Origin of the sequence: Streptomyces sp. V4I2 (assembly GCF_030817655.1) — a bacterium.
Taxonomy (GTDB): domain Bacteria; phylum Actinomycetota; class Actinomycetes; order Streptomycetales; family Streptomycetaceae; genus Streptomyces; species Streptomyces plumbiresistens.
In genome coordinates, this window is sequence record NZ_JAUSZM010000004.1 from 1 (window position 1) to 224256 (window position 224256).

Annotated in this window: 216 protein-coding genes, 21 pseudogenes, 3 CRISPR repeat arrays and 1 riboswitch (1 of these 241 only partly in view); of the genes and pseudogenes, 129 read left to right on the forward strand and 108 right to left on the reverse strand. The window is 68.6% G+C overall.

The window, feature by feature from the left end; translation table 11 throughout:
• The first annotated feature begins 841 nt into the window (after nucleotides 1-841).
• From QFZ76_RS50020 to QFZ76_RS50155, 28 genes are all read left to right on the forward strand, one after another.
• Nucleotides 842-1210, forward strand: coding sequence for a hypothetical protein (locus QFZ76_RS50020; protein ID WP_307680406.1), 369 nt, complete (start codon nucleotides 842-844; stop codon nucleotides 1208-1210).
• Nucleotides 1211-1367: 157 nt separating this feature from the next.
• On the forward strand, nucleotides 1368-1955 hold the full coding sequence (locus QFZ76_RS50025) for a hypothetical protein (protein WP_307680407.1): 588 nt from the start codon (nucleotides 1368-1370) through the stop codon (nucleotides 1953-1955).
• 508 nt (nucleotides 1956-2463) lie between these two features.
• The gene (locus QFZ76_RS50030; RefSeq protein ID WP_307680408.1) at nucleotides 2464-3642 is read left to right on the forward strand and encodes a DUF932 domain-containing protein; all 1179 of its coding nucleotides are present in this window, start codon (nucleotides 2464-2466) and stop codon (nucleotides 3640-3642) included.
• Nucleotides 3643-3977: 335 nt separating this feature from the next.
• Complete coding sequence (locus QFZ76_RS50035; RefSeq protein WP_307680409.1) at nucleotides 3978-4466, forward strand: hypothetical protein; 489 nt, start codon at nucleotides 3978-3980, stop codon at nucleotides 4464-4466.
• Nucleotides 4459-5199: a hypothetical protein gene (locus QFZ76_RS50040; RefSeq protein ID WP_307680410.1), complete on the forward strand. Its 741-nt coding sequence runs from the start codon at nucleotides 4459-4461 to the stop codon at nucleotides 5197-5199. Before QFZ76_RS50035 ends, QFZ76_RS50040 begins: the two co-directional genes overlap by 8 nt.
• A 204-nt stretch (nucleotides 5200-5403) precedes the next feature.
• Entirely contained in the window at nucleotides 5404-6237 is an 834-nt protein-coding gene (locus QFZ76_RS50045) for a hypothetical protein (RefSeq protein ID WP_307680411.1), read from the forward strand.
• Nucleotides 6234-6614: a hypothetical protein gene (locus QFZ76_RS50050; protein WP_307680412.1), complete on the forward strand. Its 381-nt coding sequence runs from the start codon at nucleotides 6234-6236 to the stop codon at nucleotides 6612-6614. Before QFZ76_RS50045 ends, QFZ76_RS50050 begins: the two co-directional genes overlap by 4 nt.
• A 167-nt stretch (nucleotides 6615-6781) precedes the next feature.
• Nucleotides 6782-7498: a PP2C family serine/threonine-protein phosphatase gene (locus QFZ76_RS50055; RefSeq protein ID WP_307680413.1), complete on the forward strand. Its 717-nt coding sequence runs from the start codon at nucleotides 6782-6784 to the stop codon at nucleotides 7496-7498.
• Nucleotides 7499-7622: 124 nt separating this feature from the next.
• The gene (locus QFZ76_RS50060) at nucleotides 7623-7967 is read left to right on the forward strand and encodes a hypothetical protein (RefSeq protein ID WP_307680414.1); all 345 of its coding nucleotides are present in this window, start codon (nucleotides 7623-7625) and stop codon (nucleotides 7965-7967) included.
• Between the two features lie 170 nt (nucleotides 7968-8137).
• Nucleotides 8138-8587: a hypothetical protein gene (locus tag QFZ76_RS50065; RefSeq protein ID WP_307680415.1), complete on the forward strand. Its 450-nt coding sequence runs from the start codon at nucleotides 8138-8140 to the stop codon at nucleotides 8585-8587.
• Between the two features lie 101 nt (nucleotides 8588-8688).
• Nucleotides 8689-8883: a hypothetical protein gene (locus QFZ76_RS50070; protein ID WP_217236428.1), complete on the forward strand. Its 195-nt coding sequence runs from the start codon at nucleotides 8689-8691 to the stop codon at nucleotides 8881-8883.
• Between the two features lie 240 nt (nucleotides 8884-9123).
• On the forward strand, nucleotides 9124-9609 hold the full coding sequence (locus QFZ76_RS50075) for a hypothetical protein (protein WP_307680416.1): 486 nt from the start codon (nucleotides 9124-9126) through the stop codon (nucleotides 9607-9609).
• 16 nt (nucleotides 9610-9625) lie between these two features.
• A complete protein-coding gene (locus QFZ76_RS50080; protein ID WP_307680417.1) occupies nucleotides 9626-9958 on the forward strand; it encodes a hypothetical protein in 333 nt (110 codons plus the stop codon).
• A 122-nt stretch (nucleotides 9959-10080) separates the two neighbouring features.
• Nucleotides 10081-11601: a ParB N-terminal domain-containing protein gene (locus tag QFZ76_RS50085; RefSeq protein ID WP_307680418.1), complete on the forward strand. Its 1521-nt coding sequence runs from the start codon at nucleotides 10081-10083 to the stop codon at nucleotides 11599-11601.
• Between the two features lie 78 nt (nucleotides 11602-11679).
• On the forward strand, nucleotides 11680-12006 hold the full coding sequence (locus QFZ76_RS50090; protein WP_307680419.1) for a hypothetical protein: 327 nt from the start codon (nucleotides 11680-11682) through the stop codon (nucleotides 12004-12006).
• Between the two features lie 113 nt (nucleotides 12007-12119).
• On the forward strand, nucleotides 12120-12494 hold the full coding sequence (locus QFZ76_RS50095; protein WP_307680420.1) for a hypothetical protein: 375 nt from the start codon (nucleotides 12120-12122) through the stop codon (nucleotides 12492-12494).
• Nucleotides 12495-12670: 176 nt separating this feature from the next.
• Nucleotides 12671-13513: a hypothetical protein gene (locus QFZ76_RS50100; RefSeq protein ID WP_307680421.1), complete on the forward strand. Its 843-nt coding sequence runs from the start codon at nucleotides 12671-12673 to the stop codon at nucleotides 13511-13513.
• Nucleotides 13514-13575: 62 nt separating this feature from the next.
• Complete coding sequence (locus QFZ76_RS50105) at nucleotides 13576-14190, forward strand: cell envelope biogenesis protein OmpA (RefSeq protein WP_307680422.1); 615 nt, start codon at nucleotides 13576-13578, stop codon at nucleotides 14188-14190.
• A gap of 41 nt (nucleotides 14191-14231) precedes the next feature.
• Nucleotides 14232-15032 (forward strand): hypothetical protein, encoded by an 801-nt coding sequence (locus QFZ76_RS50110; protein ID WP_307680423.1) that lies wholly within the window; start codon nucleotides 14232-14234, stop codon nucleotides 15030-15032.
• Between the two features lie 43 nt (nucleotides 15033-15075).
• Nucleotides 15076-15603 carry a single-stranded DNA-binding protein gene (locus QFZ76_RS50115; protein WP_307680424.1) on the forward strand — a complete coding sequence of 176 codons (528 nt, stop codon included), beginning with the start codon at nucleotides 15076-15078 and terminating at the stop codon, nucleotides 15601-15603.
• Nucleotides 15604-15690: 87 nt separating this feature from the next.
• A complete protein-coding gene (locus QFZ76_RS50120; protein ID WP_307680425.1) occupies nucleotides 15691-16515 on the forward strand; it encodes a DNA-processing protein DprA in 825 nt (274 codons plus the stop codon).
• 143 nt (nucleotides 16516-16658) lie between these two features.
• Complete coding sequence (locus QFZ76_RS50125) at nucleotides 16659-17882, forward strand: hypothetical protein (protein WP_307680426.1); 1224 nt, start codon at nucleotides 16659-16661, stop codon at nucleotides 17880-17882.
• Between the two features lie 85 nt (nucleotides 17883-17967).
• Nucleotides 17968-18600 (forward strand): hypothetical protein, encoded by a 633-nt coding sequence (locus QFZ76_RS50130; RefSeq protein WP_307680427.1) that lies wholly within the window; start codon nucleotides 17968-17970, stop codon nucleotides 18598-18600.
• On the forward strand, nucleotides 18597-19976 hold the full coding sequence (locus QFZ76_RS50135) for a DUF6248 family natural product biosynthesis protein (protein ID WP_307680428.1): 1380 nt from the start codon (nucleotides 18597-18599) through the stop codon (nucleotides 19974-19976). The genes QFZ76_RS50130 and QFZ76_RS50135 overlap by 4 nt, the downstream gene beginning before the upstream one ends.
• Nucleotides 19977-20067: 91 nt before the next feature.
• Nucleotides 20068-21099, forward strand: coding sequence for a phosphoadenosine phosphosulfate reductase (locus QFZ76_RS50140; protein ID WP_307680429.1), 1032 nt, complete (start codon nucleotides 20068-20070; stop codon nucleotides 21097-21099).
• 253 nt (nucleotides 21100-21352) lie between these two features.
• The gene (locus tag QFZ76_RS50145; RefSeq protein ID WP_307680430.1) at nucleotides 21353-21700 is read left to right on the forward strand and encodes a hypothetical protein; all 348 of its coding nucleotides are present in this window, start codon (nucleotides 21353-21355) and stop codon (nucleotides 21698-21700) included.
• 126 nt (nucleotides 21701-21826) lie between these two features.
• Nucleotides 21827-22525 carry a hypothetical protein gene (locus QFZ76_RS50150; RefSeq protein WP_307680431.1) on the forward strand — a complete coding sequence of 233 codons (699 nt, stop codon included), beginning with the start codon at nucleotides 21827-21829 and terminating at the stop codon, nucleotides 22523-22525.
• A 522-nt stretch (nucleotides 22526-23047) separates the two neighbouring features.
• Complete coding sequence (locus QFZ76_RS50155) at nucleotides 23048-23959, forward strand: replication-relaxation family protein (RefSeq protein WP_307680432.1); 912 nt, start codon at nucleotides 23048-23050, stop codon at nucleotides 23957-23959.
• Between the two features lie 665 nt (nucleotides 23960-24624).
• Here the strand turns inward: QFZ76_RS50155 and QFZ76_RS50160 are convergent.
• Nucleotides 24625-24882, reverse strand: a complete 258-nt coding sequence (locus QFZ76_RS50160; RefSeq protein ID WP_307680433.1) for a hypothetical protein — start codon at nucleotides 24880-24882, stop codon at nucleotides 24625-24627.
• 117 nt (nucleotides 24883-24999) lie between these two features.
• Here QFZ76_RS50160 and QFZ76_RS50165 point away from each other — a divergent pair, with 117 nt between their 5' ends.
• Both QFZ76_RS50165 and QFZ76_RS50170 read left to right on the forward strand, forming a co-directional pair.
• Nucleotides 25000-25671, forward strand: a complete 672-nt coding sequence (locus tag QFZ76_RS50165) for an ASCH domain-containing protein (protein ID WP_307680434.1) — start codon at nucleotides 25000-25002, stop codon at nucleotides 25669-25671.
• 139 nt (nucleotides 25672-25810) lie between these two features.
• Entirely contained in the window at nucleotides 25811-26614 is an 804-nt protein-coding gene (locus QFZ76_RS50170; RefSeq protein WP_307680435.1) for an IS5 family transposase, read from the forward strand.
• A 35-nt stretch (nucleotides 26615-26649) separates the two neighbouring features.
• On the opposite strand, the gene QFZ76_RS50175 is transcribed toward QFZ76_RS50170, so the two are convergent.
• Nucleotides 26650-27864 carry an MFS transporter gene (locus QFZ76_RS50175; protein WP_307680436.1) on the reverse strand — a complete coding sequence of 405 codons (1215 nt, stop codon included), beginning with the start codon at nucleotides 27862-27864 and terminating at the stop codon, nucleotides 26650-26652.
• A complete protein-coding gene (locus tag QFZ76_RS50180; RefSeq protein WP_307680437.1) occupies nucleotides 27861-28709 on the reverse strand; it encodes an alpha/beta fold hydrolase in 849 nt (282 codons plus the stop codon). Before QFZ76_RS50180 ends, QFZ76_RS50175 begins: the two co-directional genes overlap by 4 nt.
• A gap of 23 nt (nucleotides 28710-28732) precedes the next feature.
• Here QFZ76_RS50180 and QFZ76_RS50185 point away from each other — a divergent pair, with 23 nt between their 5' ends.
• From QFZ76_RS50185 to QFZ76_RS50195, 3 genes are all read left to right on the forward strand, one after another.
• Nucleotides 28733-29140 carry a MerR family transcriptional regulator gene (locus QFZ76_RS50185; RefSeq protein WP_307680438.1) on the forward strand — a complete coding sequence of 136 codons (408 nt, stop codon included), beginning with the start codon at nucleotides 28733-28735 and terminating at the stop codon, nucleotides 29138-29140.
• Nucleotides 29141-29522: 382 nt separating this feature from the next.
• Nucleotides 29523-29614: riboswitch (ZMP/ZTP riboswitch) on the forward strand.
• Nucleotides 29615-29669: 55 nt separating this feature from the next.
• On the forward strand, nucleotides 29670-30485 hold the full coding sequence (gene folP, locus QFZ76_RS50190; protein WP_307680672.1) for a dihydropteroate synthase: 816 nt from the start codon (nucleotides 29670-29672) through the stop codon (nucleotides 30483-30485).
• Nucleotides 30485-30877 carry an NUDIX domain-containing protein gene (locus tag QFZ76_RS50195; RefSeq protein WP_307680439.1) on the forward strand — a complete coding sequence of 131 codons (393 nt, stop codon included), beginning with the start codon at nucleotides 30485-30487 and terminating at the stop codon, nucleotides 30875-30877. Before folP ends, QFZ76_RS50195 begins: the two co-directional genes overlap by 1 nt.
• A 239-nt stretch (nucleotides 30878-31116) precedes the next feature.
• On the opposite strand, the gene QFZ76_RS50200 is transcribed toward QFZ76_RS50195, so the two are convergent.
• Nucleotides 31117-31509, reverse strand: coding sequence for a hypothetical protein (locus QFZ76_RS50200; RefSeq protein ID WP_307680440.1), 393 nt, complete (start codon nucleotides 31507-31509; stop codon nucleotides 31117-31119).
• A 26-nt stretch (nucleotides 31510-31535) separates the two neighbouring features.
• Nucleotides 31536-32366: an IS5 family transposase gene (locus tag QFZ76_RS50205; protein ID WP_307680441.1), complete on the reverse strand. Its 831-nt coding sequence runs from the start codon at nucleotides 32364-32366 to the stop codon at nucleotides 31536-31538.
• 961 nt (nucleotides 32367-33327) lie between these two features.
• On the opposite strand from QFZ76_RS50205, the gene QFZ76_RS50210 reads away from it, so the two are divergent.
• Complete coding sequence (locus tag QFZ76_RS50210) at nucleotides 33328-35682, forward strand: bifunctional diguanylate cyclase/phosphodiesterase (RefSeq protein WP_307680442.1); 2355 nt, start codon at nucleotides 33328-33330, stop codon at nucleotides 35680-35682.
• Between the two features lie 62 nt (nucleotides 35683-35744).
• Here the strand turns inward: QFZ76_RS50210 and QFZ76_RS50215 are convergent, their stop codons facing one another.
• Nucleotides 35745-36092, reverse strand: a complete 348-nt coding sequence (locus tag QFZ76_RS50215; protein WP_307680443.1) for a hypothetical protein — start codon at nucleotides 36090-36092, stop codon at nucleotides 35745-35747.
• Between the two features lie 1104 nt (nucleotides 36093-37196).
• Nucleotides 37197-38009: an alpha/beta fold hydrolase gene (locus tag QFZ76_RS50220; protein ID WP_307680444.1), complete on the reverse strand. Its 813-nt coding sequence runs from the start codon at nucleotides 38007-38009 to the stop codon at nucleotides 37197-37199.
• A gap of 1035 nt (nucleotides 38010-39044) precedes the next feature.
• On the opposite strand from QFZ76_RS50220, the gene QFZ76_RS50225 reads away from it, so the two are divergent.
• The 3 genes from QFZ76_RS50225 (at nucleotide 39045) to QFZ76_RS50235 (ending at nucleotide 42214) form a co-directional block, all read left to right on the forward strand.
• On the forward strand, nucleotides 39045-39329 hold the full coding sequence (locus QFZ76_RS50225; RefSeq protein ID WP_307680445.1) for a hypothetical protein: 285 nt from the start codon (nucleotides 39045-39047) through the stop codon (nucleotides 39327-39329).
• Between the two features lie 308 nt (nucleotides 39330-39637).
• On the forward strand, nucleotides 39638-39994 hold the full coding sequence (locus QFZ76_RS50230; protein WP_307680446.1) for a hypothetical protein: 357 nt from the start codon (nucleotides 39638-39640) through the stop codon (nucleotides 39992-39994).
• 138 nt (nucleotides 39995-40132) lie between these two features.
• Nucleotides 40133-42214, forward strand: a complete 2082-nt coding sequence (locus QFZ76_RS50235; protein ID WP_307680447.1) for a sensor domain-containing diguanylate cyclase — start codon at nucleotides 40133-40135, stop codon at nucleotides 42212-42214.
• Here the strand turns inward: QFZ76_RS50235 and QFZ76_RS50240 are convergent.
• Together QFZ76_RS50240 and QFZ76_RS50245 are read right to left on the reverse strand one after the other, a co-directional pair.
• A complete protein-coding gene (locus QFZ76_RS50240; protein WP_307680448.1) occupies nucleotides 42211-43245 on the reverse strand; it encodes an IS630 family transposase in 1035 nt (344 codons plus the stop codon). The two genes, QFZ76_RS50235 and QFZ76_RS50240, sit on opposite strands and share 4 nt — an antisense overlap.
• A gap of 486 nt (nucleotides 43246-43731) precedes the next feature.
• The gene (locus QFZ76_RS50245; RefSeq protein ID WP_307680449.1) at nucleotides 43732-43878 is read right to left on the reverse strand and encodes a hypothetical protein; all 147 of its coding nucleotides are present in this window, start codon (nucleotides 43876-43878) and stop codon (nucleotides 43732-43734) included.
• A 176-nt stretch (nucleotides 43879-44054) separates the two neighbouring features.
• Between QFZ76_RS50245 and QFZ76_RS50250 the strand changes: the two genes are divergently transcribed.
• Together QFZ76_RS50250 and QFZ76_RS50255 are read left to right on the forward strand one after the other, a co-directional pair.
• A complete protein-coding gene (locus QFZ76_RS50250) occupies nucleotides 44055-44438 on the forward strand; it encodes a hypothetical protein (protein WP_307680450.1) in 384 nt (127 codons plus the stop codon).
• Nucleotides 44439-44591: 153 nt separating this feature from the next.
• Nucleotides 44592-44873 (forward strand): annotated as a pseudogene (locus QFZ76_RS50255) (helix-turn-helix domain-containing protein); the annotation flags it as partial.
• A 93-nt stretch (nucleotides 44874-44966) separates the two neighbouring features.
• Here the strand turns inward: QFZ76_RS50255 and QFZ76_RS50260 are convergent.
• From QFZ76_RS50260 to QFZ76_RS50280, 4 genes are all read right to left on the reverse strand, one after another.
• Nucleotides 44967-45992, reverse strand: a complete 1026-nt coding sequence (locus QFZ76_RS50260) for an SCO1860 family LAETG-anchored protein (protein WP_307680451.1) — start codon at nucleotides 45990-45992, stop codon at nucleotides 44967-44969.
• A 184-nt stretch (nucleotides 45993-46176) separates the two neighbouring features.
• Nucleotides 46177-46806 carry a transposase gene (locus QFZ76_RS52145; RefSeq protein ID WP_373464595.1) on the reverse strand — a complete coding sequence of 210 codons (630 nt, stop codon included), beginning with the start codon at nucleotides 46804-46806 and terminating at the stop codon, nucleotides 46177-46179.
• Between the two features lie 458 nt (nucleotides 46807-47264).
• Nucleotides 47265-47735, reverse strand: a complete 471-nt coding sequence (locus QFZ76_RS50275) for a hypothetical protein (RefSeq protein ID WP_307680452.1) — start codon at nucleotides 47733-47735, stop codon at nucleotides 47265-47267.
• Between the two features lie 172 nt (nucleotides 47736-47907).
• The gene (locus QFZ76_RS50280; RefSeq protein ID WP_307680453.1) at nucleotides 47908-49806 is read right to left on the reverse strand and encodes an SMI1/KNR4 family protein; all 1899 of its coding nucleotides are present in this window, start codon (nucleotides 49804-49806) and stop codon (nucleotides 47908-47910) included.
• 383 nt (nucleotides 49807-50189) lie between these two features.
• Here QFZ76_RS50280 and QFZ76_RS50285 point away from each other — a divergent pair, with 383 nt between their 5' ends.
• The 4 genes and pseudogenes from QFZ76_RS50285 to QFZ76_RS50300 all read left to right on the forward strand — a co-directional run bounded on the left by QFZ76_RS50285 (nucleotide 50190) and on the right by QFZ76_RS50300 (nucleotide 51604).
• Nucleotides 50190-50702 carry a hypothetical protein gene (locus QFZ76_RS50285; RefSeq protein ID WP_307680454.1) on the forward strand — a complete coding sequence of 171 codons (513 nt, stop codon included), beginning with the start codon at nucleotides 50190-50192 and terminating at the stop codon, nucleotides 50700-50702.
• On the forward strand, nucleotides 50699-51043 hold the full coding sequence (locus tag QFZ76_RS50290) for a transcriptional regulator (protein WP_307680455.1): 345 nt from the start codon (nucleotides 50699-50701) through the stop codon (nucleotides 51041-51043). Before QFZ76_RS50285 ends, QFZ76_RS50290 begins: the two co-directional genes overlap by 4 nt.
• Nucleotides 51040-51267 (forward strand): annotated as a pseudogene (locus tag QFZ76_RS50295) (ATP-binding cassette domain-containing protein); the annotation flags it as partial. The gene QFZ76_RS50290 and the pseudogene QFZ76_RS50295, both read left to right, overlap by 4 nt.
• A 166-nt stretch (nucleotides 51268-51433) precedes the next feature.
• Complete coding sequence (locus QFZ76_RS50300; protein ID WP_307680456.1) at nucleotides 51434-51604, forward strand: hypothetical protein; 171 nt, start codon at nucleotides 51434-51436, stop codon at nucleotides 51602-51604.
• Here QFZ76_RS50300 and QFZ76_RS50305 read toward each other — a convergent pair.
• Nucleotides 51585-51962, reverse strand: a complete 378-nt coding sequence (locus QFZ76_RS50305) for a PIN domain-containing protein (RefSeq protein WP_307680457.1) — start codon at nucleotides 51960-51962, stop codon at nucleotides 51585-51587. The two genes, QFZ76_RS50300 and QFZ76_RS50305, sit on opposite strands and share 20 nt — an antisense overlap.
• Nucleotides 51959-52222 carry a hypothetical protein gene (locus tag QFZ76_RS50310; protein ID WP_307680458.1) on the reverse strand — a complete coding sequence of 88 codons (264 nt, stop codon included), beginning with the start codon at nucleotides 52220-52222 and terminating at the stop codon, nucleotides 51959-51961. Before QFZ76_RS50310 ends, QFZ76_RS50305 begins: the two co-directional genes overlap by 4 nt.
• 534 nt (nucleotides 52223-52756) lie before the next feature.
• Between QFZ76_RS50310 and QFZ76_RS50315 the strand changes: the two genes are divergently transcribed.
• Nucleotides 52757-54637 (forward strand): DNA/RNA non-specific endonuclease, encoded by a 1881-nt coding sequence (locus tag QFZ76_RS50315; RefSeq protein ID WP_307680459.1) that lies wholly within the window; start codon nucleotides 52757-52759, stop codon nucleotides 54635-54637.
• A gap of 320 nt (nucleotides 54638-54957) precedes the next feature.
• On the opposite strand, the gene QFZ76_RS50320 is transcribed toward QFZ76_RS50315, so the two are convergent.
• The 4 genes from QFZ76_RS50320 to QFZ76_RS50335 form a co-directional block, all read right to left on the reverse strand.
• Nucleotides 54958-55305 carry a hypothetical protein gene (locus QFZ76_RS50320; protein WP_307680460.1) on the reverse strand — a complete coding sequence of 116 codons (348 nt, stop codon included), beginning with the start codon at nucleotides 55303-55305 and terminating at the stop codon, nucleotides 54958-54960.
• A gap of 367 nt (nucleotides 55306-55672) precedes the next feature.
• Nucleotides 55673-57370, reverse strand: a complete 1698-nt coding sequence (locus QFZ76_RS50325) for an IS630 family transposase (protein WP_307680461.1) — start codon at nucleotides 57368-57370, stop codon at nucleotides 55673-55675.
• Between the two features lie 91 nt (nucleotides 57371-57461).
• Nucleotides 57462-58487, reverse strand: coding sequence for an IS630 family transposase (locus QFZ76_RS50330; protein ID WP_307680462.1), 1026 nt, complete (start codon nucleotides 58485-58487; stop codon nucleotides 57462-57464).
• 418 nt (nucleotides 58488-58905) lie between these two features.
• Nucleotides 58906-59247, reverse strand: a complete 342-nt coding sequence (locus QFZ76_RS50335) for a hypothetical protein (RefSeq protein ID WP_373464596.1) — start codon at nucleotides 59245-59247, stop codon at nucleotides 58906-58908.
• Nucleotides 59248-59265: 18 nt separating this feature from the next.
• On the opposite strand from QFZ76_RS50335, the pseudogene QFZ76_RS50340 reads away from it, so the two are divergent.
• Together QFZ76_RS50340 and QFZ76_RS50345 are read left to right on the forward strand one after the other, a co-directional pair.
• Nucleotides 59266-59397, forward strand: a pseudogene (locus QFZ76_RS50340) (IS5/IS1182 family transposase); the annotation flags it as partial.
• A 351-nt stretch (nucleotides 59398-59748) separates the two neighbouring features.
• Nucleotides 59749-60093: a hypothetical protein gene (locus tag QFZ76_RS50345; protein WP_307680464.1), complete on the forward strand. Its 345-nt coding sequence runs from the start codon at nucleotides 59749-59751 to the stop codon at nucleotides 60091-60093.
• Nucleotides 60094-60101: 8 nt separating this feature from the next.
• Here the strand turns inward: QFZ76_RS50345 and QFZ76_RS50350 are convergent.
• Nucleotides 60102-61144: pseudogene (locus tag QFZ76_RS50350) on the reverse strand (IS630 family transposase).
• 115 nt (nucleotides 61145-61259) lie between these two features.
• Nucleotides 61260-62630 (reverse strand): IS701 family transposase, encoded by a 1371-nt coding sequence (locus QFZ76_RS50355; RefSeq protein WP_373464597.1) that lies wholly within the window; start codon nucleotides 62628-62630, stop codon nucleotides 61260-61262.
• A gap of 239 nt (nucleotides 62631-62869) precedes the next feature.
• Between QFZ76_RS50355 and QFZ76_RS50360 the strand changes: the two genes are divergently transcribed.
• From QFZ76_RS50360 to QFZ76_RS50370, 3 genes and pseudogenes are all read left to right on the forward strand, one after another.
• Nucleotides 62870-63472, forward strand: coding sequence for a helix-turn-helix domain-containing protein (locus QFZ76_RS50360; protein WP_307680467.1), 603 nt, complete (start codon nucleotides 62870-62872; stop codon nucleotides 63470-63472).
• Nucleotides 63403-63996 carry an IS630 family transposase gene (locus QFZ76_RS50365; protein WP_307679892.1) on the forward strand — a complete coding sequence of 198 codons (594 nt, stop codon included), beginning with the start codon at nucleotides 63403-63405 and terminating at the stop codon, nucleotides 63994-63996. The genes QFZ76_RS50360 and QFZ76_RS50365 overlap by 70 nt, the downstream gene beginning before the upstream one ends.
• 91 nt (nucleotides 63997-64087) lie before the next feature.
• Nucleotides 64088-65159 (forward strand): annotated as a pseudogene (locus tag QFZ76_RS50370) (IS701 family transposase); the annotation flags it as partial.
• A gap of 202 nt (nucleotides 65160-65361) precedes the next feature.
• Here QFZ76_RS50370 and QFZ76_RS50375 read toward each other — a convergent pair.
• On the reverse strand, nucleotides 65362-66021 hold the full coding sequence (locus QFZ76_RS50375; protein WP_307680468.1) for a TetR/AcrR family transcriptional regulator: 660 nt from the start codon (nucleotides 66019-66021) through the stop codon (nucleotides 65362-65364).
• 94 nt (nucleotides 66022-66115) lie between these two features.
• Here QFZ76_RS50375 and QFZ76_RS50380 point away from each other — a divergent pair, with 94 nt between their 5' ends.
• Nucleotides 66116-67045, forward strand: a complete 930-nt coding sequence (locus QFZ76_RS50380; RefSeq protein WP_307680469.1) for a zinc-binding dehydrogenase — start codon at nucleotides 66116-66118, stop codon at nucleotides 67043-67045.
• A 94-nt stretch (nucleotides 67046-67139) separates the two neighbouring features.
• Nucleotides 67140-67394, forward strand: a pseudogene (locus QFZ76_RS50385) (hypothetical protein); the annotation flags it as partial.
• 472 nt (nucleotides 67395-67866) lie between these two features.
• On the opposite strand, the gene QFZ76_RS50395 reads toward QFZ76_RS50385, so the two are convergent.
• From QFZ76_RS50395 to QFZ76_RS50405, 3 genes are all read right to left on the reverse strand, one after another.
• Nucleotides 67867-68370, reverse strand: a complete 504-nt coding sequence (locus tag QFZ76_RS50395; RefSeq protein ID WP_307680470.1) for an LGFP repeat-containing protein — start codon at nucleotides 68368-68370, stop codon at nucleotides 67867-67869.
• 285 nt (nucleotides 68371-68655) lie between these two features.
• Nucleotides 68656-69762, reverse strand: coding sequence for an NAD(P)/FAD-dependent oxidoreductase (locus tag QFZ76_RS50400; RefSeq protein ID WP_307680471.1), 1107 nt, complete (start codon nucleotides 69760-69762; stop codon nucleotides 68656-68658).
• Between the two features lie 25 nt (nucleotides 69763-69787).
• Entirely contained in the window at nucleotides 69788-71425 is a 1638-nt protein-coding gene (locus QFZ76_RS50405) for a LodA/GoxA family CTQ-dependent oxidase (protein ID WP_307680472.1), read from the reverse strand.
• A gap of 581 nt (nucleotides 71426-72006) precedes the next feature.
• Here QFZ76_RS50405 and QFZ76_RS50410 point away from each other — a divergent pair.
• Nucleotides 72007-72433, forward strand: a pseudogene (locus tag QFZ76_RS50410) (hypothetical protein); the annotation flags it as partial.
• Between the two features lie 347 nt (nucleotides 72434-72780).
• On the opposite strand, the gene QFZ76_RS50415 reads toward QFZ76_RS50410, so the two are convergent.
• Together QFZ76_RS50415 and QFZ76_RS50420 are read right to left on the reverse strand one after the other, a co-directional pair.
• Complete coding sequence (locus QFZ76_RS50415; RefSeq protein ID WP_307680473.1) at nucleotides 72781-73173, reverse strand: hypothetical protein; 393 nt, start codon at nucleotides 73171-73173, stop codon at nucleotides 72781-72783.
• A 372-nt stretch (nucleotides 73174-73545) separates the two neighbouring features.
• Nucleotides 73546-73784 (reverse strand): annotated as a pseudogene (locus QFZ76_RS50420) (transposase family protein); the annotation flags it as partial.
• A 389-nt stretch (nucleotides 73785-74173) separates the two neighbouring features.
• Here QFZ76_RS50420 and QFZ76_RS50425 point away from each other — a divergent pair.
• Both QFZ76_RS50425 and QFZ76_RS50430 read left to right on the forward strand, forming a co-directional pair.
• Nucleotides 74174-74467, forward strand: coding sequence for a hypothetical protein (locus tag QFZ76_RS50425; protein WP_307680474.1), 294 nt, complete (start codon nucleotides 74174-74176; stop codon nucleotides 74465-74467).
• Between the two features lie 392 nt (nucleotides 74468-74859).
• Entirely contained in the window at nucleotides 74860-76935 is a 2076-nt protein-coding gene (locus QFZ76_RS50430) for a serine protease (RefSeq protein ID WP_307680475.1), read from the forward strand.
• Nucleotides 76936-77728: 793 nt separating this feature from the next.
• Here QFZ76_RS50430 and QFZ76_RS50440 read toward each other — a convergent pair.
• Entirely contained in the window at nucleotides 77729-78478 is a 750-nt protein-coding gene (locus QFZ76_RS50440; RefSeq protein ID WP_307680476.1) for a peptidoglycan-binding protein, read from the reverse strand.
• A gap of 322 nt (nucleotides 78479-78800) precedes the next feature.
• A complete protein-coding gene (locus QFZ76_RS50445) occupies nucleotides 78801-79682 on the reverse strand; it encodes a BTAD domain-containing putative transcriptional regulator (RefSeq protein WP_307680478.1) in 882 nt (293 codons plus the stop codon).
• Between the two features lie 316 nt (nucleotides 79683-79998).
• Here QFZ76_RS50445 and QFZ76_RS50450 point away from each other — a divergent pair, with 316 nt between their 5' ends.
• From QFZ76_RS50450 to QFZ76_RS50480, 7 genes are all read left to right on the forward strand, one after another.
• Entirely contained in the window at nucleotides 79999-80391 is a 393-nt protein-coding gene (locus QFZ76_RS50450) for a hypothetical protein (protein WP_307680479.1), read from the forward strand.
• 364 nt (nucleotides 80392-80755) lie between these two features.
• Nucleotides 80756-81037, forward strand: coding sequence for a hypothetical protein (locus QFZ76_RS50455; RefSeq protein ID WP_307680480.1), 282 nt, complete (start codon nucleotides 80756-80758; stop codon nucleotides 81035-81037).
• A 43-nt stretch (nucleotides 81038-81080) separates the two neighbouring features.
• Entirely contained in the window at nucleotides 81081-82304 is a 1224-nt protein-coding gene (locus tag QFZ76_RS50460) for a S8 family serine peptidase (protein WP_307680481.1), read from the forward strand.
• Nucleotides 82301-82621, forward strand: coding sequence for a hypothetical protein (locus tag QFZ76_RS50465; RefSeq protein ID WP_307680482.1), 321 nt, complete (start codon nucleotides 82301-82303; stop codon nucleotides 82619-82621). Before QFZ76_RS50460 ends, QFZ76_RS50465 begins: the two co-directional genes overlap by 4 nt.
• A 2-nt stretch (nucleotides 82622-82623) precedes the next feature.
• Nucleotides 82624-83706: a M14 family metallopeptidase gene (locus tag QFZ76_RS50470; protein ID WP_307680483.1), complete on the forward strand. Its 1083-nt coding sequence runs from the start codon at nucleotides 82624-82626 to the stop codon at nucleotides 83704-83706.
• 249 nt (nucleotides 83707-83955) lie between these two features.
• On the forward strand, nucleotides 83956-84399 hold the full coding sequence (locus tag QFZ76_RS50475; protein ID WP_307680484.1) for a hypothetical protein: 444 nt from the start codon (nucleotides 83956-83958) through the stop codon (nucleotides 84397-84399).
• Nucleotides 84396-84920, forward strand: a complete 525-nt coding sequence (locus tag QFZ76_RS50480; protein WP_307680485.1) for a hypothetical protein — start codon at nucleotides 84396-84398, stop codon at nucleotides 84918-84920. Before QFZ76_RS50475 ends, QFZ76_RS50480 begins: the two co-directional genes overlap by 4 nt.
• A gap of 244 nt (nucleotides 84921-85164) precedes the next feature.
• Here QFZ76_RS50480 and QFZ76_RS50485 read toward each other — a convergent pair whose 3' ends face one another.
• The 3 genes from QFZ76_RS50485 to QFZ76_RS50495 all read right to left on the reverse strand — a co-directional run bounded on the left by QFZ76_RS50485 (nucleotide 85165) and on the right by QFZ76_RS50495 (nucleotide 87488).
• Nucleotides 85165-85290: a hypothetical protein gene (locus QFZ76_RS50485; RefSeq protein WP_307680486.1), complete on the reverse strand. Its 126-nt coding sequence runs from the start codon at nucleotides 85288-85290 to the stop codon at nucleotides 85165-85167.
• A gap of 1530 nt (nucleotides 85291-86820) precedes the next feature.
• Nucleotides 86821-86988, reverse strand: a complete 168-nt coding sequence (locus tag QFZ76_RS50490) for a pentapeptide repeat-containing protein (RefSeq protein WP_307680673.1) — start codon at nucleotides 86986-86988, stop codon at nucleotides 86821-86823.
• 29 nt (nucleotides 86989-87017) lie between these two features.
• Complete coding sequence (locus tag QFZ76_RS50495; protein WP_307680487.1) at nucleotides 87018-87488, reverse strand: pentapeptide repeat-containing protein; 471 nt, start codon at nucleotides 87486-87488, stop codon at nucleotides 87018-87020.
• Between the two features lie 350 nt (nucleotides 87489-87838).
• Between QFZ76_RS50495 and QFZ76_RS50500 the strand changes: the two genes are divergently transcribed.
• The 3 genes and pseudogenes from QFZ76_RS50500 to QFZ76_RS52150 all read left to right on the forward strand — a co-directional run.
• On the forward strand, nucleotides 87839-88600 hold the full coding sequence (locus QFZ76_RS50500) for a hypothetical protein (RefSeq protein WP_307680488.1): 762 nt from the start codon (nucleotides 87839-87841) through the stop codon (nucleotides 88598-88600).
• A gap of 414 nt (nucleotides 88601-89014) precedes the next feature.
• Nucleotides 89015-89341, forward strand: a complete 327-nt coding sequence (locus tag QFZ76_RS50510; protein ID WP_307680489.1) for a transposase — start codon at nucleotides 89015-89017, stop codon at nucleotides 89339-89341.
• A 5-nt stretch (nucleotides 89342-89346) separates the two neighbouring features.
• Nucleotides 89347-90024, forward strand: a pseudogene (locus QFZ76_RS52150) (IS3 family transposase); the annotation flags it as partial.
• 61 nt (nucleotides 90025-90085) lie between these two features.
• Here QFZ76_RS52150 and QFZ76_RS50515 read toward each other — a convergent pair.
• The 7 genes and pseudogenes from QFZ76_RS50515 to QFZ76_RS50540 form a co-directional block, all read right to left on the reverse strand.
• Nucleotides 90086-90523, reverse strand: a complete 438-nt coding sequence (locus QFZ76_RS50515; protein ID WP_307680490.1) for a hypothetical protein — start codon at nucleotides 90521-90523, stop codon at nucleotides 90086-90088.
• A 186-nt stretch (nucleotides 90524-90709) separates the two neighbouring features.
• Entirely contained in the window at nucleotides 90710-91111 is a 402-nt protein-coding gene (locus QFZ76_RS50520) for a DUF6009 family protein (protein ID WP_307680491.1), read from the reverse strand.
• Nucleotides 91108-92652, reverse strand: a complete 1545-nt coding sequence (locus QFZ76_RS50525) for a phage/plasmid primase, P4 family (RefSeq protein WP_307680492.1) — start codon at nucleotides 92650-92652, stop codon at nucleotides 91108-91110. Before QFZ76_RS50525 ends, QFZ76_RS50520 begins: the two co-directional genes overlap by 4 nt.
• Nucleotides 92649-93651 (reverse strand): annotated as a pseudogene (locus tag QFZ76_RS50530) (bifunctional DNA primase/polymerase). The gene QFZ76_RS50525 and the pseudogene QFZ76_RS50530 overlap by 4 nt, the downstream one beginning before the upstream one ends.
• 1787 nt (nucleotides 93652-95438) lie before the next feature.
• Nucleotides 95439-95561 (reverse strand): annotated as a pseudogene (locus tag QFZ76_RS52155) (IS5/IS1182 family transposase); the annotation flags it as partial.
• 136 nt (nucleotides 95562-95697) lie between these two features.
• Nucleotides 95698-97131, reverse strand: a complete 1434-nt coding sequence (locus QFZ76_RS50535) for a hypothetical protein (protein ID WP_307680493.1) — start codon at nucleotides 97129-97131, stop codon at nucleotides 95698-95700.
• Nucleotides 97128-98591, reverse strand: a complete 1464-nt coding sequence (locus QFZ76_RS50540) for a hypothetical protein (RefSeq protein WP_307680494.1) — start codon at nucleotides 98589-98591, stop codon at nucleotides 97128-97130. The genes QFZ76_RS50535 and QFZ76_RS50540 overlap by 4 nt, the downstream gene beginning before the upstream one ends.
• A 714-nt stretch (nucleotides 98592-99305) precedes the next feature.
• On the opposite strand from QFZ76_RS50540, the pseudogene QFZ76_RS50545 reads away from it, so the two are divergent.
• The 23 genes and pseudogenes from QFZ76_RS50545 (at nucleotide 99306) to QFZ76_RS50655 (ending at nucleotide 124492) form a co-directional block, all read left to right on the forward strand.
• A pseudogene (locus tag QFZ76_RS50545) lies at nucleotides 99306-100239 on the forward strand (conjugal transfer protein).
• Nucleotides 100236-100577 (forward strand): hypothetical protein, encoded by a 342-nt coding sequence (locus tag QFZ76_RS50550; RefSeq protein ID WP_307680495.1) that lies wholly within the window; start codon nucleotides 100236-100238, stop codon nucleotides 100575-100577. Before QFZ76_RS50545 ends, QFZ76_RS50550 begins: the two are co-directional and overlap by 4 nt.
• Entirely contained in the window at nucleotides 100574-101134 is a 561-nt protein-coding gene (locus tag QFZ76_RS50555) for a hypothetical protein (protein WP_307680496.1), read from the forward strand. Before QFZ76_RS50550 ends, QFZ76_RS50555 begins: the two co-directional genes overlap by 4 nt.
• Entirely contained in the window at nucleotides 101131-103848 is a 2718-nt protein-coding gene (locus tag QFZ76_RS50560; RefSeq protein ID WP_307680497.1) for an ATP-binding protein, read from the forward strand. The genes QFZ76_RS50555 and QFZ76_RS50560 overlap by 4 nt, the downstream gene beginning before the upstream one ends.
• Complete coding sequence (locus QFZ76_RS50565; RefSeq protein WP_307680498.1) at nucleotides 103845-104210, forward strand: hypothetical protein; 366 nt, start codon at nucleotides 103845-103847, stop codon at nucleotides 104208-104210. Before QFZ76_RS50560 ends, QFZ76_RS50565 begins: the two co-directional genes overlap by 4 nt.
• A 1-nt stretch (nucleotide 104211) precedes the next feature.
• On the forward strand, nucleotides 104212-106947 hold the full coding sequence (locus tag QFZ76_RS50570) for a hypothetical protein (protein WP_307680499.1): 2736 nt from the start codon (nucleotides 104212-104214) through the stop codon (nucleotides 106945-106947).
• A 35-nt stretch (nucleotides 106948-106982) separates the two neighbouring features.
• On the forward strand, nucleotides 106983-108092 hold the full coding sequence (locus QFZ76_RS50575) for a C40 family peptidase (RefSeq protein ID WP_307680500.1): 1110 nt from the start codon (nucleotides 106983-106985) through the stop codon (nucleotides 108090-108092).
• On the forward strand, nucleotides 108089-108736 hold the full coding sequence (locus QFZ76_RS50580; RefSeq protein ID WP_307680501.1) for a hypothetical protein: 648 nt from the start codon (nucleotides 108089-108091) through the stop codon (nucleotides 108734-108736). Before QFZ76_RS50575 ends, QFZ76_RS50580 begins: the two co-directional genes overlap by 4 nt.
• A complete protein-coding gene (locus QFZ76_RS50585; protein WP_307680502.1) occupies nucleotides 108712-111333 on the forward strand; it encodes an ATP/GTP-binding protein in 2622 nt (873 codons plus the stop codon). Before QFZ76_RS50580 ends, QFZ76_RS50585 begins: the two co-directional genes overlap by 25 nt.
• Nucleotides 111330-112244: a replication-relaxation family protein gene (locus QFZ76_RS50590; protein WP_307680503.1), complete on the forward strand. Its 915-nt coding sequence runs from the start codon at nucleotides 111330-111332 to the stop codon at nucleotides 112242-112244. Before QFZ76_RS50585 ends, QFZ76_RS50590 begins: the two co-directional genes overlap by 4 nt.
• A 155-nt stretch (nucleotides 112245-112399) precedes the next feature.
• The gene (locus QFZ76_RS50595; RefSeq protein WP_307680504.1) at nucleotides 112400-112627 is read left to right on the forward strand and encodes a hypothetical protein; all 228 of its coding nucleotides are present in this window, start codon (nucleotides 112400-112402) and stop codon (nucleotides 112625-112627) included.
• A 631-nt stretch (nucleotides 112628-113258) separates the two neighbouring features.
• Nucleotides 113259-113687, forward strand: a complete 429-nt coding sequence (locus QFZ76_RS50600; protein WP_307680505.1) for a hypothetical protein — start codon at nucleotides 113259-113261, stop codon at nucleotides 113685-113687.
• Nucleotides 113681-114604, forward strand: coding sequence for an ATP/GTP-binding protein (locus tag QFZ76_RS50605; RefSeq protein WP_307680506.1), 924 nt, complete (start codon nucleotides 113681-113683; stop codon nucleotides 114602-114604). Before QFZ76_RS50600 ends, QFZ76_RS50605 begins: the two co-directional genes overlap by 7 nt.
• A 53-nt stretch (nucleotides 114605-114657) precedes the next feature.
• On the forward strand, nucleotides 114658-115320 hold the full coding sequence (locus QFZ76_RS50610) for an SAF domain-containing protein (RefSeq protein WP_307680674.1): 663 nt from the start codon (nucleotides 114658-114660) through the stop codon (nucleotides 115318-115320).
• Entirely contained in the window at nucleotides 115320-116147 is an 828-nt protein-coding gene (locus tag QFZ76_RS50615) for a hypothetical protein (RefSeq protein ID WP_307680507.1), read from the forward strand. The genes QFZ76_RS50610 and QFZ76_RS50615 overlap by 1 nt, the downstream gene beginning before the upstream one ends.
• Nucleotides 116137-117636: a CpaF family protein gene (locus QFZ76_RS50620; protein WP_307680508.1), complete on the forward strand. Its 1500-nt coding sequence runs from the start codon at nucleotides 116137-116139 to the stop codon at nucleotides 117634-117636. The genes QFZ76_RS50615 and QFZ76_RS50620 overlap by 11 nt, the downstream gene beginning before the upstream one ends.
• Nucleotides 117633-118592 carry a type II secretion system F family protein gene (locus QFZ76_RS50625; protein ID WP_307680509.1) on the forward strand — a complete coding sequence of 320 codons (960 nt, stop codon included), beginning with the start codon at nucleotides 117633-117635 and terminating at the stop codon, nucleotides 118590-118592. Before QFZ76_RS50620 ends, QFZ76_RS50625 begins: the two co-directional genes overlap by 4 nt.
• Nucleotides 118589-119473, forward strand: a complete 885-nt coding sequence (locus QFZ76_RS50630) for a type II secretion system F family protein (RefSeq protein WP_307680510.1) — start codon at nucleotides 118589-118591, stop codon at nucleotides 119471-119473. Before QFZ76_RS50625 ends, QFZ76_RS50630 begins: the two co-directional genes overlap by 4 nt.
• A 46-nt stretch (nucleotides 119474-119519) precedes the next feature.
• Nucleotides 119520-119735 carry a hypothetical protein gene (locus QFZ76_RS50635; protein WP_307680511.1) on the forward strand — a complete coding sequence of 72 codons (216 nt, stop codon included), beginning with the start codon at nucleotides 119520-119522 and terminating at the stop codon, nucleotides 119733-119735.
• The gene (locus QFZ76_RS50640) at nucleotides 119735-120157 is read left to right on the forward strand and encodes a TadE family protein (protein ID WP_373464599.1); all 423 of its coding nucleotides are present in this window, start codon (nucleotides 119735-119737) and stop codon (nucleotides 120155-120157) included. The genes QFZ76_RS50635 and QFZ76_RS50640 overlap by 1 nt, the downstream gene beginning before the upstream one ends.
• Nucleotides 120154-120615: a TadE/TadG family type IV pilus assembly protein gene (locus tag QFZ76_RS50645; protein WP_307680513.1), complete on the forward strand. Its 462-nt coding sequence runs from the start codon at nucleotides 120154-120156 to the stop codon at nucleotides 120613-120615. The genes QFZ76_RS50640 and QFZ76_RS50645 overlap by 4 nt, the downstream gene beginning before the upstream one ends.
• A complete protein-coding gene (locus QFZ76_RS50650; protein WP_307680514.1) occupies nucleotides 120615-121070 on the forward strand; it encodes a TadE/TadG family type IV pilus assembly protein in 456 nt (151 codons plus the stop codon). Before QFZ76_RS50645 ends, QFZ76_RS50650 begins: the two co-directional genes overlap by 1 nt.
• Nucleotides 121070-124492 carry a LysM peptidoglycan-binding domain-containing protein gene (locus QFZ76_RS50655; protein ID WP_307680675.1) on the forward strand — a complete coding sequence of 1141 codons (3423 nt, stop codon included), beginning with the start codon at nucleotides 121070-121072 and terminating at the stop codon, nucleotides 124490-124492. The genes QFZ76_RS50650 and QFZ76_RS50655 overlap by 1 nt, the downstream gene beginning before the upstream one ends.
• 163 nt (nucleotides 124493-124655) lie before the next feature.
• Here QFZ76_RS50655 and QFZ76_RS50660 read toward each other — a convergent pair whose 3' ends face one another.
• The 4 genes and pseudogenes from QFZ76_RS50660 to QFZ76_RS50675 form a co-directional block, all read right to left on the reverse strand.
• Complete coding sequence (locus QFZ76_RS50660; protein WP_307680515.1) at nucleotides 124656-124961, reverse strand: DUF3846 domain-containing protein; 306 nt, start codon at nucleotides 124959-124961, stop codon at nucleotides 124656-124658.
• 1348 nt (nucleotides 124962-126309) lie between these two features.
• Nucleotides 126310-126975, reverse strand: a pseudogene (locus QFZ76_RS50665) (DUF2637 domain-containing protein); the annotation flags it as partial.
• Between the two features lie 157 nt (nucleotides 126976-127132).
• Nucleotides 127133-128266, reverse strand: a complete 1134-nt coding sequence (locus QFZ76_RS50670; RefSeq protein ID WP_307680516.1) for a ParB/RepB/Spo0J family partition protein — start codon at nucleotides 128264-128266, stop codon at nucleotides 127133-127135.
• Complete coding sequence (locus QFZ76_RS50675; protein WP_307680517.1) at nucleotides 128263-129528, reverse strand: ParA family protein; 1266 nt, start codon at nucleotides 129526-129528, stop codon at nucleotides 128263-128265. The genes QFZ76_RS50670 and QFZ76_RS50675 overlap by 4 nt, the downstream gene beginning before the upstream one ends.
• Before the next feature lie 292 nt (nucleotides 129529-129820).
• On the opposite strand from QFZ76_RS50675, the gene QFZ76_RS50680 reads away from it, so the two are divergent.
• A complete protein-coding gene (locus tag QFZ76_RS50680; RefSeq protein ID WP_307680518.1) occupies nucleotides 129821-130078 on the forward strand; it encodes a hypothetical protein in 258 nt (85 codons plus the stop codon).
• A gap of 419 nt (nucleotides 130079-130497) precedes the next feature.
• Here QFZ76_RS50680 and QFZ76_RS50685 read toward each other — a convergent pair whose 3' ends face one another.
• Entirely contained in the window at nucleotides 130498-131457 is a 960-nt protein-coding gene (locus tag QFZ76_RS50685) for a GlxA family transcriptional regulator (protein WP_307680519.1), read from the reverse strand.
• Nucleotides 131458-131527: 70 nt separating this feature from the next.
• On the opposite strand from QFZ76_RS50685, the gene QFZ76_RS50690 reads away from it, so the two are divergent.
• Nucleotides 131528-132808 carry an MFS transporter gene (locus QFZ76_RS50690; RefSeq protein ID WP_307680520.1) on the forward strand — a complete coding sequence of 427 codons (1281 nt, stop codon included), beginning with the start codon at nucleotides 131528-131530 and terminating at the stop codon, nucleotides 132806-132808.
• Nucleotides 132809-132816: 8 nt separating this feature from the next.
• Here the strand turns inward: QFZ76_RS50690 and QFZ76_RS50695 are convergent, their stop codons facing one another.
• From QFZ76_RS50695 to QFZ76_RS50710, 4 genes are all read right to left on the reverse strand, one after another.
• Nucleotides 132817-133146 (reverse strand): hypothetical protein, encoded by a 330-nt coding sequence (locus QFZ76_RS50695; RefSeq protein ID WP_307680521.1) that lies wholly within the window; start codon nucleotides 133144-133146, stop codon nucleotides 132817-132819.
• A gap of 77 nt (nucleotides 133147-133223) precedes the next feature.
• Nucleotides 133224-134093: an IS5 family transposase gene (locus QFZ76_RS50700; RefSeq protein ID WP_307680522.1), complete on the reverse strand. Its 870-nt coding sequence runs from the start codon at nucleotides 134091-134093 to the stop codon at nucleotides 133224-133226.
• 696 nt (nucleotides 134094-134789) lie between these two features.
• Nucleotides 134790-135593 carry a hypothetical protein gene (locus tag QFZ76_RS50705; protein WP_307680523.1) on the reverse strand — a complete coding sequence of 268 codons (804 nt, stop codon included), beginning with the start codon at nucleotides 135591-135593 and terminating at the stop codon, nucleotides 134790-134792.
• Between the two features lie 358 nt (nucleotides 135594-135951).
• Nucleotides 135952-136080: a hypothetical protein gene (locus QFZ76_RS50710; protein WP_307680524.1), complete on the reverse strand. Its 129-nt coding sequence runs from the start codon at nucleotides 136078-136080 to the stop codon at nucleotides 135952-135954.
• Between the two features lie 372 nt (nucleotides 136081-136452).
• Between QFZ76_RS50710 and QFZ76_RS50715 the strand changes: the two genes are divergently transcribed.
• On the forward strand, nucleotides 136453-137124 hold the full coding sequence (locus QFZ76_RS50715; protein WP_307680525.1) for a trans-aconitate 2-methyltransferase: 672 nt from the start codon (nucleotides 136453-136455) through the stop codon (nucleotides 137122-137124).
• A 199-nt stretch (nucleotides 137125-137323) separates the two neighbouring features.
• Here QFZ76_RS50715 and QFZ76_RS50720 read toward each other — a convergent pair whose 3' ends face one another.
• Nucleotides 137324-138571: an MFS transporter gene (locus QFZ76_RS50720; protein ID WP_307680526.1), complete on the reverse strand. Its 1248-nt coding sequence runs from the start codon at nucleotides 138569-138571 to the stop codon at nucleotides 137324-137326.
• A gap of 235 nt (nucleotides 138572-138806) precedes the next feature.
• A pseudogene (locus QFZ76_RS50725) lies at nucleotides 138807-139022 on the reverse strand (ISKra4 family transposase); the annotation flags it as partial.
• A gap of 85 nt (nucleotides 139023-139107) precedes the next feature.
• Here QFZ76_RS50725 and QFZ76_RS50730 point away from each other — a divergent pair.
• Complete coding sequence (locus QFZ76_RS50730) at nucleotides 139108-140229, forward strand: IS630 family transposase (RefSeq protein ID WP_307680527.1); 1122 nt, start codon at nucleotides 139108-139110, stop codon at nucleotides 140227-140229.
• 118 nt (nucleotides 140230-140347) lie between these two features.
• Here QFZ76_RS50730 and QFZ76_RS50735 read toward each other — a convergent pair whose 3' ends face one another.
• Nucleotides 140348-140827, reverse strand: a complete 480-nt coding sequence (locus tag QFZ76_RS50735) for a hypothetical protein (protein WP_307680528.1) — start codon at nucleotides 140825-140827, stop codon at nucleotides 140348-140350.
• A 283-nt stretch (nucleotides 140828-141110) separates the two neighbouring features.
• Here QFZ76_RS50735 and QFZ76_RS50740 point away from each other — a divergent pair.
• From QFZ76_RS50740 to QFZ76_RS50790, 11 genes and pseudogenes are all read left to right on the forward strand, one after another.
• Nucleotides 141111-141293, forward strand: a pseudogene (locus tag QFZ76_RS50740) (IS256 family transposase); the annotation flags it as partial.
• Between the two features lie 36 nt (nucleotides 141294-141329).
• On the forward strand, nucleotides 141330-142037 hold the full coding sequence (locus QFZ76_RS50745) for a class I SAM-dependent methyltransferase (RefSeq protein WP_307680529.1): 708 nt from the start codon (nucleotides 141330-141332) through the stop codon (nucleotides 142035-142037).
• 158 nt (nucleotides 142038-142195) lie between these two features.
• A complete protein-coding gene (locus QFZ76_RS50750; RefSeq protein WP_307680530.1) occupies nucleotides 142196-143674 on the forward strand; it encodes a helix-turn-helix domain-containing protein in 1479 nt (492 codons plus the stop codon).
• Between the two features lie 149 nt (nucleotides 143675-143823).
• Nucleotides 143824-144417, forward strand: coding sequence for a peptidoglycan-binding protein (locus QFZ76_RS50755; protein WP_307680531.1), 594 nt, complete (start codon nucleotides 143824-143826; stop codon nucleotides 144415-144417).
• Nucleotides 144418-144536: 119 nt separating this feature from the next.
• Nucleotides 144537-145016 (forward strand): hypothetical protein, encoded by a 480-nt coding sequence (locus QFZ76_RS50760; RefSeq protein ID WP_307680532.1) that lies wholly within the window; start codon nucleotides 144537-144539, stop codon nucleotides 145014-145016.
• Nucleotides 145017-145102: 86 nt separating this feature from the next.
• A pseudogene (locus tag QFZ76_RS50765) lies at nucleotides 145103-146080 on the forward strand (IS481 family transposase); the annotation flags it as partial.
• Between the two features lie 120 nt (nucleotides 146081-146200).
• The gene (locus tag QFZ76_RS50770) at nucleotides 146201-146854 is read left to right on the forward strand and encodes a DegT/DnrJ/EryC1/StrS family aminotransferase (protein WP_307680676.1); all 654 of its coding nucleotides are present in this window, start codon (nucleotides 146201-146203) and stop codon (nucleotides 146852-146854) included.
• A 154-nt stretch (nucleotides 146855-147008) separates the two neighbouring features.
• A complete protein-coding gene (locus tag QFZ76_RS50775; RefSeq protein ID WP_307680533.1) occupies nucleotides 147009-147749 on the forward strand; it encodes an SDR family oxidoreductase in 741 nt (246 codons plus the stop codon).
• A gap of 59 nt (nucleotides 147750-147808) precedes the next feature.
• Nucleotides 147809-148708 carry an SDR family oxidoreductase gene (locus QFZ76_RS50780; protein WP_307680534.1) on the forward strand — a complete coding sequence of 300 codons (900 nt, stop codon included), beginning with the start codon at nucleotides 147809-147811 and terminating at the stop codon, nucleotides 148706-148708.
• Between the two features lie 72 nt (nucleotides 148709-148780).
• Nucleotides 148781-149113, forward strand: coding sequence for a nuclear transport factor 2 family protein (locus tag QFZ76_RS50785; protein ID WP_307680535.1), 333 nt, complete (start codon nucleotides 148781-148783; stop codon nucleotides 149111-149113).
• Nucleotides 149114-149202: 89 nt separating this feature from the next.
• Nucleotides 149203-149823, forward strand: a complete 621-nt coding sequence (locus QFZ76_RS50790) for a TetR/AcrR family transcriptional regulator (protein ID WP_307680536.1) — start codon at nucleotides 149203-149205, stop codon at nucleotides 149821-149823.
• A gap of 382 nt (nucleotides 149824-150205) precedes the next feature.
• Here the strand turns inward: QFZ76_RS50790 and QFZ76_RS50795 are convergent, their stop codons facing one another.
• The 20 genes from QFZ76_RS50795 to QFZ76_RS50890 all read right to left on the reverse strand — a co-directional run bounded on the left by QFZ76_RS50795 (nucleotide 150206) and on the right by QFZ76_RS50890 (nucleotide 162097).
• The gene (locus tag QFZ76_RS50795; protein ID WP_307680537.1) at nucleotides 150206-150586 is read right to left on the reverse strand and encodes a hypothetical protein; all 381 of its coding nucleotides are present in this window, start codon (nucleotides 150584-150586) and stop codon (nucleotides 150206-150208) included.
• Nucleotides 150580-151266, reverse strand: a complete 687-nt coding sequence (locus tag QFZ76_RS50800) for a hypothetical protein (RefSeq protein WP_307680538.1) — start codon at nucleotides 151264-151266, stop codon at nucleotides 150580-150582. Before QFZ76_RS50800 ends, QFZ76_RS50795 begins: the two co-directional genes overlap by 7 nt.
• Complete coding sequence (locus tag QFZ76_RS50805) at nucleotides 151263-151718, reverse strand: HIT family protein (RefSeq protein ID WP_307680539.1); 456 nt, start codon at nucleotides 151716-151718, stop codon at nucleotides 151263-151265. Before QFZ76_RS50805 ends, QFZ76_RS50800 begins: the two co-directional genes overlap by 4 nt.
• Nucleotides 151719-152134: 416 nt before the next feature.
• Nucleotides 152135-153013 (reverse strand): hypothetical protein, encoded by an 879-nt coding sequence (locus tag QFZ76_RS50810; RefSeq protein WP_307680540.1) that lies wholly within the window; start codon nucleotides 153011-153013, stop codon nucleotides 152135-152137.
• A gap of 95 nt (nucleotides 153014-153108) precedes the next feature.
• Nucleotides 153109-153669 carry a hypothetical protein gene (locus QFZ76_RS50815; RefSeq protein ID WP_307680541.1) on the reverse strand — a complete coding sequence of 187 codons (561 nt, stop codon included), beginning with the start codon at nucleotides 153667-153669 and terminating at the stop codon, nucleotides 153109-153111.
• 87 nt (nucleotides 153670-153756) lie between these two features.
• A complete protein-coding gene (locus tag QFZ76_RS50820) occupies nucleotides 153757-153996 on the reverse strand; it encodes a hypothetical protein (RefSeq protein ID WP_307680542.1) in 240 nt (79 codons plus the stop codon).
• Between the two features lie 79 nt (nucleotides 153997-154075).
• Nucleotides 154076-154264: a hypothetical protein gene (locus tag QFZ76_RS50825; protein WP_307680543.1), complete on the reverse strand. Its 189-nt coding sequence runs from the start codon at nucleotides 154262-154264 to the stop codon at nucleotides 154076-154078.
• Nucleotides 154261-154986: a hypothetical protein gene (locus QFZ76_RS50830; RefSeq protein WP_307680544.1), complete on the reverse strand. Its 726-nt coding sequence runs from the start codon at nucleotides 154984-154986 to the stop codon at nucleotides 154261-154263. The genes QFZ76_RS50825 and QFZ76_RS50830 overlap by 4 nt, the downstream gene beginning before the upstream one ends.
• Nucleotides 154986-155186 carry a hypothetical protein gene (locus QFZ76_RS50835; protein WP_307680545.1) on the reverse strand — a complete coding sequence of 67 codons (201 nt, stop codon included), beginning with the start codon at nucleotides 155184-155186 and terminating at the stop codon, nucleotides 154986-154988. Before QFZ76_RS50835 ends, QFZ76_RS50830 begins: the two co-directional genes overlap by 1 nt.
• Before the next feature lie 22 nt (nucleotides 155187-155208).
• Nucleotides 155209-155487 (reverse strand): hypothetical protein, encoded by a 279-nt coding sequence (locus QFZ76_RS50840; protein ID WP_307680546.1) that lies wholly within the window; start codon nucleotides 155485-155487, stop codon nucleotides 155209-155211.
• Nucleotides 155484-155924, reverse strand: a complete 441-nt coding sequence (locus QFZ76_RS50845; RefSeq protein ID WP_307680547.1) for a hypothetical protein — start codon at nucleotides 155922-155924, stop codon at nucleotides 155484-155486. Before QFZ76_RS50845 ends, QFZ76_RS50840 begins: the two co-directional genes overlap by 4 nt.
• Nucleotides 155921-156598 carry a GGDEF domain-containing protein gene (locus QFZ76_RS50850; protein ID WP_307680548.1) on the reverse strand — a complete coding sequence of 226 codons (678 nt, stop codon included), beginning with the start codon at nucleotides 156596-156598 and terminating at the stop codon, nucleotides 155921-155923. The genes QFZ76_RS50845 and QFZ76_RS50850 overlap by 4 nt, the downstream gene beginning before the upstream one ends.
• Before the next feature lie 89 nt (nucleotides 156599-156687).
• The gene (locus QFZ76_RS50855; RefSeq protein WP_307680549.1) at nucleotides 156688-156990 is read right to left on the reverse strand and encodes a hypothetical protein; all 303 of its coding nucleotides are present in this window, start codon (nucleotides 156988-156990) and stop codon (nucleotides 156688-156690) included.
• A gap of 125 nt (nucleotides 156991-157115) precedes the next feature.
• The gene (locus tag QFZ76_RS50860; RefSeq protein ID WP_307680550.1) at nucleotides 157116-157316 is read right to left on the reverse strand and encodes a hypothetical protein; all 201 of its coding nucleotides are present in this window, start codon (nucleotides 157314-157316) and stop codon (nucleotides 157116-157118) included.
• On the reverse strand, nucleotides 157313-158275 hold the full coding sequence (locus QFZ76_RS50865; protein ID WP_307680551.1) for an ATP-binding protein: 963 nt from the start codon (nucleotides 158273-158275) through the stop codon (nucleotides 157313-157315). Before QFZ76_RS50865 ends, QFZ76_RS50860 begins: the two co-directional genes overlap by 4 nt.
• Nucleotides 158272-158544, reverse strand: coding sequence for a hypothetical protein (locus tag QFZ76_RS50870; protein WP_307680552.1), 273 nt, complete (start codon nucleotides 158542-158544; stop codon nucleotides 158272-158274). The genes QFZ76_RS50865 and QFZ76_RS50870 overlap by 4 nt, the downstream gene beginning before the upstream one ends.
• Nucleotides 158545-158893: 349 nt before the next feature.
• Nucleotides 158894-159826 carry a hypothetical protein gene (locus QFZ76_RS50875; protein WP_307680553.1) on the reverse strand — a complete coding sequence of 311 codons (933 nt, stop codon included), beginning with the start codon at nucleotides 159824-159826 and terminating at the stop codon, nucleotides 158894-158896.
• Between the two features lie 212 nt (nucleotides 159827-160038).
• A complete protein-coding gene (locus tag QFZ76_RS50880; RefSeq protein WP_307680554.1) occupies nucleotides 160039-160848 on the reverse strand; it encodes a leucine-rich repeat domain-containing protein in 810 nt (269 codons plus the stop codon).
• A 276-nt stretch (nucleotides 160849-161124) separates the two neighbouring features.
• Nucleotides 161125-161586, reverse strand: coding sequence for a Pycsar system effector family protein (locus QFZ76_RS50885; RefSeq protein WP_307680555.1), 462 nt, complete (start codon nucleotides 161584-161586; stop codon nucleotides 161125-161127).
• Nucleotides 161587-161698: 112 nt separating this feature from the next.
• Nucleotides 161699-162097, reverse strand: a complete 399-nt coding sequence (locus QFZ76_RS50890) for an RRQRL motif-containing zinc-binding protein (RefSeq protein ID WP_307680556.1) — start codon at nucleotides 162095-162097, stop codon at nucleotides 161699-161701.
• A gap of 135 nt (nucleotides 162098-162232) precedes the next feature.
• On the opposite strand from QFZ76_RS50890, the gene QFZ76_RS50895 reads away from it, so the two are divergent.
• Nucleotides 162233-162703, forward strand: coding sequence for a hypothetical protein (locus QFZ76_RS50895; protein ID WP_307680557.1), 471 nt, complete (start codon nucleotides 162233-162235; stop codon nucleotides 162701-162703).
• Nucleotides 162704-163234: 531 nt separating this feature from the next.
• Here QFZ76_RS50895 and QFZ76_RS50900 read toward each other — a convergent pair.
• From QFZ76_RS50900 to QFZ76_RS50980, 17 genes and pseudogenes are all read right to left on the reverse strand, one after another.
• Nucleotides 163235-163537, reverse strand: a complete 303-nt coding sequence (locus QFZ76_RS50900; protein ID WP_307680558.1) for a hypothetical protein — start codon at nucleotides 163535-163537, stop codon at nucleotides 163235-163237.
• Nucleotides 163538-163587: 50 nt separating this feature from the next.
• Nucleotides 163588-164826: an IS110 family transposase gene (locus QFZ76_RS50905; protein WP_307680677.1), complete on the reverse strand. Its 1239-nt coding sequence runs from the start codon at nucleotides 164824-164826 to the stop codon at nucleotides 163588-163590.
• Between the two features lie 581 nt (nucleotides 164827-165407).
• On the reverse strand, nucleotides 165408-165638 hold the full coding sequence (locus QFZ76_RS50910) for a hypothetical protein (protein ID WP_307680559.1): 231 nt from the start codon (nucleotides 165636-165638) through the stop codon (nucleotides 165408-165410).
• Nucleotides 165639-165684: 46 nt separating this feature from the next.
• Nucleotides 165685-165888 carry a hypothetical protein gene (locus tag QFZ76_RS50915; protein WP_307680560.1) on the reverse strand — a complete coding sequence of 68 codons (204 nt, stop codon included), beginning with the start codon at nucleotides 165886-165888 and terminating at the stop codon, nucleotides 165685-165687.
• A gap of 412 nt (nucleotides 165889-166300) precedes the next feature.
• Nucleotides 166301-166489, reverse strand: a complete 189-nt coding sequence (locus QFZ76_RS50920) for a hypothetical protein (RefSeq protein WP_307680561.1) — start codon at nucleotides 166487-166489, stop codon at nucleotides 166301-166303.
• A gap of 78 nt (nucleotides 166490-166567) precedes the next feature.
• Nucleotides 166568-168676 (reverse strand): chromosome segregation protein ParM, encoded by a 2109-nt coding sequence (locus QFZ76_RS50925; RefSeq protein WP_307680562.1) that lies wholly within the window; start codon nucleotides 168674-168676, stop codon nucleotides 166568-166570.
• 81 nt (nucleotides 168677-168757) lie between these two features.
• Nucleotides 168758-169174, reverse strand: coding sequence for a conjugal transfer protein TraB (locus tag QFZ76_RS50930; protein WP_307680563.1), 417 nt, complete (start codon nucleotides 169172-169174; stop codon nucleotides 168758-168760).
• A 16-nt stretch (nucleotides 169175-169190) separates the two neighbouring features.
• Nucleotides 169191-171206, reverse strand: coding sequence for an ATP/GTP-binding protein (locus tag QFZ76_RS50935; protein WP_307680564.1), 2016 nt, complete (start codon nucleotides 171204-171206; stop codon nucleotides 169191-169193).
• Nucleotides 171207-171581: 375 nt separating this feature from the next.
• A complete protein-coding gene (locus tag QFZ76_RS50940) occupies nucleotides 171582-171818 on the reverse strand; it encodes a hypothetical protein (RefSeq protein WP_307680565.1) in 237 nt (78 codons plus the stop codon).
• Nucleotides 171815-172312: a hypothetical protein gene (locus QFZ76_RS50945; RefSeq protein WP_307680566.1), complete on the reverse strand. Its 498-nt coding sequence runs from the start codon at nucleotides 172310-172312 to the stop codon at nucleotides 171815-171817. Before QFZ76_RS50945 ends, QFZ76_RS50940 begins: the two co-directional genes overlap by 4 nt.
• A 123-nt stretch (nucleotides 172313-172435) precedes the next feature.
• Nucleotides 172436-174649, reverse strand: coding sequence for a hypothetical protein (locus QFZ76_RS50950; RefSeq protein ID WP_307680567.1), 2214 nt, complete (start codon nucleotides 174647-174649; stop codon nucleotides 172436-172438).
• Between the two features lie 280 nt (nucleotides 174650-174929).
• Nucleotides 174930-175103 (reverse strand): annotated as a pseudogene (locus tag QFZ76_RS50955) (DUF5999 family protein); the annotation flags it as partial.
• A gap of 183 nt (nucleotides 175104-175286) precedes the next feature.
• The gene (locus tag QFZ76_RS50960; protein ID WP_307680568.1) at nucleotides 175287-175592 is read right to left on the reverse strand and encodes a WhiB family transcriptional regulator; all 306 of its coding nucleotides are present in this window, start codon (nucleotides 175590-175592) and stop codon (nucleotides 175287-175289) included.
• Between the two features lie 161 nt (nucleotides 175593-175753).
• Nucleotides 175754-175942 carry a hypothetical protein gene (locus tag QFZ76_RS50965; RefSeq protein ID WP_307680569.1) on the reverse strand — a complete coding sequence of 63 codons (189 nt, stop codon included), beginning with the start codon at nucleotides 175940-175942 and terminating at the stop codon, nucleotides 175754-175756.
• A gap of 82 nt (nucleotides 175943-176024) precedes the next feature.
• A complete protein-coding gene (locus tag QFZ76_RS50970; RefSeq protein ID WP_307680570.1) occupies nucleotides 176025-176204 on the reverse strand; it encodes a hypothetical protein in 180 nt (59 codons plus the stop codon).
• Nucleotides 176205-176365: 161 nt separating this feature from the next.
• Nucleotides 176366-176503, reverse strand: coding sequence for a hypothetical protein (locus QFZ76_RS50975; protein WP_307680571.1), 138 nt, complete (start codon nucleotides 176501-176503; stop codon nucleotides 176366-176368).
• A 266-nt stretch (nucleotides 176504-176769) separates the two neighbouring features.
• Entirely contained in the window at nucleotides 176770-177546 is a 777-nt protein-coding gene (locus QFZ76_RS50980; RefSeq protein WP_307680572.1) for a hypothetical protein, read from the reverse strand.
• A 363-nt stretch (nucleotides 177547-177909) separates the two neighbouring features.
• Here QFZ76_RS50980 and QFZ76_RS50985 point away from each other — a divergent pair, with 363 nt between their 5' ends.
• From QFZ76_RS50985 to QFZ76_RS51000, 4 genes are all read left to right on the forward strand, one after another.
• Complete coding sequence (locus QFZ76_RS50985) at nucleotides 177910-178455, forward strand: GntR family transcriptional regulator (protein ID WP_307680573.1); 546 nt, start codon at nucleotides 177910-177912, stop codon at nucleotides 178453-178455.
• 3 nt (nucleotides 178456-178458) lie between these two features.
• Nucleotides 178459-179223 carry a GntR family transcriptional regulator gene (locus tag QFZ76_RS50990; RefSeq protein ID WP_307680574.1) on the forward strand — a complete coding sequence of 255 codons (765 nt, stop codon included), beginning with the start codon at nucleotides 178459-178461 and terminating at the stop codon, nucleotides 179221-179223.
• A gap of 364 nt (nucleotides 179224-179587) precedes the next feature.
• Nucleotides 179588-180625, forward strand: a complete 1038-nt coding sequence (locus QFZ76_RS50995; RefSeq protein ID WP_307680575.1) for an AAA family ATPase — start codon at nucleotides 179588-179590, stop codon at nucleotides 180623-180625.
• Nucleotides 180622-181191 carry a guanylate kinase gene (locus tag QFZ76_RS51000; RefSeq protein WP_307680576.1) on the forward strand — a complete coding sequence of 190 codons (570 nt, stop codon included), beginning with the start codon at nucleotides 180622-180624 and terminating at the stop codon, nucleotides 181189-181191. The genes QFZ76_RS50995 and QFZ76_RS51000 overlap by 4 nt, the downstream gene beginning before the upstream one ends.
• A 7-nt stretch (nucleotides 181192-181198) precedes the next feature.
• Here the strand turns inward: QFZ76_RS51000 and QFZ76_RS51005 are convergent, their stop codons facing one another.
• Together QFZ76_RS51005 and QFZ76_RS51010 are read right to left on the reverse strand one after the other, a co-directional pair.
• Nucleotides 181199-182041 (reverse strand): NAD(P)-dependent oxidoreductase, encoded by an 843-nt coding sequence (locus QFZ76_RS51005; protein WP_307680577.1) that lies wholly within the window; start codon nucleotides 182039-182041, stop codon nucleotides 181199-181201.
• Between the two features lie 4 nt (nucleotides 182042-182045).
• Nucleotides 182046-182696, reverse strand: coding sequence for an HAD family hydrolase (locus QFZ76_RS51010; protein ID WP_307680578.1), 651 nt, complete (start codon nucleotides 182694-182696; stop codon nucleotides 182046-182048).
• Between the two features lie 817 nt (nucleotides 182697-183513).
• On the opposite strand from QFZ76_RS51010, the gene QFZ76_RS51015 reads away from it, so the two are divergent.
• The 11 genes and pseudogenes from QFZ76_RS51015 to cas2e (QFZ76_RS51065) all read left to right on the forward strand — a co-directional run bounded on the left by QFZ76_RS51015 (nucleotide 183514) and on the right by cas2e (QFZ76_RS51065) (nucleotide 198796).
• Nucleotides 183514-185787 (forward strand): hypothetical protein, encoded by a 2274-nt coding sequence (locus QFZ76_RS51015; protein WP_307680579.1) that lies wholly within the window; start codon nucleotides 183514-183516, stop codon nucleotides 185785-185787.
• 261 nt (nucleotides 185788-186048) lie between these two features.
• Nucleotides 186049-186618 (forward strand): DciA family protein, encoded by a 570-nt coding sequence (locus tag QFZ76_RS51020; RefSeq protein ID WP_307680580.1) that lies wholly within the window; start codon nucleotides 186049-186051, stop codon nucleotides 186616-186618.
• Between the two features lie 44 nt (nucleotides 186619-186662).
• Nucleotides 186663-187362: direct repeats of the CRISPR family, unit length 29 nt; unit sequence GGGACCATCCCCGCGTGCGCGGGGAGCAG.
• 230 nt (nucleotides 187363-187592) lie between these two features.
• Complete coding sequence (locus QFZ76_RS51025) at nucleotides 187593-190508, forward strand: CRISPR-associated endonuclease Cas3'' (protein ID WP_307680581.1); 2916 nt, start codon at nucleotides 187593-187595, stop codon at nucleotides 190506-190508.
• A 586-nt stretch (nucleotides 190509-191094) separates the two neighbouring features.
• Nucleotides 191095-192837, forward strand: a complete 1743-nt coding sequence (gene casA / locus QFZ76_RS51030) for a type I-E CRISPR-associated protein Cse1/CasA (RefSeq protein WP_373464600.1) — start codon at nucleotides 191095-191097, stop codon at nucleotides 192835-192837.
• Nucleotides 192834-193517, forward strand: coding sequence for a type I-E CRISPR-associated protein Cse2/CasB (gene casB, locus QFZ76_RS51035; protein WP_307680582.1), 684 nt, complete (start codon nucleotides 192834-192836; stop codon nucleotides 193515-193517). Before casA ends, casB begins: the two co-directional genes overlap by 4 nt.
• On the forward strand, nucleotides 193514-194707 hold the full coding sequence (gene cas7e, locus QFZ76_RS51040) for a type I-E CRISPR-associated protein Cas7/Cse4/CasC (protein WP_307680583.1): 1194 nt from the start codon (nucleotides 193514-193516) through the stop codon (nucleotides 194705-194707). Before casB ends, cas7e begins: the two co-directional genes overlap by 4 nt.
• Nucleotides 194704-195435 (forward strand): type I-E CRISPR-associated protein Cas5/CasD, encoded by a 732-nt coding sequence (cas5e, locus tag QFZ76_RS51045; protein WP_307680584.1) that lies wholly within the window; start codon nucleotides 194704-194706, stop codon nucleotides 195433-195435. Before cas7e ends, cas5e begins: the two co-directional genes overlap by 4 nt.
• A complete protein-coding gene (gene cas6e, locus QFZ76_RS51050) occupies nucleotides 195435-196226 on the forward strand; it encodes a type I-E CRISPR-associated protein Cas6/Cse3/CasE (protein ID WP_307680585.1) in 792 nt (263 codons plus the stop codon). Before cas5e ends, cas6e begins: the two co-directional genes overlap by 1 nt.
• A gap of 79 nt (nucleotides 196227-196305) precedes the next feature.
• Nucleotides 196306-196668 (forward strand): type I-E CRISPR-associated endoribonuclease Cas2e, encoded by a 363-nt coding sequence (gene cas2e, locus QFZ76_RS51055; RefSeq protein WP_307680586.1) that lies wholly within the window; start codon nucleotides 196306-196308, stop codon nucleotides 196666-196668.
• Between the two features lie 92 nt (nucleotides 196669-196760).
• Nucleotides 196761-197399: direct repeats of the CRISPR family, unit length 29 nt; unit sequence CTGCTCCCCGCACCCGCGGGGATGGTCCC.
• A gap of 596 nt (nucleotides 197400-197995) precedes the next feature.
• A pseudogene (locus tag QFZ76_RS51060) lies at nucleotides 197996-198437 on the forward strand (type I-E CRISPR-associated endonuclease Cas1); the annotation flags it as partial.
• Nucleotides 198434-198796: a type I-E CRISPR-associated endoribonuclease Cas2e gene (gene cas2e / locus QFZ76_RS51065; RefSeq protein WP_307680587.1), complete on the forward strand. Its 363-nt coding sequence runs from the start codon at nucleotides 198434-198436 to the stop codon at nucleotides 198794-198796. The pseudogene QFZ76_RS51060 and the gene cas2e (QFZ76_RS51065), both read left to right, overlap by 4 nt.
• 92 nt (nucleotides 198797-198888) lie before the next feature.
• Nucleotides 198889-199649: a CRISPR direct-repeat array (repeat unit 29 nt; unit sequence CTGCTCCCCGCACCCGCGGGGATGGTCCC).
• Nucleotides 199650-199778: 129 nt separating this feature from the next.
• On the opposite strand, the gene QFZ76_RS51070 is transcribed toward cas2e (QFZ76_RS51065), so the two are convergent.
• Nucleotides 199779-200102 (reverse strand): hypothetical protein, encoded by a 324-nt coding sequence (locus QFZ76_RS51070; protein ID WP_307680588.1) that lies wholly within the window; start codon nucleotides 200100-200102, stop codon nucleotides 199779-199781.
• A 47-nt stretch (nucleotides 200103-200149) separates the two neighbouring features.
• Here QFZ76_RS51070 and QFZ76_RS51075 point away from each other — a divergent pair, with 47 nt between their 5' ends.
• Nucleotides 200150-200845: a TetR/AcrR family transcriptional regulator gene (locus QFZ76_RS51075; protein ID WP_307680589.1), complete on the forward strand. Its 696-nt coding sequence runs from the start codon at nucleotides 200150-200152 to the stop codon at nucleotides 200843-200845.
• 443 nt (nucleotides 200846-201288) lie between these two features.
• Here the strand turns inward: QFZ76_RS51075 and QFZ76_RS51080 are convergent.
• Nucleotides 201289-201955 (reverse strand): annotated as a pseudogene (locus QFZ76_RS51080) (HNH endonuclease family protein).
• 147 nt (nucleotides 201956-202102) lie between these two features.
• On the reverse strand, nucleotides 202103-202291 hold the full coding sequence (locus QFZ76_RS51085; RefSeq protein WP_307680590.1) for a hypothetical protein: 189 nt from the start codon (nucleotides 202289-202291) through the stop codon (nucleotides 202103-202105).
• Between the two features lie 379 nt (nucleotides 202292-202670).
• Between QFZ76_RS51085 and QFZ76_RS51090 the strand changes: the two genes are divergently transcribed.
• The 5 genes from QFZ76_RS51090 to QFZ76_RS51110 all read left to right on the forward strand — a co-directional run bounded on the left by QFZ76_RS51090 (nucleotide 202671) and on the right by QFZ76_RS51110 (nucleotide 206640).
• Nucleotides 202671-203111: an RNA polymerase sigma factor gene (locus QFZ76_RS51090; RefSeq protein WP_307680591.1), complete on the forward strand. Its 441-nt coding sequence runs from the start codon at nucleotides 202671-202673 to the stop codon at nucleotides 203109-203111.
• Nucleotides 203111-204085, forward strand: coding sequence for a hypothetical protein (locus QFZ76_RS51095; protein WP_307680592.1), 975 nt, complete (start codon nucleotides 203111-203113; stop codon nucleotides 204083-204085). The genes QFZ76_RS51090 and QFZ76_RS51095 overlap by 1 nt, the downstream gene beginning before the upstream one ends.
• Before the next feature lie 192 nt (nucleotides 204086-204277).
• Nucleotides 204278-204757, forward strand: coding sequence for a hypothetical protein (locus tag QFZ76_RS51100; protein WP_307680593.1), 480 nt, complete (start codon nucleotides 204278-204280; stop codon nucleotides 204755-204757).
• A 297-nt stretch (nucleotides 204758-205054) separates the two neighbouring features.
• Nucleotides 205055-205765 (forward strand): DUF5131 family protein, encoded by a 711-nt coding sequence (locus QFZ76_RS51105; protein ID WP_307680594.1) that lies wholly within the window; start codon nucleotides 205055-205057, stop codon nucleotides 205763-205765.
• On the forward strand, nucleotides 205762-206640 hold the full coding sequence (locus tag QFZ76_RS51110) for a DUF5131 family protein (protein ID WP_307680595.1): 879 nt from the start codon (nucleotides 205762-205764) through the stop codon (nucleotides 206638-206640). Before QFZ76_RS51105 ends, QFZ76_RS51110 begins: the two co-directional genes overlap by 4 nt.
• Nucleotides 206641-206758: 118 nt before the next feature.
• Here the strand turns inward: QFZ76_RS51110 and QFZ76_RS51115 are convergent, their stop codons facing one another.
• Nucleotides 206759-207139 (reverse strand): helix-turn-helix domain-containing protein, encoded by a 381-nt coding sequence (locus tag QFZ76_RS51115; RefSeq protein ID WP_307680596.1) that lies wholly within the window; start codon nucleotides 207137-207139, stop codon nucleotides 206759-206761.
• Between the two features lie 140 nt (nucleotides 207140-207279).
• On the opposite strand from QFZ76_RS51115, the gene QFZ76_RS51120 reads away from it, so the two are divergent.
• Nucleotides 207280-207687: a RidA family protein gene (locus tag QFZ76_RS51120; protein WP_307680597.1), complete on the forward strand. Its 408-nt coding sequence runs from the start codon at nucleotides 207280-207282 to the stop codon at nucleotides 207685-207687.
• A 77-nt stretch (nucleotides 207688-207764) separates the two neighbouring features.
• On the opposite strand, the pseudogene QFZ76_RS51125 reads toward QFZ76_RS51120, so the two are convergent.
• The 7 genes and pseudogenes from QFZ76_RS51125 to QFZ76_RS51155 form a co-directional block, all read right to left on the reverse strand.
• Nucleotides 207765-209206: pseudogene (locus QFZ76_RS51125) on the reverse strand (NF041680 family putative transposase).
• Between the two features lie 488 nt (nucleotides 209207-209694).
• Nucleotides 209695-210192 carry a TetR/AcrR family transcriptional regulator gene (locus QFZ76_RS51130; RefSeq protein ID WP_307680598.1) on the reverse strand — a complete coding sequence of 166 codons (498 nt, stop codon included), beginning with the start codon at nucleotides 210190-210192 and terminating at the stop codon, nucleotides 209695-209697.
• A 76-nt stretch (nucleotides 210193-210268) separates the two neighbouring features.
• Nucleotides 210269-210742, reverse strand: a complete 474-nt coding sequence (locus tag QFZ76_RS51135; protein ID WP_307680599.1) for a nuclear transport factor 2 family protein — start codon at nucleotides 210740-210742, stop codon at nucleotides 210269-210271.
• A 190-nt stretch (nucleotides 210743-210932) separates the two neighbouring features.
• On the reverse strand, nucleotides 210933-211772 hold the full coding sequence (locus tag QFZ76_RS51140; protein WP_307680600.1) for a transposase family protein: 840 nt from the start codon (nucleotides 211770-211772) through the stop codon (nucleotides 210933-210935).
• 52 nt (nucleotides 211773-211824) lie between these two features.
• Nucleotides 211825-212070 (reverse strand): hypothetical protein, encoded by a 246-nt coding sequence (locus tag QFZ76_RS51145; protein WP_307680601.1) that lies wholly within the window; start codon nucleotides 212068-212070, stop codon nucleotides 211825-211827.
• Between the two features lie 298 nt (nucleotides 212071-212368).
• The gene (locus QFZ76_RS51150) at nucleotides 212369-212902 is read right to left on the reverse strand and encodes a TetR/AcrR family transcriptional regulator (protein ID WP_307680602.1); all 534 of its coding nucleotides are present in this window, start codon (nucleotides 212900-212902) and stop codon (nucleotides 212369-212371) included.
• Between the two features lie 9 nt (nucleotides 212903-212911).
• Nucleotides 212912-212983, reverse strand: a pseudogene (locus QFZ76_RS51155) (TetR/AcrR family transcriptional regulator); the annotation flags it as partial.
• A 209-nt stretch (nucleotides 212984-213192) separates the two neighbouring features.
• Between QFZ76_RS51155 and QFZ76_RS51160 the strand changes: the two are divergent.
• Nucleotides 213193-214125, forward strand: coding sequence for a zinc-binding dehydrogenase (locus QFZ76_RS51160; RefSeq protein WP_307680603.1), 933 nt, complete (start codon nucleotides 213193-213195; stop codon nucleotides 214123-214125).
• Nucleotides 214126-214302: 177 nt separating this feature from the next.
• Here QFZ76_RS51160 and QFZ76_RS51165 read toward each other — a convergent pair whose 3' ends face one another.
• The 3 genes from QFZ76_RS51165 to QFZ76_RS51175 form a co-directional block, all read right to left on the reverse strand.
• On the reverse strand, nucleotides 214303-216738 hold the full coding sequence (locus tag QFZ76_RS51165) for a site-specific integrase (RefSeq protein ID WP_307680604.1): 2436 nt from the start codon (nucleotides 216736-216738) through the stop codon (nucleotides 214303-214305).
• The gene (locus tag QFZ76_RS51170) at nucleotides 216728-217906 is read right to left on the reverse strand and encodes a tyrosine-type recombinase/integrase (protein WP_307680606.1); all 1179 of its coding nucleotides are present in this window, start codon (nucleotides 217904-217906) and stop codon (nucleotides 216728-216730) included. Before QFZ76_RS51170 ends, QFZ76_RS51165 begins: the two co-directional genes overlap by 11 nt.
• A gap of 193 nt (nucleotides 217907-218099) precedes the next feature.
• Nucleotides 218100-219155, reverse strand: coding sequence for a three-Cys-motif partner protein TcmP (locus QFZ76_RS51175; RefSeq protein ID WP_373464604.1), 1056 nt, complete (start codon nucleotides 219153-219155; stop codon nucleotides 218100-218102).
• A 626-nt stretch (nucleotides 219156-219781) separates the two neighbouring features.
• Here QFZ76_RS51175 and QFZ76_RS51180 point away from each other — a divergent pair.
• Nucleotides 219782-220288 (forward strand): hypothetical protein, encoded by a 507-nt coding sequence (locus QFZ76_RS51180; RefSeq protein WP_307680608.1) that lies wholly within the window; start codon nucleotides 219782-219784, stop codon nucleotides 220286-220288.
• A 209-nt stretch (nucleotides 220289-220497) separates the two neighbouring features.
• Here QFZ76_RS51180 and QFZ76_RS51185 read toward each other — a convergent pair whose 3' ends face one another.
• Complete coding sequence (locus QFZ76_RS51185) at nucleotides 220498-220932, reverse strand: hypothetical protein (RefSeq protein ID WP_307680609.1); 435 nt, start codon at nucleotides 220930-220932, stop codon at nucleotides 220498-220500.
• Nucleotides 220933-221187: 255 nt separating this feature from the next.
• Here QFZ76_RS51185 and QFZ76_RS51190 point away from each other — a divergent pair, with 255 nt between their 5' ends.
• Both QFZ76_RS51190 and QFZ76_RS51195 read left to right on the forward strand, forming a co-directional pair.
• Entirely contained in the window at nucleotides 221188-221388 is a 201-nt protein-coding gene (locus QFZ76_RS51190; protein ID WP_307680610.1) for a hypothetical protein, read from the forward strand.
• Between the two features lie 98 nt (nucleotides 221389-221486).
• Complete coding sequence (locus tag QFZ76_RS51195; protein ID WP_307680611.1) at nucleotides 221487-221858, forward strand: type II toxin-antitoxin system death-on-curing family toxin; 372 nt, start codon at nucleotides 221487-221489, stop codon at nucleotides 221856-221858.
• A 377-nt stretch (nucleotides 221859-222235) separates the two neighbouring features.
• On the opposite strand, the gene QFZ76_RS51200 is transcribed toward QFZ76_RS51195, so the two are convergent.
• The 3 genes in view from QFZ76_RS51200 to QFZ76_RS51210 are tightly spaced (at most 13 nt apart) and all read right to left on the reverse strand, a layout consistent with a single transcriptional unit that may run on beyond the window.
• Entirely contained in the window at nucleotides 222236-222427 is a 192-nt protein-coding gene (locus QFZ76_RS51200) for a hypothetical protein (RefSeq protein WP_307680612.1), read from the reverse strand.
• 3 nt (nucleotides 222428-222430) lie between these two features.
• The gene (locus QFZ76_RS51205) at nucleotides 222431-223597 is read right to left on the reverse strand and encodes a hypothetical protein (protein WP_307680613.1); all 1167 of its coding nucleotides are present in this window, start codon (nucleotides 223595-223597) and stop codon (nucleotides 222431-222433) included.
• A gap of 13 nt (nucleotides 223598-223610) precedes the next feature.
• Nucleotides 223611-224256, reverse strand: the 3' portion of a protein-coding gene (locus tag QFZ76_RS51210; protein WP_307680614.1) for a hypothetical protein. Its footprint extends 11 nt past the window's final position; 646 of the gene's 657 nt are visible here — the last part of the coding sequence; its start codon lies off the right edge, out of view; it ends in the stop codon at nucleotides 223611-223613.

A 224256-nucleotide genomic window follows, 5' to 3' on the forward strand; every position in this document is an offset into this window, starting at 1 on the left:
CCGCTTCGCTCTGCCTCCGGCAGCCGAATACTCGCTCCGCTCGTTTCGCGCGTCCCCGCGCGAAAGGCAGCCCGCCTCCGGCGGGGGGTTTATGGAACTGGCCTCCGGCCAGATTCCATAAACCTGCGTGCCTCCGGCACGAACAGCGTTGTATGGGTGGGGTGTTGCGGTTTTGTGGGATGGGGTTTGATGGGGTGTCAGGAGGTTTTCGGGTGCGGGGTGCGGGAATGGCCTTCCAGTCCATTCCCGGAGCCTGTCAGGGATTCTCCGAATTCCCCAGACAGGAAAGAAAGAGAAGAATTCCCGAATTCCATGGAACCAGAAAAGCATGGAAATCAGAAACGGGTTGGTCCCTCCGGGACCAACCCGTTTGAAAGAGAGGGAGAGTGAACGAGCGTCAGAACACGACAGAGGGTGTGTGGGCACCCACCGGGCACCCACACACCCAACACCTCGTCAGGTGCCTCGCCAGGCGCCCCGGCACCCAGCGCGCGGAGGCCCCGCCGACGCGCAACACATCCACTCCGCCCCGATCCCCGACGCCGCCGCGCCACCCAGCCCGCACCCACCCTTTCTCTCTCATTCGGGCAGGGAGAGCGGCAGCAGAGGGGATGTCAGCAATGCGACCACGCCAAGAATGCCCATGTGACCTGTGGTTTTGTGCGAAGTCTGCCGATGGGTTGCGCAACCCCGATTGCAACACCTAACGCAACGTCAGAACGCAACCCGGTACGCAACATCAGGCGCAACGAGGGGTTCCATCCCAACCCAAGATGCACTATTCTTTGAGTTCTGGGGGAGGCGACCCCCGGAAACCGCAAGGAACAACGAAGGGGAAACCGTGGAAATCAAGATCTCAGACGGCATTGTCAGCCGCGTACGCGGAGCGGACGCGCCAATGAACGGCCTTGCCATTCAGGCCCGTACCGTCGCGAACTTCCTTCCGCTTTCCGTCCGGCGCGCGGGTGCCGATATCCTCCACAACATCGACGACAAGTACACGGGGATTCGCGTCAACACCAAGCGCGGCCCGGTCGTTCTGGAAATGCCGACGGGTGACGCGAATTACCGGCTCGTCCACCAGCTTCCCGAGCCGAACAAGGCTGGTCAGACCGAAGTGGAAATGCGGCGCTTCCCTCAGATCTACAAGCCGCATGGGATCGCTCTCATTTTGGGCCAGTTCCTCGAATCGCGCGGGTTTCTGAGCTAGCTGCCTTCCCTCCCTGAGAGTGGAGGGGAACGGGAAGAAAGCGCAGGTCAGGGGTGGGTTTACTCACCCCTGACTTGCACTATTGTTGAAGTTGTTCGGGGGGCGGTGGCCCCGCCCCCCGACCCCGCAGAAAACAACGTCGAAGGGGAAGCGACAAATGGCAGAGCAGGGAGCCCGGCAGATGCTGCCGGAGGTACAGAAGTACTTCGCGAGCGTTGAAGCGGCCACCACGGCTCAGAGCGCAGCCGAGGCTGCGGCAGGCGAGAAGTACCCGGAGCGGCACGACCACAGCGATGACGGTCGGCGCCAGTTCAGCGCCTACTACGAGGAGGTCGACAAGGCTTACGCCGCGTGCGCAGATGCGCAGAAGACCGCGTGGGAAGCCCTCAAAGCGTCCGGTGATCCGCTGGTGAAGTGGATCGCCGAGAACTGCGCGGAGTACCGGGCCGAGGCTCAGCACATCCTGCCCATCCTGCCCGCCACGGCCGATGAGCTGGACGATCTGGCCGACACGCAGAACTGGTGCAGTGTCTGGGGCGACTTCAGGCAGCGGGCAGCCGATGCCGGAGTCATGCCCGGCATCACTCCCCCGAGCCCGGCCAGGAAAGCAGTCTTCGAACGGATCGACCGAGAGGGCTGCTGCCCCATGGGACCGGTGTCCAGGCGACGCATCGGCCAGGCCCTGGACGCCCTGATCCAGGAAGCCCTGACCGCTGAGGCCAGCGCCGCAGAGGTCCCGGCATGACCGAGACGAGCCACTAGCCACCGAGGCCCGAGTAACAGCAACGCCGAGCCGCCGCGCCCTGCTTCCCCACCTCCGCAGGGCGCGGCACCCCGGCCAGGCTCACTATCCGACGGCTTGCTGTCCCGGCATCCGTCCCCCCGTCGGCAGGCGCGGGGCGTCGAGACACGCGTCAAGTAGCCGAGCCACGGGCCGCAGGGACCGCGACCGAGAGCGCAGCAGCGCAAGCGCCCGGACATCCAGAGGGCCGACGCTCACCGCCCCTGCCCAGCCTGCGCCGGCGGTCACGTCCACCGCCCTGGAGAACAGCGGTGCCAGCGTGCAGGTGCACCGAGGCCACCCGCAGACACGAGCATGCCCGCCCTGCCCTGGTCAGCGCCCGCTGAGACCCAAAACCGCCAGGTCAGGGGTGGGTTTACCCACCCGCGATTTGCACTATTGTTGAAGTTGTTCGGGGGGCGGTGGCCCCGCCCCCCGAACCGCAGAAGACAACAGCGAAGGGGAACATCGCATGACTCAGCAGTACGCAGAGCGCGCCACAGCAGCAGCCCCCCGGGGCGCCCGGAACGCCGATCTCCGGGACCTGGTCAGCATCCTGGAGGACCACAGGAACCGGAAGCTGGACGTCGTCACCTCCGCATCCGCTCTGTCATTCCGTGACGGAAACGTCCAGGTCGAGGGCATCGAGCGCCAGATCACGGAAGAGGGCGTAACGGACGTGGACGGCACCTACCGCCCCACCGCCGTGGCGGACGAGGGCATCGCGGACAAGCTGAAGATCCCGGTGGGCTACCTCCGCCGCATGCGTGCCGAGAACGTCCCGCTCCTGGACGAGAACGTGAACGCGTGGCTGCGCCAGGAGCCCGAGCGCCGTTTCATGCTCCGTGCGCTCCGAGGCGACAGCGCCCCCGGCGCCGCGCCCGCCGCTGGCGTGGCCCGCGCGTTGATGTCCGACAGCTACAAGGTCATGGACAACCTTGACATCCTGCTGGCCGCCCTGGACGGCGTGCAGAAGTCCGGGCACCCGACCAACGTCACCGGCTGCGATCTCACCGACCGTCGCATGTACGTGCGGGTGGAGTCCGAAGCGGTCGCCGTCATGGCGCCCGAGCTGCTCAGCGGGTACCGCTCACCGTTCGACGGCCGCAGTGGTGACGAACTCCCGATCGTTTCGGCCGGGTTCGTCATCACCAACAGCGAAGTCGGGGCCGGTGCGTGGTCGGTGACCCCGCGTGTGGTCATGCGGGTGTGCACCAACGGCCTGACGATGCCCATGGATGTCATGCGCGCCGTGCACATCGGCGCCAAGCACGACGAGGGAGTGGTGTCCTGGTCGGAGGAGACCGAACGGAAGGAACTCGCAGTGATCACGTCCAAGACCGCCGACGCGGTCCGGACGTTCCTGTCTCGCGAGTACGTCGAAGCGAAGCTCCGTGAGATTCAGGCCGCCGCCGGTAAGCCCGTGGCCGAGCCGACGAAGACCATCGAGCACGTCACGAAGTCTCTCAAGATCAGCAACGAGACCAAGGAGACGATTCTCGCCCACTTCATCCGGGGTGGGCAGATCACGGCGGGTGGCGTGATGCAGGCCGTCACATCGACCGCGCAGACCCTCGCCGACGCCGACCAGGCCGCCGCCCTGGAAGCGCTCGCACTTCCCGCCCTCACGGCCGCCGCCGCGCACGGCTGACAGACCCCCGTGCGGGCCGGGTGACCCCGACACCCGGCCCGCACGGGCCCACAGCGCCCCGAGTCGGAGCGTTCGCAGTAGTCGCCGGACACGGCGACCCAAGACCCCGTGTGGGTCGGGGCCCCCGCCCGGCCCACACGGGCCCCCGAGCGCGGAGCGCGCCCGCCTCGCCCCTGCCGCGTAGCGGCAGAGACGTCTGCGGAGCAGACCGCGCGCGAGGAAGCCCCGCTACACCCGAACGCGGTGCGCGCCACACCGCCCACCGCCCCACCGCCGTCCCCACACGGCCCCCGCCGGCCTTTTGCTGACTCCCTCTCGCCAAGGAGCAATCCGCCATGCCCGCACGCCCCGGATTCATCCCCCCGGACAAGGCCGCAACCGAGGCCGCCATGGATCGCACACTGGACGCGCTGGCCGCCGTGTTCGAGGCCATCGGCCCTGGCGAACGCACGCTGGACATCGCGATCATGCGGACCGACGGCGTACCCCTGTGCCAGACAGTCGAATTCTCACCCACAACGAACATCGAGCTCAGCGGCATTCTCGGCGATGACGACTACTACACCCTTGCCGTGTTTCTCGTGTTCGCGCTGGAGGGCAGCACTGTCACCGGCGCCACTCTCATAGCCACCACGGCCGCCGAGCCGCGCCCCCGCAGCTGCGGCTGGACCGTCCGTAACGGATGGCTGCACCCCATGAATACCACCGCCGTCGAAGTCGCCCTCACTCCCTGCCCCGGCGTCGCCGCCGAGGACCGCGAGATCTACAGCGCTCCGGCCCTCCCGGAGCCGACCGCCAGCGACGAGGGGAGCAATCGTGCCTGACACCCCCGCACCAGCCGCGGACCCCATCGACGTCCCCGCCCGACAGACGCTCCCAGGAACCCGGATCATCGCCCACCGCATCCCCTACTGGGGGATCGAAGGCCCCTACCTCCACATGGACGCCGCCGACATCCACGCCCGGTACGACCAGCATGCGGGCCAGGCAGGCGACTACCCTGCCCGCATCGCCGAGTTCGGCCGACAGACGACCGGCCAGGGACTGGACACCTTCCTACGCGGCAACCTCAACTTCTGGCTTTCCAGCGAAGCAACGATGACGGACGACGGAGTCATCCGCTACCGCCAGACCCGCAACCACTCCACCGCCACGTTCACCCCCGACCGGGCATCCGGAATCCTGATCAACCGGCCGGACGAACAAGTCACAGCGCCCGCCTACCGCGTCACCGGACCACCCGGCGTCACGCAGATATGGCGAGGCCGCGCCGTCCGCGATGCCATCGCCAGATGCCGCCGCAAACCCGTCGTCGGGTGGCCCGCAGGGTGGGCCCACCTCATGCCCGACTCCTCCATCAGGTTCGACCCCGGAGGCTTCCCGTGGAGCGCGCCGGACATCTACACCGCCGAGCCCGCCGACGAGCCCGACACCTGGGGCCCGCCGTGCGGTGAGTGCAGATACCCCAAGTCTGAACACGACTTGTCCCGCCTGTGGCCCCGCTCGCGGGCCGACGGCAGCGGCTGCACCTGTTGGAGCTACGTCCCGCAGACGTAGCTGCCCACAAGCCCCGTGTGTCTTCCCCGGCCTTCCCCAAGGGGGAAGGCACACGGCCCCCAGGCCAGATCGCCGCTGGCCGCCCTTGCTTCCCCGCGCCCGCCCCTCCCCTTCGCCGGGCGCGGGGAGACCATCACCGCCCACCAGGCCACGACCACCGCAGCGCACCGCCCGCCACGTCGACCACCACCAGGAGCAGCCGCCATGAGTTCGACTCTGAGCGTCGAGACACCCGCTGGCACCGTGCACGCCACCGCCCGGCCCCGCGGACACGACTCCGTCGTGTTCGAGCTGGGCGGAGCGATGCGCGGGAGCGTCCACGTCACCGGCACCCACCACGTCCGGCACTGGGACCAGTTCACCGCCGTCCGCGCCTGCCTCGGCCCCGTCAACGCCTTCCAGGAAACCGCCCCCGCCGAGGCACTGCCGCGGCTCGCACGCAGCCGCACCGGTTACCGAGGCAGCCTCACCCTTTACCGTGACGCGCCCGCCGACCGCCCCCAGGTAGCCGTCTACCCGATGGAGTCAGCCGCCGGACACGAGCCATCGTCCACGACAGCGCAGACGCTCACGGCCGTCCTGCGCGCCTGCGCCGAACACGTCACGCATCGCTCGGACTTCCCCCAGATCCTCACCGCCTCCCGTGAGCGCGACACTCCCGCCCTTCTGCGGTTCCTCACCTGGTCGGCCGACCACCACCGCAGCGCAGCCGCCCGCCTGGAAGGCAAGGCCCGCGCCTCGCAGCCCGCGCTGCGCGCGGCCGTGACCACCTGGTGGACCGTCGCCCGCTGGTTCACTGCCCGGCCCCACCCCGTCCTGTTGCTCATGCTCACCAACCTGGACGGATCCTTGGCCCGCAACGTCGACGTCCAGGCGTGGCTGGGCCCCTACTGCCTCACCGAGGCCGCCGGCGAACACGACCGCGCCCGCAACGCCGCGGCCGAAGCCTCATCCCTGCGCGCCCAGCAGCGGACCCGGCGCACCGCCCGCCGCCCACAGCCCGGCACGCCCACCACACCCCGGATGGAGACCGTGTGACCCTGCGCTGGCTCATGACGCTCGGAGAGCGCACCGACCCCGACACCCCCACCTACGCCGAATGCCCACCGCCCGGCCAGGCCCGCGCCGCCGCCCTGGTCGACGACTTCGGACAACTTTTCCCCATCCTCCGGAACTGGAGGCGCCAGTTCGGCCACGCCGTGACCGGCTGGGCCGCACAAGTCGAAGTCGACGACATCGAGCACCCTCCCCGCCACGTGTGCGAGGACTGGGGGCCGGAGCTCCGGCTCGACACCGTGCCAGGCGGATACGTGGTGGTGTCCGACTACCGGGACCACGAACCGCCCGCCCCCAACACGCTCCAGCACCAGGTGAAGCGCCCGGCCCTGGACGCCGGGACGGCGGCACATCCGTAAGTCCTCAGTTCAGGGGTGGGTTCACACATCCCTAAAAAGCACTATTATTGATGATGTGGGAGGGGGTTCCCCCCACCCCCTCCCACACCCGGCGCTATCCGACCGAGCACCCGACACTGTCCGGCCGAGCAGGCCGACTACTCCGCCCCAGCCCGAGGAGAGCATCCATGGCCCACGCGTCCGCGCAGCTGATAGGCGACCGCTCCCACCAGTGCGACGCCACCGCCACCTACACCCACGCCGGGACCCGCGCGTACGTCCTGTGCGACGGCATCGGTTCCAGCGACGATGTGCAGGCCTGGACCAGCGCCGCCGCCCGCCGCGTCGCTCAGGCCGCTGCGCGACGCGGCGACGCCGAGGCCGGCCTCCGCGCCGTCTACGACCGGTACGCCGCCGAGCCCGCGCGCAGCGACCCGTACGCGGACTTGCCCAACGCATGCGCCGCCGTCGCCGTCGCCGCTCCCGGCAAGCCGCTGACCGTCGCATGGTGCGGCGACGTCCGCGCCTACGTCCTCATTCCCGGCCGCACTCTCCAGTGCCTCACTGCTGACCACAACATGCGGCGCGTCTTCAATGGCAGCCGCAATCGTGTGACGTCCTACCTGGGAGCCGTGGAGTCCGACGACCAGTGCAAGGGCCGGTTCGGACACCCTGCGATCGAGTCCGCCACCGCCCCCACGGACGCCTGCCGCCTGCTGCTCGCCAGCGACGGCGCGTACGAGCCGCTGGAGGATTCCGCCCGCGATCTCGCCGCCTATCTCGGCTCGAGCCCCAAGCGGGCCGCCGGGGACTTCGTGGCCGCCGCCATCGAGCACGCCTCAAGCTACGCGGACAACGCGACCGTCCTGGTTGCCGACCTCCCCGCAGCGCGCTCGCGGGAGTGAACCGCAGGTCAGGGGTGGGTTCACACTCAGCAGTAATGCACTATTATTTATGTAACGGGTCCGGGGAACTCCCCGGACCCGGCCCCCAGGGCTGAACCGTCCCCCTCAACGCCCAGGAGTTGCCTTGCTGACTTCGTTGCTCCGCGCCCTGTTCCCGCCCGTGATCCGCATGACCGCCCGTCCGCTCGACACGGGTATCCCGCCGCTGCCGCCGACCGCCCGCGACGTATTCGGCGCCGACCTCACTGCGGATCAGGCCGTCACTTACAACCGGGGTCGTGTGGCCACCTGCACTGCTGTGGCCCTGTACCGCAGCGGCCAGCAGCTCGACGAGCTGAGCGACGACGAACTCGACACCGCCGTGCGTGCCCTCAAGTTCCCGTACTCCCGCCCCAGCGAAGAGACCCGGGCCGCCATCCGCGCAGCGCTCGGTGTGCTGGAAGCCGATCCCACGATCCGTGTCATCTGACCGGGACGCCGTGACCCCGCAGACGAGCTACGTCCACAGCATCAGCCGTGGCCGCCGAGCTCCGCGCCCAAGGCCACCACGTCGTCACCCCCGCAGCCGTCGCGCCCGCACAGTTCCCCGCCTGAGACCGGGCCACCCAGTCATCCAGTACGCCCCGGAGGGATACCCCCATGGCCGCAGCCACCTCGCCCATCCTCACCGCGGACGCCGTCACGGTCGCCACCGACCACATGGGCCGCCTGTACGCCGTCATCCCCGACGATGTCGCCCGCCCGCTCGCCATCGCCGCACGCAAGGGCATCGACCCGGAGGCACGCGGCATCTTCTTCGAGTCCGACCCGCACCCGGCCGACTCCTGGCCCGCCCTCACCGTGCACGTCATCTTCGAAGCCGTCCTGGCCTCCCCCGTCGCCGCCCATCACCCCGACGCCTGGGGACTGCGCCAGTACCGGGAGCACGGCGGAGGCACCCTTCTCGGGTTCATCGTCGGGGAGAGCGGATGGGACCCCAGCACCCGGTGGTGGCGAGACTGGGACAACACCGGCGACCTGCGCGTCCGGGGCTGCGCGTCCATCGTGACCGCGAGCCGCCCCGCCCTCGCCGGAACCTGCACCTTCTGACAGGCCCACCGCCGAGCCCACCAGACGTGCGCGCGGGCGGCCGTCGCCACCAGACGAGGCGCGGCCGCCCCGATCTTCTCGCCGCAGGAGGCCCCCCAGCCATGCCCGCCACCCCGCGCAACGAGCCCCGCCCGTGGATCCCCTCCGAAGACTTCACCGAAGCCTGCGAGACCTGCCACGCCCCCGCCGGGCAGCTCTGCCGACCGCTCTGCGACACCGGATACACCGCACAGGACGCACAGCGGGACGCCGAAAGACGCGAGCAGCACAGCCCCACCAGCCCGCCCACCGTCTGAATTTCCCCAACCAGCCACCTTGGCCACGAAGTTGCCGCGCCCGAAGGAGCCCCCCGCTCCTGGACCACCACCGCCGGCCTGAGGTCCTCGCGCGCCGTCGCCGAACTATTCAAGGCCACTGTCGCCGAGACCGGCGACAGTCCCGACCGCCAGCGGATCATCACCTACGCCGACGGCCGCACTCTGGAACTGCCGGCCACCCTCCACCCGCGTGACCATCAGCACGAGAGGACATCACCGATGAAGTCCAACGACTTGGCCTCAGCGCTTGCCACGCCGACCGCGCCACTGGTTCGCGAGGCCCTCACCCGTCTCACACTCAAGTCCCTGGAGTCGTTGACCATCGAGTCCCTCACCGCGACCGAGGAGAAGCTCCGCGAAGTCGTCGTCGACCGGGTCGCAGCCTTCGCAGCGCAGCAGAGCGAGGACGCCCCGGCACCGGTGGCCGCGTACTTCACGCCCACGGAACGGAGGGCGGCGCAGGGCGTCACTTGGAACCCGTTCATCGCAGCGCTCACAACCACCGAGGAGACGCCGGACCTGCGGCACACTCACACCCGGGCAGTCCGCGTACCGGTTCGAGAAGCAGAACTGACCGACACGCTGTTCGCCGACCGGGAGCTGGCCTCCGCGCTCAACCGGCTCGCAGCGATCGATCCGCCCGAACTCGAAGACGTGCTGCGGGTCCACCTGCCGACCCGCCAGGTCACCCGCGTGACGGCCTGACCCAGGGAGGCCCGCCGTGTCCGTCAAGTCGTCCGTGTACGCGATCTACGGCATTGCAATTGCCCCATCCCATGACCTCAGCGCGCTCCACACCGCGCTGGAAGCCCGGCCCGCCGAGACTGCCAGTCCGGCCCCGGGGTTCGTACGCGTCGGCCTCTTCCGTGTCGGCGACAGTGAGCACATCATCCTGGGCACGGCGTGCGAGGAGCTGGAGCCCAACGAGTACCGGCCGATGTCCGACCTCGACATCGACCCGCTATGGAACGACGCCCTGCTCAGTCTCACCGAGCAGCACGGCCTGCCAGTTCTGTCAGGGCCGTCGTGGCTCTTGGTTCACGACCTGAGCTAAGCAACGCATTTTTGCAGGTCAGAGGGTGTCTAGCCGCATCCCATAACTGCACTATTATTGAAATATGACGACGGGGAGACGCTCCCCCAACTCCCCACTGAGACAAGGAAGAGGAGAGCCACATGGCCACCGCCGTCTCGCCCCAGACCGACAAGCCCGACGATTTCGAGGAGACCGCACAGCACCTCGTCCACCTCGACCCGGCACTGCTCGTACGCGACGAGTGCAACGCCCGCGAGCACGACACCGAGCCGGACACCAAGCTGATCTCGTCCGTCAAGGAACTGGGCGTCGAGGAGGTCATCAGCGTCCGGCCGAACCCGGACGGCACCTACGGGGTGTTCAAGGGGTGGCGGCGTGCCCAGGCGGCGCAGATCGCCAACGCCACGGCCGAGCAGGACGGCCGCCCCGTCCGCACCGTCAAGGCGTTCGTGTGCGCGGATCTGGTCGGCCGGGATGGCTGGACCCGGTTTCTGTCGCTGGTGGAGAACGACCACCGCCAGAAGATGGACGCCCGGGACACCCTCAAGGCCCAGGAACTGTCCCTGGTCGGCATGGACGAGGTCGACCAGGCCAGGGCCGTCAAGGCGATGGGCCTCAAGCGCGGCGCGGTCAACCACCTGCGCAAGGCTCAGAAGCTGAATGACGCTGTACTGCGGCAGGCCACGGCCGGAGGCATGGACCTGGAACAGACCGCCCAGCTCGCCGAGGTCGAGGGCATCTCCAACGCCACGCACCGGCTGCTCAAGGCCCTGGCGAAAGACCAGGAAGAGGGCCGGGGCGGGCGCGGGCACTGGGACCAGGAGTTCGCCTTGCTGATGGAGGAGCAGGCCAGCGCCAAGGCCCGCGCGGACGCCACAGCAGCTCTCCAGGAGTCCGGCGTCGCCCTGCTGTCTTCCCTCCCCCACGGGCAGCGGCAGTCGGCCCAGCCGCTGACCGACCTCACCACCGGTCTCGGGGCCCCGCTCACCGTCGACAACCACCACGGCTGCCACGGCCACTGCGCCACGCTGGACGAGGACAACCAGCCCGTCTGGCACTGCGCCGACCCGGCCGCCAACGGGCACAAGGTCCGCAAGCAGCCCAAGCCGCCGCGCAGCGCGGAGGACGAGGCGGAGGCGGCGGAGAAGTCGGCCGAGCGGGCGCGGGTGGTCGCCTGCAACCGCGCCTGGAAGGCCGCAGCCGGACCCCGCCAGCAGTTCATCAGCCGCCTGGTGAAAGGCAAGAGCCTCCCCGACGAGGCGCGGACCTTCGCTCAGCAGGTGCTACTGGAGCTGCCCGAGTTCTACGGCAAGTGGGCCAGCAAGGGCAACACCGCTGACGTCGCACGGTTCCTGGGTGCCAAGGAGGGTGAGGACGCCACGGCGGCGGAACTGGCCGCCGCCCTGCCCAAGGCCAAGCTCTCGAACGTGCTGTTCGCCCAGGTCGCCGCCGCCTTCGAGGCCGACATCCGCGACCCGAAGACCTACGACATGGTCCGCTACCAGCCCGCCTACCTCTGGGAAGCCCCCAACCCCCAGCAGGCCGCCTACCTGCTGCTCCTCGAAGCACTCGGCCAGGCCGACAACGGCAGCTACGCCCTTTCCGAGGTCGAGGACCAGGCCGTGGCCAAGCACCGGCCCAAGACGCCGGACGCCGCCTGACCCCTCACGCACCCCGGCCGGGGCACACCGTGCCCCGGCCCTCTTCCCCGAACCAGACACGCGCACAGGGAGTTCGTCATGCCCTCATCCAGCCCCGCCGAACCCGAGCAGACCACGAACCGGCGAGACCAGCCGCTCACCCTCGCCCGCCTGCGCCAGCTCATCCGCCAGGACTGGGCAGGTCTCCCCGGCAAGACGCTGGTTGTCCTTTCCGGTGACAGCGAGGGCAACCGCTACTCGCCCTTCAGCACCTACAGCCGTAGCCGATACGCCCCTATCTACGGGCTGACCGGCGACGTCTACCCCCTGGAAAGCGAACTGGCGGAAGACCGCGAGCTGCGCGAGCTGTTCCCCGAGATCCCTGACCACGCCGTCGCAGCCCTCGTTCTCTACCCGCTCGACTGACCGCCCCGCCTCGCCCCGGTGGGTGCATGGCATCCACCGGGCCCGGCCGACGTCCGGCCCCTGAGTCTCCGGGCAGATGCCCGGTCACCCCCGCGACACGAGAGGAACCACGCATGCTCACCACGCCCGAGGTCCGCGACCACATCCGCGACCTGACCGACGCCAAGTCCCTGGTCGCCATTCAGGAGGCCGCCACCGCGCGGCTCCTCGAACTGGACGCTGAGAAGCGGCCCGTCATCACGCCCGGCCGGTCTGCCGAGATCGACTCCACGATCAGCAGGGCCTGCCTGCGCTTCCTGACCGGCACAGTCCAGCAGCCGAACCGTACCGGCAGGCGGTTCGACATCCTCCTCGACGAGGCATCCACCAAGCGCCTGCGCAGCGACCAGACCAACCGCTGGCACACGATCCCCGACGACGTGGAGCGATTTCGCCTGACTGGCATACCCGCGGGCTGTATCAAGCTCACGGACGAAGCCGATTCCTAGGAGTCCGCGCTCCGGGGGCAGCGCGACGTGCTGCCCCCGGAGCCTGCACCCCAGCCCGCCGGCGTGGAGCAACAGCGCCGATTTCCGGCTCCGCGAGAGCCCGCCGAGACCGGCCTCCCTCACCCGCCGCATGGCACCGCGGGCTTCGACAACTTCCACTGAAAGGACGGCCTGCGATGCTGGTCCGCCTCTCTCCCGCCCAGCGTGACCTCCTGCTCGACCACCTGCATTTCGGCAACCGGCCCGTGCGCGGAAGCCACACCCTTCGCACCGCCCTGGACACCGCCACGCTCGCAGACCAGCGCTACGAAGTGGACATGAGCGCCGAGATGGTTGAGGCCGCCTCGTTCCTGCTCCGCTTCGCATCTGCGGGCGACGGACCCCGTCGGGAAGACTCGCGCAGCTTCGACGCCGCGCACATTCTCGGCCCCCGCCAGCAGACCCACCGCGAGCGCCTGATGTCCGCTCTCGCCGCAGGCGCCGAGATCCGCGAAGTCCGTTCCTTCCATGACGCTGCCCACCGGCCCCGGCACGGGAACGATCCCAAACCGTGGGTCATCACCGACACGGCGCTCAACGCGGAGTTCCGCCTCCCGGACGACGACGTCCACCCCGTATGGCCCCTCCAGCCGGTGCTGGTCATCAGCGACAGCCTTTCCGACGATCCGGTGGGCCTGCACCCCTGCCGGGTGCCGCTCCGCCACCTGCCGTCGGTGCTGTTCACCGCCAAGGAGTACCAACTCGCCCCGCTCGTACTCCTCGATGACCGCAGCTACGCCACCTTCAAGCTCCGCCACATGCCGCGCCGCCCGGGCCTGATCGTCGTCTGCGCCGACCTGGACGACGCCAGCACCTATCCACGGGGCGCGGTCATCGCCGCCGAGGCCGTTCTGAGGGCCGGACAAGATCTGAGCTGGCTGCACCTGCGCATGCATGACGCCACGGAGTGCCAGTACCTCCCTCTGGACGACCTCCTGACCGGTGACATCTCCGACCCGCCCCCGCCGACCGGCAGCTGACTTCCCCTCCAGCGGGCGGCCGCCGCAACAGTCGGCCGCCGCCCTGATTTAAGGACGTGCCGATGCATCCGATACCTCAACGCTGCGCGCGCCGGCCGCTGTCGGGCGGCCTGGTCGTGCCGTACGTGTCTTTGATCCACGGTGGCTACGCCGCCTTCGGAACCCTCGACGCCGAGCGGGCACGAACCGCTCTCGTACGGCGCCTGTGCCAGATCTGCGGCGAACGGCTGGAGGAACGCTGCTTCCTGATCGTCCGCCCGGCCGACATCGTCCGGGGCATCTCACCTGAACCCGCCCTGCACCCCGAGTGCCTGCCCTACACCGCCGCGCACTGCCCCATGCTCAACGGCACCGTCACGCACTACCGCAGCCGCGCGGTCCTGACCGGCCATCCCGCCGGGCGCCCCTGCACCGACCCGTCCTGCCCGTGCCCTTCCCTCTCGCCCGACCAGGGCCACACCGCCCGCAGCGGCGCCCGGGCCGACCGGTACGAGGCCTGGATGATCCACACCCGCGACTACCTCCTGACCGGCCCGGACGACCAGCCAGGAGTCATCGACGGGATCAGCACCGCAGTTCCCGCCCTGCGCAAGCGGCTCCTGCGCAACGCGACGCTCCCACCCGAGCAGGAAGACCTGCTGAACCTGCTGCGCTCCGTCCTGGACGGGACCGAGTGACCTCCCGCTCCCAGGCGCCGTCATCACTGAAGGAGACACCCGTGATCATCCCCGACCCGTTGACGCCCGAGGGCGCCGCCGTCATCGACCTGCACGAGCAGATGGAGGACCTCGAAAACCGCTCCGGTGAGTGGCCCGGCGCCGAGGTCGTCGACATTCTCGGCCCGTGGCTCGCAGACTTCGACTTCACCTGCGTGCCGACCCCCGCACGGTGGGTCGCGGGCAGCGCCTGGGTGCTGCGCCGACAGGACCGGCACGAGGACGTGGTGACCCTGTGGGCCGACGAGGCCTCCGCGCTCGCCTGTCTCGCGCAGCACGCCCGCGCCAACTGGGACAACGTGTGGGGAGGCGAAGGCATCCCCGACTTCCCGCCCTCCAGCGACCGCAGGGCCGTCGATCTGTACTACGGGCCCAGGGACGAACGTGGCGATGAGGACTACTGGCTGTACGCCGACGACATCGGCAGGCTCGCCTCCACCATGCCCGAGCCGGACGGCTTCCGCTTCCCGGGCGAAGAGTTCTGCGCCCAGGCCAACAGCACGGCCGTCTTCCACCCGATGACCGGTCCCGATGACGACGGCCTGCCCTGCATCGAGGCCGGCGGCGTCCTGGTCTTCGCCTACCTGGACCCGGACATGCAGGCCGTACGGGTGTCGGTAGATCTCGACACCGCCGTCGAACAGTTGGTGCGCGGTGACGCGACGATCCCCCTGCATGTCGAGGTCGGGAACGCCACCGTGTTCAGCGCGGGTTCCAGGGCCGTTCCGGCGAGGTCCCGGACAGGCCGCATGAGCAGGCTGACGGGCTGGGTGCGGTGGATGTGCTGGTGGAGGGAGGATTGACGCCCACCATAGATGCACTATTATTGTTTTTGGAGGTGCTCGCATGTTCCCGCCCATCACGCACGTGTCCGGCACCATCGCCAGCGACGTCGAGATCCGTTTCACCGAAGAAGGCCTCGCCGTCTGCCGGTTCCGCCTCACGGAAATTCCCCGCAAGTGGGACCCCACGGCGCGCAAGTGGATGGACGGCACTCCGATCCGCTACGTGTGCACCGCCTGGGGCGACATCGCCCGCAACGCGACCGAGTCACTCGTCGACGGAACGGCCGTCCTCGTCCGTGGACGCATCACCGAGATCAAGGACAACGCGATCCGTCTGAGCGTCGACGACCTCGGTCTCAGCCTGCGCGAGCACATCGCCTACACCGATGCGGGAATTCCCGGCCCGGGCGCTGCCGCCCCCGTCACCCCACCCCCCGTGCCGCAACCCGCCGTGCAGACCGCCCCCGAACCGGCCACCAGGCGACCGGGCAACCCGCCCGGCTGGTGGGACCAACGGCGGTCATCCGGCTGGTCCGAGTCCGGCGCCTCGACAGCAGCCGACGCCTCTCCCCTTCGCGTCGGCAGCTGACCGACCCTCCCCTTCACCCCTCTCCCTCGCCCACCGGGCGCGGCACCGGCTCGCCTGCCGGTGCCGCGCCGTGCCCGAAAGGCCGCCATGTCCGACCGTGCCGCCCTCGCAGCGCTCTCCGCCCATTTCACGCCCGCCCAGGTCGCCGCCGACCTCGCCCAGCACTCCCCCGCCGAGGTGTGGGCGCAGCATGTCCGCCTCGACAACACCGGCCGCCTGTCCCAGTACCGGCCAAAGACCGAGCTCTCCAACGGAGAGCTGACCTGCCGCTTCCTCATCCCCACCGACGCGCAGTGGCCCTCCGCCCTGGCCGACCTCGGCCCCGCTTGCCCGCTGGGCCTGTGGGTCCGCGGTCACAACCACCTGCCCGAACTGACCACGAGCACCGTCGTCGTGACCGGCAACCGCGCACCCAGCCCGGAGGCCGTCGAGCGCTCCACCGCGTTCGCCACGGCGGTCGCCGAGGCCGGCTACACCGTCGCCGCATCCCTCGCCTACGGCGTCGACGCCACCGCCCACGAAGCCGCCCACCTCATGGGAAGGCCGACGCTGGCCGTCCTGCCGCGCGGACTGGACCAGGCATACCCCCACAACCACGGCCCGCTCCTGAACGCCATCACCGAAAACGGCGGAGCGGCCCTCAGCCTCTACCGGCCGGGCACCGTGACCAGCGGTGCAACCCTCCAGGCCAGCGCCGCGCTCCTCGCCGCCCTCTCCCGCGCGGTGATCCTCATCGAGGCCCTGGACCACGCGCAGGCCCTGCGCACCGCCGAGGCCGCCATCGATCTCAAACGGACCCTGCTGGCCGTCCCGTCCCCCAGCGGCATCCGCGCTGGCGGCAACACCCGTCTGCTCGCCGAACATCTCGCCCTCCCCTGCCCCAGCCCCGCGCGAGCGCTCGAACTCCTCTGACCGCACCCCAGATACCGCCCGTGCCCGGACCTCCCCCGATCCGGGCACGGGCCCAGGCGAAGGACCGCACCATGACCGACCACCGCAACAGGCTGAACCCGCTCGCGGCCCCCATCCGCTCGCCAGCGGTGAGGACCCCCGTCATGCCCGCGCGCACCGCCTACCCCTTGCAGCTGCCCGGCCTCACCGCCACCGACGACATCGACACCGTCATCAACTGGGGCCTGGGCGCCGACTCCTCGGCCTATCTGGCGCGGATGCTCACCGACCCGGCAGGCCATGGCATCGACCTGGATCGCACCGCTGTCCTCTACATGGCCACCGGAAGCGAGTGGCCCGAAACCCGGCTCCTGGCAGAGGAGTTCATACTGCCGCTGCTGCGCGAGCACGGCGTCAGGTTCGTCCAGCTCGCCCGCAACGGTCACCTCGCCGCCGACGGCATCACGGTCCTGGATGACTCCCGCCACGCCGAACGGCTCCACACCCGCGGGGCGTGGACGCTGTGGGAGGAGATGGAGACCGTCGGCACCGTTCCCCAGCAGGCTGGCACCCGCAAGTGCAGCCTGAGGGCCAAGGGCGACGTCGGAGACCGGTGGATCCTCGCCGTCATGGGCGGGCGGCCCTTCCGCCAGATCATCGGGTTCAACGCCGACGAAGCGGGACGCTGCCTGAAGGACCAGGCCAACTCCAAGCTCGCCGGCCGCACCGGTGAGTTCCCGCTCGTCGACTGGGGCTGGGGCCGTAAGGAGTGCGAGGGCTACCTGCTGGAGCGCTTCAACGTGCACTGGCCAAAGAGCTACTGCACGTTCTGCTGCTTCCCGATTTCCATGGGCTCGCTGCCGGCGCACATGGAGCGGATGCGTGCCCACCCGGGCATCGCGGGTGAGGTGCTGCGGCTGGAGTACACGGCGATGAGCCTCAACCCCAACGCAAAGCTTTACGGCAAGAAGAGCCTCCTGGAGCTCTTCGACCCCACCCAGGAGCGGGACCAAGCCTGCTTGGAGGCCTTCCAGCGCGAGCTCGACATGCCCTGGGCGCTCTACCGCGTCCGACGCCTCTTCCTGCTCTCCGCCGACGGCGGCCACCGCCCCGTCATGCGCTCCACCGAACGCATCGGCCTCGGCCGCCCCGCACAACTCGCCCACAAGCTCACCGCCGTGTCGCAGCGATTTGGCATCGCCGTCGAACGCGACCACCAGTACGGGCGCGCCCGCGCCTGGCTCCGCCCCCGCCGTCCGGCCTGGCCGATGGCGGAGGAGCTCTTCGCCACCGCCCCCGCCCGGGTGATCGACAAAAAGGACAAGAACTTCGAGCAGCACTGGGACGCCCTCGTCTCGGGCCCCGCCGCCCAACTCCCCTTCGTCTGAACCCACCCTCACCGCCACCCTCCGGAAGGACTTCCCGTGCGCGCACCCCTGCCCTCAGCCCCTGCTCCTCCTTCGCTTCTTCGCCGTGCTGTACCTGGCCACGCCGTCCGGAGCTGACGTACGGGCCGTCATGCAGGCCGGACTCCTGGCCTGCATGACGACCCCGGCCCAGGGCAACGTGATCCCTCCCGGCGCCCTGTACGCGTGCGACAACGGCAAGTTCGGCAAGGGATGGCCCGGCGAGCAGGCCTGGTTCGCCTGGCTGACGGCGACCGTCAACCGCTACGGCCCCGACCGCTGTCTATGGGCCGTCGCCCCCGACGTTCCGATGGACGCCGCGGCCACCCTCGCCGAGTCGATGCCCTGGCTGGCACCCATCCGCGCCCTGGGCATCCCGGCCGCGTTCGCCGCCCAGGACGGCAGCGAGCACGGCCTCATCCCCTGGGACTCGATCGACGTCCTGTTCCTGGCGGGCTCCACCGCCTGGAAGACCTCACCGGCCGCCCACCGGCTGGCCGTTGAGGCCCAAGAGCGCGGCCTGGCCGTCCACATGGGCCGCGTCAACTCCCGCCGGCGGCTGCGCATCGCGCAGGCCTTCGGCTGCACCAGCTGCGACGGCACCTACCTCGCCTTCGGGCCCGACACCAACCTCCCCCGCCTCCTGGCCTGGATGAACGAACTCCACACCACCCCCACCCTGTTTGGAGACGAGACATGACGACCCGCCTGCGCCATATCGGCGCCGCGATCATGGGCATCCTCGACCCCATTCCCTCCACCACGCCCTCCCCGATGCCTGAGGAGGAAGGCGCCTGGGTCCGCGCGCACGCCTGGACCAAGGGACTGCGCAAGATCGACGACGCCTACCCCCGCGGCTTCCACCGCTGGTGCTCCTGCGAGCGCGGCATCTGCCCCGGCTGTGCCTCCGGGCACCACGACCGGTGCGTCAGCGCCGACGGCCCCCGCGTCGACGAACACGCCGACACCGTCACCGACGCCCAAGGGTTCGTCGTCGCCGTGATCCGGTACGGACCGGGCCAGCGGCCCTGCCGGTGGCTCTGCCCCTGCCCTCACCCGGCGGACGTCGAAGAGACCGCCGACACGGGCAAGGCCGAGAAAACCCCCTGCCGCCCCGGAGGGACAGCTCACCCTCTTCGCGAACGGCCCGCGGGAGCGCGGGAACAGGGAGGCACCATGAGGTCCCCGGTACAGGAGACCCTGCCCTTCGAGGACCTGCCGGAGATGCCGACCGTGTCGCCTTGGTGCCAGCGGTGGCGTGAACGCACGCATTCCTGGCGGCACGTCCACGACGGAGGATTCAACGCCCGCCACTTCACGGTGGCCCCGCTCGACGAGAAGCCGGCCGAGAAGTTCGTGATCACCCATCACTACTCCGGCTCGTACGCTGCGGCCACCAAGCGCCTCGCCTTGTACGAAACGTCCACGGGTGAGGAGCGGTTGAGTGGTGTCGCCGTGTTCGGGGTCCCCGTCAGCGAGGCCGTGCTGACGAATCCACTGCCGTACCTGCGTCCCTACACGGAGTCCTTGGTGTGTCTGCGGTTCGTCCTGCTCGATGAGTGCCCAGGCAACGCGGAGTCGTGGTTCCTCGCCCGCTGCTTCGACGCCTTGCTCGCTGACGGGGTGCGCGGCGTCGTCTCGTTCGCCGACCCCGTCCCGCGCCGGACAGCCTCCGGTGTCCTGGTCATGCCCGGGCACGTCGGGACCATCTACGCGGCGACGAACGCGGTGTACGCCGGCCGCGCAACCGCACGCACAGTGAAGCTTTTGCCGGACGGCACGGTCTTTCACGACCGTGCGGCGCAGAAGATCCGCCGCCAGGAGCAGGGCTGTGAGTACGCCGCAGCCCAGCTCATCGCGCTCGGCGCTCCGCGGCCGCGGCCCGGCTGCGACCCGGCTCTGTGGCTGCGCGAGGCCCTGGCCGCGGTCGGCGCCCGCAACATCCGGCACCGCGGCGCCCATCGGTTCGTATTCCGGCTTGGCCGAACCCGCCGCGAGCGGGAGGAGATCGAGCTCGGCCTCCCCGCCCCCCGGCCCTACCCCAAGCAGCCCGACCCCGAGCCGACAGCGACCTGAGCGACAACCCAGTCGTCACCGCCCGCCTCGGACTGCATGCCGTCCTGTGCACGCAGTCTCACCGCCCACTGTCCGACTCACTGGAGCTGACATGCCTTCGCATTCCGCCAACCGCCCGTCCAGCACACCCGATCTGACCTCGTACGATCGCCTCGCGCCTCAGCTGTCCGGTGGCAAGGACAGCGCGGTGATGATGGCCGTGTTCATGGACGCGGCCCGAACCGCCGGCGTGGACGACCGGGTCATCTCGTACCACGCCAGCCTCGGGGTGCTGGAGTGGCCGCCCGTGGTCTTCGACGGCATCCGCTACCCGGGGGTGTCCGAGCTCGCCGCCATGCAGAGTGCCGCCTTCGGTGTACCGGACGCCCGGCACGTCGAGGTCACCCGCACGATGCCGGGCCCGGACGGCACCCGTATGCCGCACAGCCTCCTTACCGAGATAGCCGCCTACGGGCGCTTCCCCCGCATGGGCAGCCCGTACTGCCGCAAGGCCGCGAAGGAGAGCGTGGTCTCCAGCGCCTGGACGCCGATCGTCAGCCGCCTGAAACGCGAGCTCGGCCGCCCGGTGCGGATCCTGAAGGTCATGGGTCTGCGCAGCGACGAGGGACCCGACCGCAAGAAACGTCCGGCCTTCCGTACGGTGCAGGCCAACAGCGCGCGGATCGTGGACGAGTGGCTGCCGGTGAAAGACTGGTCGACCGACGCGGTCAAGGAGTGGCACACCGACGCTCCGGTGCCGTACAGCTGGACGTACGACTCCGTGCCCGGCGCCGGAGACTGGTCCGGAACCTCCCGGTGTTCCTGCTCGCTGTGTGTCTTCGCCTCACGCCGTGACCTGCTGCTGGCCAGCGGGCGGCGGCCGCGGCTCGCGGAGCTGTATGCCGAGGTTGAGCGGGTGCGGGGGGACAGCTTCCGAGCCGACTGGCGCATCTCGGACCTCATCCGGCACGCGAGGACCTGCGGGGCGCCCGACCCAGGCGTCGTCTGTGCGGATGACGGGCCCGACTTCGCCGCGCTCCAGGCGCAGGTCCGTGGTGCTTTGAAACTGGAGCCTCGCAAGGAGCCCGACCTGGCCCGCAAGCGCGGACGGGCCTTGTGCGGCGACTGCGCGGTACAGCAATAGCGGTTCCATCGGCGCCGCCGCGGCCGGCGCCCCGCGAGGGGCGACGGCCCCGATGGCTGGGTCTGCCAGTCCATTCACCACGCACACCGCCGGCACCCATCCCTTCAACGAGGCCCGACCTGTCTTTAGCGAAGGACACGGCCACCGGCCTCGCATGCCGTCTGGACCGCCCCGGTGCACCGAGCCCTGGCCGCCCCAGCCCGTTCCGCAGGGCGGGGAACTCCCTCCGCTCACTTCCGAAAGGCACACTGTCATGGTGACTACAACCACTCAGCGACTCCTCGACCTCGCCGCCATCGCACCGGCCAGTCACGATGAGGACCTGCTGCTGAAGCTCTTGGAAGAGGCGAACGCGCTCTACCAGCAGGGATTTGAAACCCTCCGCGGTGTCGTGGCGAGACGGGTCGACGGAACGTCGCCCGAGGTCCTGGTGGCGGCCCTGCAGGCGGCCGGGTTGCCGTGCGACGCGTCGCAGGACCGCGACGAGCTGATCTTGCTGCTCGCCCTCACCGAGTGGGAGATGACTCCCGCGGCCCTCGCCTATTCCGAGATGGCCGAGGACGCCGCCCGCCGCGGCGTGTGCATGGTTCCCGAACTCTGACACTCGTTTGCCTGCTGCCCGGGAAGTTTGGGCAGCAGGCTGGACCGGCATCCAAATCTTCTGCCATTATCGGAGTTGTGAGCCGGGCTGGCCGGCCCACTCGCCGACTGGACGGACGGTCCCGCCATGACCTCGCGACGTACGCCTCGCCTGGCTGACGCTGCCGAGATCGCGGCCGAGCAGAACCTGACCTCCGCACAGGTCACGAACCTCTACAACAAGCGCTCTGAGAACAATTTCCCGGAGATCGCCGGCATGCGCCGGCGCGCCCGCTTGTGGGACCACGACGCCGTCACCAAGTGGTTTGCCCATCGGGAGCTGGCAAGGATCACCGACCACACGCCGCCCTCCCGGGACCCTGAGGACCTCCTGAACGCTGCGGACGCCTCGAGGTTCCTGGGCTACAAGAACATCAGCCAGGTCAACAACTTCCTCCGTGACCACCCCGGGTACTTCCCCGACCCGGACGTCGTCGAGGAAATGGGCTCGCCGGAGCGTCCGTACCGCCGGAAGCTGTGGCGGGTGCAGAGTCTTCTCGACTGGCAGGCAAGCCGGCCCGGCAGCGGTCAGCATCTTGGCTCCACCCGGAAGGCGCCGGCACTGCCTGATGTTCCTGTCGACGGCGATCCCGAAGAGCTTCTCGGCGCGTCCCAGGCCGCGGCGCTGCTCGGCTACAAGAGCGTCGGCTCCTTCTCCAGCAGCTTTGCCCAGGGCAATCTCCCCCTGCTGCAGACAGCCGACGCCCTCACCGAAAAGGGCGGGCGCCGGCGGTGGACGCGCAAGCGGATCCTCGAGCAGGCCGCTCAGCGCAAGAACAGAAGGTAGGCCCGGCGGTGCGGCCCTGTCCCACCGCCCCTTGAACGCGGTTCCCGGTTACGGGTCGTTGGTCCCTTGCGGGCCGGGTGCCGCAACGACGGCCGGCATGGCGTGGCTCGCCACCACGCCCCGCAGCAGTTTCGGCTGCTGCGGACCGGCCGTCGCGCCTTTTCTGCCGGGCCTCCGCGCCTGCGGAGCGACCCGGCTCTGCCTGCGCACCCGTCCCGGAACTCGTCCCTCCGTAGCCGGCTCGCTCAACGGCGCGGCCCGTGGTCGGGTCCATGGACGGCGCTGGCCCTCCGCGGATCACGAGCCGTTTCGCATTCGTGACCGTGGTCGGGGCCTTGTGGTCGGGAATCTGGTCGGGGGTCAGTGATTCCCTCGTCGGCATCAGGTCCCGACGAGTTGCAGACAGCCGGCGGGCCGTACCTCACCACAGTCCCCGGGGATGCGCTCCTTGCCGCTTCTCTCGCTGCTGCGCCGGGAGCGTCGCACGCCCCGGGGCTGCGACATGCGTCGAAGGGATGCTGCATGACCCGCCCAGCGCAGGACACACGTGCCACGCGAGTGTTGTCGAACTCTGAGCCCCTGCGCCACCAGGCGCTGGCCGCGCTCGCTCAGCATCGCATCGCCACGTCCGGCCACTTGCACCAGATGTTGTGCCCATTGAGCACGCGGCAAGTCATGTCCCGTGTCCTGAGCAAGTTGCGCGCCGATGGCTTCATCGACTGGACGAAGCTGCCCGAGCCGGGCAGGTCGCGTACCAAGGCCTGGTATCTCACCCCGCACGGTGCCCGCCTGACCCGGGACCTGCCTGTCCTGCGGGGCCGGCAGGCCTATCCCATTACCTCGGAAACCGCTGCGTCGCTGAAGACGGCGCACACGCTCGCTGTGGTGCGTTCGCACCTGGCCTTCGCGGCGGATGCCCGGCGGCTGGGACACGAGCACGGCCCCTGGGACTGGACTCCGGAGGTCTCTCACGCGATGGGTGACGGTGAGCGGATCGTGGCCGACGCACTCATGTACTACACGGCCGTCGACGGTGAAGAGCGCCACAAGCTGCGTGCCTTCGTCGAAGTTGACCGCACGACCATGAGCAGTGAACGGCTGGCCGTGAAGCTCATCGAGTACGCCCGTCTGTTCCGGTACGAGGCACAGCCGGTCGGCCGTCGCAGGCCGGCCTCTGCCGGACCGTCGTGGCTGCGCTGGTACCCGGTCTTTCCGCGCGTGCTGTTCGTGCTGACCGGCGCCTCCCGGAACAGGTTGGAGAACCGGATGAGCGATCTACAGGCGATGGTGGCTCAGCACCCGCTCGTAGCGGGCCTCGCCCGCGAAGTCCCGCTCGCAGCCGCCGTGCTGGAAGACCTGGAGCAGCACGGTCCCGCCCAGGACGTGTGGATACCGCTGGCCGGCGGCAAGCCTCGCCCATGGACAGACCTGTGAGTCCCCAGCGCGAGGAATAGATGCTGCTTGTCCCGTCCAACTGATCCTTGCGAGACCACCCCGTTGTGACCTGCTGCTCGCATCACAAACCGAGAGGCGAAGGCTCACGCACCATCCCCGAGGACGTACAGCCAAACTGCCTTTGCCGTTCCTGAGCACCCGCCTGCGATCGCGGCCAGGGCTCCCTTCTTCGCGAACTCCCGACGGTCGCCCGGCGACTGCTCTTGCGGTACCTGCTGGTCGTGCTGTCCGCTCATTGCTCCTCCAAGGGCTGTTTGGAACGGCAAAAGTAAGGTCCGGCGAATTGGCCATGCCAACAGGGCAGGCCCACTACGAGCAGTAACCGCCTCTCCGTCGCAGCTGGAGGTGGCGAGGGCGTGCTTTTAAGGGATCGACGAACTCCCGGCGGGCCAGACGCCGCACGATGGCCGGTATGGAGAGGCCAGCCACCTCTCCCCCCGCGAAGCCGCACAGCTTCGCGGAACCGGCCATCTCCGCTTCCGCCGGGCCCGGTCCCGTCGACTTGGAATTCTAAAAATGGGGAAAAGCCTGAGTGTCGAATTAACCGGCTCCGCCGACCGTGACAAGAGCCCGCTGTTCGATGCCGACCACGACGTCGTCCACACGGAAGTCCGCCCAGACCTCGTCCGCTGCGTAGCCGAACATCAGGTGGCGGCCCCGGGATTCGCGGGAGCCAGCAGGCCGTCGCCCGGCCACAGGGCGCACCCGGCTTGCGCCCAGGCCAGTTGCCTGCCGACTTCGACCAGGACCTCGATGCGTTCGGCGGGCCCGTATGCCCGGTGCCGCCCGACCGCTGGGTCGTAGACCCGTACCTCGCTGTGCGGGCCGGAGCACACCAGGGCACGGGCGATGTGCGGCAGTCCCAGGCTGAGGGCATCGCATTCCCCTAGGTCATAGGACATAGGGGTGAAGGGTGATCGTTCTTGCCGTTCGGTTCGGTGTCCATCCGACGCCGACCCGAACGGCAAATGAGGGATCGTCAGGCGGCTGCCGTGAGAGACACTGTGGGTGCCGCGGTCATGGCCGCCGGCTACCGGGTGTTCGCCGGCGTGAACCTGTACCACTTCACTGGCGGGCCCTGCGCCGAACTCGTGGCTTTGGGAGCCGCGCGAGCCCAGGGCGCCCGCCAGATGCGCTGCATCGTCGCCGTGGGAAACCACGGGCGCGGGGTCATCGGCCCGTGCGGGCGCGATCGGCAGGTCTTCGTGGACTACTACCCCACCATGCGCGTCATCGTGCCCACCCCCGCCGGGCTCAGGTCAGTGCTCGCCGCCGACCTGATGCCGCTCGTTCAACGCTGGACCCCGGAGGCGGGCATGAACGGTCTCGACTCATCGCTCTACCAGGATCCCGAGACGGCTGGTCCCCCGATCATTCGGTTCAACCCCCGCTACCTCGAAGTCGTCCGTTCCGGCGCCAAGACCAAGACCACCCGCTTCCGAGACCCGGCGCAGCTCGGCCCGGCAAGACTGGTATTTGAGAGCGACCCTGAAGTCGTCCTGTCGGCAGAGGTGACCGGTATCAGGCACTGCATGGTCAGCGACCTCACCGACCAGGACGCGCAAGCTGAGGGGCTGACGACTGCGGCGCAACTCCGAAAAGCCCTCAAGGGCCACTACCCGGATCTGGTTGGAACCGACGAAGTCGACGTCGTCACCTTCCAGATCAATGGCAAGACGGGCGTCGCTTAAACCGCGGATGCGACGGCTGGGCCGCGAGGTGACGACGAGCGCTCAGGAGACCAAGATCGTTCCGTGATCCTTCGGCTCACCTCGGCTGGACCGTCCGTCGCTTCGGGCGCCCGTCCGAAGCGACGCCGACATCTCTGTCATGCAAGCCTCAGACACAGCTTCTGAGCGGTCGGCCTACGCGCCGACCCATCCGCTGGGCTGCAACCGCCCGCGCATCGGCGACCGGATCGTCTTCGACAAGATGTTGCAGATGCTGCGCTTCGACTGCTCCTACCAGGCGATCGCCGACACGACCTGCTCGGCCACCACGATCCGCAACCGTCGCGACGAGTGGATCCGGCTGGGCGTCTTCGCGAGACTCAAGCAGATCGCGCTGGAGTCCTACGACAGGATCGTCGGCCTCGTCCTCGACCAGATCGCCGTCGACGGCTCCATCACCAAAGCCCCCGGCGGCGGAGAGGTCGCAGGGCGATCACCGGTCGATCGCGGCAAACAGGGCCTGAAGCGTTCCGGCATGACGGATGGTTATGGCATCCCGCTGGGCCGCGTGCTGGCTGGAGCGAACCGTCACGACTCCCCGCTGCTCGCCCCGACCCTCGACCGCCTGGACGACCTGGGACCGCTGCCCGACGACATCACCGTGCACCTGGACGCCGGCTACGACTCGGACAAGACCCGCGCCCTGCTCGACGAACGAGGCCTGCATGGCCGCATCGCCCACAAGGGTGAGAAGGCACCGATCCAGGCAAGCCAGAGGTGGCATGTCGAACGGACCCACGCCTGGCAGAACGCCTTCCACCGCCTCGCCCGCTGCTACGAGCGGCGCACCACCGTCATCGACGCCTTCTTCGACCTGGCTGACACCATCATCACCGTCCGCAGCCTGACCCGGCGGGCATGGACCACCCACCGCTGGGACGAACGCCCGAACCGCCGCCCATGAGCACCCCTATCTGCGCAACTTATGTCTCGTCGACGTCAGGGCGCGACGTTCCGGTCCTGCATGCACCAGTGTCTGCTTGAGCGCCACGCTATCGCCGCGGCTATGGAGACCGCTGCGAGCGCCACCCAGCCGAGCGCTCGAACTCCGGCGATGGCAAGCGCAGCGCCACCAGCCAGGGCACCTTCACCGATTCCCAGATTGAAGGCGGCGACGTACCAGGACGAGGCTGTGTCGTGAGCTGTGCCGGCGATGCGCAGAACTGTCGCCTGCAAGCACACCGGTGCGGCTGCGAAGGCCATCCCCCAGACGGCGACAGCCGCAACGGCGACGGGCGTCAGCGAAGCTCCGAATGCCAACAGGCCGATCGCCAGCGCCATCGCTCCAGTGGTTCCGAATATGGCGGCGGGCGGCGCGCGGTCCACCCAGAGACCCGCAAGCCACGTGCCGCCGAGCCCTGTTACGCCGTACGTCGCCAGGAGCGCGCTCACTCCGGCGCCGTCCGGTATCCCCATGCTGTGGAGCAGTGGGGTGACATAGCTGTACAGCGTGAAGTGGCCAAGCACGAGCACCATCGTGGTCATCACCAACGGAAGGAGACCAGGCAGGCGCAGTGCATGAGGGCCTCGGTCGGCTCGTTGTGGATTTCCTGGAACCGGAGGAAGCACCCTCATGGCCACTGTCAGCATCAGCAGCGCGGCGAAGGCCACCAGCCAGAAGGCTGCTCGCCAGCCCACGGCGTCGCCCAACGCAGCGGTCAGGGGGAGGCCGAGGACCAGTGCTCCGGAGTTTCCGGCGAAGACGACCGCCGTTGCTCGGCCCGGTCGTTCCGGAGGGGCGAGGGCTGCGGCGTAACCGGCCACGATGGACCAGAACACGCCGTGCGCGGCACCGCAGACGATCCGTGCAACAGCCAGCAGCGCAAAATTCGTCGCCGCACCGGAGAGGACCGCACCCACGGCGAAGATCCCCACGACCGCGAGAAGAAGACGCTTCCTCGGCCAGCTCGCGGTCCAGGAAGTCAACGCGGTCGCAGTCATTGCCACCGTGAAGGCATAGGCCGTGAGCAGCGTCCCCGTCTGGGACTCGGACACCTCCAGACTCGTGCTGATCGCGGACAGCAAACCGACAGGGAGCATCTCCGTGGTGACCACGATGAAGGTGGCCAGGGCAAGGACGGCCAGGCCGCCGCGGTGCTTTCCCATGGGACCACGCGGCGCAACGGCCTGGCCCTGCGCGTCCATAGTGGTCATGCGGAAATAGGGCCAAGAGACGCGAGGAAACGGCGTACGTGGCCGAGCCAGAGCGCCCGGTTGTCCGCGTCGAGGATGTGCCCTGCTCCGGGCAGTTCGATCAGCGTGGCCCCCTGGATTCCCGCAGCGAGGCGGCGGGAACTCTCCGGAAGCACCAGACGGTCTCCCGTCGGCGCGAACACGAGGGCGGGGGCCGTCACGCCGGTGAGGTCGCCGCGGACGTCAACGCGGGAGACAAGGTCGAAGTGGTCGAGCATGCCGGGAGGCATCGACGCCTCCACCTGCGCCACCGCCTCCTCCACGTCGGTCGGCGACAGCCCGTTCAACTGGCTCTCGGACAGGCACGCCAGGAAAGCCAGCCGGGCCACCTCCTCCCACTCGCCCGCCTTGCCGAGAAGGGCGATCAGTTGGGAGGCGTGTGCGAGGACTGGATCGGCCACGGGAAACCCTGCCGTGAGCACCAGTCCTGTCACCCGTTCGGGATGGCGGGTCGCGGCGCGCACCGCGATGGCGGTTCCCAGGGACTCTCCAAGGATGGCGAACGTCTCGTGCCCGCGTGCCACAGCGGAGGCGACAAGGGCTTCTGCGAGCTCGTCGGGATCGAGCGGTTCAGTTGCGACCGGTGTGCCGCCCGCTCCTGGGTAGTGCGGACCGATCAGCGTGTGGTCCCGCGCCAGATCGTCGAGCACCAGCCCGAAGTTGCCTTCGATACCGCCGCCGGCACCGTGCGCCAGCAGCAGGGCAGGGCCGCTGCCCTGCACGTACACATCAAGATTCTGTTCGAGAACGGCCTGTTCAGCACTCATGGATACGACGCTAAACTCCGACACCGATGTCAGAGTCAAGTCGCCGGGAGAGGCAGCATCCCATGCGTATGAAGGAGATGGTCCAGCGGACTGGAGTACACGAACGACTCCTGCGCTACTACGAACAGCAGGGGCTGCTCGCCCCGACCCGACTTCCCAGCGGATACCGGGAGTACAGCGACGCAGACGTGGAGACAGTGCGCCGTATCCGCAGCCTCCTGACGGCCGGCCTCTCCACCACCGTGATCGCTCAAGTCCTGCCCTGTGTTGCCGACGACAGCGACCACCTGGTCCCCATGTGTCCGGACCTGGTCCGCCAGCTCCAAGGCGAACGGCAGCGGATTACACAGGAGATCGAGGCCCTTCAGGCATCACGGGCCATGCTGGACACGGTACTCAACGCAGCTCCGTCAGCCCTCGCAAGCGAACAGCCAACCGGGGGTGTAACACCCTCCCCGGCAGCCGCTTGATCCGCTCGGAATAGCCGGCCGACCCAGGGGGCGTGAACCACTCGTACGCCTCTTACAGGCACAGGTGTCCCCGATCATCACAGAGCGTAGCAACTCCGTGATCACCAGGACCTGTGCCTGCATTGCTACCGGGGTCTGCAACCGCGCCTATCTGCGCGGCCTCTAAGAGGGCGGTATGAGACCTGATGCCCGATTCTTCGTTTCGTGCGGGTGTGACGTTCAGCGGTAGTTGGCCTCGTTCGACAGACGGGCCAGCCGCGCCATGCGTAGAAGTTGGCCGCCGTCTGTGGCAGGGGCTTGGCCTCCCGACTCCCGAGGCATCCCGGCCGCCACAGCACAAGTTGCACGGCACGGACATCGGCTGCGTGCTCCGGATAGACTCAGGGCAAGCCGTGACTGGCGTGTCGAGATGGGCGTAACCATCGGGGAGCGGCTTCGTCACATAGACGTGTGCCGCGCGCCTGGGCTTCTTGGGAGCAACCTGGGAGGCACCGTCATGGTTCGGCACCTATACCCCTCACCCCTGGACATCGGTCGGCCGTTATTGGTCGGGATCCTCAACATCACCGCAGACTCGTTCTCGGACGGCGGCAGGTTCCTGGCCGCCGAGGATGCGGTGGCACATGCGCGGCGGCTGTGGTCGGAAGGGGCCGACATTGTCGAACTGGGCCCTGCGGCCAGCCATCCGGGAGCCCAGCAGGTGACTGCCGCTGAGGAAATATGGCGGCTGACCGTCGTCATCGACCGGCTGGTCGCCGAGGATGTGCCGGTGTCGGTCGACTCCTTCCTGCCGGAGACCCATCGCTTCGCAGCGGCTCGTGGGGCCGAGTACGTGAACGACATCCAAGGCTTCCCCGACCCGGCCCGGTACGAAGAACTCGCCGACACCGACTGCCGGCTCATCGTCATGCACTCCGTGCAGCGCATGGGACCCGCCACCCAGATGAAGACCGATCCCGCCGCGGTGTGGGCGGGGATCGAGGAGTTCTTCGCCGAGCGGCTGGCCGCGCTGGAAACGGCTGGCATCGGCCGGGAACGGCTGGTCATCGATCCAGGGCTGGGCTACTTCCTGGGCACAAGCCCGGAACCGTCGCTGAGAGTCCTGGCACATCTTGAGCAGTTGAAAGCGCGGTTCGACGTGCCGGTCCTGGTTTCTCCCTCCCGGAAGTCGTTTCTTCGGACGCTCACCGGGAGCAGTCTTTCGGAGATCGGTCCGGCAACTCTGGCGGCGGAGCTGTACGCGGCCTGCCACGGGGCGGACTACATCCGCACCCACGACGTTGCCGCCATCCGCGACGCACTCACTGTCTTTAACGCCCTGGACGCGGCCAAGGCAGGTGCGTGATGGAACAGCGAGAGGCGATCGTCGCCGTGGTGCGGCGAGGCGAGCGGGTGCTCGTCATCCAACGGGGCCCGTTGGCCCGGCTGCCGGGGTACTGGGCGCCCCTCAGCGGCAAGCTGGAACCCGGTGAGACGCAGGAGGAAGCCGTGGTCCGGGAGGTGCACGAGGAGGTCGGCCTGAGGGTCTGCCCCGTGGCCAAGGTCTGGGAGTCGCAGACCGAGGACGGCGCCTTCCGCCTGCACTGGTGGACCGCCGAGGCAGAGGAAGGCGAGGTCCTGATGCAGCCGGGCGAGGTGAGCGACGTGCGCTGGGTCACGCCGCGAGAATTCTCCCGGCTTCAGCCCGTCTTCGAGGCGGACCGTGTGTTCTTCGACTGCGTGCTGCCGCAGCTCTGACGCCTCGAGTCGATGTGTGGGCGGTCGGCAGGTGCTGTCGGCCGCCCATCTGCTTCGACGTCCGGGACCTGCACGCTCCGGTGCCAATGTCCAAACGCCCAGTGGCCAACTACTCTGCGCGAAATGGCCAACTGTCCTTGAGAGCAGCCCGGTTAGCAGCAGCCTTGCCGCCGCTCCTGGCCAACTATCACTGAAGGTCACAGCGGGACGAGCGGGCAGGTCGTGGCGACGTAGGTCGGCTAGGGCCGGGGCTGGGTGAACAAGCCTGGCTCGGTCTCGGCCAGGATCCCGCGGTCGGTCAGCCGCTTGAGCTTGAGGCGGATGTTGTTGATGTTGTTGGGCGCGACCGTCAGGTCCATCGCCTCGCACACCTGCCGCGCACGCAGCGGATGGTCGGCCGCGGTGAACACCGCCATGATCTGCTGGTAGGCCGGATGGTCCGGCAGTTTCGGTGCCGGCGGCGCGGGCGGTTGCGGATCGGGCAGCTCCGGCAGTGTCTTGCCGGTGATCCGGACTTCGTCGGCGGCCCGGTCGAGTTCGTTGAGCCGTGCAGTCAGCTGCGTGATCTGTTCCCGCGTGGTCTCGGCCTGCGCGGCGATGTCGCGTTCCCGCTCCTCCAGCCGTGCCAGCACCGCCCCGAGTGTCAGCTCCCCGCCGGTCATGCGGTGCGCCAGGCCGGCGTGGTCGCCCCGGTCAGCCGGCGCAGTATCACCGCGGACATCGCCCAGTACACCCGCGACTCCGAACTGCGGGGCCGGTGTTCGTAGTCGCGCACTAGCCTGCGGTGCAGTATCAAGATCCCATACGCGCGTTCCACGACCCACCGCTTGGCCTGGGGAACGAACCCGGTCTGCGCGGGATTGCGCTCCACGACCTCCACCTCAATGCCCACCTTCTCCCCGTGCGCGACGACGGCGTTCTTGAAGCCCTGGTCAACCAGGGCCTTCTGCACGGTGTCGGTGTCGGCGGCGACCTTGTCCAGCAGCGCGATGCCGACGGCGTTCTCGTGCGCAGACGCTGCCGCCACCACTACCGCGATCACCAGCCCCAGAACGTCAGCGGCCAGGCCGCGCTTGCGGCCCGGTACTTTTTTTGCCGCATCGCGCCCCGTCGACTCAGCGGGCACTCCCGCCGCCGCGTGCACGCTCTGAGTGTCGAGCACCACCAGGCTCGGGTCCGCCTTCCGACGCGCCATTTCCCGCACCTGCCAGCGCAGCAGGTCGTAAATGGTCTGGTCGATGCCGTCGTCACGCCAGGTGTAGAAGTAGTACTTCACCGCGCCGGGTGGCGGAAAGTCGTGTGGGAGCAGCTCCCACTGGCAACCGGTCCGGCTTTGGTAGAGCAGTGCGTTGACGATCTCCCGCATCGCGTACCGGCCCTGATGGCCGCTGACCGAGGGATGCGCGGCCTTCCACGCGGCGATCACAGGCTCGACCAGCGCCCACTGCTCGTCGCTCACGTCGGTCTTGTAGGGCTTGCGCTCGCTCACGGTACCCAGCCCAACATGCCCATGGCCGCCGACCGGCCGGGATGCCGCACCGCCACACGTTCAGGTGACGACAAAACCCCTATGCACTCTCATTCCTCCCTCTGAGGCACCTGTCCGTCTTGGACATCGTCTGGCTCGGTTAACTGGTCTCGGCACACATCGACCCGCTCGTCACTGCGATACTCACCGTCGTGGGCGTCTCCTGTGTCATCGAGGTCTGACCGCTCATCAGCGCGAGCATCAGTTTCAGCGACCTCGGTCCCAACTCAACTTGCTGAACTGGTAAAAGATCTTCATTGCCATCCAACTCCCCTTCGGAGTAAGGAAGTTGAATCCAGACCTTCTGTTCATGCAGGTCAGAGGGTTGCCGTGTCGGTCTTCCGGGCTCGAATTAGCCGCCGGGGTGTGTCACAGTAGCTGGCGGTGAAACTCTTCCGCACCGGTCCCGGGGGCATGTTTCGGACCCCGGCCGGGTCCGAAACTCAAGGGCCAATGATTACCACGCGTGTAGCCGTCTGTTGGGGCTCGCTCAGCAGGCCGGACAGGGTGATGCCGCCCGCATCGACGGTGACCGGTCGGACGCCGGGTGAGCTCCGCCGGTGACAGGCCTCCAGAGCATTCGCCGGGCTGGCGGGAGCGGGGTGCGCGGCGGGGACATCAACCATGGCGGGCAGTCCTCAAACTCGGGGTGACGGCGCGCAAGCTGCACTCCTGTACCGGCATGCGAAGCACGCTGGCCGGGAAGGTCTGTCCAGGCGCGGGCCAGGCTACGTCCCCAGGCCCCGCTGTTCATCCTGCGTGTCGCGACGACCGCCGGCCACCCCAGCCACCCACCAGGGTTACCCTCGCCTCCGAGAACAAGGAAGCGGTGGCGCAACGAGGACTGCTACGGCATCGCAGCTTTTGTGGGCCATCCGATCCCGGCCCGGCCAGGACCACCGGTTGTGTCCGCGGAGGAGTCATGCAGGAGGCGCAGAGCAAGCGACTGCGCAGGCACGCCTGGTGGTGGTTTCTGGCGGCCGGCGCTGTGGTGATCACCGTCTATGTCCTCGTCACCGCGCCCGTGCGTCACCTGTTCTCCCCCGTGCTGGCGGCCTGCGCCACGGTGGCGATCCTGGTCGGCATCCGCTGGCACCAGCCGCGCCCGAGCCGGTCCTGGTGTCTGATCGCCGCTGGCATGGGGCTGTTCACAGTGGCGGACGCCATCTTCGGTGCCTTCCAGGCCTCAGGCACGCTCGTGCCGTTTCCTTCAGTGGCCGACGTGCTGTACCTGGCGGCCTATCCGTGCTTCGCCGCCGGGCTGATCAGCCTGATGGCGGCATGGGGCAGCGGCGTGCGATGGGGGGCCGTGCTGGATGCAGGGATCATCACCCTGGGGGTGTCCACCCTGTCATGGGCGTTCATTTTCATGCCCTACCTGCACAGCCATCTGTCGGCGCTGCCGCTGGCGGTGTCCCTGGCCTATCCGCTGGCTGATCTTCTGCTGCTCGGTATCGCCGCCCAGCTGGTGTTCGTCTCGGGAGTCCGTCTGCTGGCCCTCGGCCTGTTCACTCTGTGGGTGGGTGTCACGCTGGCCGCCGACGCCCTGTACTACTCCACCCTCGCCGCGACCGGCGCTCCGATCGCCTCCGACGTCTCCTACAGCCTGTGGATGGCCTCCTATCCGCTGCTCGGCGCTGGCGCCCTGCACCCGTCCACGGCCGGCACGACCCGGCTGGTGCCGCGCAGCCAGGAGAGGCTGTCACCCGCCCGGATGACCGTCCTCACCTTGCCCGCCCTCCTTGGTCCCGCCCTACTGATCGCCGACGTCGGCGGCGTGCGCGAACAGCCCGTGGACGTCGTGGCCATCGCGAGCATCGTGGCAGTTCTGACCGTGCTGCTGGTCGTGCGCATCATGCTCCTGGCACGGTTCGCCGAATCCCAGGCCCACAAGGCCAGAGCCCGCGCCCGCACGGCCGAGGACGCCTTGCGCCAGCAAACCTCGCTGCAGCAGCAGCTCGCCCACCAGGCCTTCCACGACGCACTGACCGGCCTGGCCAACCGAGCCCTGTTCTTCGAGCGCCTCGAACACGCCCTGGGCCGCCCCGCAGCGCCCCGGAACACTGCCCTGCTGCTGATCGACCTCGACCGCTTCAAAGACATCAACGACAGCCTCGGCCATCCCGTCGGCGACGAACTCCTCATCACCGTCGGCCACCGCCTCCTGGGCGCAGCCCGCCGCAACGACACCGTCGCCCGCATGGGCGGGGACGAGTTCGCCGTCCTCGCCGAAGACCTACGTGAGATCCCCGCCGGAACGTACGCCCAGCGGTTCCTGGACCGCTTCCAGGAGCCCTTCGCAATCTCCGGCCATCGCAGCGTCTTCATCACCGCCAGCATCGGCGTCGTCGCCATCACCAAACCGACCACGTTCAACGACGCAGTCCGCAACGCCGACATCGCCCTGTACGCGGCCAAAGAACGCGGCCGCAACCGCGCGGAACTCTTCGAGCCCACCATGAGCCTGGCACCACAGAGCCGCGCCCGCATCGCCCAGGACCTCCGCTACGCGCTGCCCCGCAACGAACTCACCGTGCACTACCAGCCGGTCGTCCACCTGCCCACCGCACAGGTCACCGGCGTGGAGGCCCTGCTGCGCTGGCAGCGCGGTGGCAGGTCCCCCACCCCGCCCGAGGTGTTCGTGCCTATCGCCGAGGAGACAGGCCTGATCCGTCCCATCGGCGCGTGGGTGCTGCGCGAAGCCTGCCGCCACGGCCGGCACTGGCACGACACCGTCCCGCAAGCCGCAGCCCTGAGCGTGGCCGTCAACGTCTCCGGCATGCAGCTCAAGGACCACCGGTTTCCCGACACCGTACGGCAGGTCCTGCACGAGACCGGTTTCCCTCCGGCCTCCCTGGTCCTGGAGATCACCGAGAGCACCCTCGTCACCGACGCGGACACCACATCCACCCACATCCGCGCACTGCGCGACCTCGGCGTACGCATCTCCATCGACGACTTCGGCACCGGATACTCCTCCCTGGCCTACCTACGCGACCTCCCGGCCGACATCATCAAGATCGACCAGAGTTTCGTCCTGCGAGGCGGCGGCGATGTCGACAACAGCCTCATCCAGGCCATCCTCCAGGTCGGACACGCTCTCCACCTGGACGTGATCGCAGAAGGCATCGAAACTCCCCACCAAGCACAGCGGCTGCACTCACTCGGCTGCCCCCACGGCCAGGGCTTCTACTACTCCCCGCCCCTGGCCCCCAAGGCCCTGGAGGCCTACCTCACCACCCAGGCAATCCTCACACCCACCAGCTCACACCGATGACCACAGATACCATCCCGAGCACCCACAAAGCGGCGAGGCGCCCCTGCGTAACGGGTCCTGCTTCACATGAGATCAGCGCCTGCCTCGTCATCGAACGGGGCGCTACCGCTGCCGGCGATCTGCAGCTCACTCGAGCAGAGGTCACCGCCGCGCGTCACGGTAAAGCAGCCCTCCCGTCCCTCCTCCGTCCTGATGACCAAAGAGTCGGCCTGGCTCATGGACCATGCCTCGGACGGGGTCCTGGCGTGGATGATGCCGATCCACCTCGGCTCGGTGCCATACAGATGCCCCTGACCGCCGAAGGGGTCGGCGACCAGCACCTTGTACTCCTTGAAGGACACCAGCTGCGCGCTCACTTCGTACGGGACTCCATCGGCGATCACGCGTGCCGGCCCGGCGTAGCTCCCCATGACCAACACGGTGACAGCAGGGCGGCATGCAGAGGCACGGACACGCCCCACTGCCTGGACGGCCGACACACAGCACCACCCGCCTGACCGCCTACTCGCAAGTAGCCATCAGTTTCCGCGGGACTTGTGTTTGCCCGTTGCCGCCGGCAGGCCCACTCCGGCAGCTGCCGTGTGCCCGAGCCGCCTTACCGCCCAGTGCGCCCGTCTGTGCCGCCCTGCACAGCGCCTCATGCGCCTGCTGCCAGGTGCGGCCGGGGTTCGGCGTGAACGATGCGGGCGCCGGGCATGCCGACGCCGGCTGCGGCCGCGGCGCCGTCGCCCGGTCGGATCCCAGCACCCCTTGAACACTCGCAGCAGCGCCAGCACGCCACCAGCGCCGGCGAGGACAGCGCACACCACCATCACGAGCAATGCGTGTTCACGCCTCCCTCCGTCCGGGGTTCGGTGGCAGGCTTGGACGCCGGGCAGCGTCCCGCATCCCCCTGTCCGGCCTCCGCAACGGGGCAGGTGGCCAACCCTCGCTCGGGAAACGGCCCGGCCCCTATTCACGCGACGGATCCATTCCCTCGCCCAGAACGAGCACCTCGACGCAACTCCCGGTCCTCACCGTGCACCTGAGCGGCACGGATCGCCGCTCCTGCCCTCCAGGAAGGAGGCGGATCCGCATGTCGTCGCCGTGGTGCAGGGCAGCAGCCAGCCGCGTGGCCACCTCACCTGACACCACCCCGCAGCGGCCCTCCAGCCCAAGCGAACGCCCCGAGAACAAGCCTCGATCTCAATCTCTTCTTCCCCAGCCGAAGCAGCGCACGGGACACGCCAGCAGCCTGCCCTGCCTCACCCCCCTCGGCGAGAGCCCGCGCCGCCTGCCCACCCTGTTGTCACCCTGTTGGACGACCACTTGCAGCTCTCCAGGCCAGCAGATCAGCGCCTGATGCCAGTCCTGCGACCTTGCCCGCCCATCGAGAAGGATCCGCTGCGCGGGCCGCGTGAAACCCCTCCTGCTACGGCGCGGTCGTTCCGGGTCTGGACCGTCTCATGACTGCGCATGCTGCCCGTCGGCCGGCGTATCCGGCCCTGGCCGGTGTCGTGCTTCGGGTGCCGAGGTCAGGATGACCGGGGTGACGTCAGGCGTGCGTGGGCGAGGCATTCTTCGGCGAACGCCAGGGCTTTGAGGTGGTAGGCGCGGGCGGTCCAGCCAAGGCTGATGTTGTGGCCGGCATGAGGCAGGCGGTCGACGACGATGCGCGGGGCAGCGGACAGCCGCGCGGTCAGATCCGCGATCGCCTCATCGTCGTGGCGCCACCAGGCCTCGTGCTCGGCGAAGGTCAGCCGGACCGGGACGCGAACGCGCGGCAGGATCACAGCCGACAGCCGCGTCCAGCCCGCCACCGTGCCGACCTCATGCGCAGGCATCGGTGCCACCACCGGCTGGCTCACCTGGAATGTCTGCAGTGGATAGGAGTCCAGCGGCCCCCAGTTCAACCGCCGCAGTCCCAAGCCCGCCTCACAGCCGACCAGGCCGGGATTCACCGCGAGCCTGCGACCACACCCCGAGACATCCACGCCCAGCAACTCCCGCACGCCCCAGTCAGCGGCGGCGGCAAAGGCGACCTTGGCCCCGAAGGAATGACCCAGCAACAAGGTGCCGGCACCGGATGCGTGGCGGGCGGTGAACGCGGCTATGGCGGCCCGCACGGTCGCGGCCTGCGCGGTCAGTCTCTGCCCCCGGGGTAAACGGCCAACTGACGCACCGTAGCCGGGACGGTCCAGGGCCAGCACCGTATAGCCCAAACGCGCACCCAGCGCCAGCAACGACACATCCGGGTGCGCCTGACCATCGAAATAGCCGGCATTCATCCCCCCGCCGTGCAACGCAACGATCACCGCACGCGCACAACCATCCGCAGGCTCACTCATCAACCCAGACAGTGCGACGCCGTCCGCATCGACCCTGACGGGCCGTACCCCCGGGGACAGCTGCCTGCCACCCACGTCTGGTGCAGCCGGTGTTCGGGCGCCGGCCTGCACCGGGGCATCACCCACGACACAAACCCCGACCGAACCAGGAACAGGCACACGCCGAGACCGCCCTGCCAGCCGCACCCAGCACGCCGACCCTCCACGATCATCACAAACCGGACCGGAAGCCAAGGGCAGCGCCCCGCACCTCATCCTCCAAGCCGCACACCCCTCCAGCCAGCCGGCTATCCCCCATCCGTGGAACACCACACACACCCCCGGCGGGCGCCGATCGCTACACCACGCGGCAGGACAGTCCCTACGAGCGGGCCTCGACGTCGGCTACCGCCACCGAGGCGCATAGCGTCCGCTCCTTCAACCCACCCGCCGAACGCGCACCCTCCGAATAGTGCACGTCGCACGCCGGCATCCGACCGACGGACACCGCAACGCCGAATCCCGCACCGACGCCCACCGTCACCCACAACAGCACAGCGCTGCGCCGGTCCAGAAGCCAGCCGAGAACAAGACCAGGCCCACGAAGGCCTCCACCCGGTGACCGCCAACCTTTCAAACGCAGGACTGCCTGCCGGGCACCGCGCTCCCCCTGTGACACATCGGCGCCGCAACGCGCTGTAGACAATGACCCGATCATGAGGGTCATGGAGCCCGCCCTCTGTGGAGGGGGCAGCGGGCTTCAACGTGCAGGTGCAGACCGGTTCCCCCCGTGCCAGGTCTGCCCTGCACGCATAAAACGACCAGGTCGCCCACCCGCGGCATGGCACCCGCTAGTGGACGCGATCCCTGGACGATTCCACCGAAGCCGATGTGACTGTCCATTGAATGCTCGGCCAGGCGGGTGATGGCCAGGGGGCGGCCGTCCTGGCCGCGGGGCGTGTCCGTGCCCGCGCATACCGCCCTGCTGTAACTGTGGCCGTCATGGGCAAATACAACGGACCGGCGCGCGTGATCGCCGATGGAGTCCCATACGAGGTGAGCGCTCAACTGGTGTCCTTCACGGAGTACAAGGCGCTGGTCTCCGACCCCTTCGGCGGCCAGGAACACGCCTGCTCCGGCCACACAAGGTGGATCGGCACCCTCCACACCAGGACCACGGCCGATGCATGGACCATTCGCCGGACTGACGACCTGATCCTCCGAACGGAGGAGGACCGGGAAGGCCCCTTCACCGTCACCGGCGGCGGCCGGCTCGGCTCGAGCGAGCTGAGAATCACCGGAAGCGGAAACCCCCCGTTCGGTGACACGCCACAGCCCTGACATGCAGTGAAACAGGCCCGAGTGCGACCCCGCGAAGGAAGGTGGGCGACTCATCCTCTGGCGGCCGCAGACACCGAAAGAACTGCCCGGCGACCCGTCTTCGTCAGCCGAGGGTCCGCCGGGACCATTTACCTGGCCCGCTGATTTTGCCTGGTCACGTCCCCTCACCCGCAGTCGCGGCCCTCTGCCGAAGGGCGAAGGGGCGTCCGTCGGTTCCTCAACCCTCAAGCGGCGAATAGCGCACCCTCGGGATACGGCCTCTCCACCAGTTGGACGGCGGCGTGGAGGCGGCGGAGTACCGAGTATGGGTGCGCGCTCCCGACCACGCACGGCCGGTCGACGGCGTCGACTACGACCAGGTCGTCACCGAGAAGCTGGAGCGGTCGCCGCAGTCGGCGGTCCGTGAGGTCCTCGGGGAGCGCCAGCCTTCAGGGTTGGTGCTTGCGAAGCTGCGCGACGGCCGCGGTGCGGCCCGGCCGGTCCTGCACGCACCGGACTGCGAGGAAGCACCGGCGGGCGACGCGCCGCAGTTTGATGTGGACCGTGCCCTGGACGCGGCAGAGCAGGGACCAACCAGGGGAGCAGCTGGTCACCGAGCCCGGTGCGCTTACCGCACCACGGTGCACCTTCCGCTGCGCGTCGCCACCGCCGCACTGTCGCCATAGGGGCAAATCGGTTCTTCAGGTGAACCTACTACCTTTCACGGGGATATCCGTTAGACATCCTCTTATCCTCTTCTCGACTGGAGCAGACCGGACACGGTGTGCCTGCCCTCTTTGGGCTTGATGACTGTCGGGGGTTGCGTGAGGCTGGGCAAGGCCGGCTGGTGGGGCTGGTTGCGCGCCGTTCGTATCGGCTGGCGATCGGCGGTCTGTGGGCGGGGCAGGACATTGTGGCTGGGATGTGTGCTTGCCGCCGCTGTGAGTGCGGGCGCGGCGGCGGCGCTGTTCGTCCCGGCCGTTGCGGGAGTGCCGGCTGCGTATGGTCTGGCCGTCCTGTCCCTGCTTGGGCGTGCCAGGGCGGCCGCCGGACGGGTGCGTCTTCGCCTCGTACTCTTTGCGGGTTCTGCGGCAGCGGGTGGCCTTCACCATCTCGTGGTCGGTCAGCTTTCTTCCTCTCGAGGGGAGCCCGTTGGGGCCGTGCACTTCGTCCTCCGGCTGCTGGCGGTTACCGGAATCGTCTTGTCTCTGGTGGTGGCGGTCGCCGGACTGGTGATCGCGGTTGTGGACCGCGGCACGACGCTGGTCTGGCTGCGGCGAGTCCTGGACGGATGGATGATCGCCGGCTCCCTGCTCACTCTGGGCTGGGTGCTGCTGCTGCATCGCGCCGACCGAAGCGGCGATGCGTTCGGTTCTTTGCAGGATCTGGCACGCGTGGTGACGGACATCGTGGTCTTCGGACTTCTGGTGGCACTGCGCTTCGCACTGAAGCGTCCTGAGCGCACATCGACAACGGTGGGTGCCCTGGCCCTCGTCGCTTTGTCCGCAGGCGACATGCTGCGCATCCTCATGCCGGGCCCCGGCACCTGGTACGGCATTCCTTGCGCGGCGGCCTGCTCGATCACCGGCCTGCTCCTCATCGCCGTGACTCCATGGCTGCCCGGAGGCACCAGCGTCGTGGACGTCGGCCAACACCTCATGCCCGTCGTCGCAGTCGTGGCCGCTTTCGTGCCCGTGGCCGTCTGCGCCCTGGCCCTGGCAGCCCACACCATGGTCGGCGGCCACACTGACATGGCCCTCATGGTCCTGGCAGGCTCGCTGCTTGTCGCGCTTGGTATCCGGCAGGGCATCATCCATGCCGATCACCTTCATATCACCCGCGAAGCCACCACCCGGGAGGCGCTTTACCGCACCCTGGTCGACGGCACTCGCGACGTGATCACCATCGTCAGCCCGGACGGCCGCGTCCGCTACGTCAGTCCTGCCGCTCACCACGTCTTCGGCTACCAGCCCGAAGACCTGCTGGGTACCCGCCTGCCCCTGCACTGCCACCCCGACGACGTGACGCCGCTGATGCAAGCAGTCGAGGCGCTGGGGCAGGAAGCCGCATCAGGCATCCGGGGCCCGGGCCGCCGCGTGTCCTGCCGGGTCCGCCACGCCGACGGACGCTGGCGCCACGTCGAATCGACAGTCAGCCACCACACCGAAGGAATGATCTTCAGCAGTCGCGATGTGACCGAACGGCTCGCCCTGCAGGAACAACTCGAGCACCTGGCCTTCCACGACGCGCTCACCGGACTGCCCAACCGGGCCCTCTTCGCCGACCGGGTCGCGCACGCCCTGCGGAAACGGACCACTCGCACAGCCCCACCCACAGTGCTCTTCGTGGACCTGGACGGCTTCAAGGCCGTCAACGACTCGGCCGGACACGCGGTCGGCGACGCTCTCCTGGTCCACGCCGCCCGTCGGCTCCAGGCATCCGTACGGGCCGAAGACACCGTAGCCCGCCTCGGCGGTGACGAGTTCGCCGCCCTTCTGGAGGGAGAGGCCGGGACACACCCCTCCCGTGCCAGAGACGTCGCCGAGCGAATCCTGTCCGCCCTGGCACAACCCTACGAGATCGCCGGCAAGGAGGCGCTCGTCTCGGCCTCCATCGGCATGACAGTAGCCCTCCCCGGCGTCACACCGGACGAACTCCTCCACCAAGCCGACAAAGCCATGTACGAGGCCAAAAGAGCAGGCAAAGCACGCATCCGCATGCACATCCCCCAACCCCGCCAAAACGACCACAGTCCGTCACCCGAGGCCCACCACGCGGCCATTCCTCTCCAGGCGTCAGAGGAACCGGCTGCGCAAGACCCGCCGCCAGCCCATCAAGGCGACCGCAGCACGCCCATCGCGTGGAGACCGGGGCTTCCACACGGCGAACACCACGACGCGCTCTAGTGTCCTGCGCCAGAGATCCGTCGGCAGAAGCGGGCCAGGGAGTCCAGAATTTCCTCGGCTGTCTTGGTCCAGATGAACGGCTTGGGGTCTTCGTTCCAGTCCTTGACCCACTTGCGGATGTCGGCTTCCAAGGCCTGGACGTTCTTGTGTGCACCCCGGCGGATCATCTGGTCGGCCAAGAACCCGAACCACCGCTCGACCTGGTTGATCCAGGAGGAGCCGGTCGGAGTGAAGTGCATGTGGAACCGCGGGTGCTTGGCCAGCCACGCCTTGATCGCGGGAGTCTTGTGGGTGCCGTAGTTGTCACAGATCAAGTGGATCTGGAGATGCGCCGGCACCTCCTTGTCGATCCTGATCAGGAACTTCTTGAACTCCGCTGCCCGGTGCCGGCGGTGCAGGGCACTGATGACCTCGCCGGTGGCGACATCGAAGGCCGCGAACAAGGTCGTCAGGCCGTTGCGCACGTAGTCATGGGTACGCCGCTCGGGCATGCCCGGCATTATCGGCAGCACCGGCTGCGACCGGTCCAGGGCCTGGATCTGCGACTTCTCATCCACCGACAGCACCACCGCGCCCTCGGGCGGGTTGAAGTACAGGCCGACGACGTCATAGACCTTCTCCACGAACAACGGGTCCGTCGACAGCTTGAACGTGTCCGTCAAATGCGGCTTGAGCTGGAACTTCCGCCAGATCCGGCCCACGGTGGACTTCGACAGGCCGCTGTGGTCGGCCATCGATTTCCGCGACCAGTGAGTGGCGTTTTTCGGGAGTTGCTCCAGCGTGGTGACCACGACCGCTTCCACCTGATCGACGCTGATGGTGGGCGGCCGGCCTGGCCGGGGCTCGTCAACGAGGCCGTCCAGGCGGTCGGCAAGGAACCGCCGCCGCCATTTGCGGACCGTGTCGGCACTCACCCGCAGGTCCCGGGCGACCGCGACGATCGGTGGCACCTCCGGCTCCGCGCACGCCAGCACAATCCGTGCGCGCAGGGCCTGGGCCGATGTCGCCCGACGCGTCCACCGCTCCAACATCGCCCGCTCATCAGCGGACAGCAGCAGCGGCTCCAGCTTGGGGCCCCGACGAGGAACTGACGCACCAGCAGTAGAAGTCACATAACAACTAACGATCAACTACTGGCGCAGGACACTAGCCTCGCGTGGCCCCGGAAACGGACTGCGCCGACCGGAATCTTGTTCGCCCCACACGCGGCCGCTGCGGTGCACGTCGCGTCGTACGACTGTCGCCGGCGTCGAAGGATCGCATCACACGCCTCTCTGTCCGGGGCGGGGCTGGGCAAGCACCCGCTGAGGGTGGCTTGCCCAGCGGTCGGAGAGAGCCGAAAGCAGTCCCTCAGGACAGCAGAACGGTAGCCCAGGGCACTGACACTCCCCCAGATACCGTGCTGCGACCGCCGACACAGGCAGGTCCCACCGCATCGAGCCCCGGCCGCTTGACGGACTCAAGCGGGCCGTCGTCAAGTGCGGAGCCGCTCAGGCTGCGCTGGCACAGCCGTACGATCACCTCTTCGTCATCCAGCCGCCGCGCTGTCGGTGTCCCCAGCCCGGCGGCCCGCCCGGCGCCACGGCCAGATCCAGGACGTCGTCCAGGGCAAGGCGCAGCGCCCGACCGTCCTCGGATGCCGCGCGGCTGAGGGAGTCCAGCACGGCGGCGCACCTCGCCGCGACCGCAGCAAGCCGCCGTGGGTGACCTTAGGAACGCCGGGGCGCGGCGGCCCGTCGGCTCGCCCGCCGTGCACGCCATAGCCTGTCCTGCTGCGCCTACTGGCCTCTGCCCGCAGCTCCGAGATCCGGGCTTCGGTCACCACATCGGGAGGGGACGCATGGACTTGGTGAAGCGGTTCGGACTGCTGATCGCGCTCTGGGCGATCGGTCTCTTGGCGACGGTGCTGATCCCCTACGTGTGGTCACACGAACCGGGGAGCCGACGGGTGGCGTGGCTGATCTTGGTGGTGTGCACCATGGCAGGCGCCGGCGCCCTCACGTGGGTCGAGCTCGAGCTGCGTCGCATTGGCCAGCCGGACCAAGGCAATGTGCACGAATACGTGTCGACGGGGTGTCTGCATGGCGAGCACGCCTACTGCCAGTCGATGACAGGTATGCAGGGGCAGAAGCGCCCTGGCCGGTGCAAATTCTGCGACGCCCAGTGCTCCTGTCCGTGTCACGCGGAGACTGTCAACGGCCATTTCGTTCTCCCCGTAGTGTGAAGTCCCACGGGTTGTTGGACAGTTCTGTCCCGGTTGATCCTGGACGGTTCCACGGCACTCTTGACGGTCTCGGCACACCCTGGACGGCCGTGGCTCGTTGGTCCTTCAGTGACGGAAGCGCGTGAGCCGGAGCTGGTGGATGACCGACGGTGGATGGCCGAGCATCGCTACCGGGCGGTGCTCCAGGTGCTGGACGGAGCGCCGGTCGCTCAGGTGGCCCGCCAATTCGGTGCGTCGCGGCAGTCGGTGTACCCCTCCTGGGTCGAGCGGTACCACGCCGGCGGGCTGGACGCGCTGGTGGACAGGTCACGCCGACCGCACGTCTCGCCGCACCAGGTGCCTGCCCAGGTCGAGGCCCTGGTCTGCGAACTGCGCCGCTCCTACCCACGCTGGGGCGCCCGCCGGATCGTTCACGAGCTGGGCAAGCGCGGGCTGGTGCCCATCGCCGCCGCAGGTCCGGGCCGCGATGGGCTCAACGAGGTCCGGCCCCGGCCCCGAGCGGGAGCGCCGCCCGCGACCGGTCCCGCGTCAGTTGTTCTGAGTGGTGCGGCGGCGACGCATCAGGTACACGGCCGCGGCGCCACCGAGGATGAGCGCCCCGCCCGCGCCGGCGATGACGGGTGTGGCGGAGTTGCCGCCGGTCTCAGCAAGGTTCAAGCCGTCGTCGCCGGTCTGGGTGTTGGGCTGATTGCCTGCGGCGACAGCGTTCTCGGCGCCCTCGGCACTCTTCGAGCCGGCGGACTCGGCGGAGGACTGGCCGTCGGACGAGCCGCCTTCGGCCACGCCGCTGCCGGATCCGTCACCGTGCGAACCATTACCGTCCGAACCATCATGGTCGGCGCCGGAGGCGCTCGGCATTGCGCAGGTGGCCTCGGCGAGCACGATCTCCCCGGATGCCTTCACCACGCCCAGCTTGGCTGGGGTCACTGTGTACTTCAGCCGAAGCGCGGTGGCAGCCCCGGTGCTGTCCGTCGTGGTCGCGTTCTCCAGGACGAGGTCGACGGTGCCGACGCCCGGCACCTCGACGTGCTGGTCGCCGGGCCCGTTGACAGGGATCGGCTTGCCCAGGACGGTCACGTTGTCCGCCAGCGCGGCCTTCGCGGTCGGTTTCTTGCCCGTCTCGCAGGAGGCCGTGGCCGTCAGAAGGTCAGCGCTCAGCAGCGGGTTGTCGGGCAGGCCGGGTGCGTAGGCTCGTAGGCCGACGAGCTTGACGTCGCCCACCGACCGGTGCGCGTCCGCTGTGACGCTGGAATGCGCGACCTTGGCCTTGACCAGCGTTGTGGGCTGCCCCTTGTTCGCACCGTTCACCTCGGCGGTGAGCAGCGTCTGCTGCGCGTCCCCGGGCGCGCTCAGGTCGCTGAGTGCCTTTTTCACCGCAACGTCGCCGACGCCCTCCACGGAGATGCCGAGGTCGGCGCGCGCCGCGACGGCGGTCGCCTTGCCGGCGGAGCCGGAGTGTTCGTCCGCGGGTACGGCATAGGCCGGGCCGGCGGCCAGTGCGCCGCCGATCGCCAGAGCCGAGACGCTCAGGAGAGCGGCTGGGCGTGCGGGCATGCTGAAGACATTCGTGTACAACTGAGAAACCCCCACAGAGACATGGAGCCGTCGGCGCTACGGTGCTCGCTGCAGCGTGTCCGCCGACGGCCTCGACCCGCAGATCATGGCCGCCCGGATGCCGGTCGTGCGACAATCCGACAGCCGATCACCCCAACGTGCGGTTTCCTCACCCACTCCTTGCCTACCGCGCAACTTCTGGGCCTGCTAACTCGTTGCCGTCAACCGGCCCCGGCCCTAACGCCGTTCTGCATGGACAGTGGTCGACCGCGTCGCCAGGAACCGTCGTCACCTCGGGATCCTCGGCCTCGCCCTCGGCGACAGCGAACGACCACACGTCCCCATCCTGCACATGCAGGGCCGGACGCGGGTCGCGCCGCAGGTGTTTACGGTAGGAGTTCTTAGCCCGGTTGGCGTGGCGGTCACCCCGGACGGCACCCGCGCCTACGTCGCCAATGCCGGCTCGGAGGGCCTGCTCGATGAGCTGGTTGATGCGCCAGATCCCAGCAAGCGACTTGATCTGCTGTGACTTGGGCACGGCGACGACGTAGTTGAGGTCGAGCTGTTCGAGCAGGCGGCGGAAATGCCAGTCCTGACCGTATGCCTCGTCGGCGGTGACCCATGCGGCGGGCAGGCCCGCGGCGATCCAGCGGCGGACGATGTCCCGGGCCAGCTCGCCCTTGCTGGCAAAGCCTCGCTGGTCAGGGATCTTTGCCGCCCAGCGCCGCTGCCGGTCGGATGTCCATGACTTTGGCAGGTAGAGCTCCCGGTCCACCAGAACCCGGCCGGAGCTGGTGGCGTAGGCGGCGAACACTCCGAAACTGCCTTGGGGCTAACCAGCATTCATATGCTGGCCACGCCAACCTGGGGAGAGCAGTGACTCCTGAGCCCGTGACGAGTGGAGACCTGGATCCCGGGCGATTGGGCCCTGCTGGTCGCATCACGACCAGCAGGGCCCTTCCCCTACTCGCCCCCGCCGCGCCACTATCGACAGGACAGGCGGCGAGGTCAGGCAGCCGAGAAGCCTCAGGGCGCGAGCCCGGGCGTCTGCGGGCGCGGGCCACAGCCTGCTCGAGCACAGCTCCAGTCGCGCCGTCAGGAGGTACTGGGCGGTGCGTTGCCGGCGGTCTTGGGTGCGGCTGCAACGAGGGCCGGGATCTGCGGTCGTTGTCGACCGAGTCCAAGGTGTTGCCCCAGCCCTTGTCCAGGCGAGGCGCATGGCCGAATCGGCAGCGACTATCGCGGACACGCTCGCCTGTTCGAAGTCGCGCGTCAGGCAATCCACGCCTCGCCGTGTCGATGCCGGTCCAACCCCACAGCTGAGAACTCGTCCTCGCCGGCGCCTGCCACTACGCCCAACCGCCGCAGCGCTTGGGAGATCGGACTGCCAGCAGGCGGAAAGGGCTGGCCCTCCTCCACGTGGAGCGGTCCCAGCACGACAGTGCCGCTATCCCACACGGCAGCTCGCTGCTCGCCCACGCCGCCGAAGTACTCAGCTTCCACGTAGGCCAGCGGCCCACCGGCTGACCAGGCAGCGAGAGCCTTCTCGAAGTCTCCCGGCAACCGCCAGAACCCCAACACGCCGACACCGCTGCCGTCCGCGACGGAATCGAACAGGGCGTCTGTCATCAGCATCAGCGACAGGCTCTGTCCGATCGACGCCAGCCGAGCAGCAGGCAAGTCCCGCGCCGCGGCACGCAGCGCCTCCCCGTCAGCGATCACTGCTTGCAGGCTGTAACCCATCCCAACCCCCCTCCAGATCGGAGGCCCCATCTTGTCCCAGATGGCGGACGTGAACCCGCGCGGTACCCCCGCCAGGACCATCACGCCCCCAGCGGGTTCTCGCCGGAGCACCCTCCAGATCCCTCGAACCCGCTGGTTTCCGCCTTCCACGGGGGTGCGGGCCCGCCCGCGTTCAGGACCAGTGCCGCACGAAAGTGACATAGGCGAAGCCCTCGCCCGCGCGTGGCGCCCGGGTCCAGGACCGGGTGGTGAAGGTGCGGAGCCTGCCGTGGGCCAGCGCGAAGCGGGGGAGCGAGAGCCCGAGTTCGATGTGCAGGGCCTCCAACACACGCAGTTCATTGTCCAGCTCAGTGTCCTTCGGGCGGAACAGCCGTGCGGGGTCCAGGGCCTCGGGTATCGCCCCGGAGCGCTGGATCTCCATACCCCGCACCGTGAAGGCGTAGAGCTCCTCGCCATGTTCAGCCACCGACAGATGGAACGCGGCGGGGTGCTCGCCCGGGGACGAGCGCCTCGGGTCGGACCACACCACCACCGCGCGGCCAGACGAGGAAGCGGCCGCGGCGGGAGACAGGAACAGCTCGTTCAGGTAGTGGTGGGAGTGGCCGTCGAAGGCGAAGGCCCACCCTTCACCCGTGCGGCCGACGGCGACGACGGCCCGGTCCTCCCAGAGCTCCACGCCCTCCCGCTCGTGGGGCTTGGGTGCCCGCCAGGAAGCCCTCTGCGGATCCACGGGCGCGCTCAGTTCTGCGCCTTCCTCGCCGATCAGGGCGGGCAGGCGGGCGGGCTCGATCCCCTCGACCCAGACACAGCGGTATCCGTCGAAGGGCCGCCGGTTCGCCGCAGGCTCCGTCAGCCAGGCGAGGCCCGGCGGATCGAGATCGGGCACCGGCTCGGGAGCGGGTCCCGCCTCCCCGGCCCGCGGTGTCGCGAGGATTTCCCGCCCACGCTCAGGAGTGATCAGCGGCCCCAGGACCGGATCGGCGAGCACGCCGACCGGGGCGATCAGCAAGGGCCCCGGCGCCTCCCACAGCGGGAGCGCGTCCCGCAGCACCCGCCACGCGGCATCGGCCGCCCCCCAGCGGGCAGACTCCCGGGCCTCGGCGACGGCCCGGCCCCATGGACCGGGAGGCGCGTAGCGATGAGTGCCGTCCCGCATCGCGCTCAGTACGGCCTCGGCGGTCTTCCGGGCGGCCCCGCGGGCGGTCATCATCCCGAGCCAGTGATCGTCCCCGCCCAGCCGCCATTCGCCGCGCGCCGGCGTCATGGCCTCCACAGGCAGAATCTCGGGCAGGTAGCACGGGTCGGCCACCAGGTTGCCGTAATCCCGGGAGCCGCTCGGAGCCAGCAGATGCTGGAGCTGGTTCAGCAGGACGGCGCTTCGCGGCCTTCCGAAGGACAGCGCCTCCTCGAGCAGTGGCATGGCCTCCTCGTACCGTCCGCGCAGGGCCAGCAGGCGGGCCTCCTCCACATGGGCGTCCTGGGCGCGTGTGGTCGCGTTCACGAAGTCGGGTCTCTCCACCCGGTCGGAGTGGAAGCCGCGGTACATGGCCTCCATGTATGCGCGGAACGACGGGTAACGGTCCGGCAGTTCACCGCTCCAGCCCTTGTAGACGTAGAGCGCCCACTCACCGTGCTGGTCACTGTCACCAGGGTCGAGCAGGGCGTACGACATGTCGGAGTCCGTCTCCAGCCGTAGCGCCCGCTGCCACATCCCGGCCAGCAGGACGTCCTCCTCGCGCGGATTGTCGCCCAGATTCTGCTCATACAGCTGGGTCATGTCGTATGGATCCTGGAACCAGTCGATGTCCGAGGTGCCGCCGAGCTGATAGATCCCGGCCGTCTGGTCGACGTGCCACCCGTCGCTCACGGCCAGGAACCCCCGGTACGAGAGGGGCAGCCGCCGCCCCAGCCGCTCCTCGGCCGCGGCGATCGCCGCCTCGTCCGCCCCGGACCTGCCCAGGCGGACGAGGGTCTGCTCACCGTCCTCGTCCTCGTCTGCGTCCGGGCGCGGAACCCACTCCTCCTGCCACCGGCCCAGGAACTCATGCCAGTTGAAAGATTCGCTACTCATGGCCGGATGGTGTCATCCGGCACCGACAACGGTGGCGCCTCGTTCTCATCTGCCGCGACCGCGGGCCACGCCGGCCAGCGGTTCAGGCCAAGGTCATTGATGCGAGACCGGTCCCCCGTGGCCTTTGCCGTTCGTCAACCCGAGCAAGGAGGGCTCTCGTCTGTCCCGTCGGGCAAGAGGCCTGAGACTGTCGGCTGGAACCACGGGCATCCGCGGGTGCGCTTCATGCCGTGGGAGCGGCGGGACGAGCGGCTGGTGACCGTGGCCTGACAGTCGTAACCGTCGCGGCTCCGGCCTCCCAGTACCGGCAAACCTCCGACTTGCCTATCAGGAAAGCCAAGAGTAACTTTCCTGGCAGGAAAGTATTCGGGGACGGGAAGGCGATGGCCGTGAACATGCCGGTGGATGCCGAACAGGCATGGAAGGATCTCCAGCGCATCCGAGTGCCGCAGGAGCGGGTGTACGACGAGTTCGAGCGCTCCGTGTCCGGCGGGCGCGGCATGACCTACGGCACGGCCGCGCTCATGTGGGTGTTCCTTGCCGGCGTGGGCATGGACCTGCCCCAGTGGGGCGTCGGACTGTTCGTGGCCGCCTACGCCGGCCTGTTGAGCGTGCTGGTCGTGATGAGCAGCCGCAGGAGCCGGATGCAACTGCACCGCACTCGCTGCCCCGGGCGTATGTGGGCCGCGTTCGGTGCGGTGGCGGTGCTGGTCGGCGGGACGATCGTGCTGTCGGACCACCTGACCGAGCCACTGGAGCCGATCTACGCCGGCCCCATCCAGGCCACGACCGCGGTGGCCGTGTACCTGCTCTCCCTCGGTCCCGCCAACCGCTGGGCGGCCGACTCGGTGCGGAGCGGCGGCGAACCGGCGGCCGACGAGGAGGCTGGCCGATGAGCACCCCCGCCGGCTTCGACGAGCTGATCCACCCCGCCACCCGACTGTCGGTGGTCGCGCTGCTCGCCGCCACCGAGTGGGCGGACTTCGCGTTCGTCCGCGACAGCCTCTCGCTCAGCGACTCCGCGCTCTCCAAGCAGCTGCACACCTTGGAGGGAGCCGGATATCTGGAGACCCAGAAGGAGGGCGGCGGCCGCAACCGCCGTACGAAGGTACGGCTGACGGACCGCGGTCGCACCGCCTTCGAGGGACATGTGGCGGCACTCCGGGCCATCGTCGACAGCGCCGGACCCGCGACCGGGGCGGCACAACAGCAGCCCCACGCGGAGGCGGGCCGATGACGCCGTTCGGGCGCACCGACGTCCAGCCCGTGATCCAGGTACGCGATCTGACCATGGCGTACGGCGATGTCGACGTCCTGCGCGGCGTCGATCTGGACATCCATCGCGGCGAGGTCTTCCCGCTGCTCGGGCCCAACGGCGCGGGGAAGACCACCACCGTCGAGATCCTGGAGGGCTTCCGGCAGCGCTCCGGCGGGGAGGTGAGCGTCCTCGCTACGGATCCTGGCCGCCCGGCTCCAAGAACCGCCGGTCGGCGCCACGCCACGACGTGGGACGCGTCCTGGCCACTGGCGAGGCCTACACGCGCCGCGCCCACCACAAGAAGGGCAGCAAGCCCCGCCGAACTCAATAGGTGAGCACCCCGCCCACGCAGCTGCCACGATGCACCCCATGGAGCTTGAGAACCCCGGCGCGCTGGTGGTGCGCCGCACAGAAGCCTCGGACTGGACCGCATTGGCCAAGATCGACTCCATCGCCGCAGCGGGCGACCACGCGCGAGGTATGAGCATCCGACGCTGGTGCGAACAACGGGACGGCGGTGTCAGGGGCTCATCGGGTTGAGCGGGCTGACGCCGGTGCCGGCGTACAGGTCAGGATCCAGCGACAGGAGGGTGGAGTCTTGGCCGGTCTGCCGGGCCACCATCACAGAGGCTGCGGGGTGCAGAATTCGCCAGTCTGCCTGCTTCCACGCCCCAGCCACCAGGGCGTGGGCGCCGGTGAAGTCGTCGACCGTCGTGAAGCGGCGGCCCAGGACATGCTGGCCGACGCCGGGCTTCTTGCGCTCGGCGACCGTGGCCGACATAGCGGGCACCACGATCTCGGCGTAGCCGTAGCTGGCCTCGACGTACAGGCCATTGAGGAATTCGTCGCCGTCGGCGAGCGCCTGGATGCAGGTGTGGTCAAGCAGGACGCGGATCACGCGGCGTGGTGCTCCCGTCCGAGGTTCTGCAGGAAGGATCGGGCCCGGGCGCGCGCGTCGTCGGAGACAGTCACACCGGTCGTCTGTCGGACCTCTTCGAGAGCCTGCTGCGCGCGCTGCTCCTTCTCCTCTTCGGTCAGCTCACGCGTGACCAGCTCCGTCAGGAGCTCGTTCATGGTGGTGCCGCGCTCACTGGCCAGGATCCGCAGGCGGTCGCGGACGTCCTTGGTCGTCTTGATGCTGGTGTCTTGCTCTCCCATAACAACTACTCTACCGCCAGTAGAACACCTGCGGGGGGCCGCCAAAACGCGACCACGACGCGGTGGAGCCTCCCCTACGTACCGATGAGCTGCTGTGCCAGCGGCTGCGCCGCCGCGACGTCCGGCTGCGCTTCTTCGCGGCTGGTGAAGTCGTCCTCGGAGTGAAGGCTGAGCGGGACGTTCCAGGCCGGGCTTGAGCCGCATTGCCGGCGGCAACGAGGTGGCGGACGACGATGTCGGCTTCCGGAGGGTGCCGGGAACGGCTGGTCGAGCGGCTGAGTAGCCGGGATGGCCGCGCGGCGGCAGGCGAAGGAGTCCGCTGCAATGCGGAGTGTGGTGGCTGGAGGTTGGGCTTCGTCAGTCACCTGCCTCCTGCCATGGAGCGGGACGCCGCGATTCTCATACACATAAAGTGACTAAATAGCTACTATATGTGACAATGGGGCAGCTTTTTGAGTGCCCACGCCCCGGATGTCATCCCGAGTCGCGGAGCGCTGCGCCTATGCCGTCACTTTGGTGAAGGGACAATCCATCATGGCTACAAAGCCCAAGAAGACCGCCTCGCCGTCCAAGCGCAACGGACCCTCCGAGGAAATGCTGATCGGTTCCCTGCGCCGCTATGTCCGCGCCCGTGGCGCGGAGCTGCTGGAGGATCCGAACGTCACCTCCGTCGGCATCGGCCGCAAGGTCACCGGCGGCAGGCGGGGCAAGCAGGTCGTGCTGCAGTTCACGGTGGCGAGCAAGGCCGAGCCGGAGGCGTTGGAGGCGCTGGGCACCACGCCAATCCCTGGGACGATCACGGTGGACGGCATCGAGGTGCCCACCGACGTGATCGAGCGCAGCTACAAGCCTGACTTCCGTTCGGTGGCGGAGGTCGAAAGCCCGGCCCGCAAGAGGCGGCTGGACACGATCGAGCCGGGCGTGAGTGTGGGCCTTGCCAGCTCTGAGCCGCCGGGGGCAGGCACGATCGGCTGCATCGTCTTCGACCAGTCGGACGGCACCCCGTACGTGCTCAGCAACTGGCACGTGCTGCATGGTCCGGACGGTGCGCTGGGCGATGCGGTCGCGCAGCCCGGCCCGCACGACGACAACCGCGTGCGCCGTAACCGCCTCGGCGTGCTCAGGCGCTCCCACCTGGGGTTGGGCGGTGACTGCGCGGTCGCCACGATCGAGGACCGCGCCTTCCGCCAGGAGATTTTCGACCTCGGAGTGGCACCCAGCAAGCTGGGGGAGCCGGAGCTCGACGACAAGGTGGTCAAGAGCGGGCGGACCACCTCGGTCACCCACGGCATCGTCCGCCGCATCGACACTGTCGCCAAAATCAACTACGGCGGCCACATCGGTGTGAAGACCATCGGCTGTTTCGAGATCGGTCTCGACCCCGCCCACCTGCCCGCTGATGGGGAGATCAGCAAGCCCGGCGACTCCGGCGCGACCTGGATGTTCAAACAGGGCAACGGCCGCCCCGGCACGGTCATGGCCGGGCTGCACTTCGCCGGCGAGGGCAAGAGCGACCCCGACGAGCACGCCCTGGCCTGCCTTTCGACCTCGGTGTTCGAGAAGCTCGAGATCAGCCTGACGCCGCCCGCGCCTGAAGACATCGAAAGCATCGTCGGCTACGACCCCGACTTCCTCGGCGAGCGCATCGAGGTCCCGCAGCTGGACGCCGACCTGGTCCGGGACGCGGTCCTCCTCGACGGCTCGGAGGTCATCCCCTACACCCACTTCTCGCTCACGTTGAGCAAGAAGCGCCGCTTCCCGTTCTGGGTGGCCTGGAACATCAACGGCGGCTCCCTGAAGAAACTCAGCCGCAACGGAATCCCGTTCGTCAAGGATCCGCGGCTGCCCGCCTCCGCTCAGGTGGGCAACGAACTGTATGAGAACAACCGCCTCGACCGTGGCCACATCGCCCGCCGCGCCGACCTGCTGTGGGGCAGCCTGCCGGAAGCCAAGAAGGCCAACACGGACTCGTTCTTCTACACCAACATCACCCCGCAGATGGACGACTTTAACCAGAGCTCCAAAAACGGGCTGTGGGGCCGCCTGGAGGACGCCGTCTTCGACGACGTCGAGGTCGACGATCTCAAGGTCAGCGTCTTCGGCGGGCCCGTCTTCCAGGACGACGACCGTGTCTTCCGCAGGCTGAAGATCCCTCGCGAGTTCTGGAAGGTCATCACCTTCACCGAGCAGGGAGTGCTGAAAGCCAAGGCGTTCCTGCTCACCCAGAACCTCAATCAGCTCGAGGCTCTGGACCTGGATGAGTTCCGCGTCTTCCAGGTCAGCCTCAGCGAGCTCCAGGAGCGCACCCAGCTGCTCTTCCCTGCCACCCTGCACAAGGGCGACACCCTGGTCGTACCCGAAGCCCTAGCCGACCGCACACCATTGGAGCGCCTCGCCGACATTCAGTGGGACTGAAGCGCGTTGCACAAGGCCGTGAACCGAGCATCACCCTTGTGTGTCTGAGGTATTAAGGGCTGAGCGGTTGTGAGTGGAGACCTTCGCTGGTCTGCGTGTGGATCAGTCGGGCGGCCGCTGAGGGCTGTACGCGAGCGGGGCGGCAACGGAACCGTGCTGGGCCGGCCGTGCAGCTGGACTGGAAGGTCGAGACGATCGGGTGGATCGGCACCCGCTTCGGCACGATGACGCCGCATCCTTGGGCGGCGCGTTCCTGGACCGGTTCCTCTCGCCTGCCCGTACGGCAGCGTCCGCGCGGCGCGGTGCCGTATCCCTGCCGATCATTCGAACGGCAGTACTGTTATCGGGTGGCGGAAGACGAGACGACGTACGACTTCCCGAAGGATCTCATCGAGGCCCAGGACGAGCTCGATGCGGTATGAGACGAACTGAAGGCCCTGCTCAAGAAGCAGCCCTGGTTCGTCGCGCCGCTGCCCGCGTGGACGACCCACGATGCCTGACGGGCCTCCTCCCGCCTCGACTCCCCCGGCTGGGATCCAGCGGACCAGCAGCGCATCGGCAAGCTGCGCGCACGGGAAGTCGAACTCGCCACCCTGATCGTCTGCCACCGCTTCTGGCTTGAGTTCGCGGGCCCAGAACGTATAGCGGCCCGCGACAAGTTCAAGCACCTCCGCGAGCGGACGGCGAAGACCGCAGCCTCCTCCTGGTCCTCCTTCATGCCCTTCGCGGGAGGACGGCGCTCGGGGGCACCCACTTTGAGTGAGCGGCCCCCGTTCGACGGCCCGGGGCGTGGGCGCGGCTCTACGATGCGCGAATGGCTTCCTACGCTTTACCGACCGTCGATCTGACCGGATGGGCTCTGAACTGCATGAATCCGTCGCGTAGGAGTCCGTGACTGTGACTGATTCCCAATGATGCTTGTCAAGCAGTCAAGGCGGGGTTGGACGGCGTGCAGAGAAGGTCGGGCAGGTTTGTGCGCGGCTTAGCGGGGGTGCACGAGGCGGACTCGCGGGGCCGGGATATTTCGCTGGCGTGTCAGATATCCGCGGGCCAGACTCGACGCCCATGGAGGATGTGATCGCTCGGCGGGTCGGTGAGCTGGATGCGGATTCGGGTGAGGCGGCCGAGAACGCGCAGCATGCGCTGATCGCCTTGGGGCCGCAGGTGCTGGACCAGTTGATCGCAGCAGCACCGGGGTTGGGCTCGTTCGGGCAGCTGTGTGCCATTGAGGTCTTCACCGCGCTGGGAGATCCGCGTCCCGGGGACGCCCTCACTGGCATGCTGGGCAGCGACAACAGCGTGGTCCGGCAGTGGGCCGCCGAAGCCCTGGCCGATCTTGGAATCCAGCGTGCTGTGCCGCGCCTGCTGCAGGCCTATGAAGCCTTCCGACAGCGGGGGGAGCCCCCCGATGACTGTGAAGGCGGAGCGCTGCGTTGGGCGCTCACCGAGCTCGGCGCCCGCGATGTCGTGCTTCCGGCCCGGGCCGCCGCGCTGCGGCATCCGGTTCCGGAGTTGGGTCCTGCATGGCCGACGGCCCATCTCGCCGAAGCCATCGAGGACCTCGCCGGCCACGGGCAGGCGGTGCTCTCCTTCCAGGTCTGGCAGATCAAGGGCGACAGCGGAGCTTATGGAGGACACGGACCGGACATCGACTGGGACATCGACCGCGGCAAGCCTTGGCCGCAGATCGTCGCCGAATGCCAGGAGTGGGCCCTGCTCGCAGCCGAAGCCACCAGCCCAGCCCGGGACCTGGTGGCGACGATCTGCTGGATCGACGCCGCCGATCTGTGATCGATCCTCGGCCGTGATTCCAGAAACTAGCCACAAGGAGGACGGCAGGGGATTGTCATGCGGCGGGGCTGAACGCCTCGCAAGCAGGGGTGAATCCGGCGTGGGCGGCAAGTGCATCTTCAACGTCGTCGTCGCGCTCGTCGAGGAACTGCTCGATTCGCCGCAGCGGCCGAGGTTGTCCAGGACGACGTGGATCTCCTTCCCCGCATGCGGCTTCACCGCCTTCTTCAAAAACGCCAGGAAGTTCTGTCCGTTCCGGCTCGGCTTGCACTCGCCGATGACTTCGCCGGTGCCGACGTTGAGGGCGGCGAACAGGTTCGTGGTGCCGTGCCGCACGTAGTCGTGGGTGCGCTTCTCGGTGGCCGCGAAGGCGACCGGCAGTACCGGCTGGGTCCGGTCCAGCGCCTGGATCTGCGTCTTCTCGTCGATCGAGAGCACGACCGCCCCACCGGGCGGAGCGAGGTAGAGCCCGACCACATCGGCGACTTTCTCCGCGAACGCGGGGTCCTTGGAAATCTTGAAGGTGCCGTGACGGTGCGGCTTGAGCTGCTCCTCGCGCCAGATCCGCGCGATGTAATGCCAGGACACGGTGATGTTCTCGGTCCGCTTCAGGTACTTCGCCAACTCGCGCGTCGACCAGTGCGAAAGCCCGGTGCAAGCCGGCGGTGTCATACGCGTCAGAGCAATCACCCGCGCCCGTACCCGTGCCGGCACTTGATCCCGGGCCCCACCGGGGCGATCGCCTTCCAGCCCGGCCAGCCCGCGCTGGGCATAACGGGTCTTCCAGCGGTCCACGGTCGGCAGCGACACCCCGAGCAACTCGGCAATGTCCTTGCGCCGCCGCCCCTCACCCGACCACAGCACGATCCGGGCCCGCGTCGCCAAATCTGCAGGCACATCACGGCAATTCGCCAACTCCCGCAACTCGGCGGCCTGTTCCACGGAAAGCTCCATGCCAGCACCAACGAGACACGCAAGATCACGTAACGCGGACGGGATCACGAGACACTAGTGTCTCGTGATCCTGATTGCGTTACTTCGAGTTGTTTTTGACGAGTTTCTTCACCGTAGTCTGGACGAGTCTGACTTTGGCGAGGATCTCGTCCGCGGTGGCGGTCCATGTGAAGGGTTCCGCGTTCTCGTTCCAGGAGTTGATGTAGTCGCGGATCTGTTTGACCAGGACGTTGACGCTCGCGAACGTGCCTCGGCGGATGGACTGCCGGGTGATGATCCCGAACCAGATCTCGATCTGGTTCAACCACGAGGACCCGACGGGGGTGAAATGGAAGCGGACGTGCGGGTTTTTCGCCAGCCAAGCCTTCACGTCCGGAGTGGTGTGCGTGGAGAGATTGTCCAGGACAACATGGATTTCCTTCCCCGCATGCGGCTTGACGGCCTTCTTCATGAACGCCAGGAAGGTCGCCCCGCTCCGGTTCGGCTTGCACTCGCCCAGCACTTCACCGGTCGTGACGTTCAGTGCGGCGAACAGGTTCGTGGTGCCGTGCCGCACATAGTCGTGGGTGCGCTTCTCCGTGGCCGCGAAGGCCACCGGCAGCACCGGTTGGGTCCGGTCCAGGGCCTGCACCTGCGTCTTCTCGTCGACCGACAGCACCACGGCGCCGCCCGGCGGGGCCAGGTACAAACCGACGACATCGGCGACCTTCGCCGCGAACGCCGGATCTTTCGAGATCTTGAAAGTGCCAGAGCGGTGCGGCTTCAGATTCTCCTCACGCCAGACCCGGGCGATGTAATGCCACGACACCGAGGTGCCCTCCCGCCGCTTCAGATGGTCGGCCAGCGTCCGCGTCGACCAGTGCGACAGGCCCGATTCCGCCGGCGGGGACATCCTCGTCAAAGCGATCACCCGAGCCCGCACGCGCGGCGGAACCTGGGTACGCGGCCCGCCACGGCGCTTGTCCTCCAAACCGGCAAGGCCCCGCTCGGCATAACGGGCCCTGCAGCGGTCCACCGTCAGCGGCGCCACACCGGCGAGCTCGGCGATGTCCTTGCTCCGCCGCCCCTCGCCGGACCACAACACGATCCGTGCACGAAGCGCCACATCTGACGGAACATCCCCGCTACCCCGCCAACTCCCGCAGTTCCGCCATCTGTTCAGAGGAGAGATCCATATTGAACTCAACGAGCCAGCTAGCCTCAGGTTCCACGAACAGGATCACGAGACACTAGTACTGGCTGGACGCCCCCTGGGGATTAGGTAGACGAGTTCTGCGCCGCGCTCGGAGCTCGCCCCGAAGGCCTCGCGTTGGCACGCGCGCCGTTGCAGCACAGCAGGACCTGACGAGAGTCGAGTGTCCGTCGGACTTGCTGCAATGCCGAGAATAGGTTATCCCCCCGATCAGTGAAGGACTCCCCGTCTACAGACGTGATCTTCACCGTCCATGGCGGTTCCTCCGTGTAGTGAATGACCCATACTTCTTCGCGGCCGCCTTGTAGACGAACCTGTACCTTTGTCTGCTTCATTGCGGCACGTATCCCGGGTTCTCGATCACTTCCTTGGTCGGCATCCCCCACGACCAGCGAACGGCTCTCACGATGCGAGTTGGGTCGATTCCACCAGGGAAAACGATCTCCCTCTCCGCTCGGAACACATAACCCATTCCCATCGCCTTGTTCATGCTGATGCCAGTTCCTGGGGTGTCGATCTCATAGACCCAGGTGCTGCGTTTGGCGCTCTGCGGGAACATTGCGGCCAGGTTTGCCCGAGTGCTGGTCCCTACCCACGCGGAGGCAGTGTTGTAAAGCCCGTACTGGTGAAGATCGAGGTTACCGTCCGTTGCCAGCGCCGGGCATGACGGCACCGGCGATGACCCCGGTGGACCATCTCGTGGCTGTCCGGCTACCGCCGACTCAGCCCCCGCTATGAACGCAATCCCCGCAACTACCTGGCCTTTCCCGGACTCGCCGCAGCAATCTGCTGCTACAAGCGATACGTCCGCCTCACCACATAGGACACCGTCTTAAGTTAGGGGCGCCGCAACCACACGAACGTCAAAACCCGCTGCTCGCCTTCTTTTCCACCTCCGCCAGGGGCCTCATCCTGCGCCGACGACGTGGCGTGGACGCATTGGCAACGCTTACGCAGCACCTGTTTCACCCAAGACCAATGTCACCGGAACGGGGGCGGCGAATGCTCAAGGAAGACGGCTTAGGGCCTCTACCCACGCGGCTTGTGAACAAGCACCTCTTTGCCGCTTCATGCGCCATGCATGGTCGGGTGGTAGCGCAGACGAGTCCTGGCCGCGCAAGTGTACGGCTTTTCGATCAGCGTGCTCTGAGAGATCTAGCTAGGGAGGTCAACCATGAACCGACTTCGCACCCTCGCCATCGCGGCCGCGCCCGCGGCATTGCTGATCGGCCTGGCGATTCCGGCTCCCGCCGCACCCGCGCCAAAGGCGCCGACAACGCCGAACGCCAGCTGCTACATGCCGCGGGCTGACCAAGTTCTCACTGCCCAGGAAGGCATCAAGCTTGGCAACGCCTGTAAGGCTCAGAAGGCTGACCCCTCGTGGCACTGGATGGGCAACTACGGATCGGTCTACGACGTGGTCAAAGTCGCGAACAGCAGAGGCGTCGGCGCTGGCGGGCTGGTAACGATACCGAATGCCAGCGGCGGCGGCCTGATCCCAACGTTCATGTACTACTGAACAGGCGACTAGTGTCCTGCGCCAGAGATCCGTCGGCAGAAGCGGGCCAGGGAGTCCAGAATTTCCTCGGCTGTCTTGGTCCAGATGAACGGCTTGGGGTCTTCGTTCCAGTCCTTGACCCACTTGCGGATGTCGGCTTCCAAGGCCTGGACGTTCTTGTGTGCACCCCGGCGGATCATCTGGTCGGCCAAGAACCCGAACCACCGCTCGACCTGGTTGATCCAGGAGGAGCCGGTCGGAGTGAAGTGCATGTGGAACCGCGGGTGCTTGGCCAGCCACGCCTTGATCGCGGGAGTCTTGTGGGTGCCGTAGTTGTCACAGATCAAGTGGATCTGGAGATGCGCCGGCACCTCCTTGTCGATCCTGATCAGGAACTTCTTGAACTCCGCTGCCCGGTGCCGGCGGTGCAGGGCACTGATGACCTCGCCGGTGGCGACATCGAAGGCCGCGAACAAGGTCGTCAGGCCGTTGCGCACGTAGTCATGGGTACGCCGCTCGGGCATGCCCGGCATTATCGGCAGCACCGGCTGCGACCGGTCCAGGGCCTGGATCTGCGACTTCTCATCCACCGACAGCACCACCGCGCCCTCGGGCGGGTTGAAGTACAGGCCGACGACGTCATAGACCTTCTCCACGAACAACGGGTCCGTCGACAGCTTGAACGTGTCCGTCAAATGCGGCTTGAGCTGGAACTTCCGCCAGATCCGGCCCACGGTGGACTTCGACAGGCCGCTGTGGTCGGCCATCGATTTCCGCGACCAGTGAGTGGCGTTTTTCGGGAGTTGCTCCAGCGTGGTGACCACGACCGCTTCCACCTGATCGACGCTGATGGTGGGCGGCCGGCCTGGCCGGGGCTCGTCAACGAGGCCGTCCAGGCGGTCGGCAAGGAACCGCCGCCGCCATTCGCGGACACCGTGTCGGCACTCACCCGCAGGTCCCGGGCGACCGCGACGATCGGTGGCACCTCCGGCTCCGCGCACGCCAGCACAATCCGTGCGCGCAGGGCCAGGGCCTGGGCCGATGTCGCCCGACGCGTCCACCGCTCCAACATCGCCCGCTCATCAGCGGACAGCAGCAGCGGCTCCAGCTTGGGGCCCCGACGAGGAACTGACGCACCAGCAGTAGAAGTCACATAACAACTAACGATCAACTACTGGCGCAGGACACTAGCGGTGGTTTGTTAGGCCCGGACGTAGAGGTTCAGGGGTCTGCCGGTGCCGACGGTGCTGATCAGTTCCTGTAGTGCTGTGGGCGGGGGCTCCGTCGTCCAGGCCCGCCAGTAGCGTTGCAGCGTGGCCCAGGGCATCAGCCAGCCACGGACGGCGCGGATGGCTTGGGGCCAGCAGGCCGGTCGGGGCTGCTGGGGCCTGGGTTCTCCCCCTCTCTGCCGGTCCTGACGGTGCGTCAGGCCCGGGTGGTGGGCCGACCGGAGCGGGCGGGGGTGGGTCGGGGGTGAACCAGGTGTTCCAGCAGAAGCTGAACGCACAGTTCACGAGGGTCTGGTGGCGGCGGATGCCGGTGTCGGAGCGGACCTGGAAGTCGGCCCAGCCGAGCTCGTCCTTGACCTGCTTGTAGCTCTGCTCGACCCAGTGCCGCAGCCCGTAGAGCCGTACCACTTCGGTGAGATCGGCGGCCGGGTGGCGGCTGTGCGCCTCACGGGGTGATCCGGGCCGGGGCAGGTTGGTGGCCAGGTACCAGGTGGACGTCTCGGGCAGGGTGGCCGGGTCGGTGGTGGCCACCACGAGCCGGATCACGCCGTCCGGTCCCCACCAGCCCAGCTGGGCGTCGGCGGCCCACCAGGTCGCGGTGCGTCCGTTGCGGAAGGTGCGGGTCACCGGCTGCCAGTCGCCGCTCTGTCCGGGGCCGTACCAGGCCAGTTCGCGAGCGGCATCGACGGGCCGGAAGGCGTCCTTGTACTGCCAGGTGCCGTGGCCGCGTTTGAGGGCCATCACGAACGGCAGGCGGGCGTCGGACAGTTCGGCGCGGAAGGTGTTGTGGTCGCCGTAGGCGCAGTCGGCGACGACCGCCCGGAACACCACGCCCGCTGTCTTCGCCGCGCGGGCCAGGGTGGCCCCGATCTGCAGCTTGGTGCGGAAGGCCGGGTCATTCTTCCCGCCGGGGAAGTGGTGGGCGGGGGTGTAGGGCACGGCATGCAGCGGGTAGTAGAGGCGTTCGTCGGCCCAGCAGGTGGTCACCGTGACCACCCCACGGTCGATCTTCCCGACCGAGCCCAGGTACTGCTTGCCCACATGCGCGGTCGCGCCGCCGTCCTTGCGGTCCCCGGAATCGTCGATGACCAGCACCCCGCCGTCATGCGGCGCAGTGGCCGGGTCGGCCAGCAACAACTCCAGGCGGCGGGCATTGACCTGCTCGCCGTCCCAGGTCGACTCGGACAGGAAGAACTGCAGGCGCTGCACCGCCGCATGCTGGGCACCCACCACGGGCTCCGTGCCGGCCAGACACGTCAGCGTCTTGTTGCGGTCCCGCGGCAGCAACAGGCCGGCCAGGTACTCGCGAAATCCCCGCCGCTGAGCCAACGTCCCGAAGAGATCATCGAAGCTGGCAGCGTACGCTTCCAGCGGACCCGGCGCAGGCGGACACGGCAGCCGCTTCGTCATCTCAGGCTCCCCAGACCGTAGTTGACTCCTTCACCTCACGGCCTACTCCCGCACGAACCCGCCGTCAACAAACCACCGCTAGTGCTGAATTCCGCTTTCGGTGGGTATAGCTGCTGGTAGCGGGGTGGTTGCGGGTACTCGGGGGCGGGTGCTGGACGATGGTGTTACGGGTACGGCCGGGCCGTGACGAGGGCGAGCAAGCGGTGGTCCACCGCCTGGCGGCTGCCAGGAAGGCGCCGAAGGTTCTGGTGGAGCGGTGCCGGATGGTGGAGCTGAGCTGGGACGGCTGGCTGGTCCCGCAGATCGCCGACGAGCTGAGGTGCAGTCAGAAGACGGTGCGCCGCTGGCTGCACCGGTTCAACCGCTTGGGGCTTGAGGGCCTGGAAGATCTGGGCGGGCAGGGCCGCAAGCGAAGGATCACCGAGGCCGAACGCTCCCGGATCATCGCGATGGTCAAGCAGACCCCGCCCGGTCGGCTTGAGGTGCAGCCGTCGAACGAGATGTGGGCCGCGGACGAGTCGGGACCCTCGGAATGGACCTTGGCCGCACTGGCTGCCGCGGCCCGGGACCTGGGAATCGAGGTAAGCCGCTCCCAGGTGCGCCGCATCCTGCTGGCCGAGGGCGTGCGCTGGCGGCGCACACGCTCGTGGACGCGCCCGAGAGATGCAGACTTCGAGGGAAAAGGACGCGGATCGTCGAGCTCTACACCAGCCCGCCCGCCGGTGCGACGGTCGTCTGCGCCGACGAGCTCGGCCCGGTGATCCCACGCGCCTTCCCGCCGGCACCGGGCTGGTCACCGGACGGACACCGCATCAAGAACGAGATCGACTACTCCCGCGGACCGGAGAAAACCTGGGTCTACGGCGCCTTACGCGTCCGCGACGGCCAGGAGCTCACGATGACCGCCACCTCCCGCAACAGCGCCTTCTACCAGCAGTTCCTTCAGCTGGTCGAGGACGCCAACCCCGTCGGGGACATCTATGTGATCACCGACAATCTGTCCTCGCACAACAGCGTGTCCACCCGAACCTGGCTCGAGGACCACCCCCGCATCAGGCACGTGTTCATCCCGGTCGGCGCCTGCTGGCTGAACCTCCAAGAGGGCTGGTGGCGCATCTTCCGCAAGACCGCCCTGGCCGGACGCTCCTTCGGCGACCGCGACCACATCACCCACGCCACCGAAGTGGCCACAGCCCAGCTCAACGCCCGCGCCCGACCTTGGATCTGGGGCAGACCCGCACCGCCCACACGGCGCTTACGCCGCCGATATGTGTACGTCCTTTGAGGAACGAAGCACTAGTAGGACTCCGTTAGGTCTTTCCGTTGGGCCTGATCAAGAGCATGTTGGGTGGGTTGACGTACATGAAGTGAACCGTATGCGGGCGACGTTGGCGTTATTCGTGGCCGATGTGTTCGCCTCGGTTCCGCGCAAGGACCAGCGGGCCAAGGGTGACTGCTACCTGCGAGGGCTGATGCTGGACGGTCGCCGCAAGTCCATTCAGGCGATGGCGGAGCGGCTGCCGGACGGCAATGAGCAGAACCTGCAGCAGTTCGTGAACCAGTCGACGTGGGATCCGGTGCCGGTGCAGCGGCGGATCGCCAAGCGGATGGTGCCGCTGGTGGGCCCGGATGCCTGGGCGGTCGACGATGTGTCGTTCCCCAAGGACGGCCGGATGTCGGCCGCCGTCGCGCACCAGTACTGCGGCGCTTTGGGCAAGCAGGCCAACTGTCAGGTCGCGGTCAGCGTGCACGCGGTCGCCGACGCCGCGTCGGTCCCGCTGCACTGGCGGCTGTTCCTGCCTCAGGAGTGGGCGGACGATGCCGAACGCCGGCGCCGGACCGGGGTGCCGGACGAGATCGGGCACCGGGAGAAGTGGCGCCTTGCGTTGGACGCCTTGGACGAGTTGGCCGGGTGTGGTCTGGTGCCGCCGGTGGTGGTGGCCGATGCCGGCTACGGGCAGAACGCCGACTTCCGCCACGCGCTGACCGGCCGGGACATCCCCTACGTGGTCGGCGTCCGGGCCGATCTGAGCGTGCAGCCGCACGACGCGGTCCCCGCCGCCCCGCCCTGGTCCGGCAACGGCCGCCCGCCGGTGCCCCGCTACCGGCAGCCGCCCGTGCCGGTAGCACAACTGGCCCTGGCAGCCGGACGTCAGGCGTTCCGCGAGGTGACCTGGCGGGAAGGCTCCCGCGGCCCGATGCGCTCGCACTTTTTGGCGGTGCCGGTCCGGCCGGCCGGGGTGCGCTCCCGCCGCCTGACCCAGGCCGCCGCGGTGGCCGCGCACGGCCGGTGGGACGGCGTCCTGCCCGATGTGTGGCTGCTGGCCGAATGGTCCGACGGTGACAGCAAGCCGACCCGGTTCTGGCTGTCCGACCTGCCCGAAGACATCCCCCCTCGCCGAGTTGGTCCGCCTGGCCAAGATCCGCTGGCGCATCGAGCACGACTATGATGGTGCTCTTTGGAAATCCCCACCCCCCTGCTCAGAGCCTCGCCACACCTGCTCGCCCCGGTTCCCCACCGCAGCATGCCGGCGGTGGCTCTCGTGGCGGGGTGCGGTCGGGCCCTCGTGCCCCAACTCCGGGTGGCCCTCGGGCGCGAGTGAGAGGCCGCTTGAGGCGCCTTGGTGCCGAGTATGCCGCCCTGACGTGCTTATCGGGCCTGCGGGTTGACGGTCAGTGTGAGGCTGCCGGGAAGCGCGGTGAACGCGTTGCGCATGTCGGTGGCCAGGTCACTGCGGGTGGGGGTGTCCGGCCGGTGCGTCCATCTGTCGAGCGCGCAGTGGAAGGCAGCAACAAGCAAGTCCAGGGCGAGTTGCGGTCGCAGGTCGTCGGGGGCGGGGAAGTGGAGCCGACGGTGCAGGGTGCCAAGCGCCGTGCGGCTGGTCTCGTGGCAGAAGCGCAGGCCGTGCGCGTCCATGGACGGAGTCTTCTCGGCCAGCCGTCGGCTGAGCAGGACGCGGCGGTTCCAGCCTTCTTCGGTCATCCGCTCAAGCGCGGCGAACAGGGCCTGCTGAAGCATCTCCGCTAGCGGGCGGCCGTCGGGCTCGCGGGTTTCCAGTTCGTCGAGGAAGGCCCGCCACAAGTCCTGCGTCGGCGCCATGGCCACGTCTTCCTTGCTGGCGAAGTTGCGGAAGAACGTGCGCTTGGAGACGTCCACCGCGTCGCAGAGCTCGTCGAGGGTCACCCCGCTGAAACCCCGCGTGGTGAACACTTCCAGGGCAGTGTCGATCAGCGCCTGTCGCATGCGCAGCTTCTTGCGCTCGCGCAGCGGGAGCCGGCCGTTGTCGGTTGGCGGAAGCCCAGCAGTCATGGCCTGATCGTACCCGAGGGGCAAGCGCCACTTGCGCGCTAATGCCACTGAGTGGCATAACTGTGGTTCTTGATCCTCTCCGAAGGGTGCACCCATGCGTGCTCTGCTCGTTGACCGCTCCGCTCCCACCGGACTGCGCCTCGGTCAGGTGCCAGATCCCGAACCGGCCCCCCACCAGGCCCTGATTCGGGTAACGGCGACCTCCCTCAACTACGGCGAAGTGCGGTTCAGCCTGCAAGAAGCGCCCAACGGCGCCGTCCTGGGCTGGGATGCGGCCGGTGTGGTGGAACAACCCGCCGCCGACGGATCCGGCCCGGCAGTCGGCGAGGCCGTCGTCACGCTCGGGATCGACGGCGCATGGGCTGAACTCCGCGCCGTGGACACCGACTGGATCGGCACGGTCCCGCCCGGAGCCGATCCGGGAGCCGCCAGCACGGTCCCCGTCGCAGGAACCAGCGCCCTGCGCGCTCTGCATCGCACTGGCCCGATCCTGGGCAGGCGCATCCTGGTCACCGGCGCCACGGGCGGAACCGGCCGGTATGCCGTGCAGCTCGCCCGCCTCGGTGGAGCGCACGTCATCGCGTCCACGGGCGACCCGGACAGGTATGGCGAGAGCCTGCGAGCAAACGGGGCGCACGAGGTTGTGGCCGGGCCACTTGAGGTCAGGGAGCCAGTAGACGGCGTCGTAGACCTGGTGGGCGGCCAGCAACTCGTCGACGCTTACAGCATGCTCGCTCAGGGAGGCACCCTGGTCGCGGTCGGGCACTCCGCGCACCAGGGCGAAACCTTCCCCTTCGGCGCCCTCTTCGGCGACCAGGGTCGGCACAACCGCTCGATCGCCGCGTTCTCCCTGCCGGCTTGCACGGGCCTCGCCCCTGACCTGACCTGGCTCGCCCACCGCGTCGACGCCGGCGAACTCCACCCGCAGATCTCATGGCGCAGCAGCTGGGACGGGGCCGCCGACGCCATTGACGCCCTTCTTCAGCGCCGACTCCACGGCAAGGCGGTTCTGGAGATCTCCTGATACCGCATCGCAGACAGGCCCTACGGCGGTGCAATCCGGCTGATCGATGACTGGGCAACCAAGTGGGGAAGAGAAGCATTTCTGGGGATTTCCACGAATCCCCATCAACTACCGGGAACTCAAGCACGGCCTGGGCCTGGACCACTTCGAAGGCCGCTCCTGGAACGGCTGGCACCACCACGCCACCCTGGTCACCGCCGCCCACGCGTTCCTTACTGAGCAACGACTGCACCCAAAAGCCGACACACCAAATGTCAGATCACTGATGCCGAGGAGTTGGGCGACCTCGGCGACCTTCCTTCCGGACGCGATGAGACCGAGAACCTTGCGGCGGAACTCGGGCGGATAGCTACGGGGCATCACGGCCTCCGAAGGGCTGCTGGATCGTCAATTGTCCAGCAACCCGAATCCATCAGAACCGGGGCATACCAGGTGTGGGTGGCAGGCGGCGTGGTCCGCATCGCAACCTGCACCCGCAAGTTGACGGTGGCGTGTCCGGACTGTGGTCGCGGTTCTGCGCGGGTGCACAGTCGTTACTGACTTCGGCTCGTCAGGGTGAGGTCGGGTTGCCGAGGGCGAGGCCGGTGCCGGCTATGAAGCCGTCGAGGGTTTCGGGCCGGTACTGGAGCCGTTTGAGCCGGTTGCGGACGAGGGCCTGTTCGTGCCGGAGGGACGGTGTGATGGATCATCACGCCGGTCGCGTTGCTGAACGGGCCCCTTGTGGTTGCGGTTGTGGTGACGCCAGTCACGGGTCTCCTCGACGACGAGTCTTCATGCGGAGCGCCCGGACCATCAGCCATGGTGTCCTCCCTTGCAAGGACTCAGTCGATGGGGTTGCTGTTATGTGCCACAGGGCCGCCGGCCTGGGTCCAGGTCACATGCCCGCCCTGGAACCTGTTGTTGCGGTTGTCCGGTGGCCCCATTTCGTCCGAGACGGGATAGCGGAGGAAGGAGCGTTCCCATCCCATTTGCGACCACAGGTCGCGGATGGCGCCGTGGACTTCATGGGCGCCGGTGTTCGGCGTCCAGTAGATCGAGCCGCCCTCGAAATGATTGAAGCGGCCCACGCCATCCGGGCAGCCCAACTCATCCGTCACCGGATAGCCCAGGAAGCTGCCGCTCCCGCCGATCCGCCCGTAATGCATGCGGATATCGCCGTGCACCTCATGGGCACCGGCGCCCGGGTTCCAGTAGATCGAGCCGCCCTCGAAGTCACGTGAACTGCCGCGCCCGTCGGGGTTCGGACCTTCCTGACTGCCGGCGCCGGCGTCGACCGGTGCGCCGATCCAGGGGATCTGACCCCACTTCTCATCGATGGCCGTCATGGAGTTCTCCCAGCTCAGTTACGGTGGGTTTTCATTCTCGCGCGGTGCCTCGACCTCGGCATCTGGATCACCCCACCCGACGGGAACGACACGCAGGCACCGGAATTGCCGTCCCCGTGCGCGCCCTGAGGCAGGCTCCCGCCACCGGGCGATCCGTGCGAACTCCTCTACCTGCCGCAGGAGTTGCTGTGCACGGAGACCGCGGCCTGACCGACCGTTCCGGAAGCCCCGGTGATGCCACGCGGAACGGTGCTGCCGTGCGCCCCTGTCGGAGAACCGCACCGCTCAGTGACGGCGGTCCCAGAACGGGGTGTCCCAGCGTTGTTCCCGGCGGTACTGTGCGGCCCGTGCCTCCAAGTACTCGGCGTGAACGGCTGTCATGCGGCGGGCGTACGCCGCCATGGCATCACTGTCACCGCCCTCAGCGGCCAGGATCGCTCGCGCCCCCACCAGGCCGGTGGCCAATGCGGTGACGATCCCCCGGGCAGCCAGCGGGTCCGTCGCTGTGGCGGCGTCTCCCACCGCCACCCAGCCCGGGCCGGCCGCAGGAGTGGCGCAGGCGGAACCGGCGGCGAATACCCGCAGCCGGCGCGACGGTTGCTCCCGGCCGGCGATCCGTTCCCGGATATGACCGGCACACTGTGCCTGGGTCCACCACACGTCCGGATCGAGCAGGCGTACCCCCGCGAGGAGATCGGCGTCGGTCATGGCCATGAGAACCCGCTCACCCCCGGGTAGCGGGGCGGTGTACCACCAGCCCCAGCGAGTGGCCTGCACCAGCGAAGTTCGGTCCGGACGGGCGGCCTGCTTCGGCGGGCCCAACAGCGCGGCGACCGCGATCAGACGGTCGGAACGGGTGTGCCCCGCCCCGACGCGACGAGCCAGCCGAGCAGCCCGCCCCGTAGCGTCCACCAGATAACTGGCCTCCAGTGCAACGCCCTCGCCAGTGGTGATCTGCCAGTGGCTCCGATGCCGACGGGCGTCGCGCACGTGTCCAGCGTGCCAGAGAGCACCACCGGCACGGGTCGCTTCCAGCAGGGCAGCGTCGAACCGGGTGCGGTCCAGATGCCAGCCCTCGCTGTACGGACCGAGCCCGTGGTCCACCGCGGTGACCGCATCCTGGCCCCAGGCGGCCTGGTTGCCGTAACAAGGAGAGTGCCCGTCGCCTGTGAGCCCGTCGAGCACCCCCAGCCGTTCGAGAAGCGGGCGGGCGGTGGGAGCGAGACTCTCCCCCACCCGCCAGTCGGGGGAACTCGCCGGGGAAACGAGGACGACGCTCGCCCCTGCCCGGACGAGGGGCAGCGCGGCGGCACACCCGGCCGGGCCTGCGCCAGCGACGAGAACGTCGAAGCGCCGGCTCCTCCCGCAGCCGCTCGACCCGCCGCTGTCCAACGCGCCGCTCCCGCCTCTGCCCGGCCTACCCGGTCTCGTGGTCGGTCCGTTCCGTCTCGACCAGGATCACGTCGCCGTTCGGCACGGTCCGGGCCACGATGAACCCGAGAGTGCTCCACTTCTCGACCATCTCGTTCATACCTTTTTCGGCGTTTTCACCGTCGCCGACACCGCGGTCCCACTCCTGGAACGCCCCGGCCGCCGCGTCCTGTACCAGCCCGTCGTGCGCCGGCTCGGGAAGGACTTCATCGGGGCGGGAGGCCGGCCACCAGTGGTCCCTGCACATGTAGAAGTCGGCCTGCCAGGGCAGGGCCATGTACTTGGTGACATCTCCAGCCACCAGATCTTCGCGCAGCCGGAAGGGCGCCGCCCAAGTGGACTGCCGGTCAGCGATAAACGTCATCTCGATGCCCGGGAAGAATCCGCCGCCGCTCGCCGTCTCCAGCGCAGCCCGCACCAGGGCGTGGGGCTGGTCGGCCGGTGCGAGAACCTCGAACGGGAGCGGGGCGGGCACCCCCGTCCAGTCGGCCAGGAAGTCGCCGGCGGCCCAGCGCTGCATCCGCGCGTACTGGCCGGGCAACAGCGCCAGCCATGTCCGTGGCCGGTTTTGCTGAGCGTCCCCGTCATCACCGGACAGCACGGGCATGAACCCCGCGTTGGCCTGGCTTACGTCGTCCACCAGTCCGGGCTTGCGCAACCTCTTGAAGACGTTCTGACGCGCAGTGGCGTTGTCCGGCTCGTTCGAGGACAGCTGGGCGAGACGGCTCGGCGTGAGGAAGTTGCGTCGAGGGTCGCCGTGCCTCTCTCGCGCTCTCTTGTTGACCCATGCGAACAAGACCGGGCGGGCGAGCAGCGGGTAGATGTCGCGGGTGAAGGAGACCTCCGGCGGGGTAGGCAGTGCGCCCGATGCTCGGGCGACCTCCAGGGCGACGTCGTACAGGGTGACCAGGCTCGGTACAGCGGGGGCGTGATCGGGCGGGCCCACCACGCACCAGGCCGAGGTCACCGGGACCTGGCGCCCATCTGGGCCCAGGCCGACGGTTGCACTGACCGGGCCGTCGGAGACGTCGTCGTACCAGCCGTCATTGTTGGCGTAGTGGCGGAGCGGATTAGCGGGTTGGACTGAAGCGGACGTGCCGAAGCCGCCGAGGACGAGCAGTCGGCCGGCCTCGTCGGTGCGCAGTTCGCCCAGCGGTACCGGGGTGCCCAGGAAGGTCCCGGTGTCGAACCTGGCATCCGTGCCGTCCTGGGACGGACCGGTCACACTGCGCGGCCCCGGCCGAATGACCAACCGCGCCCGAGCGGCGGGATCAGCGGGATCGATGTGCTGATTACGGCGGTTGGAGTCGGCGGTGGACTCATGGAAGCGCCCGGCGAACTTGAACCACTCACCCTTGGCATTGGCCAGTTCGGCGGTCCAGACGATCTGTGCCTCGGCCGACGTGAGCTCGCCCAGGACGGTGCCGGCCCGGTCATAGGCGTACACACGGAACCGGGCGGCCTGACGCTTGATCCGCCTGTCGGCGTCCTTGAAACCGCCGGGCGGACTCGACGGGGTCCCGGGGGTCTCCGAGCCGATGAAGAAGCCGTCGGGGCTGTTGCCCACCCGGGCGATGCCGATCGTGGGATGGATCTCGCAGCGTGCGACGTCATCGAGATTCATGTCAGCTCCCGGTGAGGGTAAGAGGTTCGGGATCGAAAGGCCCGTGATGCTGCTCGGCTCAGCCGGGCGCGGAGCACATGACGACGTCCCGGAACGGCGCTCCTTCAGCCGGCCAGTGCTGTGCACCGTACTGGTCCTCACGAGGTGCGGCAGCGCTGAGAGTTCGCTCGCCATCAGCTCGAGTCCGGCGATACGACCCAGCCGTGGAGGAGGCGTCCATCGTCCCCCCGATCGTGGGTGGTCGCAATCCGGTGGTGAGCCGCTGCAACCCGCTGCCGGCCTGTGTTCCGAGGTGATGTCCGGGGGACGAGCGGCAACTGGCCGCTCCAGGTGAACCGCGTTGCGCGCCTGGCACGCCGCGGCGGGCCGACCTGTTCTTCTGGGCGGGTGTGCCGCGCCGAACGGCGACTAAGGGCAGGCGGGATCAGCGATGGTGCTTCGGCAGGCACGGTCTTCCAGGCAGGTAACGGGGCGTCGAGAACTCCATGATCTTGGAAGCCTTGCCTGTCTCGCTCTCCCTGGCCGACCAACCTGGCAGACCGTCATGAACCGGATGCCCGGCGACTTCGCCGAAGTCCTGGGTCAAGCCGAAGGCAGGTGCGGACTCCATCGGCCTGGCATTCGTGCCCCGCAAGCAGTTGGGCGGCCTCACCTACGGGGACATCCTGGTCCAGCCCCGTGTCGATTTACGAGGTGTCCTTCTACTACGTCGACGACGCCTTCCAGTACGCCCTTCATGCCCCCGATCCGGAGCGGCGCTGGGCCCTTAAGCCCTACGAGCCAACGGCCGCCGACCTCGCCTTCGCCCGGCGCTTCATCGGCTGGAACACCCTCAACCACGGCATCCAGAGTGTCGACGCCGGCTGCATCCGCGAAGGCGAGCTGCTCCTCGTAGAGCTGGAGGACCTCAACCCCTACCTGTCCCTGGACCTGGTCTCCGACCGGAACCGTGACTCCTTCGTGGCGAGCACGACGGCCTCCCTCCACCGTTTCCTGGACGAGTTCTGAAGACCGGGATGCGTTGTGCTCAAGGAATTGAGGTCAACGGAAGCGTCGTCAAAGTACCCGACGTCATACGAGCGTTCGGACTGGACGGCGATCACTACTTCGACTGTGAGCCTTTCCAACCTCCTGCGTGACCTGGACAGTTGGCCTGACCAACGAGTGAAGCCTCTGGTGGATGGGTTTTCGACCAAGAGAACCGTATCCACCAGAGGCTTCGTATGCTTGTCTACGCCGTCCGGCGTCGACTGTCCAGCTCTACCCTCCGCTTCCTCGCCGCCCGCCTGAGGAAACACCGCCACGCTCTCGGCACTCGATCGCGGCAGCTGAGTGCGGACCAGAGGCCCTGCTAATCACCTGTGCATATACACGGTGAAGTGCTCTGTCGCGCCGGAACTCCAATCGATGCGCTCCTGAACCGACAAGCCGGTCGACTCCGGCCGCAGGAGCAGCTGCTCGCTCGCGTTGTTCCATTTGTAAATGGCGTACCGGGCGCCCGCGACGTACTTGCTGGGGAACAGCTCCTTCGACCGGCCTTTGTCCCAGACACAGTCCTTCGTCGCGTCGTGGTCGCACGTGGAATAGGCCTTGATGTAAAGGCTGCAGCTGTCTGAAACCCATACGAGGATGCGGCTCAGCCTGTCATCGCTTGAATACCACTTTCCTGGAAGCTTACTTGCGATTTGGCAGGCTACCGCCTGTTTCGCTGAGGTGAGCGTGAACGTTACCGCGAGGGAAAACGTCAAGGCGGCCGTGATGAGCAGGGCCGTGGTCCGGGACAGTGGGCTGCAGGCAGAACGGACGTGTGTCATTGCGGGCCTCCGATGGCGGGTGCCAGCATGAGCGTTCCGTGGTCGTACGACACGTCCAGCTGGTTGCCGCTTGGTGGCAGGCACGACTAGCGCAGCGCGGGAGTTGACGACGAAGCGCTGAAGAGTGGGCGGCGAAAATCACATCCGACCCTCGCTAGTCATCGAGGTAATTCCAGTCAACGCCGGTCACTCATATGCCGCAACTGGAAGGCTATGAGGAGGCAGGGGGCCCGCTACAGGCGGCGAAGTCGCCGGGCATCCGGTTCATGACGGTCTGCCAGGTTGGTCGGCCAGGGACGTTCATGCGTGCTTGCGATGCTTGTGTGAGTAGAACGGCCCATCCGCCTGGGTGCGGTCGGTCGGGATGTGCGTCCCGTCGACGATGACGAAGTCCCCCTCGCCCAGCCCGACCAGGACCTCGTGCAGGCCTGGCGCACAGGCCGCCAGGACCTCAAGCGTCTCGTGACGTGGCGCCAGGCCGTCGCCTCCGACACCCCGAACCCGACGCCGACCTGTGCGAACGTCTCGTTCTTCTCGACGGCAACCCGGCGACCGAAGACCTGCGCACGTACCCGCGCTCGGCGTGGCCGGTACTACCGGCAGATCGGTGAGATCACGCGGCGCGTCCACAAAACCGCAGCCCGTCCTTCGGGCCCATCGCCGGTCCGCCATACGGCAGGTGGAGCGAGGCGGTCGCCGCTTCCTTTGCGGGCCTTTCACCTGTCCCGACGACGTGGTTCCCACCTGTGTCAACGACGCGCAGTCGGTGAGTGGGCGACGTTTGAGGAACACCTGCGGCCCATCCCGGCAACGTGGGCCACACAGGGGCGGGGCATGCTCGCGGACATGACGATAGGCGTGGAAGCCGGCTCACCGATGACCTTGCACCGGATGTATGGGCTGTCTCCCGGCCTCTTCCCGAAGGGAGACCTACATGCATGCGCATTGGGGCACATTTACCAAGGCAACGTCACTCGGCAATGGGCTGACTTTCGCGGAGAACGCGATGCGGAGACACGGCTTTGCGGTCTGGGACCTAGGCAACGACGGCGACTACCAAGTGATCGGCGGGACCAGTGACGTGATCGCCACGGTGGTCTGCGTCCCGCAGTCGGGAAACGTGTGGATGACGGTGAGTGCGTACTCAACCGACTCCGGACTTGCCGAGCGGACCAGAAATGACATTCGTGCGGACATCGTCAACAGGTCCCTATTGGACGACGGCTGACACTTACCTGTCCAGCCCGTGGCGGCAAGCGCAGCCCATCGCTGAGCTGTCCCCCGTTTCGAGGAGCTGGCGGGCTCTCGCTTGCGCTTCGCAGCCCGGGGGTGCCGCGCGGGCGATCCACCAGCCGAGCCGCCCGCCCGAGACAGACCCGTTGAGGTCGTTCTCGCGCGCTGAACACGATCTGGCCCGCCGCTCGGGGTGCTGGATCGCAGTCGGCTGAGACAGGGCGGTGATCAGCGTACAGAGCCTCGCCAGGACATCTGCATCATTGCTGACAAGGGCGAAATTCTGAGCCAGCAGACCGCGGTCCGTTGCTCCTGAGTCATGCCGGAGTCTGCAGCAGACGTTCTGGAAGGGAGTCCGCACCCCGCCAGTACAGAACGGTGACCGACATGCCAGCGACGGATGAAACCCGAGAACTGCAGGAACAGCAGGCCACGGCGGCGGCGCAGAGGTATCGCGACGCGACCGCGGAGCGGGAGGTGATCGAGGACAAGTTGTCGGCGGGTGTGAAGTACCCCGATACTCCGCAGGCGATCGCCAACAGGGCCAAACGGCTTCTCGATCAGGGTGGGGTCCCGCCCGCAGCGGCGGTGGAGAGCATCTACGCGGAGGCGCTGGACGGGCCCGAGACCCTGGAGCGGATCGTCGGGCTCACGATGGACCTCCAGCCGTGGAGTTTCTTGCCGAGAGGCGTCCGCGCGGGCGCCACCGTCGCCCGGATCTCGATCCTTCGTGACGGCCTGGAACAGCCGCACGCCACCGGCTTCCTGGTCTCACCGCGGCTTCTGCTCACCAACCACCACGTGTTGCCGAAAGCGGAGACAGCGCGCCTTTGCTTCCTGGAGTTCAACGCCCAGGTCACCATCGACAATGCGCGCGACACCGCGATCCGGTACGAACTCGACCCCGAAACATTCTTCACGGCGGACAAGCACCTCGACTACGCGCTGGTGGCGGTCAAACCCGCTGCCGACGGTCGCCTCCCGGGCGAGGTCTTCGGATGGAACCGGCTCATCATCGAGCAGGGCAAGATCGTCGTGAACGACCCGGTGAACGTTATCGGCCACCCGATGGGCCGCCTCAAGGAGATCGCTGTCCGGGACAACGCCGTGGTGCAGAGGCTGGAGGACTTCCTCCACTACCGGACCGACACCCAGCCCGGCAACTCCGGCTCTCCGGTCTACAACGACCAGTGGGAGGTCGTGGCACTGCACCACCAAGGCGTGCCGAACACGGACAGCCGAGGCCGCGTCCTGCGCAAGGACGGTCAGCCGTGGCGGAGGGGCATCGACAGTGACGACACCGTCGCCTACGTCTCGAACGAGGGCGCCCGCACCAGTTCGATCCTCAAGCACCTCGCCGCTCTGCCGTTGGTCCCCGAGCAGCGTGCGCTGCTGGCCGAGATGGGTCCCGAATCCGGCCTCCAGCAAGAATTCGCGGCTGGCCCGGTGGAGACACCGGTTGCGCCGGCCAACCCCCCGCAGGAGGCCGCCGCAGTCGTTAGCCCATCGCGCTCCGCAGCCGCCCGTGCTTCCACCGCGCCCCGCATCGGTCTGAAAGCCCCGGAGAATGCCTTCGGCGGTCGGCGGCACCTAATCTTCCTGCACGGCCGAAGCCAACACGGGAAGGACCCTGCGGACCTTCGTCGCCGTTGGACCGGGGGACTGAACCATGGCCTCACCCGCGCGGGCCTTCACACCGTCGCTCCGGAGAACGTCTGGTTCCCGTTCTACGGCGACCGCATCGCCGAAGCCATCGGGCAGCACGAGGCCATTCCCACCGCCTACGCCGACGCGCCGGCCGCGGCAGCCGCGGAGGCGTACGCCATCGAGTCCGTGAACGGTACGTATGAAAAGCTCGTCCTGGAAGCGGCGGCCCTGAACGGCATGCCACAGAACGGCCAGCCAGTCAGTGAAAACCTCGGCAGCACGTTGGTCGGATCCCTCCAGGGTCCCCTGAGCTGGCTGGCGGCCAACACCGGCGTAGACGCCTTGACCATCGCGACCATCTTCCGCGACGTGGACACGTACCTCCGCGACGACGACATCCGCACGGCCGTCCTGGACTGCGTGGCCGAGACGCTCCCTCCCGACGGCGAGTTCGTCCTGGTCACCCACAGCCTAGGCACCGTGGTCGGCATGGACCTCGTCGCCAACCGGCTTCCCAAGGGAACGAAGGCCACTCTGCTCGTCACCGCCGGCAGCCCGCTGGGGATGGACGCGGTCTACAGCCGGTTGATCCCACCAGGCACCCGCCGCCCCGACACCGTCAAGAACTGGGTCAACACATGGTGCCCGACCGATGCGGTAGCCATCGGCTGCCCGCTGGAGCGCCGCTGGGGCAAGCTGACGGAGGAACACGCCGTGGTGAACGCGAGCGACCGAGCCCATAGCATCGAGGAATACCTCGCCCACCCACAAGTCGCCAAGGTCATCGACGAGTTCCTCCGGCAATCAACTCAGTGATCACCTGCTCGTGCGCGGTTCGTGCGCGGCATGGTGTTTGCCAAACACGAACAGGGCGCCAGCCAGGCGGGGTCCCCACCGCCCTGAGGTGTGTTCTGCCAGACCGGGACCGCCATCTTGAACACCCAGGCGGCAGGTCCACAGCGACGGAGACGTACTGGCCGGATGCGAAATCCTTCCGGTGCCGGCCCGCCGTTGTCGGGCACGAGGGCGACGACCCTGCGTCTACGGCCTCGGTCCTGCCACTTGGTCACCCGCCAGGCCGCCACAGCGCGGCCGCGTACACGCGATCCCGCTCGTACCGCGGCGGTCTACCTATCTCAGTCGGCATCCCCGGGCACCCATGACAGCAACGTGGCTTGAGCCGCTGGTCTGGGGCAACCCACCGGTTCGCTCTGATCGCGGACCGCACCGATGCCACCCGGCGAAGCTCCATGGGGACAAGGGCTATGACTACCCCACCTGCGGCGATTGGCTACGACAACTGTGGCTCCTGGCCCTCGCTGTCAGAAGGAGTAGTGGGTGCCGATCGCGGTAGCGAGGTCGCGCTCCCGTAGCGGGGCGGACGTCCTCCTCCTGCTGCCTCGACCAGCGCGGCGAGTCGGCGGACGAGCGTGCTGTGCCCTGCCCATAGCCCTCGGGGAGCTCTCCCCCACGTCCATCGCTTGCTCGTTCGGCGCGCTGCCATGGAGGGGACGCCGATGAGCTCGGTGGTGGGCGCCGTTCCTCCTTGGCGGATCAGTTCGCGCACAGGAATCAGGTGAGGTGGGTGGCTGCCCGTTGTGCTTGCCGGTCATGCTTGAGCAAGCTTTTTCCAGGTATTGTTTCCTACAATGCCATCTGCAGAGAGGCCATTTTTCGACTGGAACCACTTCGCAGCCGCTGCGGTTTTGGGGCCGAATATTCCGTCGACAACAAGGGCGGGCGCCCATCCGAGATCATTCAAGCGTTGTTGAATGTTCTTGATGCCATCTGCCTTCGGGGAGCCTTGCTTGGCAAATGGTTGGTCGGCCGCTTTGCGCTCGGCTCGCGTGGGAAACACGGTCAGCCAATCGTTCACATCATTCGGCAGGTCATCCGGATGGTGGACCTGCCCTTCACGCCACCCCTCTATCCGCTTGACCTCCCTGGCGAAATCGGTTACCTGCTTCTCGCTCAGCTGGCTGACCAGTGTATTCGTGCTCACGCCGAGGGCTGCTCCAACTTTCTGGGCGTAGACCTCTGGATTGTTTGAGCCGTGCCCGCTGGGGGCGTAGACCTGCATCATTTGAAGAATCGTCTTCTCTTTGCGCCTCAACAGGAATCGCCGAACGGCGGAAAACCCCTGCTCTTCGCTGGGAAAAATAGCGAAGATGTCGTTGCGCTTCCCCGGGTACGCGCCATAATTCTCCGCCTCTCCAGAGGTGACGATGTTTCCGGGGTTGTTGTTGTTCCAGGAGGGGGTTCCTCTCGTTCGCATCACGTCCTCATAGAACACGTGATCAATTCCCAGGATGCTCACCACATCACCGGGTTCCATTTCTTGAGCCATTCCCCAGGGCATGGATACCTCCGAGTGCAATTGCGGCAAAGCGAGGGCTCTCGCTGCATCGTCTGACGCGCTCGCCTTGTTGATCTGACTCGCCCGGCAGGGGACTGCCTAGAACGCTACTAATGTCGATCGGTCAAACCCTGTTACACGGGGCAGATCTGACCCACCGTTTGCAGGACCTGTCCGACTCGGCACCGGCCTGCCTGGCGACGGTTTCACCCGACAGGCCCTAGCGCCAGTTTCTCGGTCTACTCGGGTCCCTCGGGCTCATCTCTCTTCCAGATGGCGCTTCCACCCTAGGCCCCGACCGTCATATCGACGTTCGTCGTGGCGTTCAAAAAGCGTTGCGGTCGCGTCTCGGGGCACGTGAGTCGATGGCCTGCCCACGCAGCCGGTCAGATGCCCGCGCTGCTGCCTGCGCCGGTGCACTGAGTTGCTTCCTGTGCCGGTCTCCTTGGAGACATGGCTGCCCCTGGAGCAGATCGGTCATCAGGGTCGATGGGCTGACCCCGAGCTCCCGCTGAAGATAGGCCCGGTATTGCTGGTAACACCTCACCGCGCTGGCGACGTTGCCTTCGGCAAGATGAATCTCGATGACAGTGCGGTGGGCGGTCTCCCGGATCGGATCGATCGCGGTGGCCGCCAGCGCAGCTTGGAGAGCGGGCAGGTACTGCTGGGCGGTCAGCAACCGCTGCGCCAGACCCTCCAGGGCGTAGAGGCGTATTTGGTCCCAGCGTTCGCGGTCCGGGTGCAGCCACTCGTCAGGCCAGCCCGGCAGCAGCTCCCGGGTGAACTGCTCTATGAGGGTCTCACTGTCGGCGGGTGGCGGTGCCGGCCCGTCGACGATCTGCCGTGCCGAGTCGCGCTTTCGGAGCACATCAACTCGGACCACTGGCGATACCCGCAGGCGCTGCCCGATGCAGTCGATCAGAGTGACACAGCAGGCACGCCGCCCCTGGCACAGTGCCGAGCGCAGGTTGGCCGCGGCCCGGTGGCACGGGTAATCGGGCCACAACTGCTCCGCTGCCGCGCTGCGGTGGACGCCGTCGGGCCTGAGACCCAGGAACGCCAGAAGTCGCTGAGCTCCAAGAGGTGCGGGCACCCTGCTGCCGCAGCAGGTGAGCTCGAAGGCACCGAGCAGTTCGAGGGAGACCTCGGCCGAAGCTTCGTTTCCATGCACGTGCACCACTGTGCCGTCGGCATGTGCCAAGCGCATCCGGTTGGTCCGCTCATTGCCGCAGGTGGCCCGGGCAAGTCAGCTGCTCACATTTTTCTTTGGCGTCAGCACCCGGGGCTGCTTCCTGCGGCGACGACGTGCCGTAGATGTCCAGGAAACGCTTGGGCAACGCAAATACACATGTGCCCTCCATATCGCCCGAACAGGGGTGGGGGATGCTCGGGATCAGAAGCCTCCGGTGCTCCCTCTCACGTAGCCGTTACGCAGATCCACGGCTTGATATAGCCAAGTCTGCATCGCGTGACATCGCCGGAAAAAGCGGCGAAGGCTGGGAGCCGACCAGAAAGGAAACGTTATGGCGGCCACACAGACAGCACCCGTTCGAGCAGATGAAACGGACGCCGACTACGAGGCGTACGAGAAGGTCGTCCAGATCATGAGCAAGGCCATGTCGGAATCGATCAAGGAATCCCTCAAGGCGCTCAAGGACGAGGAAACCTTCGTCGCCCACGTCAGGGGTGTGGCGGAGGAACAAGGCCTGGGGCGGGACGACGTGCGCGCAGAAGACCTCTTCGAACCATTCTGGAGGCTGGCGAACGGCGTCGACCTGGATGTGCAGTGGCGGAGCAGTGCCGGAGTTCCTGTCCGCTCTGCCCTGATCGCGGGCTCCATCAAGCCGCCTGAGGGCCAGGAAAGGTTCTCTATCGGTGCCAGCGCCTTCGGTTTCGGTATCGGAGTCAGCTGGTAGGCAGCCAGCATTCCACGCCCGGTACTGCATGGGATATTCCCGGGACCGTTCACCGGCTCTGGATTCCGTCCGGCAGATGAACACACAACGGGACCGCAGTTAGTTTCCGGGATGCCGTCGAGCTTTCCGGTCATCGGAAACCTCGGTGCAGGTACACAACCTGACACCACACGCCCCGCATGAGCGGGGGAGAAGTCACGGCAGGGACCGGGAGCCAGGACAGGTGATCCGGTCCCTGCGCCTTGGTTCATGCACCGGCGCACGCAGAACGCTGGCCCCGCCAAGGGGGCAGGGCTCCCCACGCTGCGGGCCCGGGACCGTGCCGTCACCGGCCAGGGATTTCACCCGACACTAAAGAGGCGTCATGTCACGTCAGTACTACCAGCGCGGTCACCTCGTGGAGGCTGAACAACTCGACGAGATAATCGCCGTCAAGATCGGCTGGGACACCCTCGGCACAGAAGCCGCCGAGGTGGAAGCAGCACTGGGAAGCAGCGCCCGCGAGGAAGTACGAGAGGCAGGCGTCGACGACGAGACGAGCGAGGCCTTCGCTCGCGCGAACTGGGTATTCGTCAGACCGAACCCGCAGACCCGAGAAGCGTTCACCACAGGGGGAGGAGATCCCCGGCACGGAGGCGACCGGTAACGTCATCCGGCGCTCCAACGGCAGGATCGGTATCGCGACCGACGTGCTGACGGTCCAGGTGCAGCCGACGTTCTCGGAGGAAGAGGCCGAACGAGAGCTCGAATCGGTGGGTCTGACCGTCGTCAACAAACTCCGCTTCGCGGAGAACCTCTATGAGGTGCGCGCCACGGCGTCCGACGCCCTCGCGGCCTCCGTCGACCTCCATGACAACGACCATTTCGTCTTCGCTGAACCGTCGCTCATCGAGCACGTGCCCGGACGGTTCAGGCCCAGTGGTGCTCGATACGCCCAGCAGTGGCAATGGAGGAACACTGGCACAGGCGGCGGTACCCCGGACGCCGACGTCCATATCGAGTCGGCCTGGGACCGCACCTTCGGGACCGGGATGCGAGTTGCCGTCATAGACAACGGCTTCGACACAGAACACCCGGACCTCGCCCCCGGGCTGGATCCGTTGTCGGGATTCTTCGACGACGCGGGAGGTGCGGCTTTCGTCCGGGGCACCTCGGGGATGCCTGACAACGATCACGGCACCTTCTGCGCCGGCATGGTCGGAGCCCGGCACAACAACGGTGCCGGCGGTACCGGCGCGGCCCCTGAGTGCAGCCTGATGCTCCTGGCATGCCTCAAAGACCAGGTCGGTACGCAGACAACGCTCGCCCGCGCAGTGGCCTACGCGGCCGTCCCCTCCACGGAAGTCCCCGGTAGCGCCCCTGACGGAGGGGCAGACATCCTGGTCAGCAGTCTGGGCCCGAACGGCGCGGACTGGGATCTGACCAGCACACTGGACCTTGCTCTCGAATTCGCTGCCACCAACGGCCGCCAAGGCAAGGGGCTGGCGATCTTCTGGGCCGCGAGCAACGGCAAGAACGTCGACGTCACCAAGGACGAAGTGGTCTCCCATCCGGATGTGATCGCCGTTGTGCGGTCGAACAACCAGGATCGCGAGGACAACGCGGCACGAGGCTCAGAGGTCGAACTGATCGCACCCGGTGTCAAAGTCTTCAGCACCAAGTCCGGCGGCGGCTATGGAACCAGCACCGGCACCAGTTTCGCCGCTCCCTGCGCGGCCGGGTGCGCCGCCCTGGCACTGTCGGTGAACCCCCACCTCAAGAGAGACCAACTGCGCGAGGTGATGCACGAGTCGGCCGACAAGGTCGGAGGACCGGAAGTCCAGTACGACGCGGCCGGCCACAATGACGACTACGGCTTCGGCCGGGTGAACGCGTCCCGGGCCGTCGCGCTCGCCGACGGGATGACGCCATGAACGAGGAACTGGACGTCATCCGCTGCCACGTTGTCGCCGAGAATGCCGAAGCGCTCAGGGAGTTCATCCACGAGACGCAGCCCGATGTCGGCTGCCGCGCCGTCGCGCGCCACACCCAGGCGGGTGTCGGATTGGACCTCTATCTCCGCCAGGAGCAGCTCGACCAGGCCAGAGCAGCAAGATCGGCACCACAAGTGAGCATCATCGAGATCGAAAACGTCACGGAGAACTGGCGCAGCCTGACGGAAGAGATAGGGAGCGGCGACCGCTTCGCGCACCGGGACGCTATCCCGCATGGCCTCGGCCGGAAGGAGTGAACGTGTACCTCAACGTGGCCGAGATCGAATCGGCGATCACCAGTCTGCACGACGCCTACCCCGACACCTCAGAGATCATCACTCCACCCCATCTCACCCACGAGGGCCGAACAACGAGGCTGTTGCGGGTCGGGACACGCCAGATCGACGAAGTACCCGGAATCCTGCTCCTGGGCGGGATCCATGCACGGGAGTGGATGCCGCCCGACGCACTGGTTTCCTTGGCAGCAGACGTGCTCGAGGCGCACGACTTGGCCACGGGGCTCGGGTACGGGTCGTCGACGTTCACGGCGGCCCAGGTCACACAGGTCGTTGAGAACCTCAATCTGTTGTTCTTCCCCTGCGTCAACCCCGACGGCCGGGCCTTCAGCCAAACCACCTCCGCCACATGGCGCAAGAACCGCCGACCAGCGCCTGCCGGATCCACCGGCTCCTCCTGCATTGGTGTGGATCTGAACCGGAACTTCGACTTCCTGTGGGATCACACCTCGAAGTTCGCCCCGGACGCGGACGTCCACACGTCGAGCACACCATGCAATCCGCAGGTCTACCGAGGGCCAGCCCCCGCCTCGGAGCCCGAGACCCGCAACGTGGTCTGGGTCCTCGACACTTATCCGAAGATCCAGTGGATGGCCGACGTCCACAGCGCAGTCCCGGTGATCCTGCACAACTGGGGCTCCGACCAGAACCAGTCCACCACACCGGCCGACAACTTCCGCAACCCCAGCCTGGACACCGTCCGAGGGCGACCGGACGACGGCATCGGCGAATTCATCCCCGAACGCGATCTGAAGATCGCAGTCGAACTCGCGGAGCGGATGAACGACGCGATACGTGCGGTGCGCGGAGTCGACTACGGCGTCGAGGCAGCATACGGGCTGTACCCCACGTCGGGGACGAGCGACGACTATGCCTACAGTCGGCACCTCACCAACCCCGCCGCCACCAAAGTGATTGGCTACACGATCGAGTGCGGTGACAGCTTCCAACCAGTGTTCAGCGAGGCCGAACAGGTCATCCAGGAGGTTTCGGCGGCGTTGCTGGCACTCGCGCTGAACGCTCCCGAAGTCACTGACGGCGCGTAGCGGGCGGGCGCTGGTCGTGGACCGGCTCGCATCGCGACCCCGGAGTGCTCCTCCAGTAGCGCAGTCGGGCCGACCTTGGTGGTCCTGGCTCGTACCTAGAGGGATCGTACGGAGGTCATGCCGCCGTCACCGGTGCGGCCCATCGTCCGAGGGACGGCCACCGCAATGGGCTCTTGTCGTCCCGATCCAGGGACATGCACGCTCACTAGCCCCCGCTGTCGGATTGAGTAGGATCGCGTGCCGCCTGAAGTGGACATCCTGACCCCGCCGCGGACGGTCGCCACGCGCCTCGCGCAGTGGGAAGAACAAGCCGATGCCGTGGTCCCGACGAAGGCGGCCGGCGCGAACCTCCTGGTCGCGACATGGAACCTGCGCGCCTTCGGGGACTTGACCAAGGCGTGGAAGACGGGCGAGGGCATCTCCCCGAAACAGAACTTCGCCGACATTCACGCGATCGCCGCAGTCATCCAACGCTTCGACGTGGTCGCGGTGCAGGAGGTCCGCGGCAACCTGCGTGCCCTGCGCTACCTGCTGAAAGTCCTGGGCGAGCACTGGGCGTTCATCCTCACCGATGTGACCCTGGGCAAGGACAGCAACAACGAGCGCCTGGCGTTCCTGTTCGACACCTACCGGGTGAAACCGTCGGGCCTGGCGTGCGAGCTGGTAGTGCCGCTTGAGCAGGATGCGGGGTGAGCGCGGGCAGCCTGGAGCGCCAGTTCGCTCGCACCCCCTACGCCGTCAGCTTCCTCTCCTCAGGGCAGACGTTCACCCTGGTCACCCGGCACGTCGACTACGGCAACACGGCCGCTGACCGGGTCCCGGAACTCAAAGGGATCGCGAAGTGGCTCGCCGGCTGGGCGGAACGCGAGTTCGGCTGGGAGCACAACCTGATCGCGCTCGGCGACTTCAACATCGACCGTGTCGGCGACCCCCTGTTCGAGGCCTTCACCTCCACCGGCCTCACCCCGGCCCCGCAGTTGGAAGACCTTCCTCGCACAATCTTCGACAAGCCCGGCGCCGCGCACTTCTACGACCAGATCGCCTGGTTCGCCAAGGGCCAGCAGCACCGCCCCGTCCTGAACCTGGATGCCGTCGCCGGAGGCCAGGTCGACTTCGTCGACGCCCTTCAGGCCGACGGCACCCGCAACGACCTGTCCTGGCACATCTCCGACCACTTCCCGCTCTGGGTGGAGTTCACGATCCCAGCCAGCTGAACCACAACCTTGAGACGACGCTGGCCCATTGACGCTCGGTGGCTGCCAGTGCAGGCCACCACTACGGTCCGAATCGTGACGTGGGCCCCCAATCCCTCCATCCATCCGAACCCGCCTCGACTAGGAAATCGACCGATCGATCTCGCCGTTGAGCGGCCCATCGGCCGTCCCCCACCCACGACTTTCCCAGTTGCGGAAGCGGACCGTCATCCGACGGGCAAACCGTTCGACATCGCCGTAGGGTTCAGAACCTGCCCCAGCCGGTCCACGCAGCGTCGGGGTGCGTGTCCACTTTGATTTTGGCGAATTCGCCCTGATCCGTCGCCACAATGAGCTGCGGCCGGCCATCCGGCAATGTCACGGTGGTCACGCTCTGCACAACTCCCGATGGACCCGGGAATGGCGTCCACCCAGCCCACCCCGTCCAGGGGTCGCCAGCTGGATTCCTCTTCCAACTGCTGACCAGTTCCCCCGCGTCGTTCACCGCCCAAATCTGCGGCCGGCCGTCCGACAGCAGAACGGTGGCCATCATTCTCAGCGTCATGGCACCTTTCCCCTCATTTGCGGATTCAATGAATAGAGGTCAGCCTGCCTTCAGCACGTGCTCACCGCCGCCGCCCTCAACCTCATCCGACCGATGCCTGGCTGACCGGAACTACACTCGCCAGCACCCGCACCTCCCGCTTCAGCCGCCTGAGTCCCGCATAGACAGCGTCGAATTCGCCAACGGTGTCCTTCACGGGGCGCGATCAGGACGAGATTCATCGGGCGGTCTCGCGACTTCGACAACGTCAGGAGACGGATGATGTTGGAGGGTTACAACCAGGGGACAGCGGTGGCAGGCCTCTTCTCCCTGCTCTTGCCACCAGCGGCAACGAGGCCGCAGTCGACAAGCCGGTAGGCTACCTGCCTCTGGTGGCAAAAGACGTGTGATCCTCTGGACCAAGCTGCACTGGGCACCGTCGAAGTGGCGACACCTACTTCCAGCACATGGGGCGCCGATACGGAACACCTCGGTGGGCTCAACTGGCTGGGCCAGATCCGTAACTTCTGGCGTTACGGGAACCAGTTGGTCCAGATAGCGCACATGCGGCTCATTGGCCGTTCCGGCTACCACGCCAAACACCACGGCCCCGGACATATCTGGCTGCGCGCTGGGGCAGTAGAGATCATGGTCCCTTTTGGGGTCTTCCGCAGCATGTTCCTCAGAAGACATGTCTATCCTTCGGGAGCGGGGGGCGGGGGATTTTCTGCGCTTTGCGAGTCATCCCAATTCCAATTATCACCCCAATTGATAGCAATGCCGACTGTGGTGAGGGCAGGGCGCAAAGACCATCTACTGGGGTCCGAATTGCGTTCCTCCAAAGCCCTAATGGCGCCGGACAGTGCTGCTTGTGTCAACTCGTCCACGGTTACTCGAGGATCTTCGCTCATGGTTTATCTCCGAGAGGAAGCTGATTGAAAAGCCGTACACTTTGCGCGGCTAGGAACCGCCTGCGCTACCATCCGTCATGCATGGCGTATGAAGCGGCAGAGAGGTGCTGGTTCACACGGCCGCGTGGGCAGAGGCCTTAGCCGTCTTCCCTGAGCATTCGCCACCTCCGTTCCGGTGACATTGGCTTTGGGTGAAACAGGTGCTGTGTAAGCGTTGCCAATGCGTCCACGGCACGTCGTCGGCGCAGGATGAGGCCCCTGGCGGTGGAAAAGAAGGTGACCAGCGGGTTCTTGACGCTCGTGTCGTTGCGGGGTTCCTACTGAGCTTGAATTCGTGATGTCGCGCGTGAGCAGTCCAATGTGGTTGTCTCCATGAGCGGCCACGTCCGTTGTCGTAGATTTGTCCCGTGCCGCCGACAGCCGCGGATCGTCGTGTACCGGCCTGTCCGCGTGCGGCGGCTGGGGATCACGGCGAGCCGCCACGGCTGTGAGGAGGCACTCCGCGTGCGCCCTCGAAAATCGCGCCCGACAGCTTCGCGCCAGACATCTTTGCCCCGGTCAAGTCTGCGTTGCTCAGGTCCGCAGGGGTCAGGTCCGCGCCGCGCAGGTCGGCGCCGGTCAGGTCCCCGTGCATCAGGACCACGCCGCGCAGGTCTGCTGTGCTCAGGTTCGCGCCGATAGGAACGCGCGGGTCAAGTCGGCGCTCGAGTCGGCCTCGCTGGTTTCGTTGGTTTCCTCGGCCCTGCTCAGGTGGGCGTTGTGAAGGTTCGCTCTGCCGAGTTCCGCGCCGGTCATGTCGGCCGCACCCAAGCGCGCGTTGGTCAAATTGGCGCCTGTGAGAAATGCTCTCTGGAGGTCCGTGTCCTGCAGGTTCACGTCGGACATGTTCGCGAAGTCGAGGGACGCGCCGAAGAGGTCGAAATTCTCGAGGCCTGCGTGTCGGAGGTCCGCGCCGGTGAGGAACGCGAAGCGGAAGGTGCTGCGTCTGCGCATTCCGCCTTCTGTGAGACCCACTTCGCGTTCCAAGCCGCGCAGATCGACGCTGCTCAGATCAACTCGGTACAGCGGCTTCCCGTCCTGGGCCAGCTCCCGGCCGGCGGACCGGCTGCCCAGCACGGAAAACACAGCCGCCACGTCGGCAGGGGGTCTGTGCTCCTGTGCCGGCCTCAAGCCACTTACCGGAACGGGAGCGTGCCGGCGTCGGACCTGCGCGACGTTCAAGGTCCCCTCTTCCAGAGCGGCTTGTAGCCCCCCGGTCGCTCGTTGAACGGGTGGATTCCCAGCCCAGCACCGGGCCGGCCTCCCAAGATGCGTCACGCCCCGGCCGGTCACATCCTTGAGACAGGGGCACAGGCGCGCCAGGACGCTCCTCGCGCACCCGGGCCGGTCGTTCCCGCACACGGGATCCTTGACCGCGTTCTCACCCACACACCGCCGTCATCTACAGCAGCCCCCGGCGGGTCCGAGCGAACAGGTGGAGAGCCATGGACGAACACGGCGGCCACATGCACCACTCAGGCGGACACCCGGAACCCGACGCCCCTGCCTTCCACGGCATGGCGGTGGTGGGTGACGACACCCCCTTCCTCTCCCACCTGCCGATGCCCGGACCACCGCACAACGAGCAGATGATCGTGCAAGCTGCCTTCGGGGCTGCCCACCGCGCGTATCGCAACGACCGCAAGGCGCACCCGGAAGCCCGGTTCTACACCTTTGCCCCCGAGGTGTTCACGCTCTCCGACCTCTATCCCGGCGAGGCCGGCGAACCGCCCGCCCGCACGTCGTTCACCGGGAGTCTGTTCCGCAACCACTTTGAACAGCCCGAAGCCCACCCCGAGACGCCTGTCGAGATCGCAACCGATGTCGTGGTGGAGGTGGCCAACGTGGTCAACCACCACAAATTCACCGCGGACGACCAACAGCCGGAGGAATTGACGTACCTCCTGTTCGGCAAGGGGTCCGAGCGGTTCCTAGCGCATTGGATCACCGGCCCCTTCCAGCCCACGAGCCGTCAGGAGTTCGATCACCTGATGACGGCCGATGTCCAGGGCATGGAGGTGTCCGATGACCAGCTGCGCCATGGCATCCAGGTCACCGTCACCGGTCGTCCAGACGAGCCCGGCGGGAAGTTCAAGGAAGGTGAACGAGCGGCTGCCGTCGCCGCGGTCAACGGCGGGCATGTCACGGTCGAGATCGAGGCCGACACCGAGCTGTATTTCGAAGCCGGCGAACTGACACCTCACTGAACCTATTTCATCCTCGGTCTGAGGAGTGAAACAGGCTGGTCAGCGTGGTGGTGGCCTGGCGAAGTCCCTCGTCGTTGGTGTGATGATCTCACTCAACACGCCGACGGCCGGGGGGCTTCGTTGGTTCCGTATCCTTCCATGCTCGACGTCCCGTACGAGCTGGTCGAGCATGTCTCCTGGCTCGTCCACACCCGAAGGCGTGAACTTCGCTCACCATGGCGGAAGTTGAGCTGCTTCAAGCAGGCCCTATTGACACTGGCCCACCTGCGGAAAGTGACTGCACGGGCCTTCACCCAAGGCCGGGTAGTTAGCCTCGCGCTTTCATGGAGCGTGCTGTCCGGCAGGTGATCAGGCAAGCAGAAAGTGAACCGCCCCGGTTCGAATGGAGACTCGATTTCATGAAGGGATCGAGTCATGGCACGACCTTCCCGTTACCCGCTCGAGCTCCGCCGTCGCGCGGTGCGCATGGTCGCCGAAGTAGGCGACGACTACCCGAACGAGACGGCCACCCTGCAGGCGGTGGCCGAGAAGCTCGGCATCGGCTCCCGCGAGACGCTGCGGAACTGGGTGAAGCAGCACGAGATCGACGCGGGGACACGTCCGGGGACGACGACGGAGGAGTCCGCCCAGCTCAAGGCGTTGAAGAAGGAGAACGCCGAACTGAAGCGGGCCAACGAGATCCTGAAGGCCGCGGCGAGTTTCTTCGCGGCCGAGCTCGACCGGCCACACACACGCTCGTAGCGTTCATCGACGAGCACCGGGACCGTTTCGGCGGCGTCGAGCCGATCTGCAGGACGCTCACCGAGCACGACTGCAAGATCGCCCCTTCCACCTACTACGCCCACCACAGACGGCGGAGCACGCCGTCGGCCAGGACCGTGCGGGACGCCGAACTGAAGGAACAGATCAGCAAGGTCTTCGAGGCCAACTACCACGTCTACGGGGCGAGGAAGATCTGGCGTGAGCTGAACCGGCAGGGACGCCGCGTGGCCCGCTGCACCGTCGAACGCCTGATGCGTGAACTCGGCATCACTGGGGCGGTCCGTGGTAAACGCGTGATCACTACGCTGCCCGGCGGGCAGGCCGAACGGGCGCCGGACCTGCTGGACCGCGACTTCGTCGCTGCCGCCCCGAACCACTGCTGGGTCGCGGACTTCACCCACGTGAAGACCTGGGCCGGTGTTGTCTGTGTCGCCTTCGTCGTGGACACGTTCTCCCGCCGGATCGTCGGCTGGTCCGCGGCCACCGTAAAGGAAACGGTCTTCGTCCTGGACGCTGTGGAGATGGCGATCTGGCAGCGCGACCGCGACCAACACCCAGTTCAGCCAGGCGAGTTGATCCACCACTCGGACGCAGGGTCGCAATACACGAGTTTCCGGCTCGCCGAGCACCTGGACGCCGCCGGCATCGCCGCCTCGATCGGATCAGTCGGAGACGCCTACGACAAACGCTTGTCATCACACTGCACCTCTTCTCCTATCGAGTTCACTTTGAGGGTGTTGCCGCCGGTCGGCGGCGGTCGAGGCGGATGCCTTGCTGGACGCGGGGCGGGTTGGGGCCCGGATGCGGGTAGAGACAGGCGTTCTTGTCGTTGTACTTCTCGCCCTCGATCAGTCCGGCGCGGTGCCACTTCCAGATGGTCGGGACGCTGACGTCGAGGAGTACGGCCAGTTCGGGGGCGGTCAGCAGGCCGCGGTCGCGCAGGCGGTCGTGGCGGTTGCGGAGTTCGTAGTTCTCGCGGATGTCACGGACCAGGAGTCGGTGGAAGGAGCATCCTTTGCCGCTGGTCAGGCCGCGCTGGTTGAGGATGTCGGCGATCTCGGCGTCGGTGTGGTCCTCGAGGAGTTCGTCGATCGCGGCCACCACCGAACGCGGGGTCTGCCACAGTTTGCCGCCGCCCAGGGGTGTGTCAGTTGTACACACCCCCGAACGTCGCAATCCTGACGTTGCCGACCTCGATTTGACGGAGGCCGTCGAAACAGTAGAGCGTAAAGAGCGTTTTATACGAGTAATCATCCCAGTTGTCGCGAACCAGGAACGCGTCCTTCGACGACTCGGGGGGACGGCTAAACCGTTCCAGAACTCTGAACTGCACCGGAATCCTTCTCGCTACAGTGGGAGCGTTATGCCGAGTTCCTGCATGGCGGTCGAGGGCGGGCCGCCTTCGGAGCGTTCGGTCTTGTAGCCCTTGATCCGGGGTTCGAGGGTGCGGGGGTCGACGGCTTCGGCGGGCGCGCTCTTGGCGTACAGACCCTCGGGCTCGCTGTCGCGGTCGTGGGGCAAGAGCCAGAAGACGCGGCGGCGGAAGGTGCCAGACGCGCGGGAAGCTTTGGCCTTGGTGTCGAGGAGGGCGTAGCCGACCATGCGGCCGGGCCGGTGGTAGGCGGGCTTGCCCTTGCGGGTGGGGAGCCGGTCGATGCTCTGGCGGACGTAGTCAAGGCCGTCGATGTCTTCCAGCCACACCAGTTCGGCTTCGTGGCTGATCTCGCCTTCTTCGATCAGGGAGCTCATGCGTCGGGTTCCCTCTCGTGGTCGGTGAGCAGTCCGATGCCGGGGTAGTGCTTGCGCTGGTTGGACAGGATCATCTGCTTCGGTGAGGCCAGACCGACAAGTTCCCGGGTGCGGGCTGCGAACGCACGCGAGGACATGGCCGGTGCCCCCTCATTCTGGCACCAGGTCCGGTAGACGGCGTAGAGCGCGGTCTGCTCTGCGCGCAGTTCGGGGCCGAGGGTGCAGCATTCCTCGTAGAAGCGTCCGGTGTGGTCTTCGGTTTCCGCGTAGGCCGTGGTGGCGATGCGGACGCGTTCGGGGCCGGTGAGGTCGCGGTCGCCGGCGAGGTAGCGGCGGGCGCCGTCGATGAGCCAGCCCAGGATGCCGGGGCCTTCTTCGGTGACGAGGATGTCCGCCAGATTGTCGATCTTGCGGTGGTCGGGAACGATCCGCTCGAACGGGATCAGCCGCATGCGGCGCCAGAACGCGAAGCCGCCGGTGCCGACTTCGGGGCGGTGGTTGCCCAGCAGCCAGAGTTTGTGGGTGGGTTCGAAGCTGAAGAAGTCCTGGCGCATGCGGCGGGCTTTGATGCGGTCGCCGCCGGTGAGCAGTTTGACGCGGGCCTCGTCGAATTTGTCGCCGTGCTTGACCTCGGAGCAGACGATTACGCGCCGGCCGTGGAGTTCGGCAAGGTCGGTGGGGTGTCCTTCGTAGGGGCGGGCCATCAGGAAGCCGGGCGGGGCCGCGTCCGCGTAGTCGCCCAGGAGCTTCATGAGGACGTCGAGGAGGACGGACTTGCCGTTCTTGCCGGAGCCGAAGAGGAAGGGCAGGACCTGTCCGCCAACGTCGCCGGTGACGGAGTAGCCCAGCAGCAGCTGCAGGTAGGAGATCATCTGCTGGTCTTCGGTATCGGCGCCGAAGGTGTCGGTCAGGAAGCGTTCCCAGCGCGGAGTGGGCAGCGCCTGGGGGCCGACGGTGGTGGAGCGGGAGTGGAAGTCCTTGTTGGGGTCCGGGGTTTTGACTAGCCCGGTGCGCAGGTCGACGATGCCGTCAGGGGTGCACAGGGCGTAGGGGTCGGCGTCCAGGAGGGCGGCGTTGAGGACCATGCCGGGGGCGGATTTGGCCTGGGTGAGCATGGCGTTGATGCCGGTGGTGGACAGGGCGCGGCGGCGGTGGGATTGCAGGGCTTGTGTGGTGAACAGGCCGCGTGGGTCGTGGGCCGCGATGGCTTCGGCGAGGTCGCCAGCGGCCCACAGGACGGTGTCGTCTTCGTCGATCTGCCAGCGGGTGGTGTCCCACCGGTACCAGCCGATCCCGGGGACGTGCCGGTAGTCGTTGGCGTACAGCTTGACGAAGAGCTTGGCGTTGCCTCGGTCGGTGAGGGTATCGGGCAGCAGTCCGGCAGAGGTCGCTTCTCCGGCGGCAGCCCTGGAAGCGCCCGTCTGGGCGGGCAGGGCAACGGTGGTGGCTTGGGCGGCGTGGGGCTGGTTGCGGATCTGGGCGGCGACGGCTTCGGGGTCGAACTCGAAGAGGGCCTCTGTCTCGTTGCTATGCGACGTCATCGCGGGCCCCTCTGCGTGTGGAGGGGGTGTTGGCCGCCGGCAGCGAGTCCGCTACGGATGATCTGGGCGGCGCGGCGCTCTTGGCCCGGGCGGGCGGCGGCCGCGGCCTGGGTGAGGGCCTGCTCGGCTTCTTCCTCGGTGAGGCGGCCAGCGGCGACGAGACCGCCGAGGGTGTAGGCGGCGCGGTTGAGGGTGTCGGAGAACCCGGCGCCTTCAAGGACTTGGCCGCAGGCCTCGACAGGGGCGAGGACCGTGGCGAGCATGCGCTGGGTGCGGCCGCGGCCGCCGCCCGCGGCGAGTACGGCCTGCTGGGCGCGTGGCGGGACCGGCCGAGGAGCGGGGATACTGGGGGGCGGGCAGATGGCCGGTGCGTTCGAGTTCCTGGGCGAGCCAAGTGGGCAGGGCAGCCGGCTCGCGGACGCTGTCGAGCGGCGTGTAGGTGCCGTCGCGGGTAGTGGTGCCCGGGGCGATGATGTAACCGCCGTGGGCGCGAACATCGACCTGCCAGGCCAGCGCGGTGCCCTGGCTGGAGCCGGAAGAGCAGCGCCAGCGGCGGTTGTCGGCCGCCCGGTACCAGACGTGAAGGCCGCCTGAGGGCGTGCGAACGCGCAGCGTGGCGTCGTCCTCCGCGGGGCTGCGCTGGCCGCGCAGGGCGGCCAGTACGGCGAGGGTGTGGTAGCCGTTGGCCAAGCCGGTGAGATCGACGTGGTCACCGATCGGGATTCCGGGCAGGATTCGGTCCCGGGTGGGCGGCTGGGTGGGGTGAGCGTCGATGTCGATGACGACCAGGCCGGCCGGGCCGCAGGCGACGCCGACGCCGAACTCGGGGTGGGCGCCCCACCACTGGGTGATACGGCGCTGGTCGAGGGTGGCGGCGTGGAAGCCGTGGCACCAACGGCCTGCGGGCAGGCAGGGGCACTCGGCGGGCGGGTGCGGATTGGTGCGGCACTGAGGGCAGTTCGAGGCCGGGGTTTTGCGGCCGGCGGCGAGGGGATGCACGGGCCAGCCGCGGCGCGCGCACCAGCTGGCGGTGGCCAGGGTGGCAGCGACTGAAGACTCAGGGGCGGGCTGCCGTGAGTCGCTGCCGGAAAGGCGCAGCTCAGCAGGCATTCGCACCCCCTATCAGCGACCGAAGCGACTCAACGACGGACACAGCGTAGCGAACGTGGCGCGTGAGGTCGCGGAGCCCATGCGAAAGAACCCTGATGCCGTGTCGATGATGCGACCGGAAGCACGACTGCAGCGACCCAGCAGACACCGCAGCGACCGAACGAACTCAGTCGCTCCTACTCCACGCGACAGAAAACCCCAGGTAAGGCACCACTCAGGACCTGAAACAGCGACTGAAGCGACTGAAGCTTCCTATATATAACGCACACGCACACACATGAATGTCCTCATATACCCCGGACTTGAGTCGCTTCAGTCGCTGCGAAGTCGTTGTCACTACGCTGACCTGCGTGTTTCACGCCAGCGGGGAGCAGCGACCGAACAGTCGCTGAGTAGCTGCGCCCCGGGTTACTCCCTCCCATCACCCCCAGGGACCCAAGCGACTGAAGCGACTGAGCCTCGAACAATCAGCTCGCGACCGCGGCCGTGCGATGGCACCTCCATCTGCGAGTCGCTTCAGTCGCTCTGGTAGGCAGAGCCGCCTCCTTGCTCAACAGGCCGGCCGATGGCTGCCAACCAGCAGGGGCCGGTGTCAGAGCCGTTCGGTTTACTGCCCGGAACGGAAGGAAGAGAGGCGCGTACATGCTTGAGCTGGTGCACAACGATCCACGAGGGTGGTTACGGAACTACTGCAAGAAGAACCGGACGCCCAGCAGAGCCCCTGCAGGCACGGGTTACATCTACGTGATCGCACTGACCGGCCCCATGTCGTACATCAAGATCGGTTCCACAGCCCAGCCCCGCACCCGCCTTGAAACGCTGTGCTCCGAGGCGACGAGATTCGAGGCGGCGCTGACCTGGGTTTGGCTCTCCCCTGCACATCCGACATACCGGATCAGCGAGGCGTGCGCGCTGAAAGCGTGCCGCGCGCTGTCTCCCGCTGCGACTCCCCGCAGCGAGTACTTTCCCAGCCTGAGCTTCGTGGTGGCCCGGCGCGAAGCCGTCAAAGCGGTACTTGGCATCCACAGCACACCGCATGTTTCCACCACCACACGTGCCGTTGGCCTTCACGAGCGCCTCCCCGCCCATGTCCAGGCGCAGGCCTCAACTGCCCAGCTGCGGCGGATGGAGTACTTCGCTCGGGGCAGTTACCGCACACGCTTCCTCAGACGCGGGAACCCGACTCCTCAACCCCGCCCTGAAGAGTCAGATTTGCTGCATACGTACCTGCTCCGACAGCTCCGCCTTCCATCTGCAGGGGTAATCGATCTCAGCGCTCGGCGGGCAGCGGCAGCCTCGGCAGGGTAGAAGCATCACAGCACCGAGCACACCCCCATAGCGGTCCATCGAGGTTCTCGGTCGAGGAGGGCCGAGCGAGTTCGAGAACCGACGCGTAGCCAGCACTCCATGCCGGCACTGGTCTACAGGGTCCGCCGCCAGCACTTTCAGACATGGCCATCGTCTATGCCGACGCACCCTCGACGCTGGCGACGACAAGCCGCTCGCGATCGAAGGCGTCGCCGACCGAGCCCGCGCCCGCTACGGGCACGATGTGCTCTGCCCCGCCGCGCCCTCGCCATAAGCGCCCACCCACCGCAGGCCCCGTATCGTTCCGTGAAAACTGGGCGAGGACGCTGACCGCCATTCCTCGCACGAGGCGCACGTCACGTCACCTCAATCTCGCGCAGGTCGTGCTCGGGCGGCCGCCCGATGTCCAGGGCATGCCGCCGCCGCTCGGCCCGCCAGGCCACCAGGACCGGCTCGATCAACTCCCAGCGGGCATCGGACCGATCACTCAGATCGGACGCCGCCCTGGCCCGGTGCAGTCTCCTCCTGCCTGCCCTGTCCGACGGCGGCCGCAGCGCGCGACGCGCGTACACCGCCTCATCAGTCGGCGGAAGTCCGCCCAGACCTCGTACGCTGCGCAGCCGAACATCAGGTGGCGGCCTCAGAATGAGCGGGAGCCAGCAGGCTGTCGCCCGGCCACAGGGCGCACCCGGCTTGCGCCCAGGCCAGTTGCCTGCCGACTTCGACCAGGACCTCGATCCGTTCGGCGGGCCCGTATGCCCGATGCAGCCCGGCTGCTGGGTCGTAGACCCGTACCTCGCTGTGCGGGCCGGAGCACACCAGGGCACGGGCGATGTGCGGCAGTCCCAGGCTGAGGGCATCGCATTCCTCGTCCTGGATGAGCTGGAGCAGATCCGCGGTGACCGCTGCCCAGTCGCCGACCTCTGGCCAAAGCCGACCGCCGTCCAGCTCGTGGGTGAGCGTGGCAAGCGGCACGATCTCGCCTGGCCGGCGCCCGCGGGTGAGGCACTCGTAGATGCGGGTCCCGTCAGGCTGCCGGACACGGGGGTGCAGCAGGGAGGCTGCGGCGACGAGCGAGGTGTTGATCTCCTGCGCAGCGGCTGGGTAGTAGGCCTCGTGCGCGAAGAGCAGGTACACCTCGTCGGCGGGCTGACCGTCCTGGGGCATGTTCGTTTCCTCTTTCGTCGGCGGGATGGGGGTCGTGTGTCCGGGTGAGGGCCGGGGCGGCCGGTGGGGTGCGGGCGGATAAGGACCCAGCGGCGGCTGCTCGCCAGACCGGTCGTGCCGGGCAGCCGCCGCGCCACCCTGCATGGGCGTGACGATCTGGCGGGTCTGGACGGCGAGTTGCAGCATCAGCCGCTCCCGGGCGATGAGCTCGCTGGAGGCCGAGCGGGTGTCGTGGCGCTGGAGCAGGTCGGCGGTGTCGAACAGCTGGTGGTGGCCGATCTCGACGGCGCGCCGCACCTCATAGCGGTCACTGCCGACGGCGGCCTGGACGAGGCCGGTCTGCAGAGCGGCGAGACGCTGCAGGTAACGGCAGGCGGCTTCGTCCTCGACGATCCGGGCGTTCTCGCCAGCGCGGGTATCGAACCGGTCGGGGAGGTGCTCCACGAGCAGCGGGGCTAAGGCCGCCGCCGGCAGCACGATGCTGAGAGGGACGCCGTGCATGAGCGCAAGGGCGGCCGCCACCAGGGTGAGTACCGTGACGACGGTCGTGGCCAGCCGTATGGTCACTATGCCGAGGCTGATCCGGTGTGTCGGTCGTCTGGCCAGCCAGCGCAGGGCCAGGCGCTGGCACTGGGTCGCGATCGGCGTGAACACGGCGAGACGGTGCGGGTGTTTGGGCAGGCTGCCGTCGGCCGGGACCGTCCAGTCGATCCATCCCCATGCCGTCCGTTCGCGGATCAGGACGGGCTCGCAGCCTGCCGCGCAATTGGAGCCGCAGCAGACGTGCCCTCCGCGCACGGCGCGGGACCGTTTCCTCTCCCAGCTCTGCGGCTGCTGCCTGAACGGGCTCAGCCGCTGAGCGATTCCGGTTGTCGGCGGTGCGTAGGTGGTCATGGGGTGCTTCCTTCCAGCAAGGTCGATGCGGTGGCGCAGGTGGTGCAGCGGCCGTCGCCGTCAGGGCGGGCGCGCCGGGGAGTGGGTCCAGGGCAGGTTCGGCACAGCGGCCAGCCCAGGCAGGCCGGGCAGAGGTCTTCGCCGGGGGCAGTTGCGGGAACGCCGCAGCCGGCGCATTCGACGAGCGCCCGGTAGGTCAGGGCCTCGGTCACCGAGCGGGCGGCAGACGCCGTGGACGACCGCTCGGCCGACGGCCAGGCGGGCGACTCGTCCTCCACGGCGTCACCGCGGTGGTGAGTGCGATCCAGCGTGGCGGGCGGCGGGTAGGCCTGAGCGGCCCGCAGGCGGGCGGCGATGATCGCACCGACCGAGGTGCGCACCGGCTGCGGCAACGGCCGGTCGGTGATGACATGGCGCAGCTGCTCGCTGCTCCAGCCGGCCTCCAGCATCACCGTGGCCACGCGGCCCTGATCGGTCAGAACCTTCCCGGTCAGCAGGAGTTCCGGACGGCTCGCTCCGATTTCGAGCAGCAGCTGGATCCCCGGGTGCATCTCATCCGCCGGGAGGGCAGGCGGCGTGGACGCTGGTGCGTCCGGCCGGTCCGTTCCTTCGGGCGTGCGCGCGACGTCGCTCCGGTCGCACGGAGGGACGGTGCTGGTGTTCTGCTTGTTGGTCTTCTTTCTGTTGGTGTTCTTAGTGGGGCGATTAACCGACGTCGGGTTATCCACCGGTGGAAATCCCGACATCGGTTGCGACCTGCTGTTTTGCAGGCTGGGCAGATCGGTGATGAAGTACGCGGCCGCGCCAAGGGTGCCGTCCGGGTTGCGCTCGCGTTCCCGGAGCAGGAAGCCGTGCTTCTCGAGCTCCTTGAGGCCGCTCTTGACGGCTGCCTCGCCGTCGCGGCTGCGGCGGGCCAGGTCCGGGATGCTCATCCGCCAGCCGTCCCGATGCGTGCTGATGAGTCCGAAGATTCCCTGGGCTTTGAAGGAGAGCCTTGGGTCGCGGAACAGGCCGTTGGCGATCTGGGTGAACTGGTCCGCCGCCATCACCCCACGGCGGATTCCCGCCCCGAAGCCGGGTGGTGCCTCATCCGCCGGCGCGGAGGCGAACACCGAACCGGTCGCCGCGGCAGGGTCGGTGTCGACGGGTGCGGGGCGGTCCGTGATCGAGTACACGATCTCGCCGAGCGTCCCGTCGTCGTGCCTGAGCTGTTCGCGGTTGAGGTAGTCGTGCCGCTGCAGTTCGCTCAGGCCGCCGCGTACGGCGTCGCGTCCGTCGGGTCCGGCGCGCACGAGGTCGGCGACCGTCACGTGCCAGCCGGCGCGGTGCGTGCTGATGTAGCCGAAGATGCCTTTCGCCTTGAAGGAGATCTCGGGGTCGCGGAAGAGGCTGTTGGCGATCTGGGTGAACTGGTCCGCCGCCATCACTCCCCGGCGGATCCCCGGCCCGAAGCGGCTCATCGTGCTTCCTCGCGCGCCATGTTCGTGCGGCCGCCGATGGCCTGGAGCAGGGGTGCGGGAGCGACGTGGCCGGGGCCGCTGCGTGAGGTGACGTGAGCGAGATCCATGCCGTCAGCTCACCCGGCGCCCCCGACCAGGCTGACGGCCACAACCCCCGACCACCGGTCACGATCCGGCAACATGCGCACTGGGCTGCCGTGGTCGGGCTCATGGTCGGGCCGACCACGGCCCTTCCCCGGTGCGAGCCGAAGGTTGCGCAGTCGCGGTTGCGCAACGGCACCGTCACTCATTGCGCAGTCGGCTGCGCAACGCTTCCAGGGTCCTGCGCATTCGGATGTGCAGCCGATTGCGCACAGTGGACAGGCGTCGTCGACGGGGGTCTGCGCACTCGGCCGGGTCGTGCGCAACACGGCCTCCCACAGCTTTCTTCCGGGAGCTGGCGCGTGCCCGATCCGTCGGCGCTTCCCCCTCTGCACCTGGGCTCGTCGGGCCAGTTCCCCGTCCCCACCACCTTCCATGCGATGGAGGGCTCAGGCGTGTCTGGTCGCCGTCTGAGGCCATGGTCGGGGCTGTGGTCGGGCCGACCACAGCCCCGACCACGGGCTTTGTGTCCTCATCGTGATCGTGGTCGGGGGCTCGTGGTCGGTGGTCGGGTCGGGGTCGGCGGGTTTTCTCAAGGTCAGCAAGTACACGTTCTGACCTGGGAGTTTGACCATGTCCCCTGGCAAGCAGGCAGCGGAGAGCGACGCGGCCCCGATGGCCGCAGGTGTCGAGCTGGAGAAGATGAGGCGGCGCGTCCGCCTCACGCGCCTGGCCCTGTTCACTGCGATCGCGGCCGGCCCTGTCGCCCTGGGCGTCGCGGTTATGTCCGGCCCGACCACCGTCGCGGCCGCCCCCTCGGACACGCCGACCGCCGTGCGCACCGCGGCGGCCACCGCTGACCCGGCGGGCTATGCGCAGGTGTTCGTCGACGCGTGGTTGCGCAGCAGCGCCGACGACGCGAACAGTGCGCAGGCGCGGCTTGCGCAGTCTCTTGCGCCGGACGTCGATCTGCCGGACCCGGCCACCAGTGCGCAGCCGAAACGGGCAACGGTGACCGCTGTGCGCAGTGCGCAGCAAGGTGACGGCGAGTGGGCCGTGACCGTGGCTGCGCAATACGCCGACGGACGCCTGCGCTACTTCGTCGTTCCCATGGCCGCCGACGCGAGCGGCGCCTCGGTCACCGTGACCGGCGCCCCCGGTGTAGTGGCCGGCCCGGCGCGCGCCGCGGTGGCCAAGTCGCCGTACGGGGTGAGCGTTCCGTCCGAGGGCGATCTGTCCTTGGCCGTCGGCGAGTTCTTCGGCGCGTACCTGACGGGGGCCGGGGAGGTGGACCGCTACCTCGCACCCGGCGTGAAGCTGTCGCCGGTCTCCCCCCACCCCGTACACCGCAGTCACCGTCCAGGAGGTGTGGGGGGCTGAGGAGGCCGCGGCCGCTGAGCGGGTGCCGGCCGACGGCACGAAGGTCCGCGTCCGCGTCCAGGTCGAGGCACGGGATGACTCCGGGCGCTGGCCGCTGGCGTACGACGTCGCTCTCGAGTCCCGCTCCGGTCGCTGGGAAGTCGCGGCTCTGGAGTCCGGAACCGCCCGGGACGGGGGTGCCCGGTGACCACGGTGCACAGCCTGATGCTCGCCGGGCAGCTGGACGACCTCGGCGACAGCTGGATCACCATGTTCGAGGACTGGGCGACCAAGGGTCTGCAGGCCGGTCTGATCGTGCTGGTAGTCGTCATCATGATCCAGAAGTTCAGCCTGAAAGCCGGGATCGGCGCCCTGCTGTTGATGATCATCGCGTTGGGGTTGTATGACTCCCGCGAGGACCTGGCGGAGATGTTCACCGACGAGGTGAAGAACCCGGCCAAGGGCGCGCCCGCTGTGCCCGGTGTCGGGCGCGGTACCGATGCCCTTGCCCGCGTGCGCTCCGCTGGCGCGGGAGGCTGGCTGTGAGCGCGGCGACCGCGGGGCGGGTGGGCCGCTTCTACACCTCCGCCCGCCGTCACCCGTGGGTGCTGGGCAAAGTCGCCGACTGGAAGATCCCCCTCGGCCCCTACACCCCGGCACAGATCGCGGTAGCGGTCGGCGGCGGCTTCCTGCTCGTCAAGACGATCAGCTGGTGGTCGTGGATGGGCCCGGTGCCGATCGTGGCCTGGGTTCTGACGGTCTGGGCGGTACGCCGACCGAAGATCAAGGGGCGCGCTCCGCTGCAGGCTGCGCTGGGCTGGGTGCTGCTCGCCTGGCAGCCGCAGGGCGGCCGGGTGGGCGGCAGGGCCGCCCGGGACCGCATGTCCCGTCCCCTGTTCGGCGGTTTCACCCTTGAGGAGGCTGCTCCCGCTGTCCCGGTCATGGCCACGTCCCGCGTCGACCAGCCTGCTGCCGGCCGCACGGCGCACCGGGGCCCGTCGGCTCGTCCGTCCATGCGGCCGCGCCCGGCGCCGCAGGCGCACCCGGTGTCGGGTGTCCAGCAGTTGCTCGCCCTCGCCGAACAGGCGGGGGGTGCGAGGTGAGGGTGCCGATCCGTCACATCGCCGGGCACCTCGTGTGGTCGACACACGGCAGCGTGTGGGCGCTTTACCGGCTGCACCCCGGACCGGACGCGCTCGGCCACCGCGAGGAGACCGTCCAGGGCACCTACGTCCCGGCCGCGGTCCGCGACGAACAGCTCGCGAAGATCACACACTTGATCCGCTCGTTGACAGGGGCGCCGCGCCTGTTCGGGCTGTGCGCACAGGTCGACCCGGGCGAGATCGCCCTGCGCATGATCGAGGGCATCGAGCCCGGCGACCAGCCCCCCGGCAGTACGCATCCGTGGGTGGAGAACGTCGAGGCCACCCTGGACCTGCTGGGCGAGCAGGAGATGCACCGCCGCACACTCTGGCTGGCGGTGCCGCTGCGCAACGACGCCGCCGGCGGACAGGTGACCGCGTCGCTGGGGGCGATGTGGGCGGACGTCGCGCCGATGCTGGGCATGCGGGCCGCGCCCGTGGCACGCCGTGAGGTGACCTCCTACCGCGAGCAGGCCTCTCGGATAGAAGCTGCGCTCGCTGGCAGCGTCGCCTTCCGCCCGGCCCGCCCGGCGGAGATCGTGTGGATGATCCAGCACGCCCTGCACCGCGGCCTTGCCGAGCCGCTGCTCACCGAAGCCGAGACCAGCGACCTGTACGGCGGGCAGGTCCGCGAGGGGGTGCTGCGCTCCCCCAGCTACGCCGACCTCGGTCAGGTCCGTCTGCAGGAGGGCGGCGTCGATCCCGACCTCGACTACGAGGACCTGGCGGGCGCTGACCGGGTCAGCCGCTCGGGACGCACGGCGTGGTGGCGGCTGGGGACGTCCTCGCCGCTGCGGCGGCGGTGGCTGCAGGTGGAGTGCGACGCCGGGGTGGGCTATCAGGCGCAGTTGGCGCTCGCCGAGTGCCCGCCCGCCGTGAGCCAGGACGCCGCTGACCTGTTCGCGCAGCTGGAGACCCTGGACTTCCCCGTCGACTACACCGTCGACCTCACCCTGGTGCCGGCCGACAAGGCTCGGGATCAGGTGCGGCGCAAGAAGAACGAACTGGTCGATCAGGCCGACCAGTACGACGCCCGCCCCACCGGCATGCCCGCCTCGCTGACCGACGCCGCCCGCGACCTGGGCGAGCTGGACGCGCGCCTGTCGCGCACCAGCGTGGAGGTCGAGGTCCAGTCGGTGACGGTCCTGACCGTGTGGGGGCCGACCGCCGCCGTCTGCGACGCCCGCGCCCGGGCCCTGGCCGCACTGCTCGGCGGCGCCGACTACCGCGCCGTGCGCCCCGCCGGGCTGCAAGAGGCCTTGTTCACCCTCGGGCTGCCCGGCACCGCACGGCCCGGTGTGGTACGGGAGTTCACCCAGCATCAGGTCAGCGAAGACTGGGCGCTGGGCGGGGCCTTCACCACCGCGGAGGTCGGCGACCCGAACGGGATGTTCCTCGGCCTCGACCTGGACTGCGGCACCACCCGCCCCGTGATGATCAACGTGGCGGACGCGCCGAAGCAGGACGCCTCCGCCTCCATGGGGATCATCGGCGATCTCGGCGCCGGCAAGAGCGTCCTGGAAAAGCTGATCGCCGAGTCCGTGTGGGCGCGCGGCGGGGTCGCAATCTGCATCGACCGCACCCCGGTGCGGGAATGGGCGACCTTCGCCCGCACTGCTGCCGCGGGCCGCTGCCAGATCATCGACGCCGCCCAAGCGGAGGTGTCCATCGACCCGCTGCGCATGTTCGACGGACCCGAAGGCCGACACTACGCCCTGTCCTACCTCACGCTCCAGCTCGGCATCGGCCCGATGAGCACCAACGGGGAGGTCCTGCACCACGCCGTCGAGCAGGCCGCCGCCGGCGACCAGCCGTCCATGCACCGCGTGCTTCAGGTCCTTCAGGAGATGGCCACGCGCGAAGTGGGCAAGCGGCAGGACGCGGCCGCCACCCTCACCGGCCTCATCCGCGTCGTGGCCAGTAACCCTCTTGCCGCGATGGTGTTCGACCCGAGCCTGCCGCCCGTGCGACTGGACGCCTCGAACGCCTCCGACATGATCGTGATTACGACCACGGGTCTGAAGCTGCCGCCCAAGGCCGCGTTCGACAAGCCCGAAGTTCTGCACCAGCAGCCGCTAGAAGCCCTGATCGGCCGCGCGGTCCTCTACCTGATCGCGGCGATCGCCCGGCAGACGGCTTTCGAGGACCCGGAGCGGTTCACCTCCGTGGTGCTGGACGAGCTGTACTGGCTCACCTCGTCGGCCGAAGGCACCGCCCTGGTCCACGAGATCCTCCACGACGGCCGCAAGCACGGCGCCGGCCTGATCGCCGGGTCGCACGACGCCGAGGAACTCGGCCCCGACCGCGGCCTGATGGCCTACCGCGCGCTCGCCCGCACCACCGACCGCGAACGCGCCCGCCGCGGGCTGGAGTTCCTCGGCCTCGACTCGGGAGACCCCGAGTTGCTGCGGCTGGTGACCACGGGCCTGTCCCCCGTCGGACAACGCGGCCGCGAAGGTGAGTTCCTCATCGCGTGCCCGCGGCAGAACACCGGCCGCGTCAAGGTCGTCATCCCCCGCATCGAGCGCATCACCACCTCCATCACCACCACACCCGGACGCCGCACCACCACACCCGGACGCCGCACCACCACACCCGGACTCCGCACCACCGCGCCCGGGTCCGCACCGCTCGCCAGAGCAGCCACAGGCGAGAGTCCGGAGGAACTTCGATGACCCCTTTCGCACCCAGCCGCGCCCAGCGCCTCGCCATAGCCGCGAGCGCTCTCACGATGATCGCCGTCGCTGTCGCCGTCGGCGTGCTCGTTCTGGCGATCGCGCCGAGCCTGCCGGAGACCTGGTGGCCACGCACCGGAGATGCCTTCGCCGCCCATTCGCCGTCCGATTCAGAGGATCCGTGCGTCCTGGTCGTGGGCCCGGCCAAGGTCTATTGCGAGCGCGACCACCACGCTCCGGCCGCATCCTCCACTCCTGACAGGGGCAACGCGGCCGCTTGGATGCTGATGCCGGCCGCAACTGCGGTGGGCGCGCTGGTGATCTGGCGACGCCGCACTCCTGCAGGACAGGGGCGGTACTGAGATGTTCCGTCCAGACCGCGCGACCCTGCGCTCGGCAGGCTTCGTGGCACTGCTCACCGGTGTGTTCGTCATGGTGAACACGCAGGTCGTGTACGCGGCCAGCAGTAATAGCGAGACCGGAGATCTCCTTGCCCCGCTGAACATCACCTCCTCCGAAGGGGTGCCGATCGACGGGTATGAGCTGAACGCGTCCGGCGGCTCCATCGTCGCCTTCAAGACCCAGGCCCTGGCCTTCGCCCTGTCCGGGCTGTTCACCCTGATCCGGCTGCTGGTCGGCCTGGCCGGGTGGGCGATCGAGATGGCTTTCCGGTTCCCGCTGCTGAAGATCCTGATTGGCCCGGCGCAGAAGGTCGCCGACGCCTACGACAACGTGGTCGTCGACACGCTCGGGCTGAAGGGTCTGTTGCTGGCCTGGGCGTTTGTTTTCACCGGTTTCATGATCGTGCGCGGTCGGGTCGGCCGTGGTCTGGGCGAAATGTTCCTGACTCTGCTCATTGGGGCGTTGGCCGCGTCCGCGTTCGTCCGGCCCGACTACCTGCTCACCCAGGACGGGCCGTTGGGGCAGTCCCAGCAGGTGGCTGCCGAGGTGGCCCAGCAGAGCGTCAACTCCTACGACTGGGGCGGCAAACTCGCCAGCCGCGGCCCCTGCGACGGCATGGCCGGTATGCAGGAGGTGAAGTGCCTGGAGCGTGAAGGCGAAGGACCGGTCTCGGCGGCGGAGGTGGCCCGCCCCCTCCAGGATTCGATCACCAACGCCTTGATCGTCAAGCCTTACATGCTGCTGCAGTACGGGCGCGTCCTCGACCCCGCCACGACTGCCGACCGCAAGGCCTACGCCGTCCACCTGAAGTGGATCACGGGTGGGTACAGGGCCGGCGAGACCTCGCAGGACAGGAAGGACGCCTGCAGCCTGCTCTACGGTCCGGCCAAGCAGTACTGCGAGCGCGACACACCCGACGGAGGCGGCACCCTGCCGGAGCTCACGCCGGGCGGGGAACTGCTGGACGCCTCGAATGCGGTCGTCACCGACGAGGACCGCGAGTTCTCCGCCTTCCTGCAGGACATGAAGAAGGCCGGCGAGGTGGGCAAGGCCTGCGCCGACTACGCCGAGGAGCCCACCTGGTGGCGGGTCGGCGGCGCCGCCCTGCTGCTGATCGCCGCCCTGTTCATCTGCGGCACGCTGCTGTCCAGCGCGATCGTCCTGCTGGGCACCCAGGGCGTGTGCGCGGCGGCCGCGGCCATCGGCGGCGTCACGTTCATCGCGGGCATGCTGCCCGGGCCCGCCCGCCAGTCGGTGTGGAAGTGGTTGTCCCTGTGGGGCATCTCGGTCCTCGCGGTGGTGGGGATCTGCGCGTTCGTGCCGTTCTTCGGGATCGCCGTCGACGCGATCCTCACCGACGGGCCCGACCTGATGGTGGAACGGATCCTGCTGATCGACGTGCTGGCCATCGCGGGCGCTGCCGGGCACCGCCGCCTGCTGACCGGGATCACGTCCTTCGGGCGTCGCATGGCGATGCGGATGCGCTACGCCAAGGTCGGCGGCACCCACCTGCCCGGCGACACCAGCGAGCTCGGCGCCGCGCTCGCCATGAACTCCCCAGCTGCGATGGGCGGTTACAGCGGCGGGCTGCGGGCCTTCACCGCAGGTGGCGGCGGCCGGTACGGGATGCTCGGCACCCGCCAGCGGCTGACGGGTGCGCTCGCCTCGCTGGCCGACGGGGCGGGCATGCCGGTGGACACCGGCCGGGTCCTCGCCGATGCCACCGCGGAAGCCGGACGTGGTCTGGCCCCGCTCACCGCGGCTGCGGCCGTGGGCGGGTTGGGCGCCCGGCTCGGGGCGAAGGGCGCGCACTGGCTGCTGATCGGCAAACGGCCCGACCAGGAGCAGTTGGCCAAGTGGCGCAAGCCCACGGCGGACGGTGACCCCGCGGGCGGCTCCTTTGGCGGCGGGGACGGTGGTTCGGGCGGCGGGGGGCCGCGCCGTCCTGGCGGTCCGCCTGATCGTTACCGCAACGAGGACGGCCAGGTCGTCGACGGCCGCTCGGGTCAGGTGCTGCATGACCAGAACACTGACCGCACGCTGCTGTCGACGCGTGCCCACAACCGGCTGGTGCGCTTGCGCGGGTACCGCATCCTCCACCGGGGTGGCCGGACCGCATACGGGGCGACGGTCGGTGCCCCGGCGAACGTCCGCTGGGCCCGGTCGGGAGGCTCGCGCTATTCCCAGGACGCCCGTCAGCAGGTGCGGGTGTGGGGCAACACGGTGCGCGAGGACGGCCGGGCCTGGGCCGACACGGGCCGTCACGTGGCCCGTGTCCTGCGGGAGCACACGGACGACAGCGGCGGATCCGGCCCCTTCGTCAGCCGTCGCCTGCCGACCCGCCCGGCTCCGGCCCCGCGGCCGACCGGGTCCTCCAGTTCCCCGGCCGGCACGAGGCCGGCTTCCCCCCGGGCCAGCGCGCCTGCAGCTGCGACCACGCCTGCAGCCAGCACACCGCCGAGCGCCCCGCCAACGTCCCCGACGCGGCTCCCCGGCGGCGCACCCCGGCCTGCGGCCAGCCCGTCACCGGACAGGTCCAGGCCGGTCTTTCCCGGAGGCGAAGGCGCCCGCAGCAGCACCCGTGACGAGGCGCGTGCCCGGTTCCAGGAGCTGATGCGGCGCACTTCGGCCGACGCCGAGCGGCTGCGCCAGGAACGGGAGCAGCGGCAGCGCGACGAGGGCGGTGAGGACGAGTGAGGCCGGCCCGGCGCCGGTTTGGGCGGTGGGGATGTGTGACGGTGCTGATCCTGTTCGCCGCGGTGTGCTGCGCGGCTCCTGTCTCCAACGCGATCAGTGCATACGTCGCATTGCAGACCGGGCTCCAGGACGACGAGGGAATCGCCGACGGCAGCGCCGCGGACATTCCGCCCCGGATGCTGACCGCCTACAAGAAGGCCGTCCAGCAGGTCGGCAAGCATGTGCCGAAGTGTCAGGGGATGCGCTGGCCGATCCTGGCCGGGATCGCCAAGGTCGAGTCCAGCCACGCGGTGGGTCGGAACATCGCCGCAGGCGGCGACATCCGCCCGAAGATCTACGGGGTGCTCCTCAACGGTTCCGGGGCCGGTGGCAACACCACCGTCTTCCCGGACACCGATGGCGGCAAATGGGACGGCACCTCTGGCGGTGAGCGTGCCGTTGGCCCCTTCCAGTTCCTGCCCTCCACCTGGGAGGGCGTCGGCCAGGACGCGGGCGGCGACAAGACCGCCGACCCGCACAACGCCGACGATGCCGCGCTCGGCGCCGCGATCTATCTGTGCGGCAACGGCCGTGATCTGACGAAGCGGGCGCAGCTGAAGGCCGCAATCCTGCAGTACAACCACTCCAATGAGTACCTCGCCAACGTGCTGGGCTGGATCGACCAGTACACGGCGGCCGCCAAGGACCCGGACCTGAAGAACGTGTCCGGGAAGGTCCGGACCGTCATCGCGGCAGCCCTGTCCCAGCGCGGTGTCCCGTACTCGTGGGGCGGCGGCAACGCGAGCGGCAAGACGTACGGGTTCTGCTGCTCGCCGAGCGGGAAGAGCGGCGCGAACATCAAGGGCTTCGACTGTTCGGGCCTGACCACGTACGCCTACGCGAAGGTCGATATCACCCTGCCGCGCGTCGCAGCCGCCCAGGCCGGAGTCGGCCAGCGGATCCCCGCCAGTCTCGGCACCGGCGCACTCAAGCCCGGCGACCTCGTCTTCTATGCCGACGCCCCCGGCCGGGACGCGACGATCTATCACGTCGGGATTTACCTGGGCAGCGGACAGATGGTCAACGCCGCCCGTCCGGGCACCGTGGTCCGCCTGGACGCGGTCAACGCGATGTCGGGATACGCGGGAGGGGCCCGGCTGCTATGACCACCTCCCTGGCGCCCTCACCGCGCCTGCTGCTGATCGCCACTGTGGTCCTGGCCGTGGCCGGGGTGGTCCTGCTGACGGTGCCGCATGCGCCGAGCGCACCCTCAGCCTCATCGCCATCTCGCACGGCCGCTCCGACGCCGCCTCCCTCCGTGACCGCTCCCGGCCGCCTCGGGGCGCAGGCCAGTGGGTCCGCGCCGGCCACGGCCTCGACCGCGTTGACGCGGTCGGCGAGCGCCTCCGCTCTGCCGCCGCACGGCGAGGGCGTGGCCGGCGATGCCGTCATCCAGAAGTCGGTGGAGGACGCCTGGCCCGCCGACCTTGCCGCCGACGACGAGCACACGCTCCTCGAGGCCGGCCGTGACCTGCTGCGCGCGGACGCCACCGGGACCGGCCGCGCCAAGTGGCCCTCGCTGTTCGGCGACGCGGAGCAGGCGATCGCACCGGCGTTCGCCACCGCTCGCTTCCGTGTCCAGGCCGCCGTCGCCCGCCGCGACGGCAGTCCGGACCGGGCGGTGGTGCACCTGGTGTGGGCGGGTGCCGACCGCGGCGGCACCTACACCGACCGGCGCATCACCGACTGGTACTTCGCCCGCACCTCGACGAAAGGAGCGTCCACGTGGACGCCTCAGCCCCCTACTTGACCGGCCAGGCGGCCCCCTCGGCGTCCGGCTCGGTGTTCGGACTGTTCACCGGGGTCATCCACACGGTCGACTGGGTGATCACCTACTGGTGGGTGCCCGCGGCGGCCGCCGTCATCGCCTGGGCGGTGAGCGAGCTGGTGGTGCGCCGCCTGGCACAGAGGGCGTCGGCCGAGCGGATGGCGCTGGAGCTCGTGCCGTCGCGGCATTTCGACCCTGGCCTGGAGGAGATCTTCCGCCGCGGGGTCCAGCTCGCCCGGGCCTCGACGAGCATGCCGTGGTGGGCGCCGCGCCGGACGAAAGCGGTGCAGATCCGGCTGCGTGCGGACGGCTCCAGTCCGCTGCGCTACCGGATCGAAGGCCCCGCCGGCGGTGAACGCCTGCTGTCGATCACGCCGTTCGGTCCGTCCGTCACAGTGAACCGGGCTCGTCCCCTCGCCGATCAGCCGCGTGATCACATGGTGCGGGCGGAGTTCGTCCTGCGCGGCAAGCCCACGGCCCCGCTGCGGGACGTTCCGCTGGACCCGGACCCGTTGCAGCCGCTCATCGATGCCGTCTCCGACCTGCGGGCGGAACTGGGTGACCTGGCCGAGATACGGCTCGACATCCAGCGGGCCCCCAAGTGGGCGCTGCGGGCGCGCCGTTTGCAGCTGATGTCGGACGCCCGCCGCAGGGAGCGGCGCGAGGCCCAGCGGGCTGCCCGGTGGGTACGGCAGGACGCCACCGGCATCGAGGACTCGCTGTCCTGGCAGTTGCAGCAGCTGGTCAGCGGAAAGCGGGACGCAGGCGGGCGCCGTCTGGTGATGCCACCAGTCCCCCGCCGGGTGGACCCTCAGGATGCCCTGGGCAAGCTCGCCGATGACGACCACCTCGTCCGTGTGCAGTTGCTCGTGATGTGCGCGTCCAACACCGAAGGCCGGGCCGAGGCCCGCCTCGCCCAGCTGCAGGCCGCCCTCGACGTGTTCGGCGGCGGCTCCCGGTGGGCGATGCGCGGGTGGCGCGTGGGCCCGTGGCGGCTGGGGGCGGACCGCTGGCCCAGCCGGCGCGGCTTCGAGCGCCGCTGGCGTCTGGGGCACTGCCAGCCGCCCCGCCCGAACTGGGTCCGGCTGGAGGAACTGACCGGGCTGCTCAAACCGCCCACGGTGCACTGCCGGCTGCCGCTGCTCGCAGGAGACCTGCCGACCTTCGCGTTCAACAACCCCGAGCTGCTGCTGCAGGGCATCTACCGCGCCCCCGACGGCCGCCGGCGCCTGGTCGCCAGCTATGCCAAGGAGACGCTGTTCGAGGTCGGGGTGGGCAAGGCAGGCGGCGGCAAGACCGAACGCGCCCTCGCGCAGGCGATCGGCTGGGCCCATGCCGGGGGCGGGCTGATGTTCGTAGACCCGCACCGCGACTCCTGGCCCCGTGCTCTGCCGTTCCTGGCCCACGACGCGCTGATGCAGCGGATCGCGCTCATCGACCTCACCGCCACTGGGCCTGCTCCGCAGGTGAGTTGCTGGAACCCGCTCGGCATGCACCAGGGCCAGGTGGCGCACGAGGTCGTCGAGGCCACGGCCGACGCTGTCGCGTCCGCGCTCGGCTGGGACGATGCCAGCGCACCCCGCGCGCTGACCATCCTCACCGCCGCCCTGGCGGTGCTGGTGGCCGTCAACGAAACCGCCTGCCAGGCCGGGCGGCCCGAGGACCAGGCCACGCTCTTCCACGTGCGGGCGCTGCTCACCGACCCGGACTTCCGTGCTGCGGCTCTCGCCGGGGTGGAGCGGCGTCTGGACGAGGAGACCCGCTCCTGGTGGCAGACGGTGTTCCCGACGCTGCCCGTCGACTCCTTCGCCGTGGTCCTCAACCCGATCGCCCGCCTGGCCTCCAACCCGGTCACCCGCGCGTTCCTCGGCCAGCCGGCCGGCGTCTACAACATCCGCGCCGCCATGGACACCCGGATGATCGTGTGGGTGTGCCCGGGCGGGAACGGGCCCACCGATCGGCTGATCACCGCGCTGCTCGCCCGGGACCTGCTGCGCGCCGTGCGCTCCCGCCGTGACACCCCCGAAGCCCAGCGGGTGCCGTTCCGCCCGTACTTCGACGAGCTGATCACCCTGACCGGCGCCGCGCCGGAGACGATCGCCGCAATGTTCGAGGACTTCCGCAAGTACAAAGTCCACGTACACGGCATGACACAGCTGCTGGCCCGCCTGCCCATCCCCGTGCGGCTGTCCCTGGTCCAGAACGCCTCCACCCTGGCGTCCACGGCCGGTTCACAGTCCGCCATCGCCCCGATCACCGCGGAATGGGGCGACCGCCCCGGCCCTGACATCGTCGCCGCCCTGGACCGGTTCGAGCACTACATGTCGCTGACGGTCAGGGGCCGCCGCGTCGGACCCTTCCGGATCACCGGCCCGCACCTCGACGACGTCTTCGCCGAGTACTCCCGCCCCCGCCACGCGGCAGCCCTGGAGCGCTCCGCCCGGGCCATGGCCGGCGCTGCCCCTCTGGACCAGCTCACGGCCCTCGCCAGCGACCAACTGGGCCGTGTGCGCGCCTTCCTCACCCAGCAGGCCCCCACCACCCCGCCAGCCGTACGGCTGCAGAAGGGATACCGGTGACCACCACCTTCGAGACCGTGTCGTCCGGTCGCACGCCGAGTCCGGTCGAACCGTTGCCGCATCAGCTGCTGGCCGCGCTCGCCCAGCACCGGATGGCCACCACGAACCAGCTCCACGCCCTGCTTCGGCCCGACGCTGCGCGGCAGACCGTCTCCGGACCACTGAACAAGCTGCGCCAGCAAGACCTGGTGGACTACACGGTGCTGCCGGCGTCCAACCGTTCGCGTGCCTGGTACCTCACCGGCGAGGGCGCCCGCCTCACGCGGGACTTCCCCGCGCTGCGTGGCCGGCCCCCGTACCCGATCACCTCGTCCACGGCCGCCTCTCTGAAAACGCCCCACACGCTGACCGTGGTCCGCACCCATCTGACGTTCGTCGCCGACGCCCGCCGCCGCGGCGACGAGCACGGCCATCTGGACTGGACACCGGAGGTCTCCCATCCCCTCAGCGACGGCGAAAAGATCATCGCTGACGCGGTCATGCACTACACCCTCATCGGCGACGAAGAGCGCACCAAGCTGCGGGCGTTCGTCGAGATCGACCGAACGACGATGAGCAGCGAGCGGCTCGCGTCGAAGCTGATCGAATACGCGCGGCTGTGGTCGTACGAACCGCAGCCTGTCGGACGGCAGCGCTCGCGGCTGTCGGCCGTCCCCGCTGCCGTCTGGCTGCGCTGGTATCCCGTGTTCCCCCGGCTCCTGTTCGTGCTCACCGGAGCCTCCCGGTACGTCTTGGACAACCGGATCGCTGACCTGCAGGCCATGGTGGCGCAGCATCCGCTCGTGAACACGCTGGCCCGGCAGGTGCCGCTGGGCGCGGCAGTCCTCGACGACCTCGAACACCGGGGCCCTACCAGCGGTGTCTGGGTGCCTCTGGCAGGCGGTGAGCGGCGCCCATGGACCGAGCTGTGACTTGGCAGCAGGACGACCTCAAGGGGAATGTCGCAGCCTTGCAACTGCCCGCCAACCAGCTTGCGATTTGCTATCGTGAACGAATAGTTTACTGCTGCACGGCAGCGGGCCGGGTTGAAAGTGCCATGCATGTACCGGACTTGGGAGATGGTTAGATGGCCAGGGTTGTCGGCGAGATTCGCAGCACCGAACTGCACGTGGAACACGAGTGGCCCGCCCAAACGCGAACCGTCTCCCGCATAGGGAGCGCCTGCGTGGTCGAAGGGAGCGGCGACTTCGACTTGGACGACCTGAACCTGGTCCGCGAACAGTTCCCGGGCCGACGCGTCACCCTCGACGGTGACGTGATTACCGTCTGGCCAACCCTGCGGCATGAACCGTGAGGAGCGGCAGCCGCCTAGGCACTCCCAGCGCCTCCGAGCCAACCGCCGGGGCAACGGACAGCGTCGGCCACGTTCAGCGATCCGTCGAGGCGCCCCTGCCCCTGGCGGCGTGCGCGGCCAGCTCGTCAGGCGGAGATGGTCGCTCGAGATCCTGCGCCGGGCCGACGCTCAGGAAAGCGGTCAGACGGTCGCTTTCGCACAGAACGACATATCGACCTTGGCGCACGGTTGTGACGGGATATATCCCGAGTTGTAAACGAGAACTTCCTTTTACTGTTGGGGTGTTGACTGGCATATGCGTAATCTTTCGACTACAAGTAGCGCATCAGTGCAGCTCGTACGGGGCGTGCGGTCGGCTTTCGAGCACGCGGTTCTGGGGTGTCCCGTCCGATCGCTCAGCACTGAATGGGGAGGAATCGTGACACGAGCACCACGCCATCAATCGGAGCTCGCCGCTGTTCGCGACCGACGCACTCCATGGCTCACGTCTCTTCGCTTCCGAAATCGGTCCACGGTATCCACGGCCCTGGTAGCCCTCGCTGCGATCACCGTGACGGCGGGCTGTTCCTCCGGTGGCGGAGACGAAGCGCAGGAGTCACCGAGCCCCAGTACGGCATCGCCCAGCAACACCGTGTCCTCTGCCGAGGCCCAGGCCCGTAAGGACGTCATTGCGGCATACCAGGGCATGACCGAGGAGCAGGCCAAGGCGTACGCGAAGTCCTCCTTTGCGGGAAGCGACATCACCAAATACGCCACCGGCGATGCGCTGCGGGATGCGAAGGACACGGTCTTCGTCAACATGCAGAACGGCATCGTCGTCAAGGGCGAACCCAAGGTGACAGTCGCCAACGACGACGTGACGCTCGATGCCTCAGGCAGGCAGGCGACCCTCACCGTGTGCTTCGACTTGAACACGTGGGAGTCGATCGACAAGAAGACCGGCAAGAGCGTTACTCCGCCCAACCAGGTCAAGCGGTACACCATCACCGCCCACCTCCAGAAGCAGAGCTCGCGGTGGCTGGTCACCAACGAAAAGGCGGACAAGGAGAAGACATGCTGAGCCGCCGCGCGGTGACGGGCACCGTGCTGGCTTCGCTGATCGCATTAGGCGCGGCACAGGTGACTGCATACGCAGACGGCAAGGTCGTCTGCAATGAAAAGGGCCTGTGCCGGATTGTCGCCGACGACACCACCACCACTCCTGGCCAGGATGGCACCGGTGGCCAGGAATCGACTGGGAGCGGCAAGAAGCCCAAGTGCTACGACGACAACGTCGGCTACGAGGAAGTCCCCTGCTATCTGAAGGACTTCGGCTACTGGGCCAACGGCCGCAACTGCTACTTCCAACAGGCCGATCCCCAGCCGCCCGCGGGCGATCCCCGCTGGGAGGGACATGACCCTGCCGACGGCGCCGTGTACGACACGTACTGCCCCGACAACCCGAACATGACCAGCCAGTGGCTCGCGCAGCCGCCGGACGGAGCCGCGGCAGTGGACCCTGTGGTGCTGGCCCAGGAGGCCGTCAAGAAGATGACGCTGCGCGGCCCGGACATCGCCAGCCCGCGTGCGGCCGGCAAGTACACGGTGGGCGTGCCGATGTGGATGTGGGTCAACCAGAGCGCGACCACGTACGGGCCCCAGTCCGCGTCGGCGTCGGCCGGTGGCGTGACCGTCACGGCCACGGCGAAGGTCTCACAGATTGTCTGGCAGCTGGGTGACCGCGCCACGGTGACATGCAACGGCCCGGGCACGGTCTACCAGGCATCCGCCGGCATGTCGGAGTCCCCGACCTGCGGCCACATCTACACCAAGACGTCGGCTGCAGCGTCAGGCGGCAAGTACCAGGTGACGGCAACCTCGACATGGGCGATCGACTGGGAAGTCACCGCAGGTGGAGGCGGGCAGACCGGCCAGCTCACCCAGACCCAGCAGTCCCAGATGCAGGTGGCGATCGGCGAAGTCCAGGTCGTCAGGTAAGGCGCCGGAAGGATGAAGCGTTGAGCAAGACAGAAGAACGCACGGCTCCGCACATGTCCGCGCCAAGGCAAGTGGCCGGCCCGGTGGCACCGCCGCGGGTCTCAGCCCGCCGACGCCGGCCCGGCGTCATCGCCCTGTCGCTGGCTCTGATTGCGGCCGGTGGCGCCGGTGTTGCTGTCCTGCTGCTGCAGGTCGGCAACCGCACCGAGGTAGTCACCGTAATTCGCGACGTCCAGGTCGGCCAGGTCCTCACCGAGCAGGACCTGGGCACGGCCTCCATGGCTCTGGACCCGGCCGTCAAGGCCGTGCACAGCGACGACCTGGACTCAGTGGTGGGCAAGCGGGCCGCCGTGGAACTCAAGCCCGGCTCCCTGCTTGCCCCGTCGCAGGTGACGAAGGACTCCCTGGTGAAGGCCGGTGAGCAGCTGGTGCCGATCGGGCTCAAGCCCGAGCAGGTCCCGGCCACCGCGCTGGTGCCGGGCCAGAAGGTACAGCTGGTCCACGTCCCGGCCCAGGGCTCAACGGACACCGACAAGACGTCCAACACCACACCGCAGACGATCGACGGGCGGGTCGTGAAGGCTTCCGGCGCCGCGCCCGGCACCGGAGTTGTGGTCGTCGATGTCGCCACCACCGCGGAAGACGGCCCCACGGCCGCGGCGTGGGTGTCGGCCGGCGCGCTGCGGCTGGTCCTCGCCGCTCCGGGCGGTAACTGATGTCTGTGATCGCCCTGGCAGGCTGCAGTGGCGCACCCGGCGTGACCACGAGTGCGCTCGCCTTGCTGCTGTCGTGGCCGCTGGATCCGGGGCGGCGGATGATCCTGGCTGAGTGTGACCCGGACGGCGGGGCGGTGCTGCACGGGCTGCTGCAGGGCACGCTAGGAGACCGGTACGGGTTGCGCAACCTGTCCGTCGCGGCCCGCAAGGGCGAGTTCAGCGACGCGTTCTGGCGTCAGCTGATCGACCTGAGCAGCGAGGACGGCAAGAAGGAATCGCCGCGTGACCGGCTGTTGCTGCCGGGCATTACCGATCCCGCGCAGGCGGCGAGCCTGGGCTCTGTATGGAAGGTCTTGGCCCAGATGTTCCGCGGCATCGAAGCCGAGAGCGGGCACGACGTTCTGATCGACCTCGGCCGCCGCGGGGCGTTCGGGCCCTCCGGTGTCCTGGCCGAGCAGGCCGACACGGTCATCGTGGTGGTGCGTAACACCCTGCGCTGCCTGCAGGCAGCGGAGGCCCGGGTGCGCGCGCTGGCGGAACGGGTCGGCGAGGTGGGGCTGATTGTGATCGACGAGGGTCCCTACCCTGCGGGCGAGGTGCAGCGGGTGCTGCAGGTGCCGGTGGTGACGACCCTGCCCTACGCGCCGGACGACGCCCGTGTGCTGTCGGACGGCGCCGAGCAGCCCCGTCGTTTCACCAAGTCGCCGCTGATGAAGGCCGCCCGGACGGGCAGCGCCCTGCTGGTGCAGCGGGCCGCTGTGCGGCGGGCCCGTCTCGATCCGGGCGGCGTGCGTGCCGCGGGCGGGCAGGTGACCCGTGCGCGGTAGGCCTCTGCACACCGATCCCAGTGTGGCTGCGCCGCCTGGCCACCCCCTGCAGGCGTGGACGCACCAGGCGAACGGCGCACCTGCCCGTGCCGGTGCTGCCTCGAGTACGCACGCGCTCGGCGCCACCACGCCTCAGGTCACCGTCGATTACAAGGTCGCCCGGCATATCGCGGCCCAGGTAGCCAAGCAGCGCGAGGAACTGCTGAAGACGACGCCCGATATGGACCGGGCCAGCGAAGAGCAGCGCTGCCTGGACTGGATCAACGAGGCGGTCGCCCTGTGGTCGGATGCCCAGGCCATGGCGCCGCAGGAAGACGAGGGCCTGCGGCGGGCCGTCTATGACCTGCTCTTTCGGGCCGGCAGGTTGCAGCCGTACCTGGACGATGACCGGGTCGAGGACATCATCATCCAGGGCCCGCACGAGGTGTGGCTGGACTACGGCGACGGCGAGCGCCGCATGGTGGGGCCGATCGCGGACTCGGAAGAGGAACTGCTGGAGCTGCTGCGGGAGCTGGCCCGCGGCTCTGGGCACAACGAGCGCACCATCTCCACCGCCAACCCGACCCTGGCTCTGTCGTTGCAGGACGGTTCCCGTCTGCAGGCCATCTCCGGGCTGGGGCCGATGACCTATGCGGTCATCCGCCGGCACCGCGTCTCCCACGCCGCTCTGGATGACCTGGTACGGCTGGGCACGATCGACCCGGTCCTGCGGGAGTTCCTCGGCGCGTGCGTGCGTGCCGAGAAGAACATCATGATCGCGGGAAAGCAGAAGGCGGGGAAAACCACGCTGCTGCGGGCGATGCTCAAGGAGTTCGACCCGGACACACGGTTTGCCACCATCCAGACCGAGGACGAGCTGTTCGCCCACGCCAACGGCTACCACCGCCAAGTCGTCTCCCTGGTGGGCCGCGAGTCCAACGGAGAGAAGGACGTCACCGGCCGCAGCGCCGGCGAGGTCACCCTGTTGGACTTGATGCATCCCGCGTTGCGGATGTCGCTGGAGCGGATCGTGGTCGGCGAGGTCCGCGGCCCGGAAGTCGTCGCCATGATGCAGGCGTTGACGAACGGGTCGGGCGGCAACCTGTGCACCATCCACGCCCGACGGCCGGACATCATCTTCGACCGGATCGCCGAACTGTATGCGCTCGCCCAGGAGAACCTGTCCGAACAGCTCGCCTACCGGCAGACCGCCAACGGCCTGGACTTCATCGTCTACGTCGACATGACGGACGAGACGCAGATCGGCGGCCGGCGCCACCGCTACGTCTCCCACGTCCTGGAGCTCACCGGGATCGGCGAGAACGGCCGTCCCGCCACCAACACGGTCTTCTCCCCCGGCACCGAGTGGGGTGACCTGCGGGCAGTGCCGCGGATGGATCCGAGCTGTATCGACGACCTGCGCCGCGTCGGCTTCGACTCCGCCCTGCTGCAGCAGCCCTACGGGGCCTGGCAGGCGCCACTGCCACTGAAGGTGGGAGTGAGCCGATGACCCTGTTGTGGGGGCTGCTGAGCGGCATGGCCGTCATCGGCGGGCTGATCGGTGTCGTCACAGGTGTGGTGGGCACCACCGCGCCGCGCCAGGCTCCGCTGCGGCAGCGGTGGAAGGTCCTGCGCGCCGGAAAGGACCAGAGCGAGGACGTCCGGATGCGACGCCGGACCCTCGCGGTCTTGGCGGCCGCGGTCTTCGTCGCCGTGTGGCTGGTGTCGGGGAACTTCGTGGGCGGCGCACTGCTCGGCGCGGCCGTCATCGGTGTGCCGTGGCTGATCAGCCCGGCGCAGATAGCTCAGGAGCGCATCGGCCAGCTCGAGGCGCTCAGCGAGTGGACCCAGCGCCTGGCGGGCTTGCTCCGGCTCGGCATGGGCCTCGAACAGGCAATGATCACCAGCCGACAGGGTGCACCGGAGGAGCTCGCCGGGCAGATCGTCAACCTGTCCGACCGGCTGCGGCTGGGCTGGCGGCCGCAGGCAGCGCTGCGTGCGTTCGCCGAGGAACTGAACGACGTCACGGCGGACAAGGTGGTCGCCGCGCTGATCCTGTCGGTCAACGACCGCGGGCCGGGTCTGGCGCAGGCCTTGGAGGACCTGGCAGGCACGGTTCGAGATGAGGTCGCCAAGAAGCGCTCCATCGAGGCGGACCGGGCGAAACCTCGAACGACGGTGCGGTGGATGACCATCCTCACCGTGGGCGTCGTGGTGGCCGGGTTCTTCGTGCCGGCCTACACCAAGCCGTACTCCACGCTGCTGGGCCAGCTGGTGCTCGCCTTCCTGATGGCCGCCTTCATCGGGGTGCTCGCTTTGATGCGGCAGCTGGGTTCGTTCCGCCGCATCCCCCGCTTTTTGATCACCGACCCGTCCAGCACCGTCCGCCTGCCCGCGCCCGCGAAGGACCCGGAGATGCCGGACGTGCCGGTCGCCGGCCGTGAGACGGAAGGAGTCAGCTCGTGAACCTGCTTCCCGTCGTAGTCACCGGGGGTACGGTCGGCGCCGGCCTCGCGTTGCTCGTGCGGGAACTGCTGCGCCCCCAGCCCGCGCTGGCGGCCGCGCTCGCGCGCAGCGCCCCGACGGCCATGACTCTGCCCGAGCCGGAACTGGACCGCGAAGAGCAGTGGGGACGGTGGCTGCTGGCCCGCCTCGAGCGCCTGCCGGGAGTGCGGGTCCCGACCACCAACCTGGCCCTGCTCGGGCAGGGACCGGGCCAGTTCATGCTGAAGAAGACCGCACTCGCCGCGACCGGCCTGCTCTGTCCGGTGCTCGTCACCATCCCGTGGGTCATCGCGGGCGTCTCCCTGCCGTTCTACGTGCCCGCCGTCGTCGGCCTGGTCATCGCGGGGCTGCTGTTCATCACGCCGGATCTCGCGGTCCGGGATCAGGCCAGGCGGGCGCGGGAGGAGTTCGCGCACGCCCTGTCCGCCTACCTGGACCTGGTCGCCCTGAAGCGGGCCGCCGACGCCGGTCCCGCGGAGGCGCTGGAGAAGGCCGCTGAGGTCGGCCGCGGCTGGCCCTTCCTGTATCTGCAGGGAGCGCTGCGCCGGGCCCGGCTGGAGAAGATCCCGCCCTATCAGGCGCTGACGGAACTCGCCGAGCAGTACGACCTGCCGGTCCTGGACGATGTCGCCGACATCATGCGCGGGTCGGCCACCGACGGCGCCGCCGTCTACAAGGCTTTGCGGGCCCGCACCGCCGCCCTCAACAGCGAGCTGCTGGCCGCGCAGGCGGCCGAGGCGAACGCCGCCAGCGAGAAGATGACCGCCCCCGGCGCTTTGCTCGCCGTCCTGGTCATGCTGCTGATGGCGTTTCCCGCGGTGATCCGCATGCTCACCGTTTGATCACCCGTTCTCACATTCCAACTTGGTTGGTGGAGGAGCACACCTGATGAAGTACACCGCAGCCCGTTCCTACCGCGCTGTCCGCTGGCTGACCACGCGCCTGGAAGAGGCCACGGCTGAGGCCGCGCGTCGCCCGGACCGGGGGGACATCAGCATCACCACTGTCATCATCTGGGTCGCCGCCGTCACCGGCGCCCTGGTGATCGCCGGAACCATCGCCGTGGTGATCACCAAGTACAACGGCAACCTGGCCGGCATCTGATGCCAGACGGCGACCGGCTCAAAGCCTGGTGGCGCGGGCGACGATGGCGCGATGACCGGGGAGACACGGCCATCCAGATGGCGATCGTCTACCCGTTCGTGCTGCTGGCCACGATCGCCGTCATCCAGGCCTCCATGTGGTACTACGCCCGCCAGATCGCGCTGACCGCTGCCCGCGAGGGTCTCACTGCGGCCCGCTCCTACCAGGCTTCCCCGGCCGACGGCACGGCCAGGGCCCGCGAGGTGCTGGGGCGCGCCGCGGGTGACAGCCTGCGCGGCTACAGCGTCACGGCCAGCAGCAACGGGCAGCGTGTGCAGGTCCAGGTATCGGGGACGGCGATGTCGATGATCCCGGGCGTGTCCGGCCTTCAGGTCAAGCAGTCGGCGTCCGGCCCCGTGGAACGCTGGGTTCCGGGAGGGTGAACCACGTGCGAAACACGGCCAGATGGGCTCGCAGACTGCGCAGTGATGAGGGCAGTGCCGCGATCGAGGCCGCCATCATCTTCCCGTCGCTGATCATGTTCCTGTGCCTGGCCATCGCCGGGGGACGCCTGGTCACCTCCGGCTCAAAGATTGACGCGGCAGCCGAGGACGCGGCCCGGGAGGCATCCATCCACCGCGCCGCCGCGGCCGCCCAGGGCGCCGCCTACTCGGCCGCCGCCGAGTCCCTGGACGATCAGGGCATCACGTGCGCCTCCACCAGCGTCCACGTCAACACCGGCGGCCTCAACGTGCCGGTGGGCCAGGTCGGAACGGTGACCGTGACCGTGAACTGCACCGTTAACCTCTCCGATCTTCTACTGCCGGCCGTCCCGGGTGCCCGGACACTCACCTCAACGGCAACCTCTGTAGTTGATGCGTATCGAATGAGGGAGGACTGATGATCCTCCGTTACGGGTGGCTGAGCCGGGACAGGTGGGACGACCGCGGGGGCGTCACCGTGTTCGTCGCCGTGTGCGTCATCGCGCTGATCGGCATCATCGGCGTCGCCGTCGACGGCGGCAGCAAGATGCGCGCGATCGAGCGTGCCGACTACATCGCCGGTGAGGCAGCCCGGGCAGGCGGGCAGGCCATCGACCCCGCCCAGGCCATCAGCGGTACCGCGATCGTTGCCGATCCGCAGAACGCGCAGGCCGCAGCCCACGCCTACCTGCGTTCAGCGGGAGCTACCGGCACCGTCAGCGTGTCCGGCGACGGCAGAACCCTCACCGTGACTGTCACCGGTTCGTACGACACGAAGTTCCTGGCGGCGGTCGGGATCGGCTCGCTCACGGTGACCGGTCAGGGCACGGCCACCCTCCTGCACGGCGTCACCGCACCCGATGAAGGAACATGATGCGTACCACCCACTCCCCCGCTGCAGCGGCCGTCCGCGCCCTGGGCCGGGTCCTCAAGGCCGTGCTGAGCCTGCTGGTCCTGGCCGCGGCGGTCGCCGGGCTGCCGCTGCTGCTGGCCTGGGCCACCCCGGTCATCTGGGCTGCCACCCGCGACGACCTCGCCCACCTTCTGGACCGGCAGGACACAGGCAGCGTGTTTCTGCTGCTGCTTGTCGCAGTGGCCTGGATTGGGTGGGCGCAGTTCAGCTTCTGCGCGGTACGCGAGCTGGTCGCACAACTGCGGGGCCGGACCTGGCACGCCCCACGGGGAATGGGTGCTTCGCAGCGCGCCGCGGCCCTGCTGATCGGCAGCATCCTGGTGTTGCTGCCCACGAGTTCGGCGCTGGCCTCCGACGCCCAGGCCGCGCCGGCTACCGCGGCGGGACTTGTACCGGGCCAGGCGTTCCAGACCCCGCAGGCAGCCGACCATGCCTCACCATCCTCCGCGAGCACGCCGGGGACGCGTACGTACACGGTGCGCGAGACGCGGCCAGCAGAGAGCTTGTGGGCCATCGCCGAACGCGAGTTGGGAGACGGCGAGCGGTGGCGGGAGATCGCTGACCTGAACGAGGGGCGGACCATGGCCGACGGCACAGTCTTCCGCGTGAACAGCTTTCTGCAGCCCGGCTGGCAGCTTCAGATGCCCCAGACCCCAGCTGCGGGAGGTGTCCGTACCCAGCTGGGTGACAGCGTCCCGGCTGCCGACGAGCAGGGCGGGCACGTCGTCACGGTCCGCTCCGGTGACTACCTGTCGAAGGTCGCGGAGAAGGAGCTCGGTGACGGTGACGCGTGGCCGCAGCTGTTCGAGGCCAGCCGGGGCAAGCCGCAGCCGCACGGCCTGCCCGAGATCACCGACCCCGACGTCATTTACGCCGGGCAGCAGGTAACGGTCCCCGATACCCAGTCCGATCAGCCGCCCCAAGATCAGAGGCAGACCACTCCCCCGGCCGCCCAGAACCCCGACAACGCGCAGACGCCGGGCGACAGCGCCGCGGATGGACCAGCGCCCGCACCCAGCCAGACCCAGACGCCTGCACCGCAGTCGTCGGAACCCACCACGCCGTCCAGTCGTCCCGCCGAGCAGCCCGGGCAGGATCAGTCCTCACCGTCCGAGGCGGCGTCCGAGCCCAGCGCCAGCGCCCCGGCTTCCCCTGCCGCGCCATCGGCGGCGTCCGAGCCGTCCGGCTCGGCTGCCTCCTCCTCCGCGCCCGAAGCCACGCCGACCGCTCCGGCCAACAGCCCGTTGAACCTGCGGATCGTGCTCGGAGCCGGCGCGCTGCTCGCCGCTGCCGTCACCGGTGCGCTCGCCCTTCGTCGGACGCTGCAGCGCCGCCGCCGCAAGCCGGGCGAGAAGATCGCCATCGCAGCGGAGACCTCCCCGGCGGAGGCCCAGTTGGCGGCGGCCGCCGAGCCTGGCGGTGCTGCCCGTCTGGACGGGGCGCTGCGGACCCTGGCTCACCACGTGGCCAGGGAGAAGGGGGACGCGGTCCTGCCGCCGCTGCGGGCCGCCCGGATCGGGAGCCGCGCGGTGGAGGTGTTGCCCGAGGACCTCGCCCTGGAGCCGGTGGCGCCCTTCACCGCCGGGCGGGGCGGCTGGTGGGTCCTGCCCGCTGAGGCCGCCCTCCTGGACGAGGAGGCTGCCCGCGAGGTGCCGGCGCCGTATCCGGGGCTGGTCACGATCGGCAGCACCGAGGCGGGCGATCTGTTGCTGCTCAACGTCGCGCAGCTGCCCGCGCTGCTGCTGGACGGCAACCTGGTCCACATCACCGAGGTGTGCACGTCGCTTGCCTTGGAGCTCGGGATGAGTCCGTGGGCTGCCGACGTCGAAGTTGTCACCGTGGGGTTCGGCGAGGACCTGCCGCAGCTGTTGCCCACCGCGCGGATCGCCCACATGCGCCAAGCCGCGCACGCGCTGCGTGATCTGAGTGAGCGCCTGCTGGAAGCACACCAGATGCCTGAAACCCGGCATCAGCCGTATCTGCTGTTGTGCGCGGCCGCATTGGACGAGGACATGGCCTGGCAGTTCGCCGACGTGATCTCTCGTGCGGGGGCGGTGCCCGTCACGCTGATTGCCCCGGCGAGTACGGCGGCCGCCAGTTTCCCCGAGGCGGAGATTCTCAGCGCCTCGCTCAGTGAGCCGCAGACCCTCGACTATGTCGGCACCGACATCACGGTGCAGCGCCTGGAGCACTCCGCCTACCTTCAGATCACCACTGCGTTGAAGGTGTCCGCGCAGCCCGCCCACCCGGCCGAAGGCCCCTGGCAGGACGTCCCGGACGAACTCGACAGCGCGCAGCAGCCCGAGCACACGTCGCGGGAGGAGTCCGCGCCCGCAACCACTGCCGCCTCGGTCCTGTCGCCGGCGGCGGCAACGGATGTGAGCAGCGAGGTCTTCCCGGCCCTGCTTGCCGCCAGCACCGATCCGTCCGGGCTCCGTCTCCTCTCCCCCACCGCATCGTCGACCCAGCTCGACGACGAAACCGGACCGGACACCGAAGCAGCGGTGCCTCCATCCCCGGCGGTCGGTGCGGACTCCACCGACGCGGCAAAAGCGGGGAAGGCTGACGACCCGGGGGCCGCCCTGAAGGAGCCTGCGGTGTCCGAGGGGGAAGAGTGTGAGGCGCAGGACCTGCATGCCCCGGAGATCCGGGTGCTGGGGCCGGTCGAGGTAACGGGCGTGGACAGCACCGGGCACGGCCCGAGGATGTCGCAGCTGGCCGCCTTGTTGTACTTCCGGCCCGGCCGGGGCGCGGATGCGCTGTGTGCCGACATGGATCCCGTCAGCCCGTGGTCGACGAGCACCCTCAACGCGCGGATGCAGGGCCTGCGCAGCTCCCTGGGCAGCGACTCGTCCGGCAACCTCTACGTGCCGCGCCGCAAGGCAAGCGAGGACCCGTACCGGCTTGCTCCAGGCGTGCGCTGCGACTGGAGCCGTTTTCTCCAGCTTGTCGAGCGCGCGCTGCCGCTGGGCCCGTCCGGCCTGACCGATCTGGAGAGGGCACTGACTTTGGTCCGGGGCAAGCCGTTCGGTGGCCGGCCGCTGCCGTGGGCTGAGCCCTACGCTCAGGAAATGATCACGCGGATCATCGACGTCGCGCACACCGTGGCGACCTACCGCATCCCCGCAGGCCCCCACCACGACCTCAACGCCGCCCGCCAGGCCGTCGCGACCGGTCTCGACGTCGACCCCACGGCGGAGCTGCTCTATCGGGATTGGATGCGGCTTGAGGCTGCGCGCGGGAACCGCTCCGGGCTGCACACCGCGATCACCCGCGTGCAACAGGTCAACCGCGATCTGGACTGCTCACTGGAGCTGGAGACTTCTCAGCTCATCAACGAGCTCCTCAACGGCTCGGGCACGGCCGTGCGCAAGGCCCTCTAGCCGGTGGTTCCGCAGATGCGCAGCGCGTCACTGCCCGCTGGAGGCGACGTCGCGGGCTGCGTACGCCAGGAGTTCCTTGATGGCTGCCTCGTTGGAAGGCCGGAGGGCGTTCACGCCATTCGGACAGCGTGTCGCGGACGGTCTGCGCAACGGCCTTGGCGTGCTACGCAAGGTCGTTGTCGAGTGCCGCCATGTCCCCGCTTGTGGTTCGGCCGGTGATGACGATGGGACCGGCCAGCGGGTACAGGGGCATGCCACGCCAGGCACTCGCCAGGGCCCATGCGGCCAGGTTCTGGGGAAGTCCGAGCTTCAGGCCGCTGCCGTGAATGAGCAGAACGGCCCGCCGGTGGTACACCGCTTGGTCGACGGCGTCGGATCCGACGTGCTCCTGGATCGCGGAGTGAGCATCGGGCGCGGGCAGGTTGAGGTCTGTGACGGTGGCGTCCGGATCGATGCGCAGTGCGTGCACTGGTGGTCCTCCTCGTCGGTTCAGGGGCGGGGCTGCGCAAGGTCGCGGCACGCACGGCTGAGCAATGATCACGGTGCCTGCGCAATGCACCGGCTGACCTGGTGTTTCTTCTCATTGCGCAGCCTGCTGGTCGTGATGGGATCCCTGTGCGCAACCGGTGCGCTGGGGGGACTTACTGCTGTGCTTCGGCGTGGTGGCGGATGAGGGCCTGCCAGCGACGCTCGAAGTCGGTGGCGTTCTCGGCGATGTAGTCGGTGGTGATGGGCTTGTTGTACTGCGCGGTGATCCCGTGGGCTGCGCAATCCTGCGCAATGGCGTCGAAGGACGGGTTGTCACTGCGCACCCGGTGCTCGGCCCAGAGGCTGTAGACACGGAACGGCAGCACGTAGCGCCGCAAGGTGGAGGGACTCACCGGCTTCCCGCCCCGGCCGTAGAGGCCTTTGCTGGCTAGGAACTCGGATAGCTGCTCGGCCTTCTCCGGTTCGGCACCGTTCTCGGCCTGGTACTCCATCCACGCCAGGTAGTAGCGGTCGACAGTGGTGAGGACAACGGGCTCCCCCGCGACGACGGGCTCGTCGGCAGACTGGCCATCGATGGCGGCGCTCACCCGCGGGGTGCGCTTCTCCTTGGCGGCCTGTGCACCCGCGCCGGCGGGCGCCGCCTCGGGCTCCTCTTCGGACGGGAGAACCGCTTCGGGGCCCTGCTCGTCGGGATCGGCGGCATCTCCGGCGGGCGGTCCGCTGCTGCCGAACTCGCGCTCCTCAAAGCTCGTCACGAAGGCTGCCAGGTCATCGCCGGTGATGGGCCGGCCGCCGTCTCCAGTGGTGGACTCCCGCTCATACACGTACGCAGCGAGGGCTGCGGCATCCGGGTACATGCCGAATTCCTGCGCGTAGGTGCGCCAGGCGCTGTGGAAGTAGTCGTACCACTGGTCGGCCGGCTCCGCTCCGTTGGTGGCAGCGGGCTCTTGGCTGACGAGCGCATAGCGTTTCTGGAGGACCTGGAGCAAGGGCTGCACCTGGTCGTCGGAGAGCGGGTCGCCGGATCCCGTGGAGATGCCGTAGGTGTCGCGGAGCCAGAAGGCCCACTGCGCCGGGGTCGGCTCGGCCTGGAACTGGGCGAGGAACGCCTGGTAGGCCTCAGCGAATCGATCGGCAGCGTCCTCGGTCGATTCACGCGGCTCGTCCGGCCGCTCGGGCATGGGAGTTGAGACGGGAGCTTGGTCCGGCTTCGGCCCTGCACCCTCCAGCTCGGCGGTCCCCGGCCCCTGCAGCGCCGCGGTCTCGAGGACGGTGTCTTCGGCCGGGCCCGCGGCGGTGGCCCGCTCGACGGTGAACTGAATCGGTGGCTCCTCGATGCCGGCGGCGGCGAGGCCGGCGAGCGCGGTCTCGGCGAGCGGGACGCCGTACCGGGCCAACCGCAGCGGCATCAACGCTTCGACGGGGGCCTTGCGTCGCCAGGCGCGGCCGAAGCGGGATCGGAGGCTGGCTTGGTAGACGAGGCGTTCCTGTTCCAGCTTGATGACTTGCTCGTAGGAACGGAGCTCCCAGAGCTTCATGCGTCGCCACAGAAGAAACGTAGGCACGGGTGAAAGGATCCAGCGGGTGAGGCGGACGCCCTCCATGTGCTTGTCGGCCGTGATATCTGCGATCCGGCCGATCGCGTGGCGGGCTGCCTCGACCGAGACGACGAAGAGGACCGGGATCACCGCGTGCATGCCTACGCCCAGCGGGTCCGGCCAGGCGGCCGCGCCGTTGAAGGCGATCGTCGCCGCCGTCAGCAGCCACGCAGTTTGACGCAGCAGGGGGAACGGGATGCGGATCCAGGTCAGCAGTAGATCCAGGGCCAGCAGGACGCAGATACCCGCGTCGATGCCGATCGGGAAGACGTAACTGAAGTTCCCGAAGCCCTTCTGGAGGGCCAGTTCACGGACCGCCGCGTACGAACCGGCGAAGCCGATGCCCGCGATGACCACCGCACCGGCGAGGACCACGCCGATGAGAGTCCGGTGCATCCGGTTCAGGTGAGGTATCTCGCCACTCCCGGCAGCCACGCCCTACTCCCCCGCCACCTCGTCAACTCTGAACAAGACTCACACTTTCACGTGCCTCACGGCGGTGCGCCACTTTTGGCGCCTCCTCTTACGGATCAAGCGGAGGCGCCCGTCAGGCTCAGCTCGTCGCCTCAGCAGAGGACGGCGTCATGACCTCCGCGTACTTCACGGGATCGCGCTCGTGGCCAAACTGAGCGAGGACACGCAGTAGTTCGAAGAACGCCGGCTCTTCCATCTTCCGCACGAGGTGCATCGCGATGAACCACGGATCGTCGTAGGGCAGCGAACGGGGCTGCCTGTCCCCATCGTTCGACTCTGGCTCGGTCGAGCGTTCTCGAGTACTGCGCGGTTCCGGAACTCCCTGCTCGGGCTCGGGGTGCTGCTTCTTCTGCTCCGTATCCGCCGGTGCGGCCGGGGAGTTGTCCACCGTACTGCTGGTGATTACGCCGTAATCACCTTCGCCGCCGTCCGACTGGTCTGCGGTCGGCTCCGCTGCCGCTTCCTCCTCGTCCGCCGGCCGAGGCCTCGCGGCACGTGCTTGGTCTTCCTTCCGTGCACGTTCCGCCTTCAGCTCCGCCAGAGCTGCCTCTTGCTGATCGGCGGGCTTGTTTCCGACGGCTCGCAGCAGGTCGATGGGCTCCTCACCGATCCGGGCCTGCAGTTCAGGAGTGAGGCTGAGCAGCGCGAGGCGCTGAGAGACCCACCCTTGGGAGCGGTGCAAGCGCTTAGCGAGGGCGCGCTGACTGCCGTAGATGGCCAGGAGCCGTTGGAGAGCGCGCGCTTCGTCAAGCTCTTCGAGGTCCTGGCGGTGGATGTTGGCGACGAGGGCGGACTCCAGGAGCTCTTCGGATGTACCGCCTTGCTCGTCACTGACCATGACTTTGAGTGCGGTGAGTCCGGCTTCTCGGGCGGCAGCAAGGCGACTGCTGCCGTCGATGACCACATGGGTGGCGTCTGGTTCGAGGTCGGCTTCGCGGTCGGGGCTGGCCTTGATGTAGGCGTCTCGGTTCATGACCGTGATCGCCTGCTTCTGGCCGTGTGTCTGGAGGCTGCCTGCAAGGTCGGTCAGATCACCGAGGCTGGAGCGAGGATTGTCGGGGTTGGGGCTGATGCGGTGGAGGGGGAGTTCGGTGGGCTCGGCGACTCCGTCGGTCGGGACCCCGGTGGCGGCGGCGACGGCTTGCCGGCGTGCGCTGACGTTGCGCACTCCCCCGCCGAACCGGCCGCTGCCCAGCTGGTCGGCCTTGCTCACAGCACCTCCCTGGCAAGGGCGCGCATGCCGACTGACTGCTGCGACTTCGGCGCGTAGGACAGCAAAGGCTTCTTCACGCGGACTGCTTCCTTCTGTTCCTTGAGGTCTCCGATGAGCCCGACGACCCGCGGATCCTTTATGTCGACCCAGCCCTGGAGGGATGACGTGGCGATGTAGCCGCGGCGGGAGTCGTACAGGTTGACGACGATGCCGAGGTAGTCGATGTCGACCTTGAGGTCGTTACGCAGGTCTTCGATCTGCGTGGTGAGGAGCTCGTAGGCGTCGGCGGAGCTGTCCTCGGCCTGGACAACGATGAGAGCGCCGGACTGTCCGGGCTTCTCGTTATCACGGCGGCGGCCGTAGTAGGCGGCAGCGTCCATGCTCAAGCCGAGGCTCGGGGGGCAGTCGACGATGATTACGTCGTAATCACTCTCGACTGGGGCAAGGGCTCGCTCCAGGGCGGCTTCGCGGGCGCGGACACCGGACAGGCGCACGTCGAGCAGGAAGGCGTCGTTACAGGCGGGCAGCAGGTGCAGCCGGCCGGCGAAGCTGTCGTCGTCGACGGAGACGATGAGGTCCCTGAGCTCGCCCTTGGGGGCGCCGGCCATGTGGTTGGTCAGGCTGTCGCCGTCGAGCGGCAGCGGGCTGGCCCCGAGTTGGTTGGTGAGGTGACTTTGCGGGTCGAAATCCACCAGCAGTACGCGCTGCCCGGGTCCGGGCAGGTTCTCGATGTCGAGGGCGCCGTCCTCCAGGACAGCTTCACCCTCTTCGGTCTCGCTGGCGCGCAGGGCTTTGGTAAGGGCCTTGGCTACCCGCACGGGATGCAGGGAGTCGGCGTCTTCAGCGAGTGCCTCGCCCAGTCCGGCCGTGATGGCAGTTTTGCCGACGCCGCCCTTCTGGTTGCAGACAACGATGCGGCGGGTGATGGCGGGACGTTGCACGTCAGGGGTGGGGTTGGTGTCGAGCCAGAGCTGAACAGCCTGGGCCAGGCCCTGGATGAGGGACACTCGCCGGTCCGTGGCGGTCTGACGGAACTCTTCCCATTGGCCGGGAGGCAGGAAGGTGGCGAAGGAGTCTGCGCCGGCTGTGTCGAGGGTTGGGAGGGTTGAGGCGAGGCTGCACCAGTCACTGATGCCCTGTTCAACCGCGCTTTGAATGTCGATGCCGAGCTGTGCGGCTCTGATCTTGAGGTTCTGCCGGAGCTGTCCCGGCAGTTTGGAGACGACCTTCTCGCGATCGCTCGAGGTGGCTGAGGTAGTCATGATGGCACCATACTAACGTCGTAGATCATCTACCTCAGCGACACGTTAGTTAGACCAAGTTGATGCAAGGGCGGCAGCCATCCAAGTGATTACGGCGTAATCACTCTGCCACCGACCACCGCGCACCGCGCCGGTGGCGCCACCTCCGCTGATTACGGCGTAATCAGTCAGCGCAGCTCCTCCCCAGATGCCGACGCCACCGCTCCAGTCAGACACGGGCATTGCGTATACGGGGCCACCCCAGGACTGGACCGTCGGATACGGCTATCGCCCCGGGCGAGCCGCAGGATGATTGCTCATCCTGCTCACCGCCGCAACCCTGGCTTTCGCAGCCAAGCACCCGGTCGCCTCAAGGCCCGCCGAAGCCCCGCCCTTCAACGCGCTTCTCTACGCGCTCGATCTACTGCTACCCGTCGTGGATTGCGGACAACAGAATGCCTTCCACACCGCAGGCTGGCAGCAGTGGCTGTCCGCTGTGCTCGTCGCGGCGGGCTGGATCCTGGCCACGACCATCGCAGCAGGCCTCACCCGCACGCTCTCCCGTAGGTAGCTACCAGTTGGGGGAGTGGAGCCACGAGCCCTCTCTCGGTGATTACGGCGTAATCACCCAGCAGCCGACCCGAGTGTCCTTGGAGGGCGAAGTCAGTCGTTTTCTGTCGTCTGACCTGGGCGGACTGGGTTGGGTGGCAAGAACCTCGATGACGGTTGGTTGGCTTCGTAGGTATCTGCGCGCCTCGGACCTGCGGTGAGCAGATAGCGGATCTGACTCGGCGGCACGCTCAGCGGACCGAGGCTCCGGTCCACACTCGCCGCGGTTGGTCTCGCACTCGCCGATCGGGCCGGCACCCGCTTTGGTCAGGGTCTTCGGGGGTGCCCGTCAGTCGCAGCACGGTTCTGCGGCCGCGTGATCATTCCGGGCCTGCCGTCATGCCAGGGGGGCGAATCCCGATAGTCGAACTGCGCGTGTGATCAGCTGCTCGACAGCCTCTGAGGGGTGCCCACCCGGAAGGTGCGCCGGTACGCCGCCGGGGTCGTCGCCAGCGCCCGGTGAAAGTGCTGGCGCAAGCTGTCCGCGCTGCCCAGCCCGCTCCGCTCCGCCACCGCATCCACCCCCAGATCCGTCGTCTCCAGCAACTCCCGCGCCCGCGCCAGCCGCTGCTGGTTGAGCCACTTCAGCGGGGTGACGCCCACCTCCGCCGCGAAGCGGCGGCCGAACGTCCGCGTGCTCATCCCTGCTCGGTTCGCCAACTCGGCAATCGCCAGCGGTCGGTGGAGCCGGGCCAGCGCCCAGTCCAGCACCGGCCCGAGGCCCTCCGCCTGCGGTGGGACAGGGGCCCGCGGCAGCGCGTACTGGGTCTGGTCGCCCTCCCGGTGCGGGGCCACAACCATCCGGCGGCCGACCTCCGCCGCCGCTGCCGTGCCGTAGTCGCCGCGCACGATGTGCAGGCACAGATCGATGGCCGCGGCCGTGCCCGCGCTCGTGAGGATCGAGCCGTCGTCGACGTACAGGGAACGGTCGTCGACGCGTACGTACGGATGTCGGCGGCGCAGCTCCTCCGCGTACATCCAGTGGGTCGCCGCCGGACGCCCGTCCAGCAGCCCGGCCGCGGCCAGCACGAACGCGCCCGAGCAGAGCGAGGCGATCCGCGCCCCACGGGCATGCGCCTCGCGCAGCGCGTCGAGCAGGGCGGCCGGCGGTTCGTAGCCCTCCATCATGCAGGCTGGGACCACGATCAGATCCGCCTCACGCAGCGACTCAAGGCCATGCTCGGCCTCCAGGCGCAGACCGCCAGGAGCGCGCTGGGCACCTCCCGGGGCCGTGGCGCACAGCGTCAGCTCGTACCCCTCACCCGCGAACACCGCGCACGGCACGGCCAGCTCGAACAGCGAGGTCTCCTCCAACAGGGTCACCCCCACACGCAGCACCATGGCGTAAATCTACGGGAGGCTGACGTTTTCGCCAATGGTGTGGCGTGGGCGCTGGTCGGATGGTGGGTGCATGGCATGGAACTCACTGACCACGCCCGGCCACCGGCTGGCCCTCGCCGGGATCTCGGCGATCGGCGTGACCTTCGGTTTCGCACGGTACGGATACGGTCTCTTCCTCCCCGAGCTGCGCGAGGAGTTCGGGCTCTCCGTCTCCCTCGTCGGGCTGATCGGCAGCGCCACGTACATCGGTTACCTGGCCGCGCTGCTAATGGTCGGCGCCCTCATCACACGCTTCGGACCGCGCCCACTCGTCCTCACCGGCGGGCTTTCCGCCGCCGTCGGGATGGGGCTTGTGGCACTCGCCCAGGAGCCAGGGCTGCTGATCACCGGGCTGATTCTCGCCGGTACGAGCTCTGGCTGGGCCTGGGCCCCCTACTCCGACGCGGTCGACCGGATGGTGCCGGCCGGGCGGCGCGAGCACGTCATGGGCACCATCGCCAGCGGGACCGCCTTCGCCGTCGTGGTCGCGGGCCCGCTGGCGCTGCTCGCGCGCGGCACGGGATGGCGGTACGCGTGGCTGGCCTTCACGCTGGCGGCGCTGGCATCGACCGCGTACAACGCCCGTGTGCTGCCCGGGGGTTCGAGCCGACGGATACAGAGCAGCGTCCGACCGACATACCGTCGCAGCGCACTGCCGCTCCTGCTCACCGCCGTCATCTACGGCCTCGTCGGCGCCGTCTACTGGTCCTTCGCCGTCGAAGCTATCACCGACGCAGCGGGCACCGGCTCCGCAACCGCACCCCTGTTCTGGTCGCTGATGGGCGCGGCCGGCACGGCGGGCGCGCTGACCGGCCACGCCGTCGCGCGGTACGGGCTGCACCGCGTCCACACTGGGCTCTTCTCCGGCATCGCCGTCGCCCTCGCCCTGCTCGGCCTCGCCCCCGGCTCACCCCCCGCCGTCGCCCTCTCCGCCCTGCTCTACGGCCCGTGCTTCATGGCCGGATCCGGGATCCTCGCGGTGTGGAGCTACCGCGTTTTTCCCGAGCGGCCATCCGCCGGCTTCAGCGTCACCGTCTTCTTCCTGGGGCTGGGCACGATCGCGGGGCCCGCACTGCTCGGTGCGTACGCCGAACTCCACGGCCTGCGAGCCGCGTTCCTCCTCACGGCGGGTGCCGCAGCCCTTGCCCTGGCGTGCGCTCCAAGCCGTACAGCGCGTCGGCACGAGCGCCATCACGGACAGGGCCAGGACCAGGACACTGGGACTTCGGAGCGGGACCGAGGTCAACCCCCTCAGCTTCGCGTGCATCCTCCCCAGCCCAGCGCCCCAAGCACGTTCACCTCACAGGACTAGGCCGTGTTTTAGAACGGGCTGGTCTGTCGAGTTGGCTGTCCGGGGAAGTCGCGGGCGGCCAGCCAGATGATGAGGTCGCCTGCGATCCGGCCGATGCTGGTGTCAGTGGTGACCTCGTGTTCGCGGTGGGTGGTGTCGCGGCGGACGGTCTCGTAGCCGCCTTCGTCGAGGACGGCCACGGAGGCGAACCAGGCGGGGTCGTCCTGGTCGGGCTGGATGACGAGGAACGTGTTGTCCGCGTCGTTCAGTTCGCTGATCAGGTCGAACAGGGCGTCCTCGGACGGGTCGTCGATGTGGTGGCCGTTCTCGCTGTCGGCGCAGTAGTACTCAGCCGCCATTGGTCCGCTGTCTCCCTTGTGCCGACGTGCTGCGGGTTGCCGCCGCCAGGATGGCATGCGGTGCGGACAACGCCAGGTCACAGCCATTCGTTGATGGCGGCGATGTGGACGGTGGCCTCGAAGCGGACGGCGAGCTTGTCGAACCGGGTGGCCACCGCCCGATTGCGCTTGAGCCGGTTGATGCCGCACTCGACCGCGTGCCGGGCCTTGTAGTCCTCGCGGTCGAAGGCCGGCGGTCGCCCGCCGTTGCTGCCGCGGCGTCTGCGATGGCCGGTCTGATCGGCCGGTTCCGGGATGGTGGCCCGGATCCCGCGTCGGCGTAAGTAGGCGCGGTTGGCGCGCGATGAGTACGCCTTGTCACCACGGACCCGCAGCGGCCGTCTGCGCGGTCGCCCCGCGCCGAGCCGGGGCACACGGATGCCTTCCAGTACGGCCACGAACTGCGGGCTGTCACCCCGCTGCCCTGCCGTGACCAGCAACGACAAGGGCCGTTGGCCTTGTTCGCAGGCCAGATGGATCTTGGTGGTCAGGCCGCCTCGAGACCGGCCGAGTGCGTGATCGTCCGGCTCTGCGACGATCCCGCCGGGTGGCTCCTTCTGGGTATGCCCATCCCGGCGGGCGCCGGCCGCGTGCTGGTGAGCCCGGCAGACCGTGGAGTCGACATTCACCTCCCACGTGATCAGCCCGTCGGCATCGGCCCTGGCCTGCAGCCCGCTCAGTACTGCTGCCCAGACACCGGTGCGTTGCCAGCGACGGAACAGCCCGTAGACCGTCTGCCACGGCCCGTACTGACCCGGCAGGTCCCGCCATGGGGCACCAGTCCGTACCCGCCAGCGGATCCCATCGATCAGCCTCCGCCGGCATGCTGACGGCCTGCCGACCTGCGCGACGGGCAACAGCGGTTCCAGCACTGCCCACTGCTCATCCGAGAGATCCCCACGTCCCACACCGAGATCATCACGGCATCAGGCGCGGCAACAAACCCCGTTCTAAAACACGGCCTAGAGTCGCCCGCGTGACTGAGCCCTCCTACCTTGCCGCGGTCCGGGAGTCGTAACGAACTATGTTCTGGGTGTGGACGACAAGCAGATCACTATCAGGCTCACCCCGGATGAAGGCCCTGGTTCCTGTCGGACTAGCTGGAGCGGGTGCAGATGACGTCCCTCAGGCGTCTCGTGGACGATGAGACGGCGTGAGCTCCAATCCACAAGCTGGCAGGAACGTTGGACAAGGTCCTCCCCGGAATCTTCGCGGCGGACTGCTCCGAGCGCCTGGAGGCTGCGCGTCGTCGCCTCCGGCCTTCCGCGGATGACGCCAGTGAGCGGGACAACTCCGAGTGACCCTGCGGGCGACTTCGCCCAAGTTCACTGCGAACGGACAGTAGGTAGTGTCCTTTCTCAACGAAGTCAGTCGATCCCGAACCGCTGACCAGGGCGGACTAACTTCGTTGAGACGGCCGTCCTCGGCGGGGGTTATTCGCTCTGGCCAGCCGACCCGCGCCGACTGAGTTCGATGAGACAGATCGGTATGCGACTCGGTTCGTTGAGACGAGACAGGTAGCCACCGGCTGGGGGAGTGGAGCCGTGAACCTCTGCTTGGGTGATTACGGCGTAATCACCCAAGCAGCCGTGAGATGGAAAGGGTCAGCTGCCGCCTACGAGCTCGGCGGCAGCTGCGATTGCCGCGATCGCATCCTCACCTGCCTCAGAGGGACTCGTTGTAAGGCCTGTCTTCCTGAGCTCACGCACGACCGCTTCCACGTAAATCCTGAGGCTGACGAACTGTGTTGGGGTCTCGCAGTGGGGGAGTACCGCCTCGATCTGGTCCAGCCAGAACGTCACGTTATCGTCGTCATCCAGGGCGGCACGGTGCTCGAGAAGCCGGCGCGCAACAGGAGCCATCAGCGCATGCCGACGGGACGCCTCCTCCTCCGCACGGCGTGTGGCTGCGGCTTGGGCCGCCGCCTGCCGCTCCGCAAGGAGAACCGCCTCGGGAGTGCGGCGCACTGGCAGGCTCGGGTCCGCAGGATTGGTGAGGGCTGCGGCGCGCAATCTCAGAGCCTTGTTGTAAGCCGCGCTGGGCACGTTGACCGCAAGAGCCGACGCGAGCTCTGCCCATTCGGCGCGTGCCGCTCGTGCGTCCTCAACCGCCCTGGACTGATGAACCTCCGTCTGCTGGCGCAGGTACTCCCACAGGCGGACGCGTTCGATGGCGGATGCGCGTCGGGCCTCCACGCTCTTCAGTGCGCCAGCATGGGCCTCTAGATACAGCAGGGCCCCGAACAGTTCCTCATCAGCTGGCATGCGGTCGACATTCTCGTCTGCGGCCTGTTCGTGTAGTTGGCGAAGTTGGCCGATGACGGCTGGAGTGTCGAGATGCCTGATCCGTACGGGTGCCTTGAGCAGGGGTTTTGTAGGAGGCGTCGGCCTTCGGACTGAGCGTGCCATGCGTGAAAGTCTGCCCTATCGACGGGATTCACATTCTGTGAATCCACAACCGCATGAGCGTTTTGCAACAAAGGTGGCTTTCGCGTAGTGGAGATTGAAAGAGGAGCGGCACGGCTTGTCACCTGGGGTGAAGCCCAGGTGGCGTAGACCCGCTGAGACGCTGCCGTCCAACGCGAGAGATCGGACAGTCGGCGAGGTGTTTGTCCTTTGACAAGGAAGTTAGTCCAGAGCGGCGCCCTGACCTGGAGCGGTGCTTGATCACGGCTCTGGAAGGGCAGTTGGGCCGTTGCCAGGAAGTCTCCCGAAGGCTGATCAGAATGCCGGACCAGGGTGTCCTGGCTCCAGTGCGGATGTTTGGTCAAGTAATCACCCGGACCGCCGCCCGCTGCTCCAGGGCATCCCCCGCCGCAGCCAGCGCAGCCTGCACCCGCAGCTGCGCGACCTCTTCCCGGACCTTCTTCTCGCGGGCCTCCGGCAGTTCCAGCACCGACGGCACCAGCCACCCCCCGAGCGGGCGAGTACGAGCAGACGAACCGCCCCATCTCTCCGACCCTCAAGTGCCGTTCATGCCCGTCCAGCCCCACCCAGACAATCACGTTCGGAAAGCGGAAGCCTTCAGGGTCAGCCTCGGTCCTAACGTCAGGGCCTGCGGCTGACGTCGGATGCGTAGGCGCCCCAGTCTCCGGCGGCGGCCAGCTGCCACTGGTCGGATGGCGTCTCGACCGGCCCATTACTTCCCCCCGGGACTGGGTGGCCGGGGTGACTCCACTCCGGGGATAGCGGGCCCCGCGGGCGGGGTAGGGCTGGTGGTGGCCCGTGGGTGGTCCCGGGCCGGCGGACAGGGGGTGCCGTGGACGGCATGGCGGGTACGAAAAGCAGGACGGGCGCGGACGGGAGTGTGTCGGCGGCCGAGTTGTTCGACGGGCTGGGACTCGCATACGAGGAGGCGTTCGGCCGGCTGCCGGCCCAGTTGGAGGCGGTGGAGTGGCTGGCCGGGCGGCTACCGCCGGGCGCCCGGGTACTGGACGTCGGCAGCGGCACCGGGCGGCCGGTCGCCGAGCGGCTGACGGCCGCGGGCTGTGCGGTGACCGGCATCGACGTGTCACCAGTGATGGTGGCGCTGGCCCGGGAACAGGTGCCGGGCGCCCGGTTCGAGCAGTGCGACGTACGGGAGTTCACCCCGGAGGGCGGCTTTGAGGCGGTCTGCGCGTTCTTCCCGCTGCTGATGATGACGCGGGCACAGGCCGCGGCGGCGCTGCGGCGGATGGCCGGCTGGCTGGCCCCGGGCGGCTACCTCGTGACGGCCACCGTGCCGGCCGATGTCGAGGACGTGCAGATCGACTTCATGGGCCGGCCGGTCCGCGTCTCCAGCTTCACGGCGGACGACTACCTCCGGTTGCTTCGAGAAGAGTGCGGGCTGACGGTCCTGCACCACTCCGTCTCGGCGTTCGTGCCGGCCGGTGAACTCGCCGTCCCCGAGGAGCACCTGTTCTGTTACGCCCGCCGCCCCGGCACACCGGAGGCCCGGTGAGGCACCAGCGTGCGCGCCGCACTCGACGTGATCGGCGCGCGACGGATCCACGGCGTACCGGCGGTTGAGGATCTGCCCTCGTCGCCCGCCGGGCCGCGGAAGGGCAAAAGCAGGAACGGCAGGCCGTCGGGCAGAGGTCCACCGCCTCACCCGCAGCCGACCAGCGACGCGACCGGACCTGCAGCCGCAGCCGGACAAGCTATTTGGGTGTAGCTCTTCCTGAGTGAGATCGCTGGTCAGCCAGGAGGGGCGCGGACGACTTCGGCACGTCCGGTGATGAGTCCCGCAGACCGCTGAACGCCAGGGCCGTCATCACCACCCCAGCGCCCGCCGCCACGCCGAAACCGGCGTGCGCACCGCCCGTGTCCACCACCCGTCCCGCGACTGCCGCGGCGCCTGCTATTCCTGCCGCGCTTGCGGAGTTGCCCCAGGTGAACGCCTGGGTGAGGACGGCGCGCGGGACCGACGACTCTGTGAGGACGGAGGCGAGGATCAGGAGGACCGGCACGGCGAGTCCGGTCAGGGCGAGGGTGGCGCCGACCGCGAGGGGCGCGTCGAGGAAGGTCAGCGGGAGGCTCGCGAGGGTGAGGCAGGCGGCGGCTGCGGCCTGGCGGCGCCGAGGTGAGCCGCCGTGGCGCCATGCCCCGTAGGCCCAACCACCCACCAGATTCGTGCAGTTGGAGGCGAAATAGAGCAGCGCTGCCGCGTCCGGCGTGCCGCGTCCGACGGCATACGCGGCGACGGACACCTGCATCGCGCCGAAGAACACCCCGAGCGCGAGGCCGAGCGCGACCTGCCGCAGGAATGCGGAGCGGAGCAGAGCGCGTCCGGCGTGCCGGCGCTCGGCGCGGCCGGTGAGGGGCGGCATGGTGCGGCGCTGGACGGCGAGGGCGAGCCCGCCGACGACGACGAGCGCGGCGGCGAGCAGCACCCCGGCGCGCGGGCGGCCCGCCGCCCCGAGGACGCTCACCAGCGCCGGGCCGGCCAGGTAGGACACGCCGTTGGCGAGGGCCTCCAGGGCGAAAGCGGTGGGCAGCGCGGCAGCCCGTTCACCGGACAGCAGGGCGGACCAGCGAGCGGCGGACAGGGCACCCAGCTGGGGCAGCGTTGCCCCGACGAGCACGCCGGCGACGAGGTCCGGAACGGCGCCGGCGAGCAGCAGCGCCACGGCCCCGGCATGTGCGCCCAGCGCGCAGTAAAGCACCCGCGCCTGCCCGAACCGGTCGACCAGGCGCCCGATCTGGGGCCCGGCGACGGCGTCCGCGACAGCGAATCCGCCGGTGACGAGACCCGCGGCGGCATACGACCCGGTGCGTGCGTGCACCAGCCACACGATGCCGATCCCCGTCATGGCGATGCCCAGACGCCCGACAGCGGCTGGAAGGAAGAAGGCCCAGGCACCCGAAGTGCGCAGCAGGGTGCGGTAGTTCGCCGAAGCCGAAGGCACGGCGCATCCCTTTCGCCGCCCGGCGGGACGCGCCACACGGGGTCGTCGGCGTCCGGAAGTGCCGACCCGTGGCTGCGCCTGGAGCCGTCCAGTGGTGGCGTGGAGCGGGGACGCGCACCCCACGCCGGCTCCGTCACCGGGCAGATGTCATGCGGTTGTTGATGACCTCCTCGAGGATAGAGGAACGGCGCGCAGAAACGAACAGGGTGCGGCGCTTTTGAAGTGAGCGCGCCGGTCAGGCCAGAAGTTCGTAGTTGTGCTGGTCGGGCCGGGGGTAGAGGCGTTCGCGTTCTCTGCAGGTGTGGAAGGTCCAGTACTGAGGGAAGTCGCCGTTGCCGATGAGAGCCCGGAGGGTCAGGACGGCTTCGGCTCCGGGGACGCTCCACAGGCTGCCGGTGATGTCGAGGCGGTCGGCCACCAGATGACGTGCTGCTCCTTCGACGATGCCGCTAGTGCTGTGACCGCATAGGTTCGCCGGGGTGGTCGTCGTGGCGGTTGGATGTGTGGTGACGTCTGATCCGACCGCTGGAGGCGTGGTGGCAAAACCCGTTCGGGTGCGCAGACTGACCGACCAGGAAGGGCAGCGGCTGCAGCAGATCGTGCGCCGGGGCAGCACCAGTTCGGTGCGCTACCGGCGCGCGATGATGCTGCTGGCCTCGGCCGGCGGCAACCGTGTGCCGGTGATCGCCCAGCTGGTCCAGGCCGACGGGGACACGGTCCGCGACGTGACCCACCGGTTCAACGAGATCGGCCTGGCCTGCCTGGACCCTCAATGGGCGGGAGGCCGTCCCCGCCTTCTCAGCCCCGACGATGAGGACTTCGTCGTGGCGACGGCCACCACTCGCCCGGCCAGGCTCGGCCAGCCGTTCACTCGCTGGTCGCTGCGCAAGCTCGCCGCCTACCTTCGCAAGGTCCACGGCCGGTTGATCCGTATCGGCCGCGAGACATTACGCGGCCTGCTCGCCCGCCGCGGGATCACCTTCCAGCGGACCAAGACGTGGAAGGAGTCCCCGGACCCCGAGTGCGACGCCAAGCTCGACCGGATCGAGCACGTCCTGGAGCTCTTCCCGGACCGGGTGTTCGCGTTCGACGAGTTCGGACCGCTGGGCATCCGCCCCACTGGCGGCCACAGCTGGAGTCCCTCCAATCACCCCAAGCGGCACCCGGCCACCTACCACCGCACCCACGGCGTGCGCTACTTCCACGGCTGCTACTCGGTCGGCGACGACACCCTGTGGGGCGTCAACCACCGCAGGAAGGGCACCGGGAACACACTGGCCGCGCTGAAGTCCATCCGCGCCGCCCGTCCCGACGGCGCCCCGATCTACGTGATCTTGGACAACCTGTCCGCCCACAAGGGCACCGACATCCGCCGCTGGGCGAAAAGGCACAAGGTCGAGCTGTGCTCCACCCCGACCTACGCCTCCTGGGCCAACCCCATCGAGGCCCACTTCGGACCGTTGCGGCAGTTCACCATCGCCAACTCCAACTACCCCAACCACACCGTGCAGACCCGGGCCCTGCACGCCTGCCTCCGTTGGCGCAACGCCAACGCCCGCCACCGCGAGGTCCTGGCCGCCGAACGCAAGGAACGCGCCCGCATCCGCAGCGAGAAGGGCATCCGCTGGGGCGGACGCCTTCTCAAAGCCGCAGCCTGACAGCCTGCTTCTGAGCCTTCGGCGCGGCGATTACCGCCTGTGACGAGCGCCAGGCCGACGGCCTGCCCTGGTAACTGGTCGCGGGGGAGCAATTCCTGACATTTTCTCCGGCCGGTGGTCATTCGATCCCGAGGGGTCCGATGCCCAGATCCTCACGCATGCGGCCGCGCATCTCAGCCATGGCCGTGCGGCGCTGTTGGATGAAGGCCCTGTCCTCGGCGGAGCCGACGGCAACCCCGCGGGCATAGGCATCACGCATCCGACGCAGGCTGTGAAACGCCTCGTTCCCGGCCGCAACAACGAGCGGCGGGCCCACGAGCCAGAGCTGCTCGCTGGCCGTGTGCAATCCGGTCCCACGGAAAGCTTCGCGCACCGCCGCATCACGCGCTGACTCGGACATGTGATCGCCCAGGGCGACAGCCCGTATCTCTTCCCCCGCGTCTTTGAGGGCGGAGGCGTACTCGGTGTACACGGCGCGCCGCACTTCCAGAGCGTGTCGTGCTTCCTCGCGCCGCCACCTGTTGCGATCGGCGATCAGAGTGGCAGCGATGCCGATAGCAGCACCTGTCAGCGTGGAGAGCAGAGGCATCCAGTCCATGCGCCGCATGCTGTCTCAACCACCGCTGTGACACCAGCGGCCCTCACGTTCCGACATGGTGATCACGGGCCTCTTCCCGAGTGCCAGGCCGACGGGCCGCACTGGTGGCTGGTGGCGCTCGGACCACGACGGGCATGCCCATGATCGTCCGTGGACAGCCGCTCACCTATGGACACAACGCCGTCCGGGACCTCCTTTACCGAAACGTCCTGGCGAAACGGTGACTTCTGCGCCAGGGAGCCACGCGCCTGACCTGCCGCGTTGAAGTTGAAAAGCGGGCACCACCCGACCCACCAAGGGCGCCGGCAGCGCGGCCGCCGCGCTTGCCATGGTCTTCAAGCTCGTCGAGTCCGCCCAGGCGCGCTGGAGAGCGGTCAACGCACCTCACCTCGTCGCCCTCGTCCGCGCCGGAGCCCGCTTCGAACGCGGCCACCTCGTCGAACGCCCCGAGACCGTGGCAGCGTGACCTCCTTCCCCGAAACGCCCATGGGAGGCATCCACCATGTCCGACCTCGACAGCCAGACCGCTTACTGGGACGCCGCCGCGACGACGAAGCGATTCACGCACCCGCTGCACACACCGTGGCTGGACAACGTCGAACGAAGCGCCGCGATCCTCGACTACGGCTGCGGCTACGGCCGAACCCTGGACGCGCTGGAACAGCAGGGCTTCGACAACCTCTCCGGCGTCGACACATCACCGGGGATGATCGCCCGGGCCCGCAGCCTGCACCCCGCGATGCGCTTCGCGGTGCTGGACACGCCGCCGACACTGGCCTGCCCGGACGCCAGCATCGACATGGTCATGCTCTTCGCGGTGCTGACCTGCATCCCCAGCGACGACGCACAGCGGCTGCTGATCGGCGAGCTGCACCGCGTGCTCAAACCCGGCGCACTGCTCTACCTCAGCGACCTGCTGCTACAAGACGACCAGCGCAACCTCGACCGCTACGCGAGGTTCGCCGAGCCCTACGGCACCTACGGGGTATTCGAAACCGGCGACGGCGCAGTGTGCCGCCACCACCCGAGCGGCTGGTTCACCTCCCTGCTCGCCGGTTTCGAGACCACCGACACCCGACGAACCACCGTGACCACCATCGTCTTCCAGCGCCTCGGTGTAAGCGAGCCGGAGTGCCTAGGACAGGCTTCGGTGGGAGCATCAGGACGGACCGGCATGGCCCACCTGCGGGTGAGGCCTTCGTCGTCCTGATAGGTGGAAGGTTTCACCGTAGGAACGGGCGCTGCATGAGCGGGCCGACCAGGCGCTCAAGGAGCACCGCGCGAAGATCCACCGGTACTTCAGGTTCCGGGGGCGCGTGCTGGCTGACTCGGACAAGGCGGCCGACAAGGTGACGGGGGGAGAGAGGCGTGCCGACATCTCAGGTACTCGATGAGTTGCTGCGTCAACTGCGGCCTCGTGTCTGTCAGGACGCCGATCCTGATCCGCAGACGCTGATTGACTGGTTGGGGCGGCAGCTCGGCGCGGAGATCGCCCTGGTCGACCGCGCGGGCAAGGTGGAGGTCTCCACTGCCCGGCTTGCGCCGGACATCCTTGCCGGTCTCCAGCCGGTGCTGACGCAGTTGTCCAGCGGACAGATGGCCGCTGCGGCCTCGCAGGTGGGCGTGGTCCATGTACGGTGCGAAGCGCTCGGACGGCAAGTGCCGCGTCCAGTGCTGGTGGTGGGCAGCCCCCTGCCGCTGACACGGGAGGCGCTGGCGCTGGCGTCCCATATCGGCGCCATGATCGAGGTGTTGCGACGTGTCCGGCAGGCCGACGACCTCGCACTCCGCTACCAGCAGGCGGCAACGCGGCTGCGCCTGGCGGTCTTCACGGCCCTGATGGCCGGAGAAGTGACGTTGGCCCGCCGGATGACGGCCGGTGCCGTTCCGCCGTTGCTGGACGCTGAACGTCTGCGCATCCACCTGCTGCGCTGCCCGCCCTCAGACCGCGGCAGGCTCATCGACGCCTACCAGGATGCGTCCGGCTATCACGGCCGCGGCCTGATGGTGCGCTGCCCCGTCTACGACCATCACCTCATCTGTCTCCTGCCCGTGGACCACGACGGTGACAGCGTGGACGGCGGCCTGGCCGCGCCCTTGCGGTCGCTGGTACGAGACAACCCGCACTACGCGCTGGGCATCAGCGCCCCCGTGCCCCTGCCGGCCACCGCGCAGGCCTACGATCAAGCCCGCCATGCCCTGGCCGTCGCCGGCCACACGCCCGAACGGGTCGCCGACTATCACGGCCAGCCACCGCTGGCCGGGCTGCTCCCCCGTCAACAAGCCCTCGCCTGGGCCCGTGCCTTTCTGGAGCCGATCAGGGAGGCCCCCCGGCTCACCCTCGACATCACCAGCCTGGCCCTGAACTTTCCCCGCTCCGGTGTGGCGCGGCTGCTCGACATCAGCCGCAACACCGTCACCGCCCATCTGACGCGTGCCCAAGACGCCCTCGGCCTCAACCTGCAGGACCCCCGCAGCCGCGCCGAACTCGCCCTGGCCCTGGCGATCACCGACCTCCCGCCACCCGACAACAACGCCGTAACCGAGCATCTGCCGACGCCTGCGGTGGACAGTCTGCTGTCCACCGAAGCGGCCATCACCTGGGCCCACGCCTTCCTCCAACCCCTGCAGCCCGGCACGGACCGCACCGTGCACCAGACCCTGCGAGCCTGGATCGAAGCCGGCACCGATGCCCAGCGAACGGCCCAAACCCTCGGCATCAGCCGCACCACCGTTCGCGCCCACCTGCGCACCGCCGAACAATTCCTGAGACGCAGCCTCCAGACCCCAGGCCCCGGCACCCACGACCTCGTCCACGCGTTCCGCATCGCCGACCGTGCACCGTGAACAGCCGCAACCGCGCAACTGCGCACCGTGCGCGTTGCCCGCCACCCACAGCCCTCGCTACCTTCTGTTCCACCCGGCCTGCGATGACTGTCCGCAGGGCAGGGTGATGCTCGTCATTACGTGCACCATCTCAATGGGGGAGCAACTGCATGAACTTCCGTACCAAGCAGGCCCGTATGGCCTCGGCCGCGATCGGCGCCTTGGCGGCGACGATCCTGGCGGTCAGCACGACGCCCGCCTCGGCCGCCGCGTCCGACGGGTACATCAGCGGCGCCGGTTCGATCTACGACGACTTCGGTGACGAGGGCACCCTGTCCACAACCTCGTACTCGTCCTCCAGCGCGACCTGCTTCTGGCAGAACGTCCTCTACGCCGAGGGCGCCATGAAGAACTCCGAGTACCGCTTCGCCAAGTCCGACATCGACGGCGAATTCGGCTCCAAGACCAAGTTCGCCACGCGGAACCTGCAGAGCCGCTGGGGCCTGACCATCGACGGCATCGTCGGCAAGGGCACCATGAGCAAGCTGGACGCGAAACGGACCTGGCTGCCGGACGTCGACGGGGGCGTCTGGACGGGCCATCTGAAGTACGAGCGCACTACCGACACCGACGTCATCGTGGCCACCTACTACGGCAAGTACCACAGCTTCGACGTGTCGCGTGGGGCTTCGGGCCGTTGGACCTTCGAAGACGTGAGCACCGGCGCACACAACAGGGCCAGCTACAGCGAGAACGACTGCTGACGTACGGTCCGCCGGTCTTCCCGGCCGCTTCCCTCAGGGGGCGGCCGGGCAAGGCCGGCCGCTGTCCGCGGCCTCCTGCTCGTCATCACCGAGCCCCATGCTCAGCACTGTCGAGGGAGTTGGACACACCGGAGGGCTGGAAGGCCGAGCTCATCCGGGAGAAGATCGTTGTCTCACCGTGGTCGAAGATCCGCTACGCGATGCCGATGCGATCCCTCCGCAAGCAGCTGAAGGATCTGCACGTGGAGATCGCCGAAGCCGTCAAGCGCTCCGCATTCGAGCCCGGCTGGCACACTCCCGAACGCCAGACGGTGTTCCACACCGCGTTCAACGCGTGGGCTTCCTACGACGCGCACATTCTCGGCTACCGGGTCAGCGGCACCGTCGTCTGCCACGTCACCGGCCTCTCGCCCTGGCAGCTGTGCCAACTGTTCGGCGAGATGATCGACGCGGGGATCACGAACGTCGGCCAGGGCGAGCGGTTCTTCAACCAGATGCGCCCGGGTCTCCTGACGAGGCGGCACCTCACCGTCCGCTCGCCCGGCCCTGCTGTCAGTGCCCCCGTGCACCATGTCCTTTCGGGCATCACGCAGTTGTGACGCGAAGGGGACGCAATGGGGCCAAGCAGCGACCACGAAAGACCACTCGGACACCGGTTCGGTGACTGGCTTCTGCGCGGACGATTATGGCCGGGCACCGCAACGCGCCACTGACGCCGGAAGGACGGCGCCGATTATGTGAGCGCGTGGACGGAGGACGTCCGATCGCGCACGTCGCGGCGGAAGCCGGGATCTCCCGCCGCTGCCTGGCCAAGTGGTACGCACGCTGGAGAGCCCACGGCGAGAACGGCCTGTTGGACCACTCCTCCCGCCCCTCGACCAGCCCGTCCCGCACCGCGGAGGACATCGCGGACCTGGTGGAGGCGCTGCGACGGCAGACCAAACACGGGCCCGCGCGTCTGACCGACGACCTGAAGCGCCTGCACGGCGTCACTCTGGCGCCGGCCACCGTGCACCGCATCCTCGTTCGCCGCGGCCTGAACCGGCTGCGCGACCTCGACCCACCCACCGGGGAGCAGCTGCGCGAGGTCATCCGCTACGAGCACGACCGTGTCGGCGACCTGGTCCACGTCGACATCAAGAAGCTCGGCCGCATCCCTACCGGCGGCGGCTGGCGGATGCACGGGGCTGGCACAGACGCCGCCCGCGCCTCCAAACGCACGGGCCCCAGCACCGGGAAAGTCGGCTACACCTATCTGCACTCCGCGCTCGACGACCACTCCCGCCTGGCCTACACCGAGGCCCTGGAGGACGAACGGGCCATCACCGCCGTCGCCTTCTGGCAGCGTGCGGTCGCGTTCTTCGCCGAACACGACATCGCCCCGATCCAACGCGTCCTGACCGACAACGGCGCGTGCTACCGCTCCCGGGCCTGGGCCGCAGCTCTCGCGGCGGCCAGGACGAAACACAAGCGCACCCGCCCGTACACACCGCAGACGAATGGGAAGGTCGAGCGCTATAACGGCACACTCGCCCGGGAGTGGGCCTACGTGCGCGACTACACCTCCGAGCACGAACGCCGCGTCGCACTCGCGGACTTCCTCAATTACTACAACCACGAGCGGCCACACTCCGCCCTGGGCGGGAAGCCGCCGATCAGCCGAACCTCCGGCAGCGACTACCGGATCACCTTTGACCAGCCGCCGGAACCGCTTGACATTTTTCCGCAGCAACTCACGATCTTCGTGGAACCAACCTCCTGAGAGGGCACAGCTAGCCTTTACCTGTACGGACAGGAGGCCGCAGCGGCCCGGGTCCTGGAATCGGGGCAGTACGGACACACCGACGTCACCGAGGAGTTCGAGCGCAGGGTCGCCGACTTCCTCGGCGTCGCGGACGCGGTGGCTGTCGCCTCCGGCACCGCGGCGCTCCACGCCGCCCTGCTCGCCGGACTGCTGGAACAGGTGAAACCCGCCTTCGGCCGTCTCGTGATCGCCTTGGTGGCCGTCCATGCGCTACCCGGGCACGAGGTCCGCACCCTGCTCACCGAGGACCTCGACCTGTCCCGCGACACGCTTCAGGTCCGCCGCGGGCTACTGCGGCACGCCGTGTATCTGGAGGAGTTCACCCACCAGCTCGCCGCCGACTGGCTCACCTGCCAGCACCGTCGCTGGCCTGCCTCGGTCAACCCGTATCTGCTGGTCAGCCAGCCCTCGGCCCTCGACCAGGAGCGGCCACCGGTGTCCATCGGAACCGTGCGGATGGTCTTCCCGAAGGGCGTGACGATGGACGGACTGCGTCAGGACCGCATCTTGGACGAGGCGTTCGACAAGGCCGATCCGCTGCACCTGATCCGGCTGTTCGGTATCACCGCGCAGACGGCCATGCGCTATATCAAAGCCGCCCACCCCGAGCGCCCCGCCAAGCTGCCCCGGTGACCCCACCGCTCAGGAGGTGGCGCGGGCGAGTTCGAGCGGCGCCGCCGCGCGTACGGGTGCCCAGAAAGATCTTGCTCATAGATATGGACGCCGCGTTCATTTGATGCTTATATGAACGTGTCGTTCATATGAAGTCGCTGAAAGGGAGAACACCATGAGCACCTCCACCACCGACCGCGTTGCGCTGGTCACCGGCGGCTCGGGCGGCATCGGCCGTGTCGTGGCCGAGCGGCTCGCCCAGAACGGTCTCGCGGTCGCCGTGCAGTACGCGGGAAACAAGGCCAGGGCCGAGGACACCGTGGCGGCGATCACCGCGGCAGGCGGCAGGGCCCTCGCAGTGGGAGGCGACGTGGCTGACGAGACCGCGATGAGCGCAGCGTTCGACGCGGCCGAGTCCGCCTTCGGCGGCGTCGACGTGGTCGTGAACACCGCCGGCATCATGATCCTGGCGCCGATCGCGACGTTCGACCTCGCCGACCTGGACCGGATGCACCGCACGAACATCCGCGGCACCTTTGTCGTCTCCCAGCAGGCGGCGCGCAGCGTCCGCCCGGGTGGCGCCATCGTCAACTTCTCGACCTCGGTGGTCCGCACCCAGCTTCCCGGCTACGGCGCCTACGTCGCCAGCAAGGCCGCAGTCGAGGGCCTGACCCTCACCCTGGCCCGTGAGCTGCGCGGGCGGGACATCACCGTCAACGCCGTCGCGCCCGGCCCCACCGCCACACCGCTGTTCCTGGACGGCAAGGACGACGCCACCATCGCGAAGTTCGCCCAGGCGACCCCGCTCGAGCGGCTGGGCCGGCCCGAGGACATCGCCGAGGTCGTCTCGTTCCTCGCCGGCCCCGCGCGCTGGGTCAACGGACAGGTCCTCTACGCCAACGGCGGCCTCGCCTGACCCCTGCCGCACACGCAATAACCCGCCCCCGGCTCTCACTGCTGAAAGGAACCACGTCCATGTCCACCACCGGCAACGTCGTCGTCATCACCGGCGCCTCGAGCGGTTTCGGGGCGCTGACCGCCCGCGCGCTGGCCGACGCCGGCCACACGGTCTACGCCGGCATGCGCCAGACCACCGGCCGCAACGCACCCCAGGTCCAGGCCGCCGCCGACTACGCCAACAAGCACCACGTCGACCTGCGCTCCATCGAGCTCGACGTGAATTCCCAAGCCTCGGTCGATGCCGCCATCGCACGGATCGAGGCCGAGCACGGCCACATCGACGTGCTGATCCACAACGCCGGGCACATGGTGACCGGTCCCGCCGAGGCGTTCACCCCCGAGCAGCTCGCCGAGCTCTACAACGTGAACGTGCTTTCCACCCAGCGCGTCAACCGCGCGGCGCTGCCGGGCATGCGCAGGCGCGGACAAGGACTGGTGCTGTGGGTGTCCAGCACCAGCGTCAAAGGCGGCACCCCGCCCTACCTCGCCCCCTACTTCGCCGCCAAGGCCGGCATGGACTCCCTCGCGGTCTCCTACGCCGGCGAACTCGCCCGCTGGGGCGTGGAAACCTCGATCATCGTGCCCGGCTCGTTCACCAGCGGCACCAACCACTTCGCGCACTCCGGCCGCCCGGACGACACTGCCGTCGAGGCCGAGTACGAGGCCAGGTACGCCGGCCTGATGGACCAGGTGGCCACCAAGCTCGCCGCCCTTGCCCCCGAGGGCGCGCCCGCGTCGCTGGTCTCCGACGAGATCGCCCGCATCGTCGCCCTGCCCGCCGGACAGCGCCCCTACCGCGTTCACATCGACCCCGCCGACGACGGATCCGAGGAGGTCTCCGAGAACGCCGACCGCATCCGCCGCGAATTCCTCACCCGCATCGACCTCGCCGACCTGCTCACCGTCCAGCGCTGAAACCCGGGTCCGGGACGGGAGGACGGACTCAGCCCTCCCGTCGAGGCTCCCCTCACCACCGAGGCAATCACCATGCCCACCATCGAAACCCCGGCCGCCATCCAGACGTTCATCGAGGCCACCAACCAAGGTGACGCCGAGGCATTCGCCGCCGCGTTCACCCACGACGCCGAACTCAACGACTGGGGCCGCGAGTACCACGGCCGCGACGGCGTGCGCGCCTGGGACCGCACCGACAACATCGGCGTACAAGCACACTTCGAGCTGGACGCGATCGAGCCCGGCTCGTCATCCGACACCTATGTCGCGACCGTGACCGTGACCGGCAACGGCCACAACGGCACCGGCCCCATGACATTCCACCTGCGCGACGGGCTGATCGCGAGCCTGCGGATCACGCCATGACACCGGGCGCGACGCGACACGCCGACTCGACCGCGGGCAGCGCCCACCTGGAAACTGACACGACCCCCGGCAACCGAGCAGGAGCACACGTGGCGAACAACGCGAACGGCCCCGCTGCCAAGGAAGGCAACGGTCGCGGACGAGGGCGCCGGCCCGCGGACGAGGTCCGAGCAGACGTCCTGCGCACCGTCGGGGACCTGCTGCTCACCGAAGGCATCGCCGACCTCACCTTCGAACGCATCGCCAGGACATCGGGCGTAAGCAAGACCACCCTCTACAAATGGTGGCCCTCCAAAGGAGCCCTCGCCCTGGACGGCTACGTACACGCCGTCCAGGAAACGCTCGCCTTCCCCGACACCGCAGACATCCGCGCCGACCTGCTCACCCAACTTCGCGCCTTCGCCCACGTCATGACCCAGACCCCAGGCGGGCGAGTACTGACCGAGCTGATCGGCGAGTCACAGACAGACCAGGACCTGGCCACCGCCTACCGGAAGCTGTACTCGTCGCAGCGGCGCCGACTCGCGGCGGAACGCCTCCACCGAGCCCAGGAACTCGGCCAGATCCGCACCGACATCGACGTGCAAGTCCTCGTCGACCAACTCTGGGGCGCCGTCTACCACCGACTGCTCATCCCCGACGAACCCGTCACCGACGACTTCATCACCGCGCTCGTGAACAACCTGCTGGATGGAATCCGCCCGAAGTAGTGCCATGGGGAACGCGGTGATGATGGCGGCTCGGTGGTCGGTCAGACACCTCATTCCGATGGCTCGCACGGGCAGCCGTCCTGGCCTCGCCCGTGTGGTGGAGCCTGCCCCATGGGGAGTGGAGTCCGAGCGGCCGACTCGATTACCGACGCGGTCGCGCGGGAGGCGGTGCGTGTACCGGGCTGACTCCATCCCGCCGGGGAGCATCGCCACATCACGCGATCGGGCAGCCGGGCTGACCCATCTGCAGGCCGTGACCACCCATGGGGCCGAGGTGGACGACGTTGGATGCCAGTGTGAGCGGAGCCGCACCGGGAGCCTCAGTGATCACCCCCTTGTTGTATCTGATGCAACATCGATGCATCTGGCCTTCGCGGGCAGGTCACCGCTTCGAGTGACCTCGCAACAACCTCATCACCGAGGCGCTGACCAGCACGAAACGGTGCACGGCCAGCTGTAGCGTGTTGCGCTCGATGCAATTCATCCCGTTTTGCAGGGTTCGCCAGCTGTGGACGCGGTCCATGTACGCAGCGGCGGCCTCGATGATGTCGGCCCACCGCTGGTGACCGAGGACGACGAACCTGTCCGGGTAAAGGCCGTCGTCGTTCGGAGCTCCGATGCCGGCGACGTACAGCCCGCCGTAGGCGATGAACCCGTTGTCGGCCGCATCCTCACTGCTGGGGGTCCAGATGCCCTCAGCGGGGACGGCCGTGCCGTCGTCGGCTTCGCTGGTCTCGATCTCGTACTCGGCCGTGGTCACCATGGGGCGCTCACGTCCTCGAGGAGGGCCGCCAGGAGCTCGCAGGCGTCGGCCTCGTGCGGGTCGTTGTAGGAGGCGTGCTCGCTGACGTGGAACTCCGTGTCCTGCGCGGTGACCGTGTACCCGGGCAAGACGGTGGCCGCCTTGCCCTCCAGCAGGGTGTTGAGGCAGTCCGCGTCACGGGAGGCGAGCCATGTCTGGGTGTACGGGCCCATGCGGAGCAGGGTGCGGCCGGAGGTGTCCTTCCGGCGGGCTTCGACGTGGACGGCGTAGTGCGCGGGTTCCATGCCGACGTCGTCGGGGAGGTCCAGGTCCGCCGCGGCGTGGGTGAGCGGTGTGAGGGCCGGGTTCCACACTCCGAGGATCTTGTCTGTCTCGCAGCGCAGCCAGCCCCTGCCGGTGTAGCCGAGCTGGTGGCCGTGGAGGTAGGCCGCGGCGTGCGGGGTGTCGGGGTGGACCAGGGAGACGGCGATCAGGTCGGGGCCGTGGTCGTCGCCGGGGCGGGGGTGGGCCCTTTCCACGAACGGTCCGACGCGTACGGCGATGTCCCGGTAGAGGCCAGGCGTCCAGGGCTCCGGGTCGCGCAGTGCGGCGAGCAGCGCGCGGAACTGGTCGACGGCTGCCTGGTCCTCGGGGGTGAGGGCGCCGGGCGCATGGCCGCAGCGGCGGAAGGGTCGCTTCATCGGGTGGGCTCCTGTTCGCGGGTGGAGTGGGTCCAGGGGAGCGCGAGGCCGTCGCCGGTGGTGCGGGGAACGAGGTGGCCGTGCAGGTGGAACACCGTCTGCGTCGCGTCCGGGCCGCAGGAGGTGAGGTAGTTCCACTGGCCGCCGATCTGTGCGGCGAGTTCGGCGGCGCGCAGCTGCACGGTGGCGGAGACGACGGGGTCGGTTGTGAAGTCGGCGACGTGGCCGCGGGGCAGGACCAGGAGGTGGCCGTCGGTGCAGCCGCGGCGCCCGTGTTCGTCGGCGCGCGGCAGGATCGCCAGGGCGTCAGCCCATTCGTGGACGATCGTGGCGGGCGCGCCGTCGTGAATGATCCGGCAGAAGGGGCAGTCGGGTCGCGGGTGTTTGCGGGGGACCGGCGGCCGGTTGATGTGGTGGTGGGTGACCTGGATGCGGGCGCCGGCCTCCCGCATCCGGTGGCCGATCGCGTCGGCAATGGCGGGCGCGGTGGCGGCCGTACCAGCAGTTCACCAGGAGCTGGACCGGGCGGCCGTGCGCGGCGGCGCGCAGTGCGGTGAGTTCGTGGACGGCGTCGCCGATGATGCGGGCCGCGCCCGGGGTGTTCAGGACGTAGTCGCGTACGCCTGCGTCCTGTCCGGTCTGGCGGGCGACGATGTCGGCGAGGGCCGGGTCGTCCGGCGGGTTCAGCAGCGCGTCGGTCAGGTTGATGCTGAGGATTGCGGCGCAGTAGCGGGGCGGCGGCGGGTCCTGCCAGCGGGCGCCGAAGGAGTCGATGAACACGTCGTACACGGGGCCTCCAGGCTCGTACGGAGTAGGACTGAACGCGGCGGCCGCATGTGCGGGCCGCCGCGTGAAGGGTGAGTGCGTGTCATCGGACGGCGAGGGCGGCGTGCTCCTGGTGCTGCTCGGCAGCCGCGGGGCTCGGCGCGTCGTCGACGGGCCACTGGTGCCGACAGGCGGGTGAGGGGCAGACGTGGACGCGTTGCCCGGTCTCGGAGTGGTAGTCCAGGCCGCGGCTGGGGCGAGCGCAGGCCGGGCAGCGGACGGGATCGCCGATGTCCTGCGTGTGGCCGTCCTGGGCGTACATCCAGGTGACGGGGAGGGCGCCGGGGGTATCCTCCGACGCCCTGCGGATCCGCCAGTCGGTGCGGGTGGGGTAGGCGACGAACCGGCACCAGCCGCGGGTGATGCTGTCGGCGAGGGCGTGCCCGTCGAGCGGGCGCAGGCGCTGGCCGCAGGTGTGGCGGTAGTAGACGCTCGTGGCGGCAAGGACCTCCCGCACGGGTGGGTGGCCGCTGAAGAGCAGGTCGCCGTCCTCCCCGAACTCGGTCGCGAGCAGGCCCCGGTGGGTGAAGCTGACGTCGTCGCCGGACGGGACGAACACCGCCTGGTCCATGTCGTAGGCGTCTTCGGGGATCGTCGCCGATCCCCAGATCCCGATGCCGTCCAGGATGGTGTCCAGCCGGTAGCGGGCGCCGTCGATGACCGGCTCCGTGCCCAGGGCGCGCGCCCACGCCGTGATGCCGTCGGTGTCATGTTCACCGACGCGCAGGATCAGGCTATGCAGGGGACGGCCCGGCTCGGGGCACATGCTGCTGGAGATCGCGAAGCCGGTCAGCGGCAGGTCGGGGTGCTCCTGCAAGAGGCGACGGCCGACGGCGAGCTGCCCGTTCTCGCGGGACCCGTACCGCTCCAGCTGCGCCAGCAGCAGCTGGATTCGCTCGGGTGCTGGTGGACTGAGGGGCATCTGTGGCTCCTTGGTGAACAGGGGAGCGCCGCGCCCGCAAGATGGCGAGCGCAGCGCTCCGGAGTGTGTGGCTGGTGGTGTGGCGGAGTGTGTGTTCAGACGGTCGTGCTGATGCGGGCGATGGTGTCGGCGAGGTGAAGCAGGGCCGCGGTGTTGCCGTGGATGGCGTTCGCGATCTCTTCGACGTGGGCGTTGTTGAGGCGGTCGGCGTTGAGGTTGTCCATCGCGCGGATCGCCTCAAGGCGGTAGTCACGGCGCGGGGCGGGGAAGGTCGGTGTCTCGCGGCGGGCGGCGGCGACATCGGCGAGCGAGTTCAGCAGACGGACGCGGCCGTAGCGGGGGCGGTCGTCTTCCCAGTCGGCGGTGTGGAGTTCGACTTCCTTGTCGTCCTCGCTCCAGGCCGCGCGCACCTCGTAGCGGGCGTACGGCATGAACTCGGGCTGGGTCAGCCGGGCGAGCCGCAGGTTGCCGCGGTCGTTGATTCCGGCGGCCTCGAGCGGCTCGATGCCGAGTTCGGCGAGGCGGGCGTTGACCAGGCCGGCGTGGCGCTGTGCGCGCTGCAGGTTCTGGGCCACGGCGCTGATCTGCTGTTCCTGGTGTGCGGCCTCGGCGGCGGCGAGCCAGTCCGTCGTGGCGGGCTGATCGGTGGCAGTCATCGGCATTCCTCGGGTTCTTGATGGGGTGACGCTGCGGGGGCGGCCGGACTTCGAGGTCGCCGGCCGCCCCGGGCGTGCGGGGGTGGGTCAGCGGGCGCGGAAGGCGCCGCAGTGCTCGATGCGGTGGGCGCGGGCAGCGGGCTCGGCGAGCTGCTTGACGTGGTGGGGCTGGTCGACGTCGCCGTGCTCGGAGCAGACGACGGCGAACTGGGTGCGGCCGGGGCAGCCCGACTGGGGGTCGCGGGGCTTGCCGGACGGCTTCACCTGGTGGTCGCAGGGGCTGTTGTCGGCGTGCCGGGGCTGCACGCTGATGGTGATGCGGGCCATGAACGTCGATCTCCTTGTGGGAACGCAGGGGAGCGCCGTGCCCGGCCGGTGAGGCGGGGCACGGCGCTCGGTGCGGGGGTTAGGGGGTGCGGGTGACCACGAGGAACTGGTCGGTTGGCAGGTCCATCACGACCTGGGCGTCGATGCCCTGGGCGCGTCGCCGGGCGGCGTACTCTTCTGCCGGCCACGAGCCGCGGGGGCTTCCGGCGGGGAACCGTTCCAGGATCGTGCGCTGTTCGGGAGCGGTCGTCGGGGCCGTCGCGCTCATTCGGGGTCGTCGGGGCCGGGGACGTCGCCGAACATGTCGTCGATCGCGCGGGTGACCTTCGGCCGGTGTTCGGGCCGGGTGGAGTTGAGGACGGCCCCGGTGAGGCCGGCCAGGTCGATGTCCTCGAAGACCTTGGCCAGTTCGGAGACCGTCTGGGGGTCCAGGACGGTCCCGGTGTCCGGGTGGCAGTTCATGGCGTCGGCCTGGTCGGCGAGCTGGTGTGCGCGCGCCGGGGTGATGTCGATGGTGTGGCAGTGCTCCAGGCCTGTGCCGAGGGCGCCGGTAGGGCTGATGTGGATCCGGATGCTCGCGTCCGGGCCGGGCTGGCCGGCCAGTGAGGTGAGGGCCTCGGCGAGGGCCTCGATCGCTGTGTTGCGGTTCGTCTCCGGGCGCGCGATGTCCGTGTCCGTGTCGTCCTCGGGGATGTCCAGTTCCGGGGCTTCCCACAGGATTTCGAGGGTGGTGGCCTGGAGCTGGAGCCCGCCGTCGGCGCTGTCCGGGAGGGCGAGGTGCCCGGTGACGCGCAGAAAGTCGCCGGGGCGGCACTCGGTGACGAGCGCGTTGATGACGTCCGGGTTCTGGCTGGTGCAGGGGATGGTCATGTCGTCGACCAGCTCCGCGGTGGGGGAGCAGTTCAACCGCCAGCAGGCGGTGCCGTCCTGCTTGCTGAAGACCGGGGCCTCGGACAGGTAGCCGTCCAGGGCGAGAGGGATGGATTCCATCAGTTCACCGCCTGCGTCGTCGTGGGATTGGAGGCCCTGGTGCAGGGCTTGCGCTGGGCGAGGTCCAGGAGCTCGCGGTTGCGCTTCTTCTGGGCGTCGGTGAGCGGCCGGGCCTTCGCGCCGTGGCGGTGCCAGAGCGGGGAGGCGGGCGGCTCGGGGTAGGCGAGGGCGTGGTCCACCTCGCGTTGGGTGCTGCTCAAGGCAGCCTCCAGGTGGAGGGGTTCAGGCGTGGTCGTCGTCGCGCCGGCGCTTGGGCTGGACGTCGGACGCGAAGCGTCCGAGGCGGGCCTCGGTGGGGTTCACGGCGATCCAGTCCTCAGCGCACGCCTTGTGCACGGGCTCCCCGTAGTGGGAGCGCATCGGCGTGGGCTTGTCGCACAGCGCGCAGGGGCGGTCCTGCCAGCGGTCGAAATGCTGGCTGTCGCGCCGATCGAGAAGGGCGCCAGGAACCGGGATCAGACCCGGCTCGAACAGCGGCTTCTTGCTGCGGCGGCCTGTCACGGCCGGAAGTCGGGAAGCTGCTGGAACACCTGCGCCACCAGGTCCGGCGTCGGCTTCCAGGCCGGAAGCGCGCCTGTGGCGGGCACGGGCAGAGCGAGCTCCTGGACGTCTTCGAGGACCAGGTGGTGCGCGCCGCGCTCCGCCCACAGGCTGGTGCACCGCTCGGGCCCCTGGTCGGGGTGGCAGTCGATGAGGCGGGCGATGCCGATGACCGCGCCACGGTGCAGTTCGCGGCCGCGGATCGCGGTGGCGACCAGCGGGTCACGCAGGGCGGGGCGCTCCAGCTTCTGCCCGGCATGGATCAGTACCCAGCCTTGCCACGGCCAGCGCCGGGGCCTGTTCTCCGGGTTCTTCCCGGCGAGGATGCAGGTGGCCCAGGGCTGGCGGATCGTGATGCCGCGGATCCAGTCGCCCTCGGGCAGGGTCGCGACGCTCATGCGGCTCGCCCCCACCGGCTCGTCCCCGGGCGGCCGGCCCGGCGCCCGTTGATGGACGGCACCGTGGCGTGCGCGGCGGTGGCGATGACCGCGCGGCCGGAGTGCTTGCCCTCGTAGAGGGCGGCATCGGCCGCGCGCTGCAACGCGGACAGGTCGCGGGTGCCGACGATGTCGCAGGTCGCGGCGCCGACCGAGGCGGCGACGTCCACCACCTGGCCGTCGTCCAGGGTGACCGGCGTACGCAGCATCCGCACCAGCTGCGCAAGGCGGACCTCACGGCGGGCGGCGGGCAGCTCCAGCACGATCGCAAACTCGTCACCACCGAGGCGGCCTACGGAAGCGCACGGGCCTGCCCAGGCGGCGAGCCGGGCTGCGGTCGCCATGAGGACGACGTCCCCGGCCTCATGGCTCAGCGTGTCGTTCACGGCCTTGAAGTCGTCCTGGTCGACCAGGACCACGGCGGTGTCGTCGCCGTGGCGGCGCAGGACCTGCCGGGCCCGGGCGGTGTAGGCGTCGCGCCGAAGGAGACCAGTGAGCGGATCCTTCTTCGCCGCAGCGAGCTTCCGGTGCAGCGCAAGGGCGTGCACGGTCCAGCCGGTCAACGGCACGGCGGCGGTGGTCAGTAAGAGGGTGCGCTGGCCGATCCGGCCGTGAACGCGCAGGAGGGACGACATACTTGGGTTCTCCGTCTCGTCTCGTACGGGATGGATGGGCCCGGGACAGCCGTCAAGCCGCCAAGCACAGCGGCTGTCCCGGGGCGGAGCTACAGCGCGAAGTCGCTGCGGGTGGTCCAGCTGACGGGGTTGTGCCAGAGGCCTGCCTTCGCGGCGGGCCACTCCATCTGCCAGCCGGGCCGAAGCCCGCGCGCTCCCCAGCTGTCCGGCTGCTTGCCGGGGATCTCGAGTCCGGCCGTGTGCGCGGCGAGCGCGGCGTCGTACACCTCGTGCGCGCGGCGCAGTGCCGTGGCCGGGGAGTCGGCGACGCCGGTGAAGATGTGCAGGCCGCGCCGGTCCGGGTCGGTGGAGTCGTGGATCGGGACGTCGACCTCGTAGATGCGCAGGTGCATGACGTCCAGCTCCTCTCTCTGCTCGGTGCTGGTGCCTCGGTGTTGAGGGACCACCGCGACCGCACCGGCCTCCGTCGAACGGGGCCGGGGCGGCACGGAGCGTCCGTCACGCCGGTCAGGGCGGGTCAGAACTCCAGGTTGATCGTGATCGGGTGCCGGGAGTCACCAGCACTGGTGTGAACGGTGCGGCGGTGTGCGGCGAGGCTGGCGGCCCCGCCCTGGATCGGCAGGTGACAGTCCGGACAGCCGCGCCACCACTCATCCCCGGCCGGAAGGTCAGCCGGGGTGAGCGGGTGCGGGTGCGGACCGTCGGCCGCGCGGCTCATGCGACCGCGTCCGCGAACTGCGCCTGAAGGTCGGCGCGGCTCTCGGGGTCGGCGTCCTGGTCGTCGACGCCGTCGCCGTGGACGGTGCAGACGATGTCCGGGGCGCCGTCCATGGCGCCGGTCAGCGCCTCGTGCAGGTCGGTGACCGAGTAGACCGGCGCCCACGCCTGCCCGGCGCACTCCGGGTCGAAGGGGCAAGGCAGCAGGACGTCGAAGCCGAAGCCGAAGTCGCCGTCGCCGTCGACGTCGTTGCGGAACGCCAGGGTGAGGTGCTGCTCCCCGAGGCGGATCTCCGCGACGCGGTCCCGGCCGGTCACCAGATCCGAGTCCGGCCGCCACTGCCACAGCGGCAGGATCTCCGGGCCGAAGAAGCGGCGGACCAGGAGCAGGTCGCCCAGGCCCTCGCCGCCGTCCCGCCCGAGGTCGGCCTCCCGGGCCTGCGAGAGCCGCTTCAGGAACGGCTCCAGCCGGTGGAGGTTGTCGGCGAAGACGATGGTGTTGAACCCTTCGGCGGCCAGCCGCTGGTGGGAGTACGTCATCGCCTGGTGCTGGGAACGGACGACGTCCTCGCGCACACGCCGGTTGGCCGGGCGCGGGCCCTGCCGCTTCAGGCAGACCGACAGCGGCGTGGCGACGACGACCGCGACGGTCGGCATGCCGTGCCGTTTGGCGGCCATCACCAGCTCCACCCGCACGGACTGTTCGACGTTGGTCGCGTCGATCACCGTGTTGAGCTTCCGGGCCATCCTGCGCTCCAGAATCAGCTTGAGGACGTCGGCGGCGTCGCCGGTCGCGTCCTGCCGACCGGGCTCGTCACTGATCACGCCCCGCAGACCATCGAGGGAGAGGACCTGGGAGGCCGGCCAAGTGCGGGCCAGCGTCGACTTGCCCGCACCGGAGGCACCGATCAGCACGATCAGCCCGTTCTCGGGCAGGTCCGGGTACAGCGGCGAGGTCATGCGGGTTCTCCTTCGGGGTCCAGGACGCGGGTGGCCCAGTAGAGGCGGACAGGGACCTGGTCGGTGAGCAGGGCGGCCGCGTCGTGCAGCGGTCCGGAGGCGTCGCCGTCGCCGTCCGTGTCGAGGCGTTCGGCGGTTCGAGCGGAGACGGTGAGCAGCTGCACGAGGCCGGCGAGGACGCCGTCGTGCGGGTCGTCCTCGCGGTGGAGCTCGCGCAGGTGTCGACGGTCATGTATTTCCCCGTTGGCAGCGTCAACTTCCCCGCCCATACGTTCGAGCCATCGGCACACCATCGTGGTCGTTTCTCCGGCGGCCGGAGGGTGATGGCGCTTTATGGAAACGGCCACCCCCGACTCAGGGGTGACCCCGCACCTGCTCAGTGGATCTCCCCGGGTATCTGGCGCCTGGCCTACGGACGGGCGCCACAAAGGGTGGCCCCCAATAGCCAGTCGGTCCTGGAGAGGGTCGGACCAGCTCGGGCGCGGAGACCTGCGGAGGGCAGCCTGCGTACGCGTGATAGTTCGAGCCTGGGAAGGTTGGCCCTCATCGCGGCGCGCGCACTCTGACTGTGCGGCGGCTGGCCCGGATGTCACGGTTGGCGCGAGGGGTCGGCAGGAGTCAGGTACGGGGCCAGTTCTGACCGTCTGTCACCTCGCGGGCGATGTGACGCCACTGCCTTTCCCTGCCGGGCAGGGGCCAGGCCCAGGTCGGCTGTTCCGCGGTGTTCAGGTCGTGCAGGAGGCGGACGAGTTGTGGGCCGGCGGTGGCAGCGCCGTCCGGGACTGCGGGGCCGTGAATAGCGCGGAGTCCGGCGAAGCGCGCCAGTTCGTCCTGGTAGAACCCCACGGCCTCCTCGGTCCGCGTGGCCAGGTCATCGCGCGGGACCGTGCGGTGCAGCTGCAGCAGCGGAGGCTCGAGGGATTCGGCGACTGCCGCGGCGAACCGCGCGTGACCGTCCAGGATCAGATGGCAGTCCAGGCCACTGACCCACCACAACAGGACGGGTGGGAGTGTTCCTTCACGGGCTTGCTTGCGGTACGCCTTGACCCGGCTGTCGTCGGCATCGGGCATCGGCCGCAGCGGCAGGATCTCCCATGAATGAGCATGGAGGAACCAGTCGATGTAGCCGTTTGGATGGCCGTCGACGAGCATCGAGCCCCAGTATTCGGCGTGCGAGGCATCGGCGTGGCGCCAGCACCGGAGCGGACTCTCGCACGAGAGCAGCCACCGGCCCTCGTGCATCGGGCTGCCCGGCGAGTCGATGAGGTACTGCGCAAAGCGGTGGGCCCACCGTTGCGGGCTGCCCGCCAGGGCGCGGCTCGCATCGGCACGCAAGGGCGGGGCGAAGGAGCGGTAGCTGTCGGTGCGCCAGTAGTCCACGCCCTCGTGTTGCCCATCGACGACGGCGAGCAGCACAGGCTGCGACATCTGGGAGATCAGCAGTTGCGCACCGGCAGTGAACACACACAGTCCCGGCTGGTGGCGGTCCTGCACGTCCAGGGACAGGCCCACCCACGTGCCGTCGTCCCGCGTGACATCGCTGCGCTGCATGCCGAGAGCGTAGACGGCTGCTGCGTGGACCCCGATGGCATTCTGTCCCTCCGACATGACCCGCACGCTCCACAAGCTGGTGACCCTGGCCGAAGAACGCCCGGTGCTCGTCGCAGCTCCTCACTCCGTTGAGCAGCGGCCCGGCTGAGGCGACGAGCAGCCCAGACCCGATTTCAGAGAGCCCCATCAAGGGTGAGGGGAGGTTCGGCTGGTCAGTCCCAGTCGGATGCCGGCTGGTCGACTCGGCCGCCTCTGTGCGGCGTAGGGATGTAGTCGCGAGCGCTATCAGGCAGCGCGGCGACACACGCCGATGAGCAGGCGTTGACTAGCAGGGGCAGTACGTCAGTGGCAACGCGCAGCGAAATCCACACTTGTTGGAGTCCCCCCTGCTCGACCGGGCGGTCGCAGACGCTGCAGTTGTGGGTGGCGATGGCGTCCGGGTGGCGAGGGTCCATGGTGCCCGGATCGAGGTCCGCGGCGGAGCCCGGAGCGGGTTGAAGCTTCGGGAAGGGCGGTCGCAGCTTGTAGTTGCCGAACAATGCGCGCGTGCTCACCGTGCTGCGGGTCAGCTTCCGGCAGCGGGTGATCTCGTAGGGGAACCAGTGCAGCCGGTAGGAGGTGTACGGGGTGAACTCCTCCAGGCTGGCCATTGCCCCGATCTCGGGCGGGATCCGGACCAGGTTGCTGCCGTAGAGCACAAGGTGTTTGACCGCCGTCAGCCTGGCGATGCTCGGCGGCAGTGTGATGACCTGCCGCCGCTCTTCCGGGCTCAGCTCAGTCAGTGGACGGAACTCTTCACGCCCGTCGGCGACCGCCTCGTCGACCAGGTCCAGCAGGTGTTGCCAGCCCGGGGCGGAGGTGTCCTGCCGCTCGACGTGGAATCCGACTCGGGCTCGCGGATGAGGTCTGGACTGGTCGAAGCACGAGCAGATGTCCCTGTAGGACCCTCGCCGACCTGGGGCCGGGTCCGACACGTCGCCCCAGCGGTTCACAAAGAGCCTCGGCTCTGCCTCGTCCGTCATGGCGCCAAGATACGGAGATCGCCCTGGGTCGGCGCGCTTATTACTCAGGTGAGGAAGCCAGCGGCACCCATCGCTATGCTCGAAGGTTTGAGCGGGGAAGTTGATGCTGCTGATGGGGAATTACGTGACGTTCCACACGCAGGATCTGGGCGAGCTCCTGGGTGGTGATGTCGTCGGCGAGCTCGTCCTCGATCTGCTGCAGGGCGAGGCGGACGATCCCGGCGGAAGCGCGGACTCGATCCAGTCGGGTACGGGGTGTGGCCATCGCAACCGCCGTCACAGCGCGGCGCCGACGGCGGCGAGTGCGAGCAGCGCCAGGGCGGCGAGGCTGAGGTGTACCGCGTGGCGCAGGCGCGTGAACTTGGCGACGGCGATCGTCGACAGGACACGGATGCGGGCCGGGCGGTTGTCGCCGTCCATGCAGGCACGGATCTCGTCTTCGGCAATTCGCGCCCAGTATGGGAAGGACGCCTTGTCGGCGCCGTTCAGGTTGGGCCGGACGACCAGGAGCAGGAGTACGGCGGCGGCGCCCAGGGCGAGGACGGCCGCAGCGCCGAAGACCTTGGTGGCAGGCGGAAGTTCCTTGTCGGCGACGGACGCGAGTCCGGCGAGCACGGCGCCGTTGAAGGCGAGCAGTAAGGACGCCTTGCCGTCCGTGCGGGCGATCTCGCTGGTCACCGAGGCGCAGGCTGCGTCCAGGTTCTTGTCGATGCCAGGGGCGGGGGCCGTAAGGGTCATGGGCGGGGGTTCTCCTTGTCGTGAACGTCCTGGGCGGCCGGCCTTTGCCGGTGCTGCGGCGACCCGGATGTGGCCCCGTCCCGGCCTGTGTGGCCGGGACGGGGTTCGCGGCTCACGCGGCCAGCCGGTGAGCGACGGGAGCCGCGGCCGCGATGTAGTTGCTGGGGTCCACGGGCGTGCCGTCGAAGCACTCCAGGCAGCAGCCGAGCTTTTTGGAAAGGCAGGTGAAAAATCGCCTCCCGCAGTCAGGACAGGTCTGACGTGCAGCCATCGCCCGGTCCAGTGCCCACTCCTGAGCGAGCGTCGGAATCCTCTTGGGCTTCGCCAGATGGAGGTCGAAGAGCCAGGCGCGGCCGGGGTGGGTGCAGGACCACTGGGGGCGGTTCCGGCAACGTTTGCAGCGCAGGATCGCCACCGGGCCGTGCCCTCCGGGGCTGACATCCCGGTCCCGTAACTGCCGCCGGGTAACGAGGTGTTCGGGACATGCGCCGCGGTCGTACTCGGAAACCACGGGTTCGAGGGTTCTGGACGGTGTTCTCGTGCGAACCCGCTGGGGGCGTGGTTGTTTTGGCCGGGGGTGCCGCGCGGGTTCGGCTTCGACGCGTGCGCCAAGATGGGGCCTCCGATCGGTGGAGGGGGCGTTGGGATGGGCTATGACCTGCAAGCAGTGATCGCTGGCAGAGAGGTGCTCCGCGCGGCTTCGCGGGATTTGCCTGTTGCTCGGCTGGCATCGCTCGGACAGGGCCTGTTGCTGATGCCGATGACAGACGCCCTCTTTGATTCCGTCGCGGATGGCAGCGATGCGGGCCCTTTGGGGTTCTGGCGGCTGCCGGGAGGGTTCGAGAAGACCCTCGCCGACTGGTCGACCGCTGGGCCGGTGGCCTACGTGGAAGCCGAGTACTTCGGCGGTGTGGGCGAGCAGCAGGCTGCCGTGTGGGATGGCGGCGCCATCGTGCTGGGACCGCTCCGTGTACCGGAGGGCCAGCCATTTCCGCCAGCCGGCAGTGCCATCTCGCAGGCTCTTCGACAGCTGGGCGTCGTGGCGAGCACCGGAGAGGATGAGTTCTCCGCTGTGGGGTTGGACCGTCACCGACACGGTGAGGGATGGACCGCCTGAGCAGTGGCTTCCGGATTCCGCATGAACGGGCAAGTTCCTGGCTCCGTTCGCGGAATCTGCCCGTAAGTGCGAGAACCTCGCGCCCTCTCGGGGTCGCTCCACGCAGGATGCTCACCTGCGCACTCGCGCCGATACGGCCGCCGCGCATCTTGGGGAACCAGCGTGAACTCCAGTTGGAAGGCCAGTGGCTCCGCGCGGTATCAGCTTTGCCGCCTCGCGGCGGCGCTCTTTCTTGGGGCGCGGCATCACTGTCCCCAGGCGCCGGGCAGCCGGTCGGGGCGGTGCGGGTAGCGGGGGCCGGGGCGCTGCGGGCGGGGCCGGCCGATCCGGCGGCGCGGGCGGGGGATGAGCACGAGTGATCTCCTCCAGTCGTCGGTGGACAGCGCTGCGCCCCGCCGACGTCGTGCTGGTGTCGGCGGGGCGCAGCGGGTGGTGCGTTCGGCCAGGCGGCCTGTCCGGTCCTCGCCCTGCCCCGGGGTACAGGGCTGGGCGAGGACCAGGCAGACACCTCACGTTGCTATGCCGTCAAGTTCAGGGGATGAGTCCTCCGTTCACGGCGCGGTCGTAGAGGCGCTGGTGCCACTCGTTGGCGTCGGGCCCAGGGGCAGCCGTCAGGACGGGGTTGGGGCCCGTCTCGATGAGGTGCAGGAGGGTCCAGGCGACGCCGTAGCAGTCGTCCGGGCCGAAGCAGGAGACAAGTGCTCGGGCTTCCTCTCCCGTGACCGGCTTCGGGATCGCTTCGAGTTGCGCGACGCGCCTGTCGATCTCTTCTTCGCTCGCGTCCCAGTCGGGAAGCGGGCCGTCGGTGACGAACGCCTGCACTTCGGGTCTCATGGCCGAATGATCGGCTGCCTTCGTTCCTGCGGACAAGGCTTCTTAGCTGGTCAGGCTGCCGCCGCCGCAGCGAGCGACGGTGAGGGGAAGGCGGACTGCTCGTCGAAGAGCTCTCGCTTCTGGAGGCAGTTGTAGAGCTGGCCAATCATGCGGTTGAAGAGGTTGCGCTGGGCAGCGGCGTGCCAGTCGCCTTGTTCGCGGCGGCGTCGGTAGTGGGCGTTGGCCCCAGAGGATGCCCGGAGTGAGGCGAAGGCCCAGAGGTAGCCGGCGTGGTTGAGCCGGTCGTTCTTCACCCAGCGTCTGGTGATGGCGGACTTCTTGCCGGAGGCGCGGGTGATGGGCGAGGAGCCGGCGTAAGCCTTCAGGCCGCGGGCGTCGGCGAAGCGAGTGCGGTCGTCGCCGATCTCGGCCAGGACGCGGGCGGCGAGCTGGATACCGAGTCCTGGGAAGCTCAGCAAGATCTCGGCGTCCGGGTGCTGCGGGAAGGCGGCCTCCACCGCTTCGGCGAGCTGGTCGGCGGCGGTGCAGGCCGCGCCCAGCTGGACGAGGAGGGCGAGCATCTGCTTGCCGAGCGCGTCCTCGACCAGCGGCGGCTGGTGGGCCCACTCGGCGTGGAAGACCTCGCGGAGACGCTCGGCCTCGGCCTCGATGCCGCGCTGGCGGCCGGCTCGCTTCAGGGCGGCCTGGATCTGGGTGCGGGTCAGCCGCGCGGCCCGGACCGGAGTCGGCGCGGTCTTGAGGAGTTCGCGGGCCTCAGGACGACACAGGCCGTTGGTCCAGGCCGCGAAGGCGGCCAGGGCTGCGGGATAGTACTCGCGCAACAGGGAACGAAGCTGGTTGGCGAGCTGCTGCCGGTTCCACAGAGAGTCCTGCTGAGCACGTGCCAGGACAGCGATCGCGCGGCCGAGGTCACTGTCCTCGGGCAGGGGCCGGTGAGCGTGCATGTCGGTGCGGAGGATGTTGGCGAGGACCAGGGCGTCGCCGGGGTCGGACTTCTTGCGCGAGACGGAGTGCCTGTCGCGGTAGCGGGCGGCGGCCATCGGGTTGATCGCGAAGACCTTGCGCTTGCCGGTCCGCAGGACGGCCACCAGCAGGCCGCGGGAGGTCTCGATCGCGACCGGGATCGGGTTCTCGGCGGTCTCACCGTACTCGGCGAGCAGTTCCAGCAGGATCTTGTAGCCGGCCGCGTCGTCGGTGATGTGCCGTTTGGCGAGCAGCTGGCCGGCGTCGTTGACCAGGGCGACGTCGTGGGTTCGTTCCGCCCAGTCGATTCCGCAGTAGATCAAGATTCCCCTCCCCAGAGTTCGGTGTTTGCGCTGGTCACGAGCGCATGCGGGCCACGCAGCGACCTAATCCCAGGCCTCGGCCGCATTGCGGTCGGGCCGCCACCTCACTAGCCGTTCGTGGCACCAGCGCATCCCACGGGCCTCGGTCTATGCGGGAGCTCGGGCGGCTCGGGCGTATCAAGAGGTCACCGTGCGATGGGCTCGCACCACCAACACAAACGACTGATCAAGTGGAGAGGTGTTGACGCGCGACGGCCCTGGAGGCCGCCGCTCTCTTAAAGGCGTCGATGCCGGGTGAGGCATAGGCGTGCGTCCAGCGCCGACGGGCGCCAACACCCTTCGTGGTGGCGGCCACGGAGACGCCGGGCGCCACCGCTCTGCCTGGAGACGTCGAGGTCTGGGCGTTAGAAGGCATCCGCCCGGCGCCAACGTGACCGCCACCACTCGCACCAGACCGCGCACCGATCTACGTTGAGGCCTCGACGGCCCGGCTGCACCTGGATGTCACGGTCTGGTACTCGAACGCTCCGAGAAGCACCCGCTCCTGCGGATCGCTCATAACTACGGATTAGGGCGTCAGGTCTTCAGCGGGTCCGGAGCAGTCGGGCGGCCTTCTGTCGCAGCTGGTCCCGGAAGGTCGGGTGCGTGTGCCGCCAGGCGGTGCGGTCCACGCCGTCCTCGGTGGGGAAGGTCTGGGAGGCTCCACAGGTGCACGTGCAGGCGAAGGGCTCGGGGCGGGTGTCGTCGCGGGGCGTCTCCTCGCTCGGGCGGGTGTGGTGGGCGGTGCGGCGCAGGCCGTCCGGCCTGGTCCGCACCCGACCGCTTGGGTTCGGGTGCGAAGCAGGTGATCCGGAGCAGGGGTCAGAGACCGCGGGCGTCGGCGAGGCCGGCGGCCTGGTCGACCATGCGGAGCGGGATCCGAGCCGATCCGTGCGCGTCGTTGAAGGACGGCACGGAGTCGACGCCGCCGCCGAACTTCCTGCGGATCGCCTCCAGGAGCACGGTGACCGCGTCGGCTTCCAGGCCGCTGTCGCCGCGGGCCTCGATCCGGATGGCCCCGAGCATGCAGCGGGCGCCGTCCTCGTCGACCAGGGCGCCGGAGCACCAGCCGCCGGTGAGCAGCCGGTGGTGGGCGCGCTGCAGAAGGGCCGCGACCGGGGTCGGGTATGACTCGGGCCGGCGACTGGAGCGTCGGGGTCAACGGGACGGTGACGACGTCGGCCAGGTCCACGGGCTCGGTGCCGATGTGCGCCGTGTTCACCTCGTAGACGACGGCCGCTTCGTCCAGCCGCACGGTCATCGCCGCGTTCACGAGAGTGAGGCGTTCCTCGAGGGACAGTGCCGTCGGCGGCGCGGGCGCTGCGGTGGTCGGGGCGGCCTGGTCTATGGCGGGGTGGGGCTGAGGCATCGGGGCTCCCTGGGGGCGTCGAAGGCGCGGGGTGGGTGGCGCCTTCGACGCCGGCAGCCGGGGCGGTTTTCAGATGTTGGAGATCCAGCCGGTGACGGTGCCGATCGCGTCGGTGATGAAGGGCGCGGCGCCGGTGGAGGCGAGGAAGAAGCCGAACCCGGCGCAGGCCAGGGCGGGTCCGAGGCGTACGGAGCCGCCCCGGATGAGGACGAAGACGACGATGCCGAGCAGGACGACGGCGGAGATCGATACGGCCACGAGCGGTGTGTCCTTCCAGGTGTGAGCAGGGCCCGGCCGGTGCGGCCGGGCCCTGCGGGGGTTGGGGTGCGGGGTGGATCAGACGCCGGAGAGGTTCTTGATGGCCTCCAGCGCCTGGCGGGGCGAGGTGACCGCGTCGCGGCGCACGGGATTCCCGCCGCCGCGGCGCTTGCCGCCGCCCTTCTTGGGCGCGTCGTCGTCGCCGTCCTCGTCATCGGGCTCGGGGCCGAACTCACCGGGCCGGGGCGGCTCGTTCCAGTCGAACCACAGGCCGCGCGCTTCCAGCTCGCGGATCTCGTAGTCGGTCAGGGTGAAGACGGTGTCGGGGAAGTAGCCGTCGATGCCCGCCTTGAAGTCCATGAACAGCGTGCGCAGGACGTCGGGCTGCTTGCTCTCGATGATCCAACCGGCGCCGCCGGTGTTGGAGTCGGAGGGCGGCTCGGGCTCGCCGGCCATCACCCGCTCGATCCGGCCCTTCTCCGCAGGGGAGAAGGAGCGGGGGAGAGGGTCGGGGATGTACTCGGACGGGATACCGAGGGCCTTGAACATCTCGGTGACCTTCTTCGGCGCCACCTTCAGCACGACCGGGATGCAGTTGTCACGCAGGTTCTCGCACAGCAGCTGCGTGAAGCCGTCCTGAACGTAGATGGACTGGCCGGCGACCTTCAGGCCGACCCCGTACTTGCGGCCCTTGACCGACACCAGCTCCGCGAGGTCCATGATCTCCGCGCCGTAGTCGCCGGAGCGGGCGGCGGACAGGAACTCGTCCAAATACGCGGACAGCATCCGGTAGGGACAGCCCGGCCGGGTCGGGTCCCACTCGTGGACCTGGCCGTCCTCCCACGGCATCTCGCCGCGGATCTCCATCAGCGCGACCAGGACCCGCAGGAGCCGGATCATGTAGAGCGCGCCGACGCCGTAGCGAGCGGTGTGCTTGCCCAGCGCGGCCGTCTTCTCATCCGGCGCCTCGGTCGCCAGCATGACCACGGCCCCGAACAGGGCGTCGGCCGCGACGTGCAGGCCCATCAGCTGGGTCTTGCCGCCGCCGGACGGGGCGACGAAAAGACCGTGCGCCGCGCCCCGGTCGGTGTAGACGCGGTTGCGGGCGGGCTGGCCGTTGCCGAGGAAGCCCGTCACCCACCGGCCGTCCTTGTCCGGGGTCAGCAGCTCCCTCGTTGCGGGGAAGACCTGTGCGAGCGGCGAGGAATCCCACAGGGAGACCAGAACCTGGCTGCCGTCGACGGTGACGAACAGCCGGCCTTCGTCGTACTTGGTCTTCAGCGCGGCCGCCAGGGCATGCTGGTTGACGCGCGGCTCGCCCATCTCGTCGGGAACCTGGGCGATGTAGTGGGTGACCCGGCGAGCGTGGTCGCGGACCTCCTTGACGAACTCCGATCCGGGCACGGGCCCGCCGACGGCTCCGATCCGGTCGGCCCACCACTCGTGGGCGGTGGGGGCCTTGCGGCGCCGCTCGTTCGCGTCGGGGGTGACGTCGACGTGCTTCCAGCCGGGGCCGCCCTCGCGCCCGTACTGCCGGGCCACTTCCTCGATCCGCACATCGGTGACGTCGACACCGAACGCGGCGGCGACGGCTTCCTCCGTGAGTCCGGAGATCGGCCGCCCGGCTTCGGAGGCACGCAGCAGCAGCGACAGGTCGTTCGGCATGCCCTCGTGCGGGATGGCCTTGACGACGATGGTGCGGCCGGGCATGCCGCGGTTCTCCCACAGCCAGCGGACCTGGCGGGTGAAGGTGTCGGCGCCGTCGTCCGGCTGCGCCACAGACGGCTCGGGGGCGGGCTGCAGCTGCGGCGCGGGGGCCGGGGCGGCGAGGGCGGGCCGGTGGTTGCGGCGGGTGTGCCGGGAGAACGGCATCACCAGCAGGCCGGCCGCCGCCCATCCCGCGGCGAGCAGGCCGTCCATGCACCACGGACCCCAGCCGATCGTGTTCTTCGCGGCGATGTCGACGGCGGCGGCGAGCACGAGCGGGGACCAGCGCAGGATCTTGCGTCCTGTGCCGGGTTCGTCGCTCTTGCCGGCGAGGACCCAGCCGCCGACGCCGGCGGCGCCCGCCAGCTGGATGACGGTGTTGACAGGGCTGTCGGGGGAGAGGTTCGGGGCCGCGGCGAGGACCGGGGCGGCCAGCGTGTAGAGGGTGCGCTCCAGGGCGACGCTGCGCGGCACGGACACGGGGTTCTCCTTCGGAAGATGCTGATGGGCGGCCCGCCGTCGGTGGCGGGCCGCCCATCAGGGGTTTTCGGTGAGCTGGGGTCAGTGGGCGAAGAAGCCCGGCCTGGGGGTGCGCTCGGGGCGGCCGGAGCGGACGGTGTCCAGGCCCTCGTACAGCCGCGCGTGCGTACGCCGCGTGTCGTGAGCGAGTCCGGACACCTCCTGCGCGGTGGCGTGGAGCTTCCGGACTTCGACAGCGGCGCCCCCCAGGGCGACGGACACCTGGTTCGTCATCTCCACGAATTTGCGGTCGAGTTCGGCGTTGGCGATGTCGACGGCCAAGCCCTCCGAGCGCTGCGCGTTCATACGCATCCCACGCAGCAGCGCCTCGAGCTCGTTGCTGGCCAGGTCCATGGCCTGCCCCAGCGTCTTGAGCTTCTGCTGGACGGCCTTGTACCGGTTGTCGCCGTCGGTCTGGGCGGCAGCGCCGCCGCCGGTGTGGGGCGTCAGGTCGCTCATCAGCAGACCTCCTTTCCTAGTCGTGGTGAGCGGCGGCGGAGGCGCTGGCCAGGCCCGCGTCGTCCATGGCCTGCATGTCCTCGCCGTAGACCCGGCCGACCAACATGGCGGCGATCCGGGCGGCCTCCGAGGCGATCTCGCACTCGGTGGCGCACCGTTCGGCCAGCTGCTTCATGCGGTCCGCAGCGTCGGCCAGGTCCGTGATCTGGTCGACGACCGCGGTGGCGATGTTGTGGTCACCGACCAGGTCGGCCGCCATGTCCCGCAGGGCGTCGGCGACTTTGCCGAGCGCGATGGCCAGTTCCTGGGCGCGGTCCTTGTCGAGCGCGGCGGCGATCGCGATGTTCACGATCTCCATCAGGTACTCGCTGAAGGTGATGTCGGTGCGGTGCTTGGCCGCCATGCCGGTCTGGCCCGACGCGGTCTTGTTGACCTCCGTCACGGGGTTCTCCTGGGGATCGGGGCGGGTGGTGCCGGGACGCTGAGTGTGGGGCTCCGGAGCCCGGGGGAGGCTCGCAGGACTGGAGACGGCGGCCCCGAAGGGGTCGATCGGATCGTCGACGATGACCGCGTCCGGGATGTCCTCCTCAGCCGATTCCGGCTTCGGGGACCGGGTCGGGCCGCCCGGGCGGTCCACCGTGACGTCGCCAAGGTCCTCGGGCCGGATCGTCGTGGGCTCTTCCGGCTCCGGGGCGTCTTGGTTGTCGCTGTACTTGCGAAACCAGTCCTTGATCCACTCCCCCCAGGGGTGCCCGCCAGCGCCAGGGTCGGGCGGGTCCTTGGTGTCGTCGGGCTTGGGGCTGTCGTTCGCGTCCTTGTCGGCGGAGCCATCGGTCGGCTTCTCGCCGCTCCTCTTGCCGTCGTCCGGCCCTTTGGTCGCGGAGTCGTCCTTCGGGTCGTCGGTGGACGTCTCAGGGCCGTCCTTGGGGATCTTCTTGGTTGTGGCCTCGGAGTCTTTGTCGCCGGTGGTGTCCTTGGTGTCACCGGTGCCGTCCTTCGCGGCCTTGTCCTTCTCCGCTGCCGCACGGCGCTCATCCCAGCGCTGCTGCGCGCCTTCCGCGACAGCATCGCCCAGGCTGGTGCGGTCGTCGGCGGCCTTGGCGGCCTCCCGCTTCGCCTTCCTCGCGGCCTTCCGCTCGGCTTTCGCCGCGCGGCGTTCCTCACGCGCCGCCTGCTTGTTGTCGCGGGCCTGGTCGCGGTCGTTGCTGCGGTCGGCGAGGTTCGCCGCCTGGGTGGCGCTGCGCCGCTGCTGCCGGGCGGCCTGGCGGGCGGCGGCGCGCTCCTGGCGGCCGCGGGCTCGTTCGGCCCTGGGGCTGGATGCCGGCGAGTTCTGCGACGTACCGCCGTCGCTCTTGGAGCCGCCCTTGCCGGACCCGGAGCTGCCCGAGCCGTTCTTGCCGCCGGAGCCGCCCGAACTGCCCTTACCTGCACCGGACTTGCCCGCCCCGGAGCCTCCAGAGCCGTTCTGACGGCCTTTGGAGCCGCCGGACGACTCATTGCCCTTCGAACCGCCCCCACGGCCGCCAGCTGAGCGATCAGAGCCCTTCCCGGCGCCCTTGGGGGAGTTACCTCCCCCAGAGCCGCGCCCGGAGCTGCCGGACCCGTTGGTTCCCGAGCCCCGGCCGCCTCCGGTGCCCCGGCCTGAGCCGCCGGAACTGCCGCCGCCTCCACGCGAGCCGCCCCCGCCGCCGGCCTTGGAGCGGCCCTTGTCGGCGCCCATGCCGGAGCTGGAGGACCGCGTCGCGTCGGCCTTGCCGCGTGCCGCCGTCTTGTCGGCCTTCGCTTTCATTTGCGCCGCGTGGAGTTTGGCGTTCTGCTCCATCATTGCGGTTTCCTGGGCGGTGCGGGACTCCAACAGTGCGGCCTTGCGTGCTATTTCAGCCTCACGGAAGGGCGCTTCTCCGGCGTGCCGGTCCCGCGCCACTTCCAGTCGGTATTCCAGCCAGTCACCGAGGCGATCGGCGAGAGAGCGAGGCTGTTCGTATTCGTCTTCCTCGTATTCTTCGTCGTCGGAATCCGGGGCGTCGGGCATTCCCGTTTCCCGCAAAGCCGTTTCCGGAGAGATAGGCCCGCGAACAGGCGGGAGTTCCCTTGTCGTCTCCGCCTGGGAATCCGGAGGGAGCGCCCTATCGGCACCGCCGTCAGGCGGTTCGGAGAAAAACAAATCCCCACCGTCGGGGGCATCCGGCATTCCGCCGGAATCGCTGCCCCGAGTGGGGAGGTGAACCACGTTGCTGTCGGTGTCGTCGGACACGCGACTCCCTCCTCCTGGGCTTGGCAGTCGGCATCGGCCTCGCGTACGCGCGTGTGCGGCACGCGTGACACGCGGCACGCACGGCACGCGTTGGGATCGCCGAAGGGCCGTCCCCGGGATCGGAGACGGCCCTTCGTGACGGGACGCGGGGAGCTAGCCGAAGTGGCTGCGGTGGACGTTCTGCAGGGCGAGCGCGACGTCACGGATGAACGCCGTGTCGCCCTCGCGGCAAGCCTGCGTGCCTCGGATATTCACAATCCGGAGCCAGGCATAGAAGGTGCCGAGTTCTTTTCCGTGCTGCGTAATCAAATCCTGTTTGATTTTCCGCTCGTGTTCCGCACGGTTGAACGCCTTCCGCTCTGCTTTCGTGAGCGGGCGACCTGCACTCACGCCGACTCCCTGCGGTCCAGGTTGTAAATCGACGTGGGGCCACCATAGCCCATATTCGGGCTCTGTGCACCCTGCTGCCCCGAGTTTTCCGGGGCGGCCTGGAGCGACGGGTTGTTCTTACGCGCCTTGAGCTGCGCCTTTTCCTTTCGACTTTTCTTGACCTCCTTCACCTTTTCGTCGTGAGCGTGGCGCTTATGGGCGCTCTTTTCGAGTCCCGCAGTGGCGTTCTTGAGGTTCTTAAGAACGTCGTGCAGGGACTTTTCCACCGGGAAAGAGCGCAGGAAAGCCTGGCCCATCTTGTCGCCCTCCACTCGGGTTCCGCGGCAGTGCACGCGGGTCTCGCGCTGGAGGATTTCCAGCTTGGCCTGCATGTCCAGCACGACCCGGTGGAAGTCCGCGAGGTAGTGCGCGTAGGCGGCGGGGTTCTGCGCGATCTCGCGCAACGCCTCGTTGGGGTCCTCGAAGAAGGGCTTGCCGTTATTTTCGGTGTTCACGGGGTCCTCCGTGGGGGTCGGATCTGCTGTACTCGGGGGGCTGTTGACTGCTTCCGGCAGTCGCAGCGAGGGCCAGCCCGATTCGAGCGGGCTGGCCCTCACTGGCGCGTGCCGGACGGTGGATCACTTCAGGTACTTGTCCGCGTCCTCGGGACGCAGCAGGCCGGCCTCCTTCAGCAGCCGGATCGCGCGGGTCTGGTTGACGCTGAGCTTGGTGCGGGCCTGGTAGAGGGTGACGAAGCCGTCCTTGTCGCGCGGCAGGTTCTGTACGAGCGGCAGGAGTTCTTCGTCCGTCCGTACAGGCGTACCGGGACGGTCCGTATCCGCTGCATCGCTGGTTCCGGTTGCGGGAGGGGACGCGGTGGCCGTACCTGTACGGGCACCCGGTACGCCGTCGCCGCCGGACTGTGTACGGACGCTGACCGTGCCGGTACGCCCCGGTACGGCCGCGCTGGCCGTACCGGTACGGCCAGCAGCCGGTGTACCTGTACGCCGCGCCCTGTCAGGGGCGGTGTGTACTCCGTCTGTACGGTCGCCGTACGGCCTGGTCAGCGCCGCTTCGGTCCCGCCATCGTGCGGCGGGTGGGGCGCGGCGTGTACAGGGTCCGTACCGTCCCGTCCGAGGCCCGTACCGTCCGGCCGTACCGAGCCGTGAGCGGCGTACAGGTCGCGACTGGCGGCCCCTGTACGGCTGGACGACGCGGTGTCCGTACCGTCGGTACGCCGGTGCGTACCTGTACGGGCGGGCGTTCCGTTTCCGCTGTCCGTACCGGTACGGCCGTCCGCAGCGGCGGTACTGCCGTGGCTGTCCGTACCGTCGTCGTGCATGAGCGTGTGGACGCGCCAGATGACGGCCACGAAGATCAGCACGACGAACGTCGTCAGCTGCCACGGTGCCGACTGGCCCTCCTTGACGATGTGGGCCTGCTCGGACAGGTGGTAGGTCACGTTCGCCGACGCCATCAGCAGCAGCGCGTAGGGGATGTCCTTCTTCGCCCGGAACGCGGTGACGCAGTAGACGTCGATGCTGACCGGCAGCAGCGGGGCGACGTACTGGTTGATGCCGACCATGCGGGCCAGCTCGTACTCGCCGGAGGCGGCGAGCCCGACGCCGGCGGCGAGCGCGATCCACGGGGCCGTCTTCCACGCCTTGCGGCTGAGGTTCTGCTGCCGGCCCCGGAAGCGGGAGTTGGCCTTCTTCGCCTCCCGGGCCTCCTCGAGCAGCCGCCGGGCGCGGGCCTCATCGGCCTGCGCCCGCTCGGTGATGCCCTTCGCCTTGCGCTCCGCCTCGGTGGTGATGCGGCTCGCTTCCTTCTGGGCGGCCTCCCGCAGCTGCGCCGCGACGGTCTTGGCTTCCTCCCGCAGCCGCTCGCGCTGCTTGTCGCACGCCTGCTTGAGCCCGGCGAGTTCGTCGGCGAGGGCCTTGCGCTTGGCGGCGGCCTCCGTGTCGAACTGGTCGGTGAGCTCGCGCAGCTTCTCGCGCAGCTCTGTGCGGGCCTGTTCCGCCTCGGTGTGCGCGGCGGCGACGTGAGCGTCGGCTTCGCGGCGCCGGTCGTCGGCGGCCTTGACCGCGTCCGTGTACAGCGCCTCCGCCTCCGCGCGGCGGCCGTCGTACTGTTCAGCCGCCGTCACCGCGAGCTGGGCGAACCGCTCGCGGGCCTGGTCGACCTCGCGCTGTGCCGCGGCCACCAGTTCGTCGGCCTGCTCCTGGGCGCGGGCGAGGATCCCGCCGGCCTCGATGCGGCGCTGGTCGACCAGGGCGCCGATCTCGGTGAGGTCGGCCTCCGCCAGACGGCGCAGCTCGGCAACCGCCTTGCCGGTCGCTTCGCGGTCGGTGGCGGCCAGTTCGGTCAGGTCGTTGACCCGGGCCCGGGCCTCCGTTACCAGCCTCTCGGCATGGTCGCGGGCTTCCGTCAGGAGCCGGTCGGCCTCGCCGCGAGCCGCCTCCAGGTCGTTTTTCGCCGCCGCGCGCTGGGCGGTGGCCGCCTGGTCGGCGTCGGCGGTGATGCCCGCGGCGCGGGTCTGCGCCTCGGCCATCAGCACGGTGACCTGCTCGTGGGTGTCGGCGACGGTGCGCGCGGCCACCGTCTCGGCTTCCGCCTGGAGGGCGGCGGCCTGCTCGCGCGCGGTGTCGATGACGTCGGCGGCCCGGTCCCGGGCGTCCGCGACGCGGACCAGCGCCTCGAAGTCGACGACCTCCGTCTCCGTCTGCGTGGTCCCGGCCGGGGCCGGGGAAGCCTCGGGGGTGGGAGAGGCGGTCGACTGCGAAGCCGGACGGGTCGCCGCCGGCTTCTTGCGCGCGGGGCTCCTCTTGTGTGCGGTTCGTGTGGCGGCCACGCCGCCTCCTTCCGGTAGGAGCCGCCCTGGTGGGCGGCGTTGGGGTTGGTGAGTGGGTCCGGACTGTCCGGCTCCCCGTCACCGCCCGACCCGGCCGCCAAGGTGCAGCGGTCGGTGCGAGCGGATCAGGCAGCTGTCAGGCCAAGCGAGGGGTCACGGCCGTACCGGCCAGGACGCCCGACTTGTGCATCGCGGCCGCCGCGCTGGTCTTCCCGCTGCCGGACGTGCTGCCGATGAGCGCGTGGGCGTCCGTGAGCCGGAAGGACAGCGCGCCGTCGGTGGGGCGGTGCGGGTTGACGATCCGGCCGTCGGGGAGCAGGTCGCCGGTGTCGTCGAAGACCAGGACGCCGTTGCACAGCAGGCTCCAGCCCTGCTCCGGGTGGCTCGCGATGGTCTGTGCGGCCTCCCGGTCCGGACTGCCGGCGGTCGGGCACTTCGGGGTGTGCGTGCACAGCGAGTCCGGCAGCCGAGTGGTGCCGGTGGTGGTCGTCGCGGTGTCGAGCTGGGCGGTCGTCGTCGTGCCCATCAGGGCCTCCCTGGGCTGTCGGTCCGGGCTGTCCGGCTCCCCGTCACCGCCCGTCCCGGCCGCCGTGGTGCAGCGGTCGGTGCGGGCGGATCAGGCAGCCGCCAGAACGGATCAGGCAGCGGTGCGGCGGCGAGCGGCCCGGCGCTTCATGCGGCGGCGGTCGTCTTCGTCGGTGCCGCCCCACACGCCCAGCTCGTTGCGCTCCAGCGCGCCCTCGAGGCAGCTCTCTATCAGCGGGCAGCGACGGCAGACAGCCTTGGCCTCCTCGATCTGGAGCAGCGCCGGGCCGGTGTTGCCGATGGGGAAGAACAGCTCGGAGTCCTCATCGGCACAGGCCGCGCGGGGCCGCACCGGAGCGTCGGTGGAGACGGGCGCGTAGGCGTGATTGCGTACGATGGCGATGGAAACTCGCTTCATTCGGGCCTCCCATAAGGTCCAGTGCAAGAGACAGCCCCAGGGCGGCCACCCTGGGGCTATTGCGTGTCTGTGGGGCCGGATGGCCGGAGCGGGGTGAGCTCCCGACGCTCTCCGCCGGCCCCGCCCGGTAAGGGGCGGGGACGACGGGCAATGCCGGGGGATCAGCGCTGCTGCTTGGATTGGCGTTCGCGGTAGGCGTCCTGGAGGCGGGCGAACCGCTCGTGGATCGGCATCCCCTCCGCACACGGCGTCTCGCCCTGGCAGGCCGGACAGGCGGCGGTGTGCTCGGTGGAGTCCTCGAACGCCTTCATGTAGCGGACGAACAGGTCGTCGGTCGGTCGTGCACTCATCGGCGGTTGTTCTCCGACCTCTTGTTCTGCTCCGCGTTCTTCCGCGAGAGCTCCGCGCGTTCAGCGTCGGTCAGGCTGGTGATCACGCCCTCACCCCCGCCGCCTCGTCGGCCCTGCGTGCGATCTCCTCGACATCGGCGACCGTGATCGACGCGCGACGCAAGGGACCCGAGCAGCGCGAGTGATCCGCGTCGAACAGCGGGTCGTCCTCCCGCGCCACCAGCGGGCGGGTGGCGCCCGGCTGGCTTCCAGGGCGTGTCATGCTGTTGTGCATCAGGTCCTCCAGTCAGGTCCTGGACAGCCCCGGGGGTCTCAAGTCGCCGGGGTTGTCGTCGTTTTGGCTGGTCGTACGAGCAACCACGGCCCCGGCCGACCCGAGGTGATCGGGTCGGCCGGGGCCGTGGTCGTTCGTCGTTGCGGCAGTCAGAGCGCGAATTCGTAGACCGCGCCAAGGTCGGCCTCCTGATGGGCCTCGGACACCACTTTCAGCAGCACGATCCGCAGCGGCTGTCCCGTGCGATCCGTGGCGAGGTACTCCTGCTCAGAGACCGTCTCGCCCATCGCACGAGACAGCGCAAACTGAGCGTCGGCCTGCGGGCATCTGGTCCCAGGGCTTCCTGGGCTCACCGGTGGGTGTCCAGTTCAGGTCCCAGTCGATGTCGTGGACAGAGACGGTGGGTGCGGGCTGCGTAATCATGAGCAACTCCTCACGGAGGGAGGCAGGGTTGTGATGCGCGGGCTGTCAGCTGTCGTACGAGCAGCCGAGGTGGCCCCCGCCCAGATGCGTTCGGGTGGGGGCCACCTCGGTCGTTCGTCGCGGTGGATGTTCAGGCGGTGATACGGACCGGCTGCGTCGGCACCTGCGGGCCGCGGTTGTCGGAGACCGTGCCAGGCAAGCGGTTCCGGCAGGCGTTGTTGGTCTCTTCGACCGTCGTACCGCTGCGTTTGGCCGTCGTCTTCTTGGCGTTGACCGTGGCCTCGCTGTGCTTCGCCCACACCATGCTCGATCGGTAGCGAGCGAGCAGCGCGTCGACGCGGGCCTCGCGATCCCGGAGCGGCTGGGCGCGCTCCAGTTCCGCGTAGACCGCGGCGAGCCGGGCACCGTCGGCGCAGCGGTGGGTGCCGCCACAGCGGCCGGCCATGCTGCTGGCCCGGCACTTCTTGAGGTGGGCGCGGTAGGCGGCGAGCGCGCCGGCCACGCTCATGGACACCGGGGACATCCTGGTGACCGGCTTGGCCGGGGCCGGGAGCGGCTTGTAGTGCTGGCGGGCGGAACGGCGTCCGGTCGCCGTGCTGTCAGCGGCGAGCATCTCCTCGCTCCACTGCTCGATCGGAATGTCGAGGTGGACGACCTGGTTGCTTCCGTCGCACCGGACGTGCTTCTCGCCTTCGGCGACCTTGTCGCTGATGCAGTGTTCGCGGATCACCAGCTTCTTGTCGCCCATCAGTCGGCGCCAGGTGCGGCAGTCGGGGCAGACGATGGACTTGGCCTCGCCCTCACGGACGTTGATCTCCTGGGGGCCGATCTTGCTGAGCAGCATCGGTGCGCGGCGGTTGTCGCGCTTGGTGCGGGTCCGACCTGGACGCTTGCGGTTCTTCGCCATCACGTTCCTTCCGGCGGGTGAAGCGAGTGCTGCCCTCTCTGCCGCGCCAGGCCGGCCTTGCGGTCGGGGGTCCTGGCGGACAGACAGCACAACTTCGCTGTTCAGAGGTGGATCAGGTGGAGCTATTCGGTACAGGCGCCGTCGACCGGGGGAGCGCGGGCTCAACCCCATTGCCGCCGCCTCCTAGGAGGCGGTGACCCCTGCTGTTGTGCAGTCGTGCAATCAGCGCGTCCCCTGCGGGGGCCGACGCATGAGACCATAAGGCCTTACGCCTTAAGGTGGCAAGGCTTAAGGTCGAACCATGCTGGCTGTAGCCGCAGAGCACTAGGGTTGCGGCGGGTCATGACGGACCGAGGGGACATAGTGGGCAGCAACGACGCATGGATGGGTGAAGCCCAGCCGTATCTCGCACCGCGACGCGCAGGAGAGCAAGACGCGTGGAGCGCTGAGGCTGCAGCGCACGGACGGCGCGGCGGCCAGCGGTTGCTCGCGGTGGAAGAGGTCGACCCTCCGCCCCCTGTTCGGGACTTTTTCCGTACCGAACCGGGCGCGGCGGTCGTGGTCCGTCGACGACTGATCCTGCTCGATGACGAACCGGTTGAGCTGGCCGACTCCTATTATCCGGCCCACATCGCACGTGGCACTCGCCTGGCTGAGCACGGAAAGATCCCTGGTGGCGCCGTCACGCTGCTGGCCAATTTGGGCTTCACGCCCGAAGACGATCCGCTGGAAGACGTCCACGCAACGACAGCCACCACAAGCCAGTGCGCCGCCTTGGATCTGCCGCCTGGTGCACCGGTGTTGGTCCTGACTCGATTCACGACATCCAGTACCGGCGAGCCGATGGAGGTCAGCGTTATGACCATGACGCGACACCTCCAGTACCGACAGAGGAAGCAGGCGGTCTGAGACATGGCTAGATCGTTCGAGGACAAGCGGTCGGCCCATCAAAAGATCGCCGCCACGCTTCGGAGGCAGATCACTCGCGGGGATCTCGCCCCCGGAGCCCAACTGCCGTCGACCCCAGCACTGATGGAGCAGTACGGCGTGGCGGGCACGACGGTGCAGAAGGCCCTGCTGATGCTGAAGGACGAAGGCCTCTTGGTCGGCCATGCCGGTAAGGGCGTCTTCGTCAAGGGCAGTACGCAGCAAGCCATCTCGCCAGCCGTATACATGCCGCCGGCGGCAGCTGGTGAGCCATACCGCTGGATTACCGAGGCCGGGAAGCGCTCGCAGCGCGGCTCGACGAAGCTCCTCAAGGTGGAAGTTGTCGTGCCCCCTCACGAAGTGGCAGCGTCCCTCGAGCTCCGAGAGGGGGAACAGGCCCTCCTCCGCAAGCAGGTGCTGCTCCTTGATGACGAGCCCGCGGAACTCACCCGGTCGTACTATCCGCTGGAACTTGCTGAAGGCACGGCGATGATGGAACCCAGAAAGATCCGTGGGGGCACACCCACGCTCCTGAGCGGCTTGGGCTACCCACCCCGCGAGTTCGTGGACGAGGTCTCCTCGGAGATCCCCACGGAGGAAGAAGTAGTAGCTCTGGAGCTTCCCAAAGATATGCCCGTGATGCTCACATTCCGAGTGGTCTACACGGACAACGACAGGCCAATCGAGGTCTCCCTGTTGGCCAAAGCGGCGCACAAGTACCGCATGCGGTACAAGCTCCAGGTGCCCTGATAACCTCAGGACTCCCTTAAGCCAATAAGCCTTAAGGGAGTATGATGTCGCTGCCTTCGCAAGCTCCGATTGGACGTCCGCCAGCACTACGGACTTTGCCGCCTGGGGGGACGCATGTACGTCTACATGATCGACGCACCCGGTGCTCCCACAGAACAGGCATCCACTGCGGCCATCGCTCCCACATCTACCAGTCACGTGCCGCGCCTCCTCTGTCCGCTTCTCTTGTGGGGCCCCATAACAGTCGCCTCGGAGCCAGCCGAACATCACAGCGGCTTGTCGAAGCCCGTGCGCACCTTCGTTCACGGGTTTTCAACATCCACGTACACATGGGATTTGGGGCTCGAGCCCTAGGCTCGCGGCCATGACGATGACGGAGGGGCAAAGGGTGGGGAAGCAGCGAGCAGGGTGGCTGCCAGACCGATTGCGCGAGCAGCGGGAGGCTCACGGCCTGACCTTGGAGAAGGCTGGCGAGCGCCTCCGTGAGGTCGCTGAGCAGGCCAAGCTCAAGGGCATCCCCGCCGCGAATCCGCAGACCCTGTGGCAGCATGAGCAGGGTGAGGTCTACCCGGGCCCGCACTACCGCCGCGCCTACTGTCTTCTCTACCGGGCCACCGAGCCGGACTTGGGCTTCCGAACCGCTCTGCCTGGTGAAGAGACGTCGTTCAAGCTCACGCCGATGGAAGACCGCCTCAACGGCGCGCACGTCCTGGCCGTCGAACGGGCCATCCACCGCATCTCGCCCGGCAGCGAAGATGCCGGGCACTTTGCTCTCCAGCAGCGCATCATCGACGCCTGGAAGCGGAGGCACACCGGGGGCGACCCGCACCGGCCCGTCCTGATCCTGGTGGGCGGATACGCGGGGAGCGGCAAGACTGAGCTGGCGAGGTTCTTCGTCCAACTCACCGGCTGGCCGCTGCTCGACAAGGACCCGCTCACCAGGCCGCTGGTGGAACGGCTCCTGGTCGCACTGGGCGGCGACCCGAACGACCGGCACACCGAGCTTTACCGGGAGCATGTCCGGTCGGTGGAGTACGACTGCCTCATGCAGTCAGCCATGGCCAACATCAAGTGCGGGATCAGCACCGTGCTCTCCGCTCCGTTCATCGCGGAGTTGACCGACGCAGCCTGGATGCAGCGCCTGACTAACCGGGCCGCGTCCATGGGTGTCGACGTCTTTCCGGTGTGGGTCAGCTGCGATGAGGAGTCGATGCGGGAGTACATCACCTTCCGCTCGGCCGCCCGGGACGCGTGGAAGCTCCAGCGGTGGGATGAGTACATAGCCACGATCGATCTGGATCTGCGCCCGGCAGTCCCGCATCTGGTCGTCGACAACCGGCTGGGGACTGCAGTAAGCCTCGCGGACCAGGCCCGGCAGGCGATGGGGGCGATGTACGCGTGAAGTCGAAGCAGGGCGTGATCCTGTACGGCCCGCCGGCGTCGGGCAAGGACACCGTCACGGCCGCGCTCACCGAGTTGCACTCGAAGTACGCGCAGTTCACGCGGTTCAAGGTGGGGACGGGCAAGTCCGCCGGCTACCGGATGGGCACAACGGAGCAGCTGGACAAGCTGGAGGCCGCCGGCGACGTCGTCTACGCGAACGCGCGGTACGGCAACACGTACGTGATTGACCGGCCCGGCGTCGACGTGGCGTTCGCGGCCGGGGTGCCGGTGGTGCACCTCGGGCAGATCGACGGCATCCGCGCCTTGGTCGGCGGCTACCCGGCCAACTGGACGTTGGTGCTGCTGTGGTGCCCGCGTGAGGTGACCGCGCAGCGATCCGCGGGACGCGGTGACGCCGACACCGCGGCGCGCCTGGCGGCATGGGACGCGACCCACGAGGACCTGGACGCCTACCCGGACCTGGCTTGGGACCTGACCGTGGACACCACGACGGCGACACCGCAGGACGCGGCGCGGCTCATTGACCAGCTGCTCCATGCGCGGGCGGGAGTGGCGACGGCATGAGCGCGGGCTACGGCTGGGCTAGTTGGTTGAGGGCGTCGGTGAGCGTGAGCTCGCCGTCCTTGACGTCATCCCACCGTGCCAGCGTGGCCGCCGCCGCGCGCATCATCTCCGGAGGCAGGCCGGCGGCCGCGAGCATGTCGGCGGCCTCTTCCAGCTCCGGTCCCCACCGCCACGCCCTTGCCGCGGTCTTGGCGACGTACTCCGGTTCGGCGAGGTACGAACCGCCGCGTTTTGAGGCGATGTCGATGAGCTCCTGGTCGACGCCGTGCTCGCGAGCCGCAGCGAGTGCGAGGGCGGCGAGCACGCGGGAGGTCTTCTGGAAGCTGGTGTACGAGAGTTTCAGGGCGGATGCTTGGCCGGCGTTGCTGCCGACGTTGTGGGTGGAGACGTCCGTGCCTGCGAACAGTTCTTCCACCCAGCGCACTGGGTTGGGCCAGCCGGACAGGTACAGGCGGGGCTTCTTTCCGCCGGTGGGTGGGGAGCCGACGACTGCCGCGTCCACGATGGCCCACACGTCGGGCAGTAGTTCACAGATCCGGTCGACTGTGGCGGGGCTGATGGCGTTGGCCTCGACGTACAGGCCGCCGCGGAAGCCTCCGTGCGCGGCGACTTGGCGGGCGACGTCTTCGGCGGCTGCTGGCGGGCACAGGCTGATGATCGTGTGGCATTGCTCGACCAGGTCGCCCAGGGTCGGTACCGGCTCCAGGCCGTACAGCTCGGCTCGGGCGATCGTCGCTCGGCTGCGGCCCTCTGGGCACCACAGCACTCGCTGGGCGTTCGGGCGGAGTGCTGAGGCCATGGCCGCGCCCATGCTGCCGGGGTGGAGGATGCCGACGATCTGCTGGTCCACGTGGCTACTCCGAGTGGTCGGTGAGCAGGAAGGAGATGGCGTCTGTGACGTCGTCGACCGCGTGGTGAGGGTCGGGGAGATCGTCGGGCCAGGGGCGGCCTCGCAGCCAGATAGTGCGCAGTCCGGCCTGGTGGCCGCCGCCGATGTCGCCGTCCGGATTGTCGCCGATCATCCAACCGCCGTCGGCGAGATCCAAGCCGCAGCGGTCAGCCGCGAGTTCGAAGAGGCGCCGGTCGGGTTTGCGTACTTCCAGATCACCGGAGACAGCCACGCCGTCGACCAGTTCGCCGATGCCGGTCGCACCGAGCTTGGCGCGCTGGATGTCGGAAGCCCCGTTGGTGGCGATGCTGATCGTCCACGCTTGCTCACGGAGGCGGGCCAGGCCCTCGAGGACGGCTGGCCGGCACGTGACGGAGGCCGCCATGAGGTCGACGTACTCCTGCCACAGCTGCGCCGGAGACGCGTCCAGGTCGAAGGCTGCGTGAAGTCGCACGAAGTCGCTCGCGTTCGCTCGATCGGCCAGTTGTGTGAGCAGCCATTGCTCGGCTGTGGTGTCGAAGCCGTGTCTACGGCACAGGCCGGTCACGGCATCGTTGAAGGCCGACTGCCGGTCGACCAGCGTGCCGTCCAAATCGAAAATCGCGAGGTGTTGCACGGTTTGGAGCCTATCCGGCAGTGCTCGCCGTCGAACGAGGCACTGGCTCCTGGTCAGCCGATGTGTCGCCAGGTCTTCCTGACGACACGTCCGTCCCGGCCACGGATAAGCCCACACCGGGGGAGTATCGTGTCTCCGAGCTTGATCAAAAGAAAATGGCCCCCACGACCTTGAGCAAGTCGAGGGGGCGGACCAGCGGACTTTATGGAAGGAGTCCGGTGGTCGGCCGACCACCCTTTCAGCGAGTCAAGGTGATCGACATGCATCAGGGTACCCGTACCCGCCGCATTACACACAGCACCCCGCCGTGGTGCCAGCAGCGCGCGAGCGATGGCTGGCCCTTCGACGGGGTGTTCGTGCTGTCTGCGTACACCCTAGTCCGCGCCTCATCTGAGGGGGTCAGGATGACGTAGGTCGTCGGGGCGGCGCCTGCTGCGCAGGTCTTCTAGCCGCCCGGGGCCCGGCCTCACGGTGATGCCAGTCGCCATGGCGCGGGTCCCCATCTGCTCTCCGGGTTCGGCCTGCCAGGGCCTTGCCGGAGGAGCTGCTCGCCCCGGTGCCAGCCGGCTGCGAGCGGTTCGATCTTTGGTTCTCCCCGAACCACGAAGTGCCAAAGAGGCCCTTCGTCATGCCCTCTTCCCTTCAAGAAAGAGGCAAGAGCCATGTTGCAGCATCGTGCTGCCCTTTGTCAGCTCTCTTGTGCCCGATTGGCGCATTTTGCGCCGTCTTTCAAGTCACAGTTTCCCGCTCAAAGCGACGGTCTGCCATGCGAGCGGGCTACTCGGACGCTCTGTATCGGCTACTTGAGGGAGTCCCGGTGAGCGCCGTGGCGGCGTCGGCCGCCGTGGCTGTTCCCGCTCCGCGTCCGTCCGTCGACGGCTTGATCGACGCCGCTGCGGAACTTCTGCCCCGGCGACGCCGGTTGCGGTCGGTGCCGACCGCGGCCGGTCCGGTGGCCCCCTTGGAGTTGGGCAACCCTCTCCAGCTGTCGAAGTCGATGCGGGCTCGGCTACTCGCGGCGGTGCGCGCGCTGCTGGCGGACCCGTCGCTGGCCGGTGTGCCGGACGTGGCCCGGCTGGCGTCGGTGGTGCTGTTTGCGAAGTCGCGGGCGCCGCAGGGCCGTCCGGATGACAACCAGACGTCGACGTGGGGTGCCGAGCTGGGGCGCTGGCTGGGTGTGAAGGAGTCGTCGGTCCATCACGACGTGCTGCCGGTGCTCCGGAAGTCCGGTGCGGTGCGTACGCGGGTGGTGACGGACGCGAAGGGGCATCCGACCGCGCTGGACTGCCTGGTGATGCCGCTGTGGCGTGCCCGTCACGCCGGTGGCCTCGGGCATGCGCTGGCGTTGACGCGGTCGGAGCTGGCCGTGCTGCTGCGGCTCCTCGAGGTGTTGTTCGGTCCAGGGTGGGCTCCGAAGGGCAGGGCGCCCACTCCGGCCGGGCTGCTCGCTGGGCGTAGGGGGCGGGGTGCGGCGACGGACCGGCTCGGGCTGCTGTTGATGACGCTGTCGACGAATTCGCGCGGCTGGCTGCAGCTGTGCCCGGGCAGTGTGGACACGTCCCGGGGGCGTCCGGCGGCGACGGTGGCGCGGCTGCTGGGCTGCTCGCCGGCGGGCGGGGCGAAGGTGCTCAAGCGGCTGGAGGCGCAGGGCGTTGCAGGTGTCGTGCGGCAGGAGACCGGGTCGGGTCTGAAGGGGAAGTCACGGGTGCGTCTGGTGGCGGTCGCTGAAGCACACGGCCGTACCGTCAGGGAGGCCCGTAAGGCCGCGGCCTCGGTATTTTCAGACCTCGCTGCTACTGCGTCCGGAGATCATGAGACCGCTGGGATCGCCGGAGCCCGTGTGGTTACTGGTGTTTCGGGTGCCGGTGAGGGGGAGTCGGCCTGTAGTGCAGACCTCGCCGTTGGTGCACAGCTCCACGCCTCTCACGCTTCTGTGGCTTCTTCCGGTGGGTCTCTCTCGCTCTCTGGTGGGTTTTCCGGCGAAGGCCGTGGTTGGAACGGTGGTCGGCCGGGGCGCGCGGGTGCGCGCGAGGACCAGGCCCGGGAGCCTGCTGCTACTGGCCAGCTGCTGCTCGACCGCAGTGACGGTGACCCGCTTCGCGGTGAAGAGCGTGAGAAGTCCCCGTCGATCAGCAATGAGGGCAACCGCGGACCGGTGGCCGCCATTTCGGTGCGGGGCGGGGACGCTGCAGGTCAGAACAGGCAGCAGCAGGAGAGGGTGCCTCTGCCGCCGGAAGACCTGCGGGTGATCTTGGCACCGGTGCGGGCGGTGTGGGAGCGTCTGGAGCGTCAGGGCGCCCGGAAGCTGGTGGAGGCCGCGACCCGCACCGAGCTACGCCTGGTAGAGGGCTTCGCGGGCCGGGCCGACGCGCCGCAGGTCCTCACCGAGCGCCTCGCCCGGCGCCTGGACGAGCAGATGCGTCTGGGTGCGCCGATCATCAATCCGGTGGGCTGGCTGGTCAGCCGAGCCCTGCCCCAGCGCCAGCAGTGCGGCGACAAGCTCTGTGACGACCGCATACTGCTCGACTCGGGCCGGGACTGCCCTCGCTGTGAGGACCGACAGGCCAGCAGAAGTGCCCAGCGGCACGCGGTGGCGGCCGCCGTCGAAGGTGCGATGCCGTACGCCTCCGAGGCGGAGCGCCGCGCGGCGGCCGACCGGCAGCTGCATGAGACCGTGACCGCCCAGGCGTGGGCCCGCGAACGCCGGTGGGAACAGGTCCGGGTCCGGCAGGCGGAGGCCGCCAAGCACCGTGCCGAAACAGCAGCCGCACAGGCCTCCGCTAATAAACCGGCTGCACCTGCGACCCCGGTCGTGCTGTCCGCCCCGCGCCCGCTACCGGCCGCGCCCGCACCGCAGCCGGAGGCCGACGTCGTCGACCAGGAGCTGGTCCTCGAGGACCTGACCCGCGAACAGGTCCTGGACTGGCGCACCCGCGCCGACAAGGACCACGACATCGTGTTCGCGCACATCGACCGGTATGGCGAGCACTCGGCACAGAGGCTGTTCACCAGGGCTTTCGTCGCGGACGTGCAGCGCCTGTCCCGCCTCGGGCACCTGAACCTCGGCTACACCACCTGGGAGCGGTCGTGAGCGGCGGCGAGGTGCCGGGCGTCGACCTGGCCCGCCTCACGCTGCGCGCCGCGCTGGAGGCGGCGAGGAAGAACGGCAACACCCGTACGGCGAAGCCGAAGCCGCTCGCGACGTCGGCGATCCGGCGTGACGGCCGCGAGCCGATGGGGCTGGGTGCGGCGATCGGCGTGCTGGTGACCGAGCGGGCCTGCGAGCTGCCAGCCGCCGGCGCCACCGCGGCAGTGGTGGGAGGCCATCGCCCCCGAGTTCGCCGAGCACGTCGTGGCGGTCGGCTACGACGCGGACTCCGGCCGGCTCACCGTGTGTCCGGAGTCGGCGGCCTGGGCGACGAAGACCCGGCTGGAGCAGGCCGGCATCATCGCGGCCGCCAACACGTCGGCGGGCGGGACGGTCGTACGGCACCTGCGGATCCTCGCGTCCGGCTCCGTACCCGCGCCTGACCTGGACGACGTCGTCCCGATACGGCGGCCGCACTCAAGGGGCCCCGGAGAGACACGGGAGTTGGCCAGCGACGGCTACCACCGCACGCTCGCCACCCACTGGCAGGCCGCCCCGCCTGACCGACCCGGCAATCACGGAGGCCGTCGAACGGCAGACCAAGGCGATACGCGAGCTGACCCGGCGGGCCTTCCCGGAGCCGAAGGTGCCTGCGGACGACCAGCCGCCCCCATCGAGGCAGCCCGCGTCGCCACAACGGGTCGGAGGCCGCCCACGCCCTGGCGCTGCGCCGTGCCCAGGCGAAGCGTGCCGCCCGGCAGGCCGGCACGCCGGCCGTCGCTGCTGATCCTGCCCCGCTGCGTACAACAGTTTGAGCACGTCGATCGTCTGTGAGGCCAACGCCATGGATGACACGATGAGTTGGGATCAAGGATGGTGGGACCATCCCCGCGTGCGCGGGGAGCAGCAACCGGGCGTCAGTCCGGCGTGAACGATCGCGGGACCATCCCCGCGTGTGCGGGGAGCAGGCCTGGTCATCGGCCTGCAGCGCGTCGTCGTAGGGACCATCCCTGCGTCTGCGGGGAGCAGCTTGAATCCGAACTCGCGGACCTCCGCAAGAAGGGACCATCCCCGCGCGTGCGGGGAGCAGTCACGCATACCGTGCATCAGATCCGCCCGCATAGGACCATCCCCGCGTGTGCGGGGAGCAGTCCCACTCGGTGTACCGGATGTCGTCCGGGTTGGGACCATACCCGCGTGTGCGGGGAGCAGCCTCCGTGACCCTGCATCCGTGACGACGCGACGGGACCATCCCTGCGTGTGCGGGGAGCAGTGGACTTCGAGGTGGTCGAGGTCCGATTCCAGGGGACCATCCCCGCGTGTGCGGGGAGCAGAGGCGCATGTACTCATGTACGGCGCTATGAGCGGGACCATCCCCGCGTGTGCGGGGAGCAGTCCCGGCCGTCCAACCTGGACAAGACACAGCAGGGACCATCCCCGCGTGCGCGGGGAGCAGAGGATCGGCTCACCCGCCTCGCAGTACTGCTCGGGACCATCCCCGCGTGCGCGGGGAGCAGTCCAGCAGACCCAGGCCGCGCCCGGACTCCGCGGGACCATCCCCGCGTGCGCGGGGAGCAGACTGCCTGACCTGCAGGTCTATCTCTTGTAAGCCAGAACTTCGCACACTTTCACCGATCCCGGCAAAATGCATATACCGTGTCGATCTCGTCGATGGTTGTCCAGCAGTAAACAGATCACCATACGCCTCGGGGCACTTGGATGGTCGCTGTAAGCCTGGATCAGCCGCAGATCAGGCGCGTTCACTCGATTTTGTCTGCTGGGCGCTGGTTTACGTGTAGGCATCTTCCATGGTGAGTGGGGGAGTGGCTGACTGTGGCCTGCTGTCGCGGCTTCGGCCGCGAGCGCGGTCGGTGTGGGCGAAGCATGACGGTAATACCGACAGTTGGATGCCGTTGTGGCGGCACATGGAGGACAGCGCTGCTGTTGCTGGCCTGTTGTGGGACGAGTGGCTGCCTGCCAGTGTGCGGACGCTGGTCTGTGAGGTCTTGCCCGACGGTGGGGCGGACGGGCGCAGGCTCGTGGTGTGGCTTGCGGGTGTGCACGATATCGGTAAGGCCACTCCGGCCTTCGCCTGCCAGGTCGACCAGCTTGCTGATGTGATGCGCGAGCAAGGTCTGGAGATGCCGTCGCGGCAGGGGATGGGGCCGGATCGGCGGCTTGCGCCGCATGGGCTGGCTGGTCAGGTGTTACTCGGTGAGTGGCTGGAGAAGCGGTTCGGGTGGTTGGCCAGGCAAGCGGGCCAGTTCACTGTTGCGGTGGGTGGGCATCATGGTGTGCCGCCGGAAAATGGTCAGATCAAGGCTTTGTATGACCATGAGGAGCTGTTGCGTACGCCGGGCCGCAGCAGCAGGGTGTGGCGGCAGGTGCAGTCGGAGGTGCTTGACGCATGTGCGGAGCACTTCGGTGTGCGGGAGCGGCTTGAGGTGTGGCGGGAGGTGAAGCTGCCGCAGCCCGTGCAGGTGCTGTTGACCGCGGTGGTCATCGTGTCCGACTGGATCGCCAGCAACCCTGAGCTTTTCCCGTATTTCCCGGAGGCTTCGGCTCATAGCAGCAAGGAGCGTTTGGCGGCCGCGTGGCGGGGGCTGGATCTTCCGGCGCCGTGGCGGGCTGGGGAGCTTGTCGGCGATGTGCAGGAGTTGTTCGGGTCGCGGTTCGGGCTTCCGGCAGGGGCGAAGGTGCGTCCGGTGCAGGAAGCGGCGGTGGGGCTGGCCCGGGAGATGGATGTGCCGGGGTTGATGGTCATCGAGGCGCCGATGGGGGAGGGGAAGACGGAGGCTGCGCTCGCCGTGGCCGAGGTGTTCGCAGCGCGTTCGGGTGCGGGTGGTGTGTTTTTCGCGTTGCCGACGATGGCGACGGGCAATGCGATGTTCCCGCGGCTGCTGGAGTGGCTGAAGCGGCTTCCTGCGGACGATAGTTGGCGGCACTCCGTGTATCTCGCCCACTCCAAAGCGGCTCTCAACGAGGATTTCGCCCCGCTGCTGGCCCGCGGCGGGCGGATCGCCGCCGTCGACGTGGATGCAAACGTGCCTGTGTCCCGGCGGTTGGGGGGTGAGTCGCGGTTCGCGGGCGCCGAACTGGTGGCGCACGCCTGGTTGCGTGGTCGTAAGAGGGCGATGCTGGCGTCGTTCGTGGCCGGTACGGTCGATCAGCTGCTGTTTGCGGGGTTGAAGAGCCGGCATCTGGCGCTGCGTCATCTGGCGGTGGCTGGCAAGGTCGTGGTGATTGACGAGGCGCATGCCTACGACGCGTACATGAGTGTCTACCTGGACCGGGTGCTGGCCTGGCTGGGGGCGTACCGGGTTCCCGTGGTCGTGTTGTCGGCGACGCTGCCTGCCGGGCGCCGACGTGAGCTGGTTGAGGCGTATGCGGGTGTCGCCGGCGGGTGGGCTGAGAGTGTGGTGGGGGAGGGGGCGTATCCGCTGCTGACGGCGGTGGCTCCGGGCGGTATGCCGGTGGTGCGGTGTCCGGCGGGTTCGGGCCGGGGCACGGACGTTCATGTGGAGCGGCTTCCCGACGGGCTGGATGCCCTGGTGGGCCGGCTTGAGACGGAGTTGGTGGACGGTGGCTGTGTTCTCGTTGTGCGGAACACGGTCAAGCGGGTGTTGGAGACCGCGCGTGTGCTGCGGGAGAGGTTTGGCGACCGCGAGGTTACGGTCGCGCACTCATGTTTCGTCGATGTCGACCGGGCGGCGAAGGACAGTGATCTGCTGCGGCGGTTCGGTCCGCCGGGCAAGGCGACAGGTCGGCCTGAGGGTCGGCACATCGTGGTGGCCAGCCAGGTGGCCGAGCAGTCCCTGGACGTGGATTTCGATCTCCTCGTCAGCGACTTGTGCCCGGTCGACCTGCTGTTGCAGCGCATGGGCCGGCTGCACCGCCACCAGCGTGGTGCGGGCCAGGAGGAGCGGCCTGCTCGGCTGCGGACGGCCCGCTGTCTGCTGACCGGCGCCGACTGGGAGGCCGAAGTGCCGGTTCCGGTGCGGGGATCGGTCGCGGTGTATGGGGCGTATGCGCTGCTGCGGTCGGCTGCGGTGCTGCTGCCCCATCTCGACGGCGGGGCTGCATGTCCGGTGCGGCTGCCTGTGGATATCAGCCCGCTGGTTCAGGGCGCGTATGCGGAGGCGGCGGTCGGACCGGAACGGTGGGCGTCGGCATTGGAGGAGGCGCGTGTGCGGTTCGAGCGGCATCGGGCCGATCAGACGGAGCGGGCGGCCGTGTTCCGTCTCGGTGAGGTCGGCCGGCCTGGGCGGCCGTTGTTCGGGTGGGTGGCGGCCGGGGTGGGTGACGCTGATGACAGCCGTGCCGGGCGGGCCCAGGTCCGGGACAGCCGGGAGACCTTGGAGGTCGTGGTCGTGCAGCGGCGAGCCGACGGAGCTCTGGTGACGTTGCCGTGGCTGGGTGTGGACAAGAAGGGGCGCCAGCGCGGGGGGCTTGAGCTGTCGCAGGACCAGGCACCCAGGCCGTTCGCGGCGCGTACGGCGGCGAGTTGCGGGCTGCGGCTGCCGATGCAGTTCTCCTACGCCGAGACGTTGGACCGTGCGATTGACGAGCTGGAGCAGCTGTATGTGCCGGCTTGGCAGGGCAAGGACAGCCCCTGGCTGTCTGACCAGCTGATTCTTGCACTCAATGAGGATTGTCAGACCCGGCTGGCAGGATTCTCGCTCAGCTACAGCCACGCCGATGGCCTGGAGGTGACCCGTGACTGAGCCGATGGCGGCCAATATTCCGTTATCCCTGCTGACGCGGGGAGCAATGCGGTACGCCCCTGGAATCGGGACCAACCCCATGCGGATGGGGAGCGATGCGGGTGCCATCGCGGCCAGTCGGGCCTCACCAGCCCGATACGCGAGTTTAGACGATCAGCCCTCTCATGGCTGATGCGAAGTCGTGAGACTCACGCGTCTTCCGCTGGGCCGGGCTTGCACTCCGCCCATCGCACCATGGGCCGTCCTGCCACCGCGGAGATTGCACTGGCCAGCGCTGTTGCGACCCCCCATTTCACTGCATCGTCGTTGGGGCCACCGAAGGGCAGCCACCGGCCCAGTAAGAGAGCTAGCCAGAAGGTACCGATGACTCCGACGATCACGACCATCCACCGCATCCACACGGACACTGCCGTTTTCAACTCCCCTTGAATCGTTGCGAGCTTACGCCGATACTGTGGAGGCAGTCGTCGAGCGGTGTCAAACATCCGTGGCTGTTGGTCTGTTGGCGCTTGGTACACCGGTGAGGTCGGGACGCACCCACCGCAACGGCATCACCGTTCGCACCTTGCAAGGCTGGAGATGATGCGTGACCGAACCGTCGATGAGCACGAGCGAAGCCCTGTCCTTTGATCTGACGAGCCGACCCTGGATTGGAGTGCTCAGGCGGGACGGGACGCAGGGGGAGTTGTCGCTGCGTCAGGTGTTCGACCAGGCTGGCGACGTGCGGCGCATCGTGGGGGATCTGCCCACGCAGGAGTTCGCTTTGGTGCGGCTGCTACTGGCCATCGCGCACGACGCCCTGGACGGCCCTGAGGACATCGACCGGTGGGGCGAGCTGTGGGCGGATCCCGAGTGCTTCGCCGGCGTCGGCGCGTATTTGGATGCTCACCGCGAGCGGTTCGATCTGCTCCACCCTGTCACGCCGTTCTTTCAGACGGCTGGGCTGCGGACAGCGAAGGACGAGGTGTTCTCCCTCGCGCGGATCGTGGCCGACGTGCCGAACGGGGAGCCGTTCTTCACCGCCCGGATGCCCACCGTGGAGCGGCTCTCCTTTGCCGAGGCGGCCCGCTGGGTTGTGCACGCCCACGCCTACGACACTTCTGGGATCAAGTCCGGTGTGGTGGGGGACGACCGTGTGAAGGGCGGCAAGGTATATCCGCTGGGTACCGGCTGGGCCGGGGCGTTGGGCGGTGTTTTCGCCGAGGGTGACACGCTGCGGGAGACGCTGTTGCTGAATCTGGTGGCCGCCGATACCGACGCGTTGGAGTGGAGCTCTTCCGGTGACCGGCCGGCTTGGCGTCGCGAGCCGTGCCGGCCCGGTGGGGGTGAACGGACCCCCACCGGTCTGCGTGACCTCTATTCGTGGCAGACGCGCCGGCTGCGCCTGCATCACGATGGGGAGGGCGTCACTGGTGTCGTCCTTGGTTACGGTGACCCGCTCGCTTCCCGGAACATGCACCGGCGTGAGCCGATGACCGCGTGGCGGCGCAGCATCACGCAGGAGAAGAAGCTGCGTCAGTCGCCGATCTATCTGCCCCGCGAGCACGATCCGGCACGTTCCGCCTGGCGGGGTGTCGCCTCGCTCATCGCTGACCGCTCGGAGACCGTACAAGGTGCGGATGCTGCCCCGTATCTGCGGCCTGGTGTTCTGGAGTGGGTGGCTCGCCTGGTCACCGAGGGAGAGCTGCGGCGCGGTTTTCTGATCAGGGCCCGGGTTGTCGGGGCCCGGTATGGGACGCAGCAGTCGGTCATCGACGAAGTCGTCGATGACCATGTCGCGATGCCGGTGGTGCTGCTCCACCGGCAGGACCGTACGTGTGCGCGGCAGGCGATCGGTGCGGCTGAGGACGCAGACCTTGCCGTGCGGGCTCTGGGTGATCTTGCAACCGATCTGGCGCGGGCAGCCGGCGCCGAGGGGGACGGGCCGCGATCGGCAGCCCGTGACCTGGGGTTCGCCGAGCTGGAGAACGCCTACAAGACCTGGCTGGCCGCTCTTGCGGACGATGTTGACCCATTTGAGGAGCGCCGCGTCTGGCAGCGCGATGTGCATCGCGTGATCAGCCTGATCGGTGACCGTCTCATTGCACAGGCCGGCGATGCCGCCTGGCAGGGCCGGACCGTTGCAGGCAAGAACGGCGCGCACTGGCTGAACGCGGGCTTGGCCGACAAGTGGTTCCGCTCGCGGCTGTCCAAGGCCCTGGGAGATCCGCACGGCGGGCAGGATGAGCAGCCCGGCGACGGCCCCGCCAGGCCCGGGCCACCGCCGTCGGACAGGCCGGACCCAGCCGCTCCCGATCCCTTTGTGACCGACTCGGAGGTGCCCGCATGACCACCGTCTCCGCCCCGCCAGCCATCCGTGCGAGGGTGTGTGACCTCGCGGCGGCGCAGATCACCGGGTGGCAGGAGGGCTACCTGAAGGACCGTCCCCGCGATGTTGCCGCGCTCGCCCGGCTGCGCCGCGGCGCCGGTCGCGAGCCCGGGGCGCTTCCGGATCTGTGGACGCTGGTCGACACCGCTCCCCTGCATGCCCGTCTGGAGGGGTCTCGGCCGCTGGGGGAGGCGGAGTTGGTGCGTGCGGAGAATGCCCTGCATGCAGCGCTCACTTTGTGGGCGTTGCATCAGCAGTCCCGTGGCGCGCGCATGCACCGTCCGCACACCGCCACGCGGCCAGCTGGGCTGGGAGCGGCCGTGCGGCGCCTGATGCCGCCGAACGACATCGACGAACCGGTCCGTAAACGGCTGGTACGCGCCGGCATCGCACCTGACCTGACGAGTCTGTCCCAGCGGCTGCGCGATCTGATTGTGCTGCTGCGCCGACAGGACATTCCGCTCGACTACGGCCTGCTCGCCGGGCAGCTCTACGTGTGGCAGGCGCCCGGCGGAGGCGACATGGTCCGCCGCGAGTGGGGCCGTTCCTTTCACTCCTGGCAGCCGCCGGACGCGCAGCCCGGCAACGGCAGCGCCGATGATCTCGCCCGCACTCCCGACAGCGACAAGGACGCCTTGTGAACCGCCTCTTTTTGGACGTGCACGCTCTGCAGACCGTCCCGCCCAGCAACATCAACCGTGACGACACGGGTGCGCCGAAGACGGCCCTGTACGGAGGTGTACCGCGGGCGCGGGTCTCCAGCCAGGCGTGGAAGCGGGCAACGCGCACTTACTTCGGCGACGAGCACCTGCTGGAGCCGAGCGAGCTCGGTGTGCGGACCAAGAAGGTCGTTCAGGTCCTCACCGAACGGATCACCGCCCTTGATCCGTCCCTCGGGGAGGAGGCGGCGCTGGCGGTGGCCGACGAGGTGGTGAAGGCTGCTGGGCTCAAAACGGAGGTGCCCAAGCGGAAGGCCGATGCGGCGAAGGAATCGGGTGTTGCTCCGGCGCCGGAGGCAAAGTACCTGGTTTTCCTCAGCGCCCGTCAGCTCGACGGCCTGGCGCGCCTCGCCGTCGACGGCGCCGCCGACATTGCGGCATTTTTGAAGGAGAAGAAGAACAAAGAACGGGTCAAGGAGATCGCGGACAGCCAGCACTCCGTCGACATCGCGTTGTTCGGCCGGATGGTCGCTGACGCCGCCGACTACAACGTGGATGCGGCCGTGCAGGTCGCCCATGCCATCAGCGTGCACCGGGTGGAGAACGAGTCCGACTACTACACCGCTGTCGATGACCAGAACACCGACGAGGAGACCGGCGCCGGCATGATCGGCACAATCGACTTCAACTCCGCGACTCTCTACCGGTATGCCGCTCTCGGTGTGCACCAGCTCGCCGCCAACCTCGGACAGGGCCTGCGCGAGGACGAGCCGCGCACCGAGCCGGTGCGCCGCGCTGTCGAGGCGTTCGTGCACAGCTTCGTCGCCTCGCTGCCCACCGGGAAGATCAACACGTTCGGGCATCACACCCTGCCCGACGCCGTGGTCGTCAAGCTGCGCACCACCCGGCCCATCAGCTTTGTCGCCGCCTTCGAGGACCCCGTCCGCGGCGACCAGGGCGGCCACGTCCGCGAGGCCTGTGACCGGCTCGCCGCCTACATCCCAGACATCGAACGTGCGTACAGCGACGCTGACTCCACCCTCACCTGGGTGCTGCGTGTCGGCCCCAACACGCTCAAGCTCGGCGACGTCGGCACCGAAGTCGGCGCCCTGGGCGACCTTGTCGCCGCCGTCGGCCAAGCGGTCACGGAACGGCTGGACAAGCCGGCATGAGCAGCGTGCTCGCCCTGCGCCTGGCAGGACCCATGCAGTCCTGGGGTGCCTCCTCGCGCTTCACCCGCCGCACCACCGAGTCCGCACCCACCAAAAGCGGTGTCGTCGGACTTCTCGCTGCCGCTGCGGGCATCGAACGCGGCGACGACGCGCGCCTCGCACCGTTGGCCGCACTGCGCTTCGGCGTCCGGATCGACCAACCCGGCACGCGGATACGGGACTTCCAGACCGCGCACCATGGCATCACCGGCAAGTCGATGCCGTTGTCGGAGCGCTTCTACCTCGCGGACGCCGTCTTCGTCGCCGCGCTCGAGGGCGATCACGCCCTGCTCGCCGACCTGGATGCTGCAGTGCGGGCACCGGTGTATCCGCCGTTTCTGGGCCGGCGTTCCTGCCCGCCGGCCGCACCGCTTGAGCTGGGACTTCACCAAAACGCCCGGCTGGAGACCGTTCTGGCGAGCGTGCCGTGGCAAGCGTCCGCCTGGTACCGCAGAAGCCTGCGCAACCAGCGCCCGGACGGGCTGAGCGTGCTGCGTGAGGCGGCAGCCGACGAGCGCAGTGCCGCCGACGCCTTGCGCGACCAGCCGCTCAGCTTCACCGCCGCGCACCGCCGACACGCCCTGCGCACCGTCGTCACCACCACGGTGCCTGTTCCGCAGCCGGGGGCTGCGGCGGCGAGTGCGGTGCGGCACGACCCATTCGATGCTCTGGAGGATGAGAGCAGCTGATGTTCCTCTCCCGCTTCCGCGTCAACTCCGCGCGGCCCGGCGCCCGCCGCCTGCTGTCGTCGCCGCAGGCCATGCACGCGGCGGTCATGTCCTCGTTCCCCGGCCTGCTGCCCAGCGACACACCGAACTCCGACGCACCGCGGGTGCTGTGGCGCCTGGACCACCAGTCACGTGCCGAGGTACTGCTCTACATCGTCAGCCCCGACCGCCCCGACCTGACCCATCTGGTCGAGCAGGCGGGCTGGCCGGCCGTGGCCAGCCCGCAGGACCCGGGCTGGCATACCAGGCCCTACGCACCGTTCCTCGACCGCCTGGCCGCCGGCGACCGCTGGTCCTTCCGCCTGACCGCGAACCCCGTACACACCATCCGCCGCAAGGACGGCGAGCCACGCAAGGTCACCGCCCACCTCACGCCGATCCACCAGATGGGCTGGCTGCTCGATGAAGAACGCCAGAAGCGCGGCGGTTTCCGCATCCTCGAAAAGCCCGACGACCGGCGGCTGCTGCCCCACGGCACAACCCACCGAGGCCGGCCCCACCATGGCGACCGGTACGAGCTGTCCGTCGGCGACATGCGCTCGCTCTCCTTCGACAAGTCCCGCAGTCCCGACAACATCCGCCGGGGCAAGCCGGTCACCCTCGTCACCGTCACCTTCGACGGACGGCTGGAAATCACCGACCCCGAAGCCCTGCGCCGCACTCTCACCCAGGGCATCGGCCGGGCCAGAGCGTACGGCTGCGGCCTCCTCACCCTGGCACCCATTGCCCAGCCCACCCGGCAGACGGCATGAGCACGGTCTCCCGCCGCCCGGCACTCACCCCACGACACCTCACCCGCACCGGCGAACGCCATATGGGACACACACTCTCGTGACCGTGATCGTCCTCACCAACTGCCCGGCTGGACTGCGCGGCTTCCTCACACGCTGGCTGCTGGAAATCTCCGCAGGCGTGTTCGTGGGCAGCCCCTCGGCCCGGATCCGTGACGTGTTCTGGGAAGAAGTCCAGCAGTACGCGGGCCAAGGCCGCGCCCTGCTGGCCCACACCACGAACAACGAGCAGGGCTTCACTTTCCGCACCTATGACCACGCCTGGATCCCGACCGGCCACGAGGGCATCACCCTGATCCGCCGCCCCAACCCGAACGCACCCGCTTCCGGGACAACTCCCCAGAACGAACCACCGTCCGGCTGGAGCAGAGCGTCAAAACGCCGACGCTTCGGAAGGGGCTAGTGAACGATAAGTCACCTGTGCCCCTTTCGCGAAAATCAGAAGAAGTGCTCAGAAACCGACTCCAAGGCCAGTAAAGCCGCAGGTCATCCAGTCTGCTCCCCGCACCCGCGGGGATGGCCCCACGGCGTGCGCTACTACGCGTCCGGCCGCGCCCTGCTCCCCGAACCCGCGGGGATGGTCCCCTCGCCGCCGCCTCGGGTGAGATCGCGTTCAACTGCTCCCCGCACCCGCGGGGATGGTCCCACCTGCGGGATGCTCGTCGGCCGCGCCTGCGGCTGCTCCCCGCACCCGCGGGGATGGTCCCTTCGGCAGCATGACCGGCACGAACCCGGCGTCCTGCTCCCCGCACCCGCGGGGATGGTCCCAGCAGATCGCCCGGCTTGAGGTCGCTGCGGGACTGCTCCCCGCACCCGCGGGGATGGTCCCTACAACACCGACTCCAGCACGATCTGGGCTGCCTGCTCCCCGCACCCGCGGGGATGGTCCCCTGTACCGCCAGTACTTCGACCTGGTCGCGGCCTGCTCCCCGCACCCGCGGGGATGGTCCCAGCGGCACAGTGGTCGCGGCGATGGTGCCCATCGGCTCCCCGCACCCGCGGGGATGGTCCCACGCACGGCCTGCGCTGATAGGCCAGTCATCTCTGCTCCCCGCACCCGCGGGGATGGTCCCAGGGCCGGGCTCGACGGTCCGCTGCCCTGATCCTGCTCCCCGCACCCGCGGAGATGGTCCCTGGAGCGCCGCCAGGTCCTCGAGGAGCGGCTGCGGGAGCAGGCGGCCATCGAGGCGGAGGACTTTGCGCGGCGGCGTGAGCAGGCCCGCGCGGATCAGGCCCGCCGCGATGCGGCCCGTACGGGTGCCCGGGAGCGGGCGGAGCACGAGCGCCAGGCCGCGGCGGCCGCCGACGCGGTGCACCAGGCCCTGCCGTGCGAGGATTGCGGGCTTCAGCGCTCGGCCGGCCTGTTCGAGGCGTGCGGCTTCCGGCGCCGAACCGAGGCGGCGATCGTGGAAGCCGGGCTGGTCGCCGCGACCTGGTCGGCCGACCTGGACGACGTCGCCGCCGTAGCCGCCCACGTCCGGGCATCGCTGGAGGCCGACATCGAGCGGGCCCGCGCAGAGTTCCTGGAGCTCATGGAGCCGGGCGTGCTGGGACGCGGTCCCGGTCGCGGCGGCGTCCGCGCTCGCCTTCAGTGCGCTCCAGGCCGTGGAGCAGGCGCTGCCGGAGTACCGCACCAGCACCCTCGGACGGCTGGGTCGGACCGAGGAAGCCGAGGCGGAGGCGCGGTGGGCGTACAAGACCGAGCAGAACCGCAGGTGGTTCCGTGCGAAGGCGACTTCACCAGCGGTGACGCCGTCAACCAGGCCATCACCTCCGCCGCTCAATGCATGTACGGCATCACCCATGCCGTCGTCACCTCTCTGGGATGCAGCCCGGCCCTCGGCTTCGTCCACTCAGGCCACGAACTGTCCTTCGTCCTGGACATCGCCGACCTCTACAAGACGGAAATCGGCCATCCCGCTCGCCTTCGACGTGGCCGCACAAGGCGAGGAAGACGTCGGCCCCCGCACCCGCCGCGCACTGCGGGACCGCATCAACGAAACATCCTTGCTGAACCGGTGCGTCGACGACATCAAACGCCTCCTACTACCGAAAACCGCCGACTTCAGCAGCGACCGGGACGTGGTCACGCTCCAGAGCGACAGCGGCCACCAAGTCGCCTCCGGCGTCAACTACGACGGGCCCGACGACTACGGGGACACACTCTGGTGACCGTCATCGTCCTCACCAACTGCCCGGCCGGACTGCGCGGCTTCCTCACACGCTGGCTGCTGGAAATCTCCGCAGGCGTGTTCGTGGGCAACCCCTCGGCCCGGATCCGTGACGTGCTCTGGGACGAAGTCCAGCAGTACGCGGGCCAAGGCCGCGCCTTGCTGGCCCACACCACGAACAACGAACAGGGTTTCACGTTCCGCACCTACGACCACGCCTGGCTCCCGACTGACCACGAGGGCATCACCCTGATCCGCCGCCCCAGCCCGAACGCACCGGCTCCCGGGACAACTCCCCGGAACGAACCACCGTCCGGCTGGAGCAGAGCTTCAAAACGCCGACGCTTCGGAAGGGGCTAATGGGCGATAAGTTCCCGGTGCCCCTTTCGGTGGAATCAGCGGAAGTGGTCAGAAACCGACTTCAGCGCCGGTAAAGCAGCAGGTCATCAAGTCTGCTCCCCGCACCCGCGGGGATGGTCCCTGGGCTTTACTCGTGACCTCAGGCGCCCCACACTGCTCCCCGCACCCGCGGGGATGGTCCCTGGGCTTTACTCGTGACCTCAGGGCGCCCCACTCTGCTCCCCGCACCCGCGGGGATGGTCCCTCGGCGACGGCTCGCGTTTCGAGGTCGGTGAGCTGCTCCCCGCACCCGCGGGGATGGTCCCCGAGTCCGGCCACGTCGAACGTGAACGGTTTCCTGCTCCCCGCACCCGCGGGGATGGTCCCGCGCCATGCTTCTACTTTCACTTGCAAAAGTACTGCTCCCCGCAGCCGCGGGGATGGTCCCGGTCCGTGAACCCGCTCAGCCCGCGGCGCGCGCTGCTCCCCGCACCCGCGGGGATGGTCCCGGTGTACTGGACAAGAGAATCGAAGAAGATGTCTGCTCCCCGCACCCGCGGGGATGGTCCCTCGCGCCAGCCGTCAACCGAGTCATGCGCGGTCTGCTCCCCGCACCCGCGGGGATGGTCCCGAGACTGCAGAGTTTGTTCTTGGGGTCGGCCTCTGCTCCCCGCACCCGCGGGGATGGTCCGAAGGCTCCGCTGTTGGCTCGGACGGAGGCCATTGCTCCCCGCACCCGCGGGGATGGTCCCTGGCTGCCGCCGGTCGGCAGCGGCGCCACGGTCTGCTCCCCGCACCCGCGGGGATGGTCCCCACAGTTGCTTTTCGCCGACCTTCTTGACCAGCTGCTCCTCGCACCCGCGGGGATGGTCCCTCCCGCCCCCGATGCCCTGGAGGTCGCGGACCGGTGGCACCCGGGCGCTCAGCGCTTCGCAATCGGCCCCGGGCGTGTGTGGGCTGTGCCAGGTCGCCGGCATGGCACGCGCCGCGGCCTGGCGCCGCGTCAGGTGATCAGGTCGTCGGTGAGCAGTGCGCCGCTTGCATGGATGACGTCCAGATGGTGCACCTCGGGCTCGCCGTCCGGGCGGGAGTCGCCGAAGGCCGCGTCCACAGCGGGGTGGATCCGCTCATCGAACGCGCGGCCGCAGTGTTCCTTGGATTCCCACACGTCGATGTAGCGCAGCCCGCCGTCCGGGCGGCGCACGCACAGGTGGAGCAGCGAGCCGTCCAACGGCTCGGGCCCCAGCGCGTCGATGACCCGCTGGTAGAGCTCCTCGCCGATCGGAACGTCCTGGATGTAGGCGTAGACCATGGCAGGCTCCCGCATGAATTGACCCGAATACACTTCGGGCGAATATTGGTAACGTACGGTCCATGAGCGATCAGGTCAAGGGCGGCAAACGCGGCTACCACGCTCCACGCCGAGCCGAACAGGCCGCCGCCACCCGCCGCGCCGTGCTGGACGCGGCCCGCGAACTGTTCGTGCGGCAGGGCTACGCCGCGACCACGGTCGCCCAGATCGCCCGGCGGGCCGACGTCGCGGTGGACACGGTCTACGCTGCGGTCGGACGCAAACCGGCCTTGCTGCGCGAGTTGGTGGAGACCTCGCTGTCCGGCACCGACCACCCGGTTGCGGCCGCCCAACGCGACTACGTCCTGCGCATCCGGGCCGCGCACACCGCTGCCGAAAAGATCGCGATCTACGCCGCGGCGGTCACAGAGCTCCAGCAGCGGCTCGCACCAGTGTTCCTGGCCCTTCGCGACGCCGCGGTGACCGATGCCGACTGTGCCACCCTGTGGCTGCAGATCGCCGAGCGCCGAGCGCGCAACATGCGCGAGTTCGCCGCAGACCTGCGCGCCACCGGGGAACTGCGCCCGGATCTGACCGACGACGAGGTCGCCGACACGGTGTGGAGCATGAACGCCGCGGAGTACTGGGTGCTGCTGGTCCACGAGCGAGGATGGAGTCCCGAGCACTTCGGCGCCAGACTCCGCGACGCCTGGATCCGGCTCTTCCTGCCGCCCGACCGCTGGCCCGGTCAAGCATCGGAGTCGCCCACCGAGCGGTAGCCAGCCTCCGAAGCGTCCGGTCTCGACTGCGCAGGAGCCCCAGCACCGCTGCGATCACATGCTGGATCAGGTCAGACGAACACCGAACGAGTCGGGTTCGAGGTGTCGACGACTCAACAGGGACAGGCACTCCATCTTCATGGAACTGCGGCCAGAGCCAATTTCAAGAATCGTCAACACCTATGCCGCACGGGTACGGGCCCCGGCGTGGACAGGCCGACTACGCCGGCGGGCTGGGGGATGGTGGTCGTCGGCCCGTGTGCTTCTGCGTGCCAACTCTTCGGGCTGCAGTTGACGTGCGCATACCGCTGGGCGGATGACCTCCCCCGAGGTGGCTGCCCTACATCGAGGGCAGCGTGCTTGCCGGGTCGGTGAGTGTGGGAGTGTGAGGGTTGGCCGGGCCCGTCGCTTCCCCCGTAGCGGCGGGCCCGGCCGCTGTTGTCTCAGCGGGCGAGGGTGACCTCGATCGGTGTGTTCGGGCAGCCGTCCAGGATGTTGGTGAGGGCGGCCTGTTCGGCGGGATCGATGGTGAGGCCCCAGCGGATTTTGACGGTGATCCAGTCGGTGGCGTAGGTGCAGCGGTAGCCGTCTGCCGGGCTGCCAGGTGGCCGGGTCCTGGTCGGACTTGGAGCGGTTGGACGTGGCGGAGACCGCGATCAGGGCGCGCGGGTCGTCGAGGTCGTTGGCGTAGGCGGTGCGTTCCTGCGTGGTCCAGGCGGAGGCGCCGGAGTCCCAGGATTCGGCGAGCGGGACCAGGTGGTCGATGTCGAGGGCGCGGGCCTGGGTGAAGGTGGCGTCGTCGTAGGGGGAGTACCAGGAGCCGCCGGTCAGAGCGCAGTTGGCGCCCTGTTTGGGGGCGGTGACGGCTTCCTCGAGGAGGACCTCATTCCTGGTACTGCAGCCGTCGCGGTCGGCATCGATCCAATGCCGGTACTTGTCGCGGCTGTAGCCGGCACGGCTCTCTTCCTGGACCGGCAACGCCGCCAGGGCGTCGCGGACCGGCAGGGCGATCGTGTCGCCCGGGTCGGAGGCATGCGCAGTAGCGGGGTTGAACAACGCGGCGAGGGCGCAGAGCACGGCGGCCGCGGTGGCGGCGCGGGTGGGGCGCACAGGGCTTCCTTTCGAAGATCGCGAACTAGTTGTGATCTTCGTAGCGGTCCGGCTCCCCGCCCGGCGATCCGCCGTGCTTCACCCGCGCGAGCAGTAAGTCACACGGGCCTCTTCCGCCGTACGACGTTCGGCTGTCAGGAGACGCGCTCATCGAGTGGTGATCAGCCCGACGGCCATGGCCATCAACGTCACGCCGCCCAGGGCGACGACCAGCGGCTGGGCCCATGCTGGGTGGCGGTGCACGAGAAGGGCGAGGCCGGCGAAGACGATGAGGCCGACCAGCGCGAGCAGCAGGACAACGAGAAGCGCGAGCGTGGACACAAAGGTGCTCTCCAACGGTTCAGGGATGCACGGCCCACGCCCGGGACCGTCCTGGGCGGTGCCGGCTGGTGCCGATGCGGGCCGTTGCACCAGACAGACGACGAAGCCCGTCGTCCCGTTACGCCGCGTCGTGCACGAGCTGGGGGGCCACGCGGCACCTCGCACCTCGCTGAAACTTCGTCACCCGGCGGTGTAACAACCGGGGAGCGTAGTGCGTCCTCTCCCGGTGAGCGGGTCCGTGCGGGCTCCTCCTGCGCGCCCTTCGCAGCCTTTGCGCAGCCGGCCGAGCGACAGATGACGGAGTCAGGGAGCTGTGAGCAATGGAGCGCCGGGGAGGCCCGATGAGTTCGCCGCGTTTTTTCGAGCCTCCTACAGCAGAACCCTGGGCCGCCTGATGAGGAAGACGGGCATCTCGAAAACGGACGCGGAGGATGTCCTCTCGGTCGCCTACACAGAAACATCGCGGGCGTGGGACGACATCGTGGATCCGGAGGGATTCCTGTGGGACCGGGTCTCCAAACGGTTCCTTGACCACGTGCGCAAGCAGAAGCAGCGGGACCAGGAGTTCCTTTGCGACCCGTCAGAGAAGATCGCGCATGTTCCGGCACCGGTTGACGGAGAGCCGGAGGGCTGCGTGGGACTCATACGGCTGGCCGAACTGATCACCCAACTGCCGCCCGATGACCAGAAAGTCATCGTCATGGACGCCTGCGGAGACAGCAAGGAGGACCAGGCCGTCGCGCTCAGCACTTCCCCGGGAGCGGCACGCGTCCGTCTCAGCCGCGCGAAGAAGAAGCTGGACGTCCTGGTGAAGAAGGACGCGGAGGAGCACTGATGGGCATCTTCATCAACTACCGGAACGGCGACCAGCCCAGCGAGATCAGCTATGGAAAGACCGTCGAGGCCGGGCTGGTCCTGTGGCAGCTCCTTCAGTCGGCAGACGATGCCGAACCGCTCGACGCGACCGACGTTCTCGCCACGGAGGCCGAGCTGGAAGAGCGCCTCGCCGCGCTGGACGAGGTGAGGATTGAGCCGCTTCCGGACGACATCGAGAGCCTGAGCGACAGCAGCCGATTCCTGCGGGACAGAAACCCCCAGGTCTCCGCGCCGGATGCCCTGAAACCGGTCACCGTGAAGCCGTCACACCGGGGTGCCCAAAGGGGCTTTTTCCTGGACCCCGCCCGCGTGTTCGGGAACCTCCTCCGCGAACGTCGGGAGGCTTCGTGGGTGTGGTGCGCCGAACTGGACGTACACGACCCTCACGCGGTGGTACAAGCTGCACTGAGTTCAGCCCAGGAGTTCATCACCGGCACCTCGCGCTCCAAACTGCCGTACCTGGATGTCCGAGACGACCGTCACGCAAGCAAGGCATGGAGTGATCATTCCCTCTGGCTGGTGCCCTGGAGGCAGGATGAAGGGCTGCCCAGAAAGGTCCGTGCTGACAGGCAGCGCGAAGCCCTGCAAGCCTGCGGTGCCTGCAGGGAGCAGCGACCGTACCTCTTCGTGATCTTTGCTGGGCAGTTCGGAGAGCTGGACACACACCGGACACAGCCGGTGACGTCATGGCTCGACTGCTCGGGCCCGTCGGTGCGTGAGGTTCCCACCCCCGACGCTATCCGCGGACACGGGGCGATCGTCGTCAACTGGGCCTGCGACTGGGAGCGTGACCAAAATGCGGCGCTTCGAATTGCAGCCATGCAGCTGCCCGCGAACCTGTATCCCGTAAATGTTCACAGCGAGGAGATTCGCCGATCCTGGGAAGAAGTGTGGCGTCCCTGGATACTGCAATTTGCTCACCAACCTGATTAGCGAAGTTGACGAAGCTTCACCGCGTCTGGCTGGCGCGGCTCTCTGCCATGTCCGGCGGCGCGGCCCAGGTACCTGCCAGGGGCGCGAGGTAGGGCGGGTGCCGGGCGAACGACCGCATGCTGCTCGACTCGGGCCGGGACTGCCCGCGGTGGCAAGGACCGGCAGGCCGCCCGCCGTACCCAGCGGCAGGCGGTGGCGGCCGCCGTCGACGCCACGATGCCCGGAGCCTCCGCAGCGGAGCGCCGTACGGCGATCGACCGGCAGCTCCACGAGACCGTGACCGCCCGGGCGTGGGCCCGTGAGTACGAGTGGGAGCAGGTCCGGGCCCGGCAGGCGGCGGCCAAGCGCCGTGCCGAAGCCGCGGCCGCGAACCCGGGCCTCGGTGAGCCGACTCCGGTCGTGCTGCCCGCACCCCGTCCGATACCCGTCACGCCGGTGCAGGAGGCCGATGTTGTTGACCGAGAGCTGGTCCTCGAGGACCTGACCCGCGAGCAGGTCCTGGACTGGCGCACCCGCGCCGCCCGCGACCACCAGGTCGTGTTTGACCACATCGATCGGTACGGCGAGGGGTCGGCCCGGCGCCTGTTCACGAACGCCTTCGTCGACCAGGTCACCCGGCTGTCCCGGCTCGCGCACCTGGATCTCGGATACACCCCGTGGGGGCGGTCATGACCGGCGCGATGCGGCCGGGCATGGTCTGGCTCTGGCGAAGTGCGACGTGGGGCCGGCAGACGTGGGGCACCGACATCGGTGTGTCAGGAGCCGTGATGTGTCTGGGAGTTGGCGATTGGCAGTGCGCTGTCTACCGAAGAGTTGGGTACATGTGTTCTATTTCAGGGGCGGTGGGTAGGGGATGGCCGCCGGATGGTTGGATGCCCGTACCGGGTGGCGCGGCGGGTCGTTGGGGATATCGCGGACCGTGGCTACGTCGGAGACAGGGCACGGTTCGAGGGGATGGAGGGCCGGCCGGTGAGTGACCGCAGTGCGATCGAGTGGACTGAGGCGACGTGGAACCCGACCACGGGGTGCGACCGTGTCTCCGAGGGGTGCGACAACTGTTATGCGCTGACGCTGGCGAAGCGGCTGAAGGCGATGGGGTCGCCGAAGTACCAGGCCGACGGTGACCCGCGAACTTCCGGGCCCGGGTTCGGGCTGACGGTGCATCCGGACGCCCTGCTCGTGCCGTACGGGTGGAAGAGCCCGCGCACCGTCTTTGTGAATTCCATGAGTGACCTGTTCCACGCACGGGTGCCGCTCGACTACGTTCGCCGCGTCTTCGACGTGATCGCGGAGACGCCGCAGCACACCTATCAGGTGCTCACCAAGCGGGCACGGCGTCTGCGGCAGGTCGCGGACCGGCTGGAGTGGCCGGACAACCTGTGGATGGGGGTGTCGGTGGAGTCCGTCAAGGAGTTGCCGCGTGTCGAGGACCTACGGCAAGTCCCGGCTGCGGTCCGCTTCCTGTCCTGCGAGCCGCTGCTCGGACGGCTGGACGGCCTGGACCTGGCGGACGTGCACTGGGTGATCGCCGGCGGCGAGTCCGGGCCCCGTTTCCGGCCGGTGGAAGAGGAGTGGATCACCCATATCCGCGATACCTGCCAGGAGGCCGGCGTCGCGTTCTTCTTCAAGCTTCTCTGCACCAAGTCAGAGGTCACGGCCGCTGTCGGTGGTTCGCGGTGAGCAACGGGACGGCCATCGAGTGGACCGAGGTCACCTGGAATCCGACGACTGGGTGCGATCGCATCTCGCCGGGCTGCGACCACTGTTACGCGTTGACTTTGGCGAAGCGACTCAAAGCGATGGGCCAGGCAAAGTACCAGCGTGACGGTGATCCGCGGACCAGCGGGCCCGGATTCGGGGTCACGGTGCACGAGGATGCCTTGTTCGAGCCGCTGCGGTGGCGTCGGCCGCGGAAGGTGTTCGTGAATTCCATGAGCGATATCGGCCATGCCCGTGTCCCCACGGAATTCGTGGTGAGGACCTTCGCGACGATGGCGCTGGCGCCGCAGCACCAGTTCCAGGTGCTCACCAAGAGGCCTCGTCGTCTGCGTCACCTGCTGGAATCGCAGAAGTTCGTGGACGCTGTCTGGACCGAGATGGAGCGGTTGTCGGCGGACGATGCTGTTCCGCTGAGCAGGCTCGTGCGCGAGGGCGTGCGCAAGCGCGTGGCCAACTGGAACGCCTTGAGTTCGTGGCCGCTGCCCAATGTCTGGATCGGCACATCGATCGAGTCGGATGAGTATTGCTGGCGGGCTGATGAGCTGCGGGGTGTCCCGGCTGCCGTCCGGTTCTTGTCGCTGGAGCCGCTGCTTGGGCCGGTGCCGTCCCTGGAGCTGTCGCGGATCGACTGGGTGATTGTCGGCGGCGAGAGCGGCCCTGCTCACCGGCCGCTGGACTTGGCCTGGGTTCGTGACATTCGAGATCGGTGTGTCGATCTTCGGGTGTCTCTGTTCTTCAAGCAGGTCGGCGGGCTGACCCCGAAGGCTGGCGGCCGCCTGCTCGATGGCCGGACCTGGGACGAGTATCCAGCCACGGCGGACGTGGTGGGTGTGTGACCCGGATATGCGTCAAAGAGCCGTCCGGTCGGCGACGGGCGAGGTGGAGGGGCTGACAGTCACGAGCCGAGTGTGAAGAGCGTCAATGCCGGGGAAATGGCTCCGCATTGACCGACCGTCAGGCTTCGAAGCGGCGCCGGGCGGACTCGATGTGCCGGAAGTACCGGTAGGTCCAATCGCACATGCCGTCGACCGTCGCCCGCAGTCCGTGGCCCGCTTCGGTGAGGGTGTACTCGACGCGGGGCGGGACGGTGGGGTGTACGGTCCGCTCGGCCAGGCCGTTGCGCTCCAGCATGCGGAGGTTCTGGGTGAGCATCTTGTGGCTGATGCCCTCGACCCGGCTGCGCAGCTCGCTGAAGCGCAGGGTGCCCTCCCCCAGGGCTTCGATGATCAACAGTGCCCACTTGTTGGCAACGTCGGAGAAGATCTCCCGCGCCAGGGAGTCGGCGCGCCGCAGGTTGGCATCCTCGGCCGAGCCGCTGAACTGCTTGGTCACCATCAGGTTCCCCAGTCACTGAAAAGTGCGTTCTTCCATGTCAACGCACACTCTCCTATGGTTCCTGAGTAACTACAAGAGACCACATTGGTCTGGTTTGATGAACACGGGCTTTCAGGAGCCCAGACAAGGAGGCGGACAGCATGGCCATCACCCTGAAGAACCCCGAGGGACTGCCGAAAATCGATGTCTACCGGCAGGTGGCGATCGCCTCCGGTTCGAAGCTGGTCTTCATCGCCGGGCAGGTCGCCTGGGACGCGGAAGGCGTCACGATCGGCGAGGGCGACCTCGCCGCGCAGGTTGAGCAGTGCTACCTCAACATCGCCACCGCGCTGGCCGAGGTCGGCGGTTCCTTCGACGACGTAGCGAAACTGACCTTCTACGTCGTCGACTGGACTGCCGACAAGATGCCCCCGCTCCTGGAGGGAATCTCCAGGGCGGCCGCGAAGCTGGGGGTCACTCCGGTGCCGCCGACCACGCTGATCGGCGTCGCGGCGCTGGACGTCCCCGAGCATCTGGTCGAGATCGAAGCCACCGCAGTCCTCGACTGAACATGTGCCACTGAGCGCCGAAGCGGCCAGCTACGGGACTCAGTTCCTTGATGGCTGGACTTTAGCTTGTCTTTTATCTACCAGGATCTGCCGGGTCTGCCGATGGCTTTGAGGGTCTCGGGGCGTTTGACTGTTTTGCCGACGTCGTAGCGGGGTGCCCGGTGTTTGTTCTTGGCGCCGGGTGGTCGTCCGGGGCCGGTGCCTCGGGGTTTGGGAACTCGGGTCGGGCAGGGGAGGTGGGCGCGGATGTTCCTGAACCCCCGGCGGACTCGGGCCGGGGTGAGGCGGTCGGAGGCGGTGGGTTCTCCCAGGGCCGGCAGAGGTCCGCGGCGAGCTGCCGGGCGAGCCGGAGCTGGGTGTGGGCGACGATCAGGATCCAGGTCCAGCGGTCCGCCGCTTCGGGGGTACGGAGTTTCGGGGTTGTCCAGCCGAGGGTCTGCTTCGCGAAGCGAAAGGTGTGCTCCAGGTCGAAGCGGCGGAGAAATGCCTGCCAGAAGCGGTCCACGTCGTCCGGGGTGGCGCCGGTCTTGGAGGACCATAACCACACCGGCGGAGCGTCGCGTTCCTTCGACAGGTGCTCGACCTTCAGTCGGATCAACGTCCCCTCGACCAAGGGCAGTTCACCGTCGTGGTCGAGCCATGAGGAGCGGTGGGTGAGCCTTGGGTGGACCCGGTCCCATGCCTGGGTTTCGGCCTTGCCGTAGTTGGTGGTGCCTGTGACGGTGGTGATCGCGGGCTCGGGCCAGGTCTCCGGCTTGGTGAAGCGGAACTCCGGGCCGTGCTTGGGCGGCCGGCCGCTGACACCGGGCACTCTCGGTGGTCTCGGCAGGCGCATCACGCGGTCGGAGCGGACCCGGCCGACCAACTCGACCGGCAGATCACGCAGGACCCAGGCCAGGCGGGTGACGTCGTAGCCGGCATCGCTGACGATCACGATGGCCGGGTCCCCGGGTTGCCACTGGCCCGCGGTGATGAGCCGCTCCACGACACCCCGCAGTTGAGCGGCGGTGATCGCGGTGGCGTCGTCCGCCGGGCCGAGCCGGACCAGGTCCAGGATCGCGGTCCAGGACGTGGCGCCCGGCTCCAGCACGGCCACGAAGGAGTAGGGCCAGCCCGGGATGAACTGCGACGCCGTCTTCGCACGGCCGTAGACGTGGCAGAACAGCCGCTCCGCCGAGCACGGCGCGTCCGAACGAAGCCACGGCGACACATCGACCGCCAGGACCAGGCGCCCGCCGTCGAAACGCGGCAGCGGAAGCCCGGCCAGCACCGTCCGCAGCCGATCCATGTCGATCCGGCCGTGGTTCAGGCCTCCGTACATCGCTCCGTGCCCACGCCGATGCTCGGGCAGCAGCGTCAGGTCCACCGGGGACTTCACGGCACCGTCCGCACACAGCACCGCATCCGTCAGTTCGAACAACTCGTCGCGCCGAGCGGTCAGACACTCGTAGAACTCGCCCCGGAAGCGTGACGCTTCCGCGAACGCATCCCTCCGCACAACATCAGGCAGCAGACTCACCCTCTGATCTGTGACGTTCTGTAAGGGCTGTCGGCGTACTCAGCAACGTGCCCGGGGATGTCAGCCGTGCTGGCTTCGCCGCAGTGAGTGGTGTGCATCGTGAAGTTGCTGGTCACGGGTCTGGTGTGAGGGCCGGGAGAGCTACTCTCGCTGGTTGTCAGCCAGTGTCCACGGCGAAGATCGTCTGACATGTCGTTCGGAGGCGTCCTCAAGTTCTGCTGCGCTTGCCGCGGTAGCGCTTCTACGATCCGTCACCGGGCAGGTACCGCCGGGAGAGCGGGGGAGGACGTGGGGATGCGCGAGCTGGAGTGGATCACGGCTCGCCGGAGTGAATTGGACAGGCTCGCTGCGGAGTTGGCCAAGCAGCTGCAGGAGGTCCAGGCCGAGCGGGAGGAGCTCGTGATCCGCCGAGCGGGTCCCGAACCGGCTGGCCGAGCTGGCCTACGAGGAAGTCGCAGGGCCGACGTCGCCGAACTGCCGGTGTCGGGTCATCGAGCGGTGAGGACGTGCGCCCACGGCTCATCGATGTCGGCCAGGCCCAGCACGGTGGCCACGTTGTCGAGCATTCCGGCGCCGAACCAGCGCCGCACGGCGTCGTCGTCGCCCAGCAGTTGCCGGACGGTGTCGACCTGCTTGGCGTAGCACCGGCGTACGGCCTGCGCCACCAGCGGCTCGCCGGCGGCACAGTTCGCGTGCATGAGGAAACGCAGGATGTTCCGGTCCGCGACGAGCGCGGCGTAGGCGCCGCGTGCGGCATCCAACGCCGCCTCGGGCGCCGGCCCGGCCCCACCCGAGGCCGGTGAGTGAGCGACCAGCGTTTCGGTCATGACGACGGACACGTGGTCGACCACCGCCGCGAACAGTGCTTCCTTGTTCGGGTACAGGCGGTAGAGATACGGCTGAGAGATGCCGACCCAGTCTGCGATCTCGTGTGTCGTCGTACCGTAGAAACCTTTTTGCGCGAAGCATTCGACCGCGGCGGCCATGATGGTCCGACGTCGTTCGTCGCTCTTCGTGCTGGTGCCGGGGGCGGGCATGGGCGTCAGTTAAACACGGCTCTTTTCAGCTTCCAAAAGTCACGCTGAGGTCGGGGTCGGACGGCACGTCGTCGGGTGTGAGCGCCTCGATCGCCACCAGCGGGTTCCAGTAGTCCAGGTAGTGGGTGATGCGCGCGTCGTCATCGGTCCGGACGACGGAGATGCATGTCTGCTCGTACGGCTTGCCGGTCGGCAGCGCAGTGCCCTTCGAGCGGAATTCGGCGATCACCAGACTCGGGTCGACGGTGTCGTGGAACACCAGGTCGACAAACTCGACGTCAAAGGTCTCGGGAAAGTTGCTCATGTGCGCGACCAGTGCGTCTCGCCCCGTTACCCGCTGGGGCACGCCGGCCGGCGCGTACGGGAACTCGAGCACTGCGTCCGGGGCGAACAGCTTCACCCATTCGTCGGTGCGTCCGGCGGCGGTGAGGCGCAGGTGCTCGGCCAGGGTGTGCTGGGCAGCGGCACGGCGGGCGGCGTCGTCTTCCTTGGCTGTCATCTTCACTCCTACGTTAGTGGTCGACCTATAACCTACCAGGCCGCGAGCCGTTGCGAGTAGTCGAGCAGAGGTAGCACCAAGGGATCCCGGTCCGGTTCACGTACAGGATGGCGTCAGGGAAACGCCCCTTCGGTGGCGGGCGGTGCCACGGCACTATCGGCGCCCGTCACGCTTCGGTGAAGATCGTCGGTCACCGGGAGACTTCGCGGTTCGTCAGGACCAGCAGGGCCCTGACCAGGGCGGTCGCCCATTTGGGGTCGGTGCGGAGCCTGCCGAGCACGCGCCAGTTCTTGAGGTGGGCGAATCCGTGCTCGACCGGGGCCCGGACGGCCGCCAGTGCCTTGGTGGACAGCTTCTGTCCACGTGTCAGGGGCCGGTTCCGGGCGGCCTTGTAGCCGGTGATCACCGCAGGGTCGGCGTCGGGGCCGCCGTCGTCGAGGCCGACGAATCCCAGGTCGGCGATGGCTCCGAGCCCGACTCCCCGCAGTTTCCGGGTGAGCTTGTCGTGCCGGCAGGCCGTGATCTCCGAGGTGCGCCCGGGGCGGGCCGCCGAGATCCACAGCAGCCGGCCCCGGTCGTCCGTGAGGGCGATCACGAGCAGGCCGTGCCATTTGTTCTTGCCGGAGTAGTTCTTCCGGTTCTCCTTCCCGGTTCTGCGCCGGGTGCGGATCACCGATCCGTCCAGCAGTACGATGCCGCTGCCCTTTCGGGCGATCTTCTTCAGGGCCCGGTCCAGGCGTGGGGCGCGGGCGGCGAGCAGGCCGACGACCTCCCGGACCCATCGGGTCACGGTGGTGCGGTGTACTCCGTTGCCGTCGGCCAGGTCGCCGGGCCGCTGGTCACAGCGCAGCACTGCCAGCACGATGGTGGCGATCTTCCCTGCGGGCAGGGCCCGCCACCGCGAGCCGATCTTCTTGAAGTGGCCGCGTATCAGGTCGGCGAGCCAGTTCAGGGTGGTGCTCGACAGCGGCAGGCGGGCGGTGTAGACAAGGCCGTCAGGGCCCTCGACGGGATGGTTGTTTTTCGTCACACAAACTCAACTGCCGTCGGGGGTCCGTCAGTTACGCCCCCGCCCCGCACAGTTACGGACGTGCGGTGAACTGCCCGTCAGGGCGTTTGTGCAGCCAGCCGCGGTCGGCGAGCTTGGTCATCTTCGCCCGCAGAGGTTCCAGCTTGCCGCGCACCGAGGCGTCCATGCGGTTCAACACCCGCTCCGCGATCGCCAGTTCATCCCGCTCGGCCTGAACCTCCTGGAGTTGCTTGGCCAACTCCTTGGCAAGGGCGTCCAGTTCGCTCCGGCGGGCGGTGATCCACTGCCGCTCCTGCATCCCCCGCGCCCTCCCGCGTTCTCACGGCGTGTCGACCTGCTGACGGATCGTAGGCGGGGGCCGGTCGTGGGCGCAGCCGAACCCGGCATCCCGCCGGAGCCGGACCCGCCCGATGATCTACGCCATGGTCATCGGCCGCCGACCGGCACGAGTATCCAACTCGCCGTTCACACCAGACCTGTGACCTGCGACTTCACGATGCACACCGCTCAGTGGTCACGCGATTGTCCCGGCCGTGGACCGGGGTGGACGGGTCGGCTGGGAGTGTGCCGGTGCCGGCAGTTTTGGCTGTAGCCGGTCAGCTGTGGGTTTGGCGCGGAGCGGCGGTCAGTGTGAGGCTGCCGGGGAGTGCGGCGACGGCTTCACGGAAGCGGATGGCGAGTTCCTGTTTGGCCGGTGGCATGGTTGAGGTCGGTTCGCTGGTGTGTGCGGCTTGGTCCGCCCAGCCGGTGAGGGCGTAGCGGAATGCCACGATCAGCATGTCTGCGGCCAGGCGGGGACGAGGGTCGCCGTGGTCCTCGAGGCTGAATCTGCCGCGCAGGATCTCCAGCGCCGCCTGGGTGGTGCGTTCACAGAAGTGCAGGCCGTGCGCGTGCATGGACGGGGTCTGCTCGGCGAGCCGGAGGCTGAGCAGGGTCCGGTGTGCCCATTCCTCGTCTGCCACGCGGTCCACAGCGGAGAGGAGGGCGTCCCGCGCCAGCTCCAGTAGCGGACCGCCGTCGGGTCGGATGGTCTGTAGTTCCTCCAGAAAGGCCGTCCAGAAGTCCTGGAGGGGTGCCGTCGCGACGTCTTCCTTGCTGGTGAAGTTCCGGAAGAAAGTGCGTTTGGACACCTCCACCTGGTCGCAGAGCTCGTCCAGGGTGACGCTGCCGAATCCGCGCTGGGTGAACAGTTCGAGGGCTGTGTCGATCAGGGTCTGACGAGTGCGGCGGCTTCTTGCGTTCCCTCAGTGGTGTGCCGGCGGGAGCCCGTTTCAGGGACCCGTCCCGTCGGTGGCCGGTGGCGGGCGGGGTGGAGGGGCTGGCGATCACGCATCGAGTGTACCCCCGAAGCAAACGCCACTTGCATGCTTACGCCACTGAGTGGCATAACTTTCGGGTCACTCCTGGAAAGGTGAACCACATGCGTGCCCTGCTCGTCGACCACTCCGCTGCCTCAGGTCTCCGCCTAGGCGAGACCGCCGCCCCCGATCCGGCTCCCCACCAGGCCCTGATCCGGGTAACCGCGGCCTCGCTCAACTTCGGAGAGGTCACCCACGCCCTCTCCCAGGCACCGGATGGCACCGTCCTGGGCTGGGACGCCACCGGAGTGGTCGAACATGCGGCCGCCGACGGCTCCGGGCCGGCCGCCCGAACCCCGGTGCTCACCCTGGGCGCCAGCGGAGGCTGGGCCGAGTTCAGAGCAGTGGACACCGGCCTGCTCGGCGTCGCACCCGCCGACACTGACCCCGGAGCACTCAGCACCCTGCCAGTCACGGGAACCAGCGCCCTGCGCGCACTGCGCCGTATAGGCTCCCTGCCCGGCAAACGCATCCTCATCACCGGCTCCACCGGTGGCGTCGGGCAGTACGCAGTGCAGCTCGCACACCTCGGCGGCGCACACGTCATCGCCTCCACCGGCGACCCCGACACACACGGCGACCGCCTGCGCGCACTGGGCGCCGATGAGGTGATCCCGGGCCCGGAGCGCACCGGCACCCCCGTGGACGCCGTCGTGGACTGCGTCGGAGGCCCTCAACTGGTGCAGGCGTTCGGCAACCTGGCACCGCACGGCACGCTGGTCGCCGTCGGCGATGTCACGCTGCAGCCCGTACAGTTCCCGCCCGGCGCGTTCCTGGGCAACGACGGACGCCACGGACGCTCCATCGTCACCTTCCACCTCCAGGACGGCCCCCTCCCCGGCCCGGACCTGACCTGGCTCGCGGACCGCCTCGCAGCAAAGGACCTCACCCCGCACATATCCTGGCGTGGCACCTGGAACCAGGCCGACGAAGCCATCGCCGCCGTCCTGAGCCGCAGCCTCCGCGGCAAAGCCGTCCTGGATATCACGCCATAAACGACGATGGGCTCCCGATCGACGAGGTAAAGGAGCCTCTCGCGAGCCCCTCCCATATGTGATGGTTTTCCCGTCCGGGATCAGCGCAAGGTGGTGAGGGCCAAGCGGATCGGCTGTGACTGCCCCAGGATGCGGATGGGCTTGGGCTTGCCGACCGTTTTCGCCTGTTCGACGGGGTCATGCGCCGTGGCCGGGGCGGTGCTGGGACCGTGTGGGCATACCCAGGTCCACACTGCCTGTGGCGGCGGCCCGGTGGGCCTGGGTGCGCTTGCTGTGCAGGAACCTCAGGGTGAGGTCGAGTCCTTCGACCTCACCGCGCCAGCCTTCGTCGATCGCGCGTTGGCGGCGGGTCAGCAGGTCGGCCTCCAGTTCGTCGAGCCGGGGCAGCATCTTGGGGTTGATCGACAGCATCGGGCAGCGGATGCAGGCGTGCTCGTGCGCGCAGGGCGTGCCGTAAGGGCGTCCGCAGGAGCCGAGTTCGACCTTGCGCTTGTCGAAGTGCTCCTGGAAGTCACTCCATTCCTCGTCAGTGGGCCGGCGGTACTCCGTCGGGGGCCGCTTGGCCCGGCGGCGATCGAGGAATTCGGTGTAGTGGGCGATGACGTCCTCGTCGAAGACGGCGACGTAGCCGCGGGTGGTCTGGATATCGAGGTGGCCGAGCAATGCCGCGCCGATGTGGATGGGCAGACCGTTGTTGATCAGGTCGGTGGCGAACAGCCTCCGGAAGTCGTGCGGGGCGAAGCGGATCTCGGCGAATTCCGGGTGTGTAGGGATCAGGGCCTTGGCGGCGTTGAGGACGATCTGGCGTACTCCGCTGGTCGACAGCGCCCGCGGGGCGCCGCTTTGCACTCGCTGGAAGAGGTAGGGCAGCGGTTCGCACCAGGTGCGTTCGCTCTGGTCGTAGCGGGGGCAGACCGGGACGGTCCCGTGCTCCGCGCGGTGGCGGCGGATGATCTGCGCGGTGACGTGGAACAGCTCCGCGGACATCGGGATGACGCGCTCGCGGTCGCTCTTGGACGGGCTGACCACCAGCAGGGCGACGACCTCGCCGTTGGGGCGCTGGTATTGCCGGACGCTCAGGTGGGTCAGCTCGACAAGTTCCTCGCGACGCAGACCGGCCAGGCGGAGGGTCTCCACCACGGCCCATTGCCAGAAGGCGCTGTTCTCCTCGTGCGTCAGGCGTACCAGTTCGCCGGTGTCCCTGTTGATCACCCGGACCGGTTCGGAGCCGAGGAGTTCCGGCCGGCGAACGGTGGCCTTGCTGGAGGCGCGTTGCCAGGTGACGCCGTCGATGGTGAACTGCTCGCCGAGCCGGGCTTGTTTCGCCGCGTCCAGCACGGTGCGCAGGCGGTGCCATTCGGTGGTGACGTGCTCGGAAAGGATCGCCAGCAGCGGCTGGCGTTCGCGGGTGCGGTTGGCCATCCGCTCTTGCAGGCGGCGCCGGCGGATGTGGAACCAGCGCAGATCGGCGTCCCTGATCGGGCAGGGAGCCACCCAGCGTCCCCAGCGTTCGGGCTCGGCCGCCGACCAGGTCTGCAGGTCCAGGTAGAAGGCGCGGACGGCGAGGAAAGGGCTGTCGATGTGCTGGCGGGGCTTGCCGTCCTGACGGACGAGCAGTCGTTCCTTCCAGGCTTGGACGATCTCTTCGCTAAGCCGGAGGTCGGCCTGGTCCGGGTTGATCTCTTCGACGATCTTCCAGAAGTACCGGACCAGGTTGCGCACCAGGTTGTCCAGCGTGCCGTAGTCGACCTCGACGGCGCGGCGGCGGATGTAGTCGACCAGCAGGTCGCGGATCTCGCGGTTGCGCAGTTGGTGGCGGTCGACCAGGTCGTTGACGGACTGGCGGCCGCGGACCCTGGCGTCCTGCAAGGTCTGCGGAACCCAGGCCGGCAGGACACCCATGTCGCGCAGCAACGGCCAGGCGCCGGCGATCCCGCATCCGGGATGGGCGTTGGCGTAGTGCACCAGCGCGCCCGGGGTCAGGTCGGCCAGGCCGATCCTGTAGACGGTCAGGGCCCGGCACAGATGCCGGATAGCGCTCTTGCGCCCGTCGGCGCTGACCGGGTGCCGCTGCAGCCGGGTGCGAAACTCCTCCAGGAGCGGATCACGGCTGAGAGCCAGGAACTTCTCGGTGTACTGCGGAGCGTTAGTCGCCCGCAGGGCGTCCTCGGTCGGCTGGATCAGCCGCATGGCAAAGGCGATCCCGGCAGCCCGGGTGAGTCGACTGCGCCACTTGGGGTCGCCGCCGGCCAGATCGGCGACCGCCCGGCCGGGCTGGTTCAGACCGGCCGCCTCCCATCGCTCCTGCCAGCTCTGCCCCGGCTCGGCGGCCAGCAGGTGCAGCAGACGGCGCATGCCGTGCTTGTAGTCGGCCCGGGCGTTGCGGCTGACGTCGGCGAACTCTTCGGCGACCAGTGCGACGATCTGGTCGATCGCGGCCGACGACAACTCTCCGAGCGGCCGTGGCAGCCGGTCCGGGACCGGCGGCGGTTCCGGCACGATCTGGGTGAGCTGCCCGTCCGGCAGCGAAGTGGCGGGCTCGGCGGCATGGCGGCGGATCCGGTTCGAGGTCAGGTGCGGGCGCATGCTCGGCCCGACGGCGCTATCGGTCACCGAATACCGCCGCAATGTCGTCAGCGTCGTACGTCGCTGACCACCGAGCCGGCTCTGCGGGCCGCTGGTAGTACTCGGCGAGCTGATCGAGCAGGTCGTCCAGCCGCACTGCCGTGTAGAGGGCCGTGGTGCTGAGATGCGCGTGCCGCAAGATGGTCTGCACCTCCACCAGCGTCAGCGCCGGGTCACGCGCCATCCGAGTCGCAGCGGTATGCCGAAGATCGTGCAGCGTCCAGTTCGTGCCCAGCTGCTCGCCGGCGCGCTGAAGGATCCGGCGCGTCGCCCAGTAGCTCAACGGCCGGGGCTCGCCCCGCCGGGTGCGCCAGACGGGATCGCCACCCGCGGGCAGGCCCGCTTCCTCCAGGTAGCCGGCCAGGTAGGCCAGGGCCTCCGGGGAGACAGGGACCGTCTGCCGCAGCCGGGTCCCCTTGGAGATCACCCACAGCTGGCCCTTGGTCCATTCGACGTCCCCCAGCTGGACGCCCAACAGCTCCGAGGCACGGGCACCGGAAGAGACGTAGCAGGCCAGCAGGGCCCGGTCACGGATACAGCGCATCGCGGCGAACAGCTCCTCCCACTGCGAGTCGGGGATCGCCCGCGGCTGCCGGGCCGGGACCTTCGGCCGTAGCCGTGCCCGCCGATGCGGCCTGGCGGGCTCGATCGGCGACACGTGCGCCAAAGCCCGTCGGCGGGATCTGCTGTCCGGCACCGGGTTAACCACAGGACCCCGGCCGAAGTGCAGGTGGAAGGCATAGAAGCCGTGCACCACCGACAAGTTGTGCGCGATAGTGCGCGGCGCGTACCCGGACCCCAGGGCCGGCTTGCCGGTCTTCGGATTGACCGTCCCGGCCGCCAACCCATCCACGCGACGGCGCCGCCGCTGCGGGTTCGGCGCCGACCGCAGCCACCCCACCAGCGTGGCGGTCTCGGCCTCGGTGGCCTGCTCCCACCCGACATCGACCGCCCACAACAGCCGGAACCATCTCAGCAGATCGTGACCGTAGCTCCGACAGGTCAGCGGGCTCGCATCACCCAGCAGCAGATCCCGCAGGTACCGGCTCACCGGCTCGATCTCCCGACTCGCCCCATCGACCACCACGTACGGCAACGAGGGCGCGATGCCCTCGACTACCGCGCCGGCCCGCGGCAGATCCGCCCGGCCGTCCATCAAGTCCCGATGCGCACCAGTGAACTCAGCATTCCCAGACACAAGGACAGATGCTTCATGCCCGTGCCAACTGATCGCCACCGGATCCACCAGATAGTGCAGTCAACGGAGCAATGGGGCGGCCGTACGCCCAAGACCCTCGGCCGCGATCTCGAAGGGCGCACCTGGGATCAGATGCCCACCCGGGAAAGCGTCACCGCAAGCTGACCACACTGGCTTTGGTGAGACGGCCGGCAGGAATGATCACCTGGCCGTCTCCGTCCAGGTCCTGCACGGCCTTCTTCGCGTCGCGGGCACGCCACTGCGATGTCTCCAGCAGGAGCCACTGCCCCAGCTCTTCGAGGCTGACGGGCCCCTGGCTCAGCCGCTGCTGGACGAGGGCCAGCAGCTCGGGGTCGATCACTTCGCCGTCATCGAACAGGGAAACCTGCCCGAGTGCGACAGCGTTGCGCACGCGCGGGTCCCGGAAGCGCATGCCGTCGCTCTTGTCGACCCGCCACATGGCGTCCTTCATCACCTCCACCCCACGCGGGTGCTTGGTCCCGTAGACCAGATACAGCGGCTGTCCTGTCCTTGGCACGACCTCGAACTGCAGGCGGTACTCGAAGCCGACCCGCTGTAAAGCGGCCCGGTAGCTGTCCAACCAGGCCCGCCACATTTCTTCGCTGTCCCGGGCCGCGGCCACATGCGTCCAGTACTCCCGGCCGCCGAACACGCCGTCGACGATGTCCTCGTTGAGTTCCTTGCGCCGGCTGAACCAGTTCGGCCCGAAGGTAACGATGACCTCGCTGGCCGGGTTCGCCGCGACACGGGCCATCACGGACAAGGGAGTGTTGACGTTGCCCCAGCTGTCGAAGACCCCCAGGATCGGGTGACCCCAGGCATTCAGCTCAGTCAGCAGCCGTTCGCTGTCGTGGCCCGCCTCTCCGCAGCGCACCTCCACCCGCACGGGCAGTTGGTCCAGCGGACCGAAGTTCTCATACAGTTCCTTCACCAAGTGCTCGTACGTTGCACGGTCTTTCTCGATGAAGATCAGCTGCACCCGTTCCCGGGACAAGCCCATCCTGTCCACGTGGTTGTGGTTCAGAAGCCCCCGCAGGTTGAACACGGGGGAGCCTTCTTCGCCCGTCTCGTAGCGGCCCGGCCCTGCGAAGGCATCAAGGAACGTCACCTTCGGCCAGCTGCCGCCGGAGCGGGGACTGGGCTGGAGAAGGATTGGCCACCACGCGTCGAAGTAGTGCTTGTACAACCGGTGTTTGGCTCCCGTTGCCGGTTCCAGCGGCCACAGAACACCCATTCCGACCCCCCCTCGGACAGCAGAATGTTGCACAGATTGTCCGCTGAGTAACTACGCGGCGCCAGAACGCGTTCCAGACGGGCATCTGAAGTACGAGCGCCTGGGGCCGCGGCCGTCAACGTAGGCGGCCGTGCTGATGGGGCTCGTTGATTGAAAACTTTCAAATAGCGCCATCAGCCTGGACGTCGACCCGCTCCCGCGTACGGCACCAAGCTGCGCTGGAGCGCACCGAAGCTGATCACGGCGGCCAACGAGACAGTGCAGGGCGCGAGCATCCGCACCCTGCACGTCCTGGCGCCCCCCGCCGGGAAGACCTGCCCTGCCACGGCGGCCGCCGACCCGGACCCGCAGCCGGCCGCGGACCAGTGCGCACCCAGGAAACCGCCTCCGACGGCTACCACCAGGCGCTCGCCGAACACCAGGCAGCCCGGCCCGATGGGTGGCCAGTTTCCTCCTCTTGCGGCGGGGCGTGCGCATACCAGCAGGTCGACGGCGGGCAGAACTCCTCTTCACCGTGACAGCCGCGAGGGGGCCGGATGTCTTTGGACTGGGCGACGACCGTGACCACGATCGGCGGCGTGGCAGCCGCACTTATCGGCGTGCTGGCTGGCTCGCTGCTCACGAGCCGGGCCAACCGAATGCACTGGTCCCGCGACAAGCAGATCGACGCGTGTGCCTCCATCGTCGCCGAGTCGACCCGTATCCAGCTCGCCCTGCGCCGGGCCTGGCGTCACGACGAACCCGTGGACTGGGTCCCCTGGAATGTGGCCCTGGGAACGATCTGGCTGGTCGGCAGCCCGGCCGTTGTCGCTGCCGCCGCGACCATGGACCAGGTCTTCTGGGACCACAGCGAGCAGTTCATCCAGCAGACCGCCACCAGCGAGACGGCCTGGAAAGAAGCCAGGGACCGCATGGAAGCCGCACGGCTGGACTTCATCAACGCGGCCCGACTGCACGTCGATCCCCGACACAACCCGCTCAGCCAGGTGCCCGTCAGCAGGCCTCCCCTGCCCCACGCCGCTGGACCCACGCAAGGCCTTCCGCCGACCGGGCACGCCGCGCCGGACAGGTCCAGGGGGACGTAGAGGCCCGGGGCGGCGTCCGGTTGCTGTGCTCGCTCGGCGAGGGCGGCCTGCAGGCCGAGCAGCCAGTCCCGGGCGATGTCGGTGTCGAGTTCGGCGGTGACGGTTCTGGCCGCAAGGGGTGCACCTCGGACGATGTGTTGGACCTCGGATGCCCCCTCACTCGCGTACGCGGGCCCGCGGCGCCGGCCGAGCGCTGCGGACCCGTCTACTCAGGTGCGCGCCTCAGCGACAGCCGCGCGGAACTCCTGCGTCATCAGCGCGACCGAGCCGCGCTGGACGGGAGCCTCACCCGACTCGGCCGACACCCCGGCCACCGCGGCACTCATCCGCTCGTACATCGCCGCGTCGACCACGGCCCGGTACGCCTCGGGGACCTCCCGGCGGTCCTGAATGGCGACCATCGTGCCGAAGCGAGTGCCGATCCACCCGATCGTCTCGACCTTCCAGTCGAGCTGCCGGGCAGCCTTGCGCATCGCGGCCCTGATCAGCTCCACCCCGCCCAGGCCGACGGCCTCCTCGTCGTCCAAGTTGACCTGGTACGAGCCGCCATAGCCGCCGGCCCCCTCGGGACAGGCACGGCGCAGCAACGGGACCATGGCCTCGGCCATGGCGATGCAGCGCGGGTCCTTCGTGTAGGAAGCCATCAGCGTCATCGTAGAACCGCCCGGGCGTCACGGGACGCCGTTCTGCGGGTGCTCACTCGAAGGGGACCGCACCTACTCCGAGGGCGGGCGCGCGCACCAGCACATGCGCATCGCGCACCCCACGCGAGTCGACGATCACCTGCTGCGTTCGCTGAAGACTTGAAGGGGCACCCGCTGTCGTCCAACGGCCGCTGCCCCTCTCTCCTTGCCCGAACGCCTTCGGCCGGGGCCGGGCCCGCTGGTACCGTCGCTCGTATGGACCAGAACGGATCCCAGGTGCCGCCCTTCGAGCCGGAGGAGTACGCGCGCGTCGCGGCAGCCGCCGACATCGTCGGCAAGTCCCCCCAGGACTTCGTACGCGACGCGGCGCTCAAAGCTGCCGAGGACCCGTTCCTCAAGGCCCTCGGCCGGACCCGCGACCGCGTCCCGCAGCTCTCCGAGGTCTTCGCCACCTAGGACACCCGCGCCGCCGACACCAGCACGACCGAGTGGCCCGACCCCGCGCCCATGGGCAGCCGCGACCTGCACGAGTTCCCGCAGCACGGCCACGCCGCGTGACCCGGTTCCTCACCCCACAAGAGCTCCTGCAGATCGCGCAGACCCTCCCGGGCGACCCGGCCTGTCTCGACCTGGGTGTGTTGGACGCCGTCTGCGCCCGGGTCCAGGCCCACTACATGGGCCGCGACGTGTACGCGAGCGACTGGCTCAAGGCCGCGGCCATGCTGGAGACGATCGCGCTGCACGAGCCCCTGGAGGCGAAGAACGAGTTCTTCGCCTGGCTGGCCGCTGAGACGTTCCTCAACACCAACGGCGTCACCTTGGACTACGAGCCGGAGGAAGCCCTCGCGCTCGTCATGCGCGCCAAGCACAAGGGCGCCCGCGCTCAAGAGGTCGCCGCGCAGCTGCGCGCCTGGTCCACCGGCTGACGCCCCCGCCAGAACCCCGTCTATCCGTCCCCGTCGGCGGGCACCTCGAGCGTGATGGCCTGCTCGTTGGCCGCCTTCTCCGCCGCACTCAGCCCACCGGGACCGCGGCTCCTGGCTACCTGCAGGGGAATGCCAGGCACTGCGGGGCTCTCAAGCAGGGATGGCTGTAACCTCCGGCTCGGTCTGCCCCACCTTCCGGGCGTCCAGGTACCGCTCGGCCCGCGGCCGCGCCGGTCACCAGCAGCGATGATGCCCTGGCGGTAGGTGCGGTCGACGACATAGCCGACGGCGAAGACCCGGGCACGCTTGTACGCGTCGGGGGAGAGGCGAACTTACGCTCAGGGGCCAACCACCCGCCGGCCGCGTCACCAACCTCGCTACCCGACCAATACACCACAGTAAGCCGGGTCCAGTCGGTTCTGGGCGGTCAACCGGTCCGTGGTGGCGGGGGACAGAGTGAACGGGGCGGTGAGCACACCGCGGGCGAACAGGTCCTCGAGCATCGCCCGGCGCTCTCGGTAGGGCCGGGCCACGACTTCGGTCCCGGCGATCTCCAGGATGTAGGACACAGATCAGGTAGGCGGGCAGCTCCTCGGCGGCTGTAATTGCCAGCCTTCACCCGGTGTCCAGCTACTGCCGGAAGAGGTGGACGCGAGGCCGTCCACGAACTGACTTAGCGTGCCGCGCATTTCGTCCCAGCCGGGATACCGCTCCAGCTGGGGCGAGCCACGCTGCAGGGCGTCAAGTCCTTCCTTCCATGGCACGCGCGGCTCGGTGCCGCCATCGTCCTGGCCGTAGAAGCGGTAGGGGACTGGGATGCGCTCCATGCCCATCGCGGCGAGGTTCCAGTTGTTATCGACGGCCTCCCGCATTTGGTCGGCGTCAATGTGGCAGGTCTTGAGTATGAAGTAGGCGTCGTAGACGTCCTTGTAGCGGTGCCACGGGCCCGTCGGTGTCTTGCGCAGACCTCTGGGCTTGCCGGTGAGCAGCACTAGCTTGTCGGCGAGCTGATTGACGACTGGGTTGAGCAACGGCTGAAAGGGAGTGAACCCGGGGATGTCGATCGCGGTGACCGGCCGCTGCGCACGATCCGGGCCTCCTGTGACGGCGACCTTGGCGGGCGGCTTGATGTCGATCTCAATAGGGATTGGGTCGTCCACTGGCGGGGTGCGCCGTGGCCCGTAGCGGGGGTCGACGGGCTGCGCGGTGACAATGCCCATGACCTGTCCGTTGGGGAAGATGTTCAGCTCGCCGACGGTGTAGCGCACCAAGCCGCCCAGCCCGATGCCATGTGGTGTGCCTGTGTGGTCCGGGGGTGCGCCTACACGGCGGACAGCGCCTTCGACAACCTCTCGGTAGCGGGACGCGGCGACAACCGGATCCGAGTCAGTGACTGCGGTGGCGCTCAGGTCCAAATCGAAGGCGCTGCGCGGCATGACATACGGCTGTGGGATGTCGGAGATCTCCGGCACCCGAAAGTCGTCTGGCCAGCTGACATCGGCCGCAGGTCGGGTCGGCAGCGCCAGGGATCCGATCAGCAGCCAGCTGTGTTCGGCATCAATGGTGAGGCGATGGGCCAGATCCGACATCAGCACTTGCTGGAGGGCGCGCCGCACGTCGAACTCTTGGTAGGGCGCCCCGGATTCGATCATTTGCCGGAAGTCCTGCCAGTGCGGAAAGGCATCGCGGAACGGGCTGCCGATGTGTCCGGATGATTCAGCTTCTCCGAAATCGGCCATCTCTCATCGCTCCCTAGCTGGCGATGCTCTCCGTGCCGTCCACCCCGGCCAGCAGCGCGTCCAAGTACTCGGTCCCGCTGCCGGTCTGACCGCGCACAGTCATCGCCCGGTGCAGTCCTTGGGCGAGGTCCTCTTCGGTAGCCGCCCCTTGGCGTAGGAAAGTGGTGGCGATTCGCCCCAGATGCTCGAAGTCGGCGCCCGCAGCCAGATCAGCAAGAGTGCGCCCGGGCGTGGTGACCGGCAGGCCAGTCCTCTCAGTCACTTCGTCGGCGGCCAACTGGGTCTGGTGCACTATGACATTCAGACGGGTCGGCTCCACCCCGGCCGTATCGGGCACGATAAACTCCGCCTCCGGGCCGGGAAGGTTGCCCACTCCATACACGCGCAACGCGGCCCCATGAGAGGCAACCCCCGAAGCTGGGATGGGACGCTCCCAGGCTGGCTGTTCGGGATGCAGCAGAAGCCAGTGGGCGTACAGCCGGGGAAAGGGGTGCCGTGCTCCGCCGCGCAACCGCCACACGTCGGGAAGAACCTGCTCGATGACGTGCTCGACCACGAGGCCCTTCCGGTATAGCTCGTCCGCCCCGACGCTGTCCGCCTGAGCAGCCGTAATCATCCCGGATTGGCCCTCTGCGAGGTCGCTGAGAAGCCCGAGTGTC

Excerpts from the sequence above, each read along its gene's own strand:
- QFZ76_RS50290 (WP_307680455.1), top strand. The coding sequence starts at position 50,699 with ATGAGCACCCCCGCCGGCTTCGACGAGCTGATCCACCCCGCCACCCGA.
- QFZ76_RS50155 (WP_307680432.1), top strand. The coding sequence starts at position 23,048 with ATGACCCGCCCAGCGCAGGACACACGTGCCACGCGAGTGTTGTCGAAC.
- QFZ76_RS50860 (WP_307680550.1), bottom strand. The coding sequence starts at position 157,316 with ATGAGCCGCGCGGCCGACGGTCCGCACCCGCACCCGCTCACCCCGGCT.
- QFZ76_RS50465 (WP_307680482.1), top strand. The coding sequence starts at position 82,301 with ATGAACGAGGAACTGGACGTCATCCGCTGCCACGTTGTCGCCGAGAAT.
- QFZ76_RS50085 (WP_307680418.1), top strand. The coding sequence starts at position 10,081 with ATGGCCACCGCCGTCTCGCCCCAGACCGACAAGCCCGACGATTTCGAG.
- QFZ76_RS50875 (WP_307680553.1), bottom strand. The coding sequence starts at position 159,826 with ATGCAGCGCAGCGATGTCACGCGGGACGACGGCACGTGGGTGGGCCTG.
- QFZ76_RS50135 (WP_307680428.1), top strand. The coding sequence starts at position 18,597 with ATGACGACCCGCCTGCGCCATATCGGCGCCGCGATCATGGGCATCCTC.
- QFZ76_RS50650 (WP_307680514.1), top strand. The coding sequence starts at position 120,615 with ATGATCCTCCGTTACGGGTGGCTGAGCCGGGACAGGTGGGACGACCGC.
- QFZ76_RS50640 (WP_373464599.1), top strand. The coding sequence starts at position 119,735 with ATGCCAGACGGCGACCGGCTCAAAGCCTGGTGGCGCGGGCGACGATGG.
- QFZ76_RS50690 (WP_307680520.1), top strand. The coding sequence starts at position 131,528 with ATGGCATGGAACTCACTGACCACGCCCGGCCACCGGCTGGCCCTCGCC.
- QFZ76_RS50655 (WP_307680675.1), top strand. The coding sequence starts at position 121,070 with ATGCGTACCACCCACTCCCCCGCTGCAGCGGCCGTCCGCGCCCTGGGC.
- QFZ76_RS50850 (WP_307680548.1), bottom strand. The coding sequence starts at position 156,598 with ATGTCGTCCCTCCTGCGCGTTCACGGCCGGATCGGCCAGCGCACCCTC.
- QFZ76_RS50960 (WP_307680568.1), bottom strand. The coding sequence starts at position 175,592 with ATGAAGCGAGTTTCCATCGCCATCGTACGCAATCACGCCTACGCGCCC.
- QFZ76_RS50345 (WP_307680464.1), top strand. The coding sequence starts at position 59,749 with ATGAACCGACTTCGCACCCTCGCCATCGCGGCCGCGCCCGCGGCATTG.
- QFZ76_RS50595 (WP_307680504.1), top strand. The coding sequence starts at position 112,400 with ATGGCCAGGGTTGTCGGCGAGATTCGCAGCACCGAACTGCACGTGGAA.
- QFZ76_RS51185 (WP_307680609.1), bottom strand. The coding sequence starts at position 220,932 with ATGGCTTCCTACACGAAGGACCCGCGCTGCATCGCCATGGCCGAGGCC.
- QFZ76_RS50735 (WP_307680528.1), bottom strand. The coding sequence starts at position 140,827 with ATGGACTGGATGCCTCTGCTCTCCACGCTGACAGGTGCTGCTATCGGC.
- QFZ76_RS50880 (WP_307680554.1), bottom strand. The coding sequence starts at position 160,848 with ATGACGGACGAGGCAGAGCCGAGGCTCTTTGTGAACCGCTGGGGCGAC.
- QFZ76_RS50975 (WP_307680571.1), bottom strand. The coding sequence starts at position 176,503 with ATGGGCGAGACGGTCTCTGAGCAGGAGTACCTCGCCACGGATCGCACG.
- QFZ76_RS50510 (WP_307680489.1), top strand. The coding sequence starts at position 89,015 with ATGGCACGACCTTCCCGTTACCCGCTCGAGCTCCGCCGTCGCGCGGTG.
- QFZ76_RS50240 (WP_307680448.1), bottom strand. The coding sequence starts at position 43,245 with ATGTTGGAGCGGTGGACGCGTCGGGCGACATCGGCCCAGGCCCTGCGC.
- QFZ76_RS50540 (WP_307680494.1), bottom strand. The coding sequence starts at position 98,591 with ATGAGCCGCTTCGGGCCGGGGATCCGCCGGGGAGTGATGGCGGCGGAC.
- QFZ76_RS50865 (WP_307680551.1), bottom strand. The coding sequence starts at position 158,275 with ATGACCTCGCCGCTGTACCCGGACCTGCCCGAGAACGGGCTGATCGTG.
- QFZ76_RS50260 (WP_307680451.1), bottom strand. The coding sequence starts at position 45,992 with ATGCCCGCACGCCCAGCCGCTCTCCTGAGCGTCTCGGCTCTGGCGATC.
- QFZ76_RS50280 (WP_307680453.1), bottom strand. The coding sequence starts at position 49,806 with ATGAGTAGCGAATCTTTCAACTGGCATGAGTTCCTGGGCCGGTGGCAG.
- QFZ76_RS50170 (WP_307680435.1), top strand. The coding sequence starts at position 25,811 with ATGCAAGCCTCAGACACAGCTTCTGAGCGGTCGGCCTACGCGCCGACC.
- QFZ76_RS50090 (WP_307680419.1), top strand. The coding sequence starts at position 11,680 with ATGCCCTCATCCAGCCCCGCCGAACCCGAGCAGACCACGAACCGGCGA.
- casB (WP_307680582.1), top strand. The coding sequence starts at position 192,834 with ATGACCACCGTCTCCGCCCCGCCAGCCATCCGTGCGAGGGTGTGTGAC.
- QFZ76_RS50900 (WP_307680558.1), bottom strand. The coding sequence starts at position 163,537 with ATGAGACCCGAAGTGCAGGCGTTCGTCACCGACGGCCCGCTTCCCGAC.
- QFZ76_RS50115 (WP_307680424.1), top strand. The coding sequence starts at position 15,076 with ATGTTCCCGCCCATCACGCACGTGTCCGGCACCATCGCCAGCGACGTC.
- QFZ76_RS51130 (WP_307680598.1), bottom strand. The coding sequence starts at position 210,192 with ATGGCCGCCGCGGTCGAATGCTTCGCGCAAAAAGGTTTCTACGGTACG.
- QFZ76_RS50395 (WP_307680470.1), bottom strand. The coding sequence starts at position 68,370 with ATGACGGCCATCGATGAGAAGTGGGGTCAGATCCCCTGGATCGGCGCA.
- QFZ76_RS51145 (WP_307680601.1), bottom strand. The coding sequence starts at position 212,070 with ATGCAGGAGCGGCAGTGGATCACCGCCCGCCGGAGCGAACTGGACGCC.
- QFZ76_RS50825 (WP_307680543.1), bottom strand. The coding sequence starts at position 154,264 with ATGAGCGCGACGGCCCCGACGACCGCTCCCGAACAGCGCACGATCCTG.
- QFZ76_RS50375 (WP_307680468.1), bottom strand. The coding sequence starts at position 66,021 with ATGACTGCTGGGCTTCCGCCAACCGACAACGGCCGGCTCCCGCTGCGC.
- QFZ76_RS50360 (WP_307680467.1), top strand. The coding sequence starts at position 62,870 with ATGGTGTTACGGGTACGGCCGGGCCGTGACGAGGGCGAGCAAGCGGTG.
- QFZ76_RS50830 (WP_307680544.1), bottom strand. The coding sequence starts at position 154,986 with ATGGAATCCATCCCTCTCGCCCTGGACGGCTACCTGTCCGAGGCCCCG.
- QFZ76_RS50855 (WP_307680549.1), bottom strand. The coding sequence starts at position 156,990 with ATGCACCTGCGCATCTACGAGGTCGACGTCCCGATCCACGACTCCACC.
- QFZ76_RS50450 (WP_307680479.1), top strand. The coding sequence starts at position 79,999 with ATGGCGGCCACACAGACAGCACCCGTTCGAGCAGATGAAACGGACGCC.
- QFZ76_RS50780 (WP_307680534.1), top strand. The coding sequence starts at position 147,809 with ATGTCCACCACCGGCAACGTCGTCGTCATCACCGGCGCCTCGAGCGGT.
- QFZ76_RS50105 (WP_307680422.1), top strand. The coding sequence starts at position 13,576 with ATGCATCCGATACCTCAACGCTGCGCGCGCCGGCCGCTGTCGGGCGGC.
- QFZ76_RS50570 (WP_307680499.1), top strand. The coding sequence starts at position 104,212 with ATGTTCCGTCCAGACCGCGCGACCCTGCGCTCGGCAGGCTTCGTGGCA.
- QFZ76_RS50810 (WP_307680540.1), bottom strand. The coding sequence starts at position 153,013 with ATGCCCCTCAGTCCACCAGCACCCGAGCGAATCCAGCTGCTGCTGGCG.
- QFZ76_RS51090 (WP_307680591.1), top strand. The coding sequence starts at position 202,671 with ATGAGGAAGACGGGCATCTCGAAAACGGACGCGGAGGATGTCCTCTCG.
- QFZ76_RS51075 (WP_307680589.1), top strand. The coding sequence starts at position 200,150 with ATGAGCGATCAGGTCAAGGGCGGCAAACGCGGCTACCACGCTCCACGC.
- QFZ76_RS50795 (WP_307680537.1), bottom strand. The coding sequence starts at position 150,586 with ATGGTGACCACGGCCGAGTACGAGATCGAGACCAGCGAAGCCGACGAC.
- QFZ76_RS51205 (WP_307680613.1), bottom strand. The coding sequence starts at position 223,597 with ATGGCCGATTTCGGAGAAGCTGAATCATCCGGACACATCGGCAGCCCG.
- QFZ76_RS50965 (WP_307680569.1), bottom strand. The coding sequence starts at position 175,942 with ATGAGTGCACGACCGACCGACGACCTGTTCGTCCGCTACATGAAGGCG.
- QFZ76_RS50045 (WP_307680411.1), top strand. The coding sequence starts at position 5,404 with ATGAGTTCGACTCTGAGCGTCGAGACACCCGCTGGCACCGTGCACGCC.
- QFZ76_RS50425 (WP_307680474.1), top strand. The coding sequence starts at position 74,174 with ATGCATGCGCATTGGGGCACATTTACCAAGGCAACGTCACTCGGCAAT.
- QFZ76_RS51170 (WP_307680606.1), bottom strand. The coding sequence starts at position 217,906 with ATGGACGGCCGGGCGGATCTGCCGCGGGCCGGCGCGGTAGTCGAGGGC.
- QFZ76_RS50935 (WP_307680564.1), bottom strand. The coding sequence starts at position 171,206 with ATGCCCGACGCCCCGGATTCCGACGACGAAGAATACGAGGAAGACGAA.
- QFZ76_RS50100 (WP_307680421.1), top strand. The coding sequence starts at position 12,671 with ATGCTGGTCCGCCTCTCTCCCGCCCAGCGTGACCTCCTGCTCGACCAC.
- QFZ76_RS50845 (WP_307680547.1), bottom strand. The coding sequence starts at position 155,924 with ATGAGCGTCGCGACCCTGCCCGAGGGCGACTGGATCCGCGGCATCACG.
- QFZ76_RS50185 (WP_307680438.1), top strand. The coding sequence starts at position 28,733 with ATGCGTATGAAGGAGATGGTCCAGCGGACTGGAGTACACGAACGACTC.
- QFZ76_RS50250 (WP_307680450.1), top strand. The coding sequence starts at position 44,055 with ATGGACTTGGTGAAGCGGTTCGGACTGCTGATCGCGCTCTGGGCGATC.
- QFZ76_RS51120 (WP_307680597.1), top strand. The coding sequence starts at position 207,280 with ATGGCCATCACCCTGAAGAACCCCGAGGGACTGCCGAAAATCGATGTC.
- QFZ76_RS50070 (WP_217236428.1), top strand. The coding sequence starts at position 8,689 with ATGCCCGCCACCCCGCGCAACGAGCCCCGCCCGTGGATCCCCTCCGAA.
- QFZ76_RS50685 (WP_307680519.1), bottom strand. The coding sequence starts at position 131,457 with ATGGTGCTGCGTGTGGGGGTGACCCTGTTGGAGGAGACCTCGCTGTTC.
- QFZ76_RS50490 (WP_307680673.1), bottom strand. The coding sequence starts at position 86,988 with ATGCACGGGGACCTGACCGGCGCCGACCTGCGCGGCGCGGACCTGACC.
- QFZ76_RS50500 (WP_307680488.1), top strand. The coding sequence starts at position 87,839 with ATGGACGAACACGGCGGCCACATGCACCACTCAGGCGGACACCCGGAA.
- QFZ76_RS50075 (WP_307680416.1), top strand. The coding sequence starts at position 9,124 with ATGAAGTCCAACGACTTGGCCTCAGCGCTTGCCACGCCGACCGCGCCA.
- QFZ76_RS50565 (WP_307680498.1), top strand. The coding sequence starts at position 103,845 with ATGACCCCTTTCGCACCCAGCCGCGCCCAGCGCCTCGCCATAGCCGCG.
- QFZ76_RS50715 (WP_307680525.1), top strand. The coding sequence starts at position 136,453 with ATGGCGGGTACGAAAAGCAGGACGGGCGCGGACGGGAGTGTGTCGGCG.
- QFZ76_RS50310 (WP_307680458.1), bottom strand. The coding sequence starts at position 52,222 with ATGGGAGAGCAAGACACCAGCATCAAGACGACCAAGGACGTCCGCGAC.
- QFZ76_RS50445 (WP_307680478.1), bottom strand. The coding sequence starts at position 79,682 with ATGCGCTTGGCACATGCCGACGGCACAGTGGTGCACGTGCATGGAAAC.
- QFZ76_RS50525 (WP_307680492.1), bottom strand. The coding sequence starts at position 92,652 with ATGACGTCGCATAGCAACGAGACAGAGGCCCTCTTCGAGTTCGACCCC.
- QFZ76_RS50605 (WP_307680506.1), top strand. The coding sequence starts at position 113,681 with ATGCTGAGCCGCCGCGCGGTGACGGGCACCGTGCTGGCTTCGCTGATC.
- QFZ76_RS50055 (WP_307680413.1), top strand. The coding sequence starts at position 6,782 with ATGGCCCACGCGTCCGCGCAGCTGATAGGCGACCGCTCCCACCAGTGC.
- QFZ76_RS50520 (WP_307680491.1), bottom strand. The coding sequence starts at position 91,111 with ATGAGCTCCCTGATCGAAGAAGGCGAGATCAGCCACGAAGCCGAACTG.
- QFZ76_RS50820 (WP_307680542.1), bottom strand. The coding sequence starts at position 153,996 with ATGGCCCGCATCACCATCAGCGTGCAGCCCCGGCACGCCGACAACAGC.
- QFZ76_RS50315 (WP_307680459.1), top strand. The coding sequence starts at position 52,757 with ATGGCTACAAAGCCCAAGAAGACCGCCTCGCCGTCCAAGCGCAACGGA.
- QFZ76_RS50980 (WP_307680572.1), bottom strand. The coding sequence starts at position 177,546 with ATGGCGAAGAACCGCAAGCGTCCAGGTCGGACCCGCACCAAGCGCGAC.
- QFZ76_RS50145 (WP_307680430.1), top strand. The coding sequence starts at position 21,353 with ATGGTGACTACAACCACTCAGCGACTCCTCGACCTCGCCGCCATCGCA.
- QFZ76_RS50785 (WP_307680535.1), top strand. The coding sequence starts at position 148,781 with ATGCCCACCATCGAAACCCCGGCCGCCATCCAGACGTTCATCGAGGCC.
- QFZ76_RS50220 (WP_307680444.1), bottom strand. The coding sequence starts at position 38,009 with ATGAGTGAGCCTGCGGATGGTTGTGCGCGTGCGGTGATCGTTGCGTTG.
- QFZ76_RS50625 (WP_307680509.1), top strand. The coding sequence starts at position 117,633 with ATGACCCTGTTGTGGGGGCTGCTGAGCGGCATGGCCGTCATCGGCGGG.
- QFZ76_RS50025 (WP_307680407.1), top strand. The coding sequence starts at position 1,368 with ATGGCAGAGCAGGGAGCCCGGCAGATGCTGCCGGAGGTACAGAAGTAC.
- QFZ76_RS50195 (WP_307680439.1), top strand. The coding sequence starts at position 30,485 with ATGGAACAGCGAGAGGCGATCGTCGCCGTGGTGCGGCGAGGCGAGCGG.
- QFZ76_RS50380 (WP_307680469.1), top strand. The coding sequence starts at position 66,116 with ATGCGTGCTCTGCTCGTTGACCGCTCCGCTCCCACCGGACTGCGCCTC.
- QFZ76_RS51025 (WP_307680581.1), top strand. The coding sequence starts at position 187,593 with ATGGTGAGTGGGGGAGTGGCTGACTGTGGCCTGCTGTCGCGGCTTCGG.
- QFZ76_RS50775 (WP_307680533.1), top strand. The coding sequence starts at position 147,009 with ATGAGCACCTCCACCACCGACCGCGTTGCGCTGGTCACCGGCGGCTCG.
- QFZ76_RS50800 (WP_307680538.1), bottom strand. The coding sequence starts at position 151,266 with ATGAAGCGACCCTTCCGCCGCTGCGGCCATGCGCCCGGCGCCCTCACC.
- QFZ76_RS50675 (WP_307680517.1), bottom strand. The coding sequence starts at position 129,528 with ATGACTACCTCAGCCACCTCGAGCGATCGCGAGAAGGTCGTCTCCAAA.
- QFZ76_RS50285 (WP_307680454.1), top strand. The coding sequence starts at position 50,190 with ATGGCCGTGAACATGCCGGTGGATGCCGAACAGGCATGGAAGGATCTC.
- QFZ76_RS51070 (WP_307680588.1), bottom strand. The coding sequence starts at position 200,102 with ATGCGGGAGCCTGCCATGGTCTACGCCTACATCCAGGACGTTCCGATC.
- QFZ76_RS50635 (WP_307680511.1), top strand. The coding sequence starts at position 119,520 with ATGAAGTACACCGCAGCCCGTTCCTACCGCGCTGTCCGCTGGCTGACC.
- QFZ76_RS50915 (WP_307680560.1), bottom strand. The coding sequence starts at position 165,888 with ATGCTCGGGGCCATCCGGATCGAGGCCCGCGGCGACAGCGGCCTGGAA.
- QFZ76_RS50995 (WP_307680575.1), top strand. The coding sequence starts at position 179,588 with ATGACGATGACGGAGGGGCAAAGGGTGGGGAAGCAGCGAGCAGGGTGG.
- QFZ76_RS50745 (WP_307680529.1), top strand. The coding sequence starts at position 141,330 with ATGTCCGACCTCGACAGCCAGACCGCTTACTGGGACGCCGCCGCGACG.
- QFZ76_RS50535 (WP_307680493.1), bottom strand. The coding sequence starts at position 97,131 with ATGACCACCTACGCACCGCCGACAACCGGAATCGCTCAGCGGCTGAGC.
- QFZ76_RS50300 (WP_307680456.1), top strand. The coding sequence starts at position 51,434 with ATGGAGCTTGAGAACCCCGGCGCGCTGGTGGTGCGCCGCACAGAAGCC.
- QFZ76_RS50160 (WP_307680433.1), bottom strand. The coding sequence starts at position 24,882 with ATGTCCTATGACCTAGGGGAATGCGATGCCCTCAGCCTGGGACTGCCG.
- cas5e (WP_307680584.1), top strand. The coding sequence starts at position 194,704 with ATGAGCAGCGTGCTCGCCCTGCGCCTGGCAGGACCCATGCAGTCCTGG.
- QFZ76_RS50030 (WP_307680408.1), top strand. The coding sequence starts at position 2,464 with ATGACTCAGCAGTACGCAGAGCGCGCCACAGCAGCAGCCCCCCGGGGC.
- QFZ76_RS50095 (WP_307680420.1), top strand. The coding sequence starts at position 12,120 with ATGCTCACCACGCCCGAGGTCCGCGACCACATCCGCGACCTGACCGAC.
- cas6e (WP_307680585.1), top strand. The coding sequence starts at position 195,435 with ATGTTCCTCTCCCGCTTCCGCGTCAACTCCGCGCGGCCCGGCGCCCGC.
- QFZ76_RS50440 (WP_307680476.1), bottom strand. The coding sequence starts at position 78,478 with ATGCCCTGGGGAATGGCTCAAGAAATGGAACCCGGTGATGTGGTGAGC.
- QFZ76_RS50065 (WP_307680415.1), top strand. The coding sequence starts at position 8,138 with ATGGCCGCAGCCACCTCGCCCATCCTCACCGCGGACGCCGTCACGGTC.
- QFZ76_RS50275 (WP_307680452.1), bottom strand. The coding sequence starts at position 47,735 with ATGGGTTACAGCCTGCAAGCAGTGATCGCTGACGGGGAGGCGCTGCGT.
- QFZ76_RS50990 (WP_307680574.1), top strand. The coding sequence starts at position 178,459 with ATGGCTAGATCGTTCGAGGACAAGCGGTCGGCCCATCAAAAGATCGCC.
- QFZ76_RS50815 (WP_307680541.1), bottom strand. The coding sequence starts at position 153,669 with ATGACTGCCACCGATCAGCCCGCCACGACGGACTGGCTCGCCGCCGCC.
- QFZ76_RS50165 (WP_307680434.1), top strand. The coding sequence starts at position 25,000 with ATGGCCGCCGGCTACCGGGTGTTCGCCGGCGTGAACCTGTACCACTTC.
- QFZ76_RS50430 (WP_307680475.1), top strand. The coding sequence starts at position 74,860 with ATGCCAGCGACGGATGAAACCCGAGAACTGCAGGAACAGCAGGCCACG.
- QFZ76_RS50580 (WP_307680501.1), top strand. The coding sequence starts at position 108,089 with ATGACCACCTCCCTGGCGCCCTCACCGCGCCTGCTGCTGATCGCCACT.
- QFZ76_RS51095 (WP_307680592.1), top strand. The coding sequence starts at position 203,111 with ATGGGCATCTTCATCAACTACCGGAACGGCGACCAGCCCAGCGAGATC.
- QFZ76_RS50210 (WP_307680442.1), top strand. The coding sequence starts at position 33,328 with ATGCAGGAGGCGCAGAGCAAGCGACTGCGCAGGCACGCCTGGTGGTGG.
- QFZ76_RS50455 (WP_307680480.1), top strand. The coding sequence starts at position 80,756 with ATGTCACGTCAGTACTACCAGCGCGGTCACCTCGTGGAGGCTGAACAA.
- QFZ76_RS50215 (WP_307680443.1), bottom strand. The coding sequence starts at position 36,092 with ATGGGGAGCTACGCCGGGCCGGCACGCGTGATCGCCGATGGAGTCCCG.
- QFZ76_RS50885 (WP_307680555.1), bottom strand. The coding sequence starts at position 161,586 with ATGACCCTTACGGCCCCCGCCCCTGGCATCGACAAGAACCTGGACGCA.
- QFZ76_RS50405 (WP_307680472.1), bottom strand. The coding sequence starts at position 71,425 with ATGAATCTCGATGACGTCGCACGCTGCGAGATCCATCCCACGATCGGC.
- QFZ76_RS51135 (WP_307680599.1), bottom strand. The coding sequence starts at position 210,742 with ATGACAGCCAAGGAAGACGACGCCGCCCGCCGTGCCGCTGCCCAGCAC.
- QFZ76_RS50125 (WP_307680426.1), top strand. The coding sequence starts at position 16,659 with ATGCCCGCGCGCACCGCCTACCCCTTGCAGCTGCCCGGCCTCACCGCC.
- QFZ76_RS50870 (WP_307680552.1), bottom strand. The coding sequence starts at position 158,544 with ATGGGCGGGGAAGTTGACGCTGCCAACGGGGAAATACATGACCGTCGA.
- QFZ76_RS50930 (WP_307680563.1), bottom strand. The coding sequence starts at position 169,174 with ATGAGCGACCTGACGCCCCACACCGGCGGCGGCGCTGCCGCCCAGACC.
- QFZ76_RS50175 (WP_307680436.1), bottom strand. The coding sequence starts at position 27,864 with ATGACCACTATGGACGCGCAGGGCCAGGCCGTTGCGCCGCGTGGTCCC.
- QFZ76_RS50755 (WP_307680531.1), top strand. The coding sequence starts at position 143,824 with ATGAACTTCCGTACCAAGCAGGCCCGTATGGCCTCGGCCGCGATCGGC.
- QFZ76_RS50805 (WP_307680539.1), bottom strand. The coding sequence starts at position 151,718 with ATGCGGGAGGCCGGCGCCCGCATCCAGGTCACCCACCACCACATCAAC.
- QFZ76_RS50120 (WP_307680425.1), top strand. The coding sequence starts at position 15,691 with ATGTCCGACCGTGCCGCCCTCGCAGCGCTCTCCGCCCATTTCACGCCC.
- QFZ76_RS51160 (WP_307680603.1), top strand. The coding sequence starts at position 213,193 with ATGCGTGCCCTGCTCGTCGACCACTCCGCTGCCTCAGGTCTCCGCCTA.
- QFZ76_RS51190 (WP_307680610.1), top strand. The coding sequence starts at position 221,188 with ATGGACCAGAACGGATCCCAGGTGCCGCCCTTCGAGCCGGAGGAGTAC.
- QFZ76_RS50035 (WP_307680409.1), top strand. The coding sequence starts at position 3,978 with ATGCCCGCACGCCCCGGATTCATCCCCCCGGACAAGGCCGCAACCGAG.
- QFZ76_RS50970 (WP_307680570.1), bottom strand. The coding sequence starts at position 176,204 with ATGACACGCCCTGGAAGCCAGCCGGGCGCCACCCGCCCGCTGGTGGCG.
- QFZ76_RS50705 (WP_307680523.1), bottom strand. The coding sequence starts at position 135,593 with ATGGCACGCTCAGTCCGAAGGCCGACGCCTCCTACAAAACCCCTGCTC.
- QFZ76_RS50610 (WP_307680674.1), top strand. The coding sequence starts at position 114,658 with ATGTCCGCGCCAAGGCAAGTGGCCGGCCCGGTGGCACCGCCGCGGGTC.
- QFZ76_RS50695 (WP_307680521.1), bottom strand. The coding sequence starts at position 133,146 with ATGGCGGCTGAGTACTACTGCGCCGACAGCGAGAACGGCCACCACATC.
- QFZ76_RS50895 (WP_307680557.1), top strand. The coding sequence starts at position 162,233 with ATGGGCTATGACCTGCAAGCAGTGATCGCTGGCAGAGAGGTGCTCCGC.
- QFZ76_RS51115 (WP_307680596.1), bottom strand. The coding sequence starts at position 207,139 with ATGGTGACCAAGCAGTTCAGCGGCTCGGCCGAGGATGCCAACCTGCGG.
- QFZ76_RS50150 (WP_307680431.1), top strand. The coding sequence starts at position 21,827 with ATGACCTCGCGACGTACGCCTCGCCTGGCTGACGCTGCCGAGATCGCG.
- QFZ76_RS50140 (WP_307680429.1), top strand. The coding sequence starts at position 20,068 with ATGCCTTCGCATTCCGCCAACCGCCCGTCCAGCACACCCGATCTGACC.
- QFZ76_RS50615 (WP_307680507.1), top strand. The coding sequence starts at position 115,320 with ATGTCTGTGATCGCCCTGGCAGGCTGCAGTGGCGCACCCGGCGTGACC.